This is a genomic window from Streptomyces sp. NPDC016677 (assembly GCF_055562815.1).
On sequence record NZ_JBVHEO010000003.1, the window covers coordinates 449,565 to 673,970 of the forward strand.

A 224,406-nucleotide genomic window follows, 5' to 3' on the forward strand; every position below is an offset into this window, starting at 1 on the left:
TCACCCGGTAGACGTGCACCTCACCGGTCTCCGGCTCGGCCGCCTCGGCCCCGGCCGACGCCGAGACCAGTACGTCCTCGTCGGACACGTCCAGTACGGCCCGTACGTGCAACTGGGCTCCCGTCAGCGGACGTTCCCCCACCGCCAGGACCCGGGCGCCGCCCTCGTCGGCGATCCGGACCAGTTGTCCGGACGGGCTCCAGCACGGCGTTCCGGGGAAAAGTTCCAGCCAAGTTCGATCTTCATCGGCGTGCACCATCCGGGTCCGGCCCGACTCCGGGTCCACGGCCAGATAGACCTGACTGCGCTGGTCGCGCGCTTGTGCGAGCAGCAGCGGCGCACCCGCCGCTGACCAGTGCACTCGCGCCAGATACGGATAGCGCCGACGGTCCCAGCCGACCTCCGTGCGGGTGGCGTCGAGGCCGATCACGAAGAGCCGGACGTCCGCGTTGGGGGTGCCGGCCGCCGGGTACGGGACGTGGTGTGGATCACGGTCCGGGTGGGCCGGGTCGGAGATCCACCAGCGCTGTACCGGCGTGTCGTCCACGCGCGCGACCAGCAGCCGGTCCGAGTCCGGACCCCACCAGAAACCCCTGGTCCGGCCCATCTCCTCGGCCGCGATGAACTCCGCGAGACCGTAGGAGACGCCCTCCGCCTCCGGCTCGGCCAGCGCCCGGTCGTCGCCGCCCTCGGCCCCCGTGACCCGCAACGTGCCGCGCGCGACGTAGGCTACGTGCCGTCCGTCGGGGGCGGGGCGGGGGTCGATCACCGGTGCGGCGACGGGGAGTTCACGTGCCGTGCCGGCCCGCAGCTCGGCCGTGAAAAGCCGCCCTGACAAGGCAAAAGAGGCCAACTCGACGGCGGCGTCGGTGGCGTAGCCGACGATGCCGGAGCCGCCTTCGCGACTGCGTTCGCGGCGGGCGCGTTCCTCGGGCGGGAGGTGTTCCTCCGCACCGCCCAGCAGGGTGTGCGGGTCGGCCGCGAGGCGCTCCTCGCCGCTCGTGGGGTCGAGCACCCACAGCGCGTTGGCCCGGTCCGTGCCGGACGCGGAGCGGAGGAACGCGACACGCGAACCGTCGGGTGCCACGGTGAACGAACGCGGCGCGCCGAGGGTGAATCGCTGGGTGCGGGCGTGCCGTCTGGGGAAGGACTCGGGCTCGGTCGTCATGCCCTGACCATATTGGCCATGCGCCCCCTTGTGCGGCTGTGCGCCACTCGATGCGCGCGTACGGATAGTTATGATCACTAGCGCACAGTGGGTATCAACCTGCTGCCCGCTGTGTGGATTTATCTGCCCCCATGGTTCCGTGCCGACGTCCCGACTGTTCGATCCCCCCATGTCCCTGGGTTCTTTGGAGGTGAGCCGCCGTGGCACTCTCGATTTCGGCGGTGGTGCTGCTGGCGATCATCGTCTTCCTGCTGATCAGGAAGTCCGGACTGAAGGCGGGGCATGCGGTTGTCTGCATGCTCTTGGGTTTCTACCTCGCCTCCTCCACGATCGCCCCCACGATCAGCGAATTGACGTCGAACATCGCCGGCATGATCGGCAGCATCAGCTTCTGACCGGCCGCTGCCTCAGGAGGCTTGGGCGGTGACGAACGCCGCCCATGCCTGCGGCGCGATGGCGAGGCACGGGCCGATGGCGTCCCGGTGCTTCGAGTCGCGTACGTGGACCGTGCCGGGGGTTGTGGCTATCTCGACGCAGGAGTCGCCCTCGCTGCCGCTGCTGTAGCTGCTCTTGAACCACTCGGGCTCGGAGATGTCGCGGATCATGTTTCCCCCAGCAACTGCTCGATGAAGGCCGTCGACTCACGTGGGCTGAGAGCCTGGGCCCGGATGATGCCATACCGGAGTTCAAGGATATGGAGCTGCTTCGCTTCGGAAACCGGTCGGCCGTTGGCCACTGCTGGTGAGCGTCCCGCTGCCGTGCCGTCACTGAACTTCATGACCTCGATGCCGCCGGCCAGTCCCGCGTGCTCCTCACGGTCCAACGGCATGACCTGAAGCTCCACGGTCCGCAGCTGCGCCGCCTCCAACAGGTGTGCCAACTGCTGCCGCAGGACGGCGCTCCCGCCCAGCGGGCGTCGCAGCGTCCCTTCCTCCAGGACGAAGCTGACCTCCGGCGCCGGGTCCCGTTCGAAGAGGGCCTTGCGGGCCACACGCGCGGCGATGAACCGCTCCACCTCCTCCTCCGTGTACGCGGGACGGCGCATCTGGAGCAGGGCGCGTGCGTAATCCGGGGTCTGCAACAACCCATGGATGTTCAACGGTCGTAGAGCAGAAGCTCGACCGCCTTCTCCTCCCGCTTGGCCAAGTCCCGTACGTTCTTCGGGTACCGGACCTTGGCCACGTCCTGCCGCATCGCGGCGACCAGTCCGGCCGCGTCCAGTACCCGGTCCGCCTTCTCCAGGTAGCCGGGCCGAGGGATCCGTTTCCCTCCCTCCACCTTGTAGACCAGGTCCTCCCCGTACCCCATCTCCGCCGCGAAGTCGCACGCCCGCATCCCCGCCGCCTCGCGCCGCAGCTTCAGCTGGCGTCCGACCGTCGCGATGACGGCCATGCCCCACTCGTCGTCCGGGTCCACCGCCCAGCTCGCCTCGTCGTCCTCCGACATCCACCCCTCCGGTCACCGTGCGTGTCGGATCTGTCACGCATCAAGGTAGAGGGGGAAGCCCGCGCCGTGTCCCGGCCTGTGGAAAACCCCTCGTAGGGTGGAGCCCATGACGGAACTGCCCTCCCGGCGTCTGCTGCTGGTGCACGCGCACCCGGACGACGAGTCGATCAACAACGGCGCCACCATGGCCAAGTACGCGGCCGAGGGCGCCCACGTGACGTTGGTGACCTGCACGCTCGGGGAGCGGGGCGAGGTCATCCCGCCCGAGCTGGCGCACCTGAGCGGGGCCGCCCTCGGGCAGCACCGGCTCGGTGAGCTGCGGGCCGCGATGGGCGCGCTCGGCGTGACGGACTTCCGGCTGCTCGGCGGGCCGGGCCGGTTCGCGGACTCCGGGATGATGGGGCTGCCCGACAACGACGACCCCGGCTGTTTCTGGCAGGCGGACGTCGACGAGGCCGCCGCGCTGCTGGCCGAGGTCATCCGGGAGGTACGGCCCCAGGTCCTCGTCACCTACGACCCCGACGGCGGCTACGGGCACCCCGACCACATCCAGGCCCACCGCGTCGCCATGCGCGCCGCCGAACTGGCCGCCGAGGCCGGCCACGGCATCGCCAGAACCTACTGGAACCGCGTCCCGCGCCCGGCCGCCGAGGACGCCTTCGCACGGCTGGGCGAGGAGCTGCCCGGCCTCCCCTTCGACAAGGCCGCCGGCATCGACGACGTACCGGGCGTCGTCGAGGACGAGCGGATCGGCGTCGAGATCATCGCCGACGGCACCCCGTACGCCGCCGCCAAGGCCGCGGCCATGCGGGCGCACGCCACGCAGATCGAGGTCGCCGGACCGTACTTCGCGCTCTCCAACGCGCTGGCCCAGCCGCTGTTCACCACCGAGTACTACGAGCCGGTGGGCGCCGCCGCGCCGGGCGGGCGCGCGACCGACCTGTTCGCGGGGACCGAGGAGACGTCGTGAGCGACCGGAACGCGCAGACCGGGCAGACCTCCCTGCTCGCCCAGCCGCTGCGCCCGCCGTCCTTCGGGACCGCCGCCCTCTACCTGGGACTTCTCGTGCTCGGCGCGCTGACCGGGGCGGCCGGGGCGCTGGTGCAGCCCGCGTGGTTCCCGGGCGGGCTGCTGCTCGCCCTCGTCGCCGAGGCCGGGCTCTGCGTGGGCGCCGCCCGTGCCGTGGGCCGCCGGGGCGGGGCCGTCGCGCCCGCCGTCGGCTGGGCGGCCGCGGTCATGTTCCTCACGGCCAGCAGGCCGGAGGGCGACTTCGTCTTCGCCGCGGGAAGCGGTTCGTACCTCTTCCTGCTCGGGGGCATCGCCGTGGCTGTGATCTGTGCCACCCTCGCCCCTGTGCGGCAACCGGACGGCGGCGCCGTCCGACTTGGCAAGTGACGTACTACTTCGCCGCCGCGCGCGGGTGCGGGTCCGGTGTGGGTTTCCCCGGCGGTCTCGGGATGCGCGTGAACAGCGGCCAGTATGGTGGTGCGCGCCGCCGAGCCGCCCGCTGTGAAGGCGCGCCGGGCGGCGGAGCCAACCGGGAGAACCTGCCTTGAGTCGTGAAACTGACACTCCGTCCTCCGGACCCCACGGGCGCGGCTCGGCCGCGTATCCGTCGGGCACGCCGTCCTACGGGACGCCGACGGGGCCCGACGCCGGTGCGGACGCGGGACGTTCGGCCTCGCGGCCGGACGAGCGCAAGACCGAGACGACGCTGACCACCCGGATCCGGATCAACATCCCCGGGTCGCGGCCGATCCCGCCCGTGGTGATGCGCAAGCCGGTCGCCGGCGCCGAGGACGGCGCGGGCGAGCCGGAGGCCGAGGCTCCGGTGCTGGACGCGCCCACGGGGACCGTCGAGGCTCCCGCCGCGCCCGCGCGGCTCAGCGGGCGTTCCGGGCCGTCCGGGCCGTCCGGTTCCGTCGGGTTCGGCGGCACCGCTGGGGCTGCCGGGACTGCTGGGGCTGCGGGTTCTGCCGGGTCCAGTGGGGCCGGTGGGGCTGGTGGGTCCGGCGGTTCCGGTGGGTCGGGTCGGGAGAAGCCGACCAGCGACTGGTTCGCGCCCCGCAAGTCCCCGGCGGCCAAGGGCGGCCAGGGCGGCGGGGCCGGCAAGGGAGCGGGTGCGCCCGGGGGTTCGGGCGCGGGCGCCGCGGCTCCGGGTGCCGGTGCCGGACGGCCCGGCGGTGTGGTCGGTTCGATGAGCGCGCCGGGCGGCTCCCGGTCGTCCGCCACGGGCGGCGCCGGGGCGACCGGCGGACCCGTCGCGCCCGGACACGGTGGCGGTACCGGTTCCTTCGACGTGACCGAGGCGCTGGCCGCCGGCCCCCTGGGCGACGGCTCCCGCCCGGGCGCCGGACCGGAGCCGCGCCGCGACGACCTGCCGTTCTTCTCCGAGCCCGGTTCCGGTGACCGGGTTCCCGGTGGCTCCGACGCGTCGAGCGGTCCCGCGGGCCCGACGGGCGGACCGGTGACCGGCGACGGACTCCTGACGTCGCCGACGGACCCGGCCGGACCGGGCCCCCACGGCGCACCCGGCAGCCTCGGCGGTCCCGCCGGCCCCGGCACCCCCGGCGGCCTGCGTGCCCCCGGCACACCAGGTGGCGGTCCCCGCCCGGCGGGCCCCGGCGGCATCATGGGCGGCCTGGGCGCGACGACCGGCCCGACCACGCCCGCGGCCCCGGACACCGGCACGACCCCCGACCTCCTCGGCACCCGCACCGCCCCCGGTACTCCCGGCGCCGGACTGAGCGACGACACGGCGATCCTCACCCCGCAGACCCCGGCCCCCCACCCCCCGGGCGGCGTCCCCTTCGGCAACCGGGACAACGTCTCCGGCAACACCGTGACCAGCGGCATCCCGGTCGTGCCCGGCGACACCTCCGTACCGTTCCAGGGCGGTGCCCCCGTCGGCGGACCGTCGGCGCAGACGCCCCCGGCGAGTCCGGCGCGTCCGGAGCCCGCCGCCGCGGCAGCGCCGGCCGCCGCCGCGAAGCCGACGCCGGCCAAGAAGAAGGGCCGCAGGAAGCTCCCCCTGCTCGTCGGCGCGGTGATCGTCGTCGGCGGCCTGGTCTACGGCGCCGGACTGCTGATGAACCACTCCGACGTCCCCAAGGGCACCACCGTGCTCGGCGTCGACATCGGCGACAGCACCCGGGACGACGCCGTCGAGAAGCTCGACGCCACCTTCGACAAGCGGGTGAACAAGGAACTGAGGCTCACCGTCGACGGCGAGACCGTCTCGCTCAAGCCGGACCAGGCGGGGCTCCAGTTCGACACCCAGGCCACGGTCGACATCGCCGCGCAGAGCGACTACAACCCGGTCACCGTGATCGCCGCGCTCTTCGGCAACCACCGGGTCGTCAACCCCGTGATGCCGGTCGACGAGGAGAAGCTCCAGGCCGCGCTGGAAGACGCGGCCGGCGGATCCGGCTCCATGACCGAGGGCACGATCGAGTTCAAGTCCGGCGAGGCGGTGCCCGTGTACCCGAAGGCGGGCCAGGGCATCGACGCGGAGAAGTCGGCCGACGCGGTCACACAGGCGTACCGCACCCAGGTCGAGACCGGCTCCTCCGCCGCTGTGAAGGTCGCCACCACCGCCAAGCAGCCCGAGGTCACCAAGGCCGAGGTCGACCGGGAGATGAAGGAGTTCGCCGAGCCGGCCATGTCGGCCAACGTGGTCGTGCAGACCGACGCGGCGCACACCATCGAGATGAGCCCGCAGAACTCGCTGTGGAAGTTCCTCCGGGTCACGGCCGTCAACGGCAAGCTGGTCGACAAGCCCGACCTCGACGCGCTCGAAGAGCTCTACGGCCAGACCTTCGACGGCGTCCTCATCTCCCGCGCCAACGGCGAGAAGACCCCGGTCACCCCCGAGGACGTCTACGGCGCCCTGCGCCAGGCCCTGCTGAGCGAGACCGACCGCGTCGCGGTCATCGACACCAACCCCAGCTGAGCGCCCCGTAGGGGGCGCGGGGAACTGCGCGAGCGACCACGGACGACCCGCACCCGCAGCACCCCGCGCCCCCTACGGCGATCAGCCGCACCCTCAGTTCAGCAAGGCCCGGGCCGCCGCCGCCTCGGCCCGCACCCGCTCCCCGGCCGCCGGGTCCACCGCCCCCACGATCTCCGCGTAGGCATCCAGCTCCGCCGCCCCCGCCAGGAAGTCCCCCCGCCCCACCAGCAGCCGAGCCCGCTCGTACCGCAACCGCGCCGGATGCGACGGCAGCGACAGCGACAGCTCCACCGCCCACAGCGCCACATCCGACCGCTCCGGCCGCGCCGCCGCCCACGCCCGGACGTTGTTCAGCACACGCAGCACCACGTCGAGCGGATCGGCCGGCTCCAGCATCGACGGCCGCAACGGCGCCCCCGTCGCCCCGGCCACCAGCAACTCCGCGTCCGTCCCGGACAGCACCCGCCCCCCGCCGAACGGATCGGCGAGCACCAGCTCCGACCCCGCTCCGGTCCCGAACCCGACCACGAAGTGCCCCGGCAGCGCCACCCCGTACACCGGCGCCCCCGCCCGCCGCGCCACCTCGATCCACACCACCGACAGCAGGATCGGCAGCCCGCGCCGCCGCTCCAGCACCCGGTGCAGCAGCGACGACTCCAGCCGCCGGTAGTCCGCGGCCGAACCGCCGAACCCGTGTCCCTCGCCGAGCAGCTCGCGCAGCGCCACCGCCCAGGCGTGCGGCCCGCCGGGCCGGAACGGGAGCTGCCCGGCCAGCCGGTCCAGTTCCAGCTGCGCGGCGTCGATGCCCGCCTCGTCCAGCGCGCCGTCCGCCACCGCGCCCACCAGCAGGCACAGCGTGGCCAGGTCGGGCCGCTCGGACCGGGCCTCCTCGGCGAACCGGCGCCGCAGCTCCGCGGCGCGTTCCGGGGACGGAGGACGGGGACAGGGGGAACACATGGCTGAGTGGTGCCCTCTCGCAGCGATCGGTTACCGGTCCGCCCGGTCCCGCTCCGGCGCCCGGTAGTGGTGGTAGGCGTGGTGCGCGGCGAAGCCCAGCCCGGTGTACAGCGCCCGGGCCCCGGCGTTGTCCGTCTCGACCTGGAGCCAGGCCGCCGACGCGCCCTCCGCCAGCGCCCGCCGGGCCAGCGCGGCCATCACCTCGCCGGCCAGCCCCCGGCGCCGCAGCGCGGGGTCCACCTCGACGGCCGCGAACCCGGCCCAGCGCCCGTCCACGACACAGCGCCCGATCGCGGCCGGCGGCTCGCCCTCCCCCGCACCGGGCACGGTCGCGAACCACACCGACGGCCCGGCGCCCAGCACCTCCAGCGCGACCCCGCTCACACCTGTGCGCTGGTACCGCGCAAGCCACGCCTCGTCCGCCGTCCGGGAGAGCGTGACCCCCGCGCCCTCGGCCCGGTCGGCGACCGGTGCCAGGTTCCCGGTCCACAGCTCGGCGCTGACCTCCCGCGTCCAGCCCCGCCGCTCCAGCTCCGCGCACAGCGCCTCCTGCGTGCCCTCGGCCCCGGTGGCGCTCTGGATGTACGCGGGCAGGCCGCGATCGCCGTACCAGCGCCGTACGGCGGTCAGCGCGTCGTCGAGCGGGAGTCCCGGTTCGCCCAGCGGGAGCACGGAGTTGGCCCGCCGGGTGAACCCGGCGGCGGCCCGCAGCTCCCACCCGCCGAGCCGCTCGCTCTCCACCGGCCGCCAGCCCCGGGAGGCGACCCGCGCCAGCTCCTCGTAGGAGGCGGCGGGGCCCCGGCGACGGGCCGGGGCGGAAGGCACCACTTTGCCCGCGACCAGCGAGGATTCGCCGATCCGGACGGTCTCGCCGGTCTTGCGTGTGATCAGCAGCACACCGTTGTCCCAGGATGTGAGAACGCCGACCGTGTCCGTGAACCTCCCACCCGGCGCGTCGTCTTCCGTCCACCGCCGCACGGAGACGCGTTTTCCCACGTCAGCCGTGGTGATACGGACCTTCAGACGCCCAGCGCCAGAGATTTCCACGGGTCGGTTCACCCCTCCTGTTCGGATCATGCCCAAGAACGGAGATACTAGAGGCGGGCATCGACGACGCCGCGCTCCCGCGCGCCAGGCGGCGGAGCCTGAGGAGGCCCGCCAGCGCCCGTATCGAGGAGGAACGACAGCGTGACCTACGTCATCGCGCAGCCTTGTGTCGACGTCAAGGACAAGGCGTGTATCGAGGAGTGCCCGGTCGACTGCATCTACGAGGGCCAGCGGTCCTTGTACATCCACCCGGACGAATGCGTCGACTGTGGTGCCTGTGAGCCGGTCTGCCCGGTCGAGGCGATCTTCTACGAGGACGACACTCCCGAGGAGTGGAAGGACTACTACAAGGCGAACGTCGAGTTCTTCGACGAGCTGGGCTCGCCCGGCGGCGCCAGCAAGCTGGGTCTGATCGAGCGCGACCACCCCTTCGTCGCCGCGCTGCCGCCGCAGAACCAGTAGCAGCGGCCCGCACACCCGCGCCGCCTCGGTCCCGTACGGCCTGATCGCCCCCGATCGGTGCCGGACGGGGCCGAGGCGTTTGCCGTACGACGAAAGTGAGCCAGTAACCGTGTCCGCAGTCTCCGACCGCCTTCCCACCTTCCCCTGGGACAAGCTGGAGCCGTACAAGAAGACGGCCGCCGCGCACCCGGACGGCATCGTCGACCTGTCCGTCGGCACGCCGGTCGACCCGGTCCCCGAGCTGATCCAGAAGGCCCTGACCGACGCGGCCGACTCCCCGGGCTACCCGACCGTCTGGGGCACCCCGGCACTGCGCGACGCGATCACCGGCTGGGTGGAGCGCCGGCTCGGCGCCCGGGACGTCACGCACCGCCACGTCCTGCCGATCGTCGGCTCCAAGGAACTCGTCGCCTGGCTCCCCACCCAGCTGGGCCTCGGTCCCGGCGACACGGTGGCCTTCCCGCGCCTGGCCTACCCGACGTACGAGGTCGGCGCCCGCCTGGCCCGCGCCGAGTACGTCGCCTACGACGACCCGACCGAGCTGGACCCGGCGGGCCTGAGGCTGCTGTGGCTCAACTCCCCGTCCAACCCGACGGGGAAGGTCCTCTCCAAGGCCGACCTGACCCGGATCGTCGCCTGGGCCCGCGAGCACGGCGTGCTGGTCGTCTCCGACGAGTGCTACCTGGAGCTGGGCTGGGAGGCCGACCCGGTCTCGGTCCTGCACCCGGATGTCAACGGCGGTGCGTACGACGGTCTGGTGGCCGTGCACTCCCTGTCCAAGCGGTCCAACCTGGCCGGCTACCGGGCCGCCTTCCTCGCCGGTGACCCGGCCGTCCTCGGTCCGCTGCTGGAGATCCGCAAGCACGGCGGCATGATGACGTCCGCGCCGACCCAGGCGGCCGTGGTGGCCGCCCTCGGCGACGACGAGCACGTCCGCGTCCAGCGCGAGCGGTACGCGGCCCGCCGCACCGCCCTGCGCACGGCGCTGCTCGGCCACGGTTTCCGCATCGAGCACAGTGAGGCGAGCCTCTACCTGTGGGCCACGCGCGACGAGTCCTGCTGGGACACCGTGTCCCACCTGGCGGAGCTGGGCATCCTGGTCGCCCCGGGTGACTTCTACGGCCCGGCGGGCGACCGTTTCGTACGTGTCGCCCTGACGGCGACGGACGAGCGGGTCCGCGCGGCGGTGGAACGGCTGGCCTGACCACGCCCTGGCCGGCGGCGGCCAGGCGACGGCCGGACGACGGCCGGCAACGACGACAGCGGGGCCCGGGGGAGGACGTTCCCCCCGGGCCCCGCTGTCACAGCTGTCCCAGCGAAGCGGATGTCAGCCGCCCAGCGGCAGACCCTTGCCGACGGAGGGGGCGGGCAGGGTGCGAGCGGTCTCGCCGACGAGGTCACCGGCGGAGCCCGCCGTGTCCCCGGCGGCCTTCTGCGCGGCCGGGGTGGCCTTCTTGACGACCGAGCCACCGGTCTTGCCCGCGGCCGGCACGGCCTTCTTCACGGCCTTGCCGCCGGACTCACCGGCGGACTTGGTGACCTTCTGGGCCGCGGAGTCCACGGTGTTGCCCACGTTCGCCCCGTCCAGGGCGCTCAGCCCGCTGAGGTTCGGGGCGGCGGGCAGCTCCGGGGCCGCGACGGCGGAGCCGGCCGCACCGACCCCGGCAGCCGCTCCCGCAGCGACGAGCAGCGCGGCACGGGCGATCCGGCGGGTCAGGGGGAGGGACATGATGCTCCTTCGACGGAATGTCAACGGTGGTGGGGTCCTCTCGGACGCAGTGACTACCGCTCGAAGGCCGCGAAGGTTGCGGCGGCGCAAGGTAAAGAGTTGGTAATGTGTCGCATTATCGAGTGCGGAGGAAAACGGGCAAAAGGGCCCGGTCGGAAAGTCTGCTGAATCCCTTACGGCCCTGTGTTCCCAAGGGTTTCGGCGCCTCCGCCGGTGGCCGGGAGAAAAAGCGCGCGTCCCGCTGTCGGCGCACCGCCCGAACAATCCGCCCGGGTGAGGACTCGTACTGGAGGCCGGGTCTACTGGGCGGTCACGATCCGGACCGACCCGGTGTTCCGTTCCGCGCCCCGGGTCCCGGCCGCCTCCAGCGCCCGCCACCGGCCGACGGTGTTCCCGGCGATCCCCGCGCGCCACTCGCGCCCCGCGTACACCACCCGTTCGATGTGCAGCGCCGAAGCGTTGGCCACCGCCCAGTGGGCCAGCTGCCAGCCGCGCCGCCGCACGCTCCGCACGGCGTCCGGACCCGCCCCGGCGGCCACCGGCAGCGTCACGGTCCGCCCGTCGGAACCGCCCGCCACCGCCGCCCGCCCCGCGGTCTCCGCATGCCGCACGGAACGGGCGGATGTCGCGGACAGGGTCACCGGCGTGGCGTCCGCCGCCGCGCCGTCCGGCCGCAGCACCGCGCGCCCGAAGTCCCGCACGAGCGCCGCCCGTACCGCCCGCGGACCGCCGGCGCGGGCGGCACCCGGGCGTCCCGCGCAGGTCAGCGTGGCCGCGGACCGCCCGGTCAGGGCGGCGGCGAGCAGCGCGGCGTCCGGCTCGTGCTTGGCGTACGCCTCGGGGAAGCCGCTGCGCTGCACCCGCTGGGCGGCGACCGTCAGCGGCAGCCGGGTGTAGCCGGGCACGTCGACCAGATGGTCGTAGAACTTCCCCGCCGCGTACGTCGGGTCCATGATCCGGGCCGGGGTGCCCCAGCCCTGCGAGGGCCGCTGCTGGAACAGGCCGAGGGAGTCCCGGTCGCCGTGGCGGACGTTGTGCAGCGCCGACTCCTGGAGCGCGGTCGCCAGGGCGATGGTCACCGCCCTTTCGGGCAGCCCGCGTGCGGTGCCGACGGCCGTGACGGTGGCCGCGTTCACCGCCTGCTCCGGCGTGAACTCGTACTCCTCGTCGTCGTCCGCCGCGGAGACGACGGTGCAGCCGGTCGCGCCGGTGCTCGCGGTGAGGTACTGCACCACGAGGTATCCGGCGAGCGCGGCCAGCACCGTCAGGGCCGCCCCGAAACGGAAGAGACGGCCGCGGCGCTTGCTGGTGAGGGGCGGCTGTGACACGGGGTACAAGGTACTGGAGGGCATGATCGATGCCCGTTCAGGCGCGAGGAGTGTCCTCAAGGGCAGCGGGTTAGGGTCGACGTCATGGCCGACACCCCGCTTGACCTCTCGCTGAACGCCGCCGAGCTGACCGCCCGGCTCGTCGACTTCCCCTCCGTCAGCGGCTCCGAGAAGCCGCTCGCCGACGCGATCGAGGACGCCCTGCGCGCCCTGCCGCACCTGACGGTCGACCGGCACGGCAACAACGTCGTCGCCCGCACCGACCTCGGGCGCGGGGAGCGGGTGATCCTCGCCGGGCACATCGACACCGTGCCGATCGCCGGCAACGTCCCCTCGCGGCTCGACGAGGACGGGGTGCTGTGGGGCTGCGGGACCTGCGACATGAAGGCGGGCGTCGCGGTACAGCTGCGCATCGCCGCCACGGTGCCGGCCCCCAACCGCGACCTGACCTTCGTCTTCTACGACAACGAGGAGGTCGCCGCCGACCTCAACGGACTGGGGCACGTGGCCGAGGCGCACCCCGAGTGGCTGGCGGGCGACTTCGCGGTGCTGCTCGAACCCTCCGACGGGCAGGTCGAGGGCGGCTGCCAGGGCACGCTGCGGGTGCTGCTGAAGACCGCGGGCGAGCGCGCGCACTCCGCGCGGAGCTGGATGGGTTCCAACGCCATCCACGCCGCCGCCCCGGTCCTGGCCCGGCTGGCCGCCTACGAGCCCCGGTACCCGGTGATCGACGGCCTGGAGTACCGCGAGGGCCTCAACGCGGTCCGGATCTCCGGGGGAGTGGCCGGCAACGTGATCCCCGACGAGTGCGTGGTCACCGTCAACTTCCGCTACGCCCCCGACCGTTCGCCCGAGGAGGCCCTCGCCCACGTCCGCGAGGTCTTCGCGGACTGCGGGGTGACGGAGTTCGTCGTCGACGACCACAGCGGCGCCGCCCTGCCCGGCCTCTCCCACCCGGCCGCCGCCGCCTTCATCGAGGCGGTGGGCGGCACCCCGCAGCCGAAGTACGGCTGGACGGACGTCTCCCGCTTCTCCGCGCTCGGCGTCCCCGCGGTCAACTACGGCCCCGGCAACCCGCACCTGGCCCACAAGCGCGACGAGCGGGTCGAGGTGGCGAAGATCCTGGCGGGTGAGGAACGCCTGCGCGGATGGCTCACCGCCTGATCACGGGCGTGGTTTGATCCGCTGCACGGCGGACATGCTGAGGTACCCCGGACGTAACCCGCGTGGATCTACGCTGAGGTGGAACGACGGCACGACGCAAGGGAGCTCCGCATGCCCACCGGCAACCCAGAAGGCAAGAAGCAGCCGCCGGACGAGCAGCGCACGGGGCCGGTCCTGCGCAGGCGGGACCAGGTCAAGCCGAGCACCACGGACCAGCGGCTGCTGGACGAGCGGGCGCCCAGCGACTGGGTGCACACCGACCCGTGGCGGGTGCTGCGCATCCAGTCGGAGTTCATCGAGGGCTTCGGCACGCTCGCCGAACTCCCGCCCGCCATCAGCGTCTTCGGCTCCGCCCGGACGCCCGCGGACTCACCGGAGTACGAGGCCGGCGTCCGCCTGGGCCGCGGCCTGGTGGAGGCCGGCTTCGCGGTGATCACCGGCGGCGGTCCCGGCGCCATGGAGGCGGCCAACAAGGGGGCCTCGGAGGCGGGCGGCACCTCGGTCGGCCTCGGCATCGAGCTGCCCTTCGAGCAGGGCCTGAACCCGTACGTCGACATCGGCCTCAACTTCCGCTACTTCTTCGTGCGGAAGATGATGTTCGTCAAGTACGCGCAGGGCTTCGTGGTCCTGCCCGGCGGCCTCGGCACCCTCGACGAACTCTTCGAGGCCCTCACCCTGGTCCAGACCCAGAAGGTGACCCGCTTCCCGATCGTCCTGTTCGGCACGGAGTACTGGGGCGGCCTGGTCGACTGGCTGAAGAACACCCTGATCGCCCAGGGCAAGGCGGCCGAGGCCGACCTGCTGCTGTTCCACCTGACGGACGACGTGGACGAGGCGGTCGCGCTGGTGTCCAAGGAGGCCGGGCGCTAGAGATCGGCTAGGCGAGGCCCCGGCGGGCCACCGCGGGAGGACGGTGGCCGGCGATGGACGCCACCATGTCCAGTACCTGCCGGGTCTCCGCCACCTCGTGCACCCGGTACACCCGCGCGCCGAGCCAGGCCGAGACCGCCGTCGTCGCCAGGGTGCCCAGGAGGCGCTCCTTGACGGGCTTGTCCAGGGTCTCGCCGACGAAGTCCTTGTTGGACAGCGAGACCAGCACCGGCCACCCGGTCGCCACCATCTCGCCGAGCCGCCGGGTCGCCTCCAGGCTGTGCCGGGTGTTCTTGCCGAAGTCGTGCCCGGGGTCGATCAGCACCGACTCCCGGGGCACGCCGAGGGCCACCGCCCGCTCGGCCAGCCCCAGCGTCACCTCCAGGATGTCGGCCATGACGTCGTCGTACGTCACCCGGTGCGGGCGGGTGCGCGGCTCGGCGCCCCCGGCGTGGGTGCAGACCAGGCCGACGCCGTAGCGGGCCGCGACCTCGGCGAGCTTGGGGTCCACGCCGCCCCACGCGTCGTTCAGCAGGTCCGCGCCCGCTTCGCAGACGGCCTTGCCGACCTCGTGCCGCCAGGTGTCCACGCTGATCACGACGTCCGGGAAGCGCCGCCGCACCTCCGCGACGAACCCGACCGTGCGCCGCGCCTCCTCCTCGGCGCTCACCTCGTCGCCGGGACCGGCCTTCACCCCGCCGACGTCGATGATCGCGGCCCCCTCGGCGACGGCCCGCTCCACGCGCGCCAGCGCCGGCTCGTCGTGGAAGGTGGCGCCCCGGTCGTAGAAGGAGTCGGGGGTCCGGTTCACGATCGCCATGATCACCGGCTCGTGCGCCTCGAATACGCGCCTGCCCAGCCTGAGCATCCCCTGTGTCTCCTTCTCCGAGAGTCTTCGTGTGTCCTGTGTGCGGTCCGGTCGCGGACCGCCTGCGGCCCCGGCTGTCAGACTCGCATGGCACGATCGACCTGACACACCCGACTCCGATCCGTACCGACTCTGTCCGATCACCGAGATCATCGACCGTGGGGGCCCCAGCGGTGGTTATGTTCCTGTTTCTCGTCATCGCGCTCGCCGTCGTGGTCGCCGCGGTGACCCTCGCCGTGGTCGGCGGCGGTGAGAGCGGCCCGCTGCCCGACGCCGCGCCCGAGCGGCTGGTCGACGCGCTGCCCGCCGAGCGGCCGGTGAACCGCGCCGACGTGGACGGCCTGCGCTTCCCGCTCACCGTCCGCGGCTACCGCATGGCCGACGTGGACGACGCCCTCGGCCGGCTCGGCGCCGAGCTGGCCGAGCGCGACGCCCGCATCGCCGACCTGGAGGCCGCCCTCGCGGGGGCCCGGCCCGGGGACCGTCCCGTCTCCGTGGACCGTCCCGTCTCCGCGGACCACCCCGTCTCCGGGGAGAAGCGGGCCTTCGTGGAGAAGCCGGCCATCGTGGAGGAGCGGTCCGAGGAGGAGGGCAGTTGAGCGCCGTGGCCGTCGGCCCGGACGGCGCTCCGCGCTGCCCCTGGGCGCTGTCCACCGCCGACTACGTCACGTACCACGACGCGGAGTGGGGCCGCCCGGTCCACGGCGACGACGCGCTGTTCGAGCGGCTCAGCCTGGAGGCGTTCCAGTCCGGCCTGTCCTGGATCACCATCCTGCGCCGCCGGCCGGGCTTCCGCGCCGCCTTCGCCGAGTTCAAGATCGACGCGGTCGCGGAGTTCACCGACGAGGACCGCGAGCGGCTGCTCGCCGACCCCGGGATCATCCGCAACCGCGCCAAGATCGACGCGACCCTCGCCAACGCGCGGGTGCTGGCCGGCTGGGCCCCGGGCGAGCTGGACGAGCTGATCTGGTCCCACGCCCCCGACCCGGCGGGCCGGCCGGTCCCCAGGACCCTGGCCGACGTCCCGCCGGTCACCCCCGAGTCGGCCGCCCTGGCCAAGGCGCTGAAGAAGCGGGGCCTGCGCTTCGTCGGCCCGACGACCGCGTACGCCCTGATGCAGGCGTGCGGACTGGTCGACGACCACCTCGCGGACTGCGTGGCCCGGCGCACCTGAAGAGGGGAAGGCGCTACCGGCCCAGGTACGTCGGCTTCTCCTTGTTCACGAACGCCCGCACCGCGATGCCGTGGTCCTCCGAGGAGCCCGCCCGCGACTGCAGCTCGTCCTCCTTCTCCAGGGTCTCGGGGAGGGAGTGCGTCAGCCCGTACGCCATCGACTCCTTCAGCGCCGCGTACGCCACCGTCGGCCCCTCGGCCAGCGCACGGGCGGTCTTCTCGGCCTCGGCGCGCAGCTCGCCGGCCGCGACCAGGCGGTTGGCGATGCCCAGCTCGTACGCCTCCTGGGCGGTGACGGTACGCGGGAAGAGCAGCAGGTCGGCGGCGCGGCCGGGGCCGATCACCCGGGGCAGCGTCCAGGAGACCCCGGAGTCGGCGGTGAGCGCCACGCCCGCGAAGGAGGTGGTGAACGCCGCCGTGTCCGCGACGATCCGGTAGTCCGCCGCGAGCGCGAAGCCGAGGCCCGCCCCCGCCGCCACCCCGTTCACCGCGGCGACCACCGGCTTGGGCGCCTCGGCCAGCGCCCGCACGATCGGGTTGTAGTGCTCCCGCACCGTGCTCATGGTCTGCCCCGAGCCGCTCTCGCGGTCGGCGGCCAGCAGCCCGATGTGCTCCTTGAGGTCCTGGCCCACACAGAACGCCCGGTCACCGGCCGCGGTGAGCAGCACCGCCCGTACGGCGCCGTCGTCCGCCGCGGCGCGCGCCGCGTCCCGCAGGGCGGCCTTGGTCTCGATGTTCAGCGCGTTCATCGCCTCGGGGCGGTTCAGCGTGATCGTCGCGAGTCCGTCGCTCACCTCGTAGAGCACGGTGTCGGCCATGGGTGTGTCCCCTCCGCGTCGTCCGGTCCGGTCCTGTCGGTCCTGTCCTGTTCCTGTCCGAGGGACAGCATGACGGAGATCACCGGGATCGGACCGTGGCGACGGTGTGACCTCCGTCAAAGAATTGCGGTTCGTATTCGTTCGGTGGAAGTGCGTGCGGGCGCGCAGTATCGCAGTCCCGTCCCCGAATTGAGTGGTTTTGCTCGCGTGCGTTGCCCAAGCGATGCCGACCGATGTTGGTCATCGGGTCCTGCGATGCGGGATAATGGCCTGGAAGCAATGTGTTCGATGCCGGTGTCGCGTGTCCCGTGTGGGGCTGCGCGTGCCCTCGTGGGCCGTCGGCCTGGACGATGAACTGGTATCAGGAAGGGGAACGAGCATGGCGGCCATGAAGCCGCGGACGGGCGATGGCCCGCTCGAGGTGACCAAGGAGGGGCGGGGCATCGTCATGCGCGTTCCGCTCGAAGGCGGCGGTCGGCTCGTCGTCGAGCTGACCCCCGACGAGGCCGACGCACTGGGCGATGCCCTCAAGAAGGTCGTCGGCTGACGCGCAAGCGACCATACATGTCCAGTCGCCCCGGTGCCGCACGCGGTACCGGGGCGACTGTCATGACGGACTTACCGGGGTGTCCTCACCGCTTCACCGCGCACAGCAGGCCCTCGCCCACCGGCAGCAGTGAGGGCACCAGCTCCTGGCTCTCCCGCACCGCCCGCAGCAGCTCGCGCACCCGCAGCACCTCCGTGGGCTGCGGTCCCGAGTCGACCGTCCGGCCGTGGGCGAAGACGCCCTCGAACACGACCAGGCCGCCCGGCCGCAGCAGCCGCAACGATTCAGCGAGGTAGTCGAGGTACTCCAGCCGGTCGCCGTCGCAGAAGACGAGGTCGTAGCCGGCGTCCGCGAGCCGGGGCAGGACGTCCAGGGCCCGGCCCGGGATGAAACGCGCCCGGTTGCTGGCGAACCCCGAGGCGCGGAAGGCCTGGCGGGCGAACTGCTGGTGCTCCGGCTCGGGGTCGACCGTGGTGAGCACGCCGTCCGGCCGCATGCCGTGCAGCAGGTGGATACCGGAGACACCGCAGCCGGTGCCGATCTCCGCGACCGCCTTGGCGTCCACGGCGGCGGCGAGCAACCGCAGCGCGGAGCCCGTGCCGGGCGTCACCGAGCGCAGGCCCGCCTCGTGAGCCCGGTCACGGGCCCAGAGCAGCGCGTCGTCCTCGGCGACATAGGCGTCGGCGAACGCCCAGCTCGTCTGCCGGTTGCCGGTAATGACCCTCTCCTGTCCCCGTTGAAGCCTCGGCGTGACTGTATCCGTTGGCGCCGGGAACCCGCAGATGGGACCGGTCGTTTGTAGGGGCGGGGACGAGAAGACCGAGCGAGCGGGGCCGCGACGGGGGCAGGGAATGGACCAGCGAACGGACCGGGGCACCGAGCAAGTGATGACGCAGCCGTACGAGCCGTGTCAGCCTGAATCAAATTCTCGTAAAACCGCTTATCCGGAGCTAACGGGCGAGGTGGCTATGGTAGGGGCTCCACTGGACACCACCAGAGCCGACAGGGGAGGTGCGGCCGCGCCCGGGGACCGTCGGGGAGCGCTGTGGCGCTTCCTCGGATCGGCGGGCAGGCCGAAATCCGTGAACGACACCGCTGCTGACCACAGCCACGCCGCCGGCACCGCCGGCCAGGACCGGACCGCGACCTTCTCCACCGACGCGGACGGGCAGGCGTGGACTCCGCCCACCTGGGAGGAGATCGTCAGCACGCACAGCGGCCGGGTCTACCGGCTCGCCTACCGCCTGACGGGAAACCAGCACGACGCCGAGGACCTCACCCAGGAGGTCTTCGTCCGCGTCTTCCGCTCCCTGTCGACCTACACGCCGGGCACCTTCGAGGGCTGGCTGCACCGCATCACGACCAACCTCTTCCTGGACATGGTCCGCCGCAAGCAGCGCATCCGCTTCGACGCCCTCGGCGAGGACGCCGCCGAGCGGCTGCCCAGCCGGGAGCCCACCCCGCAGCAGGTCTTCAACGACGCGCACTTCGACGCCGACGTCCAGCAGGCGCTGGACACCCTCGCGCCCGAGTTCCGCGCCGCCGTCGTCCTGTGCGACATCGAGGGACTGTCCTACGAGGAGATCGCCGCGACGCTCGGCGTCAAGCTCGGCACGGTCCGCTCCCGAATCCACCGGGGCCGCTCCCAGCTGCGCAAGGCCCTCGCGCACCGCTCGCCTCAGGCGCGTGCCGAGCGCCGCTCCTTCATGGCCCGCGTTCCCGCACTGGGAGGAGGGGGCGCGAGCGCGTGAGCGGTTCACGGCCGAAATCCGAGGGACACCTCGCAGAGCAGCATCTGGGAGACCGACTCTCCGCCCTGGTGGACGGCGAGCTCGGTCATGACGCGCGGGAGCGCGTGCTGGCGCACGTCGCCACCTGCGCCAAGTGCAAGGCGGAAGTGGACGCGCAGCGCCGGTTGAAGAACGTCTTCGCCGAGGCCGCCGGCCCCGCCCCCTCCGAGAGCCTCCTGGCACGCCTTCAGGGGCTTCCCGGCGGTGACGGCTCGTCGCCTGGCGGCGACGCGCTGTCCGGGTTCTCCGACCTGGCCGGCGGGTTCGGTGCCACCGGGGCGTTCGGGGTCGAGCGGCGCGGAGGGTTCGAGTTCGGTTACGCGCCCTCCCGGTCGCACGCCTCGTCGGTGCTGGCCCCCTCCGGGCCGGGCCGTGGCTTCCGTATCCACGACGTCGGACGGCACGAGTCCGACCGGGCGGCCTCGCGCGGGCTCAGATTCGCGTTCGCCGCCGCCGGAGCGGTGTCGCTGGCCGCGGTCGCCCTCGGGGGCGTCACGGCCGGTTTCCCCGACACCACCACGGAGGCGCGCGGCGGCTCCGGGACCGGCAGCAATGTCACCCCGGCCCGCACCCAGGGCGCGGGAGCGTCGGCGACCTCCGAGACCCAGCGGCGCCGCCTGATCGCGCCGCTGCTCGGCCAGGCCGCGGGCCAGGGATCGTCCGGTGACGCCCCGGTGGCGTCCACCACGGTCTCCGCGCCGCTGCTGCCCGGTCTGCCGGCGCCCTCGGCGGGGCCCGACGACCAGACCGGTCATCCCCTGACCGCGCCCGTCATGGCCGGTGCCGTCGCGATGTCCCCGCTGATACGTCCCTTCGAGGCCGTTGTGCCGGTCGCGCTGTCCTCCTGGCCGACGACATCCGAGGTCAAGGCGCCCGGCCTGCTCAGCGCGCCGGTCCCCGATCCGTACGTGTCCCCGTCCACCGCTCCGTCGGCCTCTCCGGCCGCGTCCTCCTTTCCTTCCGCTCCCTGACCGGCCGCTGCGCGCCGGCGACCGGGTTTGATTGAATCCGGGGTGGCGCGCAGTCGACGGGCCGTGCGGCGGCCAGCTGTGGGGAGAACATGAACGAGGGCAAGCCCGACGGCGGCTTCGAGCCGGCCCGGCCTCGGGAGCCGGAGGGGGACCAGGGCGGTGACGCCCCCGCGGCGGGGCCCGCGTCGGCCGCGGCCGGCCGCCCCGGGCCTGTGGCCCCGCCCTGCCCCGACCCCGGCCTCAGCCCTGCCTCCGGCTCCGCCGCTGCCTCGGGTTCTGCCTCTGCCTCAGGCTTCGCCCCGGCCCCAGGCTCTGCCTCTGCCTCTGCTTCAGGCTTCGCCTCCGCCTCTGACCCGGATCCGTACGACACTCCGCCGTACGGTCAGCCCGGCCCCTGGGCCCCGGCGCCGCCGGTCCCGCATCCGTCTGCGCCGCCTGCCTCCGGGGTGCCGCCGCAGCCGGATGTTCCCGCCTCCGGCGTACCGCCTCGGCCGACCCCTCCGGTCCTGCCCCCGTCGGCGCCGACCGCCCCCGGGATGCCGTCGCAGCCGACCCCTCCCGCCTCCGGCGTTCCACCGAAGCCGGCCCCTCCCGCCGCCCCGGCGGTGTCGTCGCCCATCTCCCCGGCCGCCCCCTCGGTGCCGCCTCCCGCCCCCGCCCACGCCCCCGACCCCTGGGCCCGCTACGACCCCTGGGCCGTCGCGCGGGCCGGCGGGGCGGCGCGGCAGGACGGCGCGACGGGTGCCGTGGGCGCCGGGGGAGCGGCCCGGCGGCGGAGCCGGGCGCGGAAGGCGCTGGTCGGGCCGGCCGTGCTGCTGGCGGTCGTCTCCGGCCTGGCCGGCGGTGTCGTCGGGACGTACCTGGAGCGGAACGGCGGCCTCGGCGCCGTAGAACTGCCGCAGGCCGGGAAGGAACCCGCCGGGCGGGACCCGGGCAGCGTGGCCGGGATCGCGGCGAAGGCGCTCCCCGGCGTGGTCACGCTGCACGTGAGCGGCGCCGAGGAGGGAGGCACCGGCACCGGCTTCGTCCTCGACACCCGCGGCCACATCCTCACCAACAACCACGTCGTGGCGCCCGCCGGCGCCGACGGCGTCATCACGGTGACCTTCCACAGCGGTGACACCGCCGAGGCCACCGTCGTCGGCCGGGACAGCGGATACGACCTCGCCGTGGTCAAGGTGCGGGGCGTGCGCGGACTCAGCCCGGTGCCGCTCGGCAACTCCGACAACGTCCGGGTCGGCGACCCCGTCGTCGCCATCGGCGCCCCCTTCGACCTGGCGGGCACGGTCACCTCCGGCATCATCAGCGCCACCGGCCGGCCCATCACGGCGGGCGGCGAGGAGGCCGACGGCAGCGACGTGTCCTACGTCGACGCGCTCCAGACCGACGCCCCCATCAACCCCGGCAACTCCGGCGGCCCCCTCCTGGACGCCGCCGGCCGCGTCGTCGGCATCAACTCCGCCATCCGCTCCGCCGACGGCTCCACCACCCCGGACGGCGGCCAGGCCGGCTCCATAGGGCTCGGCTTCGCCATCCCGGTCAACCAGGGCAAGCGCGTCGCCGAGGAACTGATCGCCACCGGCCACGCCACCCACCCGGTCATCGGCGTCACCCTCGACATGAACTACGCCGGGGACGGCGCCCGCGTCGGCACCCAGGGCGGCGACGGCGGCCCAGCGGTCGCCGAGGGCGGCCCCGGGGACAAGGCCGGCCTCAAGGCGGGCGACGTGATCACCGCCGTGGACGGCCGCCGCGTCCACTCCGGTGAGGAACTGATCGTCCGCACCCGCGCCCACCGCCCCGGCGACCGCCTCGCCCTCACCCTGGAACGGGACGGCGAGGTGAGGAAGGTTTCGCTGACGCTCGGTTCCTCGGACGGGGACTGAACCGGATGGCGAACAACGCGGAAATCGACCGGACCCGACGCACGGCGAGCGGGACGGGACTGTACCGGTCTCATGGGATGGGCGGGTACCGTGGAGGCGGCCCGGACATCCCAAGGAGCTTCAGGTGTTCAATGACATAGGACCACTCGAGCTGGTCACGCTCGTCGTCCTCGCCGTGCTCGTCTTCGGTCCGGACAAGCTCCCCAAGGTCATCCAGGACGTGACGCGCACGATCCGGAAGATCCGTGAGTTCTCGGAGAGCGCCAAGCAGGACATCCGGCAGGAGCTCGGCCCCGAGTTCAAGGACTTCGAGTTCGAGGACCTCAACCCCAAGACGTTCATCCGCAAGCAGTTGGACAACGACGACCTGGGGCTCAAGGAGATCCGCAACGGCTTCGACCTGAAGAAGGAGATGGCCGAGGTCGCCGACGCCGTCCAGGGCCGGGAGTCCGACACGTCCTCGTCCTCGTCCGGGTCCTCGGCCTCGTCCTCCGGCCGGATCGACATGACCAAGAAGTCGGAGAGCACGGTGCGCGAGGAGCGCCCGCCCTACGACGCGGACGCCACCTGACGCCCGTCGTTCGTCCTACTCCGTTGCGGTGGCGCACGGCCTGAACCCGCCGTCCGCGCGCTCCACGCGCCGGGCGCTTTCCCGGCCGCCCCGACCGGGGTGGCTATGCTGCCGACTTGTTGTACGGATCGTACGAGTACGCCCGATGGGGGGCGGGCCGTGCCGGTCCGACTAGAGCGAGGAGGCGTCCGGGCACATGGAGACGACGAGTCGGGCAGTCGCGCAGACGCCGGCCGCGGAGGGCGGAGAACAGTCCCCTTCCGCCCGGAGTGCGGTCGACGGCTACCTGCGTGCGCCCTTTCCTTGGTACGGCCTCGACGAGGCGTTCACCGGGCCGCGCTGGCTGATGCAGGTCGGCACGGCCGCCGACGGGGCGGTGGCGCACGGTTCGATCGGACACGGGGACGAGCCGTCGGTACGCAACGAGCACGTGGCGGGTGACGAGAAGGACGCCACGGAGAAGTTCGCGGTCGTCGTGACGGTCGCGGCCAACCCGGTGCGGCGCAGCCCGGACGGCACGGGGACGCTGGAGGCCACCTCGGTGTCCTCGGCGGCGTGGCTGGCCGGGGTGGGGCTGCTGTCCTTCACCTGGCCGGGGCAGATGGACCACTCGCTGCGGGACGACTGGCTGGACCAGCAGACCGAGACGGCGTGGGTCCTCGCGGACGATCTCGACGGCGAGGACTGGTCGACGCTGTCGCTGCCGGTGGACGGCGTGCCGACGCCGTTCCACTACCGGGAGTCGGAGTTCGGGTGGGTGCTGGCCGGTTCCACCGAGCAGGGGGTGCATCTCGGGGCGTACGGCAGGGGGATGAGCGCGTACGGGCTGGCCTTCGCCGCGGTGAAGGACATCGCCGCGTACGCGTGAAGGGCCGCGTACGCGTGTAGGGCGGCGTACGCGTGAGGGTGGGGCGCCGGTTGGTTTCGGCGCCCCTTCGCCGCAGGGGATTCCGCGGTGTCCTCCGCGCGGAACTCAGAACTTGTTCTTCGGGGTGATCCCCAGTGACAGACCGGACAGGCCCCGCTGCCGTCCCCCCAGCTTCCCCGCGATCGAGCGCAGGGCCGCGCCCGCCGGGGAGTCCGGGTCGGTGAGGACGACCGGCTTGCCCTCGTCGCCGCCCTCGCGCAGGCGGACGTCGATCGGGATGGAGCCGAGGACCGGGACCGAGGCGCCGGTGGTGCGGGTCAGGCCGTCGGCGACCAGCTGACCGCCGCCCGTGCCGAAGACGTCGACCATCTCGCCGCAGTGCGGGCAGGGCAGCCCGGACATGTTCTCGACCACGCCGACGATCTTCTGGTGGGTCTGTACGGCGATGGCACCCGCCCGCTCGGCCACCTCGGCCGCCGCCTGCTGGGGCGTCGTCACGACCAGGATCTCGGCGTTCGGGACCAGCTGGGCGACGGAGATCGCGATGTCGCCCGTGCCCGGCGGCAGGTCGAGCAGCAGGACGTCCAGGTCACCCCAGTACACGTCGGCCAGGAACTGCTGGAGCGCGCGGTGCAGCATCGGGCCGCGCCACACCACCGGGGCGTTGCCCGGGGTGAACATGCCGATGGAGATGACCTTCACGCCGTTCGCCGACGGCGGCATGATCATGTTCTCGACCTGGGTGGGCCGGCCGTCGGCGCCCAGCATGCGCGGCACGGAGTGGCCGTAGATGTCCGCGTCCACCACGCCGACCTTCAGGCCGTCCGCCGCCATCGACGCCGCCAGGTTCACCGTCACCGAGGACTTGCCGACGCCGCCCTTGCCGGAGGCGACCGCGTAGACCCGGGTGAGGCTGCCGGGCTTGGCGAAGGGGACCTCGCGCTCGGTCTGGCCGCCGCGCAGCGCGCTGGCCAGCTCCTTGCGCTGTTCGTCGCTCATCACGTCCAGCGTGACGTCGACCCGCGTGACGCCGTCGACGCGCGAGACGGCGTCGGTCACGCGCTGGGTGATGGTGTCGCGCATCGGGCAGCCGGAGACCGTCAGGTACACGGTGACCGCGACCGCCCCGTCCGCGCCGATCTCCACCGACTTGACCATCCCCAGCTCCGTGATGGGCCGGTTGATCTCGGGGTCGTTCACCGTCGCCAGTGCTTCGCGCACCGCGTCTTCCGTAGCCATGTGAACGATGGTACGGCGCCCGGTGCGGGCGCCGGAAAGCCCGTCAGCGGTCGTCTGCGTCACGTCCCCGCGGCTGTTCCGCCGGGAGTGTCAGGTTTACGCCGGTCCCGGGGTGGTGGCCGTCGCGCCGGGACTCCAGTTCCTTGATCATTTCCTGGAGTTCGTCGCGGATCCAGTCCCGGGTGGCGACCTCGCCCAGGCCGATGCGCAGGGCGGCGATCTCGCGGGTCAGGTACTCGGTGTCGGCGATCGACCGCTCGTTCTGCTTGCGGTCCTGCTCCAGGTTGACCCGGTCCCGGTCGTCCTGCCGGTTCTGCGCGAGCAGGATCAGCGGGGCGGCGTAGGACGCCTGGAGGGACAGCATCAGCGTCAGGAAGATGAACGGGTACTCGTCGAACCGCAGGCCGGCCGGGGCAGAGATGTTCCACACCACCCACACGATGATGACGACCGTCATCCAGACGATGAACCGCCCGGTGCCCAGGAAGCGGGCGATCCGCTCCGACAGCCGCCCGAACGCCTCCGGGTCGTACTCCGGCAGCAGACGGCGTCGCGGCGCGCGCGGCTGGTCGAGACGGGGCCCGCGGTGACGCGAGGCGGCCGTCGCGCCCGAGACGGCGCGCTCCCGCACGGGCGTCTCACGCTCCGGCGCCATCGGCGCGCACCCCCTCGGTGTCCGCTTCTTCCAGGTGGTACTCGGTCTCCCGCCAGTCGTCGGGCAGCATGTGGTCCAGTACGTCGTCCACCGTCACCGCCCCCAGCAGCGACCCCGAGTCGTCGACCACGGGCGCCGCCACCATGTCGTACGTCGCGAAGAACCCGGCGACGACCGGCAGCGCGGCGTCCGGCTCCAGCGGTTGCAGATCGTCGTCGATGATCGAGCCGACCAGGGTGTACGGGGGGTCCCGCAGCAGCCGCTGGAAGTGGACCGTGCCGAGGTACTTGCCGGTCGGCGTCTCGTCGGGCGGGCGGCAGACGTAGACCTGCGCGGCGTGCGCCGGGGACAGGTCGGGGTTGCGGATGCGGGCCAGCGCGTCGGCGACGGTGGCGTCGGGCCGCAGCACGATCGGCTCGGTCGTCATCAGACCGCCGGCCGTGTGCTCCTCGTACGCCATCAGCCGCCGCATGTCGGCGGCGTCGTCGGGCTTCATCAGGCTCAGCAGCCGCTCCTTGTCCTGCTCGGGCAGTTCGCCCAGCAGGTCGGCCGCGTCGTCGGGGTCCATCGCCTCCAGCACGTCGGCGGCCCGCTCCTCCGCCAGCTTGCCGAGGATCTCGATCTGGTCGTCCTCCGGCAGCTCCTCCAGTACGTCGGCCAGGCGGTCGTCGTCGAGGGCGGCGGCGACCTCGGCGCGGCGCTTGGCGGACAGGTGGTGCAGGACGTTGGCCAGGTCGGCGGGGCGGAGCTGCTCGAAGGTGGCGAGGAGGTTCTCCGCGCCCTGCCCCTGCTCCTCCGCGGAGAACCCGGTGACCGCCGACCACTCCACGGTCAGCGCCTCCCCCTTGCTGCGCCGGAACGCGCCGCCCCGCCGCCCCCGGCGGACGAAGATCTTGTCGATCTCCCAGTCCCGGCGGGCGGGCAGCTGGTGCACCGACAGGTCCAGGACGGTCACCTCCTCGCCGGTCTCGGCGAGGGTGACGCGCCGGTCGAGCAGTTCGCCGAAGACGAGGCGCTCGGTGGGCCGCTGCTCGAAGCGGCGGACGTTGAGCACGCCGGTGGTGAGCACCTGGCCGGACTGGACGCCGGTGACCCGGGTCATCGGCAGGAAGATCCGGCGGCGGGTGGCGACCTCGACCACCAGGCCGAGCAGGCGCGGGGGTTTCTGTCCGACGCGGAGCATGACGACCAGATCGCGCACCCGCCCCACCTGGTCGCCGTTGGGGTCGAAGACGGCGACACCGGAGAGGTGCGATACGAAGATCCGGGGGGCGCCGGCTGCCATGGCCGCGGCTCCTTTTCCTCACGCCGGCGTGTGCAGGCGTGCTGCGTCGTCGTGCTCTGTCCCTTTTCCGAACTGCCCGCTGGGACGCCCTTCAGGCTAGCCCGTCCGGAACCCGTCCGCCCTGGTGGCCGGTCCGGACGGACTGGCTCCGCCGCCCGCGTCCGGCCCCGGTACGCTGCCGTACGCCGCACCGGTCTCCCGTGAGAAAGGCAGCTCCACCCGTGACTGTGACTCCCCGGCGCAGAAATCCCCGGGCCGCTCTCGCCGGCGCCGCGTGTGTCCTGGCCGTGGGGACGGGGCTGACGGGATGCGGCGGCGAGGACCCCGACGCGGGCACCAACGGGGTCGGCAAGCTGTCCGCCGCGCAGATCCAGCGCAAGACCCGCGCCGTCGCCGAGGCCGCCCAGACCGTGCGGCTGCACGGCACCGTCGTCACCAGTGGCAGTACGTACGCGCTCGACATGCGCCTGAAGCCCGACGGGGGCACCGGGTCGGTCACCGCGGAGGGCGCGACGTTCGGGCTGCTGCGGGTCGGCGAGCAGCTCTTCCTGAAGGCCGACGCCAGCTTCTGGAGCCATGACACCGGCGACGCGGACGCCGCCGCGGCCGAGAAGCTGGCCGGCAAGTACGTGAAGGTGCCGCAGGGCGACCCCTCGTACAAGAAGTTCAGCGGGTTCACGGACAAGGACGTGCTCCTCGACGGTCTGCTGGCGCTGCACGGCACCGTGGAGACCGAGGGCCGGCACGAGCAGAACGGCACCCGCACCGTGCGCATCAGCGGGGACGGGGGGGACGGCGGTTCGCTGGACGTCTCCCTGGAGGGCAAGCCGTATCCGCTGCGCCTGGTCCGGGCGGGCAGCGCGGGCACGCTGACCTTCTCGGACTGGAACAAGGACTTCGCCCTGACGGAACCGGACAAGGACGACACCCTGGACTACGGCAAGCAGTTGCCGACGTCCTAGACGTTGCTGGACGTTGCTGGACGTGCCTGAACGTCTCTAGCCGTTCCGCCGCTTGCGCCGCTTCCACAGCAGCCGGGGCAGCCCCGCCGGGACCGGCTCCCGTGTCGTCGCCGGTGTGGGCAGTGGCGCCTCGGCCAGCGACCCGTCGGGCAGCGGCGCCGTCGCCCCCGTCGGCTCCAGCCGCAGCACCCGGCACTCGCGCGCCCAGCGCTCGGGCATCGTCTCGGCGTCGGGGGCGTTGAGCCGCTTGCCCTTCAGCTCCTCGACCGCCGCCCGCCACGCCTCGGAGCCGGCCGCCGGCTCCACGACCCGGGCCGTCCAGGTGACCAGCCGGCCGCCCTTGTCCTTGCTGCGGACCGTCACCTCCGCCGTGGCCCCGTCGGCCAGGGACGGCAGCGGCTGCTCGCCGGGTCCGTCGCCGACGACGCAGGCCGCGCCCTCGTGCCAGACGTGCCACAGCGCGCGGGCCGGGCTCCCGGGGCCCGCGACCCAGATGAGGCCGGACTTCTTGGTGGCCTCCTCGACGAGGGCCTGGCCGAGCAGCTCGCTTGTCATGCCGGCCAGCCTAACGAGAGCGCCGCGCGGGGCGCTTACAGCCAGCCGTTGCGCTTCAGCGTGCGGTGGATGCCGAAACAGATGGCGACGGTGACGCCGAGGACCATCGGGTAGCCGAACCGCCAGTGCAGTTCCGGCATGTGGTCGAAGTTCATGCCGTACACCCCGCACACCATCGTCGGTACGGCGACGATCGCGGCCCACGAGGTGATCTTCCGCATGTCCTCGTTCTGCGCGACGGACGCCTGGGCGAGGTTGGCCTGGAGGATGGAGTTCAGCAGCTCGTCGAAGCCGATGACCTGCTCCTGCACCCGGGCGAGGTGGTCGGCGACGTCCCGGAAGTACTTCTGGATGTCGGGGTCGACCAGCCGCATCGGCCGCTCGCTGAGCAGCTGCATGGGCCGCAGCAGCGGGGAGACCGCCCGCTTGAACTCCAGGACCTCGCGCTTGAGTTGGTAGATCCGGCCGGCGTCGGTGCCGCGCGGGGAGCCCTTGCGGCCCGGCGAGAACACCTCGGTCTCGACCTCGTCGATGTCGTCCTGCACGGCGTCGGCGACCGCGATGTAGCCGTCGACGACGTGGTCGGCGATGGCGTGCAGCACCGCCGAGGGGCCCTTGAGCAGCAGCTCGGGGTCGTCCTGGAGGCGGTGGCGCAGTGCGCGCAGCGAGCCCTTGCCGCCGTGCCGGACGGTGATGACGAAGTCCCGCCCGGTGAAGCACATGACCTCGCCGGACTCGACGACCTCGCTGTTGGCGGTGAGTTCGTCGTGGTCGACGTAGTGGACGGTCTTGAAGACGGTGAACAGGGAGTCGTCGTACCGCTCCAGCTTGGGCCGCTGGTGGGCGACGACCGCGTCCTCCACGGCCAGCGGGTGCAGCCCGAACTCACTGGCGATACCGGCGAACTCGTCCTCGGTGGGCTCGTGCAGCCCCATCCATACGAACCCGCCGTCGCGGCGCACCTGGCGCATCGCCTCGTGCGGGCTGAGCGGGGCGTCCGTCTGGACGCGGCGGCCGTCGCGGTAGACGGCGCAGTCGATCACGGCCGAGGCGGAGGCCGGGTCACGGGTGGTGTCGTAGGCGCCGCTGTCCTTGCGGGGCGGCACGCGGGAGGGCCGGACCGCGGCTCGCAGGTCACGGATCATCGACATGGCAGGCTCCTTCGCTACGGGCAGCGAACGGCGCCGGCGACGGGTGGAACCACCCGGAATGAGGACGTCCTGTACTTACGCGAGCCCGGTACGTGCGCGTGCCCGGCGCGTCCACAAAGCGGGGAGCACCCCACCGTCGCGGTGGCGTGGCATCACTGCTGGTTCACATGAGTTCTCATGAGTGAGACGAAGTGCTCTTCCGCAGGAAAGCGCGCGGCTGACGGAAGGCGGCGACCGGTGGGATTCCGGAAGCGGCGGTGTCAGCGGCCGGAAGAGCGGGTGGTACTGCACGGTCGACTTCGGTCCATGCCAGCCCCACCTCCTCCGGCCGGTCCCTCGTGAGGGACGTCCATTCCCTCGTTTAGAGGGGTTCCCCGTAGGGGAGTCTTCAATGCAGCGACGGGACTTGCGCTCCGCGCTTGTGCGGGCTGCCCGGCGACCGGCCCAGAGTACCAGCCGCCGCTTGTGTCAAGGTGCCGCTTTGCCTCGTACTGACGAGTTCTATGCTCGCGGCATGGCTGATGTTCTTCCTCTGGTCGAGGCCCGGTTGCGCAGCGCGCTCGGCGAACCGGACGCCCGCGCGGGCGTCACCTTCCTCGGTACGGACCGTATCGAGGTGCTCCGCTTCCATGCCCCGGGCCAGGACGGGGACGTCGTCCGCTACGCCACCCTGGGCATGTCCGCGCGGCCGATGGCGGACCCCACGGCGGTGCTCGCCGACCCGGTCGAGGGGCCCCGCGCCGAGCTGGTCCTCTCCGTCCGCGCCGGCCTCGCCGACACCGACAAGGTGCTCCGTCCGCTGGCCGTGCTCGCCGCCTCCCCGCAGGTCGAGGGCGTGGTCTTGGCTCCCGGCGCCTCGCTGGACCTGGGGAAGCCGCTGTGGCCCGGGGCGCCGTTCACCTCCGTCCTGGTCGCCGAGCCGGGCGGTCTGGTGGCGGACCTGGAGTTGGACGCGCCGCTGGATCCCGTGCGCTTCCTGCCGCTGCTGCCGATGACGCCCAACGAGGCCGCCTGGAAGCGGGTGCACGGCGGACAGGCGCTCCAGGAGCGCTGGCTGACGCACGGTACGGACCTGCGGGACCCGGCCCGCGGGTCCGTACCGCTGGGGTGACCTGACTCACCCCGCGGGGGCGTCAGTCGGCGAACGCCGAGACGCCGTCCTCGGTGGCGTGCTTCGGCTCCCGTTCCCCGGCCTCGTGCGTGAGGGCCCGGCGGCGTACGGCGACCACGGCCGCGCCGAGCACCGCGGTGACCGCCGCCACCACGAACGGGACGTGGATGTCGGTCCACTCCTCGATCTTCGGCGCGAAGTACGGGGCCGCGGCGGCGGCGAACCAGCGCACGAAGTTGTAGCCGGCGCTGGCCACCGGACGCGGGGCGTCGGAGACGCCGAGGGCCAGTTCGGTGTAGACGGTGTTGTTCACGCCGATGAAGGCACCGGACAGGATCGTGCAGACGACCGCCGCGGTGTGGTCGCCGTAGCCGAGCACGAGCACGTCCACCGCCAGCAGCACCAGCGAGCCGCCGAGCACCTTCAGCGAGCCGAACCGCTTCTGCATGCGCGGCGCCACGAGCACCGAGAAGACGGCCAGCAGTACGCCCCACGCGAAGAACACGGCCCCCGACTTGTACGGCGTCATGTTCAGCACGAACGGGGTGAAGGCCAGCACGGTGAAGAACGTGTAGTTGTAGAAGAACGCCGAGATCGCGGCCGAGGCGAGACCGCCGTGGCCGAGCGCCCTGACCGGGTCGAGCAGTGAGGTCCTGCGGGCGGGCCTCGGCTGTTCCCTCAGGAACGCCGCGATGCACAGGAAGCCGACCGCCATCAGGAACGCGGTGCCGAAGAACGGGTAGCGCCAGCTCGCGTCGCCGAGCACCGCGCCAAGCAGCGGGCCGCAGGCCATGCCGAGGCCGAGGGCGGACTCGTAGAGCAGGATCGCCGCGGCGCTGCCGCCGGCCGCCGCGCCGACGATGACCGCGAGGGCGGTCGAGACGAAGAGCGCGTTGCCCAGGCCCCAGCCGGCCCGGTAGCCGACCAACTGGCCGACCGTGTCCGAGGTGCCGGCCAGGCCCGCGAAGACCACCACGAAGGCGAGGCCGAGCAGCAGGGTCTTCTTGCCGCCGATCCGGCTGGAGACGAAGCCGGTGACCAGCATCGCGATCGCGGTGATCAGGAAGTACGAGGTGAAGAGCAGGGAGACCTGGCTGGCGCTCGCGTGCAGTCCGGTCGCGATGGACGGCAGGATCGGGTCGACCAGGCCGATGCCCATGAAGGCGACGACGGACGCGCCCGCGGTCGCCCAGACGGCCTTGGGCTGCCTGAGGATACTGCCGGCCCCCGCTTCGAAGGGGTCCATGCTGGCTCCAATGCGCAGAGATGGTTGGTGTTTGCATACAATAAGTTAGGCCGGCTAAATGATGCAAACTACATCTAATTTTGCTGGTCAGTGCCGCGCCGGTGCGGCCCTCGCCGGCGCCTCCGGACGGGTGATCGTCCTTGACGCGGCGGGGCCGGGGTAGGACCGTGGGGCCCTATGAGGGGCGAACCCAGTTGCCCGAAGTGCGGTGGCCGGGTCAGGGCGCCCGGTCTCTTCGCCGACTCCTGGCAGTGCGACGTGCACGGCGCGGTCCACCCGGTCCAGCCAGTGATACCGCCGAGCGTCGAGGCCCTGGAGGTCGTGGTCCACCGCACCCAGGTGCCGGTGTGGATGCCGTGGCCGCTGCCGGTCGGCTGGCTCTTCACGGGCGTGGCCTGCGCGGGTGACGACCGCAGCGGCGGACGCGCGACGGCGGTGGCCTGCTCCGGGCCCGGACCGCTCGGGGGCGTCGGGGAGCTGATCCTGGTGGCCGAGGAACTGGGCGTCGGACTCGGCGCGTACTACGCCGGTCTTGAGGGGCCGGACCCGGGGCCGTCCCTGGACGTCGAGAAACCACCACAGGCCAAGGTGCTCGCCGCCGGCCGCCCGACCCCGCTCTGGCACGTCTCCGGCGCACCCGTCGACCGGGCCGTCTTCGCGGGCGAGGCGCTCGGCATGTGGCTGTGGGCCGTGGTCTGGCCCGAGCAGTCCGGGCTGCTGATGTACGACGAGCTGGTGCTGGCGGATCTGCGGGAGGCGGGGGCGGAGGTGGAGCTGGTGCCGTGCGGGGCGCTGTCGCCCCGCCTGCTCCAGCCGTAGCCTCTTGGCAGCCGCGGCGGCCCTCGCGGACCAGCCGTGGCCCCCTCGCGGACCAGTCGTGACCCCCTGGCGGCGGGGCGCGCACAGGGGTCTTGTAGGGGGCTCTCAGGATCAGCGGGTGTGACGGGGGACGGCGGAAATCCGGTTATCCTTTCCCCGTCCGCTTCCCTTCCGTCGCCGTCTGGAGCCCGCCGTGCGCATCGATCTGCACTGCCACTCCACCGCGTCCGACGGTACGGACACCCCGGCCGAGCTGGTGCGCAACGCCGCCGCGGCCGGGCTGGACGTGGTCGCGCTGACCGACCACGACACCACCCGGGGCCACGCCGAGGCCGTCGAGGCGCTGCCCGCAGGGCTCACGCTGGTCACCGGCGCCGAGCTGTCCTGCCGTATCGACGGCGTCAGCATGCACATGCTCGCCTACCTCTTCGATCCCGAGGAGCCGGCCCTGCTCGCCGAGCGGGAGCTGGTCCGGGACGACCGGGTGCCGCGCGCCAAGGGCATGATCGCCAAGCTCAACGAGCTGGGCGTGCCCGTCACCTGGGAGCAGGTCGCGCGGATCGCCGGCGACGGCTCGGTCGGACGTCCGCATGTGGCCTCCGCCCTCGTCGAGCTGGGCGTCGTACCGACCGTGGGCGACGCCTTCACCCAGGACTGGCTGGCCGACGGCGGCCGGGCCTTCGTGGACAAGCATGAGACCGACCCCTTCGAGGCCATCCGGTTGATCAAGGGCGCGGGCGGCGTCGCCGTCTTCGCCCACCCGGCCGCCGCCAAGCGCGGGCGTACGGTGCCGGAGCAGGCGATCGCGAAGATGGCCGCCGCCGGGCTCGACGGCATCGAGGTCGACCACATGGACCACGACGCCGGGACCCGGGTCCGGCTGCGCGGTCTCGCCGACGAGCTGGGGCTGCTGGTGACGGGGTCGAGCGACTACCACGGCAGCCGGAAGACCTGTGTGCTCGGCGAGTACACGACCGACCCCGAGGTCTACGGGGAGATCACGCGGCGCGCGTTCGGGGCGTTCCCGGTGCCGGGGGCCGGCGGGGCCTGAGGCCCACGTCCGCGCCTTTGTCCCGAAACCCGTACCTCCGCGCACCCGTGCGCGTACCTCCGCGAGGCCAGTAGCTCACCCATGTTCGACATCGCCGTCTTCGGTTCTCTCTTCCTGACCCTCTTTGTCATCATGGATCCCCCCGGGATCACCCCGATCTTCCTCGCCCTGACCGCCGGGCGGCCCGGCAAGGTGCAGAAGCGGATGGCGTTCCAGGCCGTCTGCGTCGCCGGTGGCGTGATCACCGTGTTCGGGCTGCTCGGGCACCAGATTCTGGACTATCTGCACGTGTCGGTGCCCGCGCTGATGATCGCGGGCGGACTGCTGCTGCTCCTGATCGCGCTGGACCTGCTCACCGGCAAGACGGACGAGCCCAAGCAGACCAAGGACGTCAACGTCGCCCTCGTACCGCTCGGCATGCCGCTGCTCGCCGGGCCGGGCGCGATCGTGTCCGTGATCCTCGCGGTGCAGAAGGCCGACGGGGTGAGCGGTCAGCTGTCGGTGTGGTCGGCGATCCTCGCCATCCATGTCGTGCTGTGGCTGGTGATGCGGTACTCGCTGCTGATCATCCGGGTCATCAAGGACGGCGGTGTGGTCCTGGTGACCCGGCTCGCGGGCATGATGCTCTCCGCGATCGCCGTGCAGCAGATCATCAACGGCGTCACGCAGGTGATCCAAGGGGCGTGAGGGCCGGGACCTCGGGGGCGTGGGACCTCGGCAGCGGCGGACGCGACCGGGCCCCCGTACACGATCTGTGCGCGGGGGCCCGGACGGAGCGGTGTGAACGATCCGCCGCTACGAGGCCGTGGTCTCGGCCGGGCGGATCCACAGGCGCTGCCCGATGGCGGCGGCCTGCTGGACTATCCGGTTGACGGAGGCTGCGTCCACGACTGTGCTGTCCACGGGCGTGCCGTCGATGTCGTCGAGTCGCATGACTTCAAAGCGCATGGCCTCTCCCTTCGTCTGGTCATCCTCCTGAGGAGAACTACTGAGGGGATCCCCAAGGGTCATCGGTGCCCGGGGTTCCACAGGTAGTCAACGGGCTGGATGTTACAAACATTCCCTACGCTAAAGAAATCTTTCGAAAGACTAATTACCCGCCGGTACAAGACTGATCGGGACCGGTTGTGTTCGCTGCGTGACCGCCGGGACAATGGAGTTGATGAACGACGACCTCACATCCCTGCCCGACCGCATCGAACGCACCAACGAGCTGCTCCAGCGCATGCTCGCCGAGGTGGCGAAGACGCCCTCCACCCACGCGATCTTCGTGGACGCGGGATACCTGTACGCGGCGGCGGGACGACTGGTCGCCGGGACCGAGGACCGCCGGGCCTTCGACCTGGACGCCGAGGGGCTGATCGAGGCGCTCATCGACCGGGCCCGCACCATCTTCGCGGACAGCCGGCTGCTGCGGGTCTACTGGTACGACGGCGCCCGGCGCCGCATCCACACCGCCGAGCAGCAGTCCATCGCCGAGCTGCCCGACGTGAAGGTACGGCTGGGCAACCTGAACGCCAACAACCAGCAGAAGGGCGTCGACTCCCTGATCCGCAGCGACCTGGAGTCCCTCGCCCGGCACCGCGCTATCAGCGACGCGGCCCTGCTCGGCGGCGATGAGGACCTGGTCTCCGCGGTCGAGGCCGCCCAGGGGTACGGCGCCCGCGTCCACCTCTGGGGCGTCGAGGCCCCCGAAGGGCGCAACCAGGCCGACCCGCTGCTCTGGGAGGTCGACAGCCAGCGCACCTTCGACCTGGACTTCTTCAAGCCGTACGTCTCCAGACGCACCCTCCCCGTCTACGAGGCGGCGGGCACGGGCCGGCCGACCCGGGAGAACGTCCGCTTCGTCGGTTCGCAGATCGCGGCGAAGTGGCTGGCGTCCCGGGGCCGGGAGGCGCTGGTGGAACTCCTCGACGGCCATCCGTACCTGCCCGGCCCGGTCGACCAGGACCTGCTGGTCGAGGCCGAGGGGCTGCTGCAGTACTCCCTGCGCGGCCAGCCCGACCTGCGGCGGTCGCTGCGGGACGGGTTCTGGGAGTACGTGCAGACGCAGTACTAGAGACGCGTGGAGCGGGCAGCGGGTGGTGGGTCGCGGGCTGTGGTGCTGGTCAGTCGACCCGGACCACGAACTTGCCGCGCACCCCGCCGGCCTCCAGGGCCCGGTGGGCCGCCGAGGTCTCCTCCAGCGGGAAGACGGTGTCCACCGCCGGGCGCAGCGCGCCGTCCGTGACATGGCGGGCGATGTCGTCGAAGAGGGGGCGCCTGGGGTTGCCGCTGAAGGCCCGCACCCGGCCGCGGCCGTGCACGGTGCTGGCCGCGAGGTAGCCCAGCGACGCGACGACCCGGGTCGGGTCGACGGCGATCGTGACCATGCGTCCGCCGGGTCGCAGCAGGGCCCGGTAGGCGGGCAGCTCGGTGCCCACGGTGTCGAGCACGACATCGAACCGGCCCAGGTCCGCGGGGCGCACCGACCGGTGGTCGACGGCCTCGTGAGCGCCCAGTTCACGGACGAAGTCGAGGTTGGCGGCGCGGGCCAGACCGGTCACCTCGGCGCCGTGCGCCCGGCCGAGCTGGACGGCGACGTTGCCGACCCCGCCGGCCGCGCCGCGTACCAGGAGCCGTTCTCCGGGGCGCAGCCCGGCCTTGTCGCGCAGCGCGGTGACGGCCGTGGTGCCCACCGGGAGCGCGGCGGCCTCGACCAGGTCGAGCCCGTCCGGGACCCGCCCGACCCGGTCGGCCGGGGCGGTCACGTACTCGGCGGCGCTGCCTTTCGGAGTGCGGCCGACGATGCCCCACACCCGGTCGCCGACCGCGAAGTGGCCCGTGCCGCCGCCGAGTGCCGCGATCTCCCCGGTGAAGTCGATGCCGGTGCGCTGCGGGAACGTGGAGCCCGTGATCAGGCGGGCGCGGCCGGACCGGGCCAGCAGCTCACCGCCGTTCCGTGAAGGCGCGGACCCGGACCAGCACCTGGCCGGGCGCGGGTTCGGGGCGCGGCACCTGGCCCACGTAGAGCACTTCGGGGCCGCCAAAGCGGTCGTACAGTACGGCTCTCATCGTTCTCGACCTCGGTTTCGCGGGAGTCGGCAGTCGGTGCGGGGGAGGGTTTCGCAGGCCGAGCGTAGGGTGACAAGCGGACGAGATCGTCCACTTGTGGCGGAGGTGAGAGACAGTGGGGGCCGAACCCTCTCGGTTCGCGGCGGCGGGCGGGCTGCGGTCGGACGCCCGGCGCAATCGGCGGCGCATCCTGGTGGCCGCCCGTGAGGTGTTCGCCGAGCACGGCATCGACGCGCCGATGGCCACCGTGGCCAGACGGGCCGGCGTCGGCGTCGCCACGCTCTACCGGCGTTTCCCGACCCGGAACGACCTGGTGCACGCGGCCTTCGAGGATCAGCTGAACACCTGTACCCGGGTCCTCGCGGAGGCCGTGGCCGACCCCGACCCCTGGCACGGCTTCCGGCGACTGGTCGAGACGGTCTGCCGGCTGCAACGGGAGGAACGGGGGTTCCCCGCGGCGTTCGTCGCGGCCTTCCCCGACCGCTCGCGGGCGCGGGTGCGGGAGTACGCGCAGGCCGAGCGGCAGCTCGCCGTCCTGATCCGCAAGGCACAGGCGGCGGGCGCGCTGCGGCCCGACTTCCACCCCTCCGACCTCGGGGTGGCCCTGCTGGCGCACTGCGGCATGGTCGCCGCGCTGCCCGACGACGCGGCGGCGTCCCGGCGGCTGGTGGCCTACTTCCTGGAGGCGTTCCGCGCCCACCCGGCCCGTGCCGCGCTGCCCCCGCCGAGCGCGCTGCGCCTGGACGGCTTTCCGATGGCGGCCGACGGGGGCGGGCGGGGGTGATTCCGGTGGTCGCGTGGGGTGGCGGGCGGGGGTGATTCCGGTGGGTCGGCGTGGGGTGGCGGGCGCGGTGTGTTCACCGGGCCGTGATGCGGTCCCAGAAGTCGGCGAGGGCCGTCGCGGTGGGCAGCGGCTGATCTGCGTTGGGGGAGTGCTCGGCGCCGGTGATCACGGTCCGGCGCGCGTCCAGCCGTACGGCCATGTCGTCCAGGAGCGGCACCGGCCAGGTGTCGTCGCGTTCCCCGGAGAGCACGTGGAACGGCAACGGTACGGCCGAGAGTTCCGCGACGCGGTCCGGCTCGGTGCACAACTGCCGTCCGCCGGCCAGCAGTTGCGCGGGGGCGGTGCCCAGCCAGCGGAGCCGCAGCCGCTCCTCGTCGACCGGGCCTCGGACGGGCCCGCCGACCTCCTCGGGCGGTCCCATCGCCTGCATCGTCTCCCAGACCTCCGCCATCGTCAGCGCGGCCAGCGCGTCCCGCAGCAGTTCCACGCGCTGCCGCTGGGGTGCCGAGATCCGCGCCGGGCCCGAGGACATCAGGGTGAGGGAGCGGAACGGGGAGTGGTCGAGGAGGACGGCCGCGCGGGCGATCTGGCCGCCGAGGGAGTGGCCGAGCAGATGCACCTGGGTGCCGAGGGCGGCGGCCTGGGCGAGCACGTCCCGCGCGAGTTCCCGCTGGGCGTACGCGGACTCGTCGTGCCGGGGGCCGTCGGACTCGTACTGTCCCCGTCCGTCCACGGCCACCGTGCGGTATCCGCGAGCGGCCAGTGGCCCGTGCAGCAGGGTGAAGTCCTCCTTGCTGCCGGTGAAGCCGGGCAGCATCAGCACGACGCCGCGCGGCTCGGCTCCTTCGGCCACGGGCGAGTCGACGGCGGCGAACTCGCCGCGCGCTGTCCGCAGCCGGTACGTGCGGGCGCCGGGGGGCGGGGTGAAGGCGGCGTTCCTGCTCACGGGGCGAGGGTATCGGGGGTGCCGCGGGGGCAGGGGCGGGGGTGACGCCGTCGGCCCGGCACCGCGCGGGGCGGTACCGGGCCGACGAGGCGTGGAGATCAGCTCTCCGGGGACTTCGCGGACCGTGGAGCCGTGGCCGCCGCCGCTGTCTTGCGGGTGCGGCGGGTCTTGGGCTTGGCCTCGGGCTCCGCGTCCTCGGTGGCCGGTGCCGGTGCGGCCTCGGTGGCCTTCGCGGCGGTTTTGCGGGTGCGGCGGGGCTTGGCCTCGGGTTCGGCTCCGGGTTCGGGTTCCGGTGCGGTCTGGGCCGGGATGGCGGCGCTGGTGGTGGTTGTGGTGGCCGCCGTGGTTTTGCGGGTGGTGCGGCGGGTCTTGGGCTTGGTCTCGGTGCCTTCGGCGGTGTCGGTCGCCGCCTCGGCCGTTTCGGCGGGGGCCGTGGCTGCCGCTGCTGTCTTGCGGGTGCGGCGGGTCTTGGGCTTGGCCTCGGGTTCCGCGTCCTCGGTGGCCGGTGCCGGTGCCGGTGCGGTCTCGGTGGCCTTTGCCGCGGTCTTGCGGGTGCGGCGCGGCTTGGTCTCGGTGGCCGTGGCGCCTTCGGCCGTGTCGACCGCGGACTCGGTGGCCGGGGTGGTGGCCTTCGCGGCGGTCTTGCGGGTGCGGCGGGGCTTGGCCTCGGGTTCGGTTCCGGGTTCGGGTTCCGGTTCCGGTGAGGTCTGGGCCGGGATGGCGGCGGTGGTGGCCACCGTGGTTTTGCGGGTGGTGCGGCGGGTCTTGGGCTTGGTCTCGGTGCCTTCGGCGGTGTCGGTCGCCGCCTCGGCCGCTTCGGTGGAGGCCGTGGCTGCCGCTGCTGTCTTGCGGGTGCGGCGGGTCTTGGGCTTGGCCTCGGGCTCCGCGTCCTCGGTGGCCGGTGCCGGTGCGGCCTCGGTGGCCTTTGCCGCGGTCTTGCGGGTGCGGCGCGGCTTGGTCTCGGTGGCCGTGGCGCCCTCGGCGGTCTCGACCGCAGTCTCGGCGGCGGCCGCGGCCTTACGGGTACGGCGGCGCGGCTTGGCGGCCGGGGCCTCCTCGGCCGGGGCCTCCTCGACCGGGGTGGCCTCGGCGACCGGCGCGGCCTCGGTGATCGCCGGTGCGGTTCCGGCAGGGACCTCCGTTGCCACGGGGGACTCCGCCGACTTACGGGTGCGGCGGCGGCGCGGCTTCTCGGCGGGGGTGTCCAGGGCTTCCGGGGCCGCAGGGGCCTGCGGTGCCTCGGTGACGGCCGGTGCCGTCACCGCCGTAGCGGTGTCGGTGGTCGTCAGCGCCGTGCTGTCAGCCGTCACCAGGGCGGCGTCCGCCGGCTTCGCGGTCTCCGCGGTCTCCGTGTCGGAGGAGTCGGGCCGCGTCGTCGCGGACAGCGGCTGGCGGGTCTGGGCTCCGCCGCGGGTGCGGCGGCGCCGGCGCAGTACGCGGGGGGCGGCGTCGCCGTCCTCCGGCGCACCGGCGCCGGTCACGGCCGGGGCCGCCTCGGTGGCCGGGGAGGCCGCCGCGTCCAGCGGCGTACCGCCACGGGTGCGGCGACGGCGGCGCGGCGTGCGCGCCGAGCGCTCGCGGTCCCGGTCGGCGGCACGGGACTCGTCACGGCCGCCCCGGCCGCCGCGACCGCGGTCACGGCCGCCCCGGCCACCGGGCTCGCCCAGGTCCTCCAGTTCCTCGGCCGCCAGCCCGGCGCGCGTACGGGCCGCGCGCGGCAGGACGCCCTTGGTGCCGTCGGGGATGCCGAGGTCGGAGTAGAGGTGGGGAGAGGTGGAGTAGGTCTCCGGCGGGTCGTTGAAGCCCAGGTCCAGCGCCTTGTTGATCAGCTGCCAGCGGGGGATGTCGTCCCAGTCGACCAGGGTGACCGCCGTACCCTTGGCGCCCGCGCGGCCGGTGCGGCCGATGCGGTGCAGGTACGTCTTCTCCTCTTCCGGCGACTGGTAGTTGATGACGTGCGTCACGCCCTCGACGTCGATGCCGCGGGCGGCCACGTCGGTGCAGACGAGCACGTCCACCTTGCCGTTGCGGAAGGCGCGCAGCGCCTGCTCACGGGCGCCCTGGCCCAGGTCGCCGTGGACCGCGCCGGAGGCGAAACCGCGCTGCTGGAGCTGGTCGGCCAGGTCGGCCGCGGTGCGCTTGGTGCGGCAGAAGACCATGACCAGCCCACGGCCCTCGGCCTGCAGTATGCGCGCGACCATCTCGGGCTTGTCCATGTTGTGCGCGCGGTAGACGAACTGCTTGGTGTTCGCGACCGTCTGGCCCTCGTCGTCCGGCGCGGTGGCGCGGATGTGCGTGGGCTGCGACATGTACCGGCGGGCCAGTCCGATGACCGCGCCCGGCATGGTGGCCGAGAACAGCATGGTCTGGCGCTTGGCCGGGAGCAGGTTGATGATCCTCTCGACGTCGGGCAGGAAGCCCAGGTCGAGCATCTCGTCGGCCTCGTCGAGGACCAGGCACTTGACGTGCTTGAGGCTCAGCTTCTTCTGGCCCGCGAGGTCGAGGAGCCGGCCGGGGGTGCCGACGATCACGTCGACGCCCTTCTTCAGGGCCTCGACCTGGGGCTCGTAGGCCCGGCCGCCGTAGATCGCGGTGACGCGCACGTTGCGCACCTTGCCGGCGGTCAGGAGGTCGTTGGTGACCTGCTGGCACAGCTCGCGCGTCGGGACGACGACAAGGGCCTGCGGGGCGTCGGTCAGGGCGTCGGGAGCGGCGCGGCCGGCCTCGACGTCGGCGGGGACGGTGACGCGCTCCAGGAGCGGGAGACCGAAGCCGAGCGTCTTGCCCGTGCCGGTCTTGGCCTGGCCGATGATGTCCGTGCCCGAGAGGGCCACGGGGAGCGTCATCTCCTGGATGGGGAAGGGGGTGATGATGCCGACGGCCTCCAGGGCCTCGGCGGTCTCGGGAAGGATTCCGAGGGAACGAAACGTCGTAGTCAGGGTGCTGCCTCTTCTGTGTGCGCGGTGCGAGGCGAGCGCGGGGGTCGTGTCAGGACCGTGCCGGGGACGTCGGCTGCCTTACGGGCGAGCCGTAGACACGGGACCTCTGCCGACGCTCTAGCGCTCGAACCGCTGAGGGTCCCCCTCCGGGCTGCCGTACACAGTGGCGTACGGCCGGGAGGGCTGTCGGGCGGAGCCGATCGGGCCACCGACCGGGCATCCTCATGCGTGCGGCCCGACGAACACGTCACGTAGCCGTACGACACGTACTCGTACGTCACACACTCGGCAGGCGCATTACCACCATACCCCGGATTCGCGCACACGCGATGGCCGATTTGGTCACGTAGTCGTCGTCACACTGACTGAACACTGACTGACCAGGCCCTTACGGGCGTCGGCGAGCGAGCTATTGTGCGCTGCATGACGAGCTCTGACAAGCCTGGCACCGCCGCCGACGCCCCCGCAGAAGCCACCGAGGAAGCCCCCGCCGAACGTACCGCGGTCGCGGACCTGGACTGGTCGGCGGCAGCCGCCGAACCGCACTACCGCGCTGCCGTCGTGGACCTGCTCGGAGCGCTCGCGTACGGCGAGCTGGCGGCGTTCGAGCGCCTCGCGGACGACGCCAAGCTGGCGCCGACCCTGTCGGACAAGGCGGAGCTGGCCAAGATGGCCTCGGCGGAGTTCCACCACTTCGAGCGGTTGCGCGGCCGGCTCGCCGAGATCGGTGAGGAGCCGACGGAGGCGATGGCTCCGTTCGTCACCGCCTACGAGAGCTTCCACAAGCAGACGGCACCCTCGGACTGGCTGGAGGGACTCGTCAAGGCGTACGTCGGTGACTCGATCGCCAGTGACTTCTACCGGGAGGTCGCGGCCCGCCTCGACACCGACACCCGGGAACTGGTGCTGGCGGTGCTGGACGACACGGGCCACGCCGGTTTCGCCGTGGAGAAGGTGCGCGCGGCGATCGACGCCGACCCGCGGGTGGGCGGCCGGCTGGCGCTGTGGGCACGGCGGCTGATGGGCGAGGCCCTGTCGCAGTCGCAGCGGGTGGTCGCCGACCGGGACGCCCTGTCGACGATGCTGGTGGGCGGGGTCGCGGACGGCTTCGACCTGGCGGAGGTGGGCCGGATGTTCTCCCGGATCACCGAGGCGCACACCAAGCGGATGGCCGCGCTGGGGTTGGCGGCCTGATCCGGGCGTATCTGGAATGATCCAGGCTGGTCTGCCTGTCCTGACCTGGTCCGGCCTTGTACGGCCTGGCTCCGTGCGGGGTGCTCCGGTCCGGTGACGACTGGCGAGGGTCAGCGGCCGGATGCCCGGTGGAGTCGTGGCCGGCGGTCGGTCAGGCGGTCGCCGACCGGCCGCGCAGTCTTCCCGCCGGGCGCAGCAGGAGCGACAGCGAGGCCGCGGAGACGGCCGCCGAGCCCAGCAGGATCGGCAGCAGGTTCCCGGCGCCCAGCGCGCTGTGCGTGACGAACGCCCCGAAGAGCGCGCCCGCGACACCCGTCGGGAGGACCAGGGCGCGCGCCGGGAGGCGGTGCGGCAGGCGGTGGGCGGCGGCCCACGCCAGGGCCAGTCCGAGGATCGTGGCGCTGAGCGCTTCCAACAGCATCTCGGGGTCCCTCCCACACGGCCGGCCTGCTCGAACGGTCGTAGCCGTCATACCCCTGACCTGCGGAATGCAACCCTTCCCTGTGGGGGAGTTGTGCTCCGTTCGTGAAGCGGTTCGTGCGTGCGGAGGAGGGAGGAGGAGGGTGGAGGAGGGAGGGCCGGGCGGAGGGGCCGTCGCCGGGGCGGCAGGGCACGGGGAAGGGCCCGGCGGTACGTGACCGCCGGGCCCTTCCCCGTACCGGTTCGGCTACAGCGCGCCGAAGCCCACCTTGCGGGGGGCCGGCTCGCCCAGCTCGACGTAGGCGAGACGGTCGGCCGGGATCAGTACCTTGCGGCCGTGCTCGTCGACGAGGCTGAGCAGCGCCGACTTGCCGGCCAGTGCCTCGGACACCACGCGCTCTACCTCCTCGGCACTCTGACCGCTCTCCAGAACGATCTCGCGGGGCGCGTGCTGCACGCCGATCTTGACCTCCACGGCTTTGTCCCTCCGACGGTCAGTGATGTGCGCGATCTTCCGCGCCGTACCCAGCACACATTAGCCCGGAGAGGGGACGTACACGCTCGGTGCGAGAACGCCAGGAGCGAACAGTCACCGGGAACAAACGACAGCGGCATGCGCTGATGGCCTCAGCCGCTCGCCACAGCCGCTCGCCACAGCCGCTCGCCACAGCCGGTCGCCACAGCCTGTCGTCACAGCCGAGTGCCGCAGTGCCGTCCGCCTCAGTGCTGTTCGCCGCCGTGCTGTTCGCTGCCGTGCTGTTCGCTGCCGTGCAGCGGGAAGCCGGCGATGCCCCGCCAGGCCAGCGAGGCGAGCAGCTGCACCGCCTGGTCGCGCGGCACGCTGCGGTCGCTGTGCAGCCAGGAGCGGGCCACGACCTGGGCGAGGCCGCCCAGGCCGGAGGCGAGCAGCATCGACTCCGCGCGCGAGAGCCCGGTGTCCTCGGCGATCACGTCGCAGATCGCCTCGGCGCACTCGTTGGTGACCTTGTCGACGCGCTCGCGCACGGCCGGCTCGTTGGTCAGGTCCGACTCGAAGACCAGCCGGAACGCGCCGCCGTCGTCCTCGACGTACGCGAAGTAGGCGTCCATGGTCGCCCGGACGCGCTGCTTGTTGTCGTGGGTCGACGCGAGGGCGTTGCGGACGGACTGGATCAGGGACTCGCAGTGCTGGTCCAGCAGGGCAAGGTAGAGGTCCAGCTTGCCCGGGAAGTGCTGGTAGAGCACCGGCTTGCTGACGCCGGCCCGCTCGGCGATGTCGTCCATCGCGGCAGCGTGGTAGCCCTGAGCCACGAACACTTCCTGCGCGGCGCCCAGCAGCTGGTTCCGTCGGGCGCGACGCGGCAGGCGCGTGCCCCGCGGGCGTGCCGCCTCTGTCTGCTCGATGGCTGTCACGCCGCCTCCCAAAGTCGTCCCTGTGCGGTGTGCGCCGCGCGGCCATCGTACTTTTCGGTAACCGTGCTGTGCGCGGTGCGAGCTGAGAATTTCATGGACCGGACGGTGATGAAAAGGTCACAAAATGTTTTGAACGCGTGCGGTTCGGGCAGTCTCGGTCTCCTTCCTGCTCGGCGCAGGTCACCGGTAGTCGTCCTCGTCGAGGGAGACCACGCGGGCCTGCTCCGCGAGATCCGCCTCGCTGGCGCGGTCGGGGTCCACGCCGGTCAGCGGGTCGTCCCGGACCGGGGCGATGTCCGTCTGCTGCTCGGCCGCGTCGGCGTCCGGGGCCTCGACGCCGACGTCCTGGGTGCTCTGTGCCTCGTCGTCCTCGAACGTCTCGGGGTCGCTGGGGTCGATGGCCATGCCGGCTCCCTTTCTGTGAACGTCCCCGCCGGGAGGCAGGGGGTCAGGTACGGGTGCCCTCTGTACGAGCCTAGGAGACACCCGATTCGGATGCTGTGCGATCTGGTGCCGTACGAGGGGGTGCAGGGGGAACAGGGGGGTGCGTGTGGGCCGTCGGACAGCGGCGTCTCTCTTGTGATGCCGAACACATGAACCCCCGCGTGATCGTCTCGTAACATTGGCGCATGTCTTCGACCGAGCTGCCGTCCGTGCCGCCCGCCAACGTGCTGCCGAAGGCGGCGGCCGTCAGGGTCGCGGAGGGGGAGCGGCTGAGGTCGGTGCGACTGCCGGGGATCACCCTGACGGTGCGGTTGCGACGCCCGTCCCGCCCGGGACTGCCGCCCGCCCTGTACGTCCACGGCCTCGGCGGCTCCTCCCAGAACTGGTCGGCGCTGATGCCGCTGCTGGACGACATTGTCGACAGCGAGGCGGTCGACCTGCCGGGCTTCGGCGACTCCCCGCCACCGGACGACGGCAACTACTCGATCACCGGCCACGCGCGCGCGGTGATCCGCCTCCTCGACTCCACCGGGCGCGGTCCCGCGCACCTGGTGGGCAACTCGCTCGGCGGCGCCGTCGTCACCCGCGTCGCCGCCGCCCGTCCCGACCTGGTGCGGACGCTCACCCTCGTCTCGCCCGCGCTCCCGGAGATCCGCGTCCAGCGCAGCGCCGTGCCCACGGGGCTGCTGGCGCTGCCCGGGGTCGCCTCGCTGTTCACCCGCCTGAGCCGGGACTGGACGGCCGAACAGCGGGTCCGCGGCGTCATGGCGCTGTGCTACGGAGACCCCGCGCAGGTGTCCGAGGAGGGCTTCCGGCACGCGGTGGAGGAGATGGAGCGGCGGCAGCGGCTGCCGTACTTCTGGGACGCGATGGCGCGCTCCGCACGGGGGATCGTCAACGCCTACACGGTGGGCGGCCAGCACGGACTGTGGCGCCAGGCCGAACGGGTCCTCGCGCCCACCCTGCTCATCTACGGCGGCCGGGACAAACTCGTCGGCTACCGCATGGCCCAGCGGGCGGCCCGCGCCTTCCGCGACTCGCGGCTGCTGACCCTGCCGGACGCGGGGCACGTCGCCATGATGGAGTATCCGCAGACGGTCGCCACGGCCTTCCGGGAACTCCTCGCGGACACAGCCGGGTTGGCGCCCGACGGCGACGCCCGACGCGCCGCCGCTGACCTGCACACCGACGACAACACAGGAGGCTGAGGCGCGACGTGGGACGCCACAGCCGCCGCGGACCGGCCCCCAAGGGCGACACCGCGGACGCGACCGCAGCGCGGGAACGCCGGAGCGGCCGGTCACAGGAGACGGACGGACGGCCGCGAGAGAGGAACGGACGTCCGCAGGAGAGGGGCGGTCCGGCCGTGCCGCCGGGGCAGGGGCGCCGAACGGCGCCCGAAGCCGCGCCGGACGCCGTCTACGGGACACCGGCCCGAGACGTACCGAGGCTGCCGGACGGCACCCCCGCCGACGGGGTGCGGCAGGTGCGCGGCGGGCACCCTGAGCAGCGGGAACCCGGTGGGGGGTGGGGTGCGTTCGGGGGACACGGTGGTACGCCGCCCGGCGTGACTCCCGGGCCTCCGGGGACTCCCAGGCATCCCGGGCCTCCTGGGACTCCCGGGCCTCATGGGTCTCGCGGGTCACGCGGGTCCGGGGAGGCCCTAGGGCCCGGCATCGCTCCCAGCAGCCGTGCCGGTGTCCCCCTTCCGCGGCAGCGGCAGGCACCGCAGGCACCGCAGGCACCACAGGCACCGCAAGCGTCACAGGCACCGCAAGGGCTGCAAGCGCCTCAAACGCCGCAAGGGCCATGGGAGTCGCATGGGCCACAGGCGTCGCAGAGGCCCCGGATGCCGGCGGGTGGGCCCCGGCAGGATTACCTCGACGCCTTCGACAAGGGCGAGGACGACGTCTTCGCGGCTCACGCGCCGGCGCGCACCCGTGCCGACGCGCCCGCCCCCGCCTCGTACGCCTCCGTCACCGACTGGAACGCCGAGGCCGGCCCCGTCCGCGCCGTGGACGGGGCGCGCGGCGCCGGCGGTGGCGCCGTCGGTGGCGGCGATGGTGACGGGCCGCTCGCCGATGAACCCGAGGCGGCCAAGGGCACCAAGGGGCGGGCCTTCGCGGGCATCGCCGCCGCGGCGGTCACCACCGTGCTGGCGATCGTCGTGGCCGGACAGGTCGCCGACGGGCGCGACGGCGAGAGCCCGGGGGCATCCCAGTCGGCCGCCGACCAGACGCGTGCCACCCGCGAAGCCGGCGAGGACGCGCACGGGCAGAAGGCCCGGTCGGACTCGGATTCCGGTTCCGGGACCGGGTCGGGCGCCTCGGCGCCGCTCACGTACGCGCAGCGGATGGGCAAGATCTACCCGCTCAGCCCCACGCTCAAGGGCTCCGGCGAGTTCGACGCGATCGAGGGCATCGCGAAGGCACCGGGGAAGGGGCAGAAGTACACCTACCGCGTGGACGTCGAGCAAGGGCTGGACCTCGACGGCGAACTGTTCGCGGAGGCCGTGCAGAAGACGATCAACGACGACCGGAGCTGGGCCCACAACGGCGCCCGTACGTTCGAGCGTGTCCACTCCGGCAAGGTCGACTTCGTGATCACGCTGGCCAGCCCGGGCACCACCGCCGACTGGTGCGCCAAGTCGGGTCTGGACACCACGGTCGACAACGTTTCCTGCGACTCGGCCGCCACCGAGCGCGTGATGATCAACGCCTACCGATGGGCGCGGGGCGCGGAGACGTACGGCGACGACAAGATCTACCCGTACCGGCAGATGCTGATCAATCACGAGGTCGGTCACCGTCTCGGCTACAACCACGTGACCTGCGACAAGGACGGGGACCTCGCTCCCGTCATGCAGCAGCAGACCAAGTTCCTGGAGTACAACGGGATCCGGTGCCGCCCCAACGCCTGGGCGTACCCGTCCGGCTGATCCGGCCGCCCCGTCGCATGTCGTTCGGGGCCCGTTCGAACCCTTAGCGGGGCCGAACGCGCCTCGCGCGGGAAAGTTACGCCCGTTCACCCCTTCTGGTGGCGCGATGGACAACCGTCCGTCGCGCCACCGGCTTGTCCGCATACGTTCGTCCCCGCTGTGAGCCGCTGAATCAACGGCGGCTCCCCACACGGGAGATGGAGTGGACGTGCGCATCGGACTACTGACGGAGGGCGGTTACCCGTACGTCAGCGGCGACGCCGGACTCTGGTGCGACCGGCTCGTGCGCGGGCTCGGGCGGCACGAGTTCGACGTCTACGCCCTCAGCCGTGGTGAGTACCAGGAGGACGACGGCTGGGTCCCGCTGCCGCCGCAGGTCAACCGGGTGCGTACCGCGCCGCTGTGGACGGCCGAGGACGACGGCGTGGTGTACGGGCGGCGGGCGCGCAGGCGCTTCGCCGAGCACTACGGCGAACTCGTCGCCGTCCTGTGCGCCACGCGCCCCGGGGACCCGTACGGTACGGCGGACGCCGCCCGGGCCGTCGAGGCGGACCGTTTCGCCAGCGCCCTGTACGGACTCGCCGGGCTCGCCCGTGACGAGGGCGGCCTGGTGGGCGCGCTGCGCTCGGAAGCCGCCGTACGCGCGCTGGAGCACGCCTGTCGCGCCCCCGGCGCACAGCGTCCCGCGCGCGAGGCCCGCGTCCCGGATCTCCTCACCGTCGCGGCGCACCTGGAACGCGCCCTGCGTCCCCTCTCGCTCGACTGGTACGAGGACGCCGGCCTCGGCGCGGTCGACCTGTGCCACGCGACGTCCGGCGGCGCGGCCGCCCTGCCCGGCCTCCTCGCCCGGCACTTCTCCGGCGTCCCCCTGCTGGTCACCGAGTACGGGGTGCGGCTGCGCACGCATTACCTGACCGCTCCCGACTCCTCGCCCGCGATACGCACCCTGCTCGCCGCCTTCCACGGCCGGCTCGCCGCCGAGACCTACCGCCGGGCCGCCGTCGTCACGCACGGCAACGCGCACGCCCGCCGCTGGCAGGAGCGCTGCGGAGCCGACCGCGACAAGCTGCGCACGGTTCACCCGGGTATGGACGCGGCACCCTTCGCTGAGGCCGGGGAGACGCCGGGCCGTGCCGACCCGGACACACTCGTGTGGGTCGGGCGCGTCGACCCCGTCAAGGACCTGGTGTCCCTGCTGCACGCCTTCGCCGAGGTCCGCCGGGCGCGGCCCCGGTCCCGCTTGCGGATCGTGTCCGCTCCCGGTGCGTCCGGGGTCTCCGGTTTCTCTGGGGCCTCCAGTTTCTCCGGTTTCTCCGGGGACGCGGCCTACCTCGCGCACTGCCGGGACCTGGCCGACCGGCTCTTTCCCGCCGAGACCGACGACCCGCACGTCATCGGCCGGAACCCGGTGTCCTTCGAAGAGGTCGGCGGGCCGGGCCTGCCGACCGTCGCCGACGCCTACGCCGCGGGTGCCCTGGTCGTCAGTTCCAGCGTGGTCGAGGGTCTCCCGGTCGGTCTGGTCGAGGCCATGTTCTGCGGTCGCGCGACGGTGTCCACGGAGGCCGGGGCGGTGGTCGAGGTGATCGGCGGTACCGGGCTGGTCGTGCCGCCGCGCGATCCGCAGGCGCTGGCCGGGGCGTGTGTGTCACTGCTGCGCGACCCCGAGCGCCGTGAGCGCCTGGGCGCCGCCGCGCGTGCCCGCGCACTCGAACTGTTCACCGTGGAGCAGAACATCGCGGCATTTCACGGCATTTACCTGGAGGTCCTCTCACGTACACCGCTCCGCCGGGATCTCTTCGACGGGGCCGGCACGCCCCTGCCGTTCGCCGTGCCGGCCGAGGCCCATGTCGCCGCCCCCGCCCCCGCCCCCGGCCGAGGCCGCGGTCCCGGCTGGGCGACGGACACGCCGGTCTCCGTCATCGCGGAGGGGGCCCGATGAGTCACCTCGACGACCTCACTGACGCCCACGACACCAACGAAGTCGACAGCGGCGACGGCCCGGGCGCCGCCCGCCGGATCCGGTCCGGGGCAGACCCGGTCAAGGCCCTGATGCGCCGCCACCGGGAGCTGTGCGAACGGGCCGTGGACCCCCTGGAGATCGCGGCGGGCCTGGAGGCCCACGGCGTCACCGACCGGACCGCCGCCCGATTCCGCCACCGCGACGTCTTCGCCCTCGCCGAGGAGATGTACGCCCGCGTCCCACGCGACGGGGACCGGCCCGGCAGCCTCCCGGACCCCACCGATGCCGCCAGTCCCGCCAGTTCTTCCCCCGCTCCCTGTTCCTCCGCCGCGGCGAACCCCGCAGATGCCTCCGCCTCTCGCCCCGGCATCGGCTGGTTCGCCCTCACCCTGCTCCCCGGTGCCCTGTGCGCGGCGACGGTCGCCGGTCTGCGTCTTGCCCACGGGCAGCCGCGCCTGGTCACGGCCGCCGTCGGGGCGCTCGCCGTCGCCCTGGCCGCGCGTGCGCTCCTTCGCCGGGAACGGCTGCCGGGCACCGGGAACCACCACAGCGGCGTCTGGGCGCTCTGCCTCGTCGGCTACGCCCTCCTGGGCGACGGCCTCCTCGGCGCCGCTCTCAGCGGTGGTCCCGACGGTGCGCCCACGGGCGCCACCGACGGGCCCTGGCCCGTCACGGTCGCCCCCGTGCTGGCCCTGGCCCTGGCCTGCGCGCCCGCGCTCTGGTGCACCCGCCTCTTCGCGGTCCACGCCCGTCGCCGGCTGGAGACGAGCCGCGGACTGGAGGAGTTCGCCGCCTCCGTACGGCCGTTGCTGTTCGGCGTCTGCGCGCTGTTCCTCGGCGCGCTCTCGGCCCTCCTCGCTCTCACCGGCGCGATCCTCGACCAACCCGCCGCCTACGCCCAAGGACTCACCCTGGGCGCCCTCCTGCTGCTGGCACGCCTCCTCACCGCCCACGGCTCCGCGTACGCGCCGGCGCTCGTCCTCACCGCGGCGGCGATCGCCGAGACCACCGCCCTGGCCAGCCTCTTCGCGAGCCGGCTACCCGGCTGCGGGGTCCTGGCCGTCCCCGTGGAGGAACTCGTCACCGCCTGGGGGAGCGGCAGCGTACCGACATCGGCGTGCGGTATCGCGGCCCTGGTCCTGCTGCCGCACACGGTCCGCCGACTGACGAAAGCCTCGGCCCACGCCCACCCGGAGCCCCGCCGATGAACTGTCCTTGGTACGCCGCTGGCAGCTGTAGTCGGTACGCCGCCTGTAGCTGTAGCTGTAGCCGTAGCCGCAGCCGTGGCCCGAGCGCTGACGGCGCCCCCTCAGTCGCCTCGTCCCGGCACGGCCCCGATACGTACGCCTCCGTTCCCGGCGGATCCCGCACCGCCCACGGCCCGCCGGGGCCCGCCCGTCCGGGCACCCGGCGTTCTTCGTCCCAGCCCCGCGCCGCAGCAGGGACGGCAGCGCGAGCCGTCACGCGCACCGCGGCACGGGCCGTCGCACGAGCTGTGGCGGCACACCCTCCCGGCACCACCCTCGAAGGAGAACCCGACATGACCACCTCCCGACCCGAAGCCTCGGCCCCGGGAGTCGTCCGATGAGAGTCCTGCTGATCGGAGCCAACGGCTACATCGGCCGCTTCGTCGCCGACCGCCTGCTCGCCGACCCGGCCGTCCAGCTCACCGCGCTCGGCCGCGGCGACGACGCCGACGTCCGCTTCGACCTCGCCAGCGGCAGCCCCGGCGCTCTCACCCGCTTCCTCGACGCCGTGCACCCCGGCGTCGTCGTCAACTGCGCCGGCGCCACCCGCGGCGGGGCCCGCGAACTCACCCGGCACAACACCGTCGCCGTCGCCACCGTCTGCGAGGCCCTGCGCCGCAGCGGGTGCGGCGCCCGCCTGGTGCAGATCGGATGCAGCGCGGAGTACGGCCCCAGCCAGCCCGGGTCCTCCACGGCCGAGGACGCCGTCCCCCGGCCCGGCGGCCCCTACGGCGTCAGCAAACTCGCCGCCACCGAACTGGTCCTCGGCTCCGGCCTGGACGCCGTGGTGCTCCGGGTCTTCTCCCCGGCCGGGCCCGGCACCCCCGCGGGCTCCCCGCTGGGCCGCCTCGCCGAGGCCATGCGCCGCGCCATGCAGTCCGGAGACGGAGAACTGCGCCTCGGCGGCCTCGGCGCCCAGCGCGACTTCGTAGACGTCCGCGACGTCGCCCGTGCCGTACACGCCGCCTCCCTCTCCGCCGCGCAAGGCGTCATCAACATCGGCTCCGGCCGCGCCGTCCGACTACGGGACGCCGCCACCACCCTCGCCCGCGTGGCCGGCTACGGCGGCGCCCTGCACGAACTCGACGGCCCGCCCGGCGCCCTGCGCCCGGTCATCGGCCACCCCAGGGGCGAGGCCGCCGTCCACCGCGCCGAGGCGCTCGGCCACCGCGCCGAGTCGACGGGTCACCACCGTGCCGACGCCATGGCCCACCGTGTGGACGGCCTCGGCCCCCGCGGCGACGCCGACCACCCGGCCCCCGTCGCCTACCCGTACCCGGACGGCTGCGGCAGCTGGCAGCAGGCCGACGTGCGCACCGCCCGCGACCGGCTCGGCTGGCGGCCCCGTATCAACCTCGAGGAGTCTCTCGCCGATATCTGGATGGAGGCCGCGTGCCGTATCTGACCAGCACCAGAACGGGCACGGCGAGCACCGACGTCCGTACCGGCCTCGGCGCCCCCGGACTGGCCCATCCCCTCGTCGCCCCCGCCGAGTGGGCGGAACTCACCCGACCGGGCACACCCCTGCACTGGGCCGTCCTCGACGTCGCTGACGGCCCGGGCACCGCCCCCGACCCGCACTGCCTGGAGGCGGTCGGCCGGCTGCACAACGCGGGCCACCGCGTGCTCGGCCGGCTCGACACCGCGCACGGCGCCCGCCCCCTCGGCGAACTGGTCGCGGACGCCCACCGGTATGCCGACTGGTACCGGACCGACGGCTTCCTCCTGGACCACTGCCCCGGCGAACGGCACGCGCTCCCCGCCGTCCGCCGCACGGTCACCACCCTGCGGACGGTCCGTGACGACGCCCACGTCGTCCTCGGCCACGACACCCACCCGTATCCCGGCTACGCCGAGAACGCCGACCAACTGGTCACCTTCCGCGGCTCCTGGAGCGACTACCGCTGGTCCCAGGTGGCCGAGTGGACCGCCGAGCACCCGCCCGAGCGCTTCTGCCACCTCGTCCACGGAGTGCCCCGCCCGCACCTCGACGAAGCCCTGCGCATCGCCCGCTGGCAGGGCGCCGCGACGGTCTGGTTCACCGACCGCACCGACCACCGTGGCCGCGTCGCCCCGAGCCCCTGGGAGACAATGCCCGGCTACTGGGACGACATCGTCTCGCGCCTCGGGACGGGTGTCTCGGAATGAAAAAGGCCGTGGCAGTGTTACTGGGAGAACAACCGTAATGATTGACCGACCAACGGAGTCCCCGTGTCGCTGCCACCCCTGGTCGAGCCGGCTTCCGAGCTCACCGTAGACGAGGTCCGCAGGTACTCCCGCCACCTGATCATCCCCGACGTCGGGATGGACGGGCAGAAGCGGCTGAAGAACGCCAAGGTGCTGGCCGTGGGCGCCGGTGGCCTGGGCTCGCCGGCGTTGATGTACCTCGCCGCCGCGGGCGTCGGCACCCTCGGCATCGTGGAGTTCGACGAGGTCGACGAGTCGAACCTGCAGCGCCAGATCATCCACAGCCAGGCCGACATCGGCCGCTCCAAGGCCGAGTCCGCGCGTGACACCGTCAAGGGCATCAACCCGTACACCAACGTGGTCCTTCACGAGGAGCGGCTCGAAGCCGACAACGTGATGGACATCTTCAGCCAGTACGACCTGATCGTCGACGGCACGGACAACTTCGCCACCCGCTACCTGGTCAACGACGCCTGTGTGCTGCTGAACAAGCCGTACATCTGGGGTTCGATCTACCGCTTCGACGGTCAGGCCTCCGTCTTCTGGTCCGAGCACGGGCCCTGCTACCGCTGCCTCTACCCGGAGCCCCCGCCCCCCGGCATGGTCCCCTCCTGCGCCGAGGGCGGCGTGCTCGGCGTGCTGTGCGCGTCCATCGGCTCCATCCAGGTCAACGAGGCCATCAAGCTCCTCGCGGGCATCGGCGAGCCGCTGGTCGGCCGCCTGATGATCTACGACGCCCTGGAGATGCAGTACCGCCAGGTCAAGGTCCGCAAGGACCCCGACTGCGCGGTCTGCGGTGAGAACCCCACTGTCACCGAGCTCATCGACTACGAGGCCTTCTGCGGCGTCGTCTCCGAGGAGGCCCAGGCGGCGGCCGCCGGCTCCACGATCACTCCCAAGCAGCTCAAGGAGTGGATCGACGACGGCGAGAACATCGAGATCATCGACGTCCGCGAGCAGAACGAGTACGAGATCGTCTCGATCCCCGGCGCGCGCCTGATCCCGAAGAACGAGTTCCTCATGGGCACCGCCCTCGAGAGCCTCCCGCAGGACAAGAAGATCGTCTTGCACTGCAAGACGGGTGTCCGCAGTGCGGAAGTTCTCGCGGTCCTGAAGTCCGCGGGCTTCTCGGACGCGGTGCACGTCGGCGGCGGCGTGATCGGCTGGGTCAACCAGATCGAGCCGGAGAAGCCGGTCTACTGAGCCGAGGCCGCAGTCGAGGCAGGCCAGGTCTCCCGAGCGGCGGGGGTCTCGCGCATCACGGGTGCCCGGGGCCCCCGCCGCCGTCATGAGCGGAGCCGGGGCGGGGACCGCGGCCGCCGTCGCGGGTGGGGTCGCCGTTACGAGCAGACCTTGCCGTCCTTTGGCACCGTTCCGTCCAGGAGATAGGCGTTCACCGTGGAGTCGACGCAGTCGCTCCCGCTGCCGTACGCTCCATGCCCCTCGCCCTTCCAGGTGAGCATCACACCGACGTCCTCGCCCAGCTCGTCCGCCATCTTGCGGGCCCCCTCGTAGGGCGTCGCCGGGTCGCCGGTGTTGCCGACCACCAGCACCGGTGCCGCTCCGTCCGCGCTGACCTCGGGCGTCTCGTACTGCCCGGCCACCGGCCACTCGTGGCACCATCCCGCGGTGTCCCAGCCCAGGAAGGCGCCGAACACGGGGGAGATCGCCTCGAACTCGGGCAGCAGCTCCTTCGTCTCCTCCAGGCTCGGCCGCTGCTTGTCGTCCAAGCACGATATGACCCGTTGGGAGTGGGTGCTCGTGCCGTAGTGCCCCGCCGGGTCACGTTCGTTGTAGCCGTCGGCGAGCGCCAGCAGCTCCGAGCCGTCGCCCGCCTCGGCCGCCGACAGCGCGCTGGTCAGCGCCGGCCAGCTGTCCTGGCTGTACAGCGGCAGCACGATCCCCGTGAGGGCCAGGGTCTGGGTCAGCTTCCTGCCGGACGACGACGTCGGCAGCGGTTCGGCGTCGATCCGCTCCAGCAGGTCGGCGATCTCCCGGGAGCCTTGTTCGGGGCCCTGCCCGGTGGACCGGAGATAGTCCTCCAGAGCGCGCTGGAAACCCCGGGTCTGGTGCTCGGCGTGGCCGATGGTGTCGGCAGTCGGATCGACGACCGCGTCCAGGACCACGCGGCCCACCTTCTCCGGGAACAGGTGGGCGTAGACGCCGCCGAGTTCGGTGCCGTAGGAGATGCCGAAGTAGTGCAGCTTGTCGTCGCCGAGGACCTGGCGCATCAGGTCCATGTCGCGGGCGGTGTCCGTGGTCGAGACGTGGGCCAGCAGTTTCCCGGCGGTCCGCTCGCAGCCTTCGGCGAAGTCCGCGGCGTCCTTCAGGTACGCCTGTTCCTCGGCCGCGGTGTCGGGAGTGGAGTCCACGGTCGACTCGGCCGCCTGGATCTCCTTGTCGTCGCGGCAGCGGATGCCCTCGCTGGCGGCCACTCCGCGCGGGTCCCAGCTGACGAGGTCGTACCGCTCGTGCAGGGAGGACGCGAGGGAGGCGTACGACGGCATCGTGGAGACACCCGAGCCGCCGGGGCCGCCGAAGTTGAACAGCAGGGAGCCGGCCCGCCGGTCCCCGGTGGCCTCGGCGCGGATCAGCGCCAGCTCCATCCGCTCCCCGTCGGGCTTCGCCCAGTCCACCGGCACCTGGAGCGTGGCGCACCGCCAGTCGCCGCCCGGCGCCGGGGCGTCGTCGGTGGCCTTGCAGCGGCCCCAGTCCAGCCGCTGGGACGTCAGCGACTTCCCCGCGGTCGCGCCGCCCCCGCTGTCCGTGCCGTCCTTCCCGTCCGTGCCGTCCTCGGACGGACTGCCACTGCATCCCGACAGCAGCAGTCCGGTGGCAGCCAGTGCAGCCAGCCACTGTACGTTCCTCGACCGTGCGTACCGCCCCATGCGCGCTCCCCCCTGACAGGCCGTCCGCACCGTGCGGCGGATGGCTGTCATGCCATGGTAGGGCGGGCCCACGATGGCCGCTGCGGCCTGTGGATAACGCTTTGACCTGCTGAATCACTCGATTTCGGGCTGGCGCGGAGAGGTGGCGGGGTGGCGGGGTCAGGAGCAGACCGTCCCGTCCTTCGGCGTCCGTCCGTCGAGCAGATATCCGTCGACCGCCTGGCGCACGCAGGTGTTCTTGCTGTCGTAGGCGCCGTGGCCCTGGCCCTTGTAGGTCAGCTCGACGCCGACGTCCGAGCCCAGGGCGTCCACCATTTTGCCCGCGCCCTCGTACGGCGTGGCCGGGTCACCGGTGTTGCCGACGACCAGGATCGTCGGGGCGCCGGGGGCGCTGACGTCGGGGTGGTCGGCGGCGCCGGCCACCGCCCAGTCGGTACAGCTGACCATGGACCAGGCGAGATAGTCGCCGAACAGGGGCGAGGCGGCGCGGAACTCCGGGAGCCTCTTCCGCACGTACGCGGCGTCGTAGCGCGGCTTGTCGTCGGCGCAGTTGATGGCGACGTTGGCCGCGGTGATGTTGCTGTACTCGCCGTTCTCGCCGCGTCCGTTCAGCGCGTCCGCGAGCGCCATCAGGATCCTGCCGTCACCGTCGTACGCCTGCTCCAGGCCCTCGGTGAGGTACTCCCAGAGATCCTCCGAGTACAGGGACTGCGCGATGCCGCTGGTCGCGGCGGTCTGGGTGAGTTCGCGGGGGGAGATGCCGGGGATCGGCTCGCGGTCGAGCTTTTTCAGCAGTGCGGCGATGCGGTTCTTGACGTCCTGGGCGGTGACGCCGACGGGGCAGTCCTCGGTCTGGGAGACACAGTTCTCGGCGTAGTTGTCCAGGGCTCGCTGGAAGCCCTTGGCCTGGCCCAGCGAGCCCTGTTCCGAGTCCTGCGTCGGGTCGACGACGGCGTCGAAGACGGCGCGGCCCACCTTCTTCGGGAACAGGTGGGCGTAGACGCCGCCGAGTTCGGTGCCGTAGGAGATGCCGAAGTAGTGCAGTTCGTCGTCGCCCAGGACCTGGCGCATCAGGTCGATGTCGCGGGCGGCGTCGGTGGTGGCGACGTGCGGCAGCATCTTCTTGGAGTTCTTCTCGCAGGCCGCGTTGAACTTCTCGGTGTTGTCGACCAGTGCGGTGCGCTCGGCGGCGTCGTCGGGGGTGGCGTCCTGCTGGAAGTAGGCGTCGAGCCGCTGGTCGTCCAGGCACTCCACGGGGGCGCTGCGGCCGACGCCGCGCGGGTCGAAACTGACCAGGTCGTAGCGGGTGCGCAGCTTGGCGTAGTCGTCACCGAAGGCAGGCAGCGTGGTGACGCCCGATCCGCCCGGGCCGCCGAAGTTGAAGATCAGCGACCCGATCCGCCGGTCGGCGGCGCCGCTGGTCCTGGCCCGGATCAACGCGATGCCGATGGTGTCGCCGTCGGGGTCGTCCCAGTCGAGCGGGGCCCGCATGGTGGCGCACTGCCACGTCCCGCCGTTCGGCAGCGGAGAGGGCGCGGCGCCGCCGCCCTGCGCCTGGGAGGGTGCCGGGCAGTCCCGCCAGGAGAGCTTCTGCCGTGTCACGTCCCCGTTCCCGTCCGCCGCGCTGTCGCCGCAGCCGGCCAGCAGGGAGGACAGCAGGACGACGGTGGCGGCGGGGGCGGCGGCGCGCAGCCGGGCGGGATTCGGCATGTCCCCATCGTGCGGTCACGCCGGACGGGACGCTCGGGGCGCGGGCCGTACGAGGGACGGGGGCGCATAGTGACGGGGGCTCGGGAGCCCGGGTTCCGTGGAAGCCCGGGCTCTGCCGAGTACTGGGTTCTGCGGAGTACTGAGTGCTGCGGAGCCCGGGTGCTGCGAAGCCCGGGTGCTGCGGAGTACTCGCTACCGCGGGCGTGCGGAGTCCGGGTACCGCGCAGTACCCGCCACCGCGGTCCTGCGGAGTCCGAGTGCCGAGCAGTACCCGCCACCGCGCGGCACGCTACAGCGCCTGTTTCCTGGTCAGGTGGTTGAAGGCCAGCCAGCCCGGCAGCACCGGCAGCCACAAGGTCAGCAGGCGGTAGAGGAGCACCGCCGGTGCGGCGACCTCCTTGGGCAGGCCCACGGCGATCAGGCCGAGGGTCAGGGTCGCCTCCACCGCGCCCACCCCGCCGGGGGTCGGCGCCGCGGAGCCGAGCGCGTTGCCCGCGAGGAAGACGACGGCGACGCTGGCCAGGCTGATCGACGCCGTCTCGTCGCCGAACGCGCGGATCGAGGCGTCCAGGCACATCACGAAGCAGGCGGTGAGCAGCAGCATGCCGCCGATACCGGTGATCAGCTTCTGCGGGCGCTGCAGCACGTCGAGCATGCGCGGCACGACACCGGCGAAGAGCGAACGCACGCGCGTGACGACGAATTTCCGCAGGAACGGTACGGAGGTGACCACCAGCACCAGGACCGCCACCGTCAGCAGACCCGCGATGACCGTCCGGGACGGCGACAGGGAGGGCGTCTTCTCGGTGCCGGTCAGATAGCCGAAGGACAGCAGCATCAAGATGTGACAGCCGAGCCCGAACAACTGCGACGCGCCGACGCTCGCCACCGCGAGCCCGGGGCGCACACCGGCGCGCTGGAGGAAGCGGGTGTTCAGGGCGACGCCACCGACCGCCGCGGGCGCGATGATCTTCACGAAGGATCCGGCGACCTGTGCGGCCACGGTCCGCAGGAACGGCACGCGCTCGGGCACGAACCCCAGGAGGGACATCGCCGCCGCGACATAGCTCGCCGCCGAGAACAGCACGGCCGCGATGACCCAGCCCCACTCGGCGTTGCTGATCAGCGGTCCGAACTCGATGTGGGTGAGCTGCGTCAGCAGGAAGTAAGCGCCGATCGCGCCGGCGATGAAACTGATCAGCGTGCGCGGCCTGACCCGTTCCAGGCGGGCCGGCTCGACCGGGGCCTGCGGCCTGATCCGCAGCACCTGGTGCCGGATCTGGGTGAGCAGATCCTCCTCGCGCGCCTCGTCCATGGCCTCGTCGAGGGCCCGTTTCTCGGCCCGCTGCTCCGCCCGCTCACTCTTCTTGTCCGGTTTGCCGGTCTTGCCGGTCTCGTCGATCTGGACGGCCGTGGCGCCGGAGCCGTCGCCGGCCGCGGCCTCCACCCGGGCCTGCTTGGCCTGCCGGGACGCCTCCAGGACGGCCTCGCGCTCGCGCTGGGACCGTTCCCGGGCGAGTCTGCGCAGTGTCGCGCGCGTGGAGCGGCTCAGCGCGATCGGCTGGAGCATGGGCAGACAGTCCGCCACCGTGTCCGGGCCGAGTACATCCACCGCAGAGGCCACCGCACGCTCGGCCCCCACCCGCAGGCCGAGCGTCACCAGCAGCTGGGAGATGTCCATGCGCAGCAGCAGGTCGCCCGCGGCGATCTCGCCGGTGCGCAGGTCCGTGACGCTCACCGTGCCGGAACGATCCACCAGGATCGAGTCACCCACCAGCCTGCGGTGCGCGATCCGCCGGGACTGCAGCGCCCGTACCTGCTCCCAGGTGTCGCGCAGCAGGTCGTCGGTGATCTCCTCGTCCGGCAGCGAGTCGAGGGAGCGGCCGCCGGTGTGCTCGTAGACCAGCATCACCGCGTCGGGGCCCAGTTCCGAGGTGGCGATCAGCTTGGGCGCGTTGGCGCCGGCCGCGATCGCCGCGTAGGCCAACAGTGCCTCCTGCTCCAGCGCCTGGCGCAGCGACTGGAGGCTGCTGCGGGTGGCGAAGCCGCGCAGCGTCAGGTTGCGCCACGCGCGGTAGAAGAACCCCTGTGCCTGCTGTTCGCGGTCGACCACGGTGACGTCCAGCGGGGGGCCGTCCTCCAGGGTGACGAAGTAGCGCCGGCCGCGGTCGCCGGTCTCCAGGGTGTCCGCCGGCACCTCCTCGCGCGAGGCGGTCACGGGGCGGAAACCGACCGTCATCAGTCCCGCCATGAGCGTCCGCCCGGTGGGCCGGACGTTGGGCGAGCCGACCGCGTACAGCGTCCCGTAGGCCACCGTCCAGCCGATCAGCACGGTCAGGATGATCGAGAACGGCGTTGTGTAGCCGGTGACGAGCATGGAGAACGCGTCCAGCAGCAGCACGATCCACAGCACCGCGCGCCACCGCGGTCTGCGGGACATGCCGACAGCCGTCATGTACGCGATGACCGGCGCCAGATAGCCGTGCACCGGGTCGGTGAGGGCGTGGATGTCCCCCGGTGAGGGCTGGGTGAGCGCTTCCTGGATCGAGTCGGGGGCGGCCTTGGCGACCCACAGGTCGGTGGCGAGTGTCACGCCGTGGGCGAGTACGGCGGCCAGTACGCCGTCGGCGATCCGCAGCCCGTCGCGTTTGATCAGCCGCTCGATCGCGAAGGCGACCGGGACCAGCAGGATCGCGATGCTGGAGGCCAGACCGGCGATCTTGATCAGCAGATCGGGCGCTTGCCCGGTGCCCTTGTTGATGTCCTGTTCGAGGCCCGAGGTGGTGCCGTGGGCGAACGCGGCGACGGCGAGCAGTACGCCGACCGCGAGCACGCCCACCAGGAGCCGCATCAGGTCGGACGGACGGTGCACGCGCGCGGGGAGGAGCGGTTCGTCGCCCTCCACCTCGTCGATGTGCGCCGTGTCCGCCGGGCCGGTGTCCGGTGCGGTGCTCCCGGTGTCACCCTTGCCGTCGGCGGCACCGGGGCGCGACGAAGCGTCGGAGGAGCCCCGCGTGCCGCCGGGCCGCACACCCTGTTGCTTCATCGTCTCTTCTTGCTCTCGTATCACTGGTCACCGCCCGCACGATGGTGGCATGCCACACCGACACATGGGGGCATCAGGGTGGATCAGGGCGCACGCGCGGGCCGCACAGTCTGCCGCAAGCGCCGTCCCCGGGCGAGGGGCGCGGACCGGCCGCGCGAGCGCGTCGCGGTGTCGGTGGGGTGCGGCAGTATGGGGCGGATGAGCGAGGAAAGTCTTCCGGACGGAGTCCGTCCAGAGCCCGCGGACGCGCTGCCGGAGTACGCCGAGCGGGTCCTTGAGGTCACCGAGCTGATCCCGCCGGGACGCGTCATGACCTACGGGGACGTCGCCGAATGGCTGGAGGAGGGCGGTCCCCGGCAGGTCGGCCGGGTGATGTCCCTCTATGGGGTGGGAGTTCCGTGGTGGCGCGTGGTGCGCGCCGACGGAGTACTGCTGGCGGGGCATGAACTGGAGGCGCTCTCCCGGTACCGGGAGGAGGGCACGCCGCTGAAGGAGGCGGGCCGGGCCGCGGAGGACCATCTGCCGCGCGTCGACATGCGGCGAGCGCGGTGGGACGGCGGCGAGCACGCGCAGGGTCACACCTGAAAGCTTCCGCCATCCCACGTCCCTGGGGGTGACCGGTGATCCGTATGAGGGAATCGGGGCAGAACGGGCACGTCTGTGGAATGACGTACGTTCGAGGGGCGCGGGACTCCTGCGTCCCGGGTGAAGGGAGGGAAGGAACGGAAGCCCTGCTTCCCGCCCGGGCGTCGGCGTAGCGTCGGCTGCGCGTATCCCGTTCACCCCGCGTCCACCGCCCGTCCCCCGGGGCGGTCGTCCCACCAGCACACCCACCAGGACCGGCGAACCACGTGAGCTCCTCTTCCTCCACCAGACACCCGTCGCACCCCGCGGGGCGACAGGGGGTCCGTGGCGCTTACCGACTGGTTCGTACCCCGCCGCCGCGCGTGGACCCCCCTCTCCTGGACGCCGCCCAACGCGCCGTGGTTGACCACCGCACCGGTCCGCTGCTCGTGCTCGCCGGCCCGGGCACCGGCAAGACGACCACGCTCGTGGAGTCCGTCGCGGCCCGCGTCGCCCGCGGTGCCGACCCCGAGCGGATCCTCGTGCTGACCTTCAGCCGGAAGGCCGCCGTCGAACTGCGCGACCGCATGGCCCGGCGCACCGGCGCGGCGCGCGCCCCGCGCGCGACCACGTTCCACTCGTTCAGCTACGCCCTCGTCCGGGCCCATCAGGACAGCGACCTGTTCGCCGAGCCCCTGCGGCTGCTGTCCGGCCCGGAGCAGGACGTGACCGTTCGTGAGCTGCTCGCCGGCCAGGCCGACCTCGAACGGCGCGGACTGGCCCATGTGCGCTGGCCCGACGAACTGCGCGCCTGCCTGACCACCCGGGGCTTCGCCGACGAGGTCCGCGCGGTGCTCGCCCGCAGCCGCGAGCTGGGCCTCGCCCCGGACGCCCTGGCGGACTTCGCCCGGCGCATCGGCCGCCCCGACTGGCGGGCCGCCGCCGTCTTCCTCGCCGAGTACCTCGACGTGCTCGACCTCCAGGGCGTCCTCGACTACGCGGAACTCGTCCACCGCGCGGTGCTCCTCGCCCACCGCCGCGAGGTCGCCGAGTGGCTCGCCGGGCAGTACGACGCCGTCTACGTCGACGAGTACCAGGACACCGATCCGGCCCAGATACGGCTGCTGCACGCCCTGGCGGGCGGCGGGCGCACCCTGGTGGCGTTCGGTGACCCCGACCAGTCGATCTACGCGTTCCGCGGCGCGGACGTGGGCGGCATCCTCGACTTCCCGCACGCCTTCCCGCGCGCGGACGGCCGCCCGGCGCCCGTACGGGTGCTGCGCGCCTCCCGCCGCTCCGGAGCCGCCCTGCTGGCCGCGACCCGGCTGCTGACCCGCCGCATGCCGCTGACCCGCCTCTCCGCCGACCAGGTACGAGCCCACCGCGAACTCACGCCGGTACGGGACGGCGGCCGGGTCGAGGTGTACACGTACCCGACCGCCGGTACGGAGCTGGACAACGTCGCGGACATCCTGCGCCGCGCCCATCTGGAGGACGGCGTCCCCTGGAGCGAGATGGCCGTCTTGGTGCGCGCTGGCTCCCGCACCCTCCCGGCCGTCCGCCGCGCCCTCACCTCGGCCGGCGTCCCGGTCGACGTGGACGGCGACGACCTGCCCCTGCGCCACGAGCCGGCGGTGGCGCCACTGCTGACGGCACTGCGGGCGGTGGCTATGGCTGAGGCGGGGGTGGCTTCTGGGACGGTTGAGGCTGTGGCTTCCCGACGGGCGGGGGAGGGGGCGGCTGGGGCCGTGGCTTCGGGTGCGGCGCAGGGGGCCGCTGAGGCCGTGGCTTCAGGCGCGGCGCAGGGGGCCGCTGAGGCCGTGGCTTCAGGCGCGGCGCAGGGGGCGGCTGAGACCGAGGCTTCAGGTGCGGCGGAGGGGGCCGCTGCGGCCGAGGTGGCTTCGCGGGCGGCGGAGGCTCCAGGGACAGCCGAGGCCGGCGTGGCTTTCCGGGCGTCGGAGGCGTCGGAGGCGCCGGAGACCGCCGAAGCAGAAGTGCCGGCGACGGACGCCCCCGTCGATGCCCTCGAAGAGAGCTGGCTGGACACCGAGACCGCTCTCACGCTGCTCACCTCCCCCCTCGCCGGCATGGACGCCGCCGATCTGCGCCGCCTCGGCCGGGCCCTGCGCGAGGAGGAGCGGGCCGCGGGCAACGCGCTGCCGCCCCCCTCGGACCACCTGCTCGCCCGGGCCCTGGCCGAGCCGGAGCGCCTGGCCGTGCACGATCCGGCGTACGCGCGGGGCGCGCAACGCCTGGGCGCGCTGCTCCGCACGGCCCGGGAACGCCTGGCAGGCGGCGGTACGGCCGAGGAGGCGCTGTGGGAGCTGTGGGCGGGCACCCCGTGGCCCGGGCGCCTGGAACGGGCCGCCCGGCGCGGCGGCGCCGCCGGCCGCAACGCCGACCGCGACCTGGACGCCGTATGCGCCCTGTTCGCGACCGCCGCGCGCGCCGAGGAGCGCACCGGCGGCCGGGGCGCCCTGAACTTCCTGGAGGAGGTCGAGGCCGAGGACATCGCCGCCGACACCCTCGCGCGGCGTGCCGTACGTCCCGACGCCGTGCGTCTGATGACCGCGCACCGCGCCAAGGGCCTCCAGTGGCGGCTGGTCGTCGTCGCCGGGGTCCAGGAGGGGCTGTGGCCCGACCTGCGCCGCCGAGGCTCCCTGCTGGAGGCCGACCGGATCGGCCGCGACGGCCTCGCCGAGCCCCTCAGCCCCGGGGCCCTGCTCGCCGAGGAACGCCGCCTGTTCTACGTGGCCGCCACGCGCGCGCGTGACCGCCTCGTCGTCACGGCCGTCAAGGCACCGGCGGACGACGGGGACCAGCCCTCCCGGTTCCTGACCGAACTGGGTGTCGAACCCAAGGACGTCACGGGCCGCCCGCGGCGCCCCCTGTCCGTCGCCGCCCTGGTCGCCGAGTTGCGTGCCACGACCGTGGACCCGCGCGTCTCCGACGCCCTGCGCGAGGCCGCAGCCCGCCGGCTGGCCCGCCTCGCCGCCCTCAGCGACGACGAGGGCCGCCCCCTGGTGCCCTCCGCGCACCCCTACCGCTGGTGGGGCATGTTCGAGCCGACCGAGTCCAAGGTGCCGCTGCGCGACCGCGACCAGCCCGTGGTGCTCTCCGGCAGCGCGCTCGACCAGCTCGCGAACACCTGTGCCCTGCAGTGGTTCCTCGGCCGTGAGGTGAAGGCCGACGCCCCCGCGACCGCCGCCCAGGGCTTCGGCAACGTGGTGCACGTCCTCGCCGACGAGGTCGCCTCCGGGCACACCCCCGCCGACCTCGACGTCCTCATGGCACGCCTGGACTCGGTGTGGAACGCGCTCGCCTTCGACGCGCCGTGGAAGTCCGAGCAGGAGAAGGCGCACGCGCGCGTGGCGCTCGAACGCTTCCTCGAATGGCACGTCATGGACCGCACCGGGCGCAGGCCCGTCGCCAGCGAGCACGACTTCGACGTCACGCTCGCCGCGGGCGACTACGAGGTGCGCATCCGCGGCCAGATGGACCGCGTCGAGGCCGACGGCGACGGCCGCGCCTACGTCGTCGACTTCAAGACCGGCAAGCAGACGCCCAGCTCCGCCGAGGTGGCCCGCCACCCCCAGCTCGCCGTCTACCAGCTCGCCGTCCGCGAGGGCGCCGTCGACGAGGCGTTCGACGGCGTACGCCCCGAACCGGGCGGCGCCGAACTGGTCCAGCTCCGCCAGGGCGCCGCCAAGCGGGACGGCGGCGAGACACTGCCCAAGGTGCAGGCCCAGGAGCCGCTCGACGGACCGGACGGCGAGTGGGTCGGCGACCTGCTGGCCACGGCCGCGGGCAAGGTCCTCGACGAACGGTTCACGCCGGCCTCGGGCCAGCACTGCGCGCACTGTGCCTTCCGGGCCTCGTGCAGCGCCCGCCCCGAGGGCCGGCACGTGGTCGAGTGACCCATCGCACCACAGTCGCTGACCTGCGCTTCTTCCGTCGCGGGCGGGCGATCAGGCCCTGGCTGTCAGTGGCCGCCGCTAGCCTTTCGACATGCCCGCCCGTATCACCGATCCCGAGCAGCTCAAGGAGCTCCTCGGCATCCCCTTCACCCCGGAGCAGACGGCCTGCATCACCGCGCCGCCCGCCCCGCAGGTGATCGTGGCCGGAGCCGGCTCCGGCAAGACGACGGTGATGGCGGCGCGCGTGGTGTGGCTGGTCGGCACCGGCCAGGTCGCCCCGGAACAGGTACTCGGTCTCACCTTCACCAACAAAGCCGCCGGTGAACTGGCCGAACGCGTCCGCAAGGCGCTGATCAAGGCCGGCGTCACCGACCCCGACGTGATCGACCCGGACAATCCGCCGGGCGAGCCGGTGATCTCCACGTACCACGCCTTCGCCGGCCGCCTGCTGGCCGACCACGGCCTGCGCATCGGCCTGGAACCGTCCTCCCGGCTGCTCGCCGACGCCACCCGCTACCAGCTCGCCGCGCGGGTGCTGCGCGAGGCCCCCGGCTCCTACCCGGCGCTGACCCGCTCCTTCCCCGACCTGGTCGGCGACCTCCTCACCCTCGACTCCGAGCTCTCCGAACACCTTGTACGCCCCGAGCGGCTGCGCGCCTGGGACGCGGACCTCCTGGAGAGCCTCCAAGGCGCCAAGCTGACCAACGCCGACCTGCGCAAGGCCCCCGAGGCCGCCGCCGCCCGGCGCGAACTCGCCGAGCTGGTGATCCGCTACCGGTCCGCCAAACGCGACCGCGACCTCCTCGACTTCGGCGACCAGATCGCCCTGTCCGCCCAGCTCGCCCAGCTCCCCGAGGTGGGCCGGCTGCTGCGCGAGGAGTTCCGGGTCGTGCTGCTCGACGAGTACCAGGACACCTCGGTGGCCCAGCGCGTCCTCCTGGCGGGCCTCTTCGGTGACGGCACCGGCCACCCCGTCACCGCCGTCGGCGACCCCTGCCAGGCCATCTACGGCTGGCGCGGCGCCTCCGTCGCCAACCTCGACGACTTCCCGGAGCACTTCGCCCGCGCCGACGGCCGCCCCGCCCTGCGCCAGTCGCTCAGCGAGAACCGCCGCAGCGGCGGCCGGCTCCTCGACCTCGCCAACGGCCTCGCCACCCCGCTGCGCGCCATGCACGCGGGCGTGGAGGCCCTCCGCCCGGCCCCCGGCGCCGAACGTGACGGCACCGTCCGCTGCGCCCTGCTGCCCACCCACGCCGAGGAGATCGACTGGATCGCCGACTCCATCGCCCACCTGGTGCGCACCGGTACGGCGCCCGGCGAGATCGCCGTCCTGTGCCGCACGGCGACCGACTTCGCCGAGATCCAGGGCGCCCTGGTGGCCCGCGACATCCCCGTCGAGGTCGTCGGCCTCTCCGGCCTGCTGCACCTGCCCGAGGTCGCCGACCTGGTCGCCGTCTGCGAGGTCCTCCAGGACCCCGGAGCCAACGCCTCGCTGGTGCGGCTGCTCACCGGCCCGCGCTGGCGCATCGGCCCGCGCGACCTCGCCCTGCTGGGGCGCCGCGCCCGCCGTCTCGTCGCCCACGCGCGCGTGGCGGGCGACGACGATCCCGACCGGCGGCTCGCGGAGGCCGTCGAGGGCGTCGACCCGTCCGAGGTGATATCGCTCGCGGACGCGCTGGACACGTTCCTGGAGACGCCGATGGACGGCGGCGGGGACGACGACGGGCTGCCGTTCTCCCCGGACGCGCGCGTACGGTTCGCCCGCCTCGCCACTGAACTGCGCGACCTGCGCCGCTCCCTCGCCGACCCGCTGATGGACGTACTGCACCGGGTCCTGGCCATCACCGGCCTGGAGGTCGAACTGTCGGCGTCCCCGAACGCGCTGGCCGCCCGCCGCCGAGAGACCCTCTCCAACTTCCTGGACGTCGCCGCCTCCTTCGCCGCCGGGGACAACGAGGCGTCCCTGCTCGCCTTCCTCGGCTTCCTGCGCACCGCCGCCCAGTACGAGAAGGGACTCGACAACGCCCTCCCCGGCGGCGAGAACACCGTCAAGGTGCTCACCGCGCACAAGTCCAAGGGCCTGGAGTGGGACGTCGTCGCCGTCCCCGGACTGGTCACCGGCACCTTCCCCAGCACCCAGGGCCGCGAGAAGTGGACGGCCCAGGGCAAGGTCCTCCCGCACCGCCTGCGCGGCGACGCCGACACCCTCCCCGACGTCGGCTCTTGGGACTCGCGCGGGCTGAAGGACTTCCACGAGGCCATGAAGGAGCACCAGCACACCGAGGAGCTCCGCCTCGGCTACGTCACCTTCACCCGCCCCCGCTCCCTGCTGCTGGGCTCCGGCCACTGGTGGGGCCCCACCCAGAAGAAGCCCCGCGGGCCGTCCGACTTCCTCCAGGCCCTCTACGATCACTGCGCGGCCGGACACGGCGAGATCGAGGCATGGGCGGACGAACCCGCCGAGGACGAGGAGAATCCCGCCCTGCGCCGGGCGGCCGACGCCGACCAGGTGTGGCCGCTGCCCTTGGACGAGACGGCCCTGGCCCGCCGCCGGAAGGCCGCCGAGACGGTCCTGGCCCACCTGGAGCAGCTCGCCTCCGCCGAGGGCCCCGACCACGCCCGCCCCGCCGCCGTCCACGACCCGGACGCCTACGACGACCCCGACTGGCCGCCGCCACCGGAGGACGACGCGCCTCCTTACGACGCGCCTCCTTACGACGAGGTCCGCTACGACGAGCACCCCTACGACGACGACCCTTTCCTGGAGGGACAGCCGCCGCAGGCGCAGCCCCGGACGCCCGACGCACCCACCGTCCCCCACCAGGCCGCACCCCGGGAACCGCACGGGCTGTCCACCGGCCCCGACACCCCCCGCCCCCACCCCCGGGACGGCGCCCCGCGCGGAGAGACGTTCCTCACGCCGGAGGAGGCCCGCACCGTAGCCTCCTGGGACCGTGATCTCGACGCCCTCGCGGGCGAGCTGCTGCGCGCCCGGGAAGCCGTCACCGAAGTGCCGCTGCCCGCCTCCCTCACCGCCACCCAGCTGCTGCGCCTGGCCGCCGACCCCGACGGCCTCGCCCAGGAGCTGGCCCGGCCCATGCCCCAGCCGCCCCGCCCCGCCGCCCGCCGCGGCACCCGCTTCCACGCCTGGGTCGAGTCCCGCTTCGAAGAGCTGACCCTCCCCCTGCTGGAGCCCGACGACCTGCCCGGAGGCGACGCCGAGATCACCGGCGAACAGGACCTGGACGCCCTCAAGGAAGCCTTCGAACGCACCGAGTACGCGCACCGCACCCCGTACCGCGTCGAGGCACCCTTCCAGTTCGCGATCGCCGGTCGCGTCGTACGGGGCCGTATCGACGCCGTCTACAAGCAGGGCGACGGCGACGGAACCACGTACGAGATCGTCGACTGGAAGACCTCCCGCACCCACTCCGCGGACCCGCTCCAGCTCGCCGTGTACCGCCTGGCCTGGGCCGAACAGCAGGGCGTACCGCTCACCTCGGTGACGGCCGCGTTCCTGTACGTGCGCACCGGCGAGGTGGTGCGCCCGGACGGCCTCCCGGACCGCGCCGCGCTGGAGCGGCTGCTGCTCGACGGAGCGTACGGTGACGAACCGCACGACCAGGGTGTCGGTGCGGGCCAGTAGGCTCGGAGGCATGAGCAAGCCCGTTGACAGTGCCGTCAGCGCCGTCCGCGCGTACATCGAGCGCCACCGCGGCGCCTTCCTCGACGACCTGACAGAGTGGCTGCGCATTCCCTCGGTCTCGGCCCAGCCCCACCACGCGCAGGACGTACGCCGCAGCGCCGACTGGCTCGCCGCCAAGCTCAAGGAGACCGGGTTCCCGACCACCGAGGTCTGGGAGACGCCCGGCGCCCCCGTGGTCTACGCCGAGTGGCCGGCCGACGACCCCACGGCGCCCACGGTCCTCGTCTACGGGCACCACGACGTACAGCCCGCCGCCCGCGAGGACGGCTGGTCGAGCGACCCCTTCGAGCCCGTCGTCCGCGGCAACCGCCTGTACGCGCGCGGGGCGGCCGACGACAAGGGACAAGTGTTCTTCCACACCCTCGGCGTCCGCGCCCACCTCGCCGCCACCGGCCGCACCGCCCCCGCCGTCACCCTGAAGCTGCTGATCGAGGGCGAGGAGGAATCCGGCTCCCCGCACTTCCGCGCGCTGGCCGAGGCGCACGCCGGGCGGCTCGCCGCCGACGCCGTGATCGTCTCCGACACCGGCATGTGGTCCGAGGACACCCCCACGGTGTGCACCGGCATGCGCGGCCTCGCCGAGTGCGAGATCCGCCTGCACGGCCCCGACCAGGACATCCACTCCGGCTCCTTCGGCGGCGCCGTACCCAACCCGGCCACCGAGGCCGCCCGCCTGGTCGCGGCCCTGCACGACGAGCACGCGCGCGTGGCGATCCCCGGGTTCTACGACGGCGTGATCGAACTCACCGACCGCGAACGCGAACTCTTCGCCGAGCTGCCCTTCGACGAGCCGCGGTGGCTGCGCACGGCCAAGTCCCACGCCGCCCACGGCGAGGCCGGGTACACCACCCTGGAGCGTGTCTGGGCCCGCCCCACCGCAGAGGTCAACGGCATCGGCGGCGGCTACCAAGGCCCCGGCAGCAAGACGATCATCCCGTCCGACGCCGTGGTGAAGCTCTCCTTCCGCCTGGTCGCCGGCCAGGACCCCGACCAGGTGGAGAAGGCCGTCCGCGGCTGGGTCGCGGAGCGCGTCCCCCCGGGAATCCGCTGCGACATCGCGTTCGGCGCCGCCACGCGCCCGTGCCTGACCCCCCTGGACCACCCGGCGCTCCAGTCCGTCGTCCGTTCCATGGCGCGGGCCTTCGGCCAGCCGGTCCGCTTCACCCGCGAGGGCGGCTCCGGACCCGCCGCCGACCTCCAGGACGTCCTGGGGGCCCCGGTGCTCTTCCTGGGCATCTCCGTCCCCTCCGACGGCTGGCACGCACCCGACGAGAAGGTCGAGCTCGACCTCCTCCTCAAGGGCGTGGAGACCTCCGCACACCTCTGGAGCGACCTCGCGGCGCACTGGCGGCACGGACCCTGACCGATGCCGCCGCACCGTCCGGACCGGCCTCCGGCGCGGGGCACACTGGAAGGGCCCGTACCGCGGCGCGCTCCCGGTCGCCGTCCGCGGCCCCGGAAACCCGCCGCCCCAGAACCCGCCGAACCGTCCGCCGAACCACTGACCGCCGTACCGGGGGAGTTGGAAGCACCTGTGACCACCTGGACCGACCGCACCGCCGAACGTCCCATCTCACTCACCGCACCGAGCGGTGTCGACCGCGCCGCGCACCACCGCCTCGACGAGGCATGGCTCGCCGCCGCGTGGAGCCACCCCTCCACGCGCTGTTTCGTGGTCTCCGGCGGTCAGGTCCTCATCGACGAGACGCCGGACGGGCGTACCGAACTCGTCATGACACCCTCCTTCGAAGCCCCGCTCACCGAGGCGCACCGCTACTTCCTCGGCATCGACGAGGACGGCGTGAGCTACTTCGCCCTCCAGAAGGACTCGCTGCCCGGCCGCATGGACCAGTCCGCGCGCGCGGCGGGGCTGCGCGAGGCGGGCCTGCTGCTCTCCCCGCGCGACGCGGGCCTGATGGTGCACGCGGTCGGCCTGGAGAACTGGCAGCGCACCCACCGTTTCTGCTCCCGCTGCGGAGAGCGCACGGCCATCGCCGCCGCCGGCCACATCCGCCGCTGCCCCGCCTGCGGCGCCGAGCACTACCCGCGCACCGACCCGGCCGTGATCATGGCCGTCGTCGACGACAGCGACCGCATCCTGCTCGGCCGCCAGGTCCACTGGCCCGAGGGCCGCTTCTCGACGCTCGCGGGCTTCGTGGAGCCCGGCGAGTCCATCGAGCAGTCGGTGCGCCGCGAGGTCCAGGAGGAGGCCGGTATCGCCGTCGGCCCGGTCGAGTACGTCGCCAGCCAGCCCTGGCCGTTCCCGTCCAGCCTGATGCTCGGCTTCATGGCCCGGGCCGTCTCCACCGACATCACCGTCGACGGCGACGAGATCCACGAGGCCCGCTGGTTCTCCCGCGACGAGCTGGGCGCGGCCTTCGACTCCGGGGAGGTCCTGCCGCCCTACGGCATCTCGATCGCCGCCCGCCTGATCGAGCTCTGGTACGGCAAGCCGCTGCCGACCCGCGGCTTCGTCTGAGACACGACTGAGGGGGCCGTCCCGCGGGGACGGCCCCCTCGACCACGACTGCTCCGGCTCAGGCGCCGATCTTCTGCTTCACCTGCGCCAGCGACGGGTTGGTGAGCGTCGAGCCGTCCGGGAAGAGCACGGTGGGCACCGTCTGGTTCCCGCCGTTCGCCTTCTCCACGAACGCGGCCGAATCCGGGTCCTGCTCGATGTTGATCTCGGTGTACGCGATGCCCTCACGGTCCATCTGGCTCTTCAGCCGACGGCAGTAGCCGCACCACGTGGTGCTGTACATCGTCACAGTGCCCGACATGTCCCTTGTGCTCCTTCAGCGGCTCGGGGGAGGTGTTCGCTCGTTGTACGCCAACATCCGCGACGGCGACACCATTCCCCACGAGGCGGAGCCCCGCATCGGTACCACTGCATCGGTAGCACTGCATCGCTACCACCGCATCAGTACGTCTGCATTAGTACGACCGCGAGGCCCCGCCTGTGGACAACCGGCGCTCCTGTCCCGCCCGACCTGGCAGCATGGCTGTGTGACAGCAGCAACGCACTCCACCCTCTTCCCGCAGGTACCGGACTCGGCCGACGCGGTGCTCGACGGACTCGATCCCGAGCAGCGCGAAGTGGCCACCTCCCTGCGCGGCCCGGTGTGCGTACTGGCGGGCGCGGGCACCGGCAAGACCCGGGCGATCACCCACCGCATCGCCTACGGGGTACGAGCCGGCATCCTGCAGCCCAGCACCGTGCTCGCCGTCACCTTCACCAACCGCGCGGCCGGGGAGATGCGCGGCCGGCTGCGTCAGCTCGGCGCCGCCGGCGTCCAGGCCCGTACCTTCCACTCGGCGGCACTGCGCCAGCTCCAGTACTTCTGGCCGAAGGCGATCGGCGGTTCCCTGCCCCGGATCGTCGACCGCAAGATCCAGCTCGTCGCCGACGCCGCCGCGGCCTGCCGCATCCGCCTCGACCGGGGCGAGCTGCGGGACGTCACCGCCGAGATCGAGTGGTCCAAGGTCACCCAGACCGTTCCGGACGACTACGCCCTCGCGGTGGCCAAGGCCGGCCGTGAGACGCCCCGCGACCCCGCGGAGATCGCCCGGCTCTACGTGGCCTACGAGGAGCTCAAGCGCGGGCGCGGGGTGATCGACTTCGAGGACGTGCTGCTGCTGACGGTGGGGATCCTCCAGGACCGGCAGGACGTGGCCCAGCAGGTCCGCGCCCAGTACCAGCACTTCGTGGTCGACGAGTACCAGGACGTCAGCCCTCTCCAGCAGCGGCTGCTGGACCTGTGGCTCGGCGACCGCGACGACCTGTGCGTGGTCGGCGACGCCAGCCAGACGATCTACTCGTTCACAGGAGCAACCCCCGACCATCTGCTCGACTTCCGGAACCGCCACCCCGGGGCCACGGTCGTCAAGCTGGTCCGTGACTACCGCTCCACGCCCCAGGTCGTCCACCTCGCCAACGGCCTGCTCGCCCAGGCCCGGGGCCGCGCCGCCGACCACCGACTGGAGCTGCTCTCCCAGCGCCCGGCCGGCCCCGAGCCCGTCTACACCGAGTACACCGACGAGCCCGCCGAGGCCGAGGGCGCCGCCCGCCGCATCCGGGAACTGATCGACTCCGGCGTCCGGCCCGCCGAGATCGCCGTGCTGTTCCGCACCAATTCCCAGTCGGAGATCTACGAGCAGGCCCTCGCCGACGCCGGCGTGCCCTACCAGCTCCGTGGCGCGGAACGGTTCTTCGACCGCCCCGAGGTGCGCAGAGCGGGCGCGGCACTGCGCGCCGCGGCCCGCTTCGGCGGCAACGACGCCCTGCTCGACGACACCGTCGACCTGCCGTCCCAGGTCCGTGCCGTGCTGTCGGGGGAGGGCTGGACGTCCGAGCCCCCGGCCGGATCGGGCGCGGTCCGCGAGCGCTGGGAGTCGCTGGCCGCCCTGGTGAACCTCGCGCAGGACTTCGCGGCGGCCAGGCCCGGCGCCTCCCTCGGCGACCTCGTAGCCGAACTCGACGAGCGGGCGGGCGCCCAGCACGCCCCCACCGTGCAGGGCGTCACCCTCGCCTCCCTGCACTCGGCCAAGGGCCTGGAGTGGGACGTCGTCTTCCTGGTCGGCCTGGCCGAGGGGATGATGCCGATCACCTATGCGAAGACCGACGAACAGATAGAGGAGGAGCGCCGCCTCCTCTATGTAGGCGTCACGCGCGCGCGTGAACGCCTGCACCTCTCCTGGGCACTGGCCCGTTCGCCCGGCGGCCGGGCCGGCCGCCGTCCCAGCCGGTTCCTCGACGGGCTGCGGCCGGGTTCTGCCGGTGCGGGCGGACGGGTGGCCGCCGGCGGCGCCGGGGGAGTGGAGCACGGCCTCGCGAGCCTCACGGGCCGCTCCGCGTTCACCCCGGCTCCGCGGCGCACCCAGCGCGGCCCGGCCCGCTGCCGGGTCTGCGGGCGCACCCTCACCGACGCCGGTGAATTGAAACTGATGCGCTGCGAGGACTGTCCCTCCGACATGGACGAGGGCGTCTACGAGCGGTTGCGCAGCTGGCGTGCGGTGCAGGCGGGGCTGAGCGGGCAGCCCGCCTTCTGCGTCTTCACCGACAAGACGCTGATGGCGATCGCCGAGTCCGTCCCGGAGGACGAACGGGAGCTGGCCCGGATCCCGGGCGTCGGAGCCCGCAAGCTCACCCGGTACGGAGCCGACGTCCTGGCCATCTGCGCCGGTCAGGACGTCGGCGCAGCGGGCGACGGCGATTGATCCCAACTCGTCGAAAAAATAGTTTGCGCATGCCCCGGCAATCCCCATAGGTTCTTGGACACGGGAGCAGCGGCCTTCCCGAAGGCCCTGAATCCGTGTTGTACTTGCATATCCGTGGACCGGTTCACGCCGATCCCCCGAGACGCCGAGAGGAGGCGAGTCCAGTGATCAGCATCAACATCAGCAACGTCAGCTCTGTCAGCAAACTGACCGATCGCCCGACCGTCTTCTCGTCCATGCTCGGCGCCTCCAACCCGGGCACCGGTCTGTCCGGCATCCGTGCCGTCCGTCCGGCGTCCCCCCTCGCTCTCTCGGGCCTGCCCGTCCGTGAGCGCGATGAGCGACCGACCAAGGCACTGGAAGCGGCAGTAATGGCACAGGCGCAGGCCTATGCCTTTGCGGCGGCCGGTGCCGGATTCCGGAAGCAGACGACGCAGCACCACCTGATGTGGGCCTTCCGTGGGCCAGAACCCTGGAGTGATCCAGCCTGATTCGATCAGGCCGGCGCCTTCAGGGCCGCGGAACCCCACCCGGGATCCGCGGCCCTTCTGTTTGTCCCGAACGGGACGACAGAGCGAAGGGCCTCGGGACAACCAGAGAACCCGGTACCAAGCCGCCCCGGCCGACCGGCCGGACCGATCAGACGAGGAAGACGAACCGTGCAACTCGAAGCGCACGCCCCGTCCGTACCACCTTCCGGCACCATCCCCGAGCCCGGCTCCACGGAGGACCCCACCTTGACCCCGCTCACCGCGCTCACCGCGCTCGACGACGCCATCGAGAACCTCGGCGTGCCCGTCCCGTGCCGTTCCTACGACCCGGAGGTCTTCTTCGCCGAGTCGCCGGCGGACGTCGAGTACGCCAAGTCCCTCTGCCGCACCTGCCCGCTGGTCGAGGCCTGCCTAGCCGGCGCCAAGGAGCGGCGTGAGCCCTGGGGCGTCTGGGGCGGCGAGCTGTTCGTCCAAGGTGTCGTCGTCGCCCGGAAGCGGCCCCGTGGCCGCCCGCGCAAGAACCCGGTCACGGCATGAACACCGCAGGCACGATCGACCGTCCCCTCACGTACGACCCCACGAAGCAGGCCCCGATGAAGCCGTCCACCCACGAGCCCGCAGGCTCCGCACCCGAAGACGTCACCACCAGTGGTGCGAACGACTCGCGCCAGAACAGGACCCGAGAGATGCAACTCATCCCAGAAGCCCTGGCTCGTGCGCATATGCAAGAGCGACTGCAGGAGGCCGAGCGGGAACGCCGGGCCGTGCGCCTGGTAACCGCCCGCCGGATGCAGCGCAGGGCGGAGCGCGCCTCGATGCGTGCCCGGCGTGCGCTCGCCATGGCCGTGATGCAGTAACCGATCCCACCCGAAGCGGTGGTCTCCCCGGCCGGGGAGACGAAGCTCTCCTCGCGGGGGCCGGTCCGTCCGAACGGACCGGCCCCCGCGGCGCGTCATCCCCGCGTCTGCGCGGGCGCGCCGGCCCCGGTTCCGGCCCCGGCTCTAAGCTTCCGCCGCCGACTCCTGGTCCTCCATCGGCTCTGCCGCGGATTCGTCCATCGGCTCCGCCATGGATTCCTCCGCCGGTGCCACGAACCCCGGCAGCCACGCCTCCAGTTCCTCGCGGAGCCGCACCGTCGCACCCAGCTGGCACAGCACACCGATCGTGCTCAGCGTCACCCGGTGGATCAGGAGATACGCCGGCGGCAGGTTGAGCTGTTTGCCCAGCTGGTACGCGGGGGAGCGGATGTCACCGATGCGGGTGGCCTGGCTGCGCATCCAGCCACGGGTGAAGGTGAACTCGTCGACTTGGGCCGGTTCGATGATCGGCAGGAGGTAGTCGAGGACCGCGTCGGGGTCCAGCTCCACCGTCTCCTTGATGAAGCCTTCCGCGCGCAGCTCCTCGTAGACGGCCTCGGCCGCGCCGTCGAGGGTCATGCGCAGACAAGTGCCGATGGTGACCGGGAGACCGCCCGGGAGACGGTCGACCGTGCCGAAGTCCAGCACTCCCAGGCGCCAGTCGTCCTCGCCGTCCGGGCCGCCGGGCAGCAGCCGGAAGTTGCCCGGGTGCGGGTCGGCGTGCAGGAGACCGGTGCGGGCCGGGCCGGCGAACAGGAAGTGGGCCAGCAGCTGACCGGCCCGGTCGCGCTGCTCAGGGGTGCCGTCCGTGATGACCTCGGAGAGCGGGATCCCGTCGATCCACTCGGTGATCAGGACCTGCTCGCACTGATGGACCACCTCCGGCACCAGGATGTCCGGGTCGTCCGCGAACTCCTCGGCGTGCGCGCGCTGGGCCTGTGCTTCCAGGCCGTAGTCGAGCTCCTCCGAGACCCGGTCCTTCAGTTCCATGATCAACGGCTTGATGTCCAGGCCGGGGATGAGGGGGCCCAGCAGGCGGGCGAAGCGGCCGAGCTGGTTCAGGTCCGACAGCAGGGCTTCGCCGGCCCCCGGGTACTGGACCTTGACCGCCACCTCGCGGCCGTCGTGCCACACTCCCCGGTGCACCTGGCCGATGGAGGCAGCGGCGGAGGGCTTGTCCTCGAATTCCAGGAACAGCTCCTGCCAGTCCTCGCCGAGCCGTTCGCCGAGCACGGCGTGCACCGTGCGCGTCGGCATCGGCGGGGCCGCCTCCTGCAACTTCGTCAGGGCCGCCCGGTAGGGACCGGCGATCTCCTCGGGCAGGGCCGACTCGAAGACGGAGAGGGCCTGGCCGAACTTCATGGCCCCGCCCTTCAGCTCCCCGAGCACCTTGAACAGCTGCTCGGCGGTGCGCTGCTGCACCTGCTGGCCGACCAGCTCCGCGGACTCGCCCACGATCCGCTTGCCGAGCCCCCAGGTCGCCCGCCCGGCGAAGCCGAGCGGGAGCGCGGCGAGCTTGGCGGTCCGGGTGACCGCCTTCCGGGGAAGATCAGACATGCGCCCTCCAAGTCCCAGCCGACCGCGCCACCCGCGCTCCGCGTCGTACTCGTGCTGACGGCCGTTGCTCCGCCATTGTCTCGCGCCGCTCCCTCTCCTCGGAGGGGTGTTCCCGCTCACCTTTCTCCTCGCCTGCCCCCGCCGCCGCGCAGGGACACGCGGGATGGGCCGGGACCGGCCGCGTGTACCAGTGCAGACCGGGCAGCGCGGCCTCCCAGCGGGCGCCGGCGCTGGAGGGGACGTGGCCGTCCAGGAACGCGAGGGCGTGCGCGGCGGCCAGACCGGCGACCGTGGTGGCCAGGGCGAGATCGCAGGGCCGTACACGGCGCTGAGAGCCCGAACGCCACTGGGTGATCAGCCGGGGCCAGGCGGGGTCCTGGTCGGTGCGGCTCTCGTGCAGGCAGCCCGCGCAGCCCGTCTCGCCGGGCAGCACGAAGGGGCCGACGACTCCGGTGCCTTCCACCACGCCGGCGTAGAGATGAGGTGTACCGGAGGCCATGAGGGGTTCGGCGGCGGACGCCTGGGGCGCGTGCACGGCGATGTCGTCGCGCGAGGCGATGATCACCAGGGTGAAGCCCGGGCCGCCGTCCTCGGGCTGTGCTGTGCGGCCGCGGCGCGGCGCGCGGTCGGGGGCGGCCCGGCGGACGGCACGGCGGGCCGACTCGTCCCGGCGGTCGCCGACCGCCTCGGCGGGCTGCCCGCCGGGGGCGACGTCCCACGGCTCGACGTGACCGCCGTCACGCACGTCGACCTCGCCGACGCCCGCGCCCGACAGCAGCGACGCCAGGACGGCGCCCACCCGGCCCGCGCCTCGGACCTGCACACGCTGGGCGCGGCGGGCGGCCAGCCGGCCGATGGCGTCGCCCGGCCCCGAGGTGGTCAGGGAGAGGGAGGCCAGATCCGGGCGGAGCCGGTCGAGGGCTTGCTTGTTCTGGCGGAGGGCGTCGGCGGCGGGGCCGCCGCCACGGGAGTCGTCGAGGAGCCCGGCCCGTGCAAGCCGCTTCACCAACAGGTCGACATGGCCGTCGGGCAGGTCCATCCGGCGGGCCTCCTCGCGCAGCAGCGGCAGTCCTCGCGTGCCGTTGAGCAGTTCGAGGAAACTGCCCGTCGCGGTGTCCACCGGTCCCAGGGTCAGCGCGTGCGCCGGGGCCATCCCGAACTGCACGGTGTTGAGGTCGCGCCAGCCGCGCCGCAGCGCGGGTTTCACCATCGGATGCATGCCAGGCCCCCGTACGTTCCGGTACTCCCCGTGTGCCGGCTCGGTGGTCATGACTGCGCCGGCGAGTGCCAGCATGCCCGTTCCCGTCGCAGCGCGCCGAAAGTTGTCCACAGGCAGCGGGTATTCGTCGTACTGGTCATACGAGATGCAAGCCCGCTCGAAGGTGCGGAGGCCGCATCGGACTGTCCCGGAACCGGGACTTCCCCGTGTGCAGCGGGTAACGTCGGGGCGTGTCCTCCGCCGACCCACTGCACCGCGCCGGAACGCCACACAGCCCGCCGACGACTCCGCCGCCCAGCGGCTCCGGAGCGCGCGCGATCGAGGTCCGCAGAAGCAGCCGTCGCCGCAGGACGGTCTCCGCGTACCGCGAGGGCGACCGCACCGTCGTGCTGATCCCCGCCCGGATGTCCGAGGCGGAGGAGCAGCGCTGGGTCAACGTCATGCTCGACAAACTGGCGGCCCAGGAGAGCAAGCGCGTCCTCGGCGACACGGAGCTGGCGGAGCGCGCCCAGCGGCTGTCCGCCCAGTACTTCGAGTCACGCGCGCGTCCCAGTTCGGTCCGCTGGGTCACCAACCAGAACACGCGCTGGGGCTCGTGCACCCCGGCGGAGGGCAGCATCCGTCTCTCGCACCGCCTCCAGGGCATGCCCGAGTACGTCGTCGACTACGTCCTCCTCCACGAGCTGGCGCACCTGCTCGTCCCCGGACACGGCCCCCGCTTCTGGCGCCTGCTGGAGGCGTACCCCCGCACCGAGCGGGCCCGGGGGTACCTCGAAGGGGTGGTTGCCGCCGACCGGCTCCCGCACGTGCCCGGCGCGCGCGGTCGCTGAGACCCTCCGGCGTTCGTACCAGGTCCGTACCGGCTTCGGGCGGTGTCAGGCTTTGCCGTTAGCCTGGCGCGACGCACTTGTATTCGGGATGGGGGACGGTCGTACGCATGGCCAGGGAATTCCAACGCGGCCACAAGGCCAGGATCAGTGATCTCACCGCGGGCACGGATCTGTACGTAGGTGTGCAGATCTCCGGGCCCGGGCTGACCTTCGACATCAGTTGCTTCGGGCTGGACGCCGACGAACGGCTCTCGGACGACCGGTACTTCGTGTTCTTCAACCAGCCGAAGTCCCCCGAGGAGGCCATTCAGCTCCTGGGCGCGCAGGCGGGCGACACGGAGTCCTTCCGGGTCACGCTGGACCGGATCCCGCCGCGGATCCAGAAGCTGTCCTTCACGGCGACACTCGACGGCGCCGGGCAGATGTCGCAGATCGGTCCCGGATACATCCGGATCGTCGCGGGCGGCGAGGAGGTGGCCCGCTACCCGTTCGACGGCTCGGAGTTCTCCACCGAGCGGGCCGTGATGCTCGGCGACTTCTACTTGAAGGACGTGTGGCGGTTCGCGGCCGTCGGGCAGGGCTTCGACGGCGGTCTGGACGCGCTGCTGCGGAACTTCGGCGGCGAGGTGGCCGAGGAGGAGACGCCCGAGCCGCAGCAGCCGGCCGCCGGTGCCGGTGCCGGTGCCGGTGCCGTTCCAGGGTTCGCCCCGCCTGCCGCGCCCGCCCCGGCTCCGGAGCCCCCGGCGTTCGGGGCCCCCGCCGAGCCGGCTCCCGTCGCGTCGGCTCCCGTCGCGTCGGCTCCTGCCGCGCAGCACTTCGCGCCTCCGTCCGCACCGACGCCGCCCCCGGTTCCCGAGCCCACCCTCGCGGCGCCCGCCCCGGCCCCGCCGTACGGCCGACCGGACCAGACCGCCCCGCTGCCCCCGGGCTACACCCAGCCGCAGGCCCCGCAGGCCCCGCAGGCCCCGCAGGCCCCGCAGGCCCCGCAGGCCCCGCAGGCCCCGCTTCCGCCGCCCGGGTACGGCCAGCAGTCCGCTCCCTACGGCGCTCCGGGCGCCGCCCCCCAAGCCGTACCGCCGCAGGGCGGCGGCACGCAGCCGCCCCCGGGTGTGCCGCCCCAGGGCGTCCCCCGGACCCCGCCCCAGCCCGCCGGTGTGGCCGCCGCGCTGCAGAAGTTCCGGGAGACCCCCACCGGTCAGCGCTGGACGCAGCAGAACGAGAAGCTCGTCCGCGTCGACCTCGGCCTCGGCGAGCAGCCCGTGCTGGCCCGGCAGGGCAGCATGGTGCTCTACCAGGGCAAGGTCGACTTCAGCTACAAGGGCGCCGGATTCACCGGCCGCATCGTCGGCAACGCCACCGGCCAGGAGATGCAGCTGATGCGCTGTACCGGCAAGGGGCAGGTCTTCTTCGCCGACCAGTCCACGATGCTGCACCCCATCGAACTCCAGGGCGACGCGGTCTGCGTCTCCGCCGAGAACGTCCTGGCGTTCGACGAGGGCCTGCAGTACGAGATCCGCCGCGTCGAGGGCCACGGCATTCCGGGCGGCGCGCTGTTCACGATGCAGTTCCAGGGCACCGGCACGATCGTCGTCAAGACGCACGGCACGCCCGTGGTCCTGCCGGTCACGCCCACCACGTTCGCCGACTGCAACGCGGTCGTCGCCTGGTCGGCCGCCGCCCAGGTCATCGTCTCCAGCCAGGTGCGGATGCGGCGCAACAGCTATCCCGGCGACACCGGCGAGAGCGTGAACCTCCAGTTCCGGGGAGCGCCCGGCAACTTCATCGTCGTCCAGCCGTACGAGATCTGAGGGAGAGCCCGACATGGACCAGCCGCTCGCGGGCTACGCCCCCGCCCCGGTCACCGCCCGTATGGAGAACCACGGCGACCACATGCTGAAGGTCGCCGTGCAGACCGGTAACGACCTCTTCGCGCGCGTGGGCTCGATGGTCGCCTACGAGGGCTTCGTGCAGTACGAGCCCAACCCGCCCGCGGTCCGCCAGATCGCCAAGGACTGGATGACCGGCGAGGGTGCGCCCCTGATGAAGTGCTCCGGCGACGGCCTGCTCTACCTCGCCGACTACGGCGCGGACGTCGTCGTCATCAACCTCGACGGTGAGGGGATCTCCGTCAACGCCACCAACCTGCTGGCCTTCGACGCCCATCTCACCTGGGGCGTGGAGCGGGTCAAGGGGCTGGCGAAGTTCGCTGGCCAGGGGCTGTGGAACACCAGGATCTCCGGACAGGGCTGGGTGGCGCTCACCTCGCGGGGCAAGCCGATCGTCGTCGACTGCGGCGGCGGGGAGGACGAGACCTACGTCGACCCGGACGCGCTCGTCGCCTGGTCGCCGAACCTGAAGGTGAAGGGCAAGCGCAGCTTCAAGGCGGGGTCGCTGATCGGCCGCGGCAGCGGCGAGGCCTACCAGATGGCCTTCTCCGGTCAGGGCATCGTCGTCGTCCAGCCCAGTGAGGACAGCACCGACCGCCTCCGGGTCCGGGGCTGAGGGGGAGCAGAAACACCATGCAGAGCCCGCTTTTCACCTACAACGACCAGCAGACCCAGGAACGCTGGAGCCTGCAGAACCCGCAGATGCTCCGTGTCGCCCTGGAAGGACACGACGACATCCTCGCCCGCAAGGGCACGATGGTCGCCTACCAGGGGCTCGTCGAGTTCGACGCCGAGTTCCAGAGCCGCGGCCAGGCACGCGCGCGTGCGCACACCGGCGAGGGCCTGGACCTGATGCGCTGCCACGGGCAGGGCACGGTCTACTTCGCCAACCTCGCCCAGCGCATCCACGTGATGGACGTCGAGCAGGAGGGGCTCACCGTCGACAGCGCCTACGTGCTGGCGATGGACTCCTCCCTGCACCACGAGGTCATCGCCGTGGACAGCCTCTACGGCATCTCCGGCTCGGGGAAGTACCAGCTCAACATCACCGGGCGCGGCCGGGTCGCGCTGATGACCTCCGGCGCCCCGCTGCTGATGCGGGTGACGCCCGACACGTACGTCAACTGCGACGCCGACGCGATCGTGGCCTGGTCCACGGGGCTGCGGGTGCAGATGCAGGCCCAGACGCACTCCTCGGGGGTGTTCCGGCGCCGCGGCAACACCGGCGAGGGCTGGGAGCTGAGCTTCATGGGCAACGGCTTCGCCCTCGTCCAGCCCAGTGAGCTGCTGCCGCCGCAGAACGCGGCGATCGGGTCGGGCCTGGGCGCGCAGTACGGCGTGGGCCAGCAGGGGGCGCGCGGTCAGAACCAGGGCAACGTCTGGAGCTGACCCCCGGGGCGCAGGCGTAAGGGGCGATCACCAAGTGTGCTCGCCCCTTACCTGTACGCCGTGCAGATCACCTGTACGCCGTGCAGAGCACTCGGAGTGCTCATAGCACTCGAGCCACTCAGGGCACCGGGAGCCCTCAGAGCCTCGCCCTGGTGGCCGCCACCAGCCGGACGACCGACTCGTCGGCCACCTCCGCGACCTCGTCGTAGCCGAACCAGCGCAGGTCCAGGGACTCGTCGCTGATCGCCTCGACCGCGTCCGGCGGGGCCAGGGCCGCGTACTGGACGTCCAGGTGCCAGGCGCACGGCGTGTGGTGGCGGTCCAGCCGCACCGGGCCGCCGGGCAGCAGGCCGAGACCGGTGATCCCGGACTCCTCGGTGCCCTCGCGCAGCGCGGACGCGGCGAGCGTGGCATCTGCGGGCTCGCAGTGGCCGCCCATCTGCAGCCACATGCGCAGCTTGCGGTGCAGGGTCAGCAGGACCCGGCCCCGCGACGGGTCGACCACCAGGGCGCTCGCCGTGATGTGCCCGTCCGCGCAGGACTTCCACAGGCCGTCCGGGTGGGCCGCCAGATGGTCCAGATACCGCCCGCGCAGCTCGTCCTGGGCCTCGTCCTGGCCCTCGTACCCCTTGAGCACGAGGACCGCGTCGTCGTGAAGGCTCACTCCGCTCCGTCGCCCTCGTCCCGCTGGTCCCGCTTCTTCAGGTCCGGCTTGTCGGCGGCCTCGCCGAGCATCTTGTCCAGCTCGGAGAAGTCCAGCTGCTCGCGGTGGACGAAGCCGTCCGGGTCGTCCAGGTCGGTGGCGGTCGGCAGCATGTCCGGGTGGGCCCACAGGCCGTCCCGGCCGTCGACACCGCGCGCGTCCGTCAGCGACGCCCACAGCCGGGAGGCGTCCCGCAGCCGGCGGGGGCGCAGCTCCAGGCCGATCAGCGTGGCGAAGGTCTGCTCCGCCGGGCCACCGGAGGCACGGCGGCGGCGCAGCGTCTCGCGCAGCGCGTCGGCGGACGACAGCCGCGGTTTGGCGGCGGCGTGCACCACCGCGTCCACCCAGCCCTCGACGAGCGCCAGAGCCGTCTCCAGACGGGCCAGGGCCGCCTTCTGCTCCGGGGTGTCCTCCGGCTGGAACATGCCCTGCTGGAGAGCCTCCTGCAACTGCTCCGGGTTCTGCGGGTCGAACTGGCCGACCACGTCCTCCAGCTTCGCCGTGTCGACCTTGATGCCGCGCGCGTAGCCGTCCACCGCGCCGAACAGGTGCGAGCGCAGCCACGGGACGTGGGCGAAGAGTCGCTGGTGGGCGGCCTCGCGCAGGGCGATGTACAGCCGCACCTCCTCCTGGGGCACGCCCAGGTCCTTGCCGAACCGCTCGACGTTGGCCGGCAGCAGGGCGGCCTTGCCGGCCGGGCCCAGCGGCAGGCCGATGTCGGACGAGCCGACGACCTCTCCGGCGAGCACACCGACGGCCTGTCCGATCTGCGTGCCGAACATGGCGCCGCCCATGGAGCGCATCATGCCGATCAGCGGGCCGGCCATGGCCTGCATCTCCTCCGGCAGGACGTCGCCCATGGCGTTGCCGACGCGCTCGGCGACCGGGTCGACCAGCTCCTTCCAGGCGGGCAGGGTCGCCTCGACCCACTCCGCGCGGCTCCAGGCCACCGCGGTGCCCGCGCCCGAGGGCAGGGCGGTGGCGTCGTCGAGCCACAGGTCCGCCAGCCGCACGGCCTCCTGGACGGCACTGCGCTCGGCGGGACCGACGCTCGCGTCCTTGGTGCCGTCCGGAGCGCCCTGGGCGACCGTCTGGCGGGCGATCTGCTTGGCCATGTCCCAGTTCACCGGGCCGCCCTCGTAGGAGAGCATCTGGCCGAGCTGCTGGAAGGCGGCGCCCAGGTCGGTGGGGTTCATGGAACCGAACATGGCCGCGAACGGATTGTCCGCGCCGGGGCCGCCAAGGCCTCCGGCCCCGGGCAGGCCGCCGAAACCGAACGGGTTGGCCGGTCCCTGACCACCACCGCTCTGCTGGTCCTTCTTCTTGCCCTCGTCGCCGTCGTCCGGCTCCTCCGGCGGAAGGCCGAATCCGAATGGGGTGTCACTCACGGGGTTCCTCGGCTGGTAGGGCCGCCGGTTCTCTCCGGCGGCACGGCTGCCCGACATTCACCACCCAGCGTAGACACCCGGGGCGGATCAGGCCTCGGTGCTTCGCCGACTGACGGCCTGCGGCAGGATGGATGCCACCTGGTACGTACGCGTCACACGCGTTCGTACTGAAGACAACCGCTGGAGACGCCCGGTGAGTTCCCCAGATCCGCAGGTTCGCGCAGCGCGAAACCAGTCAACCAGTCCCGCCGGCCCCGTGGCGCGGGGGCCCGTCGTCGCGGTGACCGGCGCCGCGTCCGGGACCGGCGCGCTGCTCACCGCGCGGCTCGCCGCGTCCGACGAGGTCAAGCGGGTCGTGGCCATCGACGAGCGGCGCGGTGAGTGCGCCGAGGCGCACTGGCACGTCCTGGACGTGCGGGACCCGGCCATCGCCGACAAGCTGCGCGGCGCGGACGTCGTGGTGCACCTCGCGCTCGACCTCGACCTGGAGACCGACGCCGCCGCCCGGACGGCCTACAACGTACGGGGGACACAGACCGTCCTGACCGCCGCCGCGGCGGCCGGTGTGCACCGGGTGGTGCTGTGCACGTCCGCGATGGTCTACGGCGCGCTGCCGGACAACGAGCTGCCGCTGTCGGAGGACGCCGAGCTGCGTGCCACCGCCGAGGCCACCGGCGTCGGCGACCTGCTGGAGATCGAGCGCCTCGCCCGCCGCGCACCCCGCGCGCACCCCGGCCTGAACGTCACCGTGGTCCGCCCCGCCGTCCTGGTCGGCGGCACCGACACCGCGCTGACCAGGTACTTCGAGTCGCCTCGGCTGCTCGTGGTGGCCGGGTCGCGGCCCGCCTGGCAGTTCTGCCACGTCGACGACCTGTGCGGGGCGCTGGAGTACGCCGCCCTGGAGAAGGTCGACGGCGAGCTGGCCGTCGGCTGCGACGGCTGGCTGGAGCAGGAGGAGGTCGAGGAGCTGAGCGGCATCCGGCGCATGGAGCTGCCCTCCGCGGTCGCCCTGGGCGCGGCGGCCCGGCTGCACCGCATCGGGCTCACCCCCTCCCCGGCCGGGGACCTCGCCTACACGATGTACCCGTGGGTGGTGAGCGGGAGCCGGCTGCACGACGCGGGATGGCGGCCGAAGTACACGAACGAGGAGGTCCTCGCCGAGCTGCTGGACGAGGTGTCCGGCCGGCACACCGTCGCCGGCCGGCGGCTCGGCCGCAAGGACGCCACGGCGGCGGGCGCCGCGGGCGCGACGGTGGCGCTGCTGGGCGCCGCGGCGGTGGTACGCCGGGCCCGCAAGGCCCGGCGGCGGATCTGACCGCCGTAAGCCCTCGTCGGCTCCCTCAGCCTTCGTCGGCTCCCGTACCCTCCTCGGCTCTCTTCGGCCCCCGTAGAGCCTGGAAGCCCCCCTGCGGGCCGCCACGCGCGCGTACCGGCCGGCAGGACGGTTCCGTGCCGCCCGCTCCGTGCGGCACGATGGACCCATGGCACCCATGAACGATCACCCCGGCGATCACCCCGGTGAGCAGGCCGCGCCGGACCCCGTGAAGCTGATCGCGATCCGGGACACCCCGCTCTCCGTGGACGAGGTCTTCCGCGCCGTCGGGGACACCTCGGCCGGCGGGACCGCCCTGTTCGTGGGCACCGTGCGCGACCACGACGGGGGAGCGGACGTCGACCGGCTCGGCTACTCCTGCCACCCCAGCGCCGAGGCCGAGATGCGGCGGATCGCCGAGAAGGTCGTCGCCGAGTACCCGGTGCGCGCCCTGGCCGCCGTGCACCGCGTGGGCGACCTCCAGGTCGGTGACCTCGCCGTCGTCGTGGCCGTCTCCTGCCCGCACCGGGGCGAGGCGTTCGACGCGTGCCGCAAGCTCATCGACGACCTCAAGCACGAGGTGCCCATCTGGAAGCACCAGACGTTCGCGGACGGCACGGAGGAATGGGTGGGCGCCTGCTGAGCCTGCTCAGCCGTCCGCCGAGGCTCCCGGGGGCCCGTCCGGTTGCGTAACCGCACCCCCGGCACGACCGTTGACACTGCGGATGGTTAATCTGCTGATCAGTCAGTCGCGTACATGGGGTCGGGAGGTCGGCATGGCTGCGCTCGCCTGGTTGCTCATTCCGCTGGTGGCCGCGATCGTCGCGGGCCTGTGGGGCAGTTGGGCCAACCGGACCCGCAAGATCCGCGGTGACGGCCCTGAGCTGGACGGGTACGCGCGCTTCCGTGAGGCCATGGAAAAGCAGCACTCCCGCCCCTAGGGAACTCCTGACGATGCGCTGACAGGACCGTCCCGTACTGTCGTTCCATGCCACGCCGCACCGCGACGATGCTCGCCTCGACCCTGATGCTGATCGCACTCCTGTGCGCGGGGGTGTTCATCCCCGTGCCGTACTCGGAGATGTCCCCGGGGCCGACGGTGAACACGCTGGGTGACCACGACGGCGAGCCGGTGCTGCAGATCTCCGGGCGCAAGACGTACGAGGCGAGCGGGCACCTCAACATGACGACCGTCCGCGTCACCAGCGCCGACTACAGGATGAACCTCGTCGAGGCCGTCTACGGCTGGCTCGCCCACGACAACAAGGTCGTGCCGCACGACACGCTCTACCCGGACGGCAAGACCGAGGAGGAGTCCACCCAGGAGAACGCCGAGGAGTTCAGCCAGTCCCAGGAGAGCGCCAAGGTCGCGGCGCTGAAGGAGCTGGACATCCCGGTGCGGTCCTGGGTGGTGGTCTCCACCGTCGTCAAGGACTCCCCGGCCGAGGGCAGGCTGCACGCCGGTGATGTGATCAAGTCGGTCGACGGTACGGCGGTGAAGGAGCCCGCCGACGTCGCCGAGCTGGTGACCGAGCACAAGCCCGGTGAGGACGTCGTCTTCACGGTGGTGCCCGCCAAGGAGCAGGCCGCCGCCGAGAAGGAGAACCGGACGGCGACGGCCACCGAGAAGGTCACCATCACCACCACCGCCTCCGACGACACCGGCGAGAAGCGCGCCATCGTCGGCATCTCCGCGGGGACCGACCACACCTTCCCGTTCAGCATCGACATCAAGCTGGCGGACGTCGGCGGCCCCAGCGCCGGCCTGATGTTCGCGCTCGGCATCTACGACAAGCTGACGCCCGGCGACCTCACCGGCGGCGAGTTCGTCGCGGGCACCGGCACCATCGACGACGACGGCACGGTCGGCCCGATCGGCGGCATCGAGATGAAGACCGTCGGCGCCCGCGACAAGGGCGCCCGGTACTTCCTGACGCCCGCCGACAACTGCGCCGCCGCGGCCGAGGACACCCCCGACGGGCTCACCCTGGTCAAGGTGAAGACCATCGACGACGCCCTGGAAGCGCTGAAGGACATCCGCTCGGGGGACACGGACGCCCTGCCCTCCTGCACCGCCGGATAGCGCCTACTCGGCGAAGGTCGCCGCCAGCGCCTCGGCCAGCCCCGGCACCAGGTCGGACCCGGTGAGCACCTCCGTCGGCGTGTCCTTCTCGCGCAGCCTGAGGGCCGACTCGCGGGCCCCGTCGCGCAGCACGGCCACCGTCATCCGGACCTCCTGCCGGTCCGGGTGGTCCGCCACCCACTTGGTCAGCTCGGCCTCGCCCAGGCCGTCGGGCACCTGCGCCTCCGCGGACGGCGGCAGCATCAGCCGCTCCACCGAGAGCGCGCAGCCGGCCACCGCGTCCGGCCAGGCGATGGTGCCCAGGAACTCGTCCAGCGGCCGGTCCGTTGGTACTTCGTCCTGCTCGATCGGGGTGAGGCCGGCCGACTCGCCCTCGTCCCCGAGACCGAGCCGGTCCGCGAGCGAGGGCTGTTCGGCCTGGAGCCGTGCGGTGTCTACGAGTGCGAAGAGGCGGGCGGGCTGGTCCCAGCCGAGACCGGCGACGTACTCGTCGATCTCGAGTACGGACCGGGTCAGCGGGCTGGCCGCCATGGGGGTGTTGGACATGGTCACAATCCTGCCTCGTTCGGGGCCGGAATCGGGAACCGAGTAAACGATGAGTAAGTTGCATAAGTGTGGGCCCACGGGCACGGGGGCGCACGAGGGGCCCGCGAACCCGAGGGCCTGACGGACCTACAAAGCGAACTTCGAGGTGCTCACCTTGGCTTTCCAGATGCCGGACCGCGGCGGAGGAGGCCCGACAGGGCCACGGATGAGAGTGGGACGCCCCTCCCGGCGTGTCCGGACCCTGCTGCTGACGCTGGGCGTCCTGGCCGTACTGGCCATGGCGTTCACCATGTTCGCGGGCTTCTGGACGGACTGGCTGTGGTACCGGTCGGTCGACTACTCGTCGGTGTTCACCACCACCCTGTGGACGAAGATCGGACTGTTCTTCGTCTTCGGCCTGCTGATGGCGCTCGCCGTCGGGTTCAACATCTGGCTCGCCCACCGCATGCGCCCGCCGCTGAGCGCCATGTCGATGGAGCAGCAGAACCTCGACCGCTACCGGATGGGCATCGCGCCCTACAAGAAGTGGCTGCTGTTCGGCATCACCGCCCTGGTGGGCCTGATCGCCGGCGCCTCGGCGGCCGGCCAGTGGCGCACCTGGCTGATGTGGGTCAACGGCGTGCCGTTCGGCCAGAAGGACCCCCAGTTCAAGCTGGACGTCGCCTTCTACGCCTTCGACCTGCCCTGGTACCGGTTCCTGCTCGGCTTCGGCTTCGCCGCCGTGATCATCTCCGTGATCGCCGCCGCGCTCACCCACTACCTGTACGGCGGGCTGCGCGTCACCAGCCCCGGCGCCCGCGCCACGGGAGCGGCCACCGGCCACCTCTCCGTGCTGATCGGCGTCTTCGTCACGTTCAAGGCGGTGGCGTACTGGCTGGACCGGTACGGGCTGGCGGTGAAGTCCAGTGACTTCAAGGCCACGGACAACTGGACGGGCCTCAGGTACGTCGACGCCAACGCCTACCTGCCGGCCAAGACGATCCTGTTCTGCATCGCCGTCATCTGCGCCCTGCTGTTCTTCGCCACCCTCTGGCGGCGCACCTGGCAGCTCCCCGTCATCGGCTTCGGCCTGATGGTGCTCTCCGCGATTCTGATCGGCGGTCTCTACCCGGCGATCGTGCAGAAGTTCCAGGTCCAGCCGAACGAGCAGGCCAAGGAGGCGCCGTACGTCGAGAAGAACCTCAAGGCGACCCGCGACGCCTACGGCATCGACGGCACCCAGGTCACCGAGTACGACGGCAAGAGCGACACCGAGGACCTGACCCAGCTGCGCGACGACGTCTCCGACGCCGCCAGCATCCGGATCATGGACCCGAACATCGTCTCGCCGACGTTCCAGCAGCTCCAGCAGATGCGGAAGTACTACGCCTTCCCGACCAACCTGGACGTCGACCGCTACAGCACCGAGGACGGCGCCGACCAGGACACGGTGATCGGCCTGCGCGAGCTGAACCTCGCCGGCGTGGACAAGCAGAACTGGATCAACAACCACTTCCGCTACACCCACGGCTTCGGCGTGGTCGCCGCCAAGGGCACCGAGGTCGACTCCGAGGGCCGCCCGGTGTTCACCGAGTCCAACCTGCCGTCCAAGGGCGACCTCGGCACGTACGAACAGCGGATCTACTACGGCGAGAAGACCGACACGTACTCCATCGTCGGCGGTCCCCAGAAGGAGATCGACTACTCCGACGACAGCGGCGAGAAGACCACCAGCTACAAGGGCGACGGCGGGGTCAACCTCTCCAACCCGGTGAACCGGGCCGCGTACGCGGTGGCGTTCAGCGAGCCGCAGATCCTGTACTCGGGGGCGATCGGCGACGGTTCGCGCATCCTGTACAACCGCACGCCCAAGGACCGCGTCGAGGCCGTCGCACCCTGGCTGACCATCGACGGCGACGCCTACCCGGCGGTGGTGGACGGCCGTATCCAGTGGATCGTGGACGCCTACACGACCACCAACGGCTATCCGTACGCCTCCCGCACCACGCTCGGCGACACCACGGCCGACTCGCTGACCGCGACCAACGACAACCGCGCGGTGGTCGCCCAGCAGAACCAGGTCAACTACATCCGCAACTCGGTGAAGGCGACCGTCGACGCGTACACCGGCGACGTCAAGCTCTACCAGTGGGACACCCAGGACCCGGTCCTGAAGACCTGGATGAAGGCGTTCCCGGACACGGTGCAGCCCAAGGCGGAGATCTCCGACGCCCTGATGGCCCATCTGCGCTACCCGCAGGACCTGTTCAAGGTCCAGCGCGAGCTGCTCAGCCGCTACCACGTCGACGACGCGGAGACGTTCCTCAGCGGCAGCGAGGTGTGGCAGGTGCCGGAGGACCCGACCAACAAGTCGGGCGACGCGGTGCCGCCGTACTACCTGAGCATGAAGATGCCCGACCAGGACCAGCAGGCGTTCTCGCTGACGACGACGTTCACGCCCAACGGGCGGGACAACCTCAGCGCCTTCATGGCGGTCGACGCCGAGGCCGGCACCAGCGGCTACGGCAAGATCAGAATCCTGAAACTGCCGACGAGCACGACCGTCGACGGCCCCAAACAGGTGCAGAGCCAGTTCAACTCCGAACAGGACATCGCCGAGTCCATCAGGCTGCTCAGAGGCGGCGACTCGGAAGTGGAGTACGGCAACCTGCTGACGGTGCCGCTGGACGGCGGCCTGCTCTACGTGGAGCCGGTCTACGTACGCGGCGGCGGCCTCAAGTACCCGCTGCTGCGCAAGGTGCTGGTGACCTACGGCGGCCAGACCGCCTTCGAGGACACCCTGGAGGAGGCGCTCGACAAGGTCTTCGGTGAGGGAGGCGCGACGGCCGAGCCGCCGGACGAGGGCGACGACGACAGCACCGATCCGCCGCCGACGTCGAGCGACCCCACGGTCCAGGAGGCGCTGAACGACGCCCAGGAAGCCTTCGAGGCCGGCCAGAAGGCCCTGAAGGAGAACGACTGGACGGCGTACGGCGAGGCCCAGAAGGACCTGGAGGAAGCGCTGACCCGGGCCGAGGACGCCCAGGCCGAGGCCGACAGGAGCGGCAGCGGCGGTGGCGGTAAGAACGGGGACGACGACAAGACCGGTCCGTCCCCCCGCGCGAGCGACACCGCTTCCGCGGACAGCGGCTGACCGGCCGCTGGTCGGGCTCCCTCCCGCGCCGTGATAGGTTGAGAACACAACGGCGCGGGGTGGAGCAGCTCGGTAGCTCGCTGGGCTCATAACCCAGAGGTCGCAGGTTCAAATCCTGTCCCCGCTACTGACGGCGAAGGCCCGGATCCCATCAGGGATCCGGGCCTTCGCCATGTGCGGACACGGATCGACACGGGCGGGCGCGGGCAGCGGGCCCGGTGACGGCCGTGTCTGCGGCGGGAGTTGAGCGATCTGTGTTTGACTTGTCTCTCTGTGGGCATGTCGACAAAACGCTGAAGTGACCTCACTGACTGCGGTATACCGGGTGTACGCAGGTTGCAGGTGGTGCGACGATGGACGTTATGGGGGACATGGCAACTCTGTTCGAGACGGGGCGATTTGTGCAGTCTTCCGGCCCTGACGGGGTCCGGGACGAGACCGTTGAGGCCGCCGACGAGGCGGCCGAAGAAGTGCGCCGGCGGTTCGCCGCCGAGGCCGGCGATGTCGAAGCGATGAGCGTTCTGGGGTCCATGCTGCTGCGCCGCGGCGATCTCGACGGGGCCGAGCCGCACCTGCGGGCCGCCACCGCGGCCGGTGACCGCGCCGCCGCCAACAACCTGGGCGTCCTGCTGCACCAGCGCGGGTACGCCGACGAGGCCGCCGGGTGGTGGCGGATCGCCGCCGTCGCCGGCTCCGCCGCGGCGGCGCACGCGCTGGGCCGCCACTTCCGCGAGCGCGGCGACGAGCCCGCCGCCGAGTACTGGCTGCGCCAGTCCGCCGAACAGGGGCACGTCCTCGGCGCCTACGCACTCGCCGACCTGCTGGAGCACCGCGGCGACACCGCGACCGAGCGCTGGATGCGGGTGGCCGCCGAGCGGGGCCACCGGGAGGCCGCGTACCGGCTGGCCCGGACACTGGACCGGCGGAGCGCCGAGGAGTCCGGGGGCGAGGACGCGGCGCGGGCGGCCGAGGGGGCCGAGCAGTGGTACCGGCAGGCGGCGGCCCGCGGACACCGGCGGGCCGCGCTGCACCTCGGCGCGATCCTGGAGCGGCGTGGTGAGCTGAAGGAGGCCGGGCGCTGGTACCTGACCTCCGCCAAGGACGGTGAGGCGCGCGCCGCCTGCGCGCTGGGCTTCCTGCTGCGCGACGCCGGGGACACCGAGAGCGCCGCCGTGTGGTGGCTGCGGGCCGCCCAGGAGGGTGACGGCAACGCGGCCAACGCGCTGGGCGCGCTGCACGCCGAGCGGGGCGAGCCGCAGACCGCCGAGCGCTGGTACCGGGCGGCGCTGGACGCGGGCGACGACAACGGCGCGTACAACCTCGGCCTGCTCTGCGCCGAGCAGGGCCGCACCCAGCAGGCCGAGCAGTGGTACCGGCGCGCGGCCTACGCCGGACACCGGGAGGCAGCCAACGCGCTGGCGATCCTGCTGCTCCAGGGCGGCGACCGGACCGGGGCCGAGCCCTGGTTCTCCAAGGCCGCCGAAGCCGGCAGCGTCGACGCCGCCTTCAACCTCGGCATCCTGTACGCCGGCCGCGGAGCGGGCGAGGAGGCGCTGCGCTGGTACGAGCGGGCCGCCTCCGCCGGGCACGCCGAGGCCGCGCTCCAGGTCGGGATGGCCCGGCTGCGGGACGGGGACGAGCAGGAGGCCGAGCGGCACCTGCGGTGCGCGGCCGGGGGCGGCAGCGCGGAGGCCGCGTACCGGCTGGCCACGCTGCTCGACGCCCGTCGGCCGCCGGAGCCCGCGCACGAGCTGGGCGAGCCGGCGCACGAGAAGACCGAGTGCGAGGAGTGGTACGAGCGGGCGGCCGGCCAGGGCCACCGCCGGGCCCAGGTCCGGGTCGGGATGCTGGCCGCGGCGCGCGGCGACGTCGTGGAGGCCGCCCGCTGGTACCGGGCGGCGGCCGAGGCGGGCTCCCGCAACGGCGCCTTCAACCTCGGGCTGCTGCTGGCCCGTGAGGGCAGCGAGCCGGAGGCGGCCCTGTGGTGGACCCGGGCGGCCGACGCGGGCCACGGCCGGGCGGCGCTGCGTCTCGCCCTGGTCTACGCCCGCCGCGGGGAACTCTCCGAGGGCCAGCGCTGGGCCGACCGCGCGGTCACCCTGGGCCCCCGGGAGGTCGCCCAGCGGGCGGCACGGCTGCGGGACGCGCTGCGGGAGGAACTGTCGGCGTGAGGCCGGGGGCCTGCGGTGTGCGTGAGGGGTGGGGCGTAGGAGTGGGGATGGGACTTGGGGTCTGTGGCGTGGCGCGGTGAAGGGGATGGGGCGTGGGGTGTGCGGCGTGGCGCGGTGAAGGGGATGGGGCGTGGGGTGTGCGGCGTGGCGCGTGGTGAAGCGTGAGGCGCGGGCGTGTGCGCCGTCCGCGTCCACGCCACCCGATTTGCTTCCTTCCGCGACCTTGACGTAATGTTGCATTCATCGCCGCGGGGTGGAGCAGCTCGGTAGCTCGCTGGGCTCATAACCCAGAGGTCGCAGGTTCAAATCCTGTCCCCGCTACTGATCGTCGAGGGTCGGAATCCGAAAGGGTTCCGGCCCTCGACGCGTTTCCCGGGCCGGGCGTACGGACGTGAAAACCCCGGCACCGAACAGGCGCCGGGGGAAGGCGGACGGTCAGGCTGCCGCGCAGTTCGGGCAGATGCCGCGGTAGGTCACCTCGACGTCCGACACCGTGAAGCCGAAGCGCTCCGAGTCGGGGAGGTCGGCCAGCGGGTTGCCCGACGGGTGGACGTCGCGGATCGCGCCGCACTGGGCACAGACCAGGTGGTGGTGGGGCTGGTGGGCGTTCGGGTCGTAGCGCTTGGCGCGCTTGTCCGTCGCGACTTCCAGTACCTCGCCGAGCGTGACCAGCTCACCGAGGGTGTTGTACACGGTGGCTCTGGAGATCTCCGGGAGTTTCGTGACGGCGCGGGCGTGCACCTCGTCGGCCGTCAGGTGGACGTGCTCGCCGTCCAGGACCTCGGCCACCACGCGTCGCTGGGCGGTCATACGCCATCCGCGTCCGCGCAGCCGTTCCAGTAGGTCACTCATGTGAACCAGCCTAACAGCCAGGGGGACAAGATCCCGAACCAGTGTGACTTTGGAGTCTTACTTGACTTAGACATTGTCCATTGTAGGATCGACAGCGGCTTCGGCCAAGGGACAGGAACAGCAAGAAATGGCGCAGGAGGCCCACGTGACTCAGGGACCGCTTACTACGGAGGCCGGCGCTCCGGTCGCCGACAACCAGAACAGCGAGACGGCCGGTGTCGGTGGCCCGGTGCTCGTCCAGGACCAGCTCCTTCTGGAGAAGCTGGCCCACTTCAACCGCGAGCGCATCCCGGAGCGCGTCGTCCACGCCCGTGGCGCCGGCGCCTACGGCACCTTCAAGGTGACCGCGGATGTCACCAAGTACACCCGTGCCGCCTTCCTCTCCGAGGTCGGCAAGGAGACGGAGGTCTTCCTCCGCTTCTCCACCGTGGCCGGCAACCTGGGTGCGGCGGACGCGGTGCGCGACCCGCGCGGCTTCGCGGTGAAGTTCTACACCGAAGAGGGCAACTACGACCTCGTCGGCAACAACACCCCGGTCTTCTTCATCCGGGACGCGATCAAGTTCCCCGACTTCATCCACACCCAGAAGCGCGACCCGTACACGGGCTCGCAGGAGGCGGACAACGTCTTCGACTTCTGGGGCCTGAGCCCGGAGAGCACCCACCAGGTGACCTGGCTGTTCGGCGACCGCGGCATCCCCGCCTCGTACCGCCACATGGACGGCTTCGGTTCGCACACCTACCAGTGGAACAACGAGGCCGGCGAGGCCTTCTGGGTCAAGTACCACTTCAAGACGGACCAGGGCATCAAGAACCTGACCGCCGAGGAGGCCGAGGTCCTCGCGGGCAAGGACCCCGACTCGCACCAGCGCGACCTGCGCGAGGCGATCGAGCGCGGTGACTTCCCGTCCTGGACCGTCGGCGTGCAGATCATGCCGGTAGCCGAGGCGGCGACCTACCGCTTCAACCCGTTCGACCTGACCAAGGTGTGGCCGCACGCGGACTACCCGATCGTCTGGTTCGGCAAGATGGAGCTCAACCGCAACCCGGAGAACATCTTCGCCGAGGTCGAGCAGTCGATCTTCTCCCCGGCGCACTTCGTGCCCGGCATCGGCCCGTCCCCGGACAAGATGCTCCAGGGCCGCCTCTTCGCCTACGGCGACGCCCACCGCTACCGCGTCGGCATCAACGCCGACCACCTGCCGGTGAACCGTCCGCACGCCACCGAGGCGCGCACCCACTCCCGTGACGGCTACCTGTACGACGGCCGCCACAAGGGCGCGAAGAACTACGAGCCGAACAGCTTCGGCGGCCCGTTCCAGACGGACCGCGCGCTGTGGCAGGGCGTGCAGGTCACCGGTGTCACCGGCGAGACCGTGACCCCGGTGCACGCCGAGGACAACGACTTCGTCCAGGCGGGCAACCTGTACCGCCTGATGTCGGAGGACGAGAAGGAGCGCCTGGTCAAGAACCTGGCGAACGCCATCTCCGGGGTCACGCGCGACGACATCGCCGAGCGCGCGATCAACAACTTCCGTCAGGCGGACGGGGACTTCGGCAAGCGGCTGGAGGCCGCGGTCCAGGCCCTGCGCGGCTGACAGCACTGGACCGCTTGTCGTAGCGACGGGCCGGGACCCCTGCGGGGGTTCCGGCCCGTTCCGTCTGTTCAGGCGGGTACGCGGGCCGGTGTCCAGCAGCGGATGATGTCGCGGACCGAGACGATGCCGGCCGGCTCGCCGCGGTCCAGGACGATGAGGTGGCGGAAGCCGCCGCGCGTCATCGCCCGCGCCGCCTCCTCCAGCGTCCAGGACGGCGCGGCGAACACGACGTCGCCGGTGGTGTGGGCGTGGGTGCGCTCGGCGTCCGGGTCCTGGCCCCGGCCGACGGAGACGAGGGTGTCGCGCTCGGTGAGGATGCCGATGCCCTCGGCGTCGGGATCGTGGACGACGGCCGCGCCCACGCGCCGGGCGGCCATCAGGGCGGCGGCCTGGCGCAGCGTGTGGTCGGGGCCGATGGTGAGGACGACCGTGCTCATGGCGTCGCGGACGAGCATGGGCGGAGCCACCTCCTGGTGAGCCACTCCCGTGAACCCATGAGGCAGTTCATGGATTCACAAGTTCACATGGGGGAACCTCAGAGTGGCAGGTAAAGCGAGGGCAAACAAGGGCGCGGCCCGGGCTCCTGCTTCCGCCCCTGGGTCAGCGCCGGCCCTCCAGGTGGCGCAGCAGCTCGTCGTGGAGCAGCCCGTTGGACGCCGCCGCGTTGCCGCTGTGCGGCCCCGGGCGGCCGTCGAGGCCGGTGAAGGTGCCGCCGGCCTCGGTGACGACGATCGCGGGGGCGGCCATGTCCCACAGGGACAGCTCCGGCTCCGCGCACAGGTCGACCGCCCCCTCCGCGACCATCATGTACGGCCAGAAGTCGCCGTACGCGCGCGTGCGCCACACCTTGCGGGTCAGGTCCAGGAAGCCGTCGAGGCGGCCCTGCTCCTCCCAGCCGCTGAGCGAGGAGTACGCGAAGGAGGCGTCGGAGAGCCCGGCCACCTTGGAGACGTGCAGCCGGGAGGCCGAGGTCAGGCTGCGTCCCGTGAAGGCGCCGTGGTCCTTCACCGCCCACCAGCGGCGGCCCAGGGCGGGTGCGGAGACGACGCCGACGACGGGCTGGTAACCCCCCTCGCCCGCCTCCATCAGGGAGATCAGCGTGGCCCAGACCGGGACGCCGCGGACGTAGTTCTTGGTGCCGTCGATCGGGTCGATCACCCAGCGGCGGGGACCGGTGCCCTCCACGCCGTACTCCTCGCCGAGCACCGCGTCCCGCGGGCGGGCCCGCTGGAGGTGGCCGCGCAGCAACTCCTCGGCGGCCTTGTCCGCCTCGCTGACCGGAGTCATGTCCGGCTTGGTCTCGACCTTGAGGTCGAGGGCCTTGAAGCGGTCCATGGTCGTCGCGTCGGCGGCGTCCGCGAGGACGTGGGCCAGGCGGAGGTCGTCCAGGTAGTCGGGCATGCGGCAACCGTATCGGCCGAGGGCTCGGACGGGCCAACAGGCCGCCGGTCCGGCCGGGTGTCCCGGGGTGTCCCGAGGCCGGGCGCGCGGACCCTTGACAGTGCCCGGGGCCGCGTCGAACCTGTGCCGCAGAGCCGCTCGCTCCTGGGGAGGCGACGATGCCCGCAGCGCGGGAGTCCCTGCTCGACGCCGCCGGCGCGGCGCTGGCCCGCCGGCCCTGGTCCGCGGTGCGCATGGTGGACGTGGCCGCCTCGGCCGGGGTGTCCCGGCAGACGCTGTACAACGAGTTCGGCGGCAAGGAGGGGCTCGCGCGGGCGCTGGTGCGCAGGGAGGCGGACGGCTTCCTGGCCGGGGTGGACCGCGCCCTCGCCTGCCCCGGAGACCTTGACGCCCGGCTCACCGCCGCCGCCGAGTGGACCACCGCGGCCGCCCGCCGCAACGCGCTGGTACGGGCCCTGCTCACCGGCTGCTGGGAGGCGCGGCTGCCGTCGCCCGAGCCCGCGCCGGTGACGGTGGCCTCCACCGGCCCGGTCCCGGCCCGGCGCCGGGCGGACGGGCCGCTGCCCTCACCCGGTGATCTCGTGGTGCTGGTGCGCGACCGGGCGGCGGCGACCCTGGCCGGGAGCACCCCCGCGAAGGCCCGGCAAGACGCCGCCGACCTGTCCCGGGTCTGCGAACTCGTCGTCCGGCTCGCCCTGTCCTGCGTCGCCGCGCCGCCGGCCGAGGGCGGGGTGGCCGACCTCGTACGGACGGCGCTACCGCGGCAGTTGACGGCGTGACGGCCCGCCGGGAGCAGGGGGTCAGTGCGAGGAACCCGACAACTGGAGTCCGATGACGCCGAGGATGACCAGGCTGATCGAGACGATCTTCAGGGTCGACACCAGGTCGCCGAGGAAGACCATGCCGTAGATCGCGGTGCCCGCCGCGCCGATGCCGGTCCACACGGCGTAGGCGGGGCCGACGTCGAGCTTCTTCAGGGAGAGGGTCAGCAGGCCGAAGCTGCCCAGCGCGAAGGCGGCGAAGGCGATGGTCGGCCACAGCCGTGTGAAGCCGTGGGACAGCTTCAGACACACGGCGAACCCGGTCTCCAGCAACCCGGCCACTATGACCAGCAGCCACGCCATGTGTCGTCCTCCAGTAGTCCCCGTCGTTGCGTGATCCCCGCCGCCGTGACCGCTTTACCCGTGCTTGGTTCCGGCTTGGATGCGATTATGCACTTACCGGCACCACGCCCCCGCAAACAACCCGAAGGTCAGTCGCCTTCCTTGCGCTCCCGCGTGGCGAGCAGCCGGCGCAGCGAGTACAGCCGCGCCGGGTCCGCGTGGCCCTCGGCCACCCAGGCGTCCAGGGCGCAGTCGGGCTCGTCGTGACCGCACGCGCGCGGACAGCCCTCCGTCCCCGGCTCCAGGTCGGGGAAGGCGTGGATCACGCGCGACGGGTCGACGTGGTTCAGCCCGAACGACCGTACGCCCGGGGTGTCGACGACCCAGCTGTCGGGGGCGGCGAGGGGCAGCGCCAGCGCCGAGGTGGTGGTGTGCCGGCCGCGTCCGGTCACCGCGTTGACGTGACCGGTCGAACGCCGCCGGTCGTCCGGGACCAGCGCGTTGACGAGCGTGGTCTTGCCGACGCCGGAGTGGCCGACGAAGGCGGTGATCTTGCCGGTGAGATGGTCGCGGACCCGGTCGGCGGCGTCGCCGTCCGCCAGTTCCGCACGGCTGGTGACGACGTAGGGGATGTCCAGGGCGCCGTACAGCTCCAGCAGGTCGTCCGGCGGGGCCAGGTCCGACTTGGTCAGCACCAGGAGCGGGGTGAGGCCGCCGTCGAACGCCGCGACCAGGCAGCGGTCGATGAGGCGGGGGCGCGGCTCGGGGTCGGCGAGGGCGGTGACGATGGCGAGCTGGTCGGCGTTGGCGACGACCACCCGCTCGAAGGGGTCGTCGTCGTCCGCGGTGCGGCGCAGCACCGAGGTGCGCTCCTCGATGCGGACGATGCGGGCCAGGGTGTCCTTGGCTCCGGACATGTCGCCGACCAGGGCGACCCGGTCGCCGACCACCGCCGCCTTGCGGCCCAGTTCGCGGGCCTTCATCGCCATGACCGTACGGCCCTCGACGAGGCAGGTCAGCCGCCCTCGGTCGACGGTGAGGACCATGCCCTCGGCGGCGTCCTCGTGCTTGGGGCGGATGTTGGTCCTGGGCCGGGTGTTGCGGCGGCCCGGCCGGGTGCGGATGTCGTCCTCGTCGGTGTGCTTGCCGTAACGGCGCATGGCTTTTCCCGCGTCCCTTACGCCCCGAGCATCCCGGTCCACAGGTCGGGGAAGTCCGGCAGGGTCTTCGCCGTCGTCGCCACGTTCTCGATCGCCACGTCCTTCACCGCCAGGCCGAGGATCGCGCCGGCGGTGGCCATGCGGTGGTCCTCGTAGGTGTGGAAGGTCCCGCCGTGCAGCGGGCGCGGGCGGATGTGCAGGCCGTCGGCGGTCTCGGTGACGTCGCCGCCCAGCTCGTTGATCTCCTTGGTGAGCGCGGCCAGCCGGTCCGTCTCGTGCAGGCGCAGGTGGGCGACGCCGCGCAGGGTCGAGGGGGAGTCGGCGAGGGCGGCGACGGCCGCGATGCCCGGGGTCAGCTCGCCGACCTCGGAGAGGTCCACGTCGATGCCGTGCACGGCACCCGATCCGGTGAAGACCAGGCCGTAGTCGGTCAGTTCGCAGGAGCCGCCCATCTCGGTGAAGATCTCGCGCAGCCGGTCGCCGGGCTGGGTGGTACGGGACGGCCAGTCCGGGATGGTGACCTTGCCGCCGGTCACCAGCGCCGCCGCGAGGAACGGCTGGGCGTTGGACAGATCCGGCTCTACGGTCAGGTCCCGGCCGAGCAGCGCGCCCGGCGTCACCCGCCAGACGTTCGGCTCGCCGCCCGACTCGGGGGTGTCGACCTGGGCGCCGACCGAGCGCAGCATGTCGACGGTCATCCGGATGTGCGGCATCGAGGGCAGCGCGGAGCCCGTGTGCCGGACCTCGACGCCCTGGTTGAACCGGGGGCCGGAGAGCAGCAGCGCGCTGACGAACTGCGACGACGAGGAGGCGTCGATCGCCACCGGGCCGCCCTCCAGGGCACCGCTGCCGTGCACGGTCAGCGGCAGCGCGCCGCGGCCGTCGTCGTCGACGCGGGCGCCGAGGGCGCGCAGCGCGTCGATCACACCGTGCAGCGGACGCTCGTAGGAACGCGGGTCGCCGTCGAAGCGGACCGGGCCGTCGGCGAGGGTGGCGACGGGGGGCAGGAAGCGCATCACGGTGCCGGCGTTGCCGACGTCGACGGTGGCCGGGCCGCGCAGGCCCGCCGGGATGACCCGCCAGAACTCTCCGGTGCCGTCCGGTCCGACGCCCTCCTCGATGCCCACGCCCAGCTCCCGCAGCGCGCCCGCCATCAGCAGGGTGTCCCGGGAGCGCAGCGGACGGCGCAGCCAGCCGGGCTCGGAGGCGAGGGCGGCGAGCACCAGGGCGCGGTTGGTGACCGATTTGGACCCGGGCACGTGGACGGTCGCGTCGACGGCTCCGCTCGCGTGCGGGGCGGGCCAGAGGGCGGTGTGCGCGGGGTTCAGCGTCATGGGGCCCACTTTAGTGGCTGAGAGCGACCGGAGATCTTGATCAAAAGTGGCGAAACCAGACCGAAACACCGTCATGGTAGGTGCCATGCATATATGCATCCGGTCTCACCGCGTCACCGGTACGTCCGGTGCCGCCTCACAGCTCCAGCAGCCAGCGGCCCCCGCCGAGCAGCGAGCACAGCGACACCATATGGAACAGGAAGAACCACACCCCGGCCGGGGCGTGGGTGAGCCGGGCCAACTGGTCCGCGTCCGAGTCCCCGGCACCGCCCCGGGACCGCTTCGCCTGGAGTTCGAACGCCGGGCGCACCCCGCCGAGCAGCAGGAACCACACCGCCGCGTACGCGAACGCCGCCTGCACCTGCGGACCGGCCAGCCACGACACCACGACGAAGAGCCCGCCGGTGACGACCACGGTCAGCGCCCCGTAGGCGTTGCGGATCATCACCAGCAGGGCCAGCAGCAGCGCGGTCGCCAGCCACAGCAGCAGCGTGACGCGCCCCGCGCCCAGCAGCGCGGCGCCGCCCAGGCCCAGCAACGAGGGAGCGGTGTAGCCGGCCGCCGCGGTCAGGATCATGCCGAGCCCGGTCGGCTTGCCGCGGCTGACGGTGAGGCCGCTGGTGTCCGAGTGCAGGCGGATGCCGGTGAGCTGCCGGCCGGTGAGCAGCGCCACCAGCCCGTGCCCGCCCTCGTGCGCGATGGTGATGGCGTTGCGCGCTGTCCGCCAGGGCCGGCGCGGCACGACGACCACCAGCGCGGCGACCAGGGTGGCGATCACCACCCACAGGCCGGGGTCGGGCTGGGTACCGGTGATCTCGTCCCAGAGCGAGGTGGCTGTGGTGCTGTCCATGTGCGGTGAGGGCCCCTCCGGTCCGGTGGAATCTGGCAGTGTTGCACGTATGTGCGGACGGTATGCGGCGAGTCGTGGACCCGAGGATCTCGCAGGAGTCTTTGAGATCGAGAAGTGGGAGCCGGAGGAGACGAACCTGGAGCCCGATTACAACGTGGCCCCTACGAAGGAGGTCTACGCCGTCCTCGACCGCCCCCTCAAAGACGCCGCCGGCCCCCGGCCGGTTCGCCAGTTGCGGAAGCTGCGGTGGGGGCTGGTCCCCTCCTGGTCCAAGACGCCCGAGGGCGCCGCCCGGATGATCAACGCCCGCGCGGAGACCGTGCACGAGAAGCCGTCCTTCCGCCGCGCCTTCGCCACCCGCCGCTGCGTCCTGCCCGCCGACGGCTACTACGAGTGGGTCACCGGCAAGCAGGAGCGGGACCTGGAGGTCGAGGGCAAGAAGAAGCGGCCGCGCAAGCAGCCCTACTTCGTGACCCCGGCCGACGGGTCCGTCTTCGCGATGGCCGGGCTCTACGAGTTCTGGCGGGACCGCACGCTGCCGGACGACCACCCGTCGGCCTGGTGGGTGACCTGCTCGGTGATCACCACGGAGGCCGAGACGGCCCCGCTGGCCGTCGCGCCCGCCGAGGGCCCGCACGCGCTCGCCGAGATCCACCCCCGGATGCCGCTGATGCTGACCCCGGACCGCTGGGACGCCTGGCTCGACCCGGCCCGCACCGATCCCGGCGACCTGCGCGCGCTGCTGGCCCCGCCGCCCGAGGGCCTGATGCGCGCCTACCCGGTCACCACCGCCGTCAGCAACGTCCGCAACAACGGCCCGGAGCTGCTGAAGGAGCTGGAGGGACCTGAGGAGGGCACACTCTTCTGATGTGAACCACGCACCGCAGGAGACCGTCGAGACGGACGCGGGGACCGCCCGCGTCACCTGGCACCACGCGCCGAAGGCCCGGCTGGTCCTCGCCCTGGGCCACGGCGCCGGCGGCGGCGTCGAGGCCCGCGACCTGGTGGCCCTGGCCGCCGCCCTGCCCGCGCACGGCGTGAGCGTCGCCCTCGTCGAGCAGCCCTGGCGGGTGGCCGGCAAGAAGCTGGCGCCCGCGCCGAGGACCCTGGACACCGGCTGGCGGGGCCTGTGGCCCGCGCTCACCGCCCCCGGACGGCCGGTGATCGCCGGGGGCCGCAGCGCCGGCGCCCGCGTCGCCTGCCGTACCGCAGCGGGACTGGGCGCCCGCGCGGTCCTCGCGCTCGGCTTCCCGCTGCACCCGCCGGGCAAGCCGGAGAAGTCCCGCGCCGGCGAACTGCTCGGCGTCGGCGTGCCCACCCTCGTCGTGCAGGGCGGCACCGACCCGTTCGGCAGGCCGGCCGAGTTCCCGGACGGCCCGTACGAACTGACCGAGGTCCCCTACGGCGATCACGGCTTCGCCGTCCCCAAGCGGGCCCCGCTCACCCAGGACGAGGCGCTCGCGGTGATCACGGACGCGGTCGTGAAGTGGACCGGCTCACTGGAGTGAACTCAAGGGAATGACCGGCGGCCGGCGGCTGTTGTGAGGGTCGTACGTGCTGGTGCCCCAGCACCGCAGCCGTAGGAGAGGAAGTCCGCCGCATGGGTTCGACCTTCTGCCCCGCCCGGAGCAGCCGCCCCGACCTGGAGTGGTCGGTGCTGCACGCGGCGAAGACCGCCCCCGTCCGGGCGGCGGGCGGACCGGGAAGTCGTCTATCCTCCGATTCGAGCGGGACCGGATTCGGTTCCGTGACGGCATTGGAGGAGGTGGGTCCGGTCACCGGTACCGACGCAGGGACCGACAACGGCCAGGCGGAGCAGCCCGAGGGCCGGGGTGGTGCGAGCACGGAGACGACCGCCGAGCGCAGCGCGCGCTTCGAGCGGGACGCGCTCGAGTTCCTCGACCAGATGTACTCGGCCGCGCTGCGCATGACGCGCAACCCGGCCGACGCGGAGGACCTGGTGCAGGAGACGTACGCCAAGGCGTACGCGTCCTTCCACCAGTTCCGCGAGGGCACCAACCTCAAGGCATGGCTCTACCGGATCCTCACCAACACCTTCATCAACTCGTACCGCAAGAAGCAGCGCGAACCTCAGCGCAGCGCGGCCGAGGAGATCGAGGACTGGCAGCTCGCCCGCGCCGAGTCGCACATGTCGACCGGTCTGCGCTCCGCCGAGTCGCAGGCGCTCGACCACCTGCCCGACTCGGACGTGAAGTCGGCGCTCCAGGCGATCCCCGAGGAATTCCGCATCGCCGTGTATCTGGCGGATGTCGAGGGCTTTGCCTACAAGGAGATCGCGGACATCATGGGGACACCCATCGGGACCGTGATGTCACGGCTGCACCGTGGGCGCCGCCAGCTGCGCGGCATGCTGGAGGACTACGCCCGTGACCGCGGACTGGTCCCGGCCGGCGCCGGAGAGTCGAACGAAGCGAAAGGCTCGGGGTCATGAGCTGCGGAGAGCCGCACGAGACGGATTGCAGCGAAATCCTCGATCATCTCTACGAGTTCCTCGACAAAGAGATGCCGGACACGGAGTGCACCAAGTTCGAGACGCACTTCGAGGAATGCTCGCCGTGCCTGGAGAAGTACGGCCTGGAGCAGGCCGTGAAGAAGCTGGTCAAGCGGTGCTGCGGGCAGGACGACGTCCCGGGTGACCTGCGCTCCAAGGTGATGGGACGGATCGAGCTGATCCGGTCCGGGGAGTCCGTCCCCGAGCACGACGTGGCGGTCGCACGGCCCCAGGAGCAGGAAACCTGATCGACGCGACGCATCACTCGATCGAGTAAAGCGGCGGGACATGGCGAGGTCGCTCGCCGTGTCCCGCCGCGGTCTTACCTCCCGCGCGGCTGGGTAACCCATGGGTAATGAGCGCCTCTCCAGCCGTACGTGGTTTGATGCGCAGGAGAGGGTGTCCGGGGGGCGGAAAAGGCACAGCCAGCCCACAGAACGGAACTGGCAGGCGGGAATCGTGAGGATCTTCGGCAAGGGACGGCACCGGCCCTCCGCCTCCTGGCGGCAGGCCACCGACCGCGCGTTCACCCTGATCGGTGACGGCAGGTACGAGGACGCGGGGGCGCTGCTGACGCGGGCCGCCGACCTGGAGCCGTGGCTGTCGGAGTCGTGGTTCAACCTCGCCCTGCTGCACAAGTTCCGGCACGACTGGGAGCAGGCCCGCACGGCGGGGCTCAGGGCCGTCGCCCTCCTGGACCGGGACGCCGGGGCTCCCGACTGGTGGAACGTCGGCATCGCCGCGACCGCCCTGCAGGACTGGCCGCTGGCCCGCCGGGCCTGGCAGGCGTACGGACTGCGGCTCCCCGGCGACGCGACCGACGCGGGTGAACCGCTCGGCATGGAGCTGGGCAGCGCCGCCGTACGGCTCTCTCCCGAGGGCGAGGCCGAGGTGGTGTGGGGGCGGCGGCTGGACCCCGCCCGCATCGAGGTGCTGTCGATCCCGCTGCCGTCGTCAGGGCGGCGCTGGGGCGAGGTCGTGCTGCACGACGGCGTCCCGCACGGCGAGCGGACCACCGCCGCCGGGCACGCCTATCCCGTCTTCGACGAGATCGAGCTGTGGGCGCCGTCGCCCGTGCCGACCTGGGTGGTGCTCCTGGAGGCGGCCACCGAGGCCGACCGGGACGCGCTGGAGCAGCTCGCCGCCGACGCGGGCTTCGCGGCCGAGGACTGGTCGTCGTCGGTGCGGCTGCTGTGCCGGATGTGCTCGGAGTCCCGGATGCCGTCCGACGAGGGCGACGGGGAGCACCTCGACCCGCACGATCACAGTGAGCCGGGGCACCCGGGGCCGCTGGGGCACCGGACCGACGGGCAGCTCTGGGTTCCCGAGCGGGAGTGCGGCGTCGCGGCGCCCGCGTCTCTGGTGCGGGGGTTGCTGGACGGGTGGGTGGCGGACAGTCCTGACTCCCGGGACTGGCGGGATCTTGAGGAAGTCTGTTAGGCGCGGCGCCGTCGTGGCTTGTCGCGCCCGCGCGGCGGAGCTGCATACGGACACAGTCCCGCGCCCCTTTCGGGGCGCGTTTCCCTTTACCCTGTATCGAGCATCGAACCCGGGTTTCACTGAGGAAGGCGTACGTCCGTCATGGCGCAGCAGGACACCGATCAGCAGCACGTGGGCGTGCTTCCCGTGGATGACGAGGGGTACGTCGTCGACACGGAGGACTGCGAGGAGCGCGAGGCCGCCTGGCGGGAGCGCGGGACCTCGCGGCCGATCACGGTGGTCGGGAACCCGGTGCTGCACAAGGAGTGCCGGGACGTCACCGACTTCGGCGAGGAGTTCCAGCAGCTGGTCGCGGACATGTTCGCCAGCCAGCGCACCGCCGAGGGCGTCGGCCTCGCCGCCAACCAGATCGGTGTCGACCTCAAGGTCTTCGTCTACGACTGCCCCGACGACGAGGGCGTCCGGCACGTCGGTGTCGTCTGCAACCCCGAGCTGGTGGAGCTGCCCGCCGAGCGGCGCCGCCTGGACGACAGCAACGAGGGGTGCCTGTCGGTGCCGACCGCGTACGCGCCGCTGGCCCGCCCCGACTACGCCGAGGTGACCGGGCAGGACGAGAAGGGCAACCCGGTCAAGGTGCGCGGCACCGGCTACTTCGCACGGTGTTTGCAGCACGAGACCGACCACCTGTACGGGTACCTGTACATCGACCGGCTGTCCAAGCGGGAGCGCAAGGACGCGCTGCGGCAGATGGCCGAGAACGAGCCGCGCTACCCCGTGGTCGCGAACGACTGAAACGGACCACCATCCGTCCCAGTCCGCTCGTCCGAGCCTTCCGATCCTTCTGATCCCTCCGGTTCTCGCGAACCTTCCGGATCTGTCGGACCTTTCGAACGGCGTCTGTTCGGGAACATCCCCCGGAACAGGCGCCGTTCGCGCGCGTGTTCCCCGAAAGCCGCCACACACCAGGAGAATTCCGGCGTCGCGGGTGGCGAATGAGGCAAATCCGTTCCCAACCCGGTCAGTTCTAGGGCTGAATGGTAGTGCGGTGATACGCAAGGGCGCGCGCTCGGCATGCGGGAGGCGCGCGCCTCCGGCGGCTGAGAGGGGCCAGTTCGTGCTTGCTTTCCCAACCGGCACCACATCGACACCGACCGAGGTGGCGGTCCCACCCTCGCTCTCCCTTCCCCTGGTCGAAGCGGCATTTCCCCGACGCCTTCACGAGTATTGGCCAAAGCTTCAGGAGAACACCCGCGGATGGCTCCTGGAAAAGCGGCTGATGCCCGCGGACAAGGTCGCGGAATATGCCGATGGCCTGTGCTACACCGACCTCATGGCCGGGTACTACCTGGGGGCGCCGGACGAGGTGCTCCAGGCGATAGCGGACTACAGCGCCTGGTTCTTCGTCTGGGACGACCGGCACGACCGCGACATCGTCCACGGGCGCGCGCCCGCCTGGCGGCGGCTGCGCGACCGGCTGCACACGGCACTCGACACCCCCCGGGACCACCTGCGCCACCAGGACGCTCTGGTGGCCGGGTTCGCGGACAGCGTGGCGCGGCTGTACTCGTTCCTGCCGGGGACGTGGAACGCCCGGTTCGCCCGGCACTTCCACGCGGTGATCGACGCCTACGACCGCGAGTTCGACAACCGGACGCACGGCGTGGTGCCGCGCGTCGACGCGTACCTGGCACTGCGCCGGCTCACCTTCGCGCACTGGATCTGGACGGACCTGCTGGAGCCGAGCGCGGGCCTCGAACTCCCGGACACCGTGCGGAAACACCCGGCATACCGGCGGGCGGCGCTGCTGAGCCAGGAATTCGCCGCCTGGTACAACGACCTTTGCTCATTGCCGAAGGAATTGGCCGGAGCCGAGGTGCACAATCTCGGAATCAGTCTCGTCATCCATGAAGGGCTGACCCTCGAAGAGGCGATGACGGAACTGAGGCGGCGCGTGCGGGAATGCGTCGTGGAATTCATCGCGGCCGAGCGGGACGCGCTGCGGTTCGCCGACGGACTCGCCGACGGGACCGTACGCGGAAAAGAACTCAGTAATGCCGTGCACGCCTGTGTGGGCAATATGCGGAACTGGTTCAGTTCCGTCTACTGGTTCCACCACGAATCCGGCCGGTACGCCGTCGACAGCTGGGACGACCGGTCCACGCCCCCGTACGTCACCAACGGGGACGTCCACGGCGCGGACGTCCGCGCAGGCGTCCTCGACACAGCGGCAGGTGAGGCATGACCGTCGAGTCAGTGAACCCCCGCGCCACGGCGGCGACCGAGCCGCCCCTGGCCGGCGGCGGCCTGCCGCTGCTCGGCCACGGCCTGAAGCTCGTCCGGGACCCGCTGGCCTTCATGGACCAGCTCCGCGACCACGGCGACGTGGTCCGCATCCGCCTCGGCCCCAAGACGGTGTACGCGGTCACCGCCCCGCACCTCACCGGAGCCCTGGCGCTCAGTCCCGACTACGTCATCGCCGGCCCGCTCTGGGAATCCCTGGAGAGCCTGCTCGGCAAGGAGGGGGTGGCCACCGCCAACGGCCCGGTGCACCGGCGTCAGCGGCGCACCATCCAGCCCGCGTTCCGGCTCGACGCGATCCCCGCCTACGGGCCGGTCATGGCCGAGGAGGCGTACGCGCTGGTGCGGCGCTGGAGTTCCGGCCAGGTCCTCGACATCACCTCGGAGTCCTTCCGGGTGGCCGTCCGGATTTCCGCCCGCTGCCTGATGCGCGGCACCTACATGGATGACCGTGCCGAACGGATATGCACCGACCTCGCCACCCTCTTCAGCGGCATGTACCAGCGTATGGTCGTCCCCCTCGGGCCGCTTTACCGGATACCCGTGCCGAGCAACCGTGAATTCAACCGGGCGTTGGCCGATCTGCATCTGCTGGTGGACGAGATCGTCGCCGACCGCCGGGCCGGTGGTCAGAAACCGGACGATTTGCTGACGGCTTTGCTGGACGCGACGGACGAGAATGGCGAGCCCATCGGGGAACAGGAGATCCACGACCAGGTCATCGCGATCCTGACCCCCGGCAGCGAAACCGTCGGCTCCGTGCTCATGTCGCTGCTCCTGGTGCTCACCGACCATCCGGAGCTGGGCGACAGGATCCGCGAGGAGGTGGAGGGCGTCGTCGGTGACCGCCCGGTCGCCTTCGAGGACGTCCGGCAGCTGACGCACACCGCCAACGTGGTCCTGGAGACCATGCGGCTGTATCCCGCCGTGTGGATCCTGACCCGCCGCACGGTGGCCGAGACCGAGCTGGGCGGATACCGCATCCCGGCCGGGGCGGACGTCATCTACAGCCCCTACGCGGTCCAGCGCGACCGGCGCTCCTTCGAGCGGCACGCGGAGTTCGACCCCGACCGGTGGCTTCCCGGGCGGGCCGGGGAGGTGCCCAAGTACGCGATGGCCCCGTTCAGCGTGGGCAACCGCAAGTGCCCCAGCGATCACTTCTCCATGGCCGAGCTGACGCTGGTCACCGCCGTGATCGCCGCCGCCTTCCGGTTCGAGCACGCGCCGGGGTCGGACACCCGGCCCCGGATCGGCATCACGCTGCGGCCGCGCCGGCTGCGGCTGCGGGCGCTGCCCCGCTGACGGACGCGGCGCGCACGTCCAGGCGGCCCGAGGCTCCCTGGACGTGCGCAGGCGGGTGTGCGGGGCGGTGCTCCGTACCGGGGTGAACCGGTGGCGGTGGGCCGGAGGGCTCAGAAGTCCTCGTCCAGGTCGACGGAACCCTCCACCGCCACCTGGTACGCCGACGGGCGCCGCTCGAAGAAGTTGGTCAGCTCCTGGACCCCCTGCAGCTCCATGAAGGAGAAGGGGTTCTGGGAGCCGTACACCGGGGCGAAGCCGAGGCGGGCGAGCCGCTGGTCGGCGACGCACTCCAGGTACTGCCGCATGGAGTCGGTGTTCATCCCCGCCAGGCCGTCACCGCACAGGTCGCGCGCGAACCGCAGCTCGGCCTCGACGGCCTCCCGCAGCATGTCGGTGACCTGGTGGCGGAGGTCGTCGTCGAAGAGGCCGGGTTCCTCCCGGCGGACGGTGTCGACCACGTCGAAGGCGAAGGACATGTGCATGGTCTCGTCGCGGAACACCCAGTTGGTGCCGGTGGCCAGGCCGTGCAGCAGGCCCCGGCCGCGGAACCAGTAGACGTAGGCGAAGGCCCCGTAGAAGAACAGGCCCTCGATGCAGGCGGCGAAGCAGATGAGGTTGAGGAGGAAACGGCGGCGGTCGGACTTGGTCTCCAAGCGGTCGATCGACTCCACCGAGTCGATCCACTTGAAGCAGAACTCGGCCTTCTCGCGGATCGAGGGGATGTTCTCGACGGCCGCGAAGGCGGCGGCCCGGTCGTCCGGGTCGGGGAGGTAGGTGTCCAGCAGGGTCAGGTAGAACTGGACGTGCACGGCCTCCTCGAAGAGCTGGCGGGAGAGGTAGAGCCGGGCCTCGGGGGAGTTGATGTGCTGGTAGAGGGTCAGGACGAGGTTGTTCGCCACGATCGAGTCGCCGGTGGCGAAGAAGGCGACCAGGCGGCCGATCAGGTGCCGCTCGGCGGGGGTGAGCCTGGCGAGGTCGGCCACGTCCGAGTGGAGGTCGACCTCCTCCACGGTCCAGGTGTTCTTGATGGCGTCCCGGTAGCGCTCGTAGAAGCCGGGGTAGCGCATGGGGCGCAGGGTCAGCTCGAAGCCGGGGTCGAGCAGGTTCTTGGCCTGGTTCTCGGTCTGGTTCTTCGTATCGGTCTTCACTGGCAGGCCTCGCAGGACCCGGGGTTCTCCAGGGAGCAGGCGGCGGCCGCCTGTGCTGGTGCTTGTGCGGCGCGGGCGATGCGGGTCGCCGGGCGGGAGCGCAGGTAGTACGTGGTCTTCAGGCCCCGCTTCCAGGCGTAGGCGTACATCGAGGAGAGCTTGCCGATGGTCGGGGTCTGGAGGAACAGGTTCAGGGACTGGCCCTGGTCGAGGTACGGGGTGCGGGCGGCGGCCAGGTCGATCAGGGCGCGCTGCGGGAGTTCCCAGGCGGTGCGGTAGAGGCGGCGGACGTCCTCGGGGAGCCGGTCGAGGTCCTGGACCGAGCCGTTCGCCTCGCGCAGGGCCTCGCGGGTGCGGGCGTCCCAGGCGCCGAGCCGCTTGAGGTCGGCCACCAGGTAGGAGTTGACCTGGAGGAACTCGCCGGACAGCGTCTCGCGTTTGAACAGGTTGGACACCTGCGGCTCGACGCACTCGTGGACGCCCGCGATCGAGGCGATGGTGGCGGTCGGGGCGATGGCGAGGAGCAGGGCGTTGCGCAGCCCGGTGCGGGCGACGCGCTCGCGCAGGGCGGTCCAGCGGTCGGGCCAGGCCGGCTCCACGTCGTAGTGGTCGGGGTGCAGGACCCCGCGTGCGGTACGGGTCTTCTCCCAGGCGGGCAGCGGGCCGGCGCGCTCGGCGAGGTCCGCGGAGGTCTCGTACGCGGCCAGCATGATCCGCTCGGCGATACGGGTGGACAGAGTCTTGGCCTCGGGGGAGTCGAAGGGCAGGCGGAGCGTGAAGAAGACGTCCTGGAGGCCCATCACGCCGAGGCCGACGGGGCGCCAGCGGCTGTTGGAGCGGGCCGCCTGCCCGGTCGGGTAGTAGTTGATGTCGACGACTCGGTCCAGGAAGGTGACGGCGGTGCGGACGGCCGCGTCCAGGCGGTCCCAGTCCATCGCCCCGCCGGTCACGAAGGCGGCCAGGTTGAGGGAGCCCAGGTTGCACACCGCCGTCTCCCCGTCGTCCGTGACCTCCAGGATCTCCGTGCAGAGGTTGGAGGAGTGGATGACGTGGCCCGGTTCGGCGGTCTGGTTGGCGGTGCGGTTGGCGGTGTCCTTGAAGGCCATCCAGCCGTTGCCGGTCTGCGCGAGGGTGCGCATCATACGGCCGTACAGCTCGCGGGCGGGGAGCGTCCTGCGGGCCAGGCCCTTCGCCTCGGCCGCGCGGTAGGCCGCGTCGAACTCCTCGCCGTGGAGGTCGGGCAGCTCCGGGACGTCGGCGGGGGAGAAGAGGGACCAGTCCGCGTCCGCCTCGACGCGGCGCATGAACTCGTCCGGGACCCAGTGCGCCAGGTTCAGGTTGTGGGTGCGGCGGGCGTCCTCGCCGGTGTTGTCCCGCAGTTCGAGGAACTCCTCGATGTCCGCGTGCCAGGTCTCCAGGTAGACCGCCGCCGCTCCCTTGCGCCGGCCGCCCTGGTTGACGGCGGCGACCGAGGCGTCGAGCGTCTTGAGGAACGGGACGATGCCGTTCGAGTGCCCGTTGGTGCCGCGGATCAGCGAACCCCGGGCGCGGATGCGGGAGTAGGCGATGCCGATGCCGCCGGCGTGCTTGGAGAGGCGGGCGACCTGGAGGTAGCGCTCGTAGATCGAGTCCAGCTCGTCCCTGGGGGAGTCCAGGAGGTAGCAGGACGACATCTGGGGGTGCCGGGTGCCGGAGTTGAAGAGGGTGGGGGAGGAGGGGAGGTAGTCGAGGCGGCTCATCAGGCCGTAGAGCGCGGCCACGTCGGCGACGGACCCGGGGGTGTCGTCGTCGGCGAGGCCGGCGGCGACGCGGAGCAGGAAGTGCTGCGGGGTCTCGATCACCTTGCGGGTGTGCGGGTGCCGGAGCAGATAGCGGCTGTGCAGGGTGCGCAGACCGAAGTAGCCGAAGCGGTCGTCGGCGGCGGGGTCGGGCATTCCGTCCAGGCGGTCCGCGTGCCGGCGTACGAAGTCGGCCGTACGGTCGGCGACCAGGCCCTCGCGGTGGCCGGTGGCGACGGACTCGGTGAAGGTGGTCACGCCCTGGGAGGCGGCCTCGGCGCGCAGCGTGAGCGTCAGCAGCCGGGCGGCCAGCCGCGAGTACGCCGGGTCCTCGGAGATCAGGCCGGCCGCGGCCTCCGTGGCCAGTTCCCGCAGCTCCGCCTCGTCGGCCCGCGCGGACCGGCCGCGCAGCGCGGCGGCGGCGACCCGGCCGGGGTCGGCGTCGGGGAGGTCGGCGGTCAGTTCGGTCAGGGTCCGCAGCAGCGCGGCACCGGGCCTGTCCTCGGGCACCGGGGGCGTTGCCGGAGCGGGGCCGGCCGGTGATACCGGGTCGGCTGGCGCGATGGTCATGGGGAGCACTCCCTCGCTCGGCACGGGGCCTTGCGGAGGGCAGGGGGCAGCTCACGAGCGCGCGCGGCGTCGCGTCCACCGGCCCATTCCACGAGGCCCGGACGTCAGGCGCCCGGGCCGGACGGCCGGGCGCACTGTCGGCAGGTACTCGGACTGGACAGGCGTGCGGACACGCGAGTACACCGTTGCGGGACAGTTCCGGATTCGCACCGGATTCCCCTGCGGCGACAGCGAGCATGAGCATACATGTTGTGCCGCGAGAGGAAAGCGACCCCAGATGTAGTGTCTGTCGAGTCAGAGGGACAGCTCGTACGTGAGGAGCGTGATGTCGTCCGGCTCCGGGTTCCAGTCGCGGTCCGGGGTGCGGACGAAGCCGAGGCGTTCGTAGACGCGGTGGGCCGCGCGCATGGTCCTCTGCGTGGACAGGACCAGGCGTTCGCAGCCGTCGACGCCGCGGGCGCGATCGACGCAGGCGCGGACGAGGGCCTCGCCTACGCCGCGGCCGCGGGCCGCGTGGGCCACCGCGAGCATGCGTATCTCGGCCTCTCCCCCGCGGGCGAGCTCGGCCATGGGGCCGCCGGACGGCACGAGGGTGACTCCGCCGAGGACGGCGTCGTCCTTCACGGCTGCCAGTACCTCCGCGGCGGCGGCGCGTTTCGCCACGTCGCGGAGTTCTTCGAGGTAGGCGTCGGATGCGCTGAAGTCGAGGAGGCCGTCGTGGAGGTAGGCGGTGGCGGTGATCTCTCCGAGAGCGGGGTATTCGGTGGGGTGGGCTGGGCGGATACGGAAGTCCATGCGGGGAGTGTGCACGACTGCGGGCCGCCGGTGTGGGTCTTTTCGGCGGCCCGCCGGGGGTGTGTCCGGTTGCCCGCGCCCGCACGGCGGGGCCGCATGTCGATACAGCCCCGCGCTCCTCAGGGGCGCGTCTCAGTGCGCGGAGCCGGCCGTCGCCGGCGGCAGCTCCACCTCCACGCCCGGGTCGCCCGCGTCCGCCGTGTAGTCCTCCGGGCGGGTCTGGTCGATGCCGTCGGGGGCCTTGGCCGCGCGGAGGACGAAGGTCAGGACGACCGTCACCAGCGCGTTGAGCACGAACGCCGTCAGACCGATGTACCCGATCTCCCCGATGCCCGGGATCTCCTTCGACGAGCCGCCGAAGTGCGCCTGCGTCGGCGAGGAGACGCCGTACGCCGCGAGCGTGCCGTAGACCATGCCGACCGCCCAGCCGGCGAGCAGCGCCCAGCGGTGGAACCAGCGCGTGAACAGGCCGCCGACCAGCGCCGGGAAGGTCTGCAGGATCCAGATGCCGCCCAGGAGCTGGAAGTTGATCGCGACCGTCTTGTCCATGCCGAGCACGAAGACCAGCGCGCCCACCTTCACCAGCAGCGACACCAGCTTGGAGACCTTGGTCTCCTGTTCCGGCGTGGCGTCGGGCTTGATGAAGTCCTTGTAGATGTTGCGGGTGAAGAGGTTGGCCGCCGCGATCGACATGATGGCCGCCGGGACCAGCGCGCCGATGCCGATCGCCGCGAAGGCCACGCCCGCGAACCAGTCCGGGAACATGTCCTCGAAGAGCTGCGGGATGGCGAGCTGGCCGTTGCTCACCTTGATGCCGGCCGCGATCGCCATGAAGCCCAGCAGGGCCAGCAGCCCCAGCATCAGGGAGTACAGCGGCAGGATCGTGGTGTTGCGGCGGATCACCTCACGGCTGCGCGAGGACAGCGTCGCGGTGATCGAGTGCGGGTACATGAACAGCGCCAGCGCCGAGCCGAGGGCCAGGGTGGCGTACGTCCACTGGCCGGTGTCGGGCGGGGTCACGCCGCCCGCGCCCGCCGCCTCGAACTTGTCACCGGCCGCGGCGAAGATGTCGTCGAAGCCGCCCAGCTTGATCGGGATGTAGATGATGGCGACCGCGATCACGAGGTAGATCAGCGTGTCCTTTACGAACGCGATCAGCGCGGGCGCCCGCAGCCCGGACGAGTACGTGTACGCCGCGAGCACGCCGAAGGCGATCAGCAGGGGCAGGTCCTTGATGAACCAGTTGGTGTCCTCACCGCCGCCGACGCCCATCACGTCCAGCACGGCCTGGATGCCGACCAGCTGGAGGGCGATGTACGGCATGGTGGCCAGGATGCCGGTGACGGCGACCGCCAGCGACAGTCCCTTCGAGCCGAACCGGCCGCGCACGAAGTCCGAGGTCGTCACGTACCCGTGCTTGTGCGAGACCGACCACAGGCGGGGCAGGAAGGTGAAGATCAACGGGTAGACCAGGATCGTGTACGGCACCGCGAAGAAGCCGGAGGCGCCCGCCGCGTAGATCGCCGCCGGGACGGCGACGAAGGTGTACGCCGTGTAGAGGTCGCCGCCCAGCAGGAACCAGGTGATCCAGGTGCCGAACGAGCGTCCGCCCAGGCCCCATTCGTCGAGGCTGGCCTCGTTCTCGGCCCGGCGCCAGCGCGCGGCCAGGAAGCCCATCGCGGTGACCAGGACGAAGAAGAAGATGAAGACGGCGAGTGCCACGCCGTTGACGCCGTCGTTCACTTGCCCGCACCCCCCTCGGGAGCGCGCCGGGCCCGCTGGTCCCGCTGCCACAGTTTGTACGCGATCATCGTCAGCGCCGTCGAGATCAGCACCCAGGCCATCTGGTACCAGTAGAAGAACGGGATGCCGATGAACGCCGGGTCGGTCTTCGCGTACGACCCGACCCAGAGCATGGCCACGAACGGTGCGACCAGGCAGAGGCCGATGACCACGCGCACCGGCGTCACCACCGGCCCCGAACTCGTTCCTGAGGCTTGCGACATGCGGCGGCTCCGTCCCCTAGGTGGTCAGCCCTGTAATGCGGAGGCAATCTAGGTGACGGTTACACGACAGCGGAAGACCCCGTCCGTATATCGGTCCCCGAAGACCGGCGGGTCCCCGCGAAAGCCGCTCAGCGGCGGCGAGGACCCGTGCGCGGGTGTGCCTCCCGCCGGTCCGTCCGGGTCGCGCGCCGCACGGGAGGCGACGTCAGTCCCGCGGTCGCTTCAGCCGCGCCACGAACTTGTACCGGTCCCCCCGGTACACCGACCGCACCCACTCCACCGGCTGTCCGTCCCGGTCGCGCGAGTGCCGGGAGAGCATCAGCATCGGCAGGCCCACGTCGGTGCCGAGCAGGCCGGCCTCGCGCGGGGTGGCCAGCGAGGTCTCGATGGTCTCCTCGGCCTCGGCGAGATGGACGTCGTAGACCTCGGCCAGCGCCGTGTACAGGGACGTGTACTTGACCAGGGAGCGGCGCAGCGCCGGGAAGCGCTTGGCGCTCAGGTGGGTGGTCTCGATGGCCATCGGCTCCCCGTTGGCCATGCGCAGCCGCTCGATGCGCAGCACCCGGCCGCCGGTGGTGATGTCCAGGAGCGCGGCGATCCGGTCGTCGGCGGTGATGTAGCCGACGTCCAGGAGCTGGGACGTGGGTTCCAGCCCCTGGGCGCGCATGTCCTCCGTGTACGAGGTGAGTTGCAGCGCCTGCGAGACCTTCGGCTTGGCGACGAAGGTGCCCTTGCCCTGGATGCGCTCCAGACGGCCCTCGACGACCAGTTCCTGGAGGGCCTGGCGCACGGTGGTGCGGGAGGTGTCGAACTCGGCGGCCAGCGTGCGCTCCGGCGGGACCGGTGTGCCGGGCGCCTGGGTCCGCGTCATGTCGAGCAGATGCTTCTTCAGGCGGTAGTACTTGGGCACGCGCGCGGTACGGACGGTCGCCCCACCCTCGTTCTCCGCACTGCTGACGTCGGTGCTCATCGCTGCCTTCCCGGCTCCGGGTGCCGAAGCGGCCGACGTCCCCGGCCGGCCGCGGCTCACATCGTGGCACGGCTCACCGCGGGGTGGTCCCGCACGCTCCGTGACCCCCTCTGTATACCTCTGGGGCCACCGTTGGTCTAGTCCACCGCGCCGTCAAGCCCGCGTGGTACGCCCCGGCCGAGTCCCTTCCCGCCGGTGCCGACGGGTGTCTGGTACAGGCGCCGGGCGGGGGTCCGATCCACCCCTCGCGGAATGAAGGGTCCCTGCATATCTCGGTCGCATCACGGAGGCCCGGCGGCCCGTTGAACACCCTTGACAGTCTTATTGGTCTGGGCCAGTCTCCCCGTACTGGTCTACACCATTGGTCCAGTCCCGGCCCCAAGGGCGGTCACGCGCAGGCGAGTTACCGCGGGGAGGCAGGGGGGTTGTGGCATCCCTGAGGAGGGTGGCGTGAAGCGCAAGCTGATATCCGCGATCGGTGTCGCGGGCATGATGGTCTCCATCGCGGCGTGCGGGGGCGACAGCGGCGACAGCGAGTCCGGGGCGGAGGGCCAGACCCTCACCGTGTGGGTGATGGACGGATCGTCCCCCGACCAGTGGCAGAAGGAGCTGGGCGCCGCCTTCGAGAAGCAGACCGGCTCGAAGGTCGAGTTCGAGATCCAGCAGTGGAACGGCATCCAGCAGAAGCTCACCACCGCCCTCTCCGAGGAGAACCCGCCGGACGTCTTCGAGATCGGCAACACCCAGACCCCCGCCTACGCCAAGACCGGGGGCCTCGCCGACCTCGGTGACCTCAAGAAGGAGATCGGCGGCGAGTGGACCGAGTCCCTCAACGCCTCCTCCGTCTACGAGGGCAAGCAGTACGCGACGCCCTGGTACTTCGCCAACCGCGTCGTCGTCTACAACAAGAAGGTCTGGGCGGAGGCGGGCATCAAGGACACGCCCGAGACCCGGGACGAGTTCTACGACGCCCTGAAGACGATCGGCGCCAAGACCGACGCCGAGCCGATCTACCTGCCCGGTCAGAACTGGTACCACTTCGTCGGCCTGGTGATCGGCGAGGGCGCCGAACTGGTCAAGAAGGACGGCGACAAGTACGTCTCCAACCTCGCCGACCCCAAGGTCACCGCGGCGATGGAGACCTACCAGAAGTTCCAGGCGCTCTCCGACGCCCCCAAGGACAAGGACGAGGCCACCCCGCAGCAGGCCGAGGTGTTCGCCAAGGGCGACGTCGGCGCCTTCATCGGCATGGGCTGGGAGGCCGCCACCGCCATCGAGGCCAACCCGAAGATCGAGCAGGACATCGGCTACTTCACCATCCCCGGCGCCACGGCCGGCAAGCCCGAGGGCGTCTTCCTCGGCGGCTCCAACCTCGCCGTCGCCGCCGGCTCCACCAAGCAGGACCTGGCCAAGGAGTTCCTGAAGCTCGCCCTGTCCGACAAGTTCGAGGGGCAGCTCGCCAAGGAGAACGGCGTCATCCCGAACAAGGAGTCCCTCCAGACCAACCTGAAGGGCAACGCCCCGGCCGAGGCCGCCGCCCCGGCCGCCGCCGTCGGCGGCACCACGCCGCTGATCCCGGAGTGGGCCGCGGTGGAGAACGCCCCCAACCCGATCAAGACGTACATGACCGCCGTACTGAACGGCAAGTCGCCCGCACAGGCGGCCAAGCAGGTCGAGGGCGAGTTCAACAAGCGCCTGGCGCAGCAGCAGTAGGACCTTCGGCGGGCGCGGGGGACGGTCACCGGCCGGCTCCCGCCCCTCCGGCGTCGTACCGGCCGAGTAGAGAGATTCGCGAGCATGACCGTGCAGACCGAACGGCCGCCCTCCGGCCCGGCCGGCGTCCGCAGGACGGCCGGGGCGGCCGGCGGACCGGCCCCGAAAGGCACGCCCCGGGCCGCCGCCCTCACCCCGTACCTGTTGCTGCTGCCCGCCGTCGCGGCCACCGTGCTGCTGCTCGGCTGGCCGCTGCTGAAGGACCTGCTGCTGTCGTTCCAGAACCTCAACATGGCGCAGCTGATCCAGCACGCCACCGAGTGGAACGGCATCGACAACTACAAAGAGGTCCTCACCGGCGAGGACTTCTGGCGGGTCACCCTGCGCTCGATCCTGTTCACGGCGGTCAACGTCGCCCTGATCATGGTCCTGGGCACCCTGGTCGGCCTCCTCCTCGCCCGCCTCGGCAAGCGGATGCGGATCACCCTGCTGATCGGCCTGGTGCTGGCCTGGGCCATGCCGGTGGTCGCCGCGACCACCGTCTACCAGTGGCTGTTCGCCCAGCGCTTCGGCGTCGTCAACTGGGTCCTCGACAAGCTCGGCTGGCACTCGATGGCCGACTACAGCTGGACCAGCAGCCAGATGTCGACGTTCTTCGTCGTCACCCTGCTGATCGTCTGGATGTCCATCCCGTTCGTCGCGATCAACCTCTACGCGGCGACCACCACCATCCCCGGCGAGCTGTACGAGGCCGCGGCCCTCGACGGCGCCGGCGTCTGGCGGAGTTTCACCACCGTGACCATGCCGTTCCTGCGGCCGTTCCTCTACGCGACGACGTTCCTGGAGATCATCTGGGTCTTCAAGGCGTTCGCCCAGGTCTTCACCTTCAACGGCGGCGGCCCGGACCGGCTCACCGAGATCCTGCCGGTCTACGCCTACGTCGAGGGCGTCGGCAACCAGCACTACGGCATGGGCGCGGCGATCGCCGTCCTGACCATCCTGATCATGCTCGGCCTGACCGCGTACTACCTCAGGATCGTGCTCAAGCAAGAGGAGGACGAGGCGTGAAGCGCTCGCTCTTCGGCCGGCTGTGGCCCAATGTCACGGCCGTCGTGTTGTTCATCGGCCTCGTCTTCCCCGTGTACTGGATGTTCGCCACGGCGTTCAAGCCGACCGGCGACATCATCTCGGAGACGCCCGTCTGGTTCCCGGCCGACCTCACCTTGAAGCACTTCAAGACGGCGGTCGGCGCCGAGAACTTCTGGACGATGGTCGCCAACTCGCTGATCGTCACCGTCCTCGCGGTCGTCTTCTCGCTGGTCGTCGCGCTGCTCGGCTCCTTCGCCCTGGCGCGGATGCGGTTCAGGGGGCGGCGCGGCTTCATCATCGCCTTCATGTGCGCGCAGATGGCGCCCTGGGAAGTCATGGTCATCGCGATCTACATGATCGTCCGGGACGCCTCGATGCTGAACAGCCTGGTCCCGCTGACGCTCTTCTACACGATGATGATCCTCCCCTTCACCATCCTGACCCTGCGCGGCTTCGTCGCCGCCGTGCCCAAGGAGCTGGAGGAGTCCGCGATGGTCGACGGCTGCACCCGCGTCCAGGCGTTCCGCCGGGTCATCCTGCCGCTGCTCGCGCCGGGGCTGATGTCCACCTCGATGTTCGGCTTCATCACCGCGTGGAACGAGTTCCCGCTGGTCCTGGTGGTCAACAAGGAGGCCGAGGCGCAGACCCTGCCGCTGTGGCTGTCCAGCTTCCAGACCGTCTTCGGCAACGACTGGGGCGCGACGATGGCCGCCTCCTCCCTCTTCGCCGTCCCGATCCTGATCCTGTTCGTCTTCCTCCAGCGCCGGGCCGTCAGCGGCCTGACCGCCGGTGCCGTGAAGGGCTGAGGCCACCGATGACGACACTCACCAGCGGTACCGACACCCTCACCCGCGACGCCCTCGCCGTCCTCCAGCCCGGCTTCACCGGCACCACCGCCCCCGACTGGCTGCTGCGCCGCCTCGGCGAGGGGCTGGCCTCCGTCGCCCTGTTCGGCCGCAACATCGCCACCGCCGAACAGGTCGCCGCGCTCACCGCCCAGGTGCGCGCCGAGCGGGACGACGTACTGATCGCCATCGACGAGGAGGGCGGCGACGTCACGCGCCTGGAGGTGCGCACCGGCTCCTCCTTCCCGGGCAACAACGCCCTCGGCGCCGTCGACGACCCCGACCTGACCCGGGCGGTCGCCGCCGAACTGGGCCGCCGCCTCGCGGCCTGCGGCGTCGACTTCGACTGGGCCCCCTCGGCCGACGTCAACGCCAACCCCGACAACCCGGTGATCGGCGTGCGCTCCTTCGGCGCCGACCCCGCCCTGGTCGCCCGGCACACCGCCGCCTACGTCACCGGCCTCCAGTCGGCGGGTGTGGCGGCGTGCACGAAGCACTTCCCCGGGCACGGCGACACCGCCGTCGACTCCCACCACGCGGTGCCCCGCATCGACGCGGACGCCACGGTGCTGGCCGAACGCGACCTGGTCCCGTTCCGCGCCGCGATCGCCGCCGGCACCCGCGCGGTCATGAGCGCCCACATCCTCGCCCCGGCCCTGGACCCGGACCTCCCCGGCACCCTCTCCCGCCGCGTCCTGACCGGACTCCTGCGCGAGGAACTGGGCTACGACGGCCTGATCGTCACCGACGGCATCGAGATGCGGGCCATTGCCGGCACCTACGGCATCGAACGCGGCACCGCCCTCGCCATCGCGGCCGGCGCCGACGCGATCTGCGTGGGCGGCGGGCTCTGTGACGAGGACACCGTACGGCGGCTGCGGGACGCCCTGGTCGCCGCCGTGCGCGCCGGTGAACTGCCCGAGGAACGCCTCGCCGACGCGGCCGAGCGGGTCCGCGCCCTGGCCCGCTGGACGACGGCCGCCCGGGCCGCCGGGCCGTCTACCGCGCCCGACGAGGAGGTCGGCCTGCGCGCCGCCCGCCGCGCCCTGCGCGTCACCGGCGCCGCCTCCTTCGCCCCCCTCACCGCACCGCCCTACGTCGCGCAGCTCACCCCCGCCCCGAACATCGCGGTCGGCGACGAGACCCCGTGGGGTGTCGCCGCCGAGCTGTGCCGGCTGCTGCCCGGCACGGAGACGGGCGGCTTCACCGGCCCGGACGCCGGCGCCGAGGTGCTGCGGGCGGCCGGGGAGCGCCGGGTGGTGGCCGTGGTCCGCGACGAGCACCGCCACCCCTGGATGGCGGCGGCCCTGGACACCCTGCTGGCCGCCCGCCCCGACTCCGTCGTGGTCGAGATGGGCGTCCCCCAGGCCCCGCCCCGTGGCGCCCTCCACCTGGCCACCCACGGCGCGGCCCGGGTCTGCGGCCGGGCGGCGGCGGAGGTTGTCGCGGGCGTGCGGGCATGAGGAAGGCGCCGGTCCCCTCGCGCGGGGGACCGGCGCCTTTCCCGTACGTGTCTCAGATCCCCTGCCACCGCGGCTTGTTGGCGTACGTGTGCCGGAAATAGCCGGCCAGCTTCAGCTTCGACGCGGCGGCCTCGTCGACGACGACCGTGGCGTGCGGGTGGAGCTGGAGCGCCGAGGCCGGGCACACCGCCGCGACCGGTCCCTCGACCGTCGCGGCGACCGCGTCCGCCTTGCCCTCGCCGGTGGCCAGCAGCACCAGGTGCCGGGCCTCCAGGATGGTGCCGATGCCCTGGGTGATCACGTGGTGCGGCACCTGCGTGATGTCACCGTCGAAGAAGCGCGCGTTGTCCACCCGGGTCTGCTCGGTCAGGGTCTTGATCCGGGTCCGGGAGGCCAGCGAGGAGCACGGCTCGTTGAAACCGATGTGCCCGTCCGTCCCGATCCCCAGCAGTTGCAGGTCGACCCCGCCGGCCTCGGCCAGCGCCCGGTCGTACGCCTCGCAGGCCGCCTGCACGTCCGCCGCCGTGCCGTCGGGACCCAGGAACGCGTCCATGCCGATGCCCAGCGGCTGGAGCACCTCGCGCCGCAGCACCGACCGGTACGACTCGGGGTGCTCCGCCGGCAGCCCCACGTACTCGTCGAGCTGGGCTATCCGCGCCCGCGAGGTGTCCACGGAACCCGCGCGCACCTCGGCCGCCAGCGCCTCGTACACCGGCAGCGGCGTCGAGCCGGTGGCCACCCCGAGCAGGGCGTCGGGCTTGCGCCTGAGCAGCTGTGCCATGGCCCCGGCGATCAGCTCGCCGCCCGCCCTGGCGTCCGGAACGATGACAACTTCCACGCTGGCCTGCCGTTTCGAAGAGGGGACTGAGTGGTTTAGACCAATCCTGCGCCCAATTTAGCAGAACGGCTCCTTATCGGCCCCACACCTGCCCCGTCCGGGCTAGGCTGCTGCCGACTGCTCGGACGTCCGAACAGTCGTGGGAAACCGACAACAACTGACCCGTTCCCATGCATGGACACCCCTAGTGGTCTAGTCCAGAATGAACGACAGGCTTCCGCTCTCCCCGCACAGGAGGGCGGACCGAGGATCCGAGGCTCTCTGCCCTGACTGCCCCGAATCCTCGACCTTCGGCCGACCGGGACCGCACACCCCACGGCCGTTGTTGCTCCGGGCTGCGGTGCCGGGAGGGTTGAGGGTCCCTCCCAGGCGCCGCGGCCCGCGGGTGTCTTCGCGGGTCCTCGGGTCTCGGGTCCTCGCGGGTCCGCGGCCGTGGAACGGCTGGTTCCGGGCGCTGTCCGGGCCGCCAGGTACGCTCGACCACGTGCCCTCCATGAACGAACTCGTACGCCAGCACACCGCCCTCGACAGGTCCGACCTGGAATGGCTGCACCTGCTGGTCTCGGAGTGGCAGCTCCTCTCCGACCTCTCCTTCGCCGACCTGGTCCTGTGGGTCCCCACCCGCGACGGCACCCGGTACGTCTCCGTCGCCCAGATGCGGCCCAACACCGGCCCCACCTCCTACCAGGACGACATGGTCGGCCACCTGGTCCCGCGCGGCCGGCGCCCCATGCTGGACATCGCGCTGGACGAGGGCCGGATCGTGCGCGAGGGCGACCCGGAGTGGCGCGAGGAGGTCCCGGTCCGCATCGAGTCGATCCCGGTACGGCGCCAGGGCCGCGTCCTCGGCGTGATCGCCCGCAACACCAACCTGCTCACCGTGCGCACCCCGAGCCGCCTGGAACTGACCTACCTCCAGAGCGCCTCCGACCTCGCCCAGATGATCGCGGCCGGTGCCTTTCCGTTCGAGAACCAGCAGGTCGACATGGACGCCTCGCCCCGCGTCGGTGACGGCCTGATCCGGGTCGACGGGGACGGCATCGTCCAGTACGCCTCCCCGAACGCCCTGTCGGCCTACCACCGCATGGGGCTCGCCGCCGACCTGGTCGGCCACCACCTGGGCCGGACCACCGCCGAACTCGCCCCGACCCACGGGCCGGTGGACGAGGCGCTCGCCAAGGTGGCCAGCGGCTGGGCGCCGCGCGAGTTCGAGATCGAGGCCGCCGACGGCGTGATCCAGTTCCGCGCCATCCCGCTCAAGCCCAAGGGCACCCGCATCGGTTCGCTGGTGCTGCTGCGGGACGTCACGGAACTGCGCCGCCGCGAGCGCGAGTTGATCACCAAGGACGCCACCATCCGGGAGATCCACCACCGGGTGAAGAACAACCTCCAGACGGTGGCCGCCCTGCTCCGCCTCCAGGCCCGCCGCATCGAGTCCGAGCGCGGGCGCGAGGCCCTGGAGGAGGCCGTCCGCCGGGTCGGCTCGATCGCCATCGTGCATGAGACGCTGTCCCAGAACCTGGACGAACGGGTGGAGTTCGACGAGATCGCCGACCGGGTGCTCGCGATGGTCGCCGAGATCTCGCCGGGCAAGGTCGCCGGCCGGCGCACCGGTCACTTCGGCATCCTGGACGCGGAGGTGGCGACCCCGCTGTCCATGGTGCTGACCGAAGTGCTGCAGAACGCCCTGGAGCACGGCTTCCGCGAGGGCGACACCGGCACGGTGGAGGTCTCCGCCGTCCGCGGCGGCACCTCGAAGGAGTCACGGCTGCTGGTCACCGTCCAGGACGACGGCGTCGGCCTGCCCGCGGACTTCGACCCGCACCGCTCCGGGAACCTGGGCCTCCAGATCGTCCGCACGCTGGTGGAGGGCGAGTTGAGCGGCTCCTTCGACATGGTCCCGGCCCCGGGGGGCGGCACCCGGGTGATCTTCGACATCCCGGTGCGCTCGCAGAAGTAGCGGAAGGAGGGGAAGGAGGGGAAGGAGCGGGAGGCAGGCGGGCGCAGCAAAAAGCCCCGGATCGACGATGATCCGGGGCCAGTGCTCGCTGCGGGGTACTGCGCGCTGCGGCTCGGGGGCGGGGGATGCGTACTCGCTGCACGCGCCGCCAAGCTGAGGCTGTCGCGGGGCGGGTGTGTCAGGCGGAGGCCTGACGGGCCCGGTTGCGGGCGGCGCGGCGCTTCATGGCGCGGCGCTCGTCCTCGCTGAGACCACCCCAGACGCCGGAGTCCTGACCGGACTCGAGCGCCCACTGCAGGCACTGCTCCATGACGGGGCAGCGGCGGCAGACGGCCTTGGCTTCCTCGATCTGCAGCAGCGCAGGACCGGTGTTGCCGATGGGGAAGAAGAGCTCGGGGTCTTCCTCGCGGCAAACGGCGCGGTGACGCCAGTCCATGGCTGCTACCTCTCCTTGGTATTACATGCAGATTGCTTGTGAATGTGAACGCTTTCACGAATCCCTCAACAAGGGAAGGGCCGACCGTCAGGTTCCCTGGCGGGGTCCTTGGATTGAAGAGGGGTTCCGGTGATCTGTGGAGGCCGATGTTGCGGGCCGTCCCGATCGCCACGTAGAGACTCGCAAACCTCAGCGGCGGATACAACCCCTTCCGGAAAGTTTTTTTTGATTCTTCGGTGTCGACTAGGTCACAGCCGTACTTCCAGGGGGTGGATCCTGGTCTAAACGTTCGAGTGTAAGGACTTTCGCTGCTTCTGCTCACACAATCACACGCAGTGCACGGCGTACGCCTGTGAACGTCACGCTCGTCCGCAGCCCCAGGTGGTCACCGTCCATCTGGAGGGGCAGCGGCACCTTCGAATGCAAGGTGAACTCGGACATGTCGTGCAACGAGACCGCGTGTCTGCCGTGGGGTCCGCGCTCGGGGGACGAAGTGAGCAACTGGGTGCCATACCGGGCAACCGCGCTCGTCGTCATCCGGCTGAGACCGAGCACGTCGAGGCCCTTGTCGAACGAAGCCTTGGGCGACGCGTACATCGGGTGATTGCCCAGGAACGTCCACGGCGAGGTGTTCGAGACTATGGACAGCACCAGACCGGTCACCGGTTCCGCGTCCGGCCGGGTCAGCGTGATCGTGCCCTGGCGGCGGTGGGCCTCGCCGAAGAACTGGCGCAGCACCTGACGGACGTAGAGCGCGTGGGTGGACTTCTTGCCGCGTTCGCGGTGCTGCTCGACCCGGCCGACCACACCGGCGTCGAAGCCGAGCCCGGCGTTGAAGGTGAACCAGCGGGCCGGCACCGCCTCGTCCTCCGTCCCCGGGGTGCCGGAGGCCTTGCCGAGCCCGACGGTCCGCTCGCCGCCCTCGCGCAGGGCGTCCAGCAGGGCGCCGGTGGCCTCCACCGCGTGGTTGGGCAGGCCGAGGGCGCGGGCGAAGACATTGGTGGAACCGCCGGGGACCACGGCGAGGCGGGGGAGGCGGTCCGGGTCGGGGCCGGCGTGCAGCAGGCCGTTGACGACCTCGTTGACCGTGCCGTCGCCGCCGAGCGCCACCACCAGGTCGATGTCGTCGCTCCGCGCCGCCTGCCGGCCGAGGTCGCGCGCGTGGCCGCGGTACTCGGTGGTGACCGCCTCCAGCTTCATCTCGCTGGCGAGCGCGCGGATCAGTACGTCGCGCGTACGCGCACTCGTGGTGGTTGCCGCCGGATTGACCACGAGAAGTGCACGCATGGGTCCGAGCGTACCTACTGGGTGGTACCGGGCCCAGACCGATCCGTGGATCAGGCGGCGCGACCGGCGTGAACCTCGCCACGGGTGCGGCGACGGTGACGCGGGCCGCGCTGCGGGGGCGTCGGTGGTGGCGTGGGTCGCGTCGCGGGGTGCGCCGGTGGTGACGGGGACCGGGCCAGGTGGGTCGGTGGTGGTGCGGATCGCACGGCGAGGTGCCTGGCCGGGCGTCCGGGGCGTGGTGCGGTGGTGCGGCTCGTTCCGCGAGGTGCCTGGGGGGGCTGGGTGGTGCCTGCGGTGGTGGGCCCCGGTGGCGGGACGGTCGGCCGGCGGCGTGTACCTCGCCACGGGCGGGCGCGCGGTGCGGGCTACCCTGCTGGAGTGAGCAGTGACCAGACCCCCAGCACCGATGGAGCCGCCCCCGCCGGAGCGGCGGAGCCCCGTCCCGCCCGGCTGACCGCCGCGGCCGCACTGGCCGGGCTGGAGGGCCTCGCGCTCGTCGCCGGCGGGGCCTGGATGCTCGTCGGCGGCCTCACCGGGCACCCCGACGACCGCACCCAGGCGGTCACCGGCGGCGTCACCCTGATCGTCCTCGCCCTGCTGCCGCTGCTGGCCGCCCGCGGACTGCTCGCCCGGCGCGGCTGGAGCCGGGGCCCGGCGGTGATCACGCAGATCATGGCGCTGCCGGTGGCCTACAACCTGCTCCAGGCCGACAGCGTCGCCATCCCCGCCGGGATCGTGCTGGCCGTGGTGGCCGTCGCGGCGCTCGTCATGATCGTCAACCCCGAGACCACTCGGGCCCTGGGGATCAGGACACCCGGGGACTCACGGAAGTAGGGAGCCCCGGGGGCTCACGGAAGCAGGGAGCAGGGCAGCGGCCGACGCGGCGGCGGGCCCGCCGCTCACTCCTCCACCAGCAGCTTCTCCCGCAGCTGGGCCAGGGTGCGGGCCAGCAGCCGGGACACGTGCATCTGGGAGATGCCGACCTCCTGCGCGATCTGCGACTGGGTCATGTTGCCGAAGAACCGCAGCAGCAGGATGCGCTTCTCCCGGGGCGGCAGGTCCTCCAGGAGCGGCTTGAGCGACTCCCGGTACTCCACGCCCTCCAGCGCCTCGTCCTCCGCGCCGAGGGTGTCGGCGACCGCCGGGGACTCGTCGTCGGTGTCGGGGACGTCCAGCGAGAGCGTCGAGTACGCGTTGGCGGACTCCAGCCCCTCCAGGACCTCTTCCTCCGAGATGGCCAGCTTCTCGGCCAGCTCGTGCACCGTGGGAGAGCGGCCGTGCAGCTGGGACAGCTCCGCCGTCGCCGTGGTCAGCGACAGCCGCAGTTCCTGGAGCCGGCGCGGCACCCGCACCGCCCAGCCCTTGTCCCGGAAGTGCCGCTTGATCTCGCCGACCACCGTCGGGGTCGCGTACGTGGAGAACTCCACGCCGCGCTCCGGGTCGAAGCGGTCGACCGACTTGATCAGGCCGATGGTGGCGACCTGGGTGAGATCGTCGAGGGGCTCGCCGCGGTTGCGGAAGCGGCGGGCGAGGTGCTCGACGAGCGGCAGGTGCATGCGCACCAGCCGGTTGCGCAGCTCCGCGTACTCGGGGCTGCCGTCGTCCATGCGGCGCAGCTCGGCGAAGAGGGCGCGGGCCCCGCTGCGGTCCTGCGGGTCGTGCCGGCCGTGCTGTTCCGGCACGCTCCGCGCACCGGGCACCTCGTCCTCGGAGTGTCGCTCGTGCTCGCTCATCGTCCCGCCCGTAGCCCTTTCCGGAGCCCTCGCCTCCGATCGGCCGGGCAGCACGGGATCGCCCCCGCTCCGCCCGTCCGAAGGCACGCTCTGCACGGCGCCGTCCCGCTCCCCGGCCCGCTGCCCGCCGCCCGGGACGCCGGACTGGACACCGGCCTCCTCGGGGTGCGGACGGGCCTGCTCGGGGATGCCGTCGATACCACCCGCCCTGCCCCGGGCCCCGCTCGCAGGACGTGTGCCCTCGGCCGGCAGCCCCCGTGTGCCGCACTCTTCGTCCCGCACCGGCCCGTCCTTCCTCACGCCGGCCCGGGTCCCGCGCCGCGCTGTTTGTAGAGGCTGATCGAGACGGTGGCGTCCTCGTCCACGGCGGAGGACACCTTGCCCGCCAGCGCGGACAGCACGGTCCAGGCGAAGGTGTCCCGCGAGGGCGCGTGGCCGTCGGTGGTCGGCGCCGACACGGTGACCTCCAGCGAGTCGTCGACGAGGCGGAAGACACAGCTGAGCACGGAGCCGGGCACGGCCTGCTGGAGCAGGATCGCGCAGGCCTCGTCCACCGCGATGCGCAAGTCCTCGATCTCGTCGAGGGTGAAGTCCAAACGGGCCGCGAGGCCGGCCGTCGCCGTACGCAGCACCGACAGGTAGGCCCCCGCGGCCGGCAGCCGGACTTCGACGAAGTCCTGGGTCGCGGGCTCGCCTGCGAACTGGGACACCCTCACCTCCAAGGTGGTACAAGCGTTCAGGGCCGAGGGTCGCCCCTCGGGTAACGCGGTGACGCGATACGTGGTTCAGTGGTACAGCGGTGACGTTATCGCGCTCCGTGCTTTCCTGTCCCCGAGACCCCGACCCCTTGCTGTCACTCATAGTAAACACGTGAACACGCACAGTGGCTAGGGGTTGGGCGGGACCAAATCGGAAGAGCGCGCGCCGGGTTGACGTACCCACACGTCAGGCGGTCGAACCGTACCTTCCTCTTGCCCTTCGGGTCCCTACACGAGCACGTGGTCGACGAAGCACCAACGCCAGTCCTCGCCCGGCTCGAAGGTGCGCATCACGGGATGCCCGGTCTGTTCATGATGCCCTGTCGCGTGGCGTTTCGGGGAGGAGTCGCAGCAGCCGACATGACCGCAGGTGAGGCAGAGCCGCAACTGCACCGGGTCCGTGCCGTCGGCCAGGCACTCGGGGCAGGTCTCGCTGAGCGGCTCCGGCTCCGGGTGCGGCAGCGCGTCGGCGTGCGTGCACTGTTTCATGATTGCCAGGTTACGACGGGCGCGCGGAAGACCGCGCGGAGGAAAAAGGGTGGGCAGGGACCATGGACGTGATGCCGCTGCTGTTGCTGGTGGCGGGGAGTGCGGCGGTCGCCGCGGCGGGGCGGCGCACACCGGTGCCCGCGCCGCTGCTGCTGGTCGCGGCCGGACTGGCGGTCAGCTACGTCCCCGGCGTGCCCGACTACACCCTCGACCCGCACGTCGTGCTGCCGCTGCTGCTGCCCCCGCTGCTGTACACGGCGGCCACCGACAGCTCCTACCTGGACCTGCGCGCCCAGCTGCGGCCCGTCGCCCTGCTCTCCGTGGGCTACGTGCTCTTCGCGACCTTCGCCGTCGGCTGGGCCGCCTACCTGATCGTGCCGGACCTGCCGCTGACCGCCGCCCTGGTGCTCGGCGCGGTGGTGGCACCGCCGGACGCCGTCGCGGCCACCGCCGTCGCCCGCCGGGTGGGACTGCCGTCCCGGATCACCACCATCCTCCAGGGCGAGTCCCTGGTGAACGACGCCACCGCCATCACCGCCTACAAGGTGGCGCTCGCGGCGGCGGTCGGCGAGGGCGCCACCTGGGCCGGCGGGATCGGCGAGTTCCTGATCGCCGCGGTCGGGGGCATCGGCGTCGGACTGGTCCTCATGGTGCCGCTGCACTGGCTGCGCACCCGCCTGAAGGAACCGCTCCTCCAGAACACGCTCTCCCTGCTGATCCCCTTCGTCGCCTACGCGGCGGCGGAGCAGGTGCACGCCTCCGGGGTGCTGGCGGTCGTCGTCGTCGCGCTGCACCTGGGCCACCGCGCCTGGGAGGTCGGTTTCGCCACCCGCCTCCAGGAGGACGCGGTGTGGAAGATGGTCGCCTTCGTCCTGGAGTCCTCCGTCTTCGCCCTGATCGGCCTCCAGCTCCCCGTGGTCCTCAAGGGCCTCGGCGCGTACGAGGGAGTCCAGGCCGCCTGGTACGCGCTCGCCCTCTTCCTGGTGGTGGTCGCGGCGCGGTTCGTGTGGTCCTACCCGGCCACCTTCCTGCCCCGCGTCGTCTCGGCACGCGTGCGTGCGCGTGAGGAGAACCCGACCTGGAAGCAGCCCTTCGTCATCGCCTGGGCCGGCATGCGGGGCGTGGTCTCCCTGGCGATCGCCTTCTCCATCCCGCTCACCGTGCACGGCGGCGAACCCTTCCCCGAACGCAACCTGATCCTCTTCCTCACCTTCACCACGGTCATCGGCACCCTGGTCGTCCAGGGCGTGACCCTGCCGCCGCTGATCCGCCTGCTGAGGTTCCCCGGCCACGACGTCCAGGCCGAGACCCTGGCCGAGGCCAACGCCCAGGCCCAGGCGTCCAGGGCCGCCGAGCAGCGCCTGGACGACCTGCTCACCGACCCGCGCAACGCCCTGCCCGGACCGCTCGCCGAGCGGCTGCGCACGGTCCTGGAGCGCCGCCGCAACGCCGTCTGGGAACGGCTCGGCCAGGTCAACACCGTCACCGGGGAGACCGTCGACGACACCTACCGGCGGCTGTCCAGGGAGATGATCGGCGCCGAACGCGAGGTCTTCGTCAAGCTCAGGGACGGCCGGTACATCGACGACGAGATGCTGCGCACGCTGCTGCGCCGGCTGGACCTGGAGGAGGCGGCGGCGTACCGGGAGACGGCCCAGTAGGTTCACCGGCGGGTTCAGGGGAACGGCCGGCCGGTGATCACCGCGGCCAGGGTGGTGCCGCGCGGGAAGGCGCCCTCCTCGGTGAGCGTGAGCAGCGCGTACAGCAGCTTGGCGACATACAGGCGCTCCACGGGCAGCCCGTGGCGGCGTTCGAAGTCGGCGGCGAAGGCGTCCAGTTCGCCGGGCACGCGCGCGTAGCCGCCGAAATGGAAGCGGTCGTCCAGGCTCCAGGTGCCGCGGGGACCGCCGAACGCCCGCTCCTGGAGCCGCCGTACGTCGCCGTCCAGGAAGCCGCCCTTCAGCACCGGGACGCCGAGCGCCCGCTGCCCGGGACCGAGACCGGCGGCCAGCCCGGCCAGCGTGCCGCCGGTGCCGCAGGCGACGGCGACCACGTCGGCGCACCCGTCCAGCTCCCGGCCGAGGGCCCGGCAGCCGCGTACCGCCGCGGCGTTGCTGCCGCCCTCCGGCACCACGTACGCCTCCGGCGCCCCGGCCGCCGCCAGAAGGGCCGTCAGGGTCTCCGGCTCGGTCTTGCGGCGGTACGTCGACCGGTCGGTGAAGTGCAGCCGCATGCCGTCGGCGGCGCACCGCGCGAGCGAGTCGTTGAGCGGCCGGCCGGCCAGCTCGTGGCCGCGCACCACGCCGACCGTGGACAGGCCGAGCAGCCGCCCGGCGGCGGCGGTGGCGCGCAGGTGGTTGGACCAGGCGCCGCCGAAGGTCAGCACCGTACGGCCGGCGGCGGCCGTGAGGTTCGGCGCCAGCTTGCGCCACTTGTTGCCGACCAGCGCCGGGTGGATCAGGTCGTCCCGCTTGAGCAGCAGGCGTACACCCCGCCGCTCGAACCGCTCGTCGGTCAGCTCCCGCACCGGCGAGGGCAGCCGGGGGCCGAGGGCGGCGACGTCGTTGCTGGTCACCCCGCCATTGTCACCCTGGTGAGCCGGTGGCTCCGGGCTGGGTCACTTCAGGCGGTCCCGGATGCGCTCGCGCATCGACTTCATCGTGAACCCGCGCGGGTCCACCTTCCCCGGCTGCCACTCCAGGTGCCCGATGACGGACCGCTCGTTCCAGCCGTGGTGGCGGCAGACGGCCGCGGCGGCCTTCTCGATGGCCTCCAGTTGCTTCTCCGGCCACGGGTCCTCGCCGTCGCCGAGGTTCTCGCACTCGAACCCGTAGAAGCGGGCGTTGCCGTCGGTGTTCGCCTCGTTGTCCTTGGGCAGTCCCTTCTCCGCGATCACCGCGCGCAGTACGTCGTCGTCGCCGAGGCCGGCGTGGTTGGCGCGGCCGTAACCGACCAGGTGGACCCTGCCGTCCTTGGTGATGACGCCGTGGCACAGCGGGCCGGGCAGCCCCTCGTAGCCCTTGCGGCAGATGTCCACGGTCCGCGCGCTGCCCTTGGTCACGGTGTGGTGGATCATCACGCCGTGGACCGGGCCCCAGGCGCCCTTGGAGTTGCGGTTGTGCGTGCGCCAGTCGCCGACCTCGACGACCGTGAGGCCCTCGGCCTTCAGCGCTCTCAGGAAACTGCTCGCGGACATCGGTGCGGCCATCACCGGCTCCTTCGCTCCGCGCGACCGCCCGACGCGACCGCCTCGTACGGTGCTTGTTACCAAAACGGAGCCGCGTCTACCGCCTGTTCGGTCTCTGTGCGAGTCGATTCGGACGGAGTTCGGACGCGTGAACGGCGTTGGGAGGGCGCGGCGGGTCCCGGGAAAGCGGGACCGAAAGCCCAAGTTTGCCCCGGCGGCCGGTGCTCCATTCCCGCTCTTTCGGGTAATAGCACTGGCACATTGCATGAGGAAGGCTGATCCCCGCACATCGATGCACGGCGTGGGTGCGCCGGGCACGACCGGGAGGGCAATTCCTTATGTCGGTAGGCGAAGAGGTCCGCACCGAGCAGACCAGGCCGCAGCAGAGTCTCGGCACGGCGGCGGCGCGGAACCTGGCCACCACCACCAAGTCCGTTCCTCAGATGCAGGAGATCAGCTCGCGCTGGCTGCTGCGGATGCTGCCCTGGGTCGACATCCAGGGCGGTACGTACCGTGTGAACCGGCGCCTGACCTTCGCCGTGGGCGACGGCCGGGTGACGTTCGTGAAGACCGGCGACCGCGTCGAGGTGATCCCCGCGGAGCTGACCGAGCTGCCGGCCCTGCGGTCCTACGAGGACGACGAGGTGCTCTCGGAACTGGCCCGCCGCTGCGAGCAGCGGGAGTTCGGACCGGGCGACGTCATCGCCTCGTTCGGCAGCCCGAACGAAGAGGTCTACCTGCTGGCGCACGGCAAGGTGGAGAAGGTCGGCACCGGCCCCTACGGCGACGACGCGGTCCTCGGAGTCCTCGCCGACGGCGCCTACTTCGGCGACCGGGCCCTGCTCGACGGGGACGCCATCTGGGAGTACACGGCCCGCGCGGTGACCGCCTGCACCGTTCTGGTGCTGCCCCGCCAGGGAGTGGAACAGGTCGCCGAGCGCAGCGACTCCCTGCGCGAGCACATCCAGCAGCGCCGCGCCGAGCCCCAGCAGGCCACCAACAAGCACGGCGAGAAGGCGATCGACCTCTCCGCCGGCCACAGCGGCGAACCCGACATCCCGCACACGTTCGTCGACTACGAGGCCAAGCCCCGCGAGTACGAACTGAGCGTCGCCCAGACCGTCCTGCGCATCCACTCGCGCGTGGCGGACCTCTACAACCAGCCGATGAACCAGACCGAGCAGCAGATCCGGCTGACGGTCGAGGCGCTCAAGGAGCGCCAGGAGCACGAGCTGATCAACAACCGGGAGTTCGGCCTCCTCCACAACTGCGAGTACGACCAGCGCATCCAGCCGCACGAGGGTGCCCCCGGCCCCGACGACCTGGACGAGCTGCTCAGCCGCCGTCGCGGCACCAAGCTGCTCCTCGCCCACCCGCGCGCCATCGCCGCGATCGGACGCGAGCTGAACAAGCGGGGACTGGTCCCCGAGACGATCGACATCGCCGGCAACCGCATCCCCACCTGGCGCGGCGTGCCGATCTACCCGTGCAACAAGATCCCGGTCACCGAGGCCCGTACGTCCTCGATCATCGCCCTGCGTACCGGCGAGGCGGACCAGGGCGTCATCGGCCTGCGCGCCACCGGCATCCCGGACGAGATCGAGCCGAGCCTGTCGGTGCGCTTCATGGGCATCAACGAACAGGCCATCATCAAGTACCTGGTGACGGCCTACTACTCGGCGGCGGTGCTGGTGCCGGACGCGCTCGGTGTGCTGGAGAACGTCGAGATCGGCCGCTGGCAGTGACGCCCGGCGCACCGCGGTCCCGCCGGCGTGAGGTGAGCGGATGACGGGGGCTCGCGACGGAGCCCCCGGCGTACGGCGGCCCACCGTGACACTGGAACGGCACGTGCCGCCGGGAGGACGCGGGCCCACTGAGGGGCGGGGAGCCGCCGAGGAGCGGGGGGCCGCCGAGGAGCGGGGGGCCGTGGAGCCGGAGGGCGCCGACGGGCACGAGGCGGCGAAACTGCTGCGGCGGGCCCGCGCCTCGGTCGACCCGGAGCTGCGGGCGGCGCTGGCGTCGCTGCCGGGTCCGCTGGGCCGGGTGGCGCTCTACCACTTCGGGTGGCAGGGGGCCGACGGGACCCCGGCGGCCGGCAACGCCGGCAAGGCGATCCGGCCCGCGCTGGTCCTCGCCTCGGCCGCCGCGCTCGGCGGGCCCGAGGCCAGGGCGGCGGCGGTGCGGGCGGCGGTCGCGGTGGAGCTGGTCCACAACTTCACGCTCCTGCACGACGACGTGATGGACCGGGACACCACCCGCCGCCACCGGCCCACCGCCTGGACGGTGTTCGGGGACGCCGACGCGATCCTGGCGGGCGACGCCCTCCAGGCGCTGGCCCTGCGGCTGCTCGCCGAGGACGCGCACCCGGCGTCCGCGGCGGCGGTCGCCCGGCTCGCCGGCTGTGTCGTGGAACTGTGCGTGGGCCAGCAGGCGGACACCGCGATGGAGCGGCGCGGCCCGGCCGGGATCACCCTCGACGAGACGCTCGCCATGGCCGAGGCCAAGACCGGCGCGCTGCTGGGCTGTGCCGCGGCGCTGGGCGCGCTGTACGCGGGCGCCTCGGACGAGGACGTGCGGGCACTGGACGCGTTCGGCCGGGAGGCCGGGCTCGCCTTCCAGCTGATCGACGACGTCATCGGCCTGTGGGGCGACCCGCGCCGCACCGGCAAGCCGGCCGGGGCGGACCTGGCGGCCCGCAAGAAGTCGCTGCCGGTGGTGGCCGCGCTCGCCGCCGGCACCCCCGCGGCGGCCGAGCTGGCCGCGCTGTACGCGACGCCGTACGACGAGGCCACGGAGGACCTCACCGCCACGGCGCTGCTGGTGGAGCGGGCGGGCGGCCGGGACTGGGCCCAGACCGAGGCGGCCGACCGGATGGGCCGGGCGATGCAGGAACTGGCCCGTGCCGTCCCCGACCCGGAGGCGGCCGAGGGCCTGCTCGCCCTGGCCGAGTTCGTGACCCGGAGGAACACCTGAGGTCCAGGAAACAGGGGGTCCGGGAACCACCCGCCCGAGGACCGCGACCCCGGAGCCCGCAGACCCGCACGGCACCTGACCGCGTGCGGTCGCACCGCCGGGGCTCCGGCCCGACGGGCCCCACACCGCGGCCTGTGGTGTGGGGCCTGTCTTCCGCGTACGGGGTCGCGTACGTGTTCGGGTTCGTGTTTGTGTTTGTGTACGACGAAGGGGCCCGGCCTGGTGAGGCCGGGCCCCTTCGGGGTGCCCGTGGCGCGCGATGGTGCACCGATCGCGGCCTGGGGAGGCAGACCGGCTGTCAGGCCTTCTTGGTCTCCCAGAAGATCTTGTCGATCTGCGCGATGTAGTCCAGCGCCTTCTGGCCGGTGGCCGGGTCGGTGGACGCCTTGGCGGCCGAGAGGGCCTTCAGGGTGTCGTTGACCAGCTGGTGCAGCTCCGGGTACTTCTCGAAGTGCGGCGGCTTGAAGTAGTCGCTCCACAGGACCGACACGTGGTGCTTGGCCAGCTCCGCGCGCTGCTCCTTGATGACCGTGGCGCGGGCCTGGAAGTGCGGGTCGTCGTTGCCGGCCATCTTCTCCTGGACGGCCTTGACCGACTCCGCCTCGATACGGGCCTGGGCCGGGTCGTACACGCCGCAGGGCAGGTCGCAGTGGGCGCTGACCTTGACCTTGGGGGCAAACAGGCGGGAAAGCATGGAGCGTTCCTTCCTCGTGATCGTCTTCTCAGGGGGGACATTACTCCCTGGAGGAGGCGATTTCGCGAGTGCCCCCGTGGGCTTAGGACAAAAGTCCGGGGTGAGACTGAGACTGGTGGAGGAATGACCGGGGAGGTGCCGGGTGATGCCGGAGCTGTCGCAGGAGACCGAGCGCGCCAGAGGGTCGCTGCCCTTCGGGCCGGCCGAGGTGACCGGGCCGTCCATGGTGCCCACGCTCTACCACGGCGACGTGGTGGTGGTGCACTGGGGAGCGCGGGTGCGGCCGGGTGACGTGGTCGTGCTGCGGCACCCCTTCCAGCAGGACCTGCTCGTGGTCAAGCGGGCCGTGGAGCTGCGTGAGGCCGGGTGGTGGGTGCTGGGGGACAACGCGTACGCGGGGGGTGACAGCACCGATTACGGAGCCGTCCCCGAGGAGCTCGTGCTGGGGCGGGTGCGGCTGCGTTACCGGCCGCTCGGGCCGGGGCGGCGGTCGCCGTTCGCACTGGCGCGCTGGGCGCTGTCGGCGGTCAGGCCGGTGCTGTCCGGCCGGTCCGCCTCCAGGCGTTTTCGGGCGCGGTAGGCGGCCACGTTGGCGCGGGTGGCGCAGCGGTCGGAGCAGTAGCGCCGGGAGCGGTTGGTGGAGGTGTCCAGGTAGGCGTTGCGGCAGGGGGCCGCTTCGCACAGGCCCAGGCGGTCCACGCCGTACTCCGTGAGGTGGAAGGCGAGGCCCATCGCGGCGATGGCGGCGTAGCCGGCCGTGGCGTTGGACGGGTGGTCGGCCAGGTGCATGTGCCACAGGGGGCGGCCGTCGTCGTCGCGGTGGTCGTGGCCGGAGATCTGGGGGCTGACCGGGAACTCCAGGAGGAGGGAGTTCAGGAGGTCGACGGCGAGGGTCTCGTCACCGGTGTCGGCCGCCGCGAACACCGCGCGCAGGCGGGCGCGGACCGAGCGGAACCGGGTCACGTCCGCCTCCGCGGCACGCCGGGCGGCCGACTGGTTGGCGCCGAACAGTTCGCGGACGGCCTCGACCGAGGTCAGCGCGTCCTTGCCCCGGTCCGGCTCCTCGGTGTTGACGAGACGCACGGCGTAATCCGAGTAATAGGCCAGTTCCACTTGTAGTCCTTACGGAGGGGCTCTAGGGTCGTGCCTGCGGTCGGGTAATGGCTGATCGTGGTTTCAGGGTATTACGTGACGGACTCTGGAGGGGCTCTATGACGGACGCGGACGCCACGACGGCCACGACCGGCACCGACTGGCAGGCCTGGCAGGAGAGTTGGGACCGGCAGCAGGAGTGGTACATGCCCGACCGCGAGGAGCGGTTCCGGATCATGCTGGACATGGTGGAGGCGCTGGTCGGGCCGGCGCCGCGGGTACTCGACCTCGCGTGCGGCACGGGGAGCATCACGGCGCGGCTGCTCGCCCGGTTCCCCGAGGCCACCAGCACCGGGGTCGACCTCGATCCGGCGCTGCTGGCCATCGCGGAGGGCACCTTCGCGGGGGACGAACGGGTCTCGCTGGTCACCGCCGACCTGAAGGACCCCGAGTGGGCGAGCCGGCTGCCGTACGACTCGTACGACGCCGTACTGACCGCCACGGCCCTGCACTGGCTCCACGCCGAACCCCTCGCGGCCCTCTACGGTCGGGTCGCGGAGCTGGTCCGCGACGGTGGTGTCTTCCTGAACGCGGACCACATGATCGACGACACGACGCCCCGGATCAACGCGGCCGAGCGGGAGCGGCGGCACGCGGAGATGGAGGCCGCCAAGCGGGACGGCGCCCTCGACTGGTCCCAGTGGTGGCAGCTCGCCGCCGAGGACCCGGTGCTGGCGGAGCCGACGGCCCGGCGGTTCGCCCTCTACGGCGAGCACGCGGAGGGCGACACGCCGCCGGTGGCGTGGCACGCGCGCGTGCTGCGGGAGAAGGGCTTCGGGGAGGTGCGGCCGGTGTGGTGCTCGCCCTCGGACACGTTGCTGCTCGCCTTGAAGTAGGCGGGAGGGGACGTGCGCGAGGGGCGGTACGCGCGTCGCCGTACCGCCCCTCGTGTCTCAGAGCACCTTGGACAGGAACGCCTTCGTCCGTTCGTGCTGCGGGTCGGTCAGGACGTCGCGCGGGTTGCCCGACTCGACCACCACGCCGCCGTCCATGAAGACCAGGCTGTCGCCCACCTCGCGGGCGAAGCCCATCTCATGGGTGACGACGACCATCGTCATGCCGGACTCGGCGAGGTCGCGCATCACGTCCAGGACGTCGCCGACCAGCTCCGGGTCGAGGGCCGAGGTCGGCTCGTCGAAGAGCATCAGCTTGGGGTCCATCGCCAGGGCTCGGGCGATGGCGACACGCTGCTGCTGGCCGCCGGAGAGCTGGGAGGGGTAGTTGTCGGCCTTGTCGCCGAGGCCGACCCGGTCCAGGAGCCGGCCGGCGCGTTCCCGGGCCTGGGCGCGCGGTACGCCCTTGACCTGGACCGGGGCCTCCATGACGTTCTCGACGGCCGTCATGTGCGGGAACAGGTTGAAGCGCTGGAACACCATGCCGATGTCGCGGCGCTTGAGGGCGACCTCGCTGTCCTTCAGCTCGTAGAGCTTGTCGCCCTTCTGGCGGTAGCCGACCAGCTCGCCGTCGACGTACAGACGCCCGGCGTTGATCTTTTCGAGGTGGTTGATACACCTGAGGAAGGTGGACTTGCCGGAGCCGGAGGGGCCGATGAGGCAGAAGACCTCGCCGGAGTTGACCTGGAGGTCGATGCCCTTGAGGACCTCGACCTGGCCGAAGGACTTGTGGACGCCTTCGGCCTTCACCATGGGGGTGGTGGTGGCCGGTGTCGCGGTCTGGGTCATGCCGGGACCCCCTTCGGGCGGCGCGTGGGGAGGACGGCGGACCGGAAGCGCTGGAGCGGGGTCGGCGGGAGGGCGCGGGTCGAACCCCGGGCGTAGTGGCGCTCGATGTAGTACTGGCCGACGCTCAGGACCGAGGTCATGATCAGGTACCAGGTGGCGGCGAGGAAGTACATCTCCACCGTGGAGCCCGCGTTCTGGCCGATGTCCTGCGCCTCCTTGAACAGGTCGTAGTACTGCACCGCCGAGACGAGCGAGGTCGTCTTCAGCATGTTGATGACCTCGTTGCCGGTGGGCGGCACGATCACCCGCATCGCCTGCGGGATGACGATCCGGCGCAGCGTCTTGCTGTGGCTCATGCCGAGCGCGTGCGACGCCTCGGTCTGGCCCTCGTCGACCGAGAGCAGGCCGGCCCGGCAGATCTCGGCCATGTACGCGGCCTCGTTGAGGCCGAGGCCGAGCAGCGCCGTCAGCAGCGGCGTCATGAAGGACGACCAGTAGTCCTTGTAGACCGGGCCGAGGTTGATGTACTCGAAGACCAGGCCGAGGTTGAACCAGACGAAGAGCTGGACCAGGACCGGGGTGCCGCGGAAGAACCAGATGTAGAACCACGCGATGGACGAGGTCACCGGGTTCTTCGACAGGCGCATCACCGCGAGCAGGATGCCGCCGACGATGCCGATGAGCATCGACAGCACGGTGAGCAGGAGGGTGTTCCAGACGCCTTCGAGGATGCGGTCGTCGAAGAAGTAGTCGGGGATCGCGCCCCAGTTGATCTTGCCTTGGGCGAAGGCGTAGACGACGGAGCCCAGCAGGGCGAGGGCGACGACCGCGGACACGTACCGCCACGGGTGCCGGACCGGGATCGCCTTGACGGCTTCCGGGCGGGCGGGGGGAGTCGTGCCGGGACCGTCGTCCGTCTTGCTGACGTCAGCAGTCACGGGTGGAGCCTTTCAGTGCCGAGTCGAACGGTGTCGAATCGAACGGTGCTGAGTCGAAACGGTGCTGAGTCGGACGGTGTCGGGTCAGGAGCCGCCGTTGATCTTGGACTCGGTGACCGCGCCGTCCGCGACGCCCCACTTGTCGATGATCTTCTTGTACTCGCCGTTGTCGATGATGGCCTGGACGGCCGCCTGGAGCGCGTCGCGCAGTTCGGTGTTCTCCTTGGCCACGGCGATGCCGTACGGGCCCGCCTCCACCTGGTCGCCGACCAGCTCGAAGTACTTGCCGCCGCCGGAGTTCTTCACGGAGTACGCGGCGATCGGGAAGTCGGCGGAGACGACGTCCGCGCCCTTGGAGCGCATCCGGGTCTCGGCCTCGGGGTTGGTGCCGAAGTCCTCGATCTTCAGGGCCTTCTTGCCGTCCTTCGTACACTTCTTCGCCTGGTCCTTGGCGAGGTCGTGGGAGAAGGTGTTGCGCTGCACGGCCATCGTCTTGCCGCACAGGTCGTCCCAGGTCCTGATGGACTGGTCGTCGCCCTTGTTGGTGTAGAGGGAGACGCCCGCGGTGAAGTAGTCGACGAAGTCGACGCCCGTGCCGACCTTCTTGCCGGTGTCGGCGTCGATGCCCTCCTGGCGCTCCTTGGTGTCGGTCATGGCCGACATGGCGATGTCGTAGCGCTTGGCGGCGAGGCCGCCGATGAGCGTGTCGAAGGTGGCGTTCTCGAACTCGAACGTCACGCCGAGCTGCTTGCCCATCGCCTCCGCGAGGTCCGGGTCGATACCGACCGTCTTGCCGGAGTCGTCCTTGAACTCCACCGGCGCGTAGGCGATGTCGGAACCGACCTTGATCACGCCCTTGTCGCGGATGGCCTGGGGGAGCTTGTCGGCCAGCGGGGCGCTGCTCGACGACTTGGTCTCGTCGGAGCCGTTGTCCTTGGTCTGGTCGCCGCAGCCGGTGAGCAGCAGTGCGCCCGCGACCGCGATGGCGCCGACCGCGGCGGTGCGGGAGGACACGGCGGTCGTGCGACGGGTGGAGCGTGCGGTCATGTGGGTTTCCTCCGGCGGATGAGTGGAGCAGCCGATCGGGCGGGGCGTCCGACGGAGGGGCCGGCGGGCGCCGTGGGTCGACGGTCGACGGGGTGCGTGCGGCGGTCGTCGACGGCAGCGCACGGAGGCCGGCGTGGGCACACGTCTTCGAGTGCCGCGACCTCGTGCGATTACGGCATCTTGCCATTCGGACGGAGCTGTTCAGGGGACCTGCGATGTCAAAATCGGATAACGGGTGGTGTCGCGAAGCGGAGCAGGTCGGTCAATCGCGACCGAACGTTTGCGGGAATTGTTGCTTCCGGCCGCAAGATCTTCGGTTGAGCGGGGCGGGGTGGGGCGGGGTGCGGCTTCTCCGGGGTGGTGTCACGAGTGGTTCCGGGGTGGTGTCAAGAGTTGTCGGGGTGTTGGCCGGAAGTGGCGGTGTGGGTCATGTCACGGGCATATGACTGGCCGTGTTCGTCGCGCGGTGCCCCGGGGCTCGCGCGGGCCGGGGTGTGAGCTTGCGCCTATTGGACTCGTCTCGGGGGGCGTCCGTCCGGTAAGAAGGTTCTTTACACCCCTCATCCGGGGCTCAGGGCGCGTGTGCGGCGCGCCCGTCGCGTACAGGCCCGTACGCATCAATGACCTGGGCCTTGCGCGGTCCCGCCCACTCCTCACCAGGAGCGGACACACCCTCACACCATGAACTCTTAAGGGGTACTACGAAGTGGCAGCGGAGATCGTCAATCCTCGCAGCGACAGTGTCGACAGTGACAGCGTCGACGGATCCTCTCTCGACTCCCTCGACCTCGATCCCGCGTTCGCGTTGCACCGCGGCGGCAAGATGGCCGTGCGGGCCACCGTGCCGGTCCGGGACAAGGACGACCTGTCCCTGGCGTACACGCCCGGCGTCGCGAAAGTGTGCAGCGCGATCGCCGAGCAGCCGGAGCTGGTCGACGACTACACGTGGAAGTCGTCCGTCGTGGCGGTCGTGACGGACGGTACGGCCGTGCTCGGGCTCGGGGACATCGGGCCGCAGGCCTCTCTTCCGGTGATGGAAGGAAAGGCGATCCTGTTCAAGCAGTTCGGCGGCGTGGACGCGGTGCCGATCGCGCTGGACTGCACGGACGCGGACGAGATCGTCGAGACGGTGGTGCGGCTCGCGCCGTCGTTCGGCGGGGTCAACCTGGAGGACATCTCGGCGCCGCGGTGCTTCGAGATCGAGCGGAAGCTGCAGGAGCGGCTGGACATCCCGGTCTTCCACGACGACCAGCACGGTACGGCGGTCGTGACGCTGGCGGCGCTGCGGAACGCGGCGCGGCTGAGCGGGCGGTCGCTGGGTGAGCTGCGCGCGGTGATCTCGGGCGCCGGGGCGGCGGGTGTCGCCATCGCGAAGATGCTGGTCGAGGCCGGCATCGGGGACGTCGCCGTGGCGGACCGGAAGGGGGTCGTGTCGGCGGACCGGGACGATCTGACGCCGGTGAAGCGGGAGCTGGCCGAGTTCACGAACAAGGCCGGGCGGAGCGGGTCGCTGGAGGCGGCGCTGGAAGGCGCGGACGTCTTCATCGGGGTTTCCGGCGGGACGGTGCCGGAGGCCGCGGTGGCGTCGATGGCTCCGGGGGCGTTCGTGTTCGCCATGGCGAACCCGAACCCGGAGGTGCATCCCGAGGTCGCGCACAAGTACGCGGCGGTCGTCGCCACCGGGCGGTCGGACTTCCCGAACCAGATCAACAACGTGCTGGCGTTCCCCGGGATCTTCGCGGGGGCGTTGCAGGTGCGGGCGTCCCGGATCACCGAGGGGATGAAGCTGGCGGCGGCTGAGGCGCTGGCCTCGGTCGTGGGCGACGATCTCTCGGCGGAGTATGTGATTCCGTCGCCGTTCGACGAGCGGGTCGCGCCGGCGGTGACGGCGGCGGTGGCCGCGGCCGCTCGGGCGGAGGGGGTCGCGCGTCGCTGACGGGTGGCTTCTCGAACGGTCCCGTCCTGGGTGGGCGGGGCCGTTTTGTGTGTGGGCCGGGGGAGGGTTGTGGGTGCGGGTTGTGGGTGGGGTCGATATGCCTGCGGCGCCTGTGCGGGTTCGGTGGGGGTGCGCGCAGCGCCCAGGGTGCGGTGTGCGGGTCGGGGCCGGGGTGGGGGGTGTCCGTCCTCGGAACGGCGCGGAATCGGTCACTTACGGGGGTGCGGCGGGTTGACGCGCCAACCGCTGCGGGCGGACACCCCCACCCCGTCCCCTCACCGCCGTACGCGACTGCGGGCGCGGGCGCGGGTGCGTTCCGCGTGGCAAGAGGACGCGTGTCACAGGTGCGGTCGGTTCTCGTGGGCGGGTGGGGAATCTATCGTCGGGGGCATGTTCGCTGTCTACGCCGCCCGGATCGACCGTGATCAGCCGCTGAATGGTCTGGAGTTGGGAGAGCGTCCCGCTCCCGAGGCCCGGCCCGGCTGGAGTGTCGTCGATGTCAGGGCCGCCTCACTCAACCATCACGACTTGTGGTCCCTGCGGGGCGTCGGTCTCGCGGAGGACCGGCTGCCGATGATCCTGGGGTGCGATGCCGCCGGGGTCGACGAGGACGGCAACGAGGTCGTGCTGCATTCCGTCATCGGCCAGAGCGGGTACGGGGTCGGGGTGAAGGAGCCCCGGTCCATTCTGACCGAGCGCTATCAGGGGACCTTCGCGGAAAGGGTCGCCGTACCGACCTGGAATCTGCTGCCCAAGCCCAAGGAGCTGTCGTTCGCGGAGGCGGCCTGTCTGCCGACGGCCTGGCTGACGGCGTACCGGATGCTGTTCACGAACGCAGGGGTGCGGCCCGGGGATTCGGTGCTGGTGCAGGGGGCCGGGGGCGGTGTCGCCACGGCTGCGATCGTGCTGGGGAAGGCGGCCGGGCTGCGGGTGTTCGCGACCAGCCGGGACGAGGCCAAGCGGAAGCGGGCGGTGGAACTGGGGGCCGTGGAGGCCGTCGAGCCGGGGGCGCGGCTGCCGCAGCGGGTCGACGCCGTGATCGAGACGGTGGGGGCCGCCACCTGGTCGCACTCGGTCAAGTCCTTGCGGCCCGGTGGGACGCTGGTCATTTCCGGCGCCACCAGTGGTGACCGGCCCTCGCACGCCGAGTTGACGCGGATCTTCTTCCTGGAGCTGAAGGTCGTGGGGTCCACGATGGGGACCAAGGACGAGCTGGAGGATCTGCTGGCGTTCTGCGCGGCCACCGGGGTGCGTCCCGTGATCGACGAGGTGCTGCCTCTGGAACGGGCGCGTGAGGGGTTCGCCCGGATGGAGTCGGGAGAGCTCTTCGGGAAGATCGTGTTGGGGCGTGGGTGACGTCTGTTCGGTCGGTGGCGGGTTCGGAGCGGGTGAGCTGCCGGGCCCGCCTTTTTCGGCGTGCGGTGTCAATCGGGGTTGACGGAGGTCGGGTGTCAATCTAGGTTGACATCATGAGTGAGGCAACGGATCTTGCCGCGCGTGCGGGGGATCGTGATCCGCGGGTCGGGCTGCGTGCCGTCGCCGCGCTGCGCAGGCTGCTGGAGCAGTTGGAGGCCGTGCAGGTGCGCGGTGCGCGCGAGCAGGGGTGGTCGTGGCAGGAGATCGCCACCGAGTTGGGAGTGAGCAGGCAGGCCGTTCACAAGAAGTACGGGAGGCGATGATGTTCGAACGGTTCACGAAGGACGCCCGGGCCGTGGTGCGGGGGGCGGTCGAGTGCGCGTCGGGGGACGTGGGGGCCGAGCATCTCGTACTGGCGCTGCTGGAGCGCGAGGGGAGCCGTGCCTCGTTCGCGCTGGGTGCGCTCGGGGTGAACGGCGAGCGCAAGGAGTCGGTACGGCGGGCGCTGGGGGAGGCGCGCCGGCGTGCCGGGCTGTCGCAGGCCGAGACCGACGCGCTGGCCGGGCTCGGGATCGACGTCACGGAGATCGTCGCCCGGGTGGAGGAGGCGCACGGTGCCGGGGCGATGTCCGGTGACCGGCGCGGCAGGGGCGGTGGCCGGTGGTCCGGACGGGGGCGGTTCGGGAAGGACGCCAAGGAGGTGCTGGAGAAGGCGCTGCGGGTGGCTGTCGCGCGGCGGGACCGGCACATCGGGGATGAGCACATTCTGCTCGCCCTGGTCCTGCGGCCCGGTGTGTCCGCCGAGGTGCTCGCCGACCACGGAGTGACCCAAGAAGCGCTGGTCCGCGTGCTGGGGGACGGAGCGGGGGAAGGGGAGGCGCGGGCGGGGTGAGGGGCCTCCCCTTTCCGTGCGGGGCCCGGGGTCAGGGTTGCGGGGCGCGGAGCAGGGCGCCGATGTGGGCCGCGGCTGTCGAGAGGTGGCGGCGGGCGTCGCGGAGCTGGTCCGTGGTGATGCCGTGGTCCCGGGCCGCGTCGCGGATGTCGTCCCGGAAGCGGTCCAGCAGACGGTCCAGGTCGCGGGCCGGGTCGCCGGTGGAGTCGGTGGCCGTTTCGTGGGCCCAGGAGGGTTCGTAGGCGGCGGGGAAGTCCTCCGGGGTGGACGAGTACTCCGGGTGCGCCTGCTTCGGCTGCGCCTGCTCCGGGTGCTTCTGCTCCGGGCCGGGCGAGGAGGGGGGTGAGGGGGCGGTGCGGGTGAACGGCCAGTCCTTGCCGAAGTCCCCCACCTCCTTGGCCAGTTCGCTCAGGCCCTCGCGCAGGCCCGTCGGCCAGTCGCCCCGGACGAAGTGGTCCTGTACCTGCTCCTGGACGCGGCGGGCGATGCGCTGGACCTCCTCCTGGGCCTGGGTCCGGGCCCACTCCTGGGCCTCCTTCGCCTGGCGGCGGGCCCGCTGGGCCTCGTCGCGGGCCCGGCGGCTCTCGTCCTTGGCGCGGCGGGCCTGTTCCTTCCACTCCTGCTTGACGCGGCGCATCTCCTCCTTGGCGGTGCGCCACGCCTCGGCGGTCTCGTGGTCGGCGGAGGCGGTTCCGGCGCCCCGGCGGGCCGCGGAGGCCGCCGCGCGCATCTCGCGGCGCAGGTCGCCCGCCGCGCCCCGTACGTCGGCCTGGATCTCGGCGGCCAGTTCGGCGACCGACTCCCGGATCTCCAGTTCCAGATCGGCCAGTTCGGCGCTGCGGTCGGCCAGTTCGGCGCGGCCGGCGTCGGTGATCGAGTACACCTTGCGGCCGCCCTCGGTGGTGTGGGTGACCAGGCCCTCGGCCTCCAGCTTGGCCAGGCGCGGGTAGACCGTGCCGGCCGAGGGGGCGTACAGGCCCTGGAAGCGTTCTTCGAGGAGGCGGATGACCTCGTAGCCGTGGCGGGGGGCCTCGTCGAGCAGCTTCAGGAGGTAGAGGCGGAGGCGGCCGTGGGCGAAGACGGGGGGCATGTCAGAGCACCTTCTTGTCGGTCGTCGGGCCGTCGGCCGGCGGGCCGGCCGGGGAGTTCGCCGTCGCGTCCGCCGGGGGGTGCTCCGCTTCCGCCGGTGGGCGGCGCAGCAGCGCGATCGAGCCCGTGACCGTGGTCGCCTTGAGGCGGCCGGTGCCCGCGCCCAGGCGTCCGGTGATCCGCTTGGCGCCCCACTGGCCGGTGACCTTGAGGTCCTCGAAGGCGCTGGAGACCGCGCCGCTCGCCGTGTTGGCCTCCACCTCCGCGTCGGCGGGCTGGGGCAGGCGGATGGCGATCTCGCCCGAGACGTTGGTCAGGCTGATGTCGGTGGGACGGCTCGCCGGGTCGCAGTCGACGATCATCGAACCGTTCACCGAATCCGCCCGGACCGAGGAGCCGGCCTCCACGACGGTCAGGTCGCCGGAGACCGACTGGAAGCGCAGGTCTCCGGTGAGGGCCTGGGCCTCCACGCTGCCGGAGACCGTGTCGGCCTGTACCGGGCCCGCGAGGCCGACCAGGGTGGTGTCGCCGGTGACGCCCCGGATCTCCGCGTGGCCGTCGAGGCCGGAGAGCACGGCCGTGGCGCCGACCACGCCGACCTCCACGCGCGTGTGCGCGGGGACGGCCAGGGAGACCACCGCGCTGCGGCGCCGGCCCCTGCGGTCGAGCCACTTCAGGAAGCCCTTCCAGGGCAGGTCCTCGTAGGCCACCGTGAGGGTGCCGCCCTCCTGGTCCACGATCAGCGGGGCGCCCTCTATCGCGGAGACCTCCAGCCGGGCGGGGCCCTCCTCCGTGCCGACGACGTTCACCGTGCCGTCGACGACGCGTACGTGGAGCTCGCTCACGGGGGTGTCGAACGTGAGCCTGCGCGGTTGTGTGACGGACCACTCGGGCATGGTGCGGACCTCCTGACGACGCGCCATATCGCGTCTTCTCGTATTCACGATATATCGCGCGAAGGGAAAGTCAACACGCTCTTCCGGGTGGTGGCGCCGTACGTCCCCGCACGCACGTCTCCGCACGTTCCCGCGCGTCTGCGCACGTCTCCGCGGGCTCGGGGCTCCTCTACTCCTCGTCCTCGTCGTCGTCCAGCCGGGCCAGCCAGGTGGCCAGGCGTTCCACCGGGACCTCGAAGTCCGGGTTGAGGTCGACGAACGTCCGCAGCTGCTCGGCGAGCCACTCGAAGGTGATCTCCTCCTCGCCGCGCCGCTTCTCCAGCTCCTCGATGCCGCGGTCGGTGAAGTACATGGATGGTGCTCCGTCGGTCGGCGCAGGGGTTGGGAGCGTCCCGTGCGGGAAGGACCCTGTTCCTGCGGGAAATAGAGGTGAGGTCTTTCCGCCCGGTGCTGAACCGGTCGGGAAAGACGGAAGAGGACAGGAAAAAGGATAGGCGCAGGGAGGGGCGCGCCCCGTGGGGCGGCCGAAGCCCTCGCGCCGGCGGAACCCGGCGGTTAGCCTCGGCAGGGCGACCGGCTTCAGGGGGACGCGGGGGAACGGGGGACTTCCATGGGACGGGAAGTGACGAGAGTCGCACGGATCGCGTTACCGGACGGGACGCCGGTCTGGGCCCGGATCTCGGGCGGGGAGGAGCTGTCCGGGCGGCCGGGCGGGCTGGCGTACAGCGACACCGGGTTCACCGAGCGGGTCGAGGCGAGCGTGGAGAGCCTGCACTCCCTGGTGACCGGGGTGGCGCGGTCGCTGGCGGAGCCGCTGCGCGCGGTGCGGCCCGACGAGGTCAGCGTGCAGTTCGGCATCGAGCTGACCGCCAAGGCCGGCAAGGTCGTCGGCCTGCTCGCCGACGGCGAGGCCAAGGCCGGCATCACGGTCACCCTCACCTGGAACAGCGGAACGGCGGTGCCGTACGCGCCCGGCGACGGTACGGCGGACGCCGGGGGAGCCGGGGGAGCCGGAGGGACCGGGGGGACCGGGGGGACATCGTCCGGCACGGGCGGCGGCGTGCGCGACGGCGCGTCCCCCGGCGCTGCGGGGCACGACGGTGCCGGGAGCCCCACGGCCGGGGGCGGGGCATGACGAGCGGGCACGCCCCAGGCGCGTCGAGCGCCCTCGATGCCGCCCGGCGTGCGCTCAGTGGCCTCGTCATGGCCGCCACCGTGCGCATTCATCGGGCGGGGGCCGGGTATGCCCTCGACGAACCCGCGTCGTTCCTCGGGAGTGGCTTCTTCGTCGCCCCCAACTGGGTTCTGACCTGCGCGCACGTGGCATGCGAGGGGGAGGGGGGCGAGGTCGCGGTGGTCTACCAGCCGGCGCCGGGACGCGGCATGTCCGCCGTCACCGGCCACGTGGTGGTGATGCTGCCGGACGGTCCCGCGCCCCCGGCCGGCAACTGGCCGGCCCCGGACCTCGCGCTGATCCGGCTGAGCGCGCCGGTCGACCACGAGTGCGTGTACGTCTCCGAACGCCCGCCGGCCTACTACGCCGACGGCAAGGTCCTCTACGCGGGCTGGACGGAGCTGGACGGCCGGCTCCAGCTGCTCTACGGCCCCCTCACCGTCCAGGGCACCATCGGCGGCTGGGCCTCGGACGTGCAGCTGCGCCTCGGGGAGAACGACCTGCCGCACGGCGTCTCGGGCGGCCCCGTGATCGACCCGGAGCGGGGCGAGGTCATCGGCCTGGTGAAGTCCCAGGCGCACCACGCGCGCGGGGGCACGTCCATCGGGCTGGAACAACTGCGGACGCTGCCGGTGCCCGCCGAACCCCTGACGGCCGAGCACGACGACCTGTACCAGGCGGTGTTCCAGGCGCACGACCGCTACCACCGGGACCGGCAGCGCCATCCGGACGCGCGCCGCCAGACCTGGGCGGACGTGCAGCGCCAGCTCGGCGCCCGGCCCGGCCGCACGCTCAGCCCGGACGAGCGGGTGCAGTTGCTCGGCCGGCTCGCCGACCTGCCGCCGCCGGTCAGCACCCACTCCCTGCTCGACATCCTCGACGACCTGCCGGGCTTCCAGGCGCCCCTGCTGCTGCCCGCGCCGCGCGGCTGGCGGGACGGTCTGGGCGCCCTGTACGAGAGCGTCCGCGACGACGGCGCGCTCGCCCTCGTCCTCGGCTACGCGGTGGAGGCCATGGTCGCCGAGCGGCCCTATGTCGCGCCCAGCACACCGGCCGCCGAGGAGGCCCTGCGGCACTGGGTGTGGCAGGCCGTGCAGCGGCTCGGCGCCCACCAGCGCCAGGAACTGGACGTCCGGCGGTCCCGCGGACTGCGGCGGCGCGGGCCCCGGGTACGGCGGGGCGGGCCCGGCACGGCCCACGGGCGTCCGGCGGTGGCGCGGCCGGCCGTACTCGTCGAACTGGAGCAGCGGCACTGGGAGCCGGACCACTGCGACTGGTCGGTGTCCGTCCTCTCGCCCGACGCCGAGGCGCGCCGCCTCGGCGACGGCGTGCAGGCCCCGCTGGCGCGGCTCGCCGAGCGGCTGACGGCCCCGCTCACCGAGGCGTTCCGGCACTGCGACGAGCCGGGCGGGCCCGCCGTCCTCCAGGTCGCCCTGCCGTACTCCCTGCTCGGCCGGCTGGCGGCCGACGAATGGCGGCTGGGCCCGGACGCGCAGCCGGTGGGTGCGCTGCGCCCGGTCGTGCTGCGCTGCTCCGACCGCGGCCGGCTCGCCGAGGACGACGCCCTGGCCGAGGACGAGGACGAGCACGGGTACGAGTACGGGTTCCGGTACGGGTACGAGGGTGCGGGCGCGGACGGCCACGCGTACGGGGACGACGGCGCGGCCGGGCCGCCCGACCCCGACCAGGAGCGCCGGGCCCGCTGGCGCTGGCTGCACACGCACCGGGCCTCGGTCGAGGTCCTCGACTGTGACGAGGGACTGCGCAAGCCCGTGCCCCGCCTGGACGAGCTGCGCGGACTGCCGTACGGCACGGTGCCCGTGCTGTGCCGCTACGGCGACGACCGCTACGACGACGACGCCGCGGCGCTCGCCCGGATCGTGGGCGGCGGTTTCGGCGTCGCCCTGTGGCGCCACCGGCGCAGTCTGCCGGAGGCGGTCTGCGGGGAGTTCCACCGCGGTACGTTCGACGAGATCGCCGGCCCGCCGAGCGCGCACCAGCTGCCGGAGGTCGTGCACGACCTGCGCCGCAAGCTGCGCGTCGGCCAGACCGAGACCTTCTGGGCCGCCGGGATAGCCCTGCTGTACGACGATCCGCACCAGCCCCTGCCGGGCGCGGGCGACCTGCTGGAGGCTCCTTGAACGCGCCTGCCTCCGGAGCGCGCCCCCGTCCGCGCCCCTGTCCGCGCCTTGGCCCGCCCCCGAGTCCGTCTGCCTCCTTACCAGGCCCCTTGGGCATCGATACCGTGAGGGGCGTTCGAGCGGCTGCCCCTGTGGACGAGTGACGACGAGGACCGGATCATGACCGAATCCAGTGAGTGGCTCATCTACCGGGGCGCCGGCGAGCCCCATGACGGCATCGAGCGGCTCCCCGCCCCGCCGCCCTGGCGCGACTTCGCCGGCCGGGACGGGGCGGCCGGCGCGGGCGACGGTTCCGAGGACCGCAGGCTCGGCGCCCACCGGCACATGGCGGAGCTGCACCGGCCGGGCGCCGAGGAGCTGGAGATGATCAACGCGGCGCTGTATCTGCGCCGCCCCCTGCTGGTCACCGGCAGCCCCGGCGCCGGCAAGAGCACGCTGGCGCACTCGGTGGCGTACGAACTGGGCCTGGGCAATGTGCTGCGCTGGTCCATCGTGAGCCGGTCCAGCCTTCAGGACGGGCTCTACCACTACGACGCCATCGCCCGCCTCCAGGACGTGCAGATCGCCGCGCAGGGCGGCTTCGGTTCCGCGGCCGGGGCGCCGGGCGCCGTGGAGGGCATCGGCAGCTACATCCGGCTCGGCCCGCTCGGCACCGCGCTGCTGCCGTCCGACACCCCGCGCGTGCTGCTCATCGACGAGCTGGACAAGAGCGACATCGACCTGCCCAACGACCTGCTGAACGTGCTGGAGGAGGGCGAGTTCGCCATCCCCGAGCTGGAGCGCATCGCCGACCGGCTCCCCGACGGCGAGGCCGAGGTGCTCACCGCGGACGGCGTGAAGGTACGGGTGCGCGACGGCCGGGTGCGCTGCCGCGCCTTCCCCTTCGTGGTGCTGACCAGCAACGGCGAGCGGGACTTCCCGCCGCCCCTGATGCGCCGCTGCATCCACCTGGAGCTGGGCCGCCCCGACCACCGGCGGCTCGCCACCTTCGTACGGGCCCACCTGGGCGACGAGGCGGCGCGCGCGGGCGACGACCTGATCGCCCGGTTCCTGGAGCGGTCCCGCAGCGAACTGCTGGCGGCGGACCAGTTGCTGAACGCCATCTACCTCACCGGCGCCGCGGCCGCGCCCAGCCGCGACCGGCTCGCCGACCTGCTCATCCAGCGGCTCGACCGCCCGAGGTGACGTGCGATGCCCGACGCAGCGGCACGACACGGTCCCGGGCACCCCGGCCCGCCCGACGCCGATCCCCTCGCCGAACTCGTCCGCCGGCTGCGGGAGATCGGCCTCGACCCGGACGCCGAGCAGCTCCGCGACGCCCTGTGGCTGGCCGGCTGGGCCCGCCCCGCCGACGCCGCGGACGCACCGGACCCGCGGTCCGGCCGGCCGAAACCACCGCCGGCCCCGCCGCGCGACCGGCCTCCGGCCCCGCGGCCGGACGACGGGGCCCGGTCCGCCGTGCCCGAGGAACCGCCCCCCGCCGACCCGGCCGACCGGCGCGTGGCCCTCTACCCGGTGCCGCGCGCCGGGGCGTCGGGCGGCCCCGGGCGGGCCCGCGCGCTGCCGGTGGGCGTACCCGCCGCGCCCGTCCTGCCCTCCCCGCTCGAACTCCAGCGCGCCCTGCGCCCGTTGCAGGGCTACCGCAGCCCCGCCCCGCCCCGGCGCACCGAGCTGGACGAGGTCGCCACGGCCGAGCGGAGCGCCCAGGCCGGCGGGCTGATCCTGCCCGTCCACCGTTCCGTGACCCGGCGCGACGCCCGGCTTCATCTCGTCCTCGACGCCTCCTCCTCGATGCGGGTGTGGGACCGGCTGTTCGACGAACTGGAGCAGATCCTCGGCCAGTTGGGCGCCTTCTCGGACATCGAGGTCAGCCATCTGCACCAGAGCCCGGACGGCGGCGCCGCGGTCAGCCGCAGCCCGGACCCGCACAGCGCGCCGCTGCACTCCGCGGACCGGCTCAGCGACCCGACCGGACGCCGGATCGTCCTGTTCGTCAGCGACTGCGCGGGCCCGCTCTGGCACAGCGGCCACGCCCACCGGCTGCTCCACCACCTCTCCCGGCAGGGCCCCGTCGCCGTCCTCCAGCCGCTGCCGCAGCGCATGTGGAACCGCACCCGGCTGCCCGTCACCTTCGGCGAGCTGTCCCGCGGCGACACCCTCAGCGGCGCCGCCTCCTTGCGCGTACGCGTCCCCGGCGGACGGCCCGCCGCGGCCCGCAAGGGCGCGCTGCCCGTGCCCGTGCTGCCGCCCGAGCCGGTCGCCCTCGGCGCCTGGGCCCGGCTGCTGTCCGGGGCCGGCACCGCTCCGGTGCCGGGCGCCGTGGGCTGGGTACGGGCCGCCCAGCCGCCCGCCCCGGCGCCGCGCGCGGACCGGCAGCGGACGCCGTACCAGCGGGTCAGCCGGTTCACCTCCGTCGCCTCCCCGGCCGCCGGGCGGCTCGCCGTCTACCTCGCGGCGGCGCCGCTGTGCCTGCCGGTGATGCATCTGGTGCAGCGCACCATGCTGCCCGGCTCCGGCCCGTCCGAGCTGGCCGAGGTGCTGGTCAGCGGCCTGGTCACCCGGGCCGGCCCGGAGTACGGCACGGACGGCGTCCAGTGGTACGAGATCGAACCGGACGTGCGCGAGGCCCTGCTGTCCCGCCTCGGCCGCGACGAGGCCATGCTCGTGCTCAAGCACTGCTCGGAGTACATCGAGCAGCGCTTCGGCAAGGGCGGCCCCAACTTCCCCGCCCTCGCCCTGGCCCAGCTCGGCGACGGTGGCGGCAGCAGTGGCAGCGGTGGCAGTGGTGGCAGTGGTGCCGGTGGTACGGGTACGGGGCGTACCCAGGGCCGCGGCGTCCGCTACGTCACCGGGGACGCCGAGAACGGCGACAACGGAGACGGTGGCGAGGCCGACCGGGTTCCGCAGCCCTTCGCGGAGATCGCCGCCCGGGTCCTGGAGCGGTTCATGCCGCTGCCCGAGCAGTTCGCCCTGTACGACGGCCGCTCCTCCTACCCCGGACGCGCGGCGGCGCCGCCCGCCGACCGGCCCCCGCACCAGGCCGTCACCCGGGCCCGCGACCTGCTCGCCCGGTTCGACGACGAGGGCATGGTGCAGGACCTCATCGACGCGGTGCAGCTGCTGCGCGGCGCCACCGAACACCAGGGCCCGGCCGGCACCGACCCCGCGCTGTGGGCGCAGTACGCGCACTGCGCGCTGCGCCTGTGGGAGGTGCAGGGCGGCGACGCCCTGCTGAGCGAGGCCGAACAGGCCGCCGAACGCGCCGCCGCGCACCCGCACGCCCTGCGCGAACGCGCCGTCCTCGCGCGCGTGCTGCACGCCGCCGCCACCGACGCCCGGCAGCGCGGCGACCGGCCCGGCGCCCAGGAGCTGCTGCGCCGCGCCGACCGCGAGTACGCCGTGGCCTGCGCCGCCCCCGGCCTGGACGAGCGGGAGGCGCTGGAACTCACCCTGGAGCGGGTCGGCGCCCTGGAGGCCCAGTGGCGCCTCGGCCGCGACAGCGCGCTGCTCCAGGGCGCCGTCGGCATGCTGGAGGCGTTCGCCGACGCCTGGCCCGACCGGCACGGCCGGCCGGCCGAACTCCCGCTCGCCCACGGCCGGGTACTGCTGCGGCTGGCGGAGGTGACGGCCGACCCGCCGCAGAGCCGGCTCTACGCGCAGCAGGCGGCGCACTCGCTGGGCCGGGCGCTGGAGTCCGGCGCCCCCGCCGACGGCGCCACCACCACCGAGGCCGTCCGGGCCCGGGTGCGGACCCTGACCGACCTGGTGGACGCGCTGCTGCGGGCGGGCGGGCCGCTCGACGTGGCGCGGGCCCGCGTCGACGAGGCCCTGGGTGTCGTACGGGAGCAGGGGCAGCGGGCCGCGCTGCTGGTGCGGGCGGGGCGGATCGCCGAGGCGCGCTACGCCGACTCCGGGGAACCGGCCGAACTGCGGCGGGCCGCGGACTGGTTCGGGCAGGCCGCGCAGTGGATGCCCCGGGACGCGCCCCAGCACGCCGACGTGCTCGCCGAGTGGGGCGAGGTACTGCTCAGGCTGGCGGCCCTGGAGAGCGGCGCGCGGTCCCGGGAACGGCTGTCCCGGGCGATCCGGGTGCTGCGCGACTGCCGGATGGAGACCCCGGCGGGCAGCCCGCTCGCGGCCCACCGGCTGCTGCTGCTCGGGCGGGCGCTCATGCACCGGTACCAGGTGCGCGGCGACCGGGTGGACCTGCGGGAGGCCGAGCACCTCCTCGGGCTGGCGGCGGCCGACGCGGACGACCCGCTGCTGGCGGCGCGCTGCCGGCTGGAACTGGGGGAGGCCCAGTTCGAGGCGTACCAGAATCTGGGCCGGGCCACCCGGCTGGACGTGGCCGCCGACGTCTTCCGGGCCGCCGCCGAGTCCGCCGGGCAGGCGGAGCGGGAGGCCGAAACGGAGCGCCGGCGCCAGGAGGCCGTGGAACTCGCCGCGCAGGCACACCACTGGCGGGGTATGTCCTTCGAAGCGGCGGCGCGTCCCCGGGCGGCCCGGGACGCCTACCGGGCGGCCCGCGCCCAGTGGGCCCGGCTGCCGCAGGACCGGCTGGGCACGGGCGAACCGACGGCGCAGCAGACCGCGCAGCGGCTGGCCGAACTGGAATGAGGCACCGGGCGGTTCACCGGCCGGGTGCACCGAGGGGACACAGGGGACCGAGGGAGAGGAACGGGGACATGGGCGCAGCGTACGAGTCCGGCGCCGGGGAGCCGCTGCCGGACCTGCTGGCACTGGGGCTCGCGAAGCTGGGTTCGATCGACCACCCGGTGCTGCGGGAAGTGCTCCGCGAACTGCGGGAGCGGGCGGCGGAGCCGAGCGACATGATGTGGGGGTTCGACAACTCGTTCTGACATCTGCTTCCGACGGCTCGTTCTGACATCCCGTTTCGATCAGGCCAACTTCGGCCACTCCGGGTTTCGGCCGGGTGCCGCGCCGGGCAGTTCGTTTCATACGGCAAGCGCCGTGGCGCGGGGGCGTACGGCATGGCGGGGGTGGGTGCAGGAGTGTCCGAAGAGCCCATTCCCTTCCGGCAGTTCATCGTCAAGACGCACGGCCGCTGCAACCTCGCCTGCACCTACTGCTACCTGTACGAAGGCCCCGACAGCGGCTGGCGCGACCGCCCCGCCGCCGCCTCCGCCGACGTCCTGGAGCGCACCGCCGACCGCATCGCCGAGCACGCCCGCGCGCACGACCTCGACGACCTCGCCCTGGTCCTGCACGGCGGCGAGCCCCTGCTGGCGGGCGCCGGCGCCCTCGCCCGGTTCACCGGCCGGGTGCGCGAGCGCGTGCCCGCCGGGTGCGCCGTGCACGCCGTCGTGCAGACCAACGGCACGCTCCTGACCGAGGACCGTTTGCGCGTACTGACCGACGCCGGCGTCCGTGTCGGCATCAGCCTCGACGGCGGCACCGCCGCACACAACCGGCGGCGCGTCGACCACGCGGGGCGCCCGTCCTGGCCGGCGGCGGTCCGGGGCGCCCGGCTGGTCGCCGACCGGTTCCCGGCGTCGTACGCGGGTGTCCTGACCGTCGTCGACCCGGAGCTGGACCCGGTCGAGACGTACGAGTCGCTGCTCACCCTGCGTCCGCCCGCCCTGGACCTGCTGCTGCCGCACGGCAACTGGTCGGCCCGCCCACCCGGACAGACCGGCGTCCGCTACGGCGACTGGCTGTGCGCCGTCTTCGACCGCTGGTGGGCGGCGGGCCGGCGCGAGACGCGGGTGCGGCTCTTCGAGGAGTGCGTGGCGCTGCTGCTGGGCCTGCCGGCGGCCGGTGAGGCGCTGGGCCTCGCGCCGTTCGACGCGGTCGTGGTGGAGACCGACGGGTCGATCGAGCAGGTCGACTCCCTGAAGTCGGCCTACCCGGGCGCCGCCGAGACCGGCCTCGACGTCTTCCGCCACGCCTTCGACGAGGCCCTGCGGCACCCGGGCGTGGCCGCCCGGCAGGCGGGCGCGGCCGCCCTCGCCGGGCAGTGCCGGGCGTGTCCGCTGCTGCGCGTGTGCGGCGGCGGCCACTACGCCCACCGCTACCGGGCCGGGCACGGCTTCCGGAACCCGTCCGTGTACTGCGCCGACCTCCAGCGCTTCATCCGGCACGTGGCCGGGCGGCTGGCGGGAGCGGCGGCGGCCGCACCGGATGCGGTGTCCCCGACGTCGCCGCCGTCCTCACCGGTCCCGCCGTCCTCGCCGTTCCCGCCGTCCTCAGCGTTCTCATCGTCCCCGTCGTCCTCAGGGTGTTCATCGTCCCCATCGTCCCCAGGGTGTTCACCGTCCCCGTCGTCCCCCTCGTCCTCACCGTCCCCGCGCGAAGGGAGCGCCCCGTGATGTTCCCGACGGTCCCGGACCAGATCCTGGCCGAACTCGCCCGTACCGAGGGCGGCCCCGACGCCCTCGACCTCCTCGTGCGCGACCAGGACACCCGGCGGCTGCTGATGCTGCGCGCCGTGCTCGACGCGGCCGAGGCGGCCGACCCGGCGGTGTGCGACGCGGGGCGGAAGGCACGGTTGCGGGAGGACTGGGCGATGCTGGCGGACGCCGACGCGGCCGACGCGGCGGACTCGGTGCGGGGGGCCGGGGCGGAGCGCTCCCTCACCCCCGCCCGCGCCCGGCTGTTCCACCCCCTCACCGGCCCCTGGGCGCGGTCCTGCCTGCGCGGCCTGGACGCGGGGCGCGGGACCCCGGCCGAGGCCCGGGCCCTGCGGCGCGACCTCGCCCACTTCAGCGCGGTCGCCGCCGTGGCCGCCGCCGAGGCGGGCCTGCCCTTCGCCACCCGGCTGACCGCCCGCGCCGGCGTCCTCACCCTCCCCTCCCTCGGCGCCCTGCACACGGCTGCCTCCGGCGACGTACCGGTCGACGTCACCCACCGGGACGGCGCCCTGACCATCCGCCAGCCCGACGCGCCCGACGTCCGCGTCCACCTGGAGAACGGCACCGGTGCCTGGTCGGGCGCCCCCGCGTGGACGCCGGCGCACGCGCTCCCCGGACTGCTCCCGTCCGCCCCGCCCATGCCCCTCGACGACCTCGACCCGTACCGCGAGCCGCCCTACAGCACCCACCGGGGCAGCCTCAGCGGCGCGGCCACCCTCGACGACGCGGAACGCAAACGGTGGCTCCAGGCCTGGAACGGCACGGCCGTCGCCCTGCGCTCGGGCGGCGCCCACCGCCTCACCGAGGCCGCGGCGCTGCTGCGCTGCCTGGTCCCGCTGGAGACGCCGCCCGAGATCGGCACCGGCCGGGGCAGTTGCAGCGCCACCCGCCGCGAGGCGTTCGGCGCCCTGCTCAGCAGTACGCCCCCCGACCCGGTGACCTTCGCCGCGACCCTCGTCCACGAACTCCAGCACGCCAAACTCGCCGCCCTGACCGACCTGGTGACCCTGCACCGGGCCGGCCCCGAGGCCCGCTACTTCGCCCCCTGGCGGCCCGACCCCCGCCCCTACGACGGCCTGCTCCAGGGCACCTACTCCCACCTCGCGATGGCCTCCTACTACCAGCGCCGGGCCCTGCTCACCCGCCCCCCAGAGCGCGACTGGGCCTGGGCCCAGCACGCCCGGTACCACGCCCAGGTCGGCGCCGCGCTGCCCGCCCTCGTCGGCTCGCCCGACCTCACCGTGCCCGGCCGCCGCTTCGTCGACGAGATGGCCGCCACCTACCAGCGCATGGCCGACCATCCCGCGCCCCGGGACCACACGGCCCGCGCGCAGGCGTATGTGAAATCGGCGCGCGCCCTGTGGATCCAGCGCCGCGCTTCCGCACTCCCACGGCCGAATGAGTGAGGATGCCTGCGCGCGCCGCCCGGGTGCGGAAAGATCGTCTGACCGAGGCACGTCCCCGTCGAGCCGGCGGACCCGCGTAGGACTCACGCATGACCTTACGTACGACGCGCCGAGGTCCTAGGATTCTGTGGTATCACGCGCGCTGGAGGCCGCTGCATGTCTGGAGCTCGTAAGCCGGTCGGGCCGACCGAGAGGGGGGCCGCGAAACAGACCGTCACCATCCACTTCGCCGGCTTCAACCGGGCCTGGGCGGCCTGGATCGGAGACCGGCTGGAGCGGCGCGGGCTGCGGGTGGTGTACCTGCGCTGGGAGTCCCCTGCCGACGTCCCCCTGGTGGACCTGCTGCACGACCTGAAGCTGGCCGAGGGCCGTATTCTCATCGTCGTCAGTGAGTGGTACTTCCAGCTGGGCCCGCGCTCCCACGAGGAGTGGAACGAGGCGCTGCGCGAGGTCGTCGCCCCCGACCCGTCCCGCTTCGCCGCCGTCTCCGTCACCACGGCCACCATCCCGTCGGCCGCGGCGGTGCTCGGACCGGTGGGCCTGACCAACATGGGCGCCGAGGAGGCCGAACGGCGCCTGCTGGACCGGCTCGACCTGCCGTCCGAGCCGCTGCCCGAGCCGGCCGCCACGGTGCGCCGGGGACCGCGCTTCCCCGCCTCGATGCCGGACGTCTGGGGCTCCGTACCGCGCCGCAACACCCGCTTCACCGGCCGCGAACCCCTCTTCAACGAGGCGTACACCCAGCTCCAGAACGCCGAACCCGGCGCCGGCGTCGTCACGTTCTTCGGCATGTCCGGCGTCGGCAAGACCCAGCTGGCGGCCGAGTACGCGCACCGGTTCGGCTCCGAGTACGACGTGGTCTGGTGGGTCAACGCGGAGAGCCGGGTCACCTACCGGCGCCAACTCGCCGAGCTGGCGCCCAAACTGGGCCTGCAGACGGGGCAGGAATACGGCGAGCGGCTGCGCGCCGTCCGCGACTCCCTGCGCCGCGGCGATCCCTACGCGCGCTGGCTGCTGATCCTGGACGGCGCGGACGAACCGGACCAGATCTGGGACATGGTGCCCAGCGGCCCCGGTCACGTCATCATCACCTCCCGCAACCCGGAGTGGAGCGAGCACAACAGCCGCCTCCTGGAAGTGCCGGTCTACGCCCGTGACGAGTCGGTCGCCTTCATCCGGCGCCGCGCCCCGCGGCTGACCGAGCCGGAGGCGCACAAGCTGGCGGAGGCGCTGGAGGACCTGCCGCTGCTCCTCGACCAGACGGCCGGCTGGCTCAACGACTCCGACATGTCCGTGGAGCGGTACATCGGCATGCTGGAGGACGGCGTCGACGGCCATGTGGTCAAGGTGTCCGCGGACTTCCCGCTCGCCTTCCAGACCGCCTGGTCGATACTGCTGAACAAGCTCCGTGACACCGTCCCGGAATCCGTCGACCTGCTGCGGCTGTGCACCTTCTTCGCCCCCGGCTTCATCCCCGTACGGATGCTGCGCGAGACCCCCGGCGACGAACTGCCCGAGCAGCTCGTCCGGCTCTTCAACGACCCCCTGCTGTGGAACCGGGCCATCAACCAGCTGCGTACGTACTCCGTGGTGCGCCTGGAGTCCCACGAGATGTCCGGCGACGAGTCGGCGTCCTCGGGCGAGTCGCTGTACCTGCACCGCATGGTGCACCAGATCGTCAACAACGACATGCCGGAGGCGGACCGCGAGGAGTTCGTCGACGTCGTCCGCCGGGCCCTCGCCGCCGCCGACCCGCGCCGGCCCACCGACCCCGACCTGTGGCCCGGCTACGCCGAGATCGCCCCGCACCTCAAGCACGCCGACGTCCTCAAGAGCCGTGACCCGCAGGTGCAGCGCCTGGTCTTCAACTGCCTGCGCTACATGTACTTCTCCGGCGAGTACCGCTCCGGCGTCAAGCTCGCGGAGCGCGCCATGAAGGCCTGGCGCCCCCTGCTCGGCGAGACGCACCCGCGGATCTGGGAACTGGCGTACCACTACACCAACCTGCTGCGCGGCAGTGGCGACTACATGCGCAGCGAGTCGCTCAGCCGCGCCGCCGTCGACCACCTGCGCGAAGAGCGCGGGGAACAGGACCTGGAGTACCTGCGCGCCGCCTCCGGCCTCGCCGCCGACCTGCGCGGCCTCGCCCGCTACGACGAGGCGCTGGAGATGTCCCAGTGGGTGCTGGCCACCTACCGCGAACTGCTCGGCGAACAGGACTCGCGCACCCTCAACGCGCAGAACAACCTGGCCGTGTCGCTGCGGCTGCTCGGCTGGTACCGGGAGGCCCTGGACGTCGACAAGCAGACGATGGAGGCACGTCGGCAGTTCCTGCGCGCCCAGCACACGTTCACACTCAACTCAGAGATCCAGTACGCCAACGACCTGCGGCTGCTCGGCCGCTACGGCGAGGCGGAGTCCATCCAGAGCAAGAACGTCCACGAGGCGCGGACCGTGCTCGGCCGGGACAACCAGCAGACCCTCAGGGCCGAGTACAACCTCGCCATGTGCCGGTACCGCATGGGCGACCGCGACCGCAGGCGGGACCGCGGCGAGGGCCCCCAGGAGCCCGGCGCGCTGTTCGCCAGTGTCCTGGAACGGGGCGAGCGGGTGCTCGGCGAGACCCATCCGCTGACGCTGATCTTCGCCACCGGCCAGAGCTGTTACGCCCGCGAGCACGGCGACATCGACCAGGCCCGCGAACTGAGCGAGGCCGTCGTCGCCCGGTACGAGGTGATGCACGCCGAAGGGCATCCGTTCATCGCCGGCGCCCGCGCCAACCAGGCGCTGATCCTGCGCAACGTGGGCGAACGGGAGCACAGCCACGCCCTCATCGAGCAGGCGCTGGCGGAGATGACCGAGGCCGTGGGCGAGCGTCACCCCTGGACCCTGGGGTGCGCCCTGAACGCCTCCGCGCTGCGCAACCTCATGGGCGACGTCGAGGGCGCGGCCGAACTGAGCCGGCAGACGGTGGCGCGGGCCACCGAGTGGCTCGGGCGCACGCATCCGCTCACGCTGTCGACCAGGGTCGCCCACGCGGCGGACCTGCGGGGGCTGCGGGACCGCCGGCAGGCGGAGAAGGTCGAGCAGGAGGTCCTCTCCGACCTCGACGCCACCCTGGGCAGCAAGCACTCCCACACCGTCTCGGCCCGCTCCCGCAACCGGCCGTACTGGGACTTCGAACCGCAGCACACCTGATCGTCATCCGAACGCCCGGCCGGTGCGCATAACCCCCGGCGCACCGGGGAATGAACCGGGTCACTCAACACGCAGGCAACACACGTGAGTTGCATCAGGGGGACGTGTGGTGATCTTGGTGGGGCCCGTTCCGGCGGGCACGGACGGGCCCATTCCGGTCGAGGTGGAAGTGGAGCCCGGCCCGTCCGCCGACGGGCTGGACCTCGTCTACGGCGGCGAGGAGACCCGGGACGGCGCCGGGCAGCGCGTCGTCCGGGTCGCCCGGGACGTCTACACCGACGGGCTCGACCTCGCCCGCCGGTGCGCCGCCCAGGCCGTACGGCGCTTCGGGGAGCTGGAGGAGGCGCTGCGGCCGGACGAGATCGAGCTGCAGCTCGCCATCAAGGTCGACGCCGGGGTCGCCGCCCTCGTCAAGAGCGGGGCCGAGGCACAGCTCCAGATCACCCTGCGCTGGCGTACCACCCCGGACGGGGCCGCGTCGTGACCGGCGTCCCGCCGGGCGTGCGCATCCTGCCGTACTCCCGGGTCGTGGGCCAGGACGAACTGAAGCTGGCGCTGGAGCTGAACCACGTACTGCCGCGGATCGGCGGGGTGCTGATGGCGGGGCCGCGCGGTACCGCCAAGTCCACCCTGGTGCGGGCCTTCGCACTGATGGCCCACGGCGAGCTGCCGGTCACCCTCCCCATCAACGCCACCGACGACCGCGTCCTCGGCGGCTGGGACCTGGACGCCCTCATCCGCGGTGAGGCGCGTCCGCAGCCCGGGCTGCTGGAGGACGCGGCGGACAAGGGCATGCTCTACATCGACGAGGTCAACCTGCTCGACGACCACCTCGTCGACATCATCCTGGACGTCGTCTCCACCGGCGTGCTGTCGGTGCAGCGCGAGGGATTCGCCGCCGCCCGGCACCTCTCCTTCGGTCTCGTCGGCACCATGAACCCCGAAGAGGGCGGCCTCAGGCCGCAGTTGCTGGACCGCTTCGGGATGATGGTCACCGCCGGGCAGCTGGACGCGAGCGACCGCTACCGGCTGATCCGCACCGTGCTGGACTTCGAGGAGGAGCTGGCGCGGCCCGACTCCGAGTGGCTCGCCGCCGCCCGGCGGGACGACGCCGCCCTCCGCGACCGGCTGGCCGCCGCCCGGCGCCGGGTGGCGGACGTCGCCGTGCCGGACGACGTGTTGTGGCTGTGCGGGGAGGCGGCGGACCGGACGGAGGCCGTGGGACAGCGCGGGGAGATCGTCGCCACGCTGGCGGCCCGCGCCCTCGCCGCCCTGGAAGGCGCCGACCGGGTCGGTCCCGGGCACGTGCTGCGGGTGCTGCCGATGGCCCTGCGGCACCGGCGGCCCGAGACCACCCACGGCGGCACCTTCGACTGGGGGCCGGAGGACCAGGCCCGCGTCAAGGACCTCTTCGAGGCCTGAGCCGGTCATGGTCACCGAGCCACCCGACCCCGCAGCCGACCACGCCGCCGATCCCGCAGCCGACCCCGCGCGGCGGCTCGTCCACGCCCTGGTCTGCGCCGCCGCCGAGCCCGCCCTGACCGGCGTCCTCCTCTTCGACCTGGAACCCGGCCTCCTCGACCCGGTCACCCGGCTGTTCACCGGCCTGCTCACCGGCGCCGCCGAACCGGCCCGTACCGGCGCCGCCGAACCGGCCCCGGCCCCCGTCGTGCTGGGCGCCGCCGGCCGTGACGAGGACCTGTGGACCCGCACCCGGCTGCGGCGCGACGCGCACGGCATCACCTTCCGTACCGAGCCCGGCCCCCTCGTCGACGCCGACGGCCACCCCGGTCCGCCGCCGCTGGTCGTGGTTCCCGACCTGCCCCGGCTGAGCGTGGCCGGGATGCGCGCCGCCGTCCAGTTGCTCGGCGCCGACGTCGCCGTGGTGGAGCGCCCCGGACTGCGCCGCACGGTCCGGCCCCGGGCCCGCTGGCTGGCCGTCTGCCGCGCGGCCGACGCGGGACGGCTCAGCCGGCACCTGCTGGACCGGTTCGCCGTACGGCTGCCGGTGCCGGACCTCGCCCTGCCCCCGCCCGAGCAGGTGCTCGCCGGACTCCCGCCCGCCTGGCGGACCGCCGCCGTCCGGGGCGTGCCGCCCGTCCCGGTCACCGACGAGGCGCTGACCCGCGTACAGGACCTGCTCGGACCCGACGCCGGCGTCCGCCGCGAACTGGCCCTCGCCCGGCTGGCCCGCACCGTCGCCGCCCTCGACGGTGAGCCGTCGGCGGTGGCCGGCCACTGCGACACGGCGGCCCGGATCATCGGGCTGACCGTGCCCGGCACCCCGCCCGGACCCGAGCCCGGCCCCGGGCCCGCCGAGCGGCCGTCCGCCGGTACCACGCCCAGCACGGTCCGGACACGCCGCCCCGGCGGGGAGAGACGGCGTCCGTCCCCGGCGGAGGGGACACTGCTGGAGACCGGGCCCGCCGAGGGGATCGGCGGCGGCCCCGGCGGCACGCCCGCAGGAGGCGGCACCCCGTTCCCGGAGGACGAGCCGGCCGGGCCCCGTGACGCCACCCCGCTGCGCGGCCCCGGCCGGCGTACCTCCGGGCCCGCCCTCGCCCGCGGCCCCGTGATCGGCACCCGGCGCGCCACCGACCTGCGCGACCTCGCCTACGTGCGCACCGTCCGGGAGGCCGCCGTGCACCAACGCGTGCGGCGCGCCGACCGGTTCACGATCGCACCGGCCGATCTGCACGCCCACGTCCGGACCGGTGCCCCCGAGCGCGTGCTGACGCTGCTCCTCGACCACACCTGCCGGGACGGCGACTGGGACTGGCAGGACTCCCTGGCACCCTTCCTGCAGTGGGCGTACACCAGCCGGGCCACGGTCCAGGTGATCGAGGTCGGGGCCGCGGACGCCAAGGACGAGCTGCGTGCCCAGTCCTTCGCGGCCCGCAGCGTCCTCGACCCCCAGGTGCTCGCCGCGCTGTACCGCGCGGCCGGCCGCGCCTCCCCGCTCGCGCACGGCGTCGAACTGGCGGCCCACGCGCTGCGCCGGACCTTCCGGCAGCACGGCACCGGACCGGCGGAGGCCTGGCTGGTCGTCGTCACCGACGGCCGCGGCAACATCCCGCTGCGCGCCAGCCACACCGGACGGCTGACCGGCACGGTGGCCGCCGCCGGTGTCGAGGACGCCGTCGAGGCCGCCGCCCGCATCGGCGCCATGGACCGCACGCGGCTGCACGTGGCCGTCGTCGACCCGGCCCGGGAACCCTACGGCGACCTGCCGTTCGTCCTCGCCGACAGCCTGGGGGCGACGGTCGTGGAGGGGCGGACCGGCGCGGGAGGCGACGATGAGCGCTGAGCCGCGGCAGCGGGCGCCGCGCTGGCTGACCGGGGCCGGTACCGCCGTACGCCGCACCGGACTGCCCGGCCAGCTGAAGGCCGCGGCCCGTAGGCCCGCCGTCGCCGTGTCCCACCTGCGCCGCGGTCAGGAACCGCCCTCCGGACTCGGCGGCACCGAGGCCCGCCCCGGCGCCCGCCTGGAGGACGGGTACGCCGTGCTGCGGGTCGTGCGCGGCGAGGGCGGCGGTGCCTTCGGGCAGGGCTACCGGCTGCGCGGCTGGTGCGGTGACCTGACCGTGACCTGCGCGCCCGGACCCACGCGGCTGGCCGCCCCCGGCATCACGCTCGCCGCCCTGCGGCAGCCCGACGGGGAGTACCCCACCGATGTGCTGCGCGGCATCCGGCACTGGTCGGCCAACCAGCCCGAACTGACGCGGTGGCTCAACTCGGTCCGCGCCCGGCACGGCGAAGCGCTGCGCCTCGTCGTCTGGGACGACACCGGCTTCGACCTGCCCTGGGAGCTGTTCTGGCTGCCCGAGGACGCGGCGCGCGCGCTGCCCGGCGGTCCGCTCGGCGCGCTGACCGTCGTCTCCCGCTGGACCACCGTGCGCGACCTCAGCCAGGACCTGCCCCGGGAGACCGGCGACTGCGCGGGACGGGTCCTCGGCTACCTCCACCAGGACATGGCCGACGACGGTCAGGTCTTCGCCCCGTACGCGCACCGGCTGCACCGGCGGATGACCCCGTTCCTGCACGACCTCGACACCCTGCCCGACGCCACCGGCCTGGTCTACTTCGGCTGCCACGGCACCTACGGCGACACCGTGCCCCGCCTCACCCTGGGCGACTTCTCCTGGGCCGAGCTGAACGAGGAGCCGATGGCCGTGCTGGGCCGGGACCGCTCCCTGGTCTGCCTCAACGCCTGCGACTCGGGGCGAGCGGTGAAGAACCGGGCGCAGGGCGAGGAGGAACTGCGCGGCTTCGCGGAGCTGTTCCTGCGCAAGGGCGCGGGCGGCTGCATCGTCACCGCCGGGAGGGTCGGTGACCAGGAGGCCCGCCGGCTCGTGCGGCAACTGGTGCGCGAGGTCGCCCGCCATCCGTACCGGCCCGTCCCGCAGACGCTGCGGTCCTTCCGCGCGGGCGCGCTCGCGGAGTTCGGGCCGACGGACCGGCTGCCCAGACGGCTCGACGACGACGGCCGACTGGACAGCGCCGGCCAGAAACGGGTCCTGCGGCTGCTGTACGCGTTCATGTTCCAGTTCTACGGCCATCCCCGGACCACGCTGCGGCTCACCGCCGCCGAGGGCCCGGACGCACGGGCCGGAGGGGGGCACGGCCGGTGAGCGGCGCGGAACGGCCCCTGATGATCGAACCCGTGGTGGCCTGGCCCCGGCGGGCGGAAGCGGGCTGCGACTACCTCGTCACCGTCGACCTGCGCGGCCCCCTCCCGGCCCCGGACGCCGCCCCGGACGACTGGCCCTACCCGGAGGAGGAGTTCACCTTCACCGTCACCCTGGACGGCTCCCCGCTGTTCGCCTGCGCGGCCCTCGGCGAACCCGGCGTCGTCCTGCACCGCTTCGGCGGTACGTACGGACCAGCCCGCTTCCGGGTCTCCGCCGGCCCTGACACCGGCCCGGCCTCGCTGTGGCTGACGGTCACCAATCAGTGGGGGGTGCCGGTCCGCAAGGCGGAGCTGCGGTCGGAGATATGCGCCGGCGAAGAGGCCCCCGACCGGGAGCGCGGGCAGGCCCCGCCCGTCCATGACGCCCCCCGGCCCCCCGCGCTGCGGCCCGCCCCTTCCCCGCCGTCACCGCACCGCCGGCCCGCCGCCGGGAAGCCCGTCCGGCGCACGGTGACGATCAGTTTCGCCGGCTTCAACCGGGCCTGGGCGGCCTGGATCGGAGACCGGCTGGAGCGGCGCGGGCTGCGGGTGGTGTACCTGCGCTGGGAGTCCCCTGCCGACGTCCCCCTGGTGGACCTGCTGCACGACCTGAAGCTGGCCGAGGGCCGTATTCTCATCGTCGTCAGTGAGTGGTACTTCCAGCTGGGCCCGCGCTCCCACGAGGAGTGGAACGAGGCGCTGCGCGAGGTCGTCGCCCCCGACCCGTCCCGCTTCGCCGCCGTCTCCGTCACCACCGCGGACCTCCCGTCGGCCGTCGCCGCGCTCCGGCCGTCGGGGCTGGTGGGCATCGACGCCGAGGAGGCCGAGCGACGGGTGCTGGCCCTGCTGGACCTGCCCACGGACCCGGCCCCCGGTCACGCCGACCATGCCCGGCACGGCCCCCGGTTCCCGGCGTCGCTCCCCAAGGCGTGGGGGAGCGTCCCACGCCGGAACAGCCGCTTCACCGGTCGTGAGACCCTGCTCACCGAGGTGTACGACGCGCTGCGGACCTCGGGTGTGGTGACGCTGTACGGCATGTCGGGCGTCGGCAAGACCCAGTTCGCCACGGAGTACGCGCACCGGTTCGGCTCCGAGTACGACGTGGTCTGGTGGGTCAACGCGGAAAGCCGGGTCACCTACCGTCGGCACCTCGCGGAACTGGCCCCCAGACTGGGCCTGCGGACGGGCCAGGGGTACGGCGAGCGGCTGCGCGCCGTCCGCGACTCCCTGCGCCGGGGCGAGCCGTACGCGCGCTGGCTGCTGATCCTGGACGGCGCGGACGAGCCGGACCAGATCCGGGGCATGGTCCCCGGCGGGCCGGGCCACGTGCTCATCACCTCCCGCAATCCGGCGTGGAGCGAGCACGACAGCCGCCTCCTGGAAGTGCCGGTCTACGCCCGTGACGAGTCGGTCGCCTTCATCCGGCGCCGCGCCCCGCGGCTGACCGAGCCGGAGGCGCACAGGCTGGCGGAGGCGCTGGAGGACCTGCCGCTGCTCCTCGACCAGACGGCCGGCTGGCTCGACGACTCCGACATGTCGGTGGAGGAGTACATCGGCCTGCTGGAGGAAGGGTCCCTCGACGACGCGGTGCGGGTGTCGGCGGACTTCCCGCTGGCCTTCCGGACCGCGTGGTCGATCCTGCTGAACAAGCTCCGCGAGACCGTCCCGGAGTCGGTCGACCTGCTGCGGCTGTGCACCTTCTTCGCCCCCGGTTACGTCCCCGTGTATCTGCTCCGGGACATGAGCCACGACGGCCTGCCGCCCTCCGTGGCCGAGCTGCTGACCGACCCCGGGCTGTGGGACAGGGCGGTCGGCCAGCTGCGGAGGTACTCCGTGGTCCGGGTCGAACCGCACGAGACGGACCCGGACCGCGAGATCTTCTACCTGCACCGCGTCGTCAGCCGGATCGTCCGCCAGAGCCTGCCCGCCGCGCAGAGGCGCCGACTGGTCGACGTCGTACGGCGGGCTCTGGCGGAGGCGGACCCCGGTCGGCCCTCGGTGCCCGCGCTGTGGCCCGACTACGCCGAGCTGGTGCCCCACCTCAAGCACGCCGACGTACTGGGCAGCGACGATCCGCAGGTCCAGCAGCTGGTGTTCAACTGCTTGCGTTACCTGTACCTCGCGGGCGAGCACGCGGCCGGCGTCACACTCGGCGAACACGCCATGCGTATCTGGCGGAACTCGCTCGGCGAGTCCCATCCCCTCATCTGGGAACTCACCTATCACTACGCCAACCTGCTGCGCGCCGCCGGCGACTACCACCGCACGACGCGGATCGAGCGGGCGGCCGTCCGGCAGCTCCAGGAGCAGCGCGGGGACCAGGACCCCACGCTGCTGCGCGCCCTCGGCGGACTCGCCGCGGACCTGCGCGGACTCGGCGACTACCTGGAGGCGCTGGAGGTGTCGGAGCGGGTCCTCGCGGCGTACCGGGGACAACTCGGCGACCAGGACACCCGCACGGTCAACGCGCGGAACAACGTGGCCGTCTCCCTGCGGCTGCTCGGCCGCTACGCGGCGGCCCGCGACGTCGACCTGCGCACGCTGGAGACACGCCGCGAACTGCTGGGGGAACGGCACCCGTGGACGCTCAACTCGGAACACGCGTACGCGGCCGATCTGCGCCTGCTGGGCCGCTTCACGGACGCGGCGTCCGTGCTGGCCAGAAGCCTGGACACCGCCCGTCGGGCACTCGGCGGCGACGCTCCCCAGACGCTGCGGGCGGCGCACAACTTCGCGATGTGCCGCTACGCCCTGGGCGACTTCGACACCGCGGCCCGGTACTTCGCGGACGCGCTGGAGCGCGCCGAGCACGTCCTGGGCGACCGGGACCCGCTGACGCTGATCCTCGCCGCCGGGCAGAGCTGCTTCGCACGGGAGCACGGCGACGCCGACCGGGCACGCGAGCTCAGCGAGTCCGTCGTCGCCGCCTACGAGGCGACCTTGCCGCCCGGCCACCCGTACGCCGTCGGGGCCCGGGCCAACCACGCGTTGACGCTGCTCCGCGCCGGGGAGACGGACGGTGCCCGGACCCTGGCCGGGGCGGCGCTGACCGACATGACGGCACGTGTCGGCCCCGACCACCCCTGGACGCTGGGCTGCGCGCTGAACGCGTCCGCGCTGTGCCACGCGGTCGGCGACGTCGAGCGGGCGGCCGGCCTGAGCGGAGACACCGTCGTCCGCGGCGAGGGGACGCTGGGCCCCGGCCACCCGCTCACCCTGTCCGCCCTCGTGGCCCACGCGGCCGATCTGCGCGCCCTCGGGCGGCGCGGGGAGGCGGAGGAGAGCGAGCGGCGCGCGCTGTCCGGCCTCGCCGCCACCCTGGGCCCCGGCCACCCGCTCACCGACTCCGCCGCCGCCCGCCGGCGCCCGTACTGGGACTTCGAACCCCAGACCACCTGACGGTCCCCGGACCACCTGACGGTCCCCGGACCACCTGACGGTCCCCGGACCACCACCTGGCGAATCCCAGACCACCTGACGGTCCCCGGACCACCTGGCGACCCGCCGCACGCGAAAGGGCCCGGCCCCGGAAAACCTCCGGAAGCCGGGCCCCGCGGGCGTCAGCCGATGCCGGCCGGCGTCAGTGCGTCACGCCTCGAACACCTCGCGCACCAGCTGCTCCTGCTCGGCCTGGTGCCGCTTCGCGGAACCGACGGCCGGGGACGAGGAGTGCGGACGCGAGATCCGGCGCAGGCGCTCGCCCGCCGGGATGTCCGCGCCGACCGCCAGGTCCAGGTGGTCGATCAGGTTGAGCGCGATGAACGGCCAGGCACCCTGGTTGGCCGGCTCCTCCTGGGCCCACAGGTACTTCTCGGCGTTCGGGTACTTGGCGATCTCCGCCTGGAGCTCGGCACCCGGCAGCGGGTACAGGCGCTCGATGCGGATGATGGCCGTGTCCGTCACCCCGCGCTTGGCGCGCTCGGCGATCAGGTCGTAGTAGACCTTGCCGGTGGTGAAGACGACCTTCTTCACCGCCGCCGCCTCGGCCGAGGTGTCGCCGATGACCGGCTGGAACTGGCCGGTGGTGAACTCCTCCGCCTTCGACGCGGCAGCCTTCAGGCGCAGCATCGACTTCGGGGTGAAGACGACCAGCGGCTTGTGGTGCGGGTTGTGCACCTGCCACCGCAGGAGGTGGAAGTAGTTCGCCGGGGAGGTCGGCATCGCGACCGTCATGTTGTTCTGCGCGCACAGCTGGAGGAACCGCTCGACGCGGGCCGAGGAGTGGTCCGGGCCCTGGCCCTCGTAGCCGTGCGGGAGGAGCAGGACCACACCGGAGGTCTGGTTCCACTTCTGCTCGGCGGCCGAGATGTACTCGTCGACGATGGTCTGCGCGCCGTTGACGAAGTCGCCGAACTGCGCCTCCCACATCACCAGCGCGTCGGGGCGGGCCAGCGAGTAGCCGTACTCGAAACCCATCGCCGCGTACTCGGAGAGCAGGGAGTTGTAGACGTTGAGCCGCGCCTGGTCCTCGGAGAGGTACTGCAGCGGGGTGTACTCGTCGCCCTTGGCGCGGTCGATGATCACCGCGTGCCGCTGGCCGAAGGTGCCGCGCTGCGAGTCCTGGCCGGCCAGCCGGACCGGGACGCCCTCCAGGAGGAGGGAGCCGATGGCGAGGGTCTCGCCCATGCCCCAGTCGATGGTGCCGTCCTCGACCATGGCCGCCCGGCGCTGGAGCTGCGGGAGCAGCCGCGGGTGGACGGTGACGTGGTCGGGGATGTTGACCTGGGACTCGGCGATCCGCTTGACGACCTCGCCGGTGACCGCGGTGTTCACGGCGACCGGGAAGGCGGCCTGCGGGTCGGAGGGCGCCACCGAGGCGGGCTGCGCGGCGGCCTCGCGGACCTCCGTGAAGACCTTCTCCAGCTGGCCCTGGTAGTCCTGGAGCGCCTGCTCGGCCTCTTCCAGGGTGATGTCGCCGCGACCGATGAGGGACTCGGTGTACAGCTTGCGCACCGAGCGCTTCTTGTCGATCAGGTCGTACATCAGCGGCTGGGTGAAGGCCGGGTTGTCCGACTCGTTGTGACCGCGGCGGCGGTAGCAGATGAGGTCGATCACCACGTCCTTGTTGAACGCCTGGCGGAACTCGAAGGCGAGGCGTGCGACGCGCACGACGGCCTCGGGGTCGTCGCCGTTCACGTGGAAGATCGGGGCCTCGATCATGCGGGCCACGTCCGTGGCGTACATGGACGAGCGCGAGGACTCCGGGGCGGCCGTGAAGCCGACCTGGTTGTTGATGACGATGTGGACCGTGCCGCCGGTGCGGTAGCCGCGCAGCTGCGACATGTTCAGGGTCTCGGCCACCACGCCCTGGCCCGCGAAGGCCGCGTCGCCGTGGATCGCCACCGGCAGCACGGTGAAGTCCGTGCCGCCCTTGTTGATGATGTCCTGCTTGGCGCGGGCGACGCCCTCCAGGACCGGGTCGACGGTCTCCAGGTGGGACGGGTTGGCGCAGAGGCTGACCTTGATCTGCTCGCCGTCGAGGCCGGTGAAGGTGCCCTCGGCGCCCAGGTGGTACTTGACGTCGCCGGAGCCGTGCATCGACTTCGGGTCGAGGTTGCCCTCGAACTCGCGGAAGATCTGCGCGTACGACTTGCCGACGATGTTGGCCAGCACGTTGAGGCGGCCGCGGTGGGCCATGCCGACGACGACCTCGTCGAGACGGCTCTCCGCCGCCGAGTCCAGGACCGCGTCGAGCAGCGGGATGACGGACTCGCCGCCCTCCAGACTGAACCGCTTCTGGCCGACGTACTTGGTCTGCAGGAAGGTCTCGAAGGCCTCCGCCGCGTTCAGCCGGCGCAGGATGCGCAGCTGCTCCTCGCGCTCGGGCTTGGCGTGGCCGCGCTCCACCCGGTCCTGGATCCACTTGCGCTGCTTGGGGTCCTGGATGTGCATGAACTCGATGCCGGTGGTGCGGCAGTACGAGTCGCGCAGCACGCCGAGGATGTCGCGCAGCTTCATCATCGACTTGCCGGCGAAGCCGCCGACGGCGAACTCGCGCTCCAGGTCCCACAGGGTGAGTCCGTGCTCGGTGATGTCCAGGTCGGGGTGCTTGCGCTGCTGGTACTCCAGCGGGTCGGTGTCGGCCATGACGTGGCCGCGGACCCGGTAGGAGTGGATCAGCTCGAAGACGCGGGCGGCCTTGGTGACGTCGTCGTCGTGGCTGGCGTCGATGTCCTTGAGCCAGCGGACCGGCTCGTAGGGGATGCGCAGCGCCTCGAAGATCTCGTCGTAGAAGTCGTTCTCGCCGAGGAGCAGGTTGGCGACCTGGCGGAGGAACTCGCCGGAGGCGGCGCCCTGGATCACCCGGTGGTCGTAGGTCGACGTGAGCGTCATGACCTTGGAGATGCCGAGCTTGTTCAGGGTGTCCTGGCTGGTGCCCTGGAACTCCGCCGGGTAGTCCATGGCGCCGACGCCCATGATCACCGACTGGCCGGGCATCAGGCGCGGCACCGAGTGGACGGTGCCGAGGCCGCCGGGGTTGGTCAGGGAGACCGTGACGCCGGTGAAGTCGGCCATCGTGAGCTTGTTCTCACGGGCGCGGCGGACGATGTCCTCGTAGGCCTGCCAGAACTCGAAGAAGTTCAGCGTCTCGGCCTTCTTGATCGCCGCGACGACCAGCTGGCGGTCGCCGTTGGGCTTGACCAGGTCGATGGCGAGACCGAGGTTGACGTGCTCCGGCTTGACCAGGGTGGGCTTGCCGTCCTTGGTCTGGAACGACCAGTTCATCGACGGCATGGCCTTGATGGCCTGCACCATCGCGTACCCGATGAGGTGCGTGAAGGAGATCTTCCCGCCGCGGGCGCGCTTGAGGTGGTTGTTGATGACGATGCGGTTGTCGAACAGCAGCTTCACCGGGACGGCGCGCACGGACGTGGCCGTGGGCATCTCCAGCGAGGCGTCCATGTTCTTGGCGACCGCGGCGGAGGGACCGCGCAGGGTGACCAGCTCGGGGCCCTCGGCGGCCTCCTTGGCCGGCGCGGCCTTGGCGGGCGCCGCCTTCGCGGCGGCCGGCTGCGCGGCGGCGGGCTTCGCCGCCGGGGCGGCGGGAGCGGCCTGGGCGGCGGGCTGCGCGGGGGCGGCCTGGGCGGCGGGCGTCTGCGCCGGGGCGGCCGGGGCCTTGGCGGGCGTCTGCGCGGTCTGCGCGGCCGGGGCGGGCTGAGCCGGTGCGGTGGTCTCCGCGGCCCCCGCGGCCGCGGTGCCCGACGCGGCCTGGGCGGCGGCCGCCCCCGGCTTGTAGTCGGCGAAGAAGTCCCACCAGGCTCGGTCGACCGAATTCGGGTCCTGGAGGTACTGCTGATAGATCTCGTCTACGAGCCACTCATTGGCACCGAAGGCCGCTGCGGGGTTCTTCCCCGCTTGGTCGGTGTCGGTCGAGATGCTCGAGTTACTGGGGGACTGTGGCGACACGGCGGCAACCGCCCTCTTCCGCTTCACAAGGTGATGGACAGCGGGAATAAAGGCTACGCCTCCAAGAGCGAGAAGGTCAGGCCGGGCCGGTCCATCGTCGCGTAAGTCACATCTGGGCGGGTGTTTCGGCGCTGGAAATGGCGGGAAAAAAGCGTGGTTCCGCGTCAACAGGGAACAGGAAAGCGGGCCCTGGCGCCCTTGCGGTCGCGGGCCTCCGCCTGATCACACGTGTCCACCAGCGTGAACATCCGTGGAACGAGTGGCTCTGATGAGCACCTTACGTCAACTCGGCGTGGTTGGCAGGCCCGGAAGAGTGACGAGGATGCGGCAGCCGCGCTCCGATTCGGCCACCCCGATCCGGCCGCCGTGCAGATCCACCGCCCAGCGGGCGATCGCCAGGCCCAGCCCGGTGCCGCCGTCGCTGCCGGGACCGTGCGGCCGGGTCACCGCGCCCCGGTTGAACCGTTCGAACACCCGGTGCCACTCCGACCGGGGGATGCCGGGCCCCTCGTCGATGATCTCCAGCTCCAGGGAGTCCGGCAGCTCGCCCTGGCGCGCCCGGACCGTCACCCGGCCGTGCGGCGGGCTGTGCTTGACCGCGTTGTCGATGAGGTTGGCGACCACCTGGTGGATGCGCTCGGGGTCGGCCAGCGCGGTCAGGTCCAGCGGGTCGACGTCGAGGTGCAGATGGACGTCGGTACGGGTGTGCGTGCCGGAGCCGGAGGCGATGCCCGCGCGGGCGGAGGCGACCATGTTGGCCTCCTTCAGCACCCCGGACAGGTACGGCCACACCTCGAAGCGCCGGGTGCGCAGCGGCACGACGCCGTTGTCCAGGCGGGAGAGGTCCAGCAGGGTCTCCACCAGCCGGCCGAGCCGCTCGGTCTGCCGCAGGGCCGTCAGCATGGTCTCCGGGTCGGCCTCGGTGACCCCGTCGACGATGTTCTCCAGCACGGCGCGCAGCCCCGCGATCGGGGTGCGCAGCTCGTGCGAGACGTTCGCCACCAGCTCCTTGCGCTGCCGGTCCTGGGCCTCCAGGTCGTCGGCCATGTGGTTGATCGTCTGGGCCAGGTCGCCCAGCTCGTCCCGGCGGTTCTCGCGCACCCGGCGGGTGTAGTCGCCGTGCGAGATGGACCGGGCGACGGCGTTCATCTCGTCCAGCGGCGCGGTCAGCGAGTGCGCCACGAACTGCGTGATCAGCAGCGTGGCGATCATCGAGAACACCGTGATGAAGCGCAGCTCCGTCTTGGTGTGCACCGCTATCACCGACAGGCCGGTGGTGATCAGCACCGAGGTGACGACCAGCGCGCCGAGCTTGGTCTTGATCGAGAACGGGCGCACGCCGCCCCAGGGTTCCCCGGTGCCGGTGCCGGTGCCGGTGCTCCGGGGGCCGGGGCTCCGCCGTACGGCCTGCCGCCCCGCGCTCATGGCGTCGGTGTCTCCAGCGCGTAGCCCACCCCGTGCACGGTGCGGATGCGCTCGGCGCCGATCTTCCGGCGCAGTGCCTTGATGTGGCTGTCGACGGTCCGGGTCCCGGAGGCGTCCGCCCAGTCCCACACCTCGGCGAGCAACTGCTCGCGGGAGAGCACCGCGCGCGGCGTGTTCGCCAGGCACACCAGCAGGTCGAACTCGGTCGGCGTGAGGTGCACGTCCTCGCTGCGCACCCGCACCCGGCGCTGCGCGTGGTCGATCTCCAGTTCGCCCAGGCGCAGGATGCCGCTGCGCGGCGTGGAGGCGGCGACCACGGCCCGCTCCACCCGGCGCAGCAGCACGTGCACCCGCGCGGCCAGTTCGCGCATCGAGAACGGCTTGGTCATGTAGTCGTCGGCGCCGACGCCGAGCCCGACCAGCATGTCCGTCTCGTCGTCGCGGGCGGTGAGCATCAGCACCGGCACCGGGCGCTGGGCCTGGACCCGGCGGCAGACCTCCAGGCCGTCGAAGCCGGGCAGCATGATGTCGAGGATGAGCAGGTCGGGCTGCCAGGCCTCGGCCGTGTCGACGGCGGCCGGGCCGTCGCCCGCCGTCTGCACCAGGAAGCCCTCGGCGCGCAGGCGGGTCGCGATGGCGTCCACGATCGTCTGGTCGTCCTCCACCACCAGCACCCGGCGCTGCGCGCCCTGCGTAGCCGTCGCCGCGCCGTTGTGGGAGGTGTGTGTCTGCTCCATCGCCCGCCCCTGAGGTGTGCTTTGCGGAATCCGTGGGGTGATCCCATGACTGCGATCGACGCTTGAATGATCCGCGTCAGAGCAGCAGCGTACGGGGAGTCACCGGGCCTTTGCTATCCAGGCCCGACGCCGATGTGCACGACGTCCGGAACGCCCCGGGCAACGGGGATCTCTTCGGTACGCACCTGCTGGAACCCGGCATTACGCAAGGTTTCTTCGAAATGCGGGGAGGGCTGGGCGGACCATACGGCGAGTACTCCGCCGGGCCTCAACAGCCTTGCGCAGAGCGCGAGTCCGGACGTTCCGTAGAGGCTGTGATTGCCCTCGGTGACGGTCCAGTCGGGGCCGTTGTCGATGTCGAGGCAGAGGGCGTCGTAGGTCGCCGGCTGTGTGGCGGAAGTCTCATTGACGTACGTGACGAGGTCCGCTTCGACGATCTCCGTGCGGGGGTCCGCGAGTGCCTCGCGGGTCAGCCCGGACAGGGGTCCGCCGTCCCGGTGCCAGTCGATGACGGCCGGTTCGCGCTCGACCACCGTGATCCGCCCCCAGCGGGGGTCCGCGGCGGCGTGGGCGAGGGAGAAGCCGACGCCCAGACCGCCGATCAGCACGCGGGGTTCCGGGCGGCCGGCGGGGAGCGCGGCCAGCGCCGCGTCGACGAGCAGGCGCTCCGAGCGGCCGTCGGAGGTGTCCATCAGGAAGCAGCCGTTGGCGATGATCTGGAGCAGTGCGCCGTGTCTGCGCAGCACGACCTCGCCGTAGGGGCCCTCACGACGGTCCAGGACTTCGGGAATTTCGTGAACGGACATCCCGTCATCCTGACACCCGGTCCGTGACGGCCCCCCATCCGCCGGGCCTCCGGGCGGTGATCGCCGAGAGCGAACACGCGGCAGGGAACATTCTCTGGCTCCCGGGCATTGAGTCGGTGTAGTTGAGTGAAGCCAACTCAACTTGACTGCCGAAGGGGAGATCATGGCTGCTGAGTCCACGCCGTTCACACCGCTCGCCCTGCCCGTGCTGCCGCTCGACGACGAGGTCGTGCTGCCCGGGATGGTGGTCCCGCTCGACCTGAACGACTCCGAGGTCCGCGCCGCGGTCGAGGCCGCCCAGGCCGCCGCCCGTTCCCAACCCGGCAAGCCGAAGGTCCTGCTGGTGCCCCGCGTCGACGGCACCTACGCGAGCACCGGCGTGCTCGGCACCGTCGAGCAGGTCGGCCGGCTGGCCGACGGCGACCCCGGCGCGCTGATCCGCGGCCGGGCCCGGGTGAGGATCGGCGCCGGCACCACCGGCCCCGGCGCCGCGCTGTGGGTCGAGGGGACCAGGATCGACGAGACCGTGCCCGACCCGCTGCCGGGCCAGGTGGCCGAACTGGTCAAGGAGTACAAGGCGCTCGCCACCGCCTGGCTGCGCAAGCGCGGCGCCTGGCAGGTGGTGGACCGCGTCCAGGCGATCGAGGACGTCGCCGCGCTCGCCGACAACTCCGGCTACTCGCCGTTCCTGACCACCGCCCAGAAGACCGAACTCCTGGAGACCGCCGACCCGGTCGCCCGCCTCAAGCTCGCCACCGCGCAGCTGCGCGACCACCTCGCCGAGCAGGACGTCGCCGAGACCATCGCCAAGGACGTCCAGGAGGGCGTCGACAAGCAGCAGCGCGAGTTCCTGCTGCGCCGCCAGCTCGAAGCGGTCCGCAAGGAGTTGCGCGAGCTGAACGGCGAACAGGACGGCGAGGAGTCCGACGACTACCGCGCCCGCGTCGAGGCCGCCGACCTGCCCGAGAAGGTCCGCGAGGCCGCCCTCAAGGAGGTCGACAAGCTGGAGCGGGCCAGCGACCAGTCCCCGGAGGGCTCCTGGATCCGCACCTGGCTCGACACGGTCCTGGAGATGCCGTGGAACGAGCGCACCGAGGACGCCTACGACATCCAGGGCGCCCAGGCGGTCCTGGACGCCGAGCACGCGGGTCTGAAGGACGTCAAGGAGCGCATCACCGAGTACCTGGCCGTCCGCAAGCGGCGTACTGACCGGGGTCTCGGCGTCATCGGCGGCCGGCGCGGCGGGGCCGTCCTGGCCCTGGTCGGCCCGCCCGGTGTCGGCAAGACCAGCCTCGGTGAGTCCGTCGCCCACGCGATGGGCCGCAAGTTCGTCCGCGTCGCCCTCGGCGGCGTCCGCGACGAGGCCGAGATCCGCGGCCACCGCCGTACGTATGTCGGCGCGCTGCCCGGCCGGATCGTGCGGGCGGTCAAGGAGGCCGGGTCGATGAACCCGGTGGTCCTGCTGGACGAGATCGACAAGGTGGGGTCCGACTTCCGGGGCGACCCGGCCGCCGCCCTGCTCGAAGTGCTCGACCCGGCCCAGAACCACACCTTCCGCGACCACTACCTGGAGGTCGAACTCGACCTCTCCGACGTCGTCTTCCTCGCCACCGCCAACGTCCTGGAGGCGATCCCGGAGGCCCTGCTCGACCGTATGGAGCTGGTCCGCCTGGACGGCTACACCGAGGACGAGAAGGTCGTCATCGCCCGCGACCACCTGCTCCCGCGCCAGCTGGACCGGGCCGGGCTGGACAAGGACGAGGTGACCATCGACGAGGGCGCGCTGCGCAGGCTGGCCGGGGAGTACACCCGGGAGGCGGGCGTGCGCACCCTGGAGCGGTCGATCGCCCGGCTGCTGCGCAAGGTGGCCGCCCAGCACGAACTGGGCGAGCGGGAGCTGCCGTTCACCATCGGCGCCGACGACCTGCGCGCGCTGATCGGCAGGCCGCACCACGTGCCCGAGTCCGCCCAGGACCCGGCCGAGCGCCGCACCTCGGTGCCGGGCGTGGCGACGGGCCTCGCGGTCACGGGGGCCGGCGGCGACGTCCTCTACGTCGAGGCGTCCCTCGCCGACCCGGAGACGGGCGCGGCGGGGCTGACCCTGACCGGGCAGCTCGGTGACGTGATGAAGGAGTCCGCGCAGATCGCCCTGAGCTTCCTGCGCTCCCACGGCGCCGAACTGGAGCTGCCGGTGGCCGACCTGAAGGACCGGGGCGTGCACATCCACTTCCCGGCGGGCGCGGTCCCCAAGGACGGCCCGAGCGCGGGCGTGACGATGACCACGGCCCTCGCCTCCCTCCTGTCCGGCCGGCTGGTCCGCACCGACGTGGCGATGACCGGCGAGGTCTCGCTGACCGGGCGGGTGCTGCCGATCGGCGGGGTGAAGCAGAAGCTGCTCGCCGCCCACCGCGCCGGGGTCACCACGGTGATCATCCCCAAGCGCAACGAGCCCGACCTGGACGACGTCCCGGCCGAGATCCTGGACAAGCTCGACGTCCACACCGTCTCGGACGTCCGCCAGGTCCTGGAGCTGGCGCTGACGCCCGCGACCAGCGAGGTGCCGGTCGCGGCGTGACGCGGTGCCGCGGGGCCCCCGGTGAGCGGTCACCGGGGGCCCTGGCGCGTCAGCCGTTGGCGAGCGCGACCACCCGGTCCAGCGCGCCGTTGAACCTGTTGTGGTCGCCCACGGTCGGCCCGGACGACGTGTACTGCCACATCGTGTAGTACGGCCATCCGGCCGGCAGTGTCCCCACCGCGGAGGCGTACCGGGCCACCCACAGCGGGTTGGCGCCGGCGAAGCCGCTGTAGTTGCCGGTGCACTCGGTCCACCAGCTGGTGGCGGTGTAGATGACGGCGTCCCGGCCGGTGCGGGCCTTGTAGGTGGTCAGGAAGTCACGGATCCAGCTGACCATCTGGCTCTGCGTCTTGCCGTAGCAGGAGGCCCCGTACGGGTTCCACTCGATGTCGAGGGCGCCCGGCAGGGTCCTGCCGTCGCGGGACCAGCCGCCGCCGTGGTCGACGAAGTAGTGGGCCTGGGCGGCGCCGCTGGTGGTGTCCGGGGTGGCGAAGTGGTACGCGCCCCGGATCATGCCCACGTTGTACGAGCCGTTGTACTGCTGGGCGAAGTACGGGTTCGTGTAGTACGTCCCCTCGGTGGCCTTGACGTAGGCCCACTTGACGCCGCTGCTCCACAGCGTCGGCCAGGCGACGTTGCCCTGGTGGCTGGAGACGTCGACGCCCTCGGTCTGGGTGGCGTCGCCGGGGACGGGCGTGCCGTGCTCCCCGTCGTGGTCCGCGACGCCCATGCCCATGTGCGCGGAGCCGCGGGGCGGGGTGCCGGCGGCGGCCGAGGGGAGGGTGAGGAGCAGCGAGAAGGCGGCGAGCAGGCTCCCGAGGGCGGCGAGGCGCCGGCTGCGGGACGGTCGCGGTCTGGGCACGGGCATGACGGGCCTCCGTGGGCTCGTGGTGCTCGGTGGGGGGCGCGCGGTCGGGGTGCGTGGGGCTGGCGTGCGCATGCCATTACGGTGTGCGGTGACGACGCTACGCACGTAGACCCGCCGGTGGGAAGAGGGACCGGTGACCGCCGGTGGTCTGGGCCTGCGAAATACTTGCCGAGCTGCGGCGATGGCCGCGTACGGCGGAAACTTTCAGGACCGGGAAGACCGAGGCGGGAACTGACGTGCACGACAGCGGGAACGGCGGCGGACGCGGAGACGGCTCCGAGGTGTCCGCGAACGGCGCGGAGCAGCCCGAGTTCCTGGCCCTCGAACGCGAGCTGACGGTGCTGCTGCGCCGCGCCCGGGCCAACCAGGCGGAGATGGCCCGCCAGGTCCACCCCGACCTGGAGTCCTCCGCGTACGGGCTGCTGGTGCGGCTCGGGGAGTGCGGCGGGCAGCGGGCCACGGAGCTCGCCGCCTACATCGGCGTCGGCAAGGCGACCATGTCCCGCCAGCTGCGCGCCCTGGAGGAGCTGGGCCTGATCGCCCGCGAGCCCGACCCGGCCGACGGCCGCGCCTGGCTGGTCGACCTCACCCCGGAGGGCCGCCACCGGGTCCGCCGGGTCCGCGAGGCCCGCCGCGCCCGCTACGCCGGCCGCCTCGCCGACTGGGACCCCCGCGAGGTCGGCGAGCTGGCCCGGCTGCTGGGCGAGCTGAACCGGGGGATGGAGGGCTGACCCCGAGGGGGAGCGTCGTTCACAGCTCGACGTAGACCACCGTCGCGTCGTCGTGCTGCTTGCTCCGGCCCAGGAACGCGCGCTTCGTGTCCCAGCGCTCCAGCCGCCGTACCCGGTCCACCAGGCTCTGCGCCCCCTCCTCGCGGACGATGTGCAGGCAGTCCGCCCAGTCGCCCTCGCGGAACGTCTCCACCCACCGCGTCGCCCCGTCCGTGAGCGCCGCCAGGGCCCGCACCCCGTCGCGCGGCAGCGTCCCCGTCACCGCGCGTGCCGCCACCGCCGGGTCGGCCGCCGCCGTGAAGAAACCGCCCTCCTTGTTGCGGAGACGCGCGTCCACCAGCGCCTCCGTGGCGCGGGCGGACCGGGGCAGCCGGGCCAGCCGGTCGTCCAGGTGGGCCGTGACCGTGCCGTCGGGCGACTCGACCAGCAGCGCCGAGTCGCACAGGAGCAGGTACTCGACCCGGTCCGGGGACCAGCGGGCCAGAACCACGGTCGCCTGCGGAGTTCTGGGGTGAGAAAGGTCACAGGTTTCGGCGTGCGCTCCGGCGGTGACCGCGATGGCGCGGGACAGCGCGTCGGCGAGAGGAACATCCGGGAGTGAAACGGTCAGTTCGGTCAGTGCTCCGCCGAGGCGCGCGGTGAACCAGGGCACGGAGTGCACGCACCCCGTCGCGTCCCTCGGCGGGGTCACGCCGTCCAGCAGGACGACCACGCCGCCCCGTCCGGAGGCCGGGAGGGCGACGCTCGCGAAGTCCTCGTTGGGGAGCCGGGACGTGCTGGGCTCGGAGACCAGATCCGTACGCATCGGATCAGTCTGCCCGAGTCCCGCGCGGCGTCCGCGAAGTGCCGGGGGCGGGCTCGGAATTGTCGCGGCGGTGCAGGTCAGGCGCCTGATTTGGGGCGGATCGCCGTACTCCGGGAACGCGTGGCGGCACATCCTGCCACCGCCCCGCCGGGAACGTCCAACCGGCGCGCGGCGCGGGCCCGTCGGCGGCGCCGCCGGGACTTGCCCCCCAACTCACCTCCGGGGTTCACTCCTTCGGGTGGCGGGCCAGGTGTTGGACACCCGGTGCCCACGGGCACTGGGAGGGTCGGGAGCCGGTGGGGGTTCCGCCCCGTCCGAACACGGCCGACGGCCCCCCGGGCACGGCCGACGGAAAGACGACGGACGTGCGGACGTACGGGCCGGCCGGTTGACGGAGCGCCACCCGGCCCCACGGGTACACGAGTCAGGAATGCGAGCACCGGTGCAGAAGACGCGGCCTCGTCGCACAGGCAAGCAGACGGCCCCCGCCGGGGGTACGGAGCGAACCACCCCCGTCACCCCCGCCCCGGACGCCACGGGGACCCCCGCCCCGGCCGTCCCGGCGGCGCCGGCCCCCGTCGTGGGCAAGGGCCGCCCCACCCACGTACGCAACCGGCTGATCGTCGCCGTCCTGGTGGTGGCCGCCGCGATCGCCGGCGCGGGAGCGCCCTCGGTCATCGCCGCCTCCGGGCAGCTCAGCGACTCCCAGGACCTGGTGACCCTCGCCGAGCGCACCCAGGACGCGCTCACCCTGGCCCACTCGCTGGCCGACGAACGCGACGAGGTCACCCCCTACATCGCCGCCGGACGCCCCAAGTCCAAGGCACCCTCGGAGCAGCGCGGCGCCCGCGTCGACCGGCAGATCGAGGAACTGCGCACCGACCCCGGCACCCCCGCCGCCCTGCGCGAGGACCTCGACGCCGTCGCCTCGCTGCGCCGGTCGGCGCTCACCGGCCGCAGCAGCGCCCTCGAAGCGCACGACGCCTACTCGGCCGCCGTCACCGAACTGCACGCCCTCGCCGAGGAGCTGGCCGAGCGGATGCCGCCCCGCGCGGGCGCCGGCACCTACGCCCTCGCCGAGCTGGACTCCGCCGTACAGCAGGCGGCCGCCGCCCGCGGCCTGCTGCTGGCCGCCCTCAGCGTGCCGAGCACCACCCGGACCGCCTACGACCCCGTCACCGGCCTGGCCACCGAGACCAGCGCCACCTCGGCCGCCGACGCCAAGACCCGTGACGCGCTGGCCGCCGCCGCGCAGGAGGCCCGGGTCCGCTCCGACGCCGCCCTCGCCGACTTCCGCGAGAACGCCCCCGAGGCGGCCAAGGAGCGCTACGACGCCACGGTCACCGGACCCGAGGCCGACGCCGCCGAGAAGTACCTGGCCGCCCTCACCGACCAGCCGGCCCTCTCCGACGACGACCTCGCCACCAGCGTCTCCCAGCTGTCCGCCGCGCTCTCGGCCCGCGTCGACGCGATGCGCGGCGCCGAGTCCGCCCTCTACGAGCGGCGCAGCGAGGACCTGGCCCGGCTCCGCGACGACGACGTCACCGCGCTGGAGATCCGGATCGCCGCCCTGGGCGCCCTGATGCTGGTGGCCGTGGGCGTCGCCACCGCCCTGGCCCGCAGCCTCACCCGGCCGCTGTCCGTGCTGCGCCGCGGCACCGCCCGGCTCGCCGAGGCCGAGAACCCGGCCGCCGAGGAGCCCCTGACCTTCACCGGCCGCAACGACGAGTTCGCCAAGGCCGTCCGCTCCGTCAACGCCCTGCACGCGCACGCCGTCACGCTGGCCGAGCGCGTCACCACCCTGGAGTCCGACCGCAAGCACCTGGTCGGCCAGCGGCAGAAGATGGCCGACGCGCGCGAGGAACTGCGCGCCCAGCTCGCCGAGTCCGCCGCCCGCCTGGAGCAGGTGCGCCAGGGCGTCGGCGCCACCTACGCCAACCTGGCGCTGCGCACGCTCGCCCTGGTCGAGCGGCAGCTCGGCGTCATCGAGTCGATGGAGGAGCAGGAGCAGGACCCCGACCGCCTGGCCGTCCTCTTCAAGCTCGACCACTTCGCCACCGTGATGCGCCGGCACAACGAGAACCTCCTCGTCCTGGCCGGCACCGAGCACGGCCGGCACACCGCCGGACCGGTGCCGCTGGTCGACGTGGTCCGCGCCGCCGTCAGCGAGATCGAGCGCTACGAGCGGGTCCGGATCGCCGCCCTGCCGCCGCACGCGCACGTGACCGGCTTCGCCGCGGACGACCTGTCCCACCTGCTCGCCGAACTCCTGGAGAACGCCACCTCGTTCTCGCCGCCCGAACTGCCCGTCGAGATCTCCGGCCGGCTGCTGGAGAACGGCGAGGTCGCGCTCTCCGTCCTGGACGAGGGCATCGGCATGGAGCCGGAACGGCTGGAGCGGCTCAACACCCGCCTCGCCGGCTTCGACCCCGAGGCGCCCTTCGAGCAGAAGGAGGGCGAGGACGGCCTCGGGCTCGGCCTGTACGTCGTGGCCCGCCTCGCCCACCGGCACGGTGCCCGGGTCCGGCTGAGCGAGCAGCAGGAGGGCGCCGGCACGGCAGCCGTCGTGGTCCTGCCCGTGTCGCTGCTCGCCCGGACCCCGTCGGCCACCGTCCCCCCGTCCGCGCCCACGGCCGCCGGCACGGGCAGCGCCTCGCTGCCGGGTGCCGACGCCGAGGCCGCCGGGAATGCCGAGGCGGCCGGGGAGACGGCAGCGGCCGATGTGACGGTAGCGGCCGATGTGACGGCAGCGGCCGAGGAGACGGTAGCGGCCGAGGAGACCACCGAGGCCGACGACGCCTCGGACGAGCCGAAGCCCGAGCCGGAGCCGGAGCCCGAGCCCGCGCGCGAGCCCGCGCCCGAGTCGGAGGAGGCGTCCGAGGAGGCTCCCGAGGCCCCGGACGCCCTGGGCAGCCCCTCCGAGGTGACGATGGAACTCCGCGTCCCGTCCCACCCGGCACCCTCCGCCCCCGAAACCGCACCCGCACCCGCCCCCGTAGCCGGACCGGCCCCCGGAACCGGAACCGAGGCCGAACCCGCCCACGACCGCGTCCCCGACGAGGGGGACGAGGCCGACGAGCCGGTCACCGACAAGGGCCTGCCCAAGCGGACCCCCCGGATCAGCACCCCCGCGTCGGCGCCCCGCCCGCGCACGGGCTCCGTGGACGCCGACGCGCTCCGCCGCCGCCTGGGCGGCTTCCGCAAGGGCGCCGAGGCCGGACGGCGTGAGGTGGAGGCCGAGATCACCGACCGCACCACCCGGCACGAGACGCCGGACGCCGCACCGGACCGCACCGAACCGTCCACGGGGGGCACTGTCGAGGAGGCAAGCAGTTGACCGCTCCCAGTACCGTCGGGCTGAGCCGTGAGGCCCGCAACCTGCACTGGCTGCTCACCAACCTCGTCGAGGAGGTGCCCGGCATCCTCTCCGTCGCGGTGGTCTCCTCCGACGGGTTGCTGCTGCTCTCCTCCGACATGGAGAGCAACGAGGCGGCCCGCCGCACCCAGGGCCGCGCCGGCTCCGGCCCGCGCGGCTCCGCCGCCGACCTCGCCACCGTCGTCTCCGGCATCGGCAGCCTGACCGTCGGCGCCGCGAAGCTGATGGACTCCGGCGAGGTGAAGCACACGATGGTCACCATGGACGACGGCAGCCTGTTCGTGATGTCGATCAGCGACGGCTCGCTGCTCGGCGTGCACGGCTCCGCCGACTGCGACATGAGCGTCGTGGCGTACCACATGGCGCTGTTCGTGGGCCGGGCCGGCCATGTGCTGACCCCGGAACTCCGTAACGAGCTGCGGCAATCCGTGGAGGCCGGGGCGGCCGGGCACCAGCGGTGAGCCGGTCCGAGAGCCGGAGACCGAAGGACAGACTGCCGGTACGCGGCGACCGCCCGCCCGCCCGGGTCCGCCCGTACTCGCTCACCGGCGGCCGGACCAGCTTCGGCCACGTCCTGCTCGTGGAGACCTTCGTCGGCGCCGTCGACCCGGCCGCCGGGCCGGAGACCGCCGGTGAGTCCGAGGAGGTGACGAACGGCCCGGTCCGGGTGCTCCCGGAGACGCGCGCCATCGTCGAACTGTGCCGCCGGATGCGAACGGTGGCCGAGATCGCCGCGCTGCTGAGGATGCCGCTCGGCGTGGTCCGCGTGCTCCTCAGCGACCTCGCGGACCAGGGAAAGATCCGTGTGTACGGCACCGGGACCGGCCATGGCACGGGCCGTCCGGACCGCGCTCTGCTGGAAAGGGTGCTGAGTGGACTCCGCCGTCTCTGACACCACCGCCCCCGGTGGTTCCCCGTTCGTCGAACCGTTCGCCGAAGCGGTCGTCGAGCCGTTCGCCGAACCCGAGGAGTCCTTGTGGCCCTGGCAGACGAACACCGACCACGCCCCGGTCGCCACGAAGATCGTGGTGGCGGGCGGGTTCGGCGTCGGCAAGACCACCCTGGTCACCTCCGTCTCGGAGATCCCGCCGCTGATGACCGAGGCGCTGATGACCCGGGCCAGCGAGGACGTCGACGACCTCACCGCCACGCCGGACAAGGTCACCACCACCGTGGCCATGGACTTCGGCCGCCTCACGCTCGACGACGACCTGGTGCTCTATCTGTTCGGCACCCCCGGCCAGCAGCGGTTCTGGTTCATGTGGGACGACCTGGTGCGCGGCGCGATCGGCGCCGTCGTGCTGGCCGACACCCGGCGGCTGAAGGACTGCTGGCCGGCGCTGGACTACTTCGAGAGCTGCGGACTGCCGTACGTCGTGGCGGTGAACCACTTCGACGGCAGCGAGCGGTTCGACGCGGCGGACGTACGGGAGGCCCTGACGGTCCCGGAGCGCATACCCGTGCTGATCATGGACGCGCGGCGCCGGATCGAGGTCGTGCAGACCCTCCTGACCCTGGTGGGCCACGCGCTGGCGGAGACACCCGAGTAGGACCGCGCGCCGCGCGTCAGCCCGCCGGCGCGTGCGCCGCCCCGTACCCCGCGTCGGACCCGTCCGCCGCCCCGGCCGGCAGCCTCGGCGGCGCGTAGTGCGCCAGGGGCCGGCCGCCGGGGTCGGGGCGTACGGCGCCGAGGACCGGGTTGGCCGCGATGGGGGAGACCTTCACCGCGGCGCCGGGGCGCGGCGCCTGGACGACCATGCCGCCGCCCAGGTACATCGCCACATGGGTGGCCTCGGGGAAGTAGACGACCAGGTCACCGGGGCGCAGTTCATCCAGCGGCACCTGCCTGAGCCTGGCCCACTGCTGCTGGCTGGTCCGGGGGATCGGCGTCCCGGCCCGCTCCCAGGCCACCGAGGTCAGCCCCGAGCAGTCGTAGGACCCGGGCCCCTCCGCGCCCCACTCGTACGGCTTGCCGAGCTGGTCGACCGCGAAGCGCAGCGCCCGGTCGCCCCCGGCGGACGGTCTGCCGTCGTCGTCGCCGATCGCCCCGGACACCATGAACCGCTCCTGCGCCTCGGCGGCCCCCTCCTTCTCCAGCGCGGCCAGTTCCGCGAGCTGCCGCGGAGTGAGCGAGGCGAGCATCTCCTCGACGTCCCGCAGCCGGTCGAGCACCGTGTCGCGCGCCTTCTTCTGCCGGGCGGCGAGGGCGCGGTGCGCGTCGAGCGCCTCGCGGGCCCGGCGGGCGAGCGCGTCGGCCCGCTGCTCGCTGCCGGTCAGCCGGCCGACGGTCTCGGCGCGGTCCCGCGCCAGCCGGCCGATCACATGCCCCTGGTCGAGGGCGCGCTGCGGATCGCGGGCCAGCAGCAGGCGTACGTAGGGGGAGAGGGCGGTGCTGCTGTTCTGGTACTGCTCCCGGGCCAGCCGGGCCGCCGCGCCCCGGCTGTCGCGCAGGGTCAGCCGGGTGCGGGCCAGTTCGGCGTCGAGACGCTCGGCCTCCGCTCGCCGGCGCCTCAGCTTCTCCTCGGTGCCGTTGTAGGTCTCGGTGGCCTTCTCGGCCGCGCGGTACAGCCGCTGAAGGTCCGTCAGCAGCTCGGCGACGGGGCGCTCGCCGGGCTCCGGCGCCGCCGCGGCGGGCAGGGGCGCGAGGACGAGCCCGGCCGCCGTCGCCGCCGTACACACCAGTCGCAGAAGCCTTCCTGACATGCCATCACCTCCGCTGCGGGGCGGCCCGTCCGCTCCGCACGGCGAGCATGGGGCGGCCGGCGCGGCTTCGCGCGCCGAGCGTGCGCCGCCCGGCGCAACGGCGTCACCCGTCGGCGTCGTCCGGCTTGCCGCCCGGCGTGGCGCCGGGTTTCGACCAGGGCAGGCGCGCTCGCAAGCGTGGCACGCCCTCGGGCGCGTGGACGTACTTCCAGCGTGCGAAACCGAGGCGGGGGCCGTCCTCGCGGAGGACCCGGCGATATACCAGCACGGTGGCCGGCCGGCCACCGGTGCCGGGAACCGGGATGCGGTAGGTCTTCGGCGGGTGCCCGGTCATCCCCACCAGCACCGGCAGCACCCGGCCGTCCATCGGCCCGCCCTCGAAGGGGACGTCTTCGCTCTTCACGGCACCAGTGTGCGCCGTGCTACGCCGGTGTCAGACATCCGCCGCGAGCGCCTCGACCACCGTCGCCGTCAGCGGGTCGCGGCGGGCGGTGACCGACAGTACGGCGACGAACTGCTCCACGAGCCAGTCGCGCAGCTCCTCGACGGGCGGCTGCTTCTCCTCGTCCAGCCAGATCAGCGAGGCGGCCTCCACCGCCGTGATCCACATCCGGACCGTCATCCGCAGCCGGGGGCCCGGTTCGTCGACGCCCAGGTGGCTCATGATGTGCTCGGCGGCGGCCCGGCGTACGCCGTCCACGATGGCCGTGGTCCGGGAGGTCTCGGCGACGCTGCCGCCGCGCAGCAGGGCGCTGAAGCCGGTGTCGTGCTCGTCGACGAAGGCGAGGTAGCGGTCCAGGGCGCGGGTGAGCCGGGCGAGCAGCGGGCCCTCGCGGGGTTCGTCGAAGCAGTGCCGCAGCTCGTCGGCGGCCGAGCGCAGCGCGGCCTCGTAGAGCTGCTGCTTGCCGCCGGGGAAGTACCGGTACACCAGGGGGCGGGAGACCCCGGCCTGCTCCGCCACGTCGTCGAGCGAGACGTCCTCCGGCGGCCGGTGCGCGAAGAGGGCGAGCGCGGCGTCGAGCAACTGCACGCGCCGCTCCTCGACGCTGAGCCGGCGGTAGGCGGGGGTGGAGGCCTGCGGGGTCATGCCCCGCAGGGTAACCGGTGCGCGGTCCCCGCCCCCGGCCGTCCGGCGGGGTCAGGCCAGCAGCCCCGACGACCTCCACAGCCGCCGCCCGGCCCCGCGCAGCACCCCGATGTCGTCCAGGAAGTCGGTCAGCCGCCTGGAGCCGGTCTGCATGATCTCCTTGCGGTGGCCGCTCGCCTTGACCTGGGCCACGGCCTGGCGCTTGTCCAGTCCCACGTTCGTGTAGACCTCGGGGTTGATGAAGGCGACCGAGAAGACCCGGGCGAACTCGCCGGAGGTGAGCCGGGTGAACTCCTTGGACCACTTCGGGGCGGTCACCATCTGGCGCCGCAGCTCCTCACGGGCGTACCGGACGTGGCGGGCCTCCTCCACCACGTGGATCCGCGTGACCCCCCGGATCAGCGGCTGCACGCGCTCGTCGGGGAAGGTCAGCCGCTGCATCCAGTCCAGGACCTCCTCGCCGAGCAGGGTCGCGGTGAAGGAGCCGGGCGTGGTGGAGATGGTCTTGAAGAGGCGGCCGAGGTGCTGGTGGACGGGGCTGACCGGGTACCAGGGCGTCCCGCCCCGGGTTATCAGCCGGGCGAACATCTTCGAGTGCCGGCACTCGTCCTCGATCTCGGTGAGCGCGTAGCGCACGTGCGCGCTGGTCGCCGACTTGTCGTAGATGTGCCGGACCAGCAGCTGCATCAGGATCAGCTCGAACCAGATGCCGAGCGAGGCGAGGGCGGCGGCCTCGTGCCGGGAGAGCAGGAGGCGCTGCTCCTCGCTCATCCGCTTCCACAGCGGGGTGTCGTACAGCGACACCAGCTCCGGCGGCCAGAACCACTTGCCGTCCTCGAACGGCGCGTCCCAGTCCAGCTCCTTGTCCGGGTCGAACGAGTGCTTGGCGGAAGAGTCGAGCAGCCGTTCGGCCACCTGCTCCCGGTCCTTGAGCAGGCCGAGCGCGTCGCGCATGCCGTCGAGCGCGTCGGCTTCCGTCAGGGTCGTCATGGCTGTCCCATCTCGTCGTACCTCGTCGTACGGGTTACCCCGGGTTACTCTCCCCTTATGAGACTGCTCGTCAGCAAGCGCGTCAATCCCTCGGGCGGGACTTGTTGACCGGCGGTAAAGGTGTGGGGTACGTCAATGCCGCTGTGCGACGTCACCCGATGGAGCGCCGCGTCGGCGTACGCCCTCGGTATCCTGGCCGCGTCAGCCAGACTCCGGCACATGGGAGCGATCATGAGCGCCGCGCGCGACTACGGGCTGGACGGCGACTACCAGTGGCCCCGTCCGCCGGAGGGCGGCTGGACGGCGGACGACCTCGACGAGCTTCCCAACCTGCCTCCGCACACGGAGCTGATCGACGGGAGCCTCGTCCTCGTGAGTCCGCAGACCAACTTCCACTCCATGGCGATCCGCCTGTTGGACAACGCCTTGCTGGCTCAAGTACCGGACGAGTTGAACGTCATGCCGCTGATGACGGTCAAGCTGAACGAACGCAACCGGCCCGAACCGGACGTGCTGGTGTTCCGCGCGGATGCCTACGGCGGTCCCCATCAGACGTGGTACCGGCCGGAAGACGTCGTCATCGCCGTCGAAGTCGTCTCCAAGGAGTCCGAGGAGCGGGACCGCGAGACGAAACCCCGGAAATACGCGCAGGCGAACATCCCGCACTACTGGCGGGTCGAGGAGAACGAAGGACTTCCGGTCGTCTACGTCTACGAACTCGACCCCGCGACCCGCTCCTACGTGCCCACCGGCATCTTCCACAACCGCCTCAAGCTCACCGTCCCCTTCCCCCTCGACATCGACCTCACCGCGATCGACCGCCGCCGCTAGCCCTCGGGCCCGCCTCTCACACCCCGCACCCCAGCCCCTCCGGCACCTCCAGCGCCACCGGCTCCGACGCCCCCGCCGGGAACGAGCGCCGCAGGGTGAAGGCGTACGGCGTCGGTCCGTCGGCCCGCAGGCGCAGCAGCCGGGCCTCCGCCTCGGCGACCGTCGGCCGGTGTCCGGCCGGGACCCACCACAGGGCCGTCATCGCCTCGGCCACCCGCTCGAACCACTCGCGCCGCCTGGCCAGCATCTCCCGGTGCCGCCCCTCGTACATGAAGGCCGTGAGCGCGTCCGCGTCCCGCCACACCGACATGTTGACGATCAGCCAGGAGTCGCCGAAGACGGGCACGTCCGTCGCGTCGCCCGCCTCGCCCTGGAGCCGCCAGACGAACCCGTCCGCCGCGTCGGCGTCGGCGTTCACCGGGTCGAGCGCGTCGACGAAGTCCTTCAACCGAGGGGAGTCCAGCGGGGCCTTGAGACGGGCGATGTTCACCTGGGCGAGTTCGTACGCTGCCGTGTCGGTCATGGCACCGGACGGTAAGGGGGCCGACCGCCGGCCGGTAGCCCGCGTCTCACCCCTTGAGCACCGCCTCCATCACCGCCCGCGCGACCGGCGCCGCGAGGCCGTTCCCGCTGACCTCCCCGTGGTCCGCCGCCGTGCCCTCCACGACCACCGCGACCGCCACCTTCGGCTCCAGGTCCCCGGCCCCCTGCGCCCAGGAGACGAACCAGGCGTACGGCGTCCCCGAGTTGCCGACACCGTGCTGCGCGGTGCCGGTCTTACCGCCGACGGTCGCCCCGCGGATCGCGGCGTTCCCGCCCGTACCGCTCTGCACCACCCCGGTCATCAGCTCCTTCAGCCGTACCGCCGTGGACGGCCGCATCACCTGCCGCGCCGGCCGCGACCCGGCCGCCGAGACGATCCCGCCGCCCGCCCGCGTCGTCCGCTCCACCAGGTACGGCGTCCGCGCCTGCCCCCCGCCCGCCACCGCCGCCGCCACCATCGCCATCTGGAGCGGCGTGGCCCGCGTGTTGTACTGCCCGATCGCCGACAGCGCGAGCTGCGCCCGGTCCACCGAGGTGTCGAAGGTGCTGCGCGCCACGGAGAAGGGGATGCGCAGACCGTCGTCGTTGAAGCCGAACCCCTCGGCGGTGGCCGCCAGGGCCGTCACGCCGACGTCCACGCCGAGCTTGGCGAACACCGTGTTGCAGGACCGTTCGAACGCCTGCCGCAGCGAGGCGTCCGCGCACCCCGGCTCCTCGTCGGTCAGCCGGGTGCGGGTGCCGGGCAGGGTGTACGGCTCGGGGGAGCGGGTGGGCGCGTCCAGGTCGTGGAGCAGCCCCGCGTCCAGTGCCGCCGCCGTGGTGACCACCTTGAAGGTCGAACCCGGCGGATAGGTCCGCCGCACCGCCCGGTTGAGCATCGGCCGGTCGGGGTCCTCGTTCAGCCGCCGCCAGGTGCGCAGCGCCGCCTGCCCGTTGCCCGACAGCTCCCCGGGGTCGTAGGACGGCGTGGAGACCAGCGCGAGGATCCGTCCGGTGGCGGGCTCGATCGCGGCCACCGCCCCCTTGCGCCGCCCCAGCCCCTCGTACGCCGCCTGCTGCGCCCCCGGGTGCAGCGTCGTCACCACGTCGCCGCCCGGGTTGGGGAAACCCGTGACGTCGTTCCACAGCGGCAGCGGCGCCAGCATCGGGTCGGCGCCGGACAGCAGCCCGTCCTCGGCGTGCTCCAGCAGGGTCGTCCCGTACTCCTGCGAGGCGAAGCCGGTGACCGGCGCCCACATCGGCCCGTCCGCGTACGTCCGCTCGAAGCGCAGGTGCTCCCCGGTGTCCCGGGAGCCGGTGACGGGCCGGCCGCCGACCAGGATGTCGCCGCGCGGCTGCTGGTAGCGGGCGATGGCGGGGCGGCGGTTGGCCGGGTTGGCGTCGTACTCCGGGGCGCGGACCACCTGCACCCGGGCGGCGTTCACCAGCAGTGCGGCCAGCAGCAGGAGGCAGAAGAAGGCGGCGTGCCGGATGTGCCGGGTCATGAGCCCGCCCCCTGTCCGCGCGCGCAACGGTGCCGGGTCATGCGCCCGGCCCCTGCCCGCGCGCGGAGTGGCTCAGCCGGATCAGCAGCGCCACGATCGCCCAGTTGGTGACCACCGAGGAGCCGCCCTGCGCCAGGAACGGCATCGCCATCCCGGTCAGCGGGATCAGCCCGGTCACCCCGCCCGCGATCACGAACACCTGGAGCGCCACGAGGGAGGCCAGCCCCACCGCCAGCAGCCGTCCGAACGGGTCGCGCAGGGCCAGGCCCGCCCGGAAGCCGCGGTCCACCAGCAGCGCGTACAGCAGGAAGATCGCGGTCAGGCCGGCGAAGCCCAGCTCCTCCCCGGCCGTGGCCAGGATGAAGTCCGACTTGGCGGCGAAGCCGATGAGGACGGAGTGGCCGAGCCCCAGCCCGCTGCCGGTCACCCCGCCCGCGGCGAAGGAGAACAGCGACTGGGCGAGCTGGCCCGGTCCCTGCCCGGCCTCGATGGAGGCGAACGGGTGCAGCCAGTCCTCCACCCGGCTGTGCACGTGCGGCTCCAGCCGGCCCACGGCGACCGCGCCGAGCGCGGCGAGCAGCAGGCCCAGCGCGATCCAGCCGGTGCGGCCGGTGGCGACGTAGAGCATGACGACGAACAGGCCGAAGAAGAGCAGCGAGGTGCCCAGGTCCCGCTCCAGGACCAGGACGCCCACGCTGACCAGCCAGACCGCGACGATCGGGCCGAGCACCCGGCCGGTGGGCAGTTGCAGCCCCCACACCTGGCGCCCCGCGTAGGCCAGCGCGCCGCGGTTGGCGGCCAGGTACGCGGCGAAGAACACCGCGAGCAGCACCTTGGCGAACTCGCCCGGCTGGATGGAGAACCCGGCGATCCGGATCCAGATCCGGGCGCCGTTCACCGCCGGGAACAGGATCGGCAGCGTCAGCAGGACCAGGGCCGCGGCCACGCAGAGGTACGTGTAGCGCTGGAGCAGGCGGTGGTCACGCAGGACCAGCACGATCGCGATGAACAGGGCGATGCCGAGCGCCGACCACACCAGCTGGGTGGGGGCCGCCCGGTCCCCCGGCGTCTCCAGGTCGAGCCGGTAGATCAGCACCGCGCCCAGGCCGTTGAGCAGCACCCCGATGGGCAGCGGCAGCGGATCGGCGTACGGGGCGCGCAGCCGCACCGCGAGATGCGCCAGCAGCGCCAGCAGCCCGAGCCCGGCGCCGTAACCGGCGGCGCCGGGCGGGAGGGTGCCGTGCTGGGCGACGCCCACGTTGCAGTAGCCGAACACGGAGAGCAGCACGGCCACCACGATCAGGGCCAGCTCGATGCCGCGGCGCCGGGGGAGGCGGCCGACGGGAGCGGGCGCGTCCGCCGCCGCCAGGGGGAGTCCGGGTCCGGTTCCGGCCTTCGTCATGTCCGGAACTTACCCAATGATCTGCTTCGCTGGGTTTTCGGCATGTATCAGCACCAGCGCGGCGCCGGGCCGACGTTGTCGATGTAGCGGGCCGCGCCCCACGCCCAGGTGCCGTCCGTCAGCAGGTACCAGATCGGGTTGCGCTTCACGGACTCGCCGCCGGTCTTGCAGTAGATGCTGACCTTCTCGCCCCGGTGGACGTAGCGGATGACCTCGGAACCGCGGTTCGGCGCGCTGCGCAGCGCGAGCCGGTCGGCCGTGACGACGCCCCGGTAGCGGCCCTGGTCACGGCCGCCGCGGCCTCCGTCGTACCCCGGGTCGCCGCCGTCGCCCCGGTAGCTGCTCGTCCCCGGGTCGTCCCCCCACTCGTCGCCCGCGGCGGCGGGGGTGACGGCGGCGGCGGTGGCGAGCGCGCCGGCCGCGGCCGTTATGGCGAGGCGGCGGACGAGGGGGGAGTGGCGGGAGGAGTGACGGGAGCGGGAACGGGAACGCGGGGACATGGCATGACCTCCATGAGGGACGAACACGGCCGAACGTGACTGATCGCCACATTAGGAGCGTCGATGGAGCGCCGCCTGTCGCACTGCGCCATTCGCGAGGGGCCGCCGGGGCCGCCACGCGATGCGCGGGGGCTGCCGGGGGCGGCTACTCGGCCAGTTCCTCCAGCAGGCGGACGGTGGGCAGCCCCGTCCGCAGGTACGCCACGAACAACTCGTTGTGCAGCGCCCACGGCGAGCGCCGGGCGCGGATCAGCCGGATCGCCTCCTCGGCGCGCGCGCCCCGGCCGACCAGGGCGTGCGCGACCACCAGACCGGACCGGTTGTACCCGTGGTAACAGCGGACGAGCACCCTGCGCCCCTCGTCCAGCGCCGCGCACGCGCCCTGCGCCAGCCGCATCACTCCCGCGAGCTGGGTCCCGTCGAGCGGGCCGTCCGGGATCGGCCACACCTGGTGCTCGACGCCCGGCGCCGGCCCGTACCCGGGCAGCCGCAGCAGCGTCTGCACCAGGTCGAACTCGTCCGCCACCGAGGCGAACGCCAGGCGTCCGGGCCCGGTGCGGTACTCGTGCCCGCCCATCCACAGGCCCGGCACGATCTCGCTCCACGGACTGTCCGGTACCGGCACGTCGGGCCGTTCCCCAGGGGTGCGCACCGAAGCCTCCCCGCCCTCACGTCCGTCGGGCCTGCCCCGCGGGCGCAACTGCCCCCAACGGTAGCCGGGTTCTTGCCCCGGGAGCACCCCGCCTGTTCCCATGGTCGAGGGAGTGGCGGACGCGGGTGAGGGGTGACGACGCATGAGCCGGCTGCGTGTCGTACCGGCCTGGCGGCACGGCCGGGAACGGCTCTGGGTCTGCCTCCCGGACGGCCGGAACATCGCCTGGTACGACCGTGAGGCCGCCCGGGTCAGCCTGATCGGCGACGACCGCGAGGCGGACGTCCTGGACGCCCTGGCGCCCTTCCTCACCGGCCCGGTGACGGTCGGCCCGCCCCCCGTCCCCACCCCCGCCGAGCTGGCCCGGCTGTCCCTGCACCCCGACGACGACCTGGCCCCCAACCGCCCCGGCGAGGCCCTCCTCGTCGCCCTCGACCGCGAGCCCGGCCCGCCGCGCCGCCTGCGCCCCGACCCGCGCCGCCGCGCGCTCGCCGCCGAACAGGCGGTGGGGGAGGTCCTCGACCGGTTCGACGGGGCCGGCTGGCGCACCCTGCACTCGATCCCGCTGCCCGGCGGCGACCGCGTCCCCCACCTGCTGATCGGCCCCGGCGGCCTGTTCGCCGTCCACGCCCTGTACGCCCGCAGGGCCCGGGTGCGGATCGCCGACCCCCTCGTCGCGCTGGGCCGCCACGAACCCCGGCCGCTGCTGCGCCGGGTCCGCGCCGACGCCGACCGCGCCTCCTACGCGCTGACCGCCGAGGTCCGCCCCGTCCTGGCCCTGCTGGGCCCGGCCGACGTCACGCTCGCCGACCCGCCGCCGCGTGGACTGCGGGTCCTGTCGGACGGGGAACTGCCCGGCCTGGCCGGGCTCGGCGGCGTGCTCAAACCGGCGGACGTGGAGGGCCTGCACGCGATGGCACGGGACCGGCGGACGTGGGGGCGGCTGTGACGCGGTCCAGGCCGCCGCGCGCAGACCCTCGGCGGCTGTGACGCGGTCCAGGCCGCCGCGCGCAGACCCTCGGCCGCTGTGACGCGGCTCCGGCCTCCGTGAGCGTTCCGCACCGCCGGCGTCCGGGTCAGGGCAGCGTGCCCGCCGCCCGCCGGTCGAACAGCGGGGCCAGCAGGTCACCGAGGTCCGCCACCCGGCGCGGCAGATCACCGGGGAGGAAGACCATCTCCCGCGCCGACCGGCACCCCGCCACCTCCTCCCACGTCACGGGCGCCGAGACGCCCGGTTCCGTACGCGCCCGTACGGTGTACGGCGCGGCCGTCGTCTTCCGCGCCGCGTTCTGACTCCAGTCCACGAACACCTTCCCCGGCCGCAGACTCCGCGTCATCCGGTGCACGACCAGCTCCGGCATGTCCCGCTCCGCCTCCACGGCCAGCGCCTTGGCGTACTCCGACACCCGCTCCGACGGCGCCCCGCGCACCCCGGCCAGCAGATGCAGGCCCTTCGCCCCGGAGGTCTTGGCGTACGCCTCGATCCCGTCCGCCGCCAGCCGCTCCCGCAGCCACAGGGCGACCTCGCAGCAGTGCACGACGGTGGCGGGCGGCCCCGGGTCCAGGTCGAACACCAGCCGGTCGGCCTCGCCCGGATCGTCCGCGACCCACTGGTGGGTGTGGAACTCGGTGACCAGGTTCGCCGCCCACATCAGGCTCGCCAGGTCCTGCACGAGCACCATCCGGGCCGGCCCCTCCGACCTCGGCACCTCGGCCGTGGTGACCCAGTCGGGCGTACCCGGCGGCACGTTCTTGGCGAAGAAGACCTGCCCGTCCGGCCCGTCCGGGTACCGCAGGAACGACACCGGCCGGTCCCGCAGGTGCGGCAGCAGTACGCCGGCGACGGTCGCGTAGTAGTGCAGCAGCTCGGCCTTGGTGAACCCGGTCGCGGGATACAGCACCTTGTCCAGGTTGCTGAGGGCCACCCGCCGCCCCTCCACCTCGGTGATAGGCGCCATACGATGAGAATCTCACCGAAAGCGCCACAAAGCGCCCTCACTGGCTCGGAAAGGTGCGGAACGTGCGATCCATCTGGAACGGCGCCATCTCGTTCGGCCTGGTCAGCATCCCGATCAAGCTGGTGAACGCGACCGAGAACCACTCGATCTCCTTCCGTCAGATCCATACGGAGGACGGCGGCCGCATCCGTTACCGCAAGGTCTGCGAACTGGAGGACCGCGAGGTCTCCCAGGCGGAGATCGGCAAGGGCTACGAGGACGCGGACGGCTCGATCGTCCCGATCACCGACGAGGACCTGTCCGCCCTGCCGATCCCGACCGCGCGGACGATCGAGATCGTGGCCTTCGTCCCGGAGGACCGCATCGACCCGCTCCAGCTGAGTTCCGCGTACTACCTCGCCGCGAGCGGCGCCCCGGCCGCGAAGCCGTACACGCTGCTGCGCGAGGCGCTCAAGCGCAGCAACCGGGTCGCCATCGCCAAGTACGCGCTGCGGGGCCGCGAGCGCCTCGGCATGCTGCGCGTGGTCGACGACGCGATCGCGATGCACGGCCTGCTGTGGCCGGACGAGGTGCGTGCCCCCGAGGGCGTCGCCCCCGACACCGACGTCACCGTCCGCGACCAGGAGCTGGACCTCGCGGACGCCTTGATGGACACGCTCGGCGAGATCGACCTGAGCGAGCTGCACGACGAGTACCGGGAGGCGGTGGAGGAGGTCATCGCCGCCAAGTCGGCCGGCGAGGCGCCCCCGGAGACGCCGCGCCCGGCCGCCTCCGGCAAGGTGCTGGACCTGATGGCGGCCCTGGAGAACAGCGTGCGGGCGGCGCGGGAGTCGCGCGGGGAGGCAGGGGGAGAGGAGGAGGCCGAGGTCAGGGAGCTGCCGCGGCGCAAGCGGGCGGCCCCGGCCGCGAAGAGGACGGCGGCGGAGCCGGCGGGAACGGGGACCGGGGCGAGTACGAGGACGACGAAGTCCGCGAAGGCGGCGAAGACGGAGAAGCCGGCCAAGGCGACGAAGAAGGCGACGGCGGCCGAGCCGGGCGGCAGGGCGAGCGGCAAGGCGAACACGACCAAGAAGACCTCCGCCGCGAAGACGTCGACCGCGAAGACGTCGGCCGCGAAGACCTCGGTCAAGAAGTCCCCGGCCAAGAAGGCCCCCGCGAAGAAGGCGGCGTCCGGCCGCCGCAGCGCCTGACCGCGCCCGCCGGGGGCGGTCAGCCGACCGTCCAGGCCGTGGCCGGTGTGGACGCCGGTCCCGAGGCCGGCGCGGGCGCCGCCGTGGGCAGGGTCGCCGGGGCCTCCTCCACCCGCTCCACGAGGCTGTCACCGGGCCCGCCGGACGGCGCGTCCGAACCGGTCAGCCGGGACCAGACGGTCAGGGCGAGGGCGACCGCCGCCGCCGTGGCGAGCACCCGGGCGGCACGACGGAACCGCGCCCGCCCGTCCAGGTCGCGCCAGGCCGGTTCCGGGTCGTCCGGCTGCCACAGCTCGCCGACGGCCTCCACCGGCTCGGCGGCCACGGGGGCGGGCCGGCACTCCGGTGTCCGGTCCCGCGCGGAGGGTTCGCGGGGCGCGGAGGCCCGTATGGCGTCCTCGCTGTCCATGAGGAACTTCTGCCAGACCTCGTCCGGCGTTCCGCCGCTGTCCGGCCCGGGAGCGCTCACGATCGCCTCTTCCTCTCGTGTCCTCAGTCGGCGTCGAGCCGTACGAACGTGAGGGCGCGGCCCGCCTCGCGGTACGCCCCCTCGCTGCCGTCCACCGGCAGCCCCAGGCAGTCGCACAGGCGGCGCGCGTTCGCCGGGCGCAGTCGAGCGTAGTCGGCCATGATCCGGGCCCCCGCGTCGGCCGGGAGGAACCGGGCGGTGACCGCGTGGTGGCGGTGGCCGAACTGGATGACGGTCTTGGGCTGGCCGCGCAGATTGCGGTACCAGTCCGCCCGCGTCCCGGAACCGGAGAGGACGGTCCAGCTCGGTACGGTCCGGTCGCACGCCATCACCTCCAGGACCGCGTGCCGCCGCAGTCCGCTGACCCGGCCGGTGTGGTGCAGCAGGAGCAGCCGCCGGCCCAGTACCGGACCCAGCCCCACGCGGAAGAGGAACACCGGCAGCCGGGCGACGAGGCGCCGCCACCCCGTGAGCGGCCGGGGGCGGCGGGGTGCGGTGTCGGTGCGCGCCATGGTCGCCTTTCCAGATCGGGACGTCGGCGCCAACCCTCGCACAGGCCAGAGGCGACGAGGAGGGCCACTGGTCCCTTCCCGCGCCGGTGAGCGGGTCTCCCGCACGGTGACCCCGACCGGCTGACCGGGGCGACCGGCTGACCGGGGCCGTGCTCGTGCGAGCCGGGTCAGCCCCCGGCCGGCGTGGCGGCCGGTGCCACGGTCGGGCCGCCGGTCCGTATGCCGAGGTCCGGCCGCGGGGTGAGCACGGCGGTCGGCTCGCCCGGCTGCGGCGGGGGCGGCGTGACCCGGTCCTTGGGCAGCTTCGCCGGGGCGGTCTGCTTGAAGCTGACGTCGCCGTACCCGACCAGGCCGGTCTTCTCCAGGACGGTCATGTGGTCCAGGACGGTGTCGTTGGCGAGGTCGGCCAGTTCACGCACCAGGGTGTTGCGTGTCGTCGCGCGGATGTCGGCGATGACGGGGAAGATCTGCCCGTGGGTCACCCGCATGATGGTGACCGCGGTCGAGTCGAACTCCTTCCCCTGTTTCCCCGTCACCGTCGACACGAACTCCCGCTGCTGCGGACTGGCCTCGTTGGGCAACGTGATCCCCAGCTCGGTCGCGACCTCGCGGCACTCGGCGTCGAGCCCGGCGTGCCCGACGACGAGATGCTTCCCGGCCTCCCGCATCGCCTCCGACGTGCCGCGCTTCATGGCCAGTTCGCCCAGTGGGTACTCCCACAGCCCGGCCGCCCGTACCTTGACCACGAAGTCCCGGTCGGCCTCGGTGACCGGCCCGTACCGGGTACTGGCCACGAGCCGGTCCTGCCCGCCGTCCTTCGTCTCCAGCCCGACCACGGCGGGGAAGGCGAGGGCGGTGAGGGTCAGACTCAGCACACCGAACAGGACGACGACCCCGATCCTGCCGCGGGACATGCGCACGGTGCCTCCAGGACGACGACACGAAAGCGAACGACTCGTACGCCAGGAGGTACGGACGCGGGGCCCCGATCAATCAAGTCGGCCCGGAAACAGTGACGTTGCCCGCCCGCGGGTCCGCCGTGACCCCCGAAGTCGATCCTTGACCTTTCAACATCACCGCCCTTAGCGTGAGGCGCCCCCTCACGGATGGAGCCCCTCATGCGCTTGAGAGCCCTCGCCCTCGCCGCCGTCCCCGCCGCCTTCCTCGGCGTCATGGCGTCCGCCCCCACCGCCTCGGCGTGGTCCTCCGGCAACTGCCCGGTGGGCAGCTTCTGCGTGTGGCCCGAGTACTGGTACGGCGACACGGACATGACCCCGTCCCTGACGACCGAGACCGAGTGGACCGGCAGCGCCGCCGGCCACATCTTCTACAACAACACGTCGCGGGACGTCACGATGACGTACGTCATCGCCCAGGGCGACCGGCAGGGCACCGAGTACACGACGTGCGTCAACGGCGTCTCGGGGAGCTACTTCACCATGCCGATGTACGTCACGGACCTGAAGTGGCGCGAGGACGACGGCACCCCCTGCTACTGACCGACCCGTCCGGCCCCGCGCAACCCGTCGACGAAGGCGGCCCAGGCCCCGACGGAGAAGGCGAGCGCGGGGCCGGCGGGGCGCTTGCTGTCGCGGACGGGTACGAGGGCGTGGAGGCCGTCGGCGACCTCCACGCAGTTGCCCTGCCCGCCGCTGTAGCTGCTGGCGCGCCACGCGACCCGGACGGGTTCGGGCTGTATGTGGTCGTCCTGACTCATGCTCGGTACTCCTCGGCGATGCGGCGGATCAATGTGAGCGATTCCGTGGGCGGCAGCGCTGTGGTGCGGGCGTCGTCGAAGAGGGCGCGGTAGTACTCGACCGCCGGTTCACGCTCCATCCAGATGTTGCCGGTCGGAGTCTCCGTCAACACCAAATCGAGCGACGTCACTTGGGGAAAGCTCAGCAACAGGTAGGGGCCGAACATACCTGAGTGCGCGCCGCGCGAGAACGGCAGGACCTGAACGGTGATGTTGGGGCGCTCGGCCATCGCGGCGAGGTGTTCCAGTTGGGCGCACATCACGCCGGGGCCGCCCACGTGCTGGTGCAGCACCGCCTCCGCCAGCACCGCCCAGAGGGACATGGGCTCTTCGCCGGTGAGACGTTGCTGCCGGGCGAGCCGTACCTGGACGAACTGATCGATCTCCTCCGGCGTCGTCCACGCCCGCGAGGCGACCGTCACCGCACGGCCGTACTCGGCGGTCTGCAGCAGCCCCGGAACCAGTTGCACCTCGTACGTCCGGACGCTGTCGCAGATGGCCTCCAACTCGATCTGGTCGCGGTAGGACTCACCCAGTACGGCGGCGTACTGATGCCACCAACCGTCCCGGCGACGTCGGTTGGCGCGCTGCGCCATCGCGCTGAGACGGCCGCGCGTCTCGGGATCCTCGACCCGGTACGCATGCAGGAGCGCGTTCAGATCCGGAGCACGGACGGGAACGTGCCCGTTCTCCATCCGGCTGATCTTCCCTTTGGTGCAGTCGAGGAACTCGGCCGCTTCCGCCATGGACACACCCGCGGCGTCGCGCAACGTGCGGAGTTCATCGCCGAGTTGGCGTCCGAGCACGGTCGACGGTTTGACGGTAGGCATGTCCGACTCCTACCAGAGGCCGGCCGCGAGTCGCGCGGCGTTGCCCAAAAGAGTGAACCAAGGCCATCAAGCTCCATGCAACGTTGCGTCGATACATATTCTCCTAGCGTGATCAACCACCGTCGATCCTCAGGGGGCGTCATGGCAGAAAGTCCGGGTGGGCACGAAGCCACCTTCCTGCTGCCCCGCAGCCACCGCAGCGTGCCGAGAGCCCGTGCGCTGGTCCACGCGCTGCTCGGCGCCTGGGCATGAGTGAGGACACCGTCGACTCCGCGGAGCTGGTCCTCTCCGAGCTGGTGACGAACGCGCTGCGCGTCCCCGTACCGCCCGGCCGTCAGGTGGGCGTGCGGATCGCGCGGTTGCCGGCGGACGGGCTGCTGCGGGTGGAAGTCAGCGACGCGGGACCCGGCCGGCCCGAGGTGCGGACGCCCGACGGCGAGGAGACCGGTGGCCGTGGGCTGCTGCTGGTGGAGGCGCTGGCCCACCGCTGGGGCGTCGAGGAGCGGGAGGGCGGGATCGGGAAGACGGTCTGGGCCGAGCTGAAGGTACCCGACATCATCGCCGGGCCACCCCTCGGCACGGAGACCGGCCCTCGCCGCGCGGCGAGGTGAGGACGGGTGGGCGCGGCCCTACGGGGCCCCCTCGGCCCCGATGCCCTGCGACACCAGGACTTCTCGTTGCTGTCCGCCGAGTCCGGCGTCGCGGGCCACGACTGCCGCCATGGCCCGGTCGTGCACCTCCAGTTTGGTGAAAATCCGCGATACGTAATTGCGCACCGTCTTCTCGGCCAGGAAGAGCCGGCGCGCGATCTGCTGATTTCCCAGACCGCTGGCGAGCAGTTCCAGTATCTCCATTTCCCGGTCGGTCAGCTCGGAGAATCCCGCCAGCTCCGGCAGGACGTGCGTCGCCGAGAAATACCGGCTGAGTCGGGAGGCGACGGTCGGACTGAAGGCGGCACCCCCCTTGGCCACCAGCTGGATGGAGTGGAGCAGCTCTTCGGGCGACTCCATGCGCGAGAGATAACCGTTGACACCTGCGCGCAGGGCGGCGACGATCGCGTCGTCGTCATCGTTCTGGGACACCACGATTATTTTGGGCCGCGACTTCTCGCAGGGATACTCCGCGGCGATCTGCTGGGCGTCCTCGCACAGGGTTCTCTTCGAGGACGGCTCGCCGAGAATGACGACATGGGGTCGCTGTTCGGGGTCCTTGGGACATCGGATGCCGTCGGAGCCGCCTACGGAACGGCCGATGACGAGGAACTTCTCGTTCTGGTCGATGATCGCTTCCAGCCCGGCGAGGGTAATCGGGTCGTCACTGACGATGAACAGGTTGATTTCCACTTCCCTGCGCCTCCTGGACATCCGCTGGTACCGTTTCGGCCGGCTTCGTATGCTGTCAGGGCGTTCTTCATCAGAAGGGCCCTCCTTTATCTGATGCCAAGTGGAGTGTGATTTCTCGATGATGATGTACCCCCGTATTGGTTCTTTTGGTTCGCGCGCCTGAGCGCGTCGTTCACTCCTTCTGTTCGCGTATTCATAGGGAGGAAGGAAGACGGTGACGCGGGCGCACTCGGCGCCTTGCGGAAGAGGGTGCCCTGTCGCGGAGTCGAGGTGCTGGGCGACGAGCGAGAGAGGTGCCGAGCGCGTCCGAGGTGACCGGGAGAGGCGACCGTGACAACGACTGATGCACAGGTCTCCTTCTGGTCAGCGTTCATTCGCATGACATTCGCGTGAAAGCGGAAGGGCGCATGGCACTGCTGGTGCCGAGTATGCGTAAGCGATCGAGAAGAACGCAAGTTCGCCTCTTAAGTGAGGGAATATCATTCCGCTTGGTGAGCGACTATCGGTCAGCGGTCGGCCCTTGACCGGGGGGCGTGCGCCGGAGCGGTTCCGGAACCGTTGAAGCCCGGACAAGCGGACGTACCACCAGCGATTTCCGATCCTGACCAGCGGCTGCCGGACGATGATCCAGTCGGCCCGGACCCCGCGTGGGCACGGTGGACCGGTGGCTGAAACGGAAGGCCCGCGGCCGGGCCGCGCCTGGACAGGCGCCCGCCGCACAAAGCCGACGCGTCGATGACCGCTACGCAGGGAATTCCCAGCAAATCGCAAACCCGTCACGGAGAGCCAAGCCGTACGGAGAGCCAAGCCGTACGCAGAGCCAAGCCGTACGCGGACGTCGTACCAGGACTCGTACCGAGACATGGACGCACCGCGAACCGACGGCATACGTTCACGGCATGGGTGATCTCCCCCGTCGGCGCCTGATCGTTCTCGACGTGCTGGCCGCGCTCGGCTTCGCGCTGCTCCCGCAGGTGTCCCTGCTGCGCCCCGCCACCGGCGGCGAGGTGGGCGACGGCACCGTATGGCTGCTGTCGCTGAGCGCCGCGTTGCCGCTGGCGGCGCGGCGGTTGTGGCCCGTACCCGTCTTCGGGGCGGCCCTGTCCGCCGCCTGCGTGGCGCTCGCCGTCGGCGTCGGACCGGCCCCGTTCCTCGCCGCGGCGTACGCCCTGTACGTCGTGGCCACCACGAGGAGACAGCGGCCGGGACGGTCCGTGATGTTCGTCGCCGGGCTGTGCGCGGCGGGCGCGGCCCTGCTCACGGTGGCGGGAGGGCAGAGCTACCAGGGCGGGACCAAGCCCGTGCAGGTCGTGTTCGTCCTGCTCGTCCTCGGCGCCACCTGGGCGGCGGGGACGGCGGTGCGGGAACGGCGGGAGAGCACGAGGCGCGCCATCGAGCACGCCGCCGAGCAGGCGAAGACCGAGGAACGCCTGCGCATCGCCCGGGACATCCACGACGTCGTCACCCACAGCGTGGGCCTCATCGCGATCAAGGCCGGTGTCGCCAACCACGTGATCGCCACCCACCCGGAGGAGGCGCGGGAAGCCCTGACGGTGATCGAGGACGTCAGCCGCAGGGCGTTGCAGGACATGCGGGCCACCCTCAAGGTGCTGCGCCGGGAACAGCGGACCGGCGCCCAGGACCTCCGGCCGGTCCTCGGGCTGTCGGACCTGCCCGCGCTGGTCCGCACGGCCGAGGCGGCCGGCGTCACCGTCGACCTGCGGTCCCGGTACGCGGAGGAACCCCCGGACGGAGTCGCGCTGTCCGCGTTCCGGATCGTCCAGGAAGCCCTGACGAACGCCGTCAAGCACGCCGCGCCGACCCGCTGCCGGGTCCGGCTGACCGCGGAACGGGGCACGTTGACGATCGACGTGGCCGACGAGGGCCCCGGCCCCGGACACCGGCCGGCCGTCCCCGGCGGCGGCATGGGCCTCGTCGGCATGAAGGAGCGGATCGCCGCGCACGGCGGCACCCTCAGCGCCGGCCCCCGCCCGGGCGGCGGATTCCAGGTGCTGGCGACACTGCCGTACTGAGCCCGGCACCCGCCCCCACACCGGCGACGCCGCCGTACCGAGCCCGACGCGCGCCCCCGTCACCGCCCCGCCGGGCCGGACTCGTTCGTCTTCCGGACTCATCCGCGAGTATGACGTCGGCCCCGGAAGGCCGGCCGGTGATCCCGCCCCGGGACCGATGCGGCCGGCGGGGACGCCCGGCCAGACTCGGCGTGTGATTGACGTCCAGAACCTGACCAAGCGGTACGGGCAGCGCACCGTCGTGGACGACCTCACCTTCACGGTGCGGTCCGGGGCCGTCACCGGATTCCTCGGCCCCAACGGGGCGGGGAAGTCCACGACGATGCGGATGATGTTCGGCCTCACCCGGCCGGACACGGGCTCCGTCCGCATCGGTGGCCGCGCCTACCCCGAACTGCGCTACCCCGCCCGGCACGTCGGCGCCCTGCTGGAGACGTCGGCCCCGCACCGCGGCCTGACCGCCGCCGCCCACCTGCGCTGGCTGGCGCAGAGCAACCGGATCGCCCGGCAGCGGGTCGGCGAGGTCCTGGAGACGGTCGGCCTGACCGGGGCCGCCCACCGGCGGGTCGGCACGTTCTCCCTCGGCATGGCCCAGCGGCTGGGCCTGGCCGCGGCCCTGCTCGGCGACCCGCCCGTCCTGGTCCTCGACGAGCCGGTCAACGGCCTCGACACCGAGGGCATCCGGTGGCTGCGCGAACTGCTGCGCCACATGGCGGCCGAAGGCCGCACCGTCCTCGTCTCCAGCCACCTGATGACCGAGATGTCCATGGTCGCGGACGACCTGGTCATCATCAACCGCGGCCGGCTCCTCGCCCAGACCGGCATGGCGGACTTCCTCCAGCGCCACGGACGGACGTACGTACGCGTGCGGACACCGGAACCCCTGCGGCTCAACACGGAACTGGAACGCAAGGGAGCCACGCTGCGGCGCGCCCGCGACGGCAGCGTGGAGGTCGAGGGACTGGCGGCGGCCGAGATCAGCCGGCTGGCCGCGGCGAGCGGGCTCCCGCTCGACGAACTCAGCACCCACACGGGCTCCCTGGAGGACACGTTCCTCGAACTCATCGGCGACGCGGGAGGCACCACCCATGTCTGAGACCACCGCCGCCCTCCGGGCCGAGTTCACCAAGCTGCGGGGCGTCCGCGGCACGTTCACCGCCCTGCTGCTGTTCGCCCCGTTCAGCGTCCTCATCGCCGCCCTGGGCGGCTGGTCCGCCAAGGGCGCGATCGAGTCCGACAGCCCGGGGCTCCGCTCCGACTTCACCCCCGAACAGGCCGGCCTGGACGGCATCCAGTACGGCCAGCTCGCCCTGATCGTGTTCGGAGTGCTCATCGTCGCCGGCGAGTACACCTCCGGCATGATGCGCGTCTCGCTGCTCGCCGTGCCCCGCCGCGGCCGGCTCTACGCCGCGAAGATGACGGCCACCGCCGTCGCCGCCGTGGCCGTGGCGCTCCCCGTCACCGTCGTCAGCTACCTGGTCACCCAGGCCGCCCTCGGCTCCCACGGCGCCTCGATCGACGCCGGCGGTGTCCCCCGCGCCCTGGCCGGAGCGGTGGTCTACCTGACGCTGATGAGCCTGTTCGCGGCGGGCGTCGCGGCCACCGCCCGCAGCGCCGTCATCCCGCTGGCCGTGCTGCTCCCGATGGTGCTCGCCGGCTCCCAGATCCTCTCCGTCATCGGCGCGACCAAGGAGGTGGCGCGGTACTTCCCCGACCGCGCCGGCGCCCAGCTGCTCACCGTCGACTCCTCCGAGGCGTACACCGGAGCACTGGTGCTGCTCGCGTGGACCGTGGCGGCGCTGGTGGCCGGCTACCTCCGGCACCGGCGTTGGGACGCATGACGGGACGTCACTGAGGCGTGTGCCCCACGACCGTGGGACACGGCTCTCCGTAGGTTCCCAGGCAGATCACGGGCCGAACAAGGTCGGCCCGGGCGATCCGACCCACTGGGAGGAACCATGTCCGCCATCTACGAGCCCCCCACCCTGATGGAGATCGGCGACTTCGACGAGCTCACCAAGTGCCTCGGCGTCGGGAGCTGCGAGGACTTCGCCGGCTGCGGTTACGCCATCGTCTGCTTCTGGTGATCGCACCGGTGCCGGTGCGCTCACGCGCACCGGCACCGCCCGGGGAACGAGGCGACATGGAATTCGTAGTTCTTCCGGACTGCCCGGCCGGTGCCCGCCTCGCCGCGGACCTGCGGCCGGCCCACCGGATCGACCACGCGTCGGGGCGGCCCTGGATCGTGGGTGACTGGTCCCCGGACGAGGCCACGGTGATCGAAGCGGGACCGCGGCGGATGGTGCTGCTGGGCCACACCCGGCTGGACGAGGCGGCCACGACGGCCGCGCTCGGCAGGATGCGCTCGCTCCACGACGTCGACACGGTCGCGTCCCGGCTGCCGGGCGTCTTCCACCTGACGGCGTCGATGGACGGCAGGACCCGGGTCCAGGGCTCGGTCGCCGGCGTACGGCAGGTCTTCACCGCCGTGGTGGACGGGGTGACGGTCGCGGCGAGCGGCACGGCACCGCTGATCCGCCTCACCGGCGCCGGCCTCGACGAGACGGTGCTGGCCGCCCGCCTGCTGGCGCCCGGCGGAGCGCCCTGGCCGCTCTCCCTGCGCCCCGTCACCCGGGGCGTGGACCCGCTCGGCACCGGACACTGGCTGGAGCTGGACGCCGACGGCCGGTCGCGGCAAATACGCTGGTGGGAACTGCCCGAGGCGTCCCGCACCCTCGAACAGGGCGCGCGGGCCGTGCGCTCGGCGCTGTCCGAGGCGCTCGCCGCCCGGGTGCGTCCGGGCCGGACGATCAGCGCCGACCTGTCCGGCGGCCTCGACTCGACCTCGCTGTGCTTCCTCGCCGACGCGGCCGGCGCCGACCTGGTCACGTACCACGTCATGCCCCTCGACGGGGCCAACGAGGACAGCCTGTGGGCGCAGAAGGCCGCCGCGCTGCTGCCCAGGGCCCGCCACCACACGCTCTCCTCGGACCGCGCCGAGAACCTGCTCGACGTCGGCTACACCGCCGAGTACGCCGGCGCCGCCCCGGAAGGCCCCTCGACCTGGGCGTCCGGGCTCGCGCACGTCACGGACCTGGCCGCACGGGCCACGGCTCAGGGCGCGTCGCTGCACCTGACCGGCTTCGGCGGGGACGAACTGTTCGGCCGGATGCCGGCCTGCGCCTGGTCCCTGGCCCGCGCCCACCCGGTCAGCGGCCTGAAGCTGGTCAACCGCTACCGGCTGGCCAACCGCTGGTCCTGGGGCGCGACCGTGCGCGCCCTCACCGACCGGTCGACGTTCGCCCAGAACCTCACCGCCGTCGCCGCCCGGATCAGCGCCCCGCCCCCGCCCGTCGACGAACCCGACTTCGGCTGGGTGTTCGCGCCCCGCATGCCCGCCTGGGCGACGCCCGACGCCGTGGCGGCCGTCCGCGAGCTGCTCACCACGGCCGCCGCCGGGACACCCGGCCCCCTGGACGCCGACCGGGCCCGGCACCAGGCGCTCGCCTCGATCGTCTTCGAGGGCAAGACGGTCCGCCAGGTCAACACCGTCGTGGCGGGCACCGGCATCGTCTGGGACGCGCCCTTCCTCGACGACCGGGTGCTGGAGGCGGCCCTGTCCACGCAGGTCGACCAGCGCCTGGCGAGCGGACGGTTCAAGCCGCTGCTGACCACCGCCGTACGGGGCGTCGTGCCCGCCGACATCCTGGGCCGCCGCGACAAGGGCGAGTTCAGCGCCGAGGCGTTCCGCGGCATCGAACGCAACCGCGCCCGGCTCCTGGAGCTGTGCGAGGACTCGCACCTCGCCCGGCTCGGCCTCATCGACCCGGCCGCCTTCAGGTCCGCGGTCCTCAACCCCGGCCCGATGTCCCACCACCTCCAGCCGATCGAGACCACCGTCGCGTGCGAGAGCTGGCTCCGGACCCACCCCCACCCCCTGGACAAGGGAGAACGCCGATGAAACTCAGCCTGGCCCGCGACGTCACCCTCACCTCCGTCGACTCCGGGGCCGTCCTGCTCGACGGCCGCCGGGGCCGCTACTTCCAGCTCAACGAGTCCGGCTCCGCCATCCTGCGCCGGCTGCTCGACGGGCAGACCCCCGACGCGGCCGCCGCGAGCCTGTCCGCCGCCGCCCCGGTCAGCGAGGACCAGGCACGGCAGGACGTACGGGCCCTCGTCGACGCGCTCAGCGCCGCCCACCTCGTGGAGGTCGCGCAGTGACCACCCCCGCCGTCGCCGAACAGGCCCCCCGGCTCCCGCTGCGCCGGCAGCTCGCGCCCAGATGCGCGGCCGGGGCGGCACGCCTGCTGGTCCGGCTGCCCCCCGCCCGGCTGCAACGGGTGCTGCGCGTCGTCAGCAGGGGCACCCGGCCCGCCACGTACACCGAGGCGGCCCGCGCGCGGCGCGCCGTCGTCTCGGTCAGCACCCGCTGCGCCGGGCTGGGCTGCCTCCAGCGTTCCGTGGCCACCCTCCTGCTGTGCCGGTCCCGGGGCAAGTGGGCCGACTGGTGCACCGGGTTCCGCACCCAGCCGTTCGGCGCGCACGCCTGGGTCGAGGTCGACGGCCGGCCGGTGGACGAGCCGGGCGAGCTGAGCGTGTTCCGGACCGTACTGGCCGTGCGCTGCCCGGACGGAAGGAGCCGCTCATGACGGCCATCCTGACCGAGGGCCTCTACGCCTACTACGGGACCACAGCGGCCGTGAACGGCCTGGACCTCACGGTCGCCGACGGCGCGACGTACGGCTTCCTGGGACCGAACGGCGCCGGCAAGACCACCACCATCAGCATGCTGACCACCCTGCTCAAGCCCACCGCGGGCCGCGCGGAGGTGGCCGGCTTCGACGTCGCGGCCCGGCCCGCGGAGGTCCGCCGCCGGATCGGCATCGTCTTCCAGGAGTCGACGCTCGACCTGGACCTCACCGCGGTCGAGAACCTCCGCTTCCAGGCCGACCTGTGCGGGCTCACCCGCCGTGCGGCACGGGCCGCGATCTCCGACATGCTCGACATGATGGAGCTGACCGAACGCGGCGACACCCCCGTACGGCAGTTCTCCACCGGCCTGCGCCGCAGGCTGGAGATCGCCCGCGGACTGCTCGGCAACCCCCGCGTCCTCTTCCTCGACGAGCCGACGACCGGCCTCGACGCGCAGACCCGCGCGGCCGTCTGGGAACACCTGAACCGGCTGCGGAGGGAAGAGGGCATCACGGTCTTCTTCACGACGCACCAGCTGGAGGAGGCCGAGCACTGCGACCGGATCGCCATCTTCGACCGGGGCAAGGTGATCACCGAGGGGTCGCCGGCGGAGCTGAAGTCCATCATCGGAGCCGACCTCGTCGTCCTGCGCACCGAGGACGACGCACGCGCCGCGGGGGCGCTGTCCGAACGCTTCGGCCTGGTCGCCGAGCCCACCCCCGACGGTCTGCGCCTGCGGGTCGCGGGCGGCGCCACCCTGGTGCCGCGCCTCTGCACCGACCTGGGCCTGACCGTGCGCTCGGTGACCGTCACCTCACCGACGCTGGACGACGTCTTCCTGCACCACACCGGCACCACGATCAGAGAGAGCGGATCGGGCGCCCGCACGCTCAGCAACATCGGGGAGGGACTGCGATGAGCCGGCTCGACACCGCCCTGGACGCTCCCCCCGGCAAGGCGGCCCCGCCCGGCCCGCCGCCCGCCGGGCCGCCCAGGCACACCCTCAGGCCGTACACGCTGCTGTGGCGCCGGGAGATGACCCGGCTGCGGCACAACCCGGTACGCCTCGCCATGGGCCTGGTGACCCCGCTGCTGTTCCTCGTCGTCCTGGGCACCGGCCTCGACGCGGCCTCCTCCAGCCTCGGCAAGGCGCAGCTGAACGACTACCGGGCCTACCTGTTCCCCGGCACGCTCGTCATGTCCGTGCAGGCTCCGGCGATCGCGGTCGGCATCTCGCTGGTGTGGGACCGCCGGCTCGGCATGCTCCGCCAGATGCTCGTCTCCCCGTTCCCGCGCTCCAGCATCGTGCTCGGTCTCGCGCTCGGCGGAGCCACCACGGGCGCGGTCTACGGGCTCATGCTCCTGTCGGTCGGCGGCATCGCGAGCATCCGGTACACGCCGATGCTGCTGGTCGTCCTGGTGGAGGTCCTGCTCATCTCGCTGATGTTCACCGCGCTCGGCCTGCTCGCGGCGGTCACGATCCGGCAGGTCGACACCTTCCAGATCGTGGTGAACCTCAGCATGATGCCGCTGATGTTCTTCTCCGGCGCGATGTTCCCGCCCAACGGGCTGCCGGGCTGGCTCGACACCGTGGTCAAGCTTAATCCGCTCACCTACGGCGTCGACGCGGTCCGCCGGACCCTGCCGGGGCCCGACGTCCTCACCTCCGAGCAGACCCGGCTGCTGCTCGGGGAGTGGCACCCGCCGGTCGTCGCCGAACTGGGGCTGCTGGCCGCCATCACCGCCGCGGCGCTCGGCCTCGCGACCTACCGGTTCTCCCGTACGCAGTGAGCGGAGGAGGAGTACGCACCGTGCACGTCACCAAGGCATGGGCGGGAACCGCGGCCCGGCTGCTCCTGGCGGCCGTGCTGGGCTACGCGGGCTGGGTGAAGATCCGGGACCTCACGGAGGCCGGCCGCACGGTCGCCCTCTACCGGCTCGTGCCCGAGGACTCCGCCCAACTCGTCGGCGGCGTCCTGCCGTTCATCGAGGTGGCGCTCGCACTGCTGCTGATCGCCGGGCTGGCCACCCGCGCCGTGGCCGCCGCCACCGCCGTACTGATGGTGACGTACATCGCCGCCATCGCCTCGGTGTGGGCACGCGGGCTGTCCATCGACTGCGGCTGCTTCAGCAGCGGAGGGACCGTGACGAGCGGGGCCGAGCGCGGCTATGTCATCGACATCGCGCGTGACGTGGTCTTCCTCGCCGCGGCCGTCCTCCTCGTCCGCCATCCGCGGACCCGGTACGCGCTGGACCGCTGGGTCCTGGACACGAAGGAGCGATAGGCATGCACGCAACGGACGACATGGTGCGCGAGATGGTCCACAAGCGGCAGCGGCGGCGGCGCACCCTGGTGGTCTCGCTCGTGGCCGTGGTCGTGGTGGTCGGCGCCGCGCTGGTCGGCGCCGGCCTGGTCCGGGCCACCAACACCGCCCCCGACAAGGCGCCGAGCCGGGTCCCCGCCGACGTGGCCGACGACAAGGCGGGACTGGCCGCCTCCACCGGCGACGTACGGATCGACCTCTACCTCGACTACCTCTGCCCGGAGTGCCGCAACACGGAACGGACCCTCGCCCCCGAGCTGGAGACCCTCCAGAAGAGCGGCGACGTCAGCGTCGTCTACCACCCGGTCACCTTCCTCGACGACCGCAGCAGCCCCGAGGGCTACTCGACCCGCGCCGCCTCCGCCGCGGCCTGCGCGGCGGACCAGGGCAGGTTCGAGGAGTACTCCGCGGTGCTCTTCGACCAGCAGCCCCCGGAGGGCGGGCCGGGACTCAGCGAGGCCCAGCTGATCGCCGCGGGCCGCGACGCGGGCATCACCGCGGACTCCTTCGCGGCCTTCGAGACCTGCGTCCAGGACCGGACGTACACCCCCTGGGCGAGGTACGTCTCCGACGTCGCCGCCTCCCGCAAGGTCGCGCTGACCCCGACCGTGAAGGTGAACGGCGAACGCGTCGAGGTCACCGGACCGGACGCCGCCGACTCGCTCCGGCGCGCCGTGTCGGAGGCCCGCGGATGACCCGGCTGACCGTGGCCCTGACCGGCGACTGCATGGCGACCCGCGGAGCGCTGATCGCCTCCGACCCCGCCGCGGCCGAACTCCACGAGGTGCTGCGCGCCGCGGACTTCGCCTTCACCAACCTGGAGGTCGTCCCCGACGCCGGGCGGGGACACCCGGTGCACAACGCGGCGAGCGGCGGCTGCCTCATCGCGGACCCCGGAGTGCTCGACGAGATCACGGCGGCGGGCTTCACGGTCCTCGGCTGCGCCAACAACCACGCGCTGGACCTCGGCGTCGAGGGCGTACTGGGCACCGTCGGCCTGCTGAACACCCGGCGCGTCCCGTTCGCCGGCATCGGCGCCGACCTCACCGCCGCACGGCGGCCGGTCTACGTCGACCGGCCCGGCGGCAGCCTGGCCCTGATCTCGTGCAGCGCGACGTTCCTGCCCGGCCAGGAGGCCGCCGCCCCGTCACCGGACCTGCCGGGCCGCCCCGGACTCAACCCGCTGCGGCACAGCGCGACCCTGCGGGTGACCCCCGCGCAGCTGGACACGCTCCGGGAGATCGACGGCGAGACGGGACTGCGGGCCCGCCGGGCCGAGGCCCGCACGCTGCTCGGCTTCGACCCCGCCGTGCCCGCGCCGGACCGGCTCACGCTGTTCGGTACGCGCTTCCAGGCCGCGGACACCCCGGGCTTCACCACCACCTGCGACCCGAAGGACCTCGACGGGATCGCCCGCTGGGTCACCGAGGCCCGGCGCCGCGCCGACCTCGTCGTGGTCAGCGTCCACTCCCACGAACCCGGCCCGACCCCGGACACCCCCGGCGAGTTCCTCCGCGACTTCGCCCACCGGATGATCGACGAGGGCGCCGACGTCGTCGTCGGCCACGGCCCCCACCTCCTGCGCGGCGCCGAGCTGTACCGCCGCAAACCCATCTTCTACAGCCTCGGCAACATCGTCAGCCAGATCGAACTCGCCGACCGCGTCCCCGCCGAGGACTACGCCAAACTCGCCCCGGGCGACCAGCGCACCCCCGGCCGCTACTTCGACGAACTCAGCGCCCACGGCCGCCGGTTCTTCGCCCCGCACCGCCAGTACTGGCAGTCACTCGTCCCCGTACTCACCTTCGACGACGGCCTCCTCGTCAACGCCCGCCTCCACCCCGTCGACCTGGGCTTCGGCGAGCCGGTCCACCGCCGAGGCCGCCCGCGGGCGGCGGACCCGGCCGAGGCCAAGGACATCCTCACCGGCTTCGCCCGCCTCTCCGAGCCGTACGGCGCCACGGTCACGACCGACGACACGGGAACCGGAGAACTGCTGCTCGACGCTTCGTGACACCCGTTAAACTCACCGCAGTTGACGACCCGGCGAGCGGCGTGCGAGGCGAGGAACACGGAATGGCTGAGGCGGTCCGGGTACTGATCGCGGACGACCAGGCACTGCTGCGCGGCAGCTTCCGCGTCCTCATCGACTCGACCCCGGGCATGGAGGCGATCGGCGAGGCGGGCGACGGCGCGAGGGCGGTGGAACTCGCCCGCGAACTCAGACCGGACGTCGTCCTGATGGACCTGCGCATGCCCGTCATGGACGGCATCGCCGCCACCCGGGAGATCTGCTCCGACGAGACGCTGACCGGGGTGCGGGTCCTGGCCCTGACGATGTTCGACATGGACGAGTACGTCTACCCGGCCCTGCAAGCGGGCGCGAGCGGCTTCATGCTGAAGGACGCCTCACCCTCCGACCTGGTCGCCGGCATCCGCGTCATCGCCACCGGCGAGGGCGTACTGGCCCCCACGGTCACCCGCCGCCTCATCGCCGCCTTCTCCCACGAGGAACCGGCCCGCCCGGCTCCCCGCCTCGTCGGCCTCACCAAGCGGGAACAGGAAGTACTCGTACTGATCGCCAACGGCCTGTCGAACGCCGAGATCGCCCAGCACCTGGTGATCAGCCTCCCCACGGTGAAGACCCACGTGAGCAGCCTCCTCACCAAACTGTCCGCCCGCGACCGCGCCCAACTGGTCATCATCGCCTACGAGAGCGGCCTGGCGGAGCGGGGGATGCCGGGCTGACCGGGCGGAGACGACGGCGAAGAAGTCACCGGCTCCACCCGGCCGCCGACACGCCGGAACTCAACCCGACCGCCGGGCAAGGGCGGCGAGCACGACCACCCGTGCCTCATCGACCGTGGCCACGAAGGCGTCAGGGTCCCGCCCGATCCGCTCGGCACTCGCCCGCATGACACCCGACAGCAACTCCACCGTGAGCCGCACGTCGCCGACGTCACGGAACTCCCCGCGCGCGACGCCGTCACGGACGACGTCCTCCACCGCGCCCACGATGGCCTCGAACGGGTTGCCCGGCCCCTTCGGCACCTCGGCGACCAGCGGAGCCGAACCCGGCCGGAACATCAGCCGCAGGGCTTGGCCGGTGGACGCTTCCAGTACGGCCTCGATGATCTCCCGCATCCGCTCCGCGGCCGGGTCCGCGGACCGTGCGGCGATCGCGGCCACGCGCTCGACCACGGGCCGGGCCCACCGGTGGCTCAGCGCTTGGACCAGCGCGCTCTTGTCGCGCGCGTAGTTGTACAGCGTGTTGCGCGCGAGCCCGGCCCGGGTCGCGATGTGGCCCATGGTGATCGCGTCGTAGTCACGCTCCAGCAGCAACTGCCGCAACGCCTCGCCGAGGTCGGCCCACACCATCTCGTGGTGCTCCTCGATGCTGGCTCCCCGGATCCGTGGCATCCGCTCTCCTTCCGTTCCGAGGCTTCGGCGCCGCCCTTCGACGACGAGCACCGTTTGATTTTAGCGACACTGTGTCGTAAATTTCGCGACAGAGTGTCGCAATAAAATTCCGGACCCGGCCCCAAGCAAGGGACAGCCAGATGACCCCTCCCACCGACCGTGACGAGCTCGTGGAACTGCTCAGCCGATACGCCGACATAGCCGACCTGAAGGAGTACGACGAACTTCCCGGCCTCGTCTTCACCGACCCGCTGACGCTCGACTTCTCCTCGGTCGCCGACATCCCGCCCATGACGGTGCCGCTGGGACAGTACGTCGAGGGCCTGCGCGGCTCCTTCGCGCCGTACACGGCGACCCACCACGCCATCACCGGCCACGTGATCACCGTCGACGGCGACAGCGCCACGATCCACGCCCACGTCCGCGCCGAACACTGGGTCCCACGGGAACTCGCCGGCACCGGCCCCGACCGCTGGCTGGTGGTCGGCTTCTACGACAACGAGGCGGTCCGCACACCGGACGGCTGGCGCCTCAACCGGGTGAAGCTCACCGCGACGCACCAGGAGAACCCCCACCTGTCGAGCACCGCCCTGGCCGCGGGGCAGGCCCACTGAGGAGGAACGGCGAGAGCGGAACCGGAGCCCCGCTCACCGCTCCGCTTCGCTCTCACGAAAGCGAGACGCTCATCCCCCCGTCCGCCATGACGACGGAGCCGACCAGGTAACTGGCGCGGTCCGAGGCCAGGAACGCGATCACTTCCGCGATCTCCTCCGGCTGCGCGGCCCGCCCGATAGGAGTGCCACGTCCGTGCTCGGCAAGGAACTCCTGCCCGTCCGGCCGCGTGCCGTTGAGGATGTTGGTGACCACGTCGCCGGAACCGACCGCGTTGACACGTACCCCATGCTCAATCGCCTCCACGGCCGAGGCACAGGTGAGCTGGGCCAACGCCCCCTTCGACGCGGCATAGGCGGCGATCGTCGGGAACACCTGGAAGGACGCGTACGAGGCGACGTTGACGATCGCGCCCGAGCCCTGCTCGGACATGACCCGTAACGCTTCCCGGGTGTGCAGGAAGGCGCCGACGGTGTTCACCGACAGAACGGACTCGAATTCCTCCCGGCTCATCTCGGCCACGGGCTTGTTGAGGATGATCCCGGCGTTGTTCACCAGCACGTCCAACGCCCCGAACTCATCGCGGGCCAACGCCACGGCACGCGCCGCACTGCCCTCCTCCGACACATCGGCCACCAGCGGAACAATGCCCGGCCGCACCAACCGCCCGACCTAGGGATCACGGTCCTCGGCGACCACCTTCACACCCCGACCGTGCAGGAGAAGCGCGGTCGCCCGCCCGATCCCGCTCGCCGCTCCGGTGACGATCGCCGTCTTGCCGGCGAGATCGTTGTCGCTCATACAGGCTCCCTGATGGAACGAATCGCGTTTCCATCCGGGGTTACCGATCGCGAGGCGGGCATTCCTCCGGCACGGACGAGAGGGCGAGCCCCACCCCCTCGACGAGGCCCACGGCCCGGAACCCGACGCCCCGGACCGTGTCCCACAGCGCGGCAACTCCTACAGCAGGTGGTCGGCCTTGCCGGCCTTGATGTCGGTGATGAGGGTGCGCAGGGCTTCGAGGGAGTCGGTGAGGTAGTTCTCCTCTTGGCCGTTGACGGCTATGTAGGCGTTGCCTTCGGCGTCGGTGCCGAGGCGGAAGCAGGAGCTTCCTTCGGCGCAGAAGGGATCTCCCCAGGCGATGTCGGGCACTGATGCTCCTCACAGTTGGCGAACGAGTTCACGAATGAAGTCTCGGGACTGCTCTGGCGGCAGTGCCAGATCTTCCAACAGATCGAGTTGAGCCCGGTATTTCACCAACTGTCCCTCGGCGTGGAGGAAGGTAGGGCCGTGGGAGCTGTCTACCTGCACTGTGTCGAGCGTCGGTACGCGGCCCTCCAGATAGACGACGGTCTGCCCGGACCCTGGGAAGGAGCCGTGGGTAAAGGGAAGGACGAGCACGGTGACGTTGTCCCGCTCGGAGACCTCCAGCAAGTATTGCAACTGGGCACGGGCCACGTCGGTACCACCGAACTGCATCCGCAGCGCCGCCTCGTGGATGACAGCCACGTAGGGGATCGCCGTGTCGCCGGTGATCACCTGCTGGCGCTCGGAACGCAGCGCGAGTCGTAGGGCAACCTCATGCTCGGGCAGGGCAGGCACAGCGGCATGGAAGATGGCCAGAGCCTGTTCGGATGTCTGGAGCATGCCCGGCACGTGCACGGTGTTGGCGCCGCGGATGCGTACAGCGTTGCCTTCCATTTCTGCGATGTCGAGCAAGCCTTGGGGCAGGATGCCTCGATAGCGCTCCCACCAGCCTGTACTCGCCTGGGTCATCTCGACAAGCGCCTCGACGTACGCCTCGTCGGTCACATCGCAGTTACAGGCCAGGGTGCGCAGGCGGTCAGCGCTGATTCCCCGGACACCCGACTCCATGTTGGAGATCTTGCCTCGGTCCACACCCAGCAGGCCCGCCGCGAACTCCGCGGACATCCCTGCCACGGTACGGATGCGCCGCAGCTCACTTCCCAGTCGCTTCTGGCGTTCCGTGGGAGTCGTTCTTGGGGGCATGACGTTCCTCTCATCCGGCGGGCCGCTCGCCTGCATGCGGAGGCTGCGTACCTCTCCGTGGTGAATCTTCCTGAGAGCGTGGAAAATTTACCACTCCCTGTCCTACTGTCGGTATCGCGCCAGTTACACACCGCGATGCCGGAAGCGCACCGCGCGAGCATGCCCGTCCGCCCTGGGACGGCTGTGTCCGCGTCCAGGGCGGCATGCCACCGGCGCTCCCCAACCCTTCACCACATCCGTGGAGTTCGTCATGCTCGACATCCCCCGCGTACCCGACCTCTGGCGCTTCCCCGCCCGTCCCGCCTCAGTGCGACGGGCCAGGCGTGCCGTCGCCGCATCACTGCCGCACGATCTGCGTACTCACCTCGGCGACGACCTGAGCCTGTTGACCTCGGAACTGGTCACCAATGCCCTCATGTACGGCACTTGCCGGGAGGACGAGGACCTGATCGAGGTTGTCCTGTGGCCCGCCGACGGACACTACTGGCTCGCCGTCTCGGACCCCGGCACCGGCAGACCCGTAGTGGCCGACCCGGACGCGGACGGCGAGAACGGCCGGGGCCTGCTCCTCGTCGACCACCTCGCCGCGGCCTGGACCGTCCGGTCCCGCCCCGCCCGCGGAACGTCCGTGATCGCGGGCGTGCCCCTCCACCAGAGCGGGGGGTCGAGCTGAGCAGGACGTAAATGGCGTACGTTCGCCGCCCAGGATGGCAGGCGAGCGTGTCACGACACCGCGCTCGCCTCATCACCGGTCTGCTGTACGCGTGCCTGGCCAAGTTGGTCGCGCAGGGCCCGCACCTCATCCTCGGTGATGGGGCCGTGCTGGGCCTCGGCGACCCGGACGAGTTCGTTGAGGTTGTCGCGCTCGATCTGGCGAGCACGGGCGGCTTCGGCGCGGTTGCGGAGCATCATGATCGAGTACTTCTGGGTAGGCTCGCTCACACTCTTCACACTACTGCGGATACCACGGCCAGGACTTGAGCAGACCACCGTTCACTACGGCCGGGCTGGTCGTGGTCAGCGCTGGGTGGGCACGAGTCGCTTGGCTTCGGCCTCCGGACTCGTCCCGGGGTTTCCGCCGTTCGTCAGTCGACGGGAACTGGTGCAGCGCACCTTGTGATCTCCGGGAGGCGCCATGGACCTGCTTGCGGTCCTCGACGAAGCGGTAACCGCGCTCAAGGCTCCGCTGAACGAGGACGACCGGGCGCAGGGCTGGACCGACACTCTCAGAAGAGAGGTGCGGGAGGAGATCTCGGTCAATCGCTCGGTGCTGCGTCGCCACGGGACGGGCATGGTGCGGCACCTGCGTCCTCGTTTCGACGAGTGGATGGACCAAGAGGGCGTGCAGCCCGGACGACTCTGCAACCTCGTGAGCGACGTGCACCGATCGCTCATGGAGGCTCGTGCGACGGCGTGAGACACCTGCCGACCAGGGCGCTCGCCGCCCCCACCGCACCACGTAACACACGCCTGCACATAAGCGAAGACCCTGACGTCAACGTAACCGCTGATGACGGGGCCTTCGGACACCTACTACAAGGTGCCTCCGGCAGAAATCGAACGTGCACACACGGCTCCGGAGGCCGCCTGGTTCTTTGGCGTTCGTGCTGGTGAGGCTGCATTGATGACCGGTGGGGAGGTGGCGCGTCCACGGATAGTCCACGGCCCGCTGGCCACCCCCGTCGTTGATCCCGTCCCTCTGGCACGGCTGGCAGGCGATGCATTCATCCGAATGAGCGGCCACGGCGTGATGGTCTCAGCGTCATGATCTGCCGCTCACCTGCGAGGATGGCTGAGTCGCTGTCGGTGGTCTGCAGTACCGTCTGGATTCGTGACACCCTGACATTGCCCCCGGAGAATGACGGGGCTGGCCGGCGACCCAGGAAGGAGTGTCCGAGTCTCTTGGCTGCGTCTACTGAACATGTAAGGGCGCTGGTGGAGGCGCATGCGGCGGGTGACGACCGTGGCTTCTACTCGGTCGCTCTGCAGGTGGCGGCGCGTGAAGCACGCCAGGGACACACACGCACCGCTGCTTCGCTCCGGGACTTCATCGATGCTGCCAGAAGGTCGCGCATTCGTCGTCTGGAGCCGGTGACATCGCCGCTCCCCGAGGGTGAGCTGGCCGGGCTCCTTAGCCACAGCCATCCCGAATACGGCCTTGATCAGATGACTCTCGATCCCGAGGTGCGGGCGCACTTGGACCGGGTCCTGTCTGAGCAGCGGCAGCGGAGAGTGCTGGCGGACTTCGGCTTCTCGCCCGTCCATCGCATGTTGCTGACCGGCCCGCCAGGAACAGGCAAGAGCATGTCGGCAGCCGCCATGGCCCATGAGCTTGGCTTGCCGCTCTATACCATCCGGCTCGAGGGGCTCATCAGTCGCTTCATGGGAGAGACAGCGGCAAAACTGCGCACGCTCTTTGATGCGGTCGAGCGCACGCGTGCGGTGTACCTCTTCGATGAGTTTGATGCTCTTGGAGCGGAGCGGATCGCTGGGAACGATGTTGGTGAGGCCAGACGCATCCTGAATTCGTTCCTTCTGTTCCTCGATGACCTCGAGCCCCACAGCCTGGTGATTGCGGCGACCAACCACGCGGTTATTTTGGACCGTGCACTGTTTCGCCGATTCGACCTCGTCGTAGGGTACGACCGACCGAGCCGGAGCGATGCTGTCGAAGTCCTTCGCCGTAGACTATCGGTAATGGACACGTCACGTGTGTCGTGGCCTGAGGTAGCGTCGGAGACCACCGGACTCAGCCACGCGGAACTCGTGGCTGCGGCTGAAACGGCCGCGAAACAAGCGATCCTCGGAGGAAGTGACGTGATCGAACCCGCCGTACTCGACAGGGCCCTGGCCGAGCGTCGCGCTGCCACCGGTGCCTGAGCAGGAAGGCGGGCGGAGATCCCGTCATCTGGAGTTGCCCCCGGCAGCCGATCGTTCGTTCAAGGCATCCCGCGGCGGGGGCGGGGGTGAGGGAAAGATTCGACCCATCTCGGATCGCCACGCTCACGCCGACCGCCTAAAGACCGCTCTAAGCGCGGCCCTGGACGCAGGGGACTTGCGGCGGGCAGGTATTCCGTCAGGAGAAGCAGCCGACGAGACGCTGCTAGCCGTCACCTCAGCCCCTGGGTATCCGCTGCCGATTTCCAAGCTCGATTCGTCGGGCTGCCGTTTGTTGGCCATGTCCTCCCCGCTCGGTGCGACGCAGCCTGAGACCGCCATTGTCGCCTTGGGCGAGGTGGGTGCGGACCGACTCGGCCGGCGCATCGACGCCTACGCAGAATCAGCGCCCGTGTCTGCAGAGAGGCCCCGGCTCTCCGACGGCGCCAGCGATGCCGACTTGGTCGCCAATGTCGATGAGATCGCGTTGGCTTCCGTCGGTGACCTATGGCGCGGGGGTGAGTTCCCGGCCACGGATGTGCGGTGGTGGCAGTTGTGGCTGGAGCGCTCTGCCATCCGTGAGGAAGAGCCCTTGGAAGTCCTTCGGCGGCTTGGGCCCGTCCTCGGTTTGACCTTGAGCGGGTACACCCTCACCTTCGCGAGACGTACCATCGTCCACGTTCAGGGGACCGCTGCGCAGCTTGCCGGCTTGGTGGGGACCAATGCCCTGCCTGTCGAGGTGCGTCCATCCTCGGCCGCCGAAGCCTTCGTTGAGGCACCGATTTCCCTTCGGGAGGACCTCGTCGCGGACCTCCAGGCCCGAACCATCCCCGCGCAGCGCGAGGATGCGCCCGTTGTCACGGTTCTCGATGGAGGCGTACTCGCCCGCCATCCCCTGCTGAAGCACTCCATATCGCAGAGCCTGACACTGCATACGGACGGGCTCTCGGGCGACGTGGACGGGCACGGCACCGCCATGGCAGGGCTCGCGCTGTATGGGGACTTCGCCGGGGCGTTAGGTAGCAACATTCCCGTACACCTGCGCCATCGAATCGAGTCCGTGCGGATCCTCGAACTCGACGGCGAGCCGCGGTGTGCCGGAGACTACGGAACCGTCATGGCGGAAGCCGTTGCGCTCACTGAGATCGAGGCCCCGTGGACGCAGCGCGTTTACTCGATGTCTGTCACCGACCACACTGTGGAGGCATCACCTGAAGCCGGCCAACCTACTGCCTGGTCTACAACGGTGGATGCCCTTGCCTATGGGCACGACGTAGCTATCTCTGATGGCGGCGACGTCGCCCTGCTGACTCCGGACCAATCGGGTCCGGGTCGCCTGTTCCTTATCTCGGCTGGCAACGTGCGTGAGGGGTACGACCAGGACCACCTGACGCGCTGCGACCTCATGCCAGTGGAGGATCCTGCGCAGAGCTGGAACGCAGTCACAGTGGGCGCCTACACCCGAATGGCCCAGGTGCCCGCCCAAGGATCGTCCTATGCCGGATGGAACCCCATGGCCCGGGAAGGGGAGCTGTCGCCGTTCAGCCGTACGGGGGTGCCGTTGGACGCCCGGTGGCCCAACAAGCCCGACATCGTGATGGAGGGCGGCAACTTGCTGTGGCGGTCGGCATCGGACGGTGAGCTGGACACGGTCGCTGCGCCCAGCCATGGCTTGTTGACGACGTCCCGAAGCGCCCACCAGCTGGTCAACGCCGTCCACGCTACGAGCCCGGCGACGGCCCAAGCCGCCCGCCTTGCTGCGCTAGTGATGGAACGCTATCCGAATCTGGGTCCCGAGGCGGTGAGAGGGTTGCTGGTGCACAGCGCTGAGTGGACGCCAACCATGTGGGGGCACTTCACGGCCGCGGGCGCCTTCAAGACCAAGGGGAACAAGCAGCTTCTGGGCGCGCTGCTGCGACGCTATGGGTGGGGCGTGCCCGACGAGGAACGCCTCCTGAACAGCTCCCGCCATGACCTCACCCTCATTGCGGAGGAAGAGCTCTCGCCGCTTCGTGCCAAGAGGGGACAGCTGACCTTTGCCCAGATGCAGGTCCATGCGCTGCCTTGGCCGATTAGAGAGCTGCGGGATCTCGGGGATGAGCGGGTCCGCATGCGCGTCACGCTCTCGTACTTTGTGGAGCCCTGGGTCGGTGGCCAGGGCTGGCGTGATCGCTTCACGTACCCCTCGCACGAGCTTCGCTTCGACCTGCCGCGGCAAGGTGAAGGCGAGACGGAGTTCCAACTGCGGGTGTCTAATGACGCGGCAGCGCCGGAGTTGGGCCGTGGCGCTGGCACGCGAAGGCGGAAGACGAAGACGGACCCTGGCTGGCTGCTCGGCCCTCAGCAGCGGCAGCGCGGCAGTCTTTGCTCGGATCTGTGGGAGGGCACGGCAAATGATCTCGCTGAACGAGCTCACCTGGCCGTGTATCCGGCAGGCGGTTGGTGGAGGCGTCAGAACGCGCTCGACCGCGCTGAGGTACCCATGCGATATGCCCTGTTGATCAGTATTAAAGCCCGGGACACCGAAACGGACCTCCTCACCCCTATCCGCAGTGAGATTCAATCAAGGATTGCCGTTCCGGTGCCCGTCGAGTTGTGAGGCGGACCGTCAGCCTGTGGAGCCGCCCTCTGCTGAAGAGGGCGGGTCATCGGGCATCGTATCCTCGCCGGCCGTCGGATCATAGGTCTCTCGAAAGACCATTTCTGTGAGCCAACGCTTGAACGAGGGATCTCCCGCGAACTGACGGTAAAGCTCGGTGTCTGACTTCAGAAACGCCATGATTGCCCGCAGCACGGCTGCATCGCTCTCGACACGGGCGTTCTGCTCGTCGTTGAACTTCTGGGCATTGAGATACTGCTTGTCCTCGCGGACTTTCGCTGGAATCTCCACCCCAATCAGATGGCGTATCCGGTCCTTGTCGGTCCAGGGGATGTTGCCGAAATTCCGGTTGAACTCCTCGAAGATGACCGAGGCACGCTTCAGCTCGACCTCCGGGCGCTGGCCCGTGCCCGTGGGAGCAGTGACGGTCAGCTCCGCGTCCTCGTCCCCAAGAGCGATACTGATCGCTGCCTGCTGCTCGGCCCGGTAACTCTCCAGATCAACCGTCTCCAGGATGCCTCGGG

Annotated in this window: 203 protein-coding genes, 2 tRNA genes, 4 pseudogenes and 1 riboswitch (2 of these 210 running past the window's edge); of the genes and pseudogenes, 119 read left to right on the forward strand and 90 right to left on the reverse strand. The window is 72.3% G+C overall.

Going from position 1 to position 224,406, the window contains the following annotated elements:
• On the reverse strand, positions 1–1,168 hold the 5' portion of the coding sequence (locus ACZ3IG_RS11805) for a prolyl oligopeptidase family serine peptidase (RefSeq protein ID WP_467431195.1). The gene continues 953 nt to the left of window position 1, outside the view; only the first 1,168 of its 2,121 coding nucleotides appear in the window; the start codon lies at positions 1,166–1,168; its stop codon lies beyond the left edge, outside the window.
• Positions 1,169–1,368: 200 nt separating this feature from the next.
• Here ACZ3IG_RS11805 and ACZ3IG_RS11810 point away from each other — a divergent pair, with 200 nt between their 5' ends.
• A complete protein-coding gene (locus tag ACZ3IG_RS11810; RefSeq protein WP_189415312.1) occupies positions 1,369–1,563 on the forward strand; it encodes a hypothetical protein in 195 nt (64 codons plus the stop codon).
• Positions 1,564–1,575: 12 nt separating this feature from the next.
• Here the strand turns inward: ACZ3IG_RS11810 and ACZ3IG_RS11815 are convergent, their stop codons facing one another.
• On the reverse strand, positions 1,576–1,773 hold the full coding sequence (locus ACZ3IG_RS11815) for a DUF397 domain-containing protein (protein ID WP_467431196.1): 198 nt from the start codon (positions 1,771–1,773) through the stop codon (positions 1,576–1,578).
• Positions 1,770–2,614: pseudogene (locus tag ACZ3IG_RS11820) on the reverse strand (helix-turn-helix domain-containing protein). Before ACZ3IG_RS11820 ends, ACZ3IG_RS11815 begins: the two are co-directional and overlap by 4 nt.
• 106 nt (positions 2,615–2,720) lie before the next feature.
• On the opposite strand from ACZ3IG_RS11820, the gene mshB reads away from it, so the two are divergent.
• From mshB to ACZ3IG_RS11835, 3 genes are all read left to right on the forward strand, one after another.
• Positions 2,721–3,584, forward strand: coding sequence for an N-acetyl-1-D-myo-inositol-2-amino-2-deoxy-alpha-D-glucopyranoside deacetylase (gene mshB / locus ACZ3IG_RS11825; RefSeq protein ID WP_467431199.1), 864 nt, complete (start codon positions 2,721–2,723; stop codon positions 3,582–3,584).
• Complete coding sequence (locus tag ACZ3IG_RS11830) at positions 3,581–4,009, forward strand: DUF6113 family protein (RefSeq protein WP_467431200.1); 429 nt, start codon at positions 3,581–3,583, stop codon at positions 4,007–4,009. Before mshB ends, ACZ3IG_RS11830 begins: the two co-directional genes overlap by 4 nt.
• 157 nt (positions 4,010–4,166) lie before the next feature.
• Complete coding sequence (locus tag ACZ3IG_RS11835) at positions 4,167–6,566, forward strand: hypothetical protein (protein WP_467431202.1); 2,400 nt, start codon at positions 4,167–4,169, stop codon at positions 6,564–6,566.
• Between the two features lie 93 nt (positions 6,567–6,659).
• Here the strand turns inward: ACZ3IG_RS11835 and ACZ3IG_RS11840 are convergent, their stop codons facing one another.
• Together ACZ3IG_RS11840 and ACZ3IG_RS11845 are read right to left on the reverse strand one after the other, a co-directional pair.
• Positions 6,660–7,523, reverse strand: coding sequence for a transglutaminase-like and tetratricopeptide repeat-containing protein (locus ACZ3IG_RS11840; protein ID WP_467431203.1), 864 nt, complete (start codon positions 7,521–7,523; stop codon positions 6,660–6,662).
• A gap of 30 nt (positions 7,524–7,553) precedes the next feature.
• Entirely contained in the window at positions 7,554–8,570 is a 1,017-nt protein-coding gene (locus ACZ3IG_RS11845) for a GNAT family N-acetyltransferase (RefSeq protein ID WP_467431206.1), read from the reverse strand.
• A 141-nt stretch (positions 8,571–8,711) separates the two neighbouring features.
• Between ACZ3IG_RS11845 and fdxA the strand changes: the two genes are divergently transcribed.
• Both fdxA and ACZ3IG_RS11855 read left to right on the forward strand, forming a co-directional pair.
• Complete coding sequence (fdxA, locus tag ACZ3IG_RS11850; protein WP_003973842.1) at positions 8,712–9,032, forward strand: ferredoxin; 321 nt, start codon at positions 8,712–8,714, stop codon at positions 9,030–9,032.
• 109 nt (positions 9,033–9,141) lie between these two features.
• Entirely contained in the window at positions 9,142–10,236 is a 1,095-nt protein-coding gene (locus tag ACZ3IG_RS11855) for a bifunctional succinyldiaminopimelate transaminase/glutamate-prephenate aminotransferase (protein ID WP_467431208.1), read from the forward strand.
• Between the two features lie 123 nt (positions 10,237–10,359).
• Here ACZ3IG_RS11855 and ACZ3IG_RS11860 read toward each other — a convergent pair whose 3' ends face one another.
• Together ACZ3IG_RS11860 and ACZ3IG_RS11865 are read right to left on the reverse strand one after the other, a co-directional pair.
• Positions 10,360–10,761 carry an ATP-binding protein gene (locus tag ACZ3IG_RS11860; protein ID WP_467431210.1) on the reverse strand — a complete coding sequence of 134 codons (402 nt, stop codon included), beginning with the start codon at positions 10,759–10,761 and terminating at the stop codon, positions 10,360–10,362.
• A 299-nt stretch (positions 10,762–11,060) separates the two neighbouring features.
• Positions 11,061–12,089 (reverse strand): heavy metal transporter, encoded by a 1,029-nt coding sequence (locus ACZ3IG_RS11865; RefSeq protein WP_467431212.1) that lies wholly within the window; start codon positions 12,087–12,089, stop codon positions 11,061–11,063.
• 84 nt (positions 12,090–12,173) lie between these two features.
• Here ACZ3IG_RS11865 and dapE point away from each other — a divergent pair, with 84 nt between their 5' ends.
• Together dapE and ACZ3IG_RS11875 are read left to right on the forward strand one after the other, a co-directional pair.
• The gene (gene dapE / locus ACZ3IG_RS11870; RefSeq protein ID WP_467431213.1) at positions 12,174–13,253 is read left to right on the forward strand and encodes a succinyl-diaminopimelate desuccinylase; all 1,080 of its coding nucleotides are present in this window, start codon (positions 12,174–12,176) and stop codon (positions 13,251–13,253) included.
• A gap of 111 nt (positions 13,254–13,364) precedes the next feature.
• Positions 13,365–14,123, forward strand: coding sequence for an LOG family protein (locus tag ACZ3IG_RS11875; protein ID WP_215174409.1), 759 nt, complete (start codon positions 13,365–13,367; stop codon positions 14,121–14,123).
• Positions 14,124–14,130: 7 nt separating this feature from the next.
• On the opposite strand, the gene folP is transcribed toward ACZ3IG_RS11875, so the two are convergent.
• Entirely contained in the window at positions 14,131–14,991 is an 861-nt protein-coding gene (gene folP / locus ACZ3IG_RS11880) for a dihydropteroate synthase (protein ID WP_467431215.1), read from the reverse strand.
• A gap of 173 nt (positions 14,992–15,164) precedes the next feature.
• Between folP and ACZ3IG_RS11885 the strand changes: the two genes are divergently transcribed.
• The gene (locus ACZ3IG_RS11885; RefSeq protein WP_467431216.1) at positions 15,165–15,590 is read left to right on the forward strand and encodes a DivIVA domain-containing protein; all 426 of its coding nucleotides are present in this window, start codon (positions 15,165–15,167) and stop codon (positions 15,588–15,590) included.
• Positions 15,587–16,165, forward strand: a complete 579-nt coding sequence (locus ACZ3IG_RS11890) for a DNA-3-methyladenine glycosylase I (RefSeq protein WP_467431217.1) — start codon at positions 15,587–15,589, stop codon at positions 16,163–16,165. Before ACZ3IG_RS11885 ends, ACZ3IG_RS11890 begins: the two co-directional genes overlap by 4 nt.
• Positions 16,166–16,178: 13 nt before the next feature.
• Here ACZ3IG_RS11890 and chcB read toward each other — a convergent pair whose 3' ends face one another.
• The gene (chcB, locus tag ACZ3IG_RS11895) at positions 16,179–16,982 is read right to left on the reverse strand and encodes a 2-cyclohexenylcarbonyl CoA isomerase (protein WP_467431220.1); all 804 of its coding nucleotides are present in this window, start codon (positions 16,980–16,982) and stop codon (positions 16,179–16,181) included.
• A 379-nt stretch (positions 16,983–17,361) separates the two neighbouring features.
• Between chcB and ACZ3IG_RS11900 the strand changes: the two genes are divergently transcribed.
• Positions 17,362–17,529: a DUF3117 domain-containing protein gene (locus ACZ3IG_RS11900; RefSeq protein ID WP_003966491.1), complete on the forward strand. Its 168-nt coding sequence runs from the start codon at positions 17,362–17,364 to the stop codon at positions 17,527–17,529.
• Positions 17,530–17,614: 85 nt separating this feature from the next.
• Here the strand turns inward: ACZ3IG_RS11900 and ACZ3IG_RS11905 are convergent, their stop codons facing one another.
• On the reverse strand, positions 17,615–18,313 hold the full coding sequence (locus tag ACZ3IG_RS11905) for an O-methyltransferase (protein WP_403533924.1): 699 nt from the start codon (positions 18,311–18,313) through the stop codon (positions 17,615–17,617).
• Between the two features lie 184 nt (positions 18,314–18,497).
• Between ACZ3IG_RS11905 and sigE the strand changes: the two genes are divergently transcribed.
• The 5 genes from sigE to ACZ3IG_RS11930 all read left to right on the forward strand — a co-directional run bounded on the left by sigE (position 18,498) and on the right by ACZ3IG_RS11930 (position 23,615).
• Complete coding sequence (gene sigE / locus ACZ3IG_RS11910) at positions 18,498–19,280, forward strand: RNA polymerase sigma factor SigE (RefSeq protein ID WP_215174416.1); 783 nt, start codon at positions 18,498–18,500, stop codon at positions 19,278–19,280.
• On the forward strand, positions 19,277–20,290 hold the full coding sequence (locus ACZ3IG_RS11915) for an anti-sigma factor family protein (RefSeq protein WP_467431223.1): 1,014 nt from the start codon (positions 19,277–19,279) through the stop codon (positions 20,288–20,290). The genes sigE and ACZ3IG_RS11915 overlap by 4 nt, the downstream gene beginning before the upstream one ends.
• 89 nt (positions 20,291–20,379) lie before the next feature.
• Positions 20,380–22,176 carry a S1C family serine protease gene (locus tag ACZ3IG_RS11920; RefSeq protein ID WP_467431225.1) on the forward strand — a complete coding sequence of 599 codons (1,797 nt, stop codon included), beginning with the start codon at positions 20,380–20,382 and terminating at the stop codon, positions 22,174–22,176.
• A 124-nt stretch (positions 22,177–22,300) separates the two neighbouring features.
• A complete protein-coding gene (locus ACZ3IG_RS11925) occupies positions 22,301–22,747 on the forward strand; it encodes a sec-independent translocase (protein ID WP_467431226.1) in 447 nt (148 codons plus the stop codon).
• A gap of 196 nt (positions 22,748–22,943) precedes the next feature.
• On the forward strand, positions 22,944–23,615 hold the full coding sequence (locus ACZ3IG_RS11930; protein ID WP_467431227.1) for a hypothetical protein: 672 nt from the start codon (positions 22,944–22,946) through the stop codon (positions 23,613–23,615).
• Positions 23,616–23,720: 105 nt separating this feature from the next.
• On the opposite strand, the gene ACZ3IG_RS11935 is transcribed toward ACZ3IG_RS11930, so the two are convergent.
• From ACZ3IG_RS11935 to ACZ3IG_RS11945, 3 genes are read right to left on the reverse strand one after another with little or no spacing between them, the layout of a single operon-like run.
• Entirely contained in the window at positions 23,721–24,854 is a 1,134-nt protein-coding gene (locus tag ACZ3IG_RS11935) for an Mrp/NBP35 family ATP-binding protein (protein WP_467431229.1), read from the reverse strand.
• A gap of 43 nt (positions 24,855–24,897) precedes the next feature.
• Entirely contained in the window at positions 24,898–25,509 is a 612-nt protein-coding gene (locus ACZ3IG_RS11940) for a DUF1003 domain-containing protein (protein ID WP_467431230.1), read from the reverse strand.
• The gene (locus tag ACZ3IG_RS11945; RefSeq protein WP_467431231.1) at positions 25,493–26,794 is read right to left on the reverse strand and encodes a magnesium transporter MgtE N-terminal domain-containing protein; all 1,302 of its coding nucleotides are present in this window, start codon (positions 26,792–26,794) and stop codon (positions 25,493–25,495) included. The genes ACZ3IG_RS11940 and ACZ3IG_RS11945 overlap by 17 nt, the downstream gene beginning before the upstream one ends.
• 221 nt (positions 26,795–27,015) lie before the next feature.
• Here ACZ3IG_RS11945 and ACZ3IG_RS11950 point away from each other — a divergent pair, with 221 nt between their 5' ends.
• On the forward strand, positions 27,016–27,756 hold the full coding sequence (locus tag ACZ3IG_RS11950) for a hypothetical protein (RefSeq protein WP_467431232.1): 741 nt from the start codon (positions 27,016–27,018) through the stop codon (positions 27,754–27,756).
• Positions 27,757–27,792: 36 nt separating this feature from the next.
• On the opposite strand, the gene ACZ3IG_RS11955 is transcribed toward ACZ3IG_RS11950, so the two are convergent.
• Both ACZ3IG_RS11955 and ACZ3IG_RS11960 read right to left on the reverse strand, forming a co-directional pair.
• Positions 27,793–28,311, reverse strand: a complete 519-nt coding sequence (locus ACZ3IG_RS11955) for a hypothetical protein (RefSeq protein ID WP_467431233.1) — start codon at positions 28,309–28,311, stop codon at positions 27,793–27,795.
• Positions 28,312–28,346: 35 nt separating this feature from the next.
• Positions 28,347–29,462 (reverse strand): magnesium and cobalt transport protein CorA, encoded by a 1,116-nt coding sequence (locus ACZ3IG_RS11960; RefSeq protein WP_215172285.1) that lies wholly within the window; start codon positions 29,460–29,462, stop codon positions 28,347–28,349.
• A gap of 514 nt (positions 29,463–29,976) precedes the next feature.
• Between ACZ3IG_RS11960 and ACZ3IG_RS11965 the strand changes: the two genes are divergently transcribed.
• Complete coding sequence (locus tag ACZ3IG_RS11965) at positions 29,977–30,573, forward strand: suppressor of fused domain protein (protein WP_467431237.1); 597 nt, start codon at positions 29,977–29,979, stop codon at positions 30,571–30,573.
• Between the two features lie 22 nt (positions 30,574–30,595).
• Here the strand turns inward: ACZ3IG_RS11965 and ACZ3IG_RS11970 are convergent, their stop codons facing one another.
• The gene (locus ACZ3IG_RS11970; protein ID WP_467431238.1) at positions 30,596–31,819 is read right to left on the reverse strand and encodes an MFS transporter; all 1,224 of its coding nucleotides are present in this window, start codon (positions 31,817–31,819) and stop codon (positions 30,596–30,598) included.
• 177 nt (positions 31,820–31,996) lie between these two features.
• On the opposite strand from ACZ3IG_RS11970, the gene ACZ3IG_RS11975 reads away from it, so the two are divergent.
• The 3 genes from ACZ3IG_RS11975 to ACZ3IG_RS11985 all read left to right on the forward strand — a co-directional run bounded on the left by ACZ3IG_RS11975 (position 31,997) and on the right by ACZ3IG_RS11985 (position 34,376).
• A complete protein-coding gene (locus ACZ3IG_RS11975) occupies positions 31,997–32,638 on the forward strand; it encodes a DUF6758 family protein (RefSeq protein WP_467431240.1) in 642 nt (213 codons plus the stop codon).
• Positions 32,639–32,831: 193 nt separating this feature from the next.
• The gene (locus ACZ3IG_RS11980; RefSeq protein WP_467431243.1) at positions 32,832–33,689 is read left to right on the forward strand and encodes a PHP domain-containing protein; all 858 of its coding nucleotides are present in this window, start codon (positions 32,832–32,834) and stop codon (positions 33,687–33,689) included.
• An 81-nt stretch (positions 33,690–33,770) separates the two neighbouring features.
• Positions 33,771–34,376 carry a MarC family protein gene (locus ACZ3IG_RS11985; protein WP_215172295.1) on the forward strand — a complete coding sequence of 202 codons (606 nt, stop codon included), beginning with the start codon at positions 33,771–33,773 and terminating at the stop codon, positions 34,374–34,376.
• 108 nt (positions 34,377–34,484) lie between these two features.
• Here ACZ3IG_RS11985 and ACZ3IG_RS11990 read toward each other — a convergent pair whose 3' ends face one another.
• The gene (locus ACZ3IG_RS11990; protein WP_215172297.1) at positions 34,485–34,637 is read right to left on the reverse strand and encodes a hypothetical protein; all 153 of its coding nucleotides are present in this window, start codon (positions 34,635–34,637) and stop codon (positions 34,485–34,487) included.
• Positions 34,638–34,851: 214 nt separating this feature from the next.
• On the opposite strand from ACZ3IG_RS11990, the gene ACZ3IG_RS11995 reads away from it, so the two are divergent.
• Entirely contained in the window at positions 34,852–35,748 is an 897-nt protein-coding gene (locus ACZ3IG_RS11995; protein WP_467431245.1) for an NYN domain-containing protein, read from the forward strand.
• A 49-nt stretch (positions 35,749–35,797) separates the two neighbouring features.
• On the opposite strand, the pseudogene ACZ3IG_RS12000 reads toward ACZ3IG_RS11995, so the two are convergent.
• A pseudogene (locus tag ACZ3IG_RS12000) lies at positions 35,798–36,743 on the reverse strand (NAD(P)-dependent alcohol dehydrogenase).
• 115 nt (positions 36,744–36,858) lie between these two features.
• Here ACZ3IG_RS12000 and ACZ3IG_RS12005 point away from each other — a divergent pair.
• Complete coding sequence (locus ACZ3IG_RS12005) at positions 36,859–37,527, forward strand: TetR/AcrR family transcriptional regulator (protein WP_467431247.1); 669 nt, start codon at positions 36,859–36,861, stop codon at positions 37,525–37,527.
• Between the two features lie 73 nt (positions 37,528–37,600).
• On the opposite strand, the gene ACZ3IG_RS12010 is transcribed toward ACZ3IG_RS12005, so the two are convergent.
• A complete protein-coding gene (locus ACZ3IG_RS12010; RefSeq protein WP_467431248.1) occupies positions 37,601–38,473 on the reverse strand; it encodes an alpha/beta fold hydrolase in 873 nt (290 codons plus the stop codon).
• 98 nt (positions 38,474–38,571) lie between these two features.
• On the reverse strand, positions 38,572–41,319 hold the full coding sequence (locus tag ACZ3IG_RS12015) for a DEAD/DEAH box helicase (RefSeq protein ID WP_467431250.1): 2,748 nt from the start codon (positions 41,317–41,319) through the stop codon (positions 38,572–38,574).
• A gap of 516 nt (positions 41,320–41,835) precedes the next feature.
• Here ACZ3IG_RS12015 and ACZ3IG_RS12020 point away from each other — a divergent pair.
• Entirely contained in the window at positions 41,836–42,606 is a 771-nt protein-coding gene (locus ACZ3IG_RS12020) for a ferritin-like fold-containing protein (protein ID WP_467431251.1), read from the forward strand.
• 151 nt (positions 42,607–42,757) lie between these two features.
• Here ACZ3IG_RS12020 and ACZ3IG_RS12025 read toward each other — a convergent pair whose 3' ends face one another.
• From ACZ3IG_RS12025 to ACZ3IG_RS12040, 4 genes are all read right to left on the reverse strand, one after another.
• Positions 42,758–43,027 carry a hypothetical protein gene (locus tag ACZ3IG_RS12025; RefSeq protein WP_467431252.1) on the reverse strand — a complete coding sequence of 90 codons (270 nt, stop codon included), beginning with the start codon at positions 43,025–43,027 and terminating at the stop codon, positions 42,758–42,760.
• A 246-nt stretch (positions 43,028–43,273) separates the two neighbouring features.
• Entirely contained in the window at positions 43,274–43,501 is a 228-nt protein-coding gene (locus ACZ3IG_RS12030; RefSeq protein WP_215172720.1) for a DUF3107 domain-containing protein, read from the reverse strand.
• Positions 43,502–43,746: 245 nt separating this feature from the next.
• Positions 43,747–44,418: a TetR/AcrR family transcriptional regulator gene (locus ACZ3IG_RS12035; RefSeq protein ID WP_467431255.1), complete on the reverse strand. Its 672-nt coding sequence runs from the start codon at positions 44,416–44,418 to the stop codon at positions 43,747–43,749.
• A gap of 180 nt (positions 44,419–44,598) precedes the next feature.
• Positions 44,599–44,823 carry a hypothetical protein gene (locus ACZ3IG_RS12040; protein WP_467431256.1) on the reverse strand — a complete coding sequence of 75 codons (225 nt, stop codon included), beginning with the start codon at positions 44,821–44,823 and terminating at the stop codon, positions 44,599–44,601.
• 224 nt (positions 44,824–45,047) lie between these two features.
• On the opposite strand from ACZ3IG_RS12040, the gene ACZ3IG_RS12045 reads away from it, so the two are divergent.
• The 7 genes from ACZ3IG_RS12045 (at position 45,048) to moeZ (ending at position 54,397) form a co-directional block, all read left to right on the forward strand.
• Positions 45,048–46,070: an alpha/beta fold hydrolase gene (locus ACZ3IG_RS12045; protein WP_467431257.1), complete on the forward strand. Its 1,023-nt coding sequence runs from the start codon at positions 45,048–45,050 to the stop codon at positions 46,068–46,070.
• Positions 46,071–46,078: 8 nt separating this feature from the next.
• On the forward strand, positions 46,079–47,800 hold the full coding sequence (locus ACZ3IG_RS12050) for a DUF3152 domain-containing protein (RefSeq protein WP_467431259.1): 1,722 nt from the start codon (positions 46,079–46,081) through the stop codon (positions 47,798–47,800).
• A gap of 208 nt (positions 47,801–48,008) precedes the next feature.
• The gene (locus ACZ3IG_RS12055; protein WP_467431260.1) at positions 48,009–49,739 is read left to right on the forward strand and encodes a DUF3492 domain-containing protein; all 1,731 of its coding nucleotides are present in this window, start codon (positions 48,009–48,011) and stop codon (positions 49,737–49,739) included.
• On the forward strand, positions 49,736–50,968 hold the full coding sequence (locus tag ACZ3IG_RS12060; RefSeq protein ID WP_467431261.1) for a hypothetical protein: 1,233 nt from the start codon (positions 49,736–49,738) through the stop codon (positions 50,966–50,968). The genes ACZ3IG_RS12055 and ACZ3IG_RS12060 overlap by 4 nt, the downstream gene beginning before the upstream one ends.
• Positions 50,969–51,344: 376 nt before the next feature.
• Complete coding sequence (locus ACZ3IG_RS12065; protein WP_467431262.1) at positions 51,345–52,412, forward strand: NAD-dependent epimerase/dehydratase family protein; 1,068 nt, start codon at positions 51,345–51,347, stop codon at positions 52,410–52,412.
• Positions 52,400–53,155: a spherulation-specific family 4 protein gene (locus ACZ3IG_RS12070; RefSeq protein ID WP_467431263.1), complete on the forward strand. Its 756-nt coding sequence runs from the start codon at positions 52,400–52,402 to the stop codon at positions 53,153–53,155. The genes ACZ3IG_RS12065 and ACZ3IG_RS12070 overlap by 13 nt, the downstream gene beginning before the upstream one ends.
• 63 nt (positions 53,156–53,218) lie before the next feature.
• Positions 53,219–54,397 (forward strand): adenylyltransferase/sulfurtransferase MoeZ, encoded by a 1,179-nt coding sequence (moeZ, locus tag ACZ3IG_RS12075; RefSeq protein WP_467431264.1) that lies wholly within the window; start codon positions 53,219–53,221, stop codon positions 54,395–54,397.
• A 137-nt stretch (positions 54,398–54,534) separates the two neighbouring features.
• Here the strand turns inward: moeZ and ACZ3IG_RS12080 are convergent, their stop codons facing one another.
• The 3 genes from ACZ3IG_RS12080 to ACZ3IG_RS12090 all read right to left on the reverse strand — a co-directional run bounded on the left by ACZ3IG_RS12080 (position 54,535) and on the right by ACZ3IG_RS12090 (position 60,838).
• Positions 54,535–56,082 (reverse strand): alpha/beta hydrolase, encoded by a 1,548-nt coding sequence (locus ACZ3IG_RS12080; RefSeq protein ID WP_467431265.1) that lies wholly within the window; start codon positions 56,080–56,082, stop codon positions 54,535–54,537.
• Positions 56,083–56,241: 159 nt separating this feature from the next.
• Complete coding sequence (locus ACZ3IG_RS12085; protein WP_467431267.1) at positions 56,242–57,792, reverse strand: alpha/beta hydrolase; 1,551 nt, start codon at positions 57,790–57,792, stop codon at positions 56,242–56,244.
• A gap of 289 nt (positions 57,793–58,081) precedes the next feature.
• Complete coding sequence (locus ACZ3IG_RS12090; protein WP_467431268.1) at positions 58,082–60,838, reverse strand: lysylphosphatidylglycerol synthase transmembrane domain-containing protein; 2,757 nt, start codon at positions 60,836–60,838, stop codon at positions 58,082–58,084.
• Positions 60,839–61,036: 198 nt separating this feature from the next.
• Between ACZ3IG_RS12090 and ACZ3IG_RS12095 the strand changes: the two genes are divergently transcribed.
• The 5 genes from ACZ3IG_RS12095 (at position 61,037) to nudC (ending at position 71,504) form a co-directional block, all read left to right on the forward strand.
• Complete coding sequence (locus tag ACZ3IG_RS12095) at positions 61,037–61,423, forward strand: MGMT family protein (RefSeq protein WP_215172696.1); 387 nt, start codon at positions 61,037–61,039, stop codon at positions 61,421–61,423.
• Positions 61,424–61,689: 266 nt separating this feature from the next.
• Positions 61,690–65,319 carry an ATP-dependent helicase gene (locus tag ACZ3IG_RS12100; RefSeq protein ID WP_467431269.1) on the forward strand — a complete coding sequence of 1,210 codons (3,630 nt, stop codon included), beginning with the start codon at positions 61,690–61,692 and terminating at the stop codon, positions 65,317–65,319.
• A gap of 91 nt (positions 65,320–65,410) precedes the next feature.
• Positions 65,411–68,965, forward strand: coding sequence for a UvrD-helicase domain-containing protein (locus ACZ3IG_RS12105; RefSeq protein ID WP_467431270.1), 3,555 nt, complete (start codon positions 65,411–65,413; stop codon positions 68,963–68,965).
• A 10-nt stretch (positions 68,966–68,975) separates the two neighbouring features.
• Positions 68,976–70,388: a dipeptidase gene (locus ACZ3IG_RS12110; RefSeq protein ID WP_467431271.1), complete on the forward strand. Its 1,413-nt coding sequence runs from the start codon at positions 68,976–68,978 to the stop codon at positions 70,386–70,388.
• A gap of 171 nt (positions 70,389–70,559) precedes the next feature.
• Positions 70,560–71,504 carry an NAD(+) diphosphatase gene (gene nudC / locus ACZ3IG_RS12115; RefSeq protein WP_467431272.1) on the forward strand — a complete coding sequence of 315 codons (945 nt, stop codon included), beginning with the start codon at positions 70,560–70,562 and terminating at the stop codon, positions 71,502–71,504.
• A gap of 58 nt (positions 71,505–71,562) precedes the next feature.
• Here the strand turns inward: nudC and ACZ3IG_RS12120 are convergent, their stop codons facing one another.
• A complete protein-coding gene (locus ACZ3IG_RS12120; RefSeq protein ID WP_467431273.1) occupies positions 71,563–71,805 on the reverse strand; it encodes a mycoredoxin in 243 nt (80 codons plus the stop codon).
• A 226-nt stretch (positions 71,806–72,031) separates the two neighbouring features.
• On the opposite strand from ACZ3IG_RS12120, the gene ACZ3IG_RS12125 reads away from it, so the two are divergent.
• The 4 genes from ACZ3IG_RS12125 to ACZ3IG_RS12140 all read left to right on the forward strand — a co-directional run bounded on the left by ACZ3IG_RS12125 (position 72,032) and on the right by ACZ3IG_RS12140 (position 75,590).
• A complete protein-coding gene (locus tag ACZ3IG_RS12125; RefSeq protein ID WP_467431274.1) occupies positions 72,032–74,242 on the forward strand; it encodes an ATP-dependent DNA helicase UvrD2 in 2,211 nt (736 codons plus the stop codon).
• 164 nt (positions 74,243–74,406) lie between these two features.
• Positions 74,407–74,733, forward strand: coding sequence for a hypothetical protein (locus ACZ3IG_RS12130; RefSeq protein ID WP_467431276.1), 327 nt, complete (start codon positions 74,407–74,409; stop codon positions 74,731–74,733).
• Positions 74,734–74,901: 168 nt separating this feature from the next.
• Positions 74,902–75,270, forward strand: a complete 369-nt coding sequence (locus tag ACZ3IG_RS12135; RefSeq protein WP_215173872.1) for a WhiB family transcriptional regulator — start codon at positions 74,902–74,904, stop codon at positions 75,268–75,270.
• A complete protein-coding gene (locus ACZ3IG_RS12140) occupies positions 75,267–75,590 on the forward strand; it encodes a hypothetical protein (RefSeq protein ID WP_467431278.1) in 324 nt (107 codons plus the stop codon). The genes ACZ3IG_RS12135 and ACZ3IG_RS12140 overlap by 4 nt, the downstream gene beginning before the upstream one ends.
• Before the next feature lie 144 nt (positions 75,591–75,734).
• Here ACZ3IG_RS12140 and ACZ3IG_RS12145 read toward each other — a convergent pair whose 3' ends face one another.
• Entirely contained in the window at positions 75,735–77,147 is a 1,413-nt protein-coding gene (locus ACZ3IG_RS12145; protein WP_467431279.1) for an ABC1 kinase family protein, read from the reverse strand.
• A complete protein-coding gene (locus ACZ3IG_RS12150) occupies positions 77,140–78,366 on the reverse strand; it encodes a ThiF family adenylyltransferase (protein WP_467431281.1) in 1,227 nt (408 codons plus the stop codon). Before ACZ3IG_RS12150 ends, ACZ3IG_RS12145 begins: the two co-directional genes overlap by 8 nt.
• Before the next feature lie 230 nt (positions 78,367–78,596).
• Between ACZ3IG_RS12150 and ACZ3IG_RS12155 the strand changes: the two genes are divergently transcribed.
• The 4 genes from ACZ3IG_RS12155 to ACZ3IG_RS12170 all read left to right on the forward strand — a co-directional run bounded on the left by ACZ3IG_RS12155 (position 78,597) and on the right by ACZ3IG_RS12170 (position 82,471).
• A complete protein-coding gene (locus ACZ3IG_RS12155; protein WP_467431282.1) occupies positions 78,597–79,196 on the forward strand; it encodes a M48 metallopeptidase family protein in 600 nt (199 codons plus the stop codon).
• 107 nt (positions 79,197–79,303) lie between these two features.
• A complete protein-coding gene (locus ACZ3IG_RS12160; protein ID WP_467431283.1) occupies positions 79,304–81,004 on the forward strand; it encodes a TerD family protein in 1,701 nt (566 codons plus the stop codon).
• A gap of 13 nt (positions 81,005–81,017) precedes the next feature.
• Positions 81,018–81,698, forward strand: a complete 681-nt coding sequence (locus tag ACZ3IG_RS12165; protein ID WP_215168197.1) for an AIM24 family protein — start codon at positions 81,018–81,020, stop codon at positions 81,696–81,698.
• Positions 81,699–81,715: 17 nt separating this feature from the next.
• On the forward strand, positions 81,716–82,471 hold the full coding sequence (locus ACZ3IG_RS12170) for an AIM24 family protein (protein WP_467431286.1): 756 nt from the start codon (positions 81,716–81,718) through the stop codon (positions 82,469–82,471).
• A gap of 136 nt (positions 82,472–82,607) precedes the next feature.
• On the opposite strand, the gene ACZ3IG_RS12175 is transcribed toward ACZ3IG_RS12170, so the two are convergent.
• Both ACZ3IG_RS12175 and ACZ3IG_RS12180 read right to left on the reverse strand, forming a co-directional pair.
• Positions 82,608–83,135 (reverse strand): NUDIX hydrolase, encoded by a 528-nt coding sequence (locus ACZ3IG_RS12175; RefSeq protein ID WP_467431287.1) that lies wholly within the window; start codon positions 83,133–83,135, stop codon positions 82,608–82,610.
• Positions 83,132–84,562, reverse strand: coding sequence for a zinc-dependent metalloprotease (locus ACZ3IG_RS12180; RefSeq protein WP_467431288.1), 1,431 nt, complete (start codon positions 84,560–84,562; stop codon positions 83,132–83,134). The genes ACZ3IG_RS12175 and ACZ3IG_RS12180 overlap by 4 nt, the downstream gene beginning before the upstream one ends.
• A gap of 193 nt (positions 84,563–84,755) precedes the next feature.
• Here ACZ3IG_RS12180 and ACZ3IG_RS12185 point away from each other — a divergent pair, with 193 nt between their 5' ends.
• The 4 genes from ACZ3IG_RS12185 (at position 84,756) to ACZ3IG_RS12200 (ending at position 87,957) form a co-directional block, all read left to right on the forward strand.
• Entirely contained in the window at positions 84,756–85,877 is a 1,122-nt protein-coding gene (locus ACZ3IG_RS12185; RefSeq protein ID WP_215168201.1) for an SDR family oxidoreductase, read from the forward strand.
• A gap of 166 nt (positions 85,878–86,043) precedes the next feature.
• Positions 86,044–86,517, forward strand: coding sequence for a molybdenum cofactor biosynthesis protein MoaE (locus ACZ3IG_RS12190; protein ID WP_467431290.1), 474 nt, complete (start codon positions 86,044–86,046; stop codon positions 86,515–86,517).
• Between the two features lie 133 nt (positions 86,518–86,650).
• On the forward strand, positions 86,651–86,815 hold the full coding sequence (locus ACZ3IG_RS12195) for a hypothetical protein (RefSeq protein WP_467431293.1): 165 nt from the start codon (positions 86,651–86,653) through the stop codon (positions 86,813–86,815).
• Between the two features lie 47 nt (positions 86,816–86,862).
• Positions 86,863–87,957: a YlbL family protein gene (locus ACZ3IG_RS12200; protein ID WP_467431295.1), complete on the forward strand. Its 1,095-nt coding sequence runs from the start codon at positions 86,863–86,865 to the stop codon at positions 87,955–87,957.
• A gap of 3 nt (positions 87,958–87,960) precedes the next feature.
• On the opposite strand, the gene ACZ3IG_RS12205 is transcribed toward ACZ3IG_RS12200, so the two are convergent.
• Positions 87,961–88,503: a PPA1309 family protein gene (locus ACZ3IG_RS12205; RefSeq protein ID WP_467431297.1), complete on the reverse strand. Its 543-nt coding sequence runs from the start codon at positions 88,501–88,503 to the stop codon at positions 87,961–87,963.
• 166 nt (positions 88,504–88,669) lie between these two features.
• Between ACZ3IG_RS12205 and ACZ3IG_RS12210 the strand changes: the two genes are divergently transcribed.
• The 4 genes from ACZ3IG_RS12210 to ACZ3IG_RS12225 all read left to right on the forward strand — a co-directional run bounded on the left by ACZ3IG_RS12210 (position 88,670) and on the right by ACZ3IG_RS12225 (position 94,128).
• On the forward strand, positions 88,670–91,636 hold the full coding sequence (locus ACZ3IG_RS12210) for a UPF0182 family membrane protein (protein WP_467431669.1): 2,967 nt from the start codon (positions 88,670–88,672) through the stop codon (positions 91,634–91,636).
• 53 nt (positions 91,637–91,689) lie between these two features.
• A tRNA-Met gene (locus ACZ3IG_RS12215) sits at positions 91,690–91,763 on the forward strand.
• A gap of 226 nt (positions 91,764–91,989) precedes the next feature.
• Positions 91,990–93,807, forward strand: a complete 1,818-nt coding sequence (locus ACZ3IG_RS12220) for a tetratricopeptide repeat protein (protein ID WP_467431299.1) — start codon at positions 91,990–91,992, stop codon at positions 93,805–93,807.
• Positions 93,808–94,054: 247 nt separating this feature from the next.
• Positions 94,055–94,128, forward strand: a tRNA-Met gene (locus ACZ3IG_RS12225).
• Positions 94,129–94,242: 114 nt separating this feature from the next.
• Here the strand turns inward: ACZ3IG_RS12225 and ACZ3IG_RS12230 are convergent.
• Positions 94,243–94,659, reverse strand: coding sequence for a Fur family transcriptional regulator (locus ACZ3IG_RS12230; RefSeq protein WP_467431301.1), 417 nt, complete (start codon positions 94,657–94,659; stop codon positions 94,243–94,245).
• 145 nt (positions 94,660–94,804) lie between these two features.
• Here ACZ3IG_RS12230 and ACZ3IG_RS12235 point away from each other — a divergent pair, with 145 nt between their 5' ends.
• Positions 94,805–96,256 (forward strand): catalase, encoded by a 1,452-nt coding sequence (locus tag ACZ3IG_RS12235; RefSeq protein ID WP_467431302.1) that lies wholly within the window; start codon positions 94,805–94,807, stop codon positions 96,254–96,256.
• A gap of 68 nt (positions 96,257–96,324) precedes the next feature.
• On the opposite strand, the gene ACZ3IG_RS12240 is transcribed toward ACZ3IG_RS12235, so the two are convergent.
• The gene (locus ACZ3IG_RS12240) at positions 96,325–96,711 is read right to left on the reverse strand and encodes a CBS domain-containing protein (RefSeq protein WP_467431304.1); all 387 of its coding nucleotides are present in this window, start codon (positions 96,709–96,711) and stop codon (positions 96,325–96,327) included.
• Positions 96,712–96,856: 145 nt separating this feature from the next.
• Positions 96,857–97,657, reverse strand: a complete 801-nt coding sequence (gene hisN, locus ACZ3IG_RS12245; protein WP_467431305.1) for a histidinol-phosphatase — start codon at positions 97,655–97,657, stop codon at positions 96,857–96,859.
• 158 nt (positions 97,658–97,815) lie between these two features.
• Between hisN and ACZ3IG_RS12250 the strand changes: the two genes are divergently transcribed.
• Entirely contained in the window at positions 97,816–98,436 is a 621-nt protein-coding gene (locus ACZ3IG_RS12250; protein WP_467431306.1) for a TetR/AcrR family transcriptional regulator, read from the forward strand.
• Positions 98,437–98,457: 21 nt separating this feature from the next.
• On the opposite strand, the gene ACZ3IG_RS12255 is transcribed toward ACZ3IG_RS12250, so the two are convergent.
• The 4 genes from ACZ3IG_RS12255 to ACZ3IG_RS12270 all read right to left on the reverse strand — a co-directional run bounded on the left by ACZ3IG_RS12255 (position 98,458) and on the right by ACZ3IG_RS12270 (position 102,104).
• Positions 98,458–98,781 (reverse strand): DMT family transporter, encoded by a 324-nt coding sequence (locus ACZ3IG_RS12255; protein ID WP_215168212.1) that lies wholly within the window; start codon positions 98,779–98,781, stop codon positions 98,458–98,460.
• Positions 98,782–98,909: 128 nt separating this feature from the next.
• Positions 98,910–99,920 (reverse strand): ribosome small subunit-dependent GTPase A, encoded by a 1,011-nt coding sequence (gene rsgA / locus ACZ3IG_RS12260; RefSeq protein WP_467431307.1) that lies wholly within the window; start codon positions 99,918–99,920, stop codon positions 98,910–98,912.
• A 17-nt stretch (positions 99,921–99,937) separates the two neighbouring features.
• Positions 99,938–101,254, reverse strand: a complete 1,317-nt coding sequence (gene aroA / locus ACZ3IG_RS12265; RefSeq protein ID WP_467431309.1) for a 3-phosphoshikimate 1-carboxyvinyltransferase — start codon at positions 101,252–101,254, stop codon at positions 99,938–99,940.
• A gap of 136 nt (positions 101,255–101,390) precedes the next feature.
• Positions 101,391–102,104, reverse strand: a complete 714-nt coding sequence (locus tag ACZ3IG_RS12270; protein ID WP_467431311.1) for a M50 family metallopeptidase — start codon at positions 102,102–102,104, stop codon at positions 101,391–101,393.
• Positions 102,105–102,153: 49 nt separating this feature from the next.
• Here ACZ3IG_RS12270 and ACZ3IG_RS12275 point away from each other — a divergent pair, with 49 nt between their 5' ends.
• The 8 genes from ACZ3IG_RS12275 (at position 102,154) to ACZ3IG_RS12310 (ending at position 109,656) form a co-directional block, all read left to right on the forward strand.
• On the forward strand, positions 102,154–102,972 hold the full coding sequence (locus ACZ3IG_RS12275; RefSeq protein WP_467431313.1) for an SOS response-associated peptidase: 819 nt from the start codon (positions 102,154–102,156) through the stop codon (positions 102,970–102,972).
• 1 nt (position 102,973) lies between these two features.
• Positions 102,974–103,612, forward strand: a complete 639-nt coding sequence (locus ACZ3IG_RS12280; protein ID WP_467431316.1) for an alpha/beta hydrolase family protein — start codon at positions 102,974–102,976, stop codon at positions 103,610–103,612.
• Between the two features lie 257 nt (positions 103,613–103,869).
• A complete protein-coding gene (gene sigR / locus ACZ3IG_RS12285; RefSeq protein ID WP_215168234.1) occupies positions 103,870–104,556 on the forward strand; it encodes an RNA polymerase sigma factor SigR in 687 nt (228 codons plus the stop codon).
• On the forward strand, positions 104,553–104,864 hold the full coding sequence (gene rsrA / locus ACZ3IG_RS12290) for a mycothiol system anti-sigma-R factor (protein WP_215168218.1): 312 nt from the start codon (positions 104,553–104,555) through the stop codon (positions 104,862–104,864). Before sigR ends, rsrA begins: the two co-directional genes overlap by 4 nt.
• A gap of 211 nt (positions 104,865–105,075) precedes the next feature.
• A complete protein-coding gene (locus ACZ3IG_RS12295) occupies positions 105,076–106,056 on the forward strand; it encodes a tetratricopeptide repeat protein (RefSeq protein ID WP_215168219.1) in 981 nt (326 codons plus the stop codon).
• Between the two features lie 141 nt (positions 106,057–106,197).
• The gene (gene def / locus ACZ3IG_RS12300) at positions 106,198–106,848 is read left to right on the forward strand and encodes a peptide deformylase (RefSeq protein WP_215168220.1); all 651 of its coding nucleotides are present in this window, start codon (positions 106,198–106,200) and stop codon (positions 106,846–106,848) included.
• Positions 106,849–107,170: 322 nt separating this feature from the next.
• Complete coding sequence (gene cyc1 / locus ACZ3IG_RS12305) at positions 107,171–108,298, forward strand: epi-isozizaene synthase (protein ID WP_467431319.1); 1,128 nt, start codon at positions 107,171–107,173, stop codon at positions 108,296–108,298.
• Positions 108,295–109,656: a bifunctional albaflavenone monooxygenase/terpene synthase gene (locus tag ACZ3IG_RS12310; RefSeq protein ID WP_467431321.1), complete on the forward strand. Its 1,362-nt coding sequence runs from the start codon at positions 108,295–108,297 to the stop codon at positions 109,654–109,656. The genes cyc1 and ACZ3IG_RS12310 overlap by 4 nt, the downstream gene beginning before the upstream one ends.
• 110 nt (positions 109,657–109,766) lie before the next feature.
• Here the strand turns inward: ACZ3IG_RS12310 and ACZ3IG_RS12315 are convergent, their stop codons facing one another.
• The 6 genes from ACZ3IG_RS12315 to ACZ3IG_RS12340 form a co-directional block, all read right to left on the reverse strand.
• The gene (locus tag ACZ3IG_RS12315) at positions 109,767–110,723 is read right to left on the reverse strand and encodes a ribonucleotide-diphosphate reductase subunit beta (RefSeq protein ID WP_467431670.1); all 957 of its coding nucleotides are present in this window, start codon (positions 110,721–110,723) and stop codon (positions 109,767–109,769) included.
• Between the two features lie 77 nt (positions 110,724–110,800).
• A complete protein-coding gene (locus ACZ3IG_RS12320; protein WP_467431323.1) occupies positions 110,801–113,152 on the reverse strand; it encodes a ribonucleoside-diphosphate reductase subunit alpha in 2,352 nt (783 codons plus the stop codon).
• A gap of 122 nt (positions 113,153–113,274) precedes the next feature.
• Positions 113,275–113,396, reverse strand: a riboswitch (cobalamin riboswitch).
• 50 nt (positions 113,397–113,446) lie between these two features.
• Complete coding sequence (locus tag ACZ3IG_RS12325) at positions 113,447–113,947, reverse strand: GNAT family N-acetyltransferase (RefSeq protein ID WP_467431324.1); 501 nt, start codon at positions 113,945–113,947, stop codon at positions 113,447–113,449.
• A 132-nt stretch (positions 113,948–114,079) separates the two neighbouring features.
• Entirely contained in the window at positions 114,080–115,690 is a 1,611-nt protein-coding gene (gene mctP / locus ACZ3IG_RS12330) for a monocarboxylate uptake permease MctP (protein WP_467431326.1), read from the reverse strand.
• On the reverse strand, positions 115,687–115,953 hold the full coding sequence (locus tag ACZ3IG_RS12335) for a DUF3311 domain-containing protein (protein WP_467431327.1): 267 nt from the start codon (positions 115,951–115,953) through the stop codon (positions 115,687–115,689). The genes mctP and ACZ3IG_RS12335 overlap by 4 nt, the downstream gene beginning before the upstream one ends.
• A gap of 205 nt (positions 115,954–116,158) precedes the next feature.
• Positions 116,159–116,923 carry a GntR family transcriptional regulator gene (locus ACZ3IG_RS12340; protein WP_467431328.1) on the reverse strand — a complete coding sequence of 255 codons (765 nt, stop codon included), beginning with the start codon at positions 116,921–116,923 and terminating at the stop codon, positions 116,159–116,161.
• Between the two features lie 450 nt (positions 116,924–117,373).
• On the opposite strand from ACZ3IG_RS12340, the gene ACZ3IG_RS12345 reads away from it, so the two are divergent.
• The 4 genes from ACZ3IG_RS12345 to ACZ3IG_RS12360 all read left to right on the forward strand — a co-directional run bounded on the left by ACZ3IG_RS12345 (position 117,374) and on the right by ACZ3IG_RS12360 (position 122,033).
• Positions 117,374–118,636, forward strand: a complete 1,263-nt coding sequence (locus ACZ3IG_RS12345) for an extracellular solute-binding protein (protein ID WP_467431330.1) — start codon at positions 117,374–117,376, stop codon at positions 118,634–118,636.
• Positions 118,637–118,720: 84 nt separating this feature from the next.
• Entirely contained in the window at positions 118,721–119,704 is a 984-nt protein-coding gene (locus ACZ3IG_RS12350; RefSeq protein ID WP_467431331.1) for a carbohydrate ABC transporter permease, read from the forward strand.
• Positions 119,701–120,531 carry a carbohydrate ABC transporter permease gene (locus tag ACZ3IG_RS12355; RefSeq protein ID WP_467431334.1) on the forward strand — a complete coding sequence of 277 codons (831 nt, stop codon included), beginning with the start codon at positions 119,701–119,703 and terminating at the stop codon, positions 120,529–120,531. The genes ACZ3IG_RS12350 and ACZ3IG_RS12355 overlap by 4 nt, the downstream gene beginning before the upstream one ends.
• A gap of 8 nt (positions 120,532–120,539) precedes the next feature.
• Entirely contained in the window at positions 120,540–122,033 is a 1,494-nt protein-coding gene (locus ACZ3IG_RS12360) for a glycoside hydrolase family 3 protein (RefSeq protein ID WP_467431335.1), read from the forward strand.
• 52 nt (positions 122,034–122,085) lie between these two features.
• On the opposite strand, the gene nagB is transcribed toward ACZ3IG_RS12360, so the two are convergent.
• Complete coding sequence (gene nagB / locus ACZ3IG_RS12365; RefSeq protein ID WP_467431337.1) at positions 122,086–122,871, reverse strand: glucosamine-6-phosphate deaminase; 786 nt, start codon at positions 122,869–122,871, stop codon at positions 122,086–122,088.
• 493 nt (positions 122,872–123,364) lie between these two features.
• Here nagB and ACZ3IG_RS12370 point away from each other — a divergent pair, with 493 nt between their 5' ends.
• Complete coding sequence (locus tag ACZ3IG_RS12370) at positions 123,365–124,831, forward strand: sensor histidine kinase (RefSeq protein ID WP_437089667.1); 1,467 nt, start codon at positions 123,365–123,367, stop codon at positions 124,829–124,831.
• Positions 124,832–125,009: 178 nt separating this feature from the next.
• Here the strand turns inward: ACZ3IG_RS12370 and ACZ3IG_RS12375 are convergent, their stop codons facing one another.
• Both ACZ3IG_RS12375 and ACZ3IG_RS12380 read right to left on the reverse strand, forming a co-directional pair.
• Positions 125,010–125,267, reverse strand: a complete 258-nt coding sequence (locus ACZ3IG_RS12375) for a WhiB family transcriptional regulator (protein WP_003973730.1) — start codon at positions 125,265–125,267, stop codon at positions 125,010–125,012.
• 318 nt (positions 125,268–125,585) lie between these two features.
• Positions 125,586–126,554: a diacylglycerol/lipid kinase family protein gene (locus ACZ3IG_RS12380; RefSeq protein WP_467431340.1), complete on the reverse strand. Its 969-nt coding sequence runs from the start codon at positions 126,552–126,554 to the stop codon at positions 125,586–125,588.
• Positions 126,555–126,932: 378 nt separating this feature from the next.
• Between ACZ3IG_RS12380 and ACZ3IG_RS12385 the strand changes: the two genes are divergently transcribed.
• Positions 126,933–127,388 carry a hypothetical protein gene (locus ACZ3IG_RS12385; protein WP_467431342.1) on the forward strand — a complete coding sequence of 152 codons (456 nt, stop codon included), beginning with the start codon at positions 126,933–126,935 and terminating at the stop codon, positions 127,386–127,388.
• A gap of 65 nt (positions 127,389–127,453) precedes the next feature.
• Here ACZ3IG_RS12385 and ACZ3IG_RS12390 read toward each other — a convergent pair whose 3' ends face one another.
• The 3 genes from ACZ3IG_RS12390 to ACZ3IG_RS12400 form a co-directional block, all read right to left on the reverse strand.
• On the reverse strand, positions 127,454–128,569 hold the full coding sequence (locus ACZ3IG_RS12390) for an RNA polymerase sigma factor SigF (protein ID WP_467431344.1): 1,116 nt from the start codon (positions 128,567–128,569) through the stop codon (positions 127,454–127,456).
• A gap of 14 nt (positions 128,570–128,583) precedes the next feature.
• Positions 128,584–128,997, reverse strand: coding sequence for an ATP-binding protein (locus ACZ3IG_RS12395; RefSeq protein ID WP_215168239.1), 414 nt, complete (start codon positions 128,995–128,997; stop codon positions 128,584–128,586).
• Positions 128,998–129,273: 276 nt separating this feature from the next.
• Positions 129,274–129,534 (reverse strand): UBP-type zinc finger domain-containing protein, encoded by a 261-nt coding sequence (locus ACZ3IG_RS12400; RefSeq protein ID WP_215168240.1) that lies wholly within the window; start codon positions 129,532–129,534, stop codon positions 129,274–129,276.
• 62 nt (positions 129,535–129,596) lie between these two features.
• Between ACZ3IG_RS12400 and ACZ3IG_RS12405 the strand changes: the two genes are divergently transcribed.
• On the forward strand, positions 129,597–131,195 hold the full coding sequence (locus ACZ3IG_RS12405) for a Na+/H+ antiporter (protein WP_467431346.1): 1,599 nt from the start codon (positions 129,597–129,599) through the stop codon (positions 131,193–131,195).
• Between the two features lie 14 nt (positions 131,196–131,209).
• Here the strand turns inward: ACZ3IG_RS12405 and ACZ3IG_RS12410 are convergent, their stop codons facing one another.
• Both ACZ3IG_RS12410 and ACZ3IG_RS12415 read right to left on the reverse strand, forming a co-directional pair.
• Positions 131,210–132,109 (reverse strand): 1-aminocyclopropane-1-carboxylate deaminase/D-cysteine desulfhydrase, encoded by a 900-nt coding sequence (locus ACZ3IG_RS12410; RefSeq protein ID WP_467431347.1) that lies wholly within the window; start codon positions 132,107–132,109, stop codon positions 131,210–131,212.
• Positions 132,110–132,151: 42 nt separating this feature from the next.
• Entirely contained in the window at positions 132,152–132,730 is a 579-nt protein-coding gene (locus ACZ3IG_RS12415; protein WP_251075362.1) for an N-acetylmuramoyl-L-alanine amidase, read from the reverse strand.
• Between the two features lie 329 nt (positions 132,731–133,059).
• On the opposite strand from ACZ3IG_RS12415, the gene ACZ3IG_RS12420 reads away from it, so the two are divergent.
• Positions 133,060–134,466, forward strand: a complete 1,407-nt coding sequence (locus tag ACZ3IG_RS12420) for a family 2B encapsulin nanocompartment shell protein (protein WP_467431350.1) — start codon at positions 133,060–133,062, stop codon at positions 134,464–134,466.
• A gap of 40 nt (positions 134,467–134,506) precedes the next feature.
• Positions 134,507–135,694 (forward strand): family 2 encapsulin nanocompartment cargo protein polyprenyl transferase, encoded by a 1,188-nt coding sequence (locus ACZ3IG_RS12425; protein ID WP_467431352.1) that lies wholly within the window; start codon positions 134,507–134,509, stop codon positions 135,692–135,694.
• Between the two features lie 298 nt (positions 135,695–135,992).
• Here ACZ3IG_RS12425 and sodN read toward each other — a convergent pair whose 3' ends face one another.
• Positions 135,993–136,388, reverse strand: a complete 396-nt coding sequence (gene sodN / locus ACZ3IG_RS12430; protein ID WP_004983535.1) for a superoxide dismutase, Ni — start codon at positions 136,386–136,388, stop codon at positions 135,993–135,995.
• A 145-nt stretch (positions 136,389–136,533) separates the two neighbouring features.
• On the opposite strand from sodN, the gene sodX reads away from it, so the two are divergent.
• Positions 136,534–136,968, forward strand: a complete 435-nt coding sequence (gene sodX, locus ACZ3IG_RS12435) for a nickel-type superoxide dismutase maturation protease (RefSeq protein ID WP_467431354.1) — start codon at positions 136,534–136,536, stop codon at positions 136,966–136,968.
• On the opposite strand, the gene ACZ3IG_RS12440 is transcribed toward sodX, so the two are convergent.
• Positions 136,851–137,501 (reverse strand): CGNR zinc finger domain-containing protein, encoded by a 651-nt coding sequence (locus ACZ3IG_RS12440; RefSeq protein WP_467431355.1) that lies wholly within the window; start codon positions 137,499–137,501, stop codon positions 136,851–136,853. The two genes, sodX and ACZ3IG_RS12440, sit on opposite strands and share 118 nt — an antisense overlap.
• A gap of 98 nt (positions 137,502–137,599) precedes the next feature.
• Between ACZ3IG_RS12440 and ACZ3IG_RS12445 the strand changes: the two genes are divergently transcribed.
• On the forward strand, positions 137,600–138,376 hold the full coding sequence (locus tag ACZ3IG_RS12445) for a class I SAM-dependent methyltransferase (protein WP_467431356.1): 777 nt from the start codon (positions 137,600–137,602) through the stop codon (positions 138,374–138,376).
• Between the two features lie 57 nt (positions 138,377–138,433).
• Here the strand turns inward: ACZ3IG_RS12445 and ACZ3IG_RS12450 are convergent, their stop codons facing one another.
• The 3 genes from ACZ3IG_RS12450 to ACZ3IG_RS12460 all read right to left on the reverse strand — a co-directional run bounded on the left by ACZ3IG_RS12450 (position 138,434) and on the right by ACZ3IG_RS12460 (position 141,207).
• Positions 138,434–139,222, reverse strand: a complete 789-nt coding sequence (locus ACZ3IG_RS12450) for an amino acid ABC transporter ATP-binding protein (RefSeq protein ID WP_467431357.1) — start codon at positions 139,220–139,222, stop codon at positions 138,434–138,436.
• Positions 139,219–140,160, reverse strand: a complete 942-nt coding sequence (locus ACZ3IG_RS12455; RefSeq protein WP_467431360.1) for an amino acid ABC transporter permease — start codon at positions 140,158–140,160, stop codon at positions 139,219–139,221. The genes ACZ3IG_RS12450 and ACZ3IG_RS12455 overlap by 4 nt, the downstream gene beginning before the upstream one ends.
• A gap of 84 nt (positions 140,161–140,244) precedes the next feature.
• Complete coding sequence (locus tag ACZ3IG_RS12460; RefSeq protein WP_467431361.1) at positions 140,245–141,207, reverse strand: ABC transporter substrate-binding protein; 963 nt, start codon at positions 141,205–141,207, stop codon at positions 140,245–140,247.
• Positions 141,208–141,913: 706 nt separating this feature from the next.
• Here ACZ3IG_RS12460 and ACZ3IG_RS12465 point away from each other — a divergent pair.
• The 4 genes from ACZ3IG_RS12465 (at position 141,914) to ACZ3IG_RS12480 (ending at position 145,391) form a co-directional block, all read left to right on the forward strand.
• A complete protein-coding gene (locus ACZ3IG_RS12465; RefSeq protein ID WP_467431363.1) occupies positions 141,914–143,143 on the forward strand; it encodes an NAD(P)-dependent malic enzyme in 1,230 nt (409 codons plus the stop codon).
• 390 nt (positions 143,144–143,533) lie between these two features.
• Positions 143,534–144,499 carry a zinc-binding dehydrogenase gene (locus ACZ3IG_RS12470; protein ID WP_403532372.1) on the forward strand — a complete coding sequence of 322 codons (966 nt, stop codon included), beginning with the start codon at positions 143,534–143,536 and terminating at the stop codon, positions 144,497–144,499.
• Between the two features lie 113 nt (positions 144,500–144,612).
• Entirely contained in the window at positions 144,613–144,822 is a 210-nt protein-coding gene (locus tag ACZ3IG_RS12475) for a helix-turn-helix domain-containing protein (RefSeq protein WP_442835889.1), read from the forward strand.
• Complete coding sequence (locus tag ACZ3IG_RS12480; protein ID WP_467431672.1) at positions 144,822–145,391, forward strand: Clp protease N-terminal domain-containing protein; 570 nt, start codon at positions 144,822–144,824, stop codon at positions 145,389–145,391. Before ACZ3IG_RS12475 ends, ACZ3IG_RS12480 begins: the two co-directional genes overlap by 1 nt.
• A gap of 31 nt (positions 145,392–145,422) precedes the next feature.
• Here ACZ3IG_RS12480 and ACZ3IG_RS12485 read toward each other — a convergent pair whose 3' ends face one another.
• The 3 genes from ACZ3IG_RS12485 to ACZ3IG_RS12495 all read right to left on the reverse strand — a co-directional run bounded on the left by ACZ3IG_RS12485 (position 145,423) and on the right by ACZ3IG_RS12495 (position 147,728).
• Positions 145,423–146,481, reverse strand: a complete 1,059-nt coding sequence (locus tag ACZ3IG_RS12485; protein WP_467431366.1) for a PadR family transcriptional regulator — start codon at positions 146,479–146,481, stop codon at positions 145,423–145,425.
• 1 nt (position 146,482) lies between these two features.
• Positions 146,483–147,376 carry a DUF4097 family beta strand repeat-containing protein gene (locus tag ACZ3IG_RS12490; RefSeq protein WP_467431673.1) on the reverse strand — a complete coding sequence of 298 codons (894 nt, stop codon included), beginning with the start codon at positions 147,374–147,376 and terminating at the stop codon, positions 146,483–146,485.
• 169 nt (positions 147,377–147,545) lie between these two features.
• Positions 147,546–147,728 (reverse strand): DUF6104 family protein, encoded by a 183-nt coding sequence (locus tag ACZ3IG_RS12495; protein WP_215171512.1) that lies wholly within the window; start codon positions 147,726–147,728, stop codon positions 147,546–147,548.
• A 270-nt stretch (positions 147,729–147,998) separates the two neighbouring features.
• Here ACZ3IG_RS12495 and ACZ3IG_RS12500 point away from each other — a divergent pair, with 270 nt between their 5' ends.
• The 13 genes and pseudogenes from ACZ3IG_RS12500 to fxsT (ACZ3IG_RS12560) all read left to right on the forward strand — a co-directional run bounded on the left by ACZ3IG_RS12500 (position 147,999) and on the right by fxsT (ACZ3IG_RS12560) (position 169,734).
• Positions 147,999–148,511: a CU044_2847 family protein gene (locus tag ACZ3IG_RS12500; RefSeq protein WP_467431369.1), complete on the forward strand. Its 513-nt coding sequence runs from the start codon at positions 147,999–148,001 to the stop codon at positions 148,509–148,511.
• On the forward strand, positions 148,508–150,691 hold the full coding sequence (locus ACZ3IG_RS12505; protein ID WP_467431370.1) for a VMAP-C domain-containing protein: 2,184 nt from the start codon (positions 148,508–148,510) through the stop codon (positions 150,689–150,691). The genes ACZ3IG_RS12500 and ACZ3IG_RS12505 overlap by 4 nt, the downstream gene beginning before the upstream one ends.
• A gap of 159 nt (positions 150,692–150,850) precedes the next feature.
• The gene (locus ACZ3IG_RS12510) at positions 150,851–151,876 is read left to right on the forward strand and encodes an AAA family ATPase (protein ID WP_467431372.1); all 1,026 of its coding nucleotides are present in this window, start codon (positions 150,851–150,853) and stop codon (positions 151,874–151,876) included.
• A gap of 6 nt (positions 151,877–151,882) precedes the next feature.
• Positions 151,883–155,308, forward strand: coding sequence for an SAV_2336 N-terminal domain-related protein (locus ACZ3IG_RS12515; RefSeq protein ID WP_467431373.1), 3,426 nt, complete (start codon positions 151,883–151,885; stop codon positions 155,306–155,308).
• A gap of 68 nt (positions 155,309–155,376) precedes the next feature.
• A complete protein-coding gene (gene fxsA, locus ACZ3IG_RS12520; protein WP_467431375.1) occupies positions 155,377–155,550 on the forward strand; it encodes an FxSxx-COOH cyclophane-containing RiPP peptide in 174 nt (57 codons plus the stop codon).
• 132 nt (positions 155,551–155,682) lie between these two features.
• Positions 155,683–156,834 (forward strand): annotated as a pseudogene (locus ACZ3IG_RS12525) (FxsB family cyclophane-forming radical SAM/SPASM peptide maturase); the annotation flags it as partial.
• A 185-nt stretch (positions 156,835–157,019) separates the two neighbouring features.
• Complete coding sequence (locus tag ACZ3IG_RS12530) at positions 157,020–158,468, forward strand: aKG-HExxH-type peptide beta-hydroxylase (RefSeq protein ID WP_467431674.1); 1,449 nt, start codon at positions 157,020–157,022, stop codon at positions 158,466–158,468.
• Between the two features lie 156 nt (positions 158,469–158,624).
• Positions 158,625–161,666 (forward strand): FxSxx-COOH system tetratricopeptide repeat protein, encoded by a 3,042-nt coding sequence (gene fxsT / locus ACZ3IG_RS12535; RefSeq protein WP_467431376.1) that lies wholly within the window; start codon positions 158,625–158,627, stop codon positions 161,664–161,666.
• 106 nt (positions 161,667–161,772) lie between these two features.
• A complete protein-coding gene (locus tag ACZ3IG_RS12540) occupies positions 161,773–162,150 on the forward strand; it encodes a CU044_2847 family protein (RefSeq protein ID WP_467431379.1) in 378 nt (125 codons plus the stop codon).
• Positions 162,147–163,088, forward strand: a complete 942-nt coding sequence (locus ACZ3IG_RS12545; RefSeq protein ID WP_467431380.1) for an AAA family ATPase — start codon at positions 162,147–162,149, stop codon at positions 163,086–163,088. Before ACZ3IG_RS12540 ends, ACZ3IG_RS12545 begins: the two co-directional genes overlap by 4 nt.
• A gap of 7 nt (positions 163,089–163,095) precedes the next feature.
• Complete coding sequence (locus ACZ3IG_RS12550) at positions 163,096–164,973, forward strand: magnesium chelatase (protein ID WP_467431381.1); 1,878 nt, start codon at positions 163,096–163,098, stop codon at positions 164,971–164,973.
• Positions 164,963–166,297, forward strand: coding sequence for a CHAT domain-containing protein (locus tag ACZ3IG_RS12555; RefSeq protein ID WP_467431382.1), 1,335 nt, complete (start codon positions 164,963–164,965; stop codon positions 166,295–166,297). Before ACZ3IG_RS12550 ends, ACZ3IG_RS12555 begins: the two co-directional genes overlap by 11 nt.
• Before the next feature lie 20 nt (positions 166,298–166,317).
• A complete protein-coding gene (gene fxsT / locus ACZ3IG_RS12560; RefSeq protein ID WP_467431383.1) occupies positions 166,318–169,734 on the forward strand; it encodes an FxSxx-COOH system tetratricopeptide repeat protein in 3,417 nt (1,138 codons plus the stop codon).
• A gap of 189 nt (positions 169,735–169,923) precedes the next feature.
• Here fxsT (ACZ3IG_RS12560) and ACZ3IG_RS12565 read toward each other — a convergent pair whose 3' ends face one another.
• From ACZ3IG_RS12565 to ACZ3IG_RS12580, 4 genes are all read right to left on the reverse strand, one after another.
• A complete protein-coding gene (locus ACZ3IG_RS12565; protein ID WP_467431384.1) occupies positions 169,924–173,742 on the reverse strand; it encodes a multifunctional oxoglutarate decarboxylase/oxoglutarate dehydrogenase thiamine pyrophosphate-binding subunit/dihydrolipoyllysine-residue succinyltransferase subunit in 3,819 nt (1,272 codons plus the stop codon).
• A gap of 282 nt (positions 173,743–174,024) precedes the next feature.
• On the reverse strand, positions 174,025–175,167 hold the full coding sequence (locus ACZ3IG_RS12570) for a HAMP domain-containing sensor histidine kinase (protein ID WP_467431385.1): 1,143 nt from the start codon (positions 175,165–175,167) through the stop codon (positions 174,025–174,027).
• Positions 175,164–175,904 carry a response regulator transcription factor gene (locus ACZ3IG_RS12575; protein ID WP_215168314.1) on the reverse strand — a complete coding sequence of 247 codons (741 nt, stop codon included), beginning with the start codon at positions 175,902–175,904 and terminating at the stop codon, positions 175,164–175,166. The genes ACZ3IG_RS12570 and ACZ3IG_RS12575 overlap by 4 nt, the downstream gene beginning before the upstream one ends.
• 113 nt (positions 175,905–176,017) lie before the next feature.
• Positions 176,018–176,710 carry a spermidine synthase family protein gene (locus ACZ3IG_RS12580; RefSeq protein WP_467431387.1) on the reverse strand — a complete coding sequence of 231 codons (693 nt, stop codon included), beginning with the start codon at positions 176,708–176,710 and terminating at the stop codon, positions 176,018–176,020.
• 163 nt (positions 176,711–176,873) lie between these two features.
• Between ACZ3IG_RS12580 and lon the strand changes: the two genes are divergently transcribed.
• Positions 176,874–179,285: an endopeptidase La gene (gene lon, locus ACZ3IG_RS12585; protein ID WP_467431388.1), complete on the forward strand. Its 2,412-nt coding sequence runs from the start codon at positions 176,874–176,876 to the stop codon at positions 179,283–179,285.
• Positions 179,286–179,334: 49 nt separating this feature from the next.
• Here the strand turns inward: lon and ACZ3IG_RS12590 are convergent, their stop codons facing one another.
• Positions 179,335–180,153 (reverse strand): lysozyme, encoded by an 819-nt coding sequence (locus ACZ3IG_RS12590; RefSeq protein WP_467431390.1) that lies wholly within the window; start codon positions 180,151–180,153, stop codon positions 179,335–179,337.
• A gap of 236 nt (positions 180,154–180,389) precedes the next feature.
• On the opposite strand from ACZ3IG_RS12590, the gene ACZ3IG_RS12595 reads away from it, so the two are divergent.
• Positions 180,390–180,884 (forward strand): MarR family winged helix-turn-helix transcriptional regulator, encoded by a 495-nt coding sequence (locus tag ACZ3IG_RS12595; protein WP_467431392.1) that lies wholly within the window; start codon positions 180,390–180,392, stop codon positions 180,882–180,884.
• Between the two features lie 19 nt (positions 180,885–180,903).
• On the opposite strand, the gene ACZ3IG_RS12600 is transcribed toward ACZ3IG_RS12595, so the two are convergent.
• A complete protein-coding gene (locus ACZ3IG_RS12600; protein WP_467431394.1) occupies positions 180,904–181,689 on the reverse strand; it encodes a hypothetical protein in 786 nt (261 codons plus the stop codon).
• 430 nt (positions 181,690–182,119) lie between these two features.
• Between ACZ3IG_RS12600 and ACZ3IG_RS12605 the strand changes: the two genes are divergently transcribed.
• Genes ACZ3IG_RS12605 through ACZ3IG_RS12620 form a run of 4 tightly spaced genes read left to right on the forward strand, consistent with a single transcriptional unit; the run spans position 182,120 to position 186,615 of the window.
• Positions 182,120–185,026: a sensor histidine kinase gene (locus tag ACZ3IG_RS12605; protein WP_467431396.1), complete on the forward strand. Its 2,907-nt coding sequence runs from the start codon at positions 182,120–182,122 to the stop codon at positions 185,024–185,026.
• On the forward strand, positions 185,023–185,526 hold the full coding sequence (locus ACZ3IG_RS12610; protein ID WP_467431397.1) for a roadblock/LC7 domain-containing protein: 504 nt from the start codon (positions 185,023–185,025) through the stop codon (positions 185,524–185,526). The genes ACZ3IG_RS12605 and ACZ3IG_RS12610 overlap by 4 nt, the downstream gene beginning before the upstream one ends.
• Positions 185,523–185,957, forward strand: coding sequence for a DUF742 domain-containing protein (locus tag ACZ3IG_RS12615; RefSeq protein ID WP_467431399.1), 435 nt, complete (start codon positions 185,523–185,525; stop codon positions 185,955–185,957). The genes ACZ3IG_RS12610 and ACZ3IG_RS12615 overlap by 4 nt, the downstream gene beginning before the upstream one ends.
• Entirely contained in the window at positions 185,938–186,615 is a 678-nt protein-coding gene (locus ACZ3IG_RS12620; protein ID WP_467431401.1) for a GTP-binding protein, read from the forward strand. The genes ACZ3IG_RS12615 and ACZ3IG_RS12620 overlap by 20 nt, the downstream gene beginning before the upstream one ends.
• 16 nt (positions 186,616–186,631) lie before the next feature.
• On the opposite strand, the gene ACZ3IG_RS12625 is transcribed toward ACZ3IG_RS12620, so the two are convergent.
• The 4 genes from ACZ3IG_RS12625 to ACZ3IG_RS12640 all read right to left on the reverse strand — a co-directional run bounded on the left by ACZ3IG_RS12625 (position 186,632) and on the right by ACZ3IG_RS12640 (position 189,845).
• The gene (locus tag ACZ3IG_RS12625) at positions 186,632–187,768 is read right to left on the reverse strand and encodes a C40 family peptidase (protein WP_467431402.1); all 1,137 of its coding nucleotides are present in this window, start codon (positions 187,766–187,768) and stop codon (positions 186,632–186,634) included.
• Positions 187,769–187,871: 103 nt separating this feature from the next.
• The gene (locus ACZ3IG_RS12630; protein WP_467431404.1) at positions 187,872–188,171 is read right to left on the reverse strand and encodes a hypothetical protein; all 300 of its coding nucleotides are present in this window, start codon (positions 188,169–188,171) and stop codon (positions 187,872–187,874) included.
• A 30-nt stretch (positions 188,172–188,201) separates the two neighbouring features.
• Complete coding sequence (locus ACZ3IG_RS12635) at positions 188,202–188,855, reverse strand: TetR/AcrR family transcriptional regulator (protein WP_467431405.1); 654 nt, start codon at positions 188,853–188,855, stop codon at positions 188,202–188,204.
• A gap of 51 nt (positions 188,856–188,906) precedes the next feature.
• Positions 188,907–189,845 (reverse strand): AurF N-oxygenase family protein, encoded by a 939-nt coding sequence (locus ACZ3IG_RS12640; protein ID WP_467431406.1) that lies wholly within the window; start codon positions 189,843–189,845, stop codon positions 188,907–188,909.
• Between the two features lie 231 nt (positions 189,846–190,076).
• Here ACZ3IG_RS12640 and ACZ3IG_RS12645 point away from each other — a divergent pair, with 231 nt between their 5' ends.
• A complete protein-coding gene (locus tag ACZ3IG_RS12645; protein ID WP_467431675.1) occupies positions 190,077–190,676 on the forward strand; it encodes a Uma2 family endonuclease in 600 nt (199 codons plus the stop codon).
• Between the two features lie 16 nt (positions 190,677–190,692).
• Here the strand turns inward: ACZ3IG_RS12645 and ACZ3IG_RS12650 are convergent, their stop codons facing one another.
• From ACZ3IG_RS12650 to ACZ3IG_RS12670, 5 genes are all read right to left on the reverse strand, one after another.
• Positions 190,693–191,199 carry a DUF3291 domain-containing protein gene (locus ACZ3IG_RS12650; RefSeq protein ID WP_467431407.1) on the reverse strand — a complete coding sequence of 169 codons (507 nt, stop codon included), beginning with the start codon at positions 191,197–191,199 and terminating at the stop codon, positions 190,693–190,695.
• A gap of 46 nt (positions 191,200–191,245) precedes the next feature.
• Positions 191,246–192,703, reverse strand: a complete 1,458-nt coding sequence (locus ACZ3IG_RS12655; RefSeq protein WP_467431408.1) for a penicillin-binding transpeptidase domain-containing protein — start codon at positions 192,701–192,703, stop codon at positions 191,246–191,248.
• 37 nt (positions 192,704–192,740) lie between these two features.
• Positions 192,741–194,105: an FtsW/RodA/SpoVE family cell cycle protein gene (locus tag ACZ3IG_RS12660; protein WP_467431410.1), complete on the reverse strand. Its 1,365-nt coding sequence runs from the start codon at positions 194,103–194,105 to the stop codon at positions 192,741–192,743.
• A 47-nt stretch (positions 194,106–194,152) separates the two neighbouring features.
• Positions 194,153–194,605, reverse strand: coding sequence for an SH3 domain-containing protein (locus tag ACZ3IG_RS12665; protein ID WP_467431411.1), 453 nt, complete (start codon positions 194,603–194,605; stop codon positions 194,153–194,155).
• A gap of 145 nt (positions 194,606–194,750) precedes the next feature.
• Positions 194,751–195,230 (reverse strand): protein-tyrosine phosphatase family protein, encoded by a 480-nt coding sequence (locus tag ACZ3IG_RS12670; protein ID WP_467431676.1) that lies wholly within the window; start codon positions 195,228–195,230, stop codon positions 194,751–194,753.
• A 169-nt stretch (positions 195,231–195,399) separates the two neighbouring features.
• Between ACZ3IG_RS12670 and ACZ3IG_RS12675 the strand changes: the two genes are divergently transcribed.
• Complete coding sequence (locus tag ACZ3IG_RS12675; RefSeq protein WP_467431413.1) at positions 195,400–196,206, forward strand: nuclease-related domain-containing protein; 807 nt, start codon at positions 195,400–195,402, stop codon at positions 196,204–196,206.
• 127 nt (positions 196,207–196,333) lie between these two features.
• Here ACZ3IG_RS12675 and ligD read toward each other — a convergent pair whose 3' ends face one another.
• Positions 196,334–197,215: a non-homologous end-joining DNA ligase gene (gene ligD, locus ACZ3IG_RS12680; protein ID WP_467431415.1), complete on the reverse strand. Its 882-nt coding sequence runs from the start codon at positions 197,213–197,215 to the stop codon at positions 196,334–196,336.
• Between the two features lie 62 nt (positions 197,216–197,277).
• On the opposite strand from ligD, the gene ku reads away from it, so the two are divergent.
• Positions 197,278–198,405, forward strand: coding sequence for a non-homologous end joining protein Ku (ku, locus tag ACZ3IG_RS12685; protein ID WP_467431418.1), 1,128 nt, complete (start codon positions 197,278–197,280; stop codon positions 198,403–198,405).
• 19 nt (positions 198,406–198,424) lie between these two features.
• Here ku and ACZ3IG_RS12690 read toward each other — a convergent pair whose 3' ends face one another.
• The 3 genes from ACZ3IG_RS12690 to ACZ3IG_RS12700 form a co-directional block, all read right to left on the reverse strand.
• Entirely contained in the window at positions 198,425–198,874 is a 450-nt protein-coding gene (locus ACZ3IG_RS12690) for a hypothetical protein (RefSeq protein WP_467431419.1), read from the reverse strand.
• Positions 198,875–198,897: 23 nt separating this feature from the next.
• Positions 198,898–199,386 (reverse strand): nitroreductase family deazaflavin-dependent oxidoreductase, encoded by a 489-nt coding sequence (locus ACZ3IG_RS12695; RefSeq protein ID WP_467431420.1) that lies wholly within the window; start codon positions 199,384–199,386, stop codon positions 198,898–198,900.
• A 167-nt stretch (positions 199,387–199,553) separates the two neighbouring features.
• On the reverse strand, positions 199,554–200,306 hold the full coding sequence (locus ACZ3IG_RS12700; protein WP_467431423.1) for a DUF4142 domain-containing protein: 753 nt from the start codon (positions 200,304–200,306) through the stop codon (positions 199,554–199,556).
• 198 nt (positions 200,307–200,504) lie between these two features.
• Between ACZ3IG_RS12700 and ACZ3IG_RS12705 the strand changes: the two genes are divergently transcribed.
• Positions 200,505–200,885: a hypothetical protein gene (locus ACZ3IG_RS12705; RefSeq protein ID WP_467431425.1), complete on the forward strand. Its 381-nt coding sequence runs from the start codon at positions 200,505–200,507 to the stop codon at positions 200,883–200,885.
• Here ACZ3IG_RS12705 and ACZ3IG_RS12710 read toward each other — a convergent pair.
• Positions 200,879–201,103 carry a DUF397 domain-containing protein gene (locus tag ACZ3IG_RS12710; protein ID WP_467431426.1) on the reverse strand — a complete coding sequence of 75 codons (225 nt, stop codon included), beginning with the start codon at positions 201,101–201,103 and terminating at the stop codon, positions 200,879–200,881. The genes ACZ3IG_RS12705 and ACZ3IG_RS12710 overlap by 7 nt on opposite strands.
• The gene (locus ACZ3IG_RS12715) at positions 201,100–201,972 is read right to left on the reverse strand and encodes a helix-turn-helix domain-containing protein (protein WP_467431427.1); all 873 of its coding nucleotides are present in this window, start codon (positions 201,970–201,972) and stop codon (positions 201,100–201,102) included. The genes ACZ3IG_RS12710 and ACZ3IG_RS12715 overlap by 4 nt, the downstream gene beginning before the upstream one ends.
• A gap of 248 nt (positions 201,973–202,220) precedes the next feature.
• Here ACZ3IG_RS12715 and ACZ3IG_RS12720 point away from each other — a divergent pair, with 248 nt between their 5' ends.
• Positions 202,221–202,583 carry an ATP-binding protein gene (locus ACZ3IG_RS12720; protein ID WP_467431428.1) on the forward strand — a complete coding sequence of 121 codons (363 nt, stop codon included), beginning with the start codon at positions 202,221–202,223 and terminating at the stop codon, positions 202,581–202,583.
• A gap of 18 nt (positions 202,584–202,601) precedes the next feature.
• Here the strand turns inward: ACZ3IG_RS12720 and ACZ3IG_RS12725 are convergent, their stop codons facing one another.
• A complete protein-coding gene (locus ACZ3IG_RS12725; RefSeq protein ID WP_467431430.1) occupies positions 202,602–203,315 on the reverse strand; it encodes a LuxR C-terminal-related transcriptional regulator in 714 nt (237 codons plus the stop codon).
• An 899-nt stretch (positions 203,316–204,214) separates the two neighbouring features.
• Here ACZ3IG_RS12725 and ACZ3IG_RS12730 point away from each other — a divergent pair.
• The 13 genes from ACZ3IG_RS12730 (at position 204,215) to ACZ3IG_RS12790 (ending at position 215,112) form a co-directional block, all read left to right on the forward strand.
• Complete coding sequence (locus tag ACZ3IG_RS12730; RefSeq protein ID WP_467431431.1) at positions 204,215–205,348, forward strand: sensor histidine kinase; 1,134 nt, start codon at positions 204,215–204,217, stop codon at positions 205,346–205,348.
• Positions 205,349–205,541: 193 nt separating this feature from the next.
• Positions 205,542–206,444: an ABC transporter ATP-binding protein gene (locus tag ACZ3IG_RS12735; RefSeq protein WP_467431433.1), complete on the forward strand. Its 903-nt coding sequence runs from the start codon at positions 205,542–205,544 to the stop codon at positions 206,442–206,444.
• Complete coding sequence (locus tag ACZ3IG_RS12740) at positions 206,437–207,189, forward strand: ABC transporter permease (protein WP_467431434.1); 753 nt, start codon at positions 206,437–206,439, stop codon at positions 207,187–207,189. Before ACZ3IG_RS12735 ends, ACZ3IG_RS12740 begins: the two co-directional genes overlap by 8 nt.
• A gap of 117 nt (positions 207,190–207,306) precedes the next feature.
• A complete protein-coding gene (locus ACZ3IG_RS12745) occupies positions 207,307–207,435 on the forward strand; it encodes an aborycin family tricyclic lasso peptide (protein ID WP_403532284.1) in 129 nt (42 codons plus the stop codon).
• A 56-nt stretch (positions 207,436–207,491) separates the two neighbouring features.
• A complete protein-coding gene (locus ACZ3IG_RS12750) occupies positions 207,492–209,309 on the forward strand; it encodes a lasso peptide isopeptide bond-forming cyclase (protein ID WP_467431436.1) in 1,818 nt (605 codons plus the stop codon).
• Positions 209,306–209,569, forward strand: coding sequence for a lasso peptide biosynthesis PqqD family chaperone (locus tag ACZ3IG_RS12755; protein ID WP_467431437.1), 264 nt, complete (start codon positions 209,306–209,308; stop codon positions 209,567–209,569). The genes ACZ3IG_RS12750 and ACZ3IG_RS12755 overlap by 4 nt, the downstream gene beginning before the upstream one ends.
• Positions 209,566–209,997: a lasso peptide biosynthesis B2 protein gene (locus ACZ3IG_RS12760; RefSeq protein WP_437084798.1), complete on the forward strand. Its 432-nt coding sequence runs from the start codon at positions 209,566–209,568 to the stop codon at positions 209,995–209,997. Before ACZ3IG_RS12755 ends, ACZ3IG_RS12760 begins: the two co-directional genes overlap by 4 nt.
• The gene (locus ACZ3IG_RS12765; protein WP_467431438.1) at positions 209,994–210,959 is read left to right on the forward strand and encodes an ATP-binding cassette domain-containing protein; all 966 of its coding nucleotides are present in this window, start codon (positions 209,994–209,996) and stop codon (positions 210,957–210,959) included. The genes ACZ3IG_RS12760 and ACZ3IG_RS12765 overlap by 4 nt, the downstream gene beginning before the upstream one ends.
• Complete coding sequence (locus ACZ3IG_RS12770; protein ID WP_467431439.1) at positions 210,956–211,831, forward strand: ABC transporter permease; 876 nt, start codon at positions 210,956–210,958, stop codon at positions 211,829–211,831. Before ACZ3IG_RS12765 ends, ACZ3IG_RS12770 begins: the two co-directional genes overlap by 4 nt.
• Positions 211,832–211,851: 20 nt before the next feature.
• Positions 211,852–212,325 carry a MauE/DoxX family redox-associated membrane protein gene (locus tag ACZ3IG_RS12775; protein WP_467431441.1) on the forward strand — a complete coding sequence of 158 codons (474 nt, stop codon included), beginning with the start codon at positions 211,852–211,854 and terminating at the stop codon, positions 212,323–212,325.
• Between the two features lie 2 nt (positions 212,326–212,327).
• Positions 212,328–213,059, forward strand: a complete 732-nt coding sequence (locus tag ACZ3IG_RS12780) for a DsbA family protein (protein ID WP_467431443.1) — start codon at positions 212,328–212,330, stop codon at positions 213,057–213,059.
• Complete coding sequence (gene mslH, locus ACZ3IG_RS12785; RefSeq protein ID WP_467431444.1) at positions 213,056–214,378, forward strand: lasso peptide C-terminal Trp epimerase; 1,323 nt, start codon at positions 213,056–213,058, stop codon at positions 214,376–214,378. Before ACZ3IG_RS12780 ends, mslH begins: the two co-directional genes overlap by 4 nt.
• A 62-nt stretch (positions 214,379–214,440) precedes the next feature.
• Entirely contained in the window at positions 214,441–215,112 is a 672-nt protein-coding gene (locus ACZ3IG_RS12790; RefSeq protein ID WP_467431445.1) for a response regulator, read from the forward strand.
• 60 nt (positions 215,113–215,172) lie between these two features.
• Here the strand turns inward: ACZ3IG_RS12790 and ACZ3IG_RS12795 are convergent, their stop codons facing one another.
• Positions 215,173–215,784: a TetR/AcrR family transcriptional regulator gene (locus ACZ3IG_RS12795; RefSeq protein ID WP_467431448.1), complete on the reverse strand. Its 612-nt coding sequence runs from the start codon at positions 215,782–215,784 to the stop codon at positions 215,173–215,175.
• Between the two features lie 140 nt (positions 215,785–215,924).
• On the opposite strand from ACZ3IG_RS12795, the gene ACZ3IG_RS12800 reads away from it, so the two are divergent.
• A complete protein-coding gene (locus ACZ3IG_RS12800) occupies positions 215,925–216,398 on the forward strand; it encodes a nuclear transport factor 2 family protein (protein WP_467431449.1) in 474 nt (157 codons plus the stop codon).
• 52 nt (positions 216,399–216,450) lie between these two features.
• On the opposite strand, the pseudogene ACZ3IG_RS12805 reads toward ACZ3IG_RS12800, so the two are convergent.
• The 3 genes and pseudogenes from ACZ3IG_RS12805 to ACZ3IG_RS12815 form a co-directional block, all read right to left on the reverse strand.
• Positions 216,451–217,197, reverse strand: a pseudogene (locus tag ACZ3IG_RS12805) (SDR family NAD(P)-dependent oxidoreductase).
• Positions 217,198–217,356: 159 nt separating this feature from the next.
• Positions 217,357–217,548 carry a hypothetical protein gene (locus ACZ3IG_RS12810; protein ID WP_467431450.1) on the reverse strand — a complete coding sequence of 64 codons (192 nt, stop codon included), beginning with the start codon at positions 217,546–217,548 and terminating at the stop codon, positions 217,357–217,359.
• A gap of 9 nt (positions 217,549–217,557) precedes the next feature.
• On the reverse strand, positions 217,558–218,406 hold the full coding sequence (locus ACZ3IG_RS12815) for a helix-turn-helix domain-containing protein (protein WP_467431677.1): 849 nt from the start codon (positions 218,404–218,406) through the stop codon (positions 217,558–217,560).
• Between the two features lie 250 nt (positions 218,407–218,656).
• On the opposite strand from ACZ3IG_RS12815, the gene ACZ3IG_RS12820 reads away from it, so the two are divergent.
• Entirely contained in the window at positions 218,657–219,079 is a 423-nt protein-coding gene (locus ACZ3IG_RS12820) for an ATP-binding protein (protein WP_467431453.1), read from the forward strand.
• 50 nt (positions 219,080–219,129) lie between these two features.
• On the opposite strand, the gene ACZ3IG_RS12825 is transcribed toward ACZ3IG_RS12820, so the two are convergent.
• Positions 219,130–219,348 (reverse strand): CopG family transcriptional regulator, encoded by a 219-nt coding sequence (locus ACZ3IG_RS12825; protein ID WP_437084776.1) that lies wholly within the window; start codon positions 219,346–219,348, stop codon positions 219,130–219,132.
• 193 nt (positions 219,349–219,541) lie between these two features.
• Here ACZ3IG_RS12825 and ACZ3IG_RS12830 point away from each other — a divergent pair, with 193 nt between their 5' ends.
• From ACZ3IG_RS12830 to ACZ3IG_RS12840, 3 genes are all read left to right on the forward strand, one after another.
• Positions 219,542–219,823, forward strand: a complete 282-nt coding sequence (locus tag ACZ3IG_RS12830; protein ID WP_467431454.1) for a hypothetical protein — start codon at positions 219,542–219,544, stop codon at positions 219,821–219,823.
• 371 nt (positions 219,824–220,194) lie between these two features.
• Positions 220,195–221,286 carry an AAA family ATPase gene (locus ACZ3IG_RS12835; RefSeq protein WP_467431455.1) on the forward strand — a complete coding sequence of 364 codons (1,092 nt, stop codon included), beginning with the start codon at positions 220,195–220,197 and terminating at the stop codon, positions 221,284–221,286.
• Between the two features lie 409 nt (positions 221,287–221,695).
• The gene (locus tag ACZ3IG_RS12840) at positions 221,696–223,882 is read left to right on the forward strand and encodes a S8 family peptidase (protein WP_467431456.1); all 2,187 of its coding nucleotides are present in this window, start codon (positions 221,696–221,698) and stop codon (positions 223,880–223,882) included.
• Between the two features lie 9 nt (positions 223,883–223,891).
• Here the strand turns inward: ACZ3IG_RS12840 and ACZ3IG_RS12845 are convergent, their stop codons facing one another.
• On the reverse strand, positions 223,892–224,406 hold the 3' end of the coding sequence (locus ACZ3IG_RS12845; RefSeq protein WP_467431457.1) for a type I restriction endonuclease subunit R. Its footprint extends 2,482 nt past the window's final position; the window shows 515 of its 2,997 coding nt (coding positions 2,483–2,997); its start codon lies off the right edge, out of view; the stop codon is at positions 223,892–223,894.

What these genes read in the sequence shown, in the direction of transcription:
- ACZ3IG_RS11815 (WP_467431196.1), bottom strand. Translation starts at nt 1,773, where the DNA reads ATGATCCGCGACATCTCCGAGCCCGAGTGGTTCAAGAGCAGCTACAGC.
- mshB (WP_467431199.1), top strand. Translation starts at nt 2,721, where the DNA reads ATGACGGAACTGCCCTCCCGGCGTCTGCTGCTGGTGCACGCGCACCCG.
- ACZ3IG_RS11840 (WP_467431203.1), bottom strand. Translation starts at nt 7,523, where the DNA reads ATGTGTTCCCCCTGTCCCCGTCCTCCGTCCCCGGAACGCGCCGCGGAG.
- ACZ3IG_RS11860 (WP_467431210.1), bottom strand. Translation starts at nt 10,761, where the DNA reads ATGTCCCTCCCCCTGACCCGCCGGATCGCCCGTGCCGCGCTGCTCGTC.
- dapE (WP_467431213.1), top strand. Translation starts at nt 12,174, where the DNA reads ATGGCCGACACCCCGCTTGACCTCTCGCTGAACGCCGCCGAGCTGACC.
- ACZ3IG_RS11875 (WP_215174409.1), top strand. Translation starts at nt 13,365, where the DNA reads ATGCCCACCGGCAACCCAGAAGGCAAGAAGCAGCCGCCGGACGAGCAG.
- folP (WP_467431215.1), bottom strand. Translation starts at nt 14,991, where the DNA reads ATGCTCAGGCTGGGCAGGCGCGTATTCGAGGCGCACGAGCCGGTGATC.
- chcB (WP_467431220.1), bottom strand. Translation starts at nt 16,982, where the DNA reads ATGGCCGACACCGTGCTCTACGAGGTGAGCGACGGACTCGCGACGATC.
- ACZ3IG_RS11900 (WP_003966491.1), top strand. Translation starts at nt 17,362, where the DNA reads ATGGCGGCCATGAAGCCGCGGACGGGCGATGGCCCGCTCGAGGTGACC.
- sigE (WP_215174416.1), top strand. Translation starts at nt 18,498, where the DNA reads ATGGTAGGGGCTCCACTGGACACCACCAGAGCCGACAGGGGAGGTGCG.
- ACZ3IG_RS11920 (WP_467431225.1), top strand. Translation starts at nt 20,380, where the DNA reads ATGAACGAGGGCAAGCCCGACGGCGGCTTCGAGCCGGCCCGGCCTCGG.
- ACZ3IG_RS11930 (WP_467431227.1), top strand. Translation starts at nt 22,944, where the DNA reads ATGGAGACGACGAGTCGGGCAGTCGCGCAGACGCCGGCCGCGGAGGGC.
- ACZ3IG_RS11935 (WP_467431229.1), bottom strand. Translation starts at nt 24,854, where the DNA reads ATGGCTACGGAAGACGCGGTGCGCGAAGCACTGGCGACGGTGAACGAC.
- ACZ3IG_RS11940 (WP_467431230.1), bottom strand. Translation starts at nt 25,509, where the DNA reads ATGGCGCCGGAGCGTGAGACGCCCGTGCGGGAGCGCGCCGTCTCGGGC.
- ACZ3IG_RS11945 (WP_467431231.1), bottom strand. Translation starts at nt 26,794, where the DNA reads ATGGCAGCCGGCGCCCCCCGGATCTTCGTATCGCACCTCTCCGGTGTC.
- ACZ3IG_RS11955 (WP_467431233.1), bottom strand. Translation starts at nt 28,311, where the DNA reads ATGACAAGCGAGCTGCTCGGCCAGGCCCTCGTCGAGGAGGCCACCAAG.
- ACZ3IG_RS11960 (WP_215172285.1), bottom strand. Translation starts at nt 29,462, where the DNA reads ATGTCGATGATCCGTGACCTGCGAGCCGCGGTCCGGCCCTCCCGCGTG.
- ACZ3IG_RS11965 (WP_467431237.1), top strand. Translation starts at nt 29,977, where the DNA reads ATGGCTGATGTTCTTCCTCTGGTCGAGGCCCGGTTGCGCAGCGCGCTC.
- ACZ3IG_RS11970 (WP_467431238.1), bottom strand. Translation starts at nt 31,819, where the DNA reads ATGGACCCCTTCGAAGCGGGGGCCGGCAGTATCCTCAGGCAGCCCAAG.
- ACZ3IG_RS11975 (WP_467431240.1), top strand. Translation starts at nt 31,997, where the DNA reads ATGAGGGGCGAACCCAGTTGCCCGAAGTGCGGTGGCCGGGTCAGGGCG.
- ACZ3IG_RS11985 (WP_215172295.1), top strand. Translation starts at nt 33,771, where the DNA reads ATGTTCGACATCGCCGTCTTCGGTTCTCTCTTCCTGACCCTCTTTGTC.
- ACZ3IG_RS11990 (WP_215172297.1), bottom strand. Translation starts at nt 34,637, where the DNA reads ATGCGCTTTGAAGTCATGCGACTCGACGACATCGACGGCACGCCCGTG.
- ACZ3IG_RS11995 (WP_467431245.1), top strand. Translation starts at nt 34,852, where the DNA reads ATGAACGACGACCTCACATCCCTGCCCGACCGCATCGAACGCACCAAC.
- ACZ3IG_RS12015 (WP_467431250.1), bottom strand. Translation starts at nt 41,319, where the DNA reads ATGACGCTCCCCGTGGCCCTCTCGGGCACGGACATCATCGGCCAGGCC.
- ACZ3IG_RS12020 (WP_467431251.1), top strand. Translation starts at nt 41,836, where the DNA reads ATGACGAGCTCTGACAAGCCTGGCACCGCCGCCGACGCCCCCGCAGAA.
- ACZ3IG_RS12025 (WP_467431252.1), bottom strand. Translation starts at nt 43,027, where the DNA reads ATGCTGTTGGAAGCGCTCAGCGCCACGATCCTCGGACTGGCCCTGGCG.
- ACZ3IG_RS12040 (WP_467431256.1), bottom strand. Translation starts at nt 44,823, where the DNA reads ATGGCCATCGACCCCAGCGACCCCGAGACGTTCGAGGACGACGAGGCA.
- ACZ3IG_RS12045 (WP_467431257.1), top strand. Translation starts at nt 45,048, where the DNA reads ATGTCTTCGACCGAGCTGCCGTCCGTGCCGCCCGCCAACGTGCTGCCG.
- ACZ3IG_RS12060 (WP_467431261.1), top strand. Translation starts at nt 49,736, where the DNA reads ATGAGTCACCTCGACGACCTCACTGACGCCCACGACACCAACGAAGTC.
- ACZ3IG_RS12065 (WP_467431262.1), top strand. Translation starts at nt 51,345, where the DNA reads ATGAGAGTCCTGCTGATCGGAGCCAACGGCTACATCGGCCGCTTCGTC.
- ACZ3IG_RS12080 (WP_467431265.1), bottom strand. Translation starts at nt 56,082, where the DNA reads ATGGGGCGGTACGCACGGTCGAGGAACGTACAGTGGCTGGCTGCACTG.
- ACZ3IG_RS12085 (WP_467431267.1), bottom strand. Translation starts at nt 57,792, where the DNA reads ATGCCGAATCCCGCCCGGCTGCGCGCCGCCGCCCCCGCCGCCACCGTC.
- ACZ3IG_RS12090 (WP_467431268.1), bottom strand. Translation starts at nt 60,838, where the DNA reads ATGAAGCAACAGGGTGTGCGGCCCGGCGGCACGCGGGGCTCCTCCGAC.
- ACZ3IG_RS12095 (WP_215172696.1), top strand. Translation starts at nt 61,037, where the DNA reads ATGAGCGAGGAAAGTCTTCCGGACGGAGTCCGTCCAGAGCCCGCGGAC.
- ACZ3IG_RS12105 (WP_467431270.1), top strand. Translation starts at nt 65,411, where the DNA reads ATGCCCGCCCGTATCACCGATCCCGAGCAGCTCAAGGAGCTCCTCGGC.
- ACZ3IG_RS12110 (WP_467431271.1), top strand. Translation starts at nt 68,976, where the DNA reads ATGAGCAAGCCCGTTGACAGTGCCGTCAGCGCCGTCCGCGCGTACATC.
- ACZ3IG_RS12120 (WP_467431273.1), bottom strand. Translation starts at nt 71,805, where the DNA reads ATGTCGGGCACTGTGACGATGTACAGCACCACGTGGTGCGGCTACTGC.
- ACZ3IG_RS12140 (WP_467431278.1), top strand. Translation starts at nt 75,267, where the DNA reads ATGAACACCGCAGGCACGATCGACCGTCCCCTCACGTACGACCCCACG.
- ACZ3IG_RS12145 (WP_467431279.1), bottom strand. Translation starts at nt 77,147, where the DNA reads ATGTCTGATCTTCCCCGGAAGGCGGTCACCCGGACCGCCAAGCTCGCC.
- ACZ3IG_RS12150 (WP_467431281.1), bottom strand. Translation starts at nt 78,366, where the DNA reads ATGCATCCGATGGTGAAACCCGCGCTGCGGCGCGGCTGGCGCGACCTC.
- ACZ3IG_RS12160 (WP_467431283.1), top strand. Translation starts at nt 79,304, where the DNA reads ATGGCCAGGGAATTCCAACGCGGCCACAAGGCCAGGATCAGTGATCTC.
- ACZ3IG_RS12165 (WP_215168197.1), top strand. Translation starts at nt 81,018, where the DNA reads ATGGACCAGCCGCTCGCGGGCTACGCCCCCGCCCCGGTCACCGCCCGT.
- ACZ3IG_RS12170 (WP_467431286.1), top strand. Translation starts at nt 81,716, where the DNA reads ATGCAGAGCCCGCTTTTCACCTACAACGACCAGCAGACCCAGGAACGC.
- ACZ3IG_RS12190 (WP_467431290.1), top strand. Translation starts at nt 86,044, where the DNA reads ATGGCACCCATGAACGATCACCCCGGCGATCACCCCGGTGAGCAGGCC.
- ACZ3IG_RS12195 (WP_467431293.1), top strand. Translation starts at nt 86,651, where the DNA reads ATGGCTGCGCTCGCCTGGTTGCTCATTCCGCTGGTGGCCGCGATCGTC.
- ACZ3IG_RS12200 (WP_467431295.1), top strand. Translation starts at nt 86,863, where the DNA reads ATGCCACGCCGCACCGCGACGATGCTCGCCTCGACCCTGATGCTGATC.
- ACZ3IG_RS12205 (WP_467431297.1), bottom strand. Translation starts at nt 88,503, where the DNA reads ATGTCCAACACCCCCATGGCGGCCAGCCCGCTGACCCGGTCCGTACTC.
- ACZ3IG_RS12210 (WP_467431669.1), top strand. Translation starts at nt 88,670, where the DNA reads ATGCCGGACCGCGGCGGAGGAGGCCCGACAGGGCCACGGATGAGAGTG.
- ACZ3IG_RS12220 (WP_467431299.1), top strand. Translation starts at nt 91,990, where the DNA reads ATGGACGTTATGGGGGACATGGCAACTCTGTTCGAGACGGGGCGATTT.
- ACZ3IG_RS12230 (WP_467431301.1), bottom strand. Translation starts at nt 94,659, where the DNA reads ATGAGTGACCTACTGGAACGGCTGCGCGGACGCGGATGGCGTATGACC.
- ACZ3IG_RS12240 (WP_467431304.1), bottom strand. Translation starts at nt 96,711, where the DNA reads ATGCTCGTCCGCGACGCCATGAGCACGGTCGTCCTCACCATCGGCCCC.
- hisN (WP_467431305.1), bottom strand. Translation starts at nt 97,657, where the DNA reads ATGCCCGACTACCTGGACGACCTCCGCCTGGCCCACGTCCTCGCGGAC.
- ACZ3IG_RS12250 (WP_467431306.1), top strand. Translation starts at nt 97,816, where the DNA reads ATGCCCGCAGCGCGGGAGTCCCTGCTCGACGCCGCCGGCGCGGCGCTG.
- ACZ3IG_RS12255 (WP_215168212.1), bottom strand. Translation starts at nt 98,781, where the DNA reads ATGGCGTGGCTGCTGGTCATAGTGGCCGGGTTGCTGGAGACCGGGTTC.
- rsgA (WP_467431307.1), bottom strand. Translation starts at nt 99,920, where the DNA reads ATGCGCCGTTACGGCAAGCACACCGACGAGGACGACATCCGCACCCGG.
- aroA (WP_467431309.1), bottom strand. Translation starts at nt 101,254, where the DNA reads ATGACGCTGAACCCCGCGCACACCGCCCTCTGGCCCGCCCCGCACGCG.
- ACZ3IG_RS12270 (WP_467431311.1), bottom strand. Translation starts at nt 102,104, where the DNA reads ATGGACAGCACCACAGCCACCTCGCTCTGGGACGAGATCACCGGTACC.
- ACZ3IG_RS12275 (WP_467431313.1), top strand. Translation starts at nt 102,154, where the DNA reads ATGTGCGGACGGTATGCGGCGAGTCGTGGACCCGAGGATCTCGCAGGA.
- rsrA (WP_215168218.1), top strand. Translation starts at nt 104,553, where the DNA reads ATGAGCTGCGGAGAGCCGCACGAGACGGATTGCAGCGAAATCCTCGAT.
- def (WP_215168220.1), top strand. Translation starts at nt 106,198, where the DNA reads ATGGCGCAGCAGGACACCGATCAGCAGCACGTGGGCGTGCTTCCCGTG.
- ACZ3IG_RS12310 (WP_467431321.1), top strand. Translation starts at nt 108,295, where the DNA reads ATGACCGTCGAGTCAGTGAACCCCCGCGCCACGGCGGCGACCGAGCCG.
- ACZ3IG_RS12315 (WP_467431670.1), bottom strand. Translation starts at nt 110,723, where the DNA reads ATGCGCTACCCCGGCTTCTACGAGCGCTACCGGGACGCCATCAAGAAC.
- ACZ3IG_RS12320 (WP_467431323.1), bottom strand. Translation starts at nt 113,152, where the DNA reads ATGACCATCGCGCCAGCCGACCCGGTATCACCGGCCGGCCCCGCTCCG.
- ACZ3IG_RS12325 (WP_467431324.1), bottom strand. Translation starts at nt 113,947, where the DNA reads ATGGACTTCCGTATCCGCCCAGCCCACCCCACCGAATACCCCGCTCTC.
- ACZ3IG_RS12335 (WP_467431327.1), bottom strand. Translation starts at nt 115,953, where the DNA reads ATGTCGCAAGCCTCAGGAACGAGTTCGGGGCCGGTGGTGACGCCGGTG.
- ACZ3IG_RS12340 (WP_467431328.1), bottom strand. Translation starts at nt 116,923, where the DNA reads ATGAGCACCGACGTCAGCAGTGCGGAGAACGAGGGTGGGGCGACCGTC.
- ACZ3IG_RS12350 (WP_467431331.1), top strand. Translation starts at nt 118,721, where the DNA reads ATGACCGTGCAGACCGAACGGCCGCCCTCCGGCCCGGCCGGCGTCCGC.
- ACZ3IG_RS12360 (WP_467431335.1), top strand. Translation starts at nt 120,540, where the DNA reads ATGACGACACTCACCAGCGGTACCGACACCCTCACCCGCGACGCCCTC.
- ACZ3IG_RS12370 (WP_437089667.1), top strand. Translation starts at nt 123,365, where the DNA reads ATGAACGAACTCGTACGCCAGCACACCGCCCTCGACAGGTCCGACCTG.
- ACZ3IG_RS12375 (WP_003973730.1), bottom strand. Translation starts at nt 125,267, where the DNA reads ATGGACTGGCGTCACCGCGCCGTTTGCCGCGAGGAAGACCCCGAGCTC.
- ACZ3IG_RS12380 (WP_467431340.1), bottom strand. Translation starts at nt 126,554, where the DNA reads ATGCGTGCACTTCTCGTGGTCAATCCGGCGGCAACCACCACGAGTGCG.
- ACZ3IG_RS12400 (WP_215168240.1), bottom strand. Translation starts at nt 129,534, where the DNA reads ATGAAACAGTGCACGCACGCCGACGCGCTGCCGCACCCGGAGCCGGAG.
- ACZ3IG_RS12405 (WP_467431346.1), top strand. Translation starts at nt 129,597, where the DNA reads ATGGACGTGATGCCGCTGCTGTTGCTGGTGGCGGGGAGTGCGGCGGTC.
- ACZ3IG_RS12415 (WP_251075362.1), bottom strand. Translation starts at nt 132,730, where the DNA reads ATGTCCGCGAGCAGTTTCCTGAGAGCGCTGAAGGCCGAGGGCCTCACG.
- ACZ3IG_RS12420 (WP_467431350.1), top strand. Translation starts at nt 133,060, where the DNA reads ATGTCGGTAGGCGAAGAGGTCCGCACCGAGCAGACCAGGCCGCAGCAG.
- ACZ3IG_RS12425 (WP_467431352.1), top strand. Translation starts at nt 134,507, where the DNA reads ATGACGGGGGCTCGCGACGGAGCCCCCGGCGTACGGCGGCCCACCGTG.
- sodN (WP_004983535.1), bottom strand. Translation starts at nt 136,388, where the DNA reads ATGCTTTCCCGCCTGTTTGCCCCCAAGGTCAAGGTCAGCGCCCACTGC.
- sodX (WP_467431354.1), top strand. Translation starts at nt 136,534, where the DNA reads ATGCCGGAGCTGTCGCAGGAGACCGAGCGCGCCAGAGGGTCGCTGCCC.
- ACZ3IG_RS12445 (WP_467431356.1), top strand. Translation starts at nt 137,600, where the DNA reads ATGACGGACGCGGACGCCACGACGGCCACGACCGGCACCGACTGGCAG.
- ACZ3IG_RS12450 (WP_467431357.1), bottom strand. Translation starts at nt 139,222, where the DNA reads ATGACCCAGACCGCGACACCGGCCACCACCACCCCCATGGTGAAGGCC.
- ACZ3IG_RS12460 (WP_467431361.1), bottom strand. Translation starts at nt 141,207, where the DNA reads ATGACCGCACGCTCCACCCGTCGCACGACCGCCGTGTCCTCCCGCACC.
- ACZ3IG_RS12470 (WP_403532372.1), top strand. Translation starts at nt 143,534, where the DNA reads ATGTTCGCTGTCTACGCCGCCCGGATCGACCGTGATCAGCCGCTGAAT.
- ACZ3IG_RS12475 (WP_442835889.1), top strand. Translation starts at nt 144,613, where the DNA reads ATGAGTGAGGCAACGGATCTTGCCGCGCGTGCGGGGGATCGTGATCCG.
- ACZ3IG_RS12480 (WP_467431672.1), top strand. Translation starts at nt 144,822, where the DNA reads ATGTTCGAACGGTTCACGAAGGACGCCCGGGCCGTGGTGCGGGGGGCG.
- ACZ3IG_RS12485 (WP_467431366.1), bottom strand. Translation starts at nt 146,481, where the DNA reads ATGCCCCCCGTCTTCGCCCACGGCCGCCTCCGCCTCTACCTCCTGAAG.
- ACZ3IG_RS12490 (WP_467431673.1), bottom strand. Translation starts at nt 147,376, where the DNA reads ATGCCCGAGTGGTCCGTCACACAACCGCGCAGGCTCACGTTCGACACC.
- ACZ3IG_RS12495 (WP_215171512.1), bottom strand. Translation starts at nt 147,728, where the DNA reads ATGTACTTCACCGACCGCGGCATCGAGGAGCTGGAGAAGCGGCGCGGC.
- ACZ3IG_RS12505 (WP_467431370.1), top strand. Translation starts at nt 148,508, where the DNA reads ATGACGAGCGGGCACGCCCCAGGCGCGTCGAGCGCCCTCGATGCCGCC.
- ACZ3IG_RS12510 (WP_467431372.1), top strand. Translation starts at nt 150,851, where the DNA reads ATGACCGAATCCAGTGAGTGGCTCATCTACCGGGGCGCCGGCGAGCCC.
- ACZ3IG_RS12515 (WP_467431373.1), top strand. Translation starts at nt 151,883, where the DNA reads ATGCCCGACGCAGCGGCACGACACGGTCCCGGGCACCCCGGCCCGCCC.
- fxsA (WP_467431375.1), top strand. Translation starts at nt 155,377, where the DNA reads ATGGGCGCAGCGTACGAGTCCGGCGCCGGGGAGCCGCTGCCGGACCTG.
- ACZ3IG_RS12530 (WP_467431674.1), top strand. Translation starts at nt 157,020, where the DNA reads ATGTTCCCGACGGTCCCGGACCAGATCCTGGCCGAACTCGCCCGTACC.
- fxsT (WP_467431376.1), top strand. Translation starts at nt 158,625, where the DNA reads ATGTCTGGAGCTCGTAAGCCGGTCGGGCCGACCGAGAGGGGGGCCGCG.
- ACZ3IG_RS12550 (WP_467431381.1), top strand. Translation starts at nt 163,096, where the DNA reads ATGGTCACCGAGCCACCCGACCCCGCAGCCGACCACGCCGCCGATCCC.
- ACZ3IG_RS12555 (WP_467431382.1), top strand. Translation starts at nt 164,963, where the DNA reads ATGAGCGCTGAGCCGCGGCAGCGGGCGCCGCGCTGGCTGACCGGGGCC.
- fxsT (WP_467431383.1), top strand. Translation starts at nt 166,318, where the DNA reads ATGATCGAACCCGTGGTGGCCTGGCCCCGGCGGGCGGAAGCGGGCTGC.
- ACZ3IG_RS12570 (WP_467431385.1), bottom strand. Translation starts at nt 175,167, where the DNA reads ATGAGCGCGGGGCGGCAGGCCGTACGGCGGAGCCCCGGCCCCCGGAGC.
- ACZ3IG_RS12575 (WP_215168314.1), bottom strand. Translation starts at nt 175,904, where the DNA reads ATGGAGCAGACACACACCTCCCACAACGGCGCGGCGACGGCTACGCAG.
- ACZ3IG_RS12580 (WP_467431387.1), bottom strand. Translation starts at nt 176,710, where the DNA reads ATGTCCGTTCACGAAATTCCCGAAGTCCTGGACCGTCGTGAGGGCCCC.
- lon (WP_467431388.1), top strand. Translation starts at nt 176,874, where the DNA reads ATGGCTGCTGAGTCCACGCCGTTCACACCGCTCGCCCTGCCCGTGCTG.
- ACZ3IG_RS12590 (WP_467431390.1), bottom strand. Translation starts at nt 180,153, where the DNA reads ATGCCCGTGCCCAGACCGCGACCGTCCCGCAGCCGGCGCCTCGCCGCC.
- ACZ3IG_RS12600 (WP_467431394.1), bottom strand. Translation starts at nt 181,689, where the DNA reads ATGCGTACGGATCTGGTCTCCGAGCCCAGCACGTCCCGGCTCCCCAAC.
- ACZ3IG_RS12605 (WP_467431396.1), top strand. Translation starts at nt 182,120, where the DNA reads ATGCGAGCACCGGTGCAGAAGACGCGGCCTCGTCGCACAGGCAAGCAG.
- ACZ3IG_RS12625 (WP_467431402.1), bottom strand. Translation starts at nt 187,768, where the DNA reads ATGTCAGGAAGGCTTCTGCGACTGGTGTGTACGGCGGCGACGGCGGCC.
- ACZ3IG_RS12635 (WP_467431405.1), bottom strand. Translation starts at nt 188,855, where the DNA reads ATGACCCCGCAGGCCTCCACCCCCGCCTACCGCCGGCTCAGCGTCGAG.
- ACZ3IG_RS12640 (WP_467431406.1), bottom strand. Translation starts at nt 189,845, where the DNA reads ATGACGACCCTGACGGAAGCCGACGCGCTCGACGGCATGCGCGACGCG.
- ACZ3IG_RS12645 (WP_467431675.1), top strand. Translation starts at nt 190,077, where the DNA reads ATGAGCGCCGCGCGCGACTACGGGCTGGACGGCGACTACCAGTGGCCC.
- ACZ3IG_RS12650 (WP_467431407.1), bottom strand. Translation starts at nt 191,199, where the DNA reads ATGACCGACACGGCAGCGTACGAACTCGCCCAGGTGAACATCGCCCGT.
- ACZ3IG_RS12655 (WP_467431408.1), bottom strand. Translation starts at nt 192,703, where the DNA reads ATGACCCGGCACATCCGGCACGCCGCCTTCTTCTGCCTCCTGCTGCTG.
- ACZ3IG_RS12660 (WP_467431410.1), bottom strand. Translation starts at nt 194,105, where the DNA reads ATGACGAAGGCCGGAACCGGACCCGGACTCCCCCTGGCGGCGGCGGAC.
- ACZ3IG_RS12665 (WP_467431411.1), bottom strand. Translation starts at nt 194,605, where the DNA reads ATGTCCCCGCGTTCCCGTTCCCGCTCCCGTCACTCCTCCCGCCACTCC.
- ACZ3IG_RS12675 (WP_467431413.1), top strand. Translation starts at nt 195,400, where the DNA reads ATGAGCCGGCTGCGTGTCGTACCGGCCTGGCGGCACGGCCGGGAACGG.
- ligD (WP_467431415.1), bottom strand. Translation starts at nt 197,215, where the DNA reads ATGGCGCCTATCACCGAGGTGGAGGGGCGGCGGGTGGCCCTCAGCAAC.
- ACZ3IG_RS12695 (WP_467431420.1), bottom strand. Translation starts at nt 199,386, where the DNA reads ATGGCGCGCACCGACACCGCACCCCGCCGCCCCCGGCCGCTCACGGGG.
- ACZ3IG_RS12705 (WP_467431425.1), top strand. Translation starts at nt 200,505, where the DNA reads ATGCGCTTGAGAGCCCTCGCCCTCGCCGCCGTCCCCGCCGCCTTCCTC.
- ACZ3IG_RS12710 (WP_467431426.1), bottom strand. Translation starts at nt 201,103, where the DNA reads ATGAGTCAGGACGACCACATACAGCCCGAACCCGTCCGGGTCGCGTGG.
- ACZ3IG_RS12715 (WP_467431427.1), bottom strand. Translation starts at nt 201,972, where the DNA reads ATGCCTACCGTCAAACCGTCGACCGTGCTCGGACGCCAACTCGGCGAT.
- ACZ3IG_RS12720 (WP_467431428.1), top strand. Translation starts at nt 202,221, where the DNA reads ATGAGTGAGGACACCGTCGACTCCGCGGAGCTGGTCCTCTCCGAGCTG.
- ACZ3IG_RS12730 (WP_467431431.1), top strand. Translation starts at nt 204,215, where the DNA reads ATGGGTGATCTCCCCCGTCGGCGCCTGATCGTTCTCGACGTGCTGGCC.
- ACZ3IG_RS12740 (WP_467431434.1), top strand. Translation starts at nt 206,437, where the DNA reads ATGTCTGAGACCACCGCCGCCCTCCGGGCCGAGTTCACCAAGCTGCGG.
- ACZ3IG_RS12745 (WP_403532284.1), top strand. Translation starts at nt 207,307, where the DNA reads ATGTCCGCCATCTACGAGCCCCCCACCCTGATGGAGATCGGCGACTTC.
- ACZ3IG_RS12750 (WP_467431436.1), top strand. Translation starts at nt 207,492, where the DNA reads ATGGAATTCGTAGTTCTTCCGGACTGCCCGGCCGGTGCCCGCCTCGCC.
- ACZ3IG_RS12755 (WP_467431437.1), top strand. Translation starts at nt 209,306, where the DNA reads ATGAAACTCAGCCTGGCCCGCGACGTCACCCTCACCTCCGTCGACTCC.
- ACZ3IG_RS12765 (WP_467431438.1), top strand. Translation starts at nt 209,994, where the DNA reads ATGACGGCCATCCTGACCGAGGGCCTCTACGCCTACTACGGGACCACA.
- ACZ3IG_RS12770 (WP_467431439.1), top strand. Translation starts at nt 210,956, where the DNA reads ATGAGCCGGCTCGACACCGCCCTGGACGCTCCCCCCGGCAAGGCGGCC.
- ACZ3IG_RS12780 (WP_467431443.1), top strand. Translation starts at nt 212,328, where the DNA reads ATGCACGCAACGGACGACATGGTGCGCGAGATGGTCCACAAGCGGCAG.
- mslH (WP_467431444.1), top strand. Translation starts at nt 213,056, where the DNA reads ATGACCCGGCTGACCGTGGCCCTGACCGGCGACTGCATGGCGACCCGC.
- ACZ3IG_RS12790 (WP_467431445.1), top strand. Translation starts at nt 214,441, where the DNA reads ATGGCTGAGGCGGTCCGGGTACTGATCGCGGACGACCAGGCACTGCTG.
- ACZ3IG_RS12795 (WP_467431448.1), bottom strand. Translation starts at nt 215,784, where the DNA reads ATGCCACGGATCCGGGGAGCCAGCATCGAGGAGCACCACGAGATGGTG.
- ACZ3IG_RS12800 (WP_467431449.1), top strand. Translation starts at nt 215,925, where the DNA reads ATGACCCCTCCCACCGACCGTGACGAGCTCGTGGAACTGCTCAGCCGA.
- ACZ3IG_RS12815 (WP_467431677.1), bottom strand. Translation starts at nt 218,406, where the DNA reads ATGCCCCCAAGAACGACTCCCACGGAACGCCAGAAGCGACTGGGAAGT.
- ACZ3IG_RS12820 (WP_467431453.1), top strand. Translation starts at nt 218,657, where the DNA reads ATGCTCGACATCCCCCGCGTACCCGACCTCTGGCGCTTCCCCGCCCGT.
- ACZ3IG_RS12830 (WP_467431454.1), top strand. Translation starts at nt 219,542, where the DNA reads ATGGACCTGCTTGCGGTCCTCGACGAAGCGGTAACCGCGCTCAAGGCT.
- ACZ3IG_RS12835 (WP_467431455.1), top strand. Translation starts at nt 220,195, where the DNA reads ATGGCTGAGTCGCTGTCGGTGGTCTGCAGTACCGTCTGGATTCGTGAC.